Source organism: Pantoea sp. GM_Pan_3 (genome assembly GCF_026541045.1).
GTDB classification, from domain to species: domain Bacteria; phylum Pseudomonadota; class Gammaproteobacteria; order Enterobacterales; family Enterobacteriaceae; genus Pantoea; species Pantoea anthophila.
In genome coordinates, this window is the sequence record NZ_JALNVA010000004.1 from 229,193 (window position 1) to 442,764 (window position 213,572).

At 57.1% G+C, this 213,572-nt stretch carries 196 protein-coding genes, 4 pseudogenes and 2 riboswitches (1 of these 202 cut by a window edge); of the genes and pseudogenes, 88 read left to right on the plus strand and 112 right to left on the minus strand.

The genetic code is table 11. The features are described from left to right. The 5 genes in view from ugpC to OXR04_RS13800 are tightly spaced (at most 9 nt apart) and all read right to left on the minus strand, a layout consistent with a single transcriptional unit that may run on beyond the window. Window positions 1-98, minus strand: partial view of a sn-glycerol-3-phosphate ABC transporter ATP-binding protein UgpC gene (gene ugpC / locus OXR04_RS13780; protein WP_267370941.1) — the 5' end (the start) only. The gene continues 985 nt to the left of window position 1, outside the view; only the first 98 of its 1,083 coding nucleotides appear in the window; its start codon is at window positions 96-98; its stop codon lies beyond the left edge, outside the window. 2 nt (window positions 99-100) lie between these two features. Further along, complete coding sequence (locus OXR04_RS13785) at window positions 101-1,048, minus strand: carbohydrate kinase family protein (RefSeq protein WP_111208732.1); 948 nt, start codon at window positions 1,046-1,048, stop codon at window positions 101-103. A gap of 2 nt (window positions 1,049-1,050) precedes the next feature. Next, on the minus strand, window positions 1,051-1,890 hold the full coding sequence (locus OXR04_RS13790) for a carbohydrate ABC transporter permease (RefSeq protein WP_046102671.1): 840 nt from the start codon (window positions 1,888-1,890) through the stop codon (window positions 1,051-1,053). Continuing rightward, window positions 1,880-2,788: a sugar ABC transporter permease gene (locus OXR04_RS13795; protein ID WP_267371313.1), complete on the minus strand. Its 909-nt coding sequence runs from the start codon at window positions 2,786-2,788 to the stop codon at window positions 1,880-1,882. Before OXR04_RS13795 ends, OXR04_RS13790 begins: the two co-directional genes overlap by 11 nt. A gap of 9 nt (window positions 2,789-2,797) precedes the next feature. After that, window positions 2,798-4,045 carry an extracellular solute-binding protein gene (locus OXR04_RS13800; RefSeq protein WP_267370945.1) on the minus strand — a complete coding sequence of 416 codons (1,248 nt, stop codon included), beginning with the start codon at window positions 4,043-4,045 and terminating at the stop codon, window positions 2,798-2,800. 293 nt (window positions 4,046-4,338) lie between these two features. On the opposite strand from OXR04_RS13800, the gene OXR04_RS13805 reads away from it, so the two are divergent. Further along, window positions 4,339-5,508 (plus strand): ROK family transcriptional regulator, encoded by a 1,170-nt coding sequence (locus OXR04_RS13805; protein ID WP_267370948.1) that lies wholly within the window; start codon window positions 4,339-4,341, stop codon window positions 5,506-5,508. 40 nt (window positions 5,509-5,548) lie between these two features. On the opposite strand, the gene OXR04_RS13810 is transcribed toward OXR04_RS13805, so the two are convergent. From OXR04_RS13810 to OXR04_RS13820, 3 genes are all read right to left on the minus strand, one after another. Next, window positions 5,549-6,823 (minus strand): Glu/Leu/Phe/Val dehydrogenase, encoded by a 1,275-nt coding sequence (locus tag OXR04_RS13810; RefSeq protein ID WP_009092964.1) that lies wholly within the window; start codon window positions 6,821-6,823, stop codon window positions 5,549-5,551. Between the two features lie 454 nt (window positions 6,824-7,277). Beyond that, complete coding sequence (locus OXR04_RS13815; RefSeq protein ID WP_046102669.1) at window positions 7,278-7,667, minus strand: DUF1090 domain-containing protein; 390 nt, start codon at window positions 7,665-7,667, stop codon at window positions 7,278-7,280. A gap of 124 nt (window positions 7,668-7,791) precedes the next feature. Then, window positions 7,792-8,562 (minus strand): MerR family transcriptional regulator, encoded by a 771-nt coding sequence (locus tag OXR04_RS13820; protein ID WP_267370953.1) that lies wholly within the window; start codon window positions 8,560-8,562, stop codon window positions 7,792-7,794. Between the two features lie 57 nt (window positions 8,563-8,619). Here OXR04_RS13820 and OXR04_RS13825 point away from each other — a divergent pair, with 57 nt between their 5' ends. Continuing rightward, window positions 8,620-8,955, plus strand: coding sequence for a hypothetical protein (locus OXR04_RS13825; RefSeq protein ID WP_267370956.1), 336 nt, complete (start codon window positions 8,620-8,622; stop codon window positions 8,953-8,955). After that, window positions 8,925-9,320: a hypothetical protein gene (locus tag OXR04_RS13830; protein WP_046102667.1), complete on the plus strand. Its 396-nt coding sequence runs from the start codon at window positions 8,925-8,927 to the stop codon at window positions 9,318-9,320. Before OXR04_RS13825 ends, OXR04_RS13830 begins: the two co-directional genes overlap by 31 nt. 44 nt (window positions 9,321-9,364) lie before the next feature. Here OXR04_RS13830 and OXR04_RS13835 read toward each other — a convergent pair whose 3' ends face one another. Further along, a complete protein-coding gene (locus OXR04_RS13835; RefSeq protein WP_267370958.1) occupies window positions 9,365-9,838 on the minus strand; it encodes a nuclear transport factor 2 family protein in 474 nt (157 codons plus the stop codon). A 63-nt stretch (window positions 9,839-9,901) separates the two neighbouring features. Further along, on the minus strand, window positions 9,902-10,336 hold the full coding sequence (locus OXR04_RS13840; protein WP_009092969.1) for a 6,7-dimethyl-8-ribityllumazine synthase: 435 nt from the start codon (window positions 10,334-10,336) through the stop codon (window positions 9,902-9,904). A 377-nt stretch (window positions 10,337-10,713) separates the two neighbouring features. Here OXR04_RS13840 and OXR04_RS13845 point away from each other — a divergent pair, with 377 nt between their 5' ends. Next, the gene (locus OXR04_RS13845; RefSeq protein WP_009092970.1) at window positions 10,714-11,421 is read left to right on the plus strand and encodes a phage antirepressor KilAC domain-containing protein; all 708 of its coding nucleotides are present in this window, start codon (window positions 10,714-10,716) and stop codon (window positions 11,419-11,421) included. A 147-nt stretch (window positions 11,422-11,568) separates the two neighbouring features. Here the strand turns inward: OXR04_RS13845 and OXR04_RS13850 are convergent, their stop codons facing one another. Beyond that, window positions 11,569-12,366, minus strand: coding sequence for a MetQ/NlpA family lipoprotein (locus OXR04_RS13850; protein ID WP_009092972.1), 798 nt, complete (start codon window positions 12,364-12,366; stop codon window positions 11,569-11,571). Window positions 12,367-12,656: 290 nt separating this feature from the next. Here OXR04_RS13850 and OXR04_RS13855 point away from each other — a divergent pair, with 290 nt between their 5' ends. The 7 genes from OXR04_RS13855 (at window position 12,657) to uca (ending at window position 21,379) form a co-directional block, all read left to right on the plus strand. Next, window positions 12,657-13,043 (plus strand): cupin domain-containing protein, encoded by a 387-nt coding sequence (locus OXR04_RS13855; protein ID WP_058958078.1) that lies wholly within the window; start codon window positions 12,657-12,659, stop codon window positions 13,041-13,043. 355 nt (window positions 13,044-13,398) lie between these two features. Continuing rightward, window positions 13,399-13,497, plus strand: a riboswitch (guanidine-I (ykkC/yxkD leader). Between the two features lie 60 nt (window positions 13,498-13,557). Further along, window positions 13,558-14,616, plus strand: coding sequence for a putative urea ABC transporter substrate-binding protein (locus OXR04_RS13860; protein ID WP_267370964.1), 1,059 nt, complete (start codon window positions 13,558-13,560; stop codon window positions 14,614-14,616). A gap of 24 nt (window positions 14,617-14,640) precedes the next feature. Continuing rightward, window positions 14,641-15,456, plus strand: a complete 816-nt coding sequence (locus OXR04_RS13865; RefSeq protein WP_009092975.1) for an ABC transporter permease — start codon at window positions 14,641-14,643, stop codon at window positions 15,454-15,456. Beyond that, entirely contained in the window at window positions 15,453-16,238 is a 786-nt protein-coding gene (locus OXR04_RS13870; protein WP_267370968.1) for an ABC transporter ATP-binding protein, read from the plus strand. Before OXR04_RS13865 ends, OXR04_RS13870 begins: the two co-directional genes overlap by 4 nt. Then, window positions 16,235-16,963, plus strand: a complete 729-nt coding sequence (locus tag OXR04_RS13875; protein ID WP_267370970.1) for an urea amidolyase associated protein UAAP1 — start codon at window positions 16,235-16,237, stop codon at window positions 16,961-16,963. The genes OXR04_RS13870 and OXR04_RS13875 overlap by 4 nt, the downstream gene beginning before the upstream one ends. Before the next feature lie 10 nt (window positions 16,964-16,973). Beyond that, a complete protein-coding gene (locus OXR04_RS13880) occupies window positions 16,974-17,609 on the plus strand; it encodes an urea amidolyase associated protein UAAP2 (protein WP_009092979.1) in 636 nt (211 codons plus the stop codon). Window positions 17,610-17,773: 164 nt separating this feature from the next. Beyond that, window positions 17,774-21,379: an urea carboxylase gene (gene uca, locus OXR04_RS13885; RefSeq protein ID WP_267370973.1), complete on the plus strand. Its 3,606-nt coding sequence runs from the start codon at window positions 17,774-17,776 to the stop codon at window positions 21,377-21,379. 41 nt (window positions 21,380-21,420) lie between these two features. Here uca and OXR04_RS13890 read toward each other — a convergent pair whose 3' ends face one another. Continuing rightward, window positions 21,421-22,323 (minus strand): LysR substrate-binding domain-containing protein, encoded by a 903-nt coding sequence (locus OXR04_RS13890; RefSeq protein WP_267370975.1) that lies wholly within the window; start codon window positions 22,321-22,323, stop codon window positions 21,421-21,423. Between the two features lie 100 nt (window positions 22,324-22,423). On the opposite strand from OXR04_RS13890, the gene OXR04_RS13895 reads away from it, so the two are divergent. After that, window positions 22,424-23,197: a 2OG-Fe(II) oxygenase family protein gene (locus tag OXR04_RS13895; protein WP_267370977.1), complete on the plus strand. Its 774-nt coding sequence runs from the start codon at window positions 22,424-22,426 to the stop codon at window positions 23,195-23,197. Here OXR04_RS13895 and OXR04_RS13900 read toward each other — a convergent pair. The 3 genes from OXR04_RS13900 to OXR04_RS13910 form a co-directional block, all read right to left on the minus strand. After that, a complete protein-coding gene (locus tag OXR04_RS13900) occupies window positions 23,156-24,259 on the minus strand; it encodes a DUF2817 domain-containing protein (protein ID WP_267370980.1) in 1,104 nt (367 codons plus the stop codon). The two genes, OXR04_RS13895 and OXR04_RS13900, sit on opposite strands and share 42 nt — an antisense overlap. Window positions 24,260-24,294: 35 nt before the next feature. Further along, window positions 24,295-25,065, minus strand: a complete 771-nt coding sequence (locus OXR04_RS13905; RefSeq protein ID WP_267370982.1) for an ABC transporter substrate-binding protein — start codon at window positions 25,063-25,065, stop codon at window positions 24,295-24,297. A gap of 166 nt (window positions 25,066-25,231) precedes the next feature. Next, window positions 25,232-26,140: a LysR family transcriptional regulator gene (locus OXR04_RS13910; RefSeq protein WP_267370984.1), complete on the minus strand. Its 909-nt coding sequence runs from the start codon at window positions 26,138-26,140 to the stop codon at window positions 25,232-25,234. 124 nt (window positions 26,141-26,264) lie between these two features. On the opposite strand from OXR04_RS13910, the gene OXR04_RS13915 reads away from it, so the two are divergent. The 4 genes from OXR04_RS13915 to OXR04_RS13930 all read left to right on the plus strand — a co-directional run bounded on the left by OXR04_RS13915 (window position 26,265) and on the right by OXR04_RS13930 (window position 29,777). Continuing rightward, window positions 26,265-27,638 carry an MFS transporter gene (locus OXR04_RS13915; protein WP_058958088.1) on the plus strand — a complete coding sequence of 458 codons (1,374 nt, stop codon included), beginning with the start codon at window positions 26,265-26,267 and terminating at the stop codon, window positions 27,636-27,638. A gap of 3 nt (window positions 27,639-27,641) precedes the next feature. Then, on the plus strand, window positions 27,642-28,037 hold the full coding sequence (locus OXR04_RS13920; protein ID WP_058958089.1) for a hypothetical protein: 396 nt from the start codon (window positions 27,642-27,644) through the stop codon (window positions 28,035-28,037). A 68-nt stretch (window positions 28,038-28,105) separates the two neighbouring features. Then, window positions 28,106-28,624, plus strand: coding sequence for a GrpB family protein (locus tag OXR04_RS13925; protein WP_265135591.1), 519 nt, complete (start codon window positions 28,106-28,108; stop codon window positions 28,622-28,624). Window positions 28,625-28,745: 121 nt separating this feature from the next. After that, window positions 28,746-29,777 (plus strand): AraC family transcriptional regulator, encoded by a 1,032-nt coding sequence (locus OXR04_RS13930; protein WP_267370991.1) that lies wholly within the window; start codon window positions 28,746-28,748, stop codon window positions 29,775-29,777. On the opposite strand, the gene OXR04_RS13935 is transcribed toward OXR04_RS13930, so the two are convergent. Continuing rightward, window positions 29,683-30,654: an alpha/beta fold hydrolase gene (locus OXR04_RS13935; protein WP_346274707.1), complete on the minus strand. Its 972-nt coding sequence runs from the start codon at window positions 30,652-30,654 to the stop codon at window positions 29,683-29,685. The genes OXR04_RS13930 and OXR04_RS13935 overlap by 95 nt on opposite strands. A gap of 318 nt (window positions 30,655-30,972) precedes the next feature. Next, a complete protein-coding gene (locus tag OXR04_RS13940) occupies window positions 30,973-32,181 on the minus strand; it encodes an aldose 1-epimerase family protein (protein WP_009092990.1) in 1,209 nt (402 codons plus the stop codon). Window positions 32,182-32,546: 365 nt separating this feature from the next. Between OXR04_RS13940 and OXR04_RS13945 the strand changes: the two genes are divergently transcribed. From OXR04_RS13945 to OXR04_RS13965, 5 genes are all read left to right on the plus strand, one after another. Continuing rightward, window positions 32,547-33,104 carry a peroxiredoxin gene (locus OXR04_RS13945; RefSeq protein ID WP_267370995.1) on the plus strand — a complete coding sequence of 186 codons (558 nt, stop codon included), beginning with the start codon at window positions 32,547-32,549 and terminating at the stop codon, window positions 33,102-33,104. Window positions 33,105-33,128: 24 nt separating this feature from the next. Beyond that, the gene (locus OXR04_RS13950) at window positions 33,129-34,370 is read left to right on the plus strand and encodes a thioredoxin family protein (RefSeq protein WP_046102650.1); all 1,242 of its coding nucleotides are present in this window, start codon (window positions 33,129-33,131) and stop codon (window positions 34,368-34,370) included. A 47-nt stretch (window positions 34,371-34,417) separates the two neighbouring features. Continuing rightward, window positions 34,418-34,972 carry a sigma-70 family RNA polymerase sigma factor gene (locus tag OXR04_RS13955; RefSeq protein ID WP_140029191.1) on the plus strand — a complete coding sequence of 185 codons (555 nt, stop codon included), beginning with the start codon at window positions 34,418-34,420 and terminating at the stop codon, window positions 34,970-34,972. Beyond that, window positions 34,959-35,600: a DUF1109 domain-containing protein gene (locus OXR04_RS13960; RefSeq protein WP_267371000.1), complete on the plus strand. Its 642-nt coding sequence runs from the start codon at window positions 34,959-34,961 to the stop codon at window positions 35,598-35,600. Before OXR04_RS13955 ends, OXR04_RS13960 begins: the two co-directional genes overlap by 14 nt. Before the next feature lie 150 nt (window positions 35,601-35,750). After that, on the plus strand, window positions 35,751-36,158 hold the full coding sequence (locus OXR04_RS13965) for a GFA family protein (RefSeq protein ID WP_033736762.1): 408 nt from the start codon (window positions 35,751-35,753) through the stop codon (window positions 36,156-36,158). Window positions 36,159-36,173: 15 nt separating this feature from the next. Here the strand turns inward: OXR04_RS13965 and OXR04_RS13970 are convergent, their stop codons facing one another. Both OXR04_RS13970 and fdhF read right to left on the minus strand, forming a co-directional pair. Then, complete coding sequence (locus tag OXR04_RS13970; RefSeq protein WP_150029043.1) at window positions 36,174-36,659, minus strand: DUF1641 domain-containing protein; 486 nt, start codon at window positions 36,657-36,659, stop codon at window positions 36,174-36,176. Next, window positions 36,659-39,631 carry a formate dehydrogenase subunit alpha gene (gene fdhF, locus OXR04_RS13975; RefSeq protein ID WP_140029195.1) on the minus strand — a complete coding sequence of 991 codons (2,973 nt, stop codon included), beginning with the start codon at window positions 39,629-39,631 and terminating at the stop codon, window positions 36,659-36,661. The genes OXR04_RS13970 and fdhF overlap by 1 nt, the downstream gene beginning before the upstream one ends. 833 nt (window positions 39,632-40,464) lie before the next feature. Between fdhF and OXR04_RS13980 the strand changes: the two genes are divergently transcribed. Beyond that, window positions 40,465-41,085 carry a response regulator gene (locus OXR04_RS13980; protein WP_267371006.1) on the plus strand — a complete coding sequence of 207 codons (621 nt, stop codon included), beginning with the start codon at window positions 40,465-40,467 and terminating at the stop codon, window positions 41,083-41,085. Between the two features lie 25 nt (window positions 41,086-41,110). Here OXR04_RS13980 and OXR04_RS13985 read toward each other — a convergent pair whose 3' ends face one another. The 5 genes from OXR04_RS13985 to OXR04_RS14005 all read right to left on the minus strand — a co-directional run bounded on the left by OXR04_RS13985 (window position 41,111) and on the right by OXR04_RS14005 (window position 48,308). Next, window positions 41,111-46,645 carry an AAA family ATPase gene (locus OXR04_RS13985; protein WP_267371008.1) on the minus strand — a complete coding sequence of 1,845 codons (5,535 nt, stop codon included), beginning with the start codon at window positions 46,643-46,645 and terminating at the stop codon, window positions 41,111-41,113. Beyond that, entirely contained in the window at window positions 46,645-47,028 is a 384-nt protein-coding gene (locus OXR04_RS13990) for a response regulator (RefSeq protein WP_009093000.1), read from the minus strand. The genes OXR04_RS13985 and OXR04_RS13990 overlap by 1 nt, the downstream gene beginning before the upstream one ends. Window positions 47,029-47,071: 43 nt before the next feature. Continuing rightward, window positions 47,072-47,326 (minus strand): XapX domain-containing protein, encoded by a 255-nt coding sequence (locus OXR04_RS13995; protein WP_009093001.1) that lies wholly within the window; start codon window positions 47,324-47,326, stop codon window positions 47,072-47,074. A gap of 7 nt (window positions 47,327-47,333) precedes the next feature. After that, a complete protein-coding gene (locus OXR04_RS14000) occupies window positions 47,334-47,552 on the minus strand; it encodes a DUF1427 family protein (protein ID WP_267371013.1) in 219 nt (72 codons plus the stop codon). A gap of 63 nt (window positions 47,553-47,615) precedes the next feature. Then, the gene (locus OXR04_RS14005) at window positions 47,616-48,308 is read right to left on the minus strand and encodes a hydrolase (protein WP_010670331.1); all 693 of its coding nucleotides are present in this window, start codon (window positions 48,306-48,308) and stop codon (window positions 47,616-47,618) included. A 287-nt stretch (window positions 48,309-48,595) separates the two neighbouring features. Here OXR04_RS14005 and OXR04_RS14010 point away from each other — a divergent pair, with 287 nt between their 5' ends. The 4 genes from OXR04_RS14010 to OXR04_RS14025 are packed head-to-tail and all read left to right on the plus strand — an operon-like array spanning window position 48,596 to window position 53,385. Beyond that, complete coding sequence (locus OXR04_RS14010; protein ID WP_267371026.1) at window positions 48,596-50,473, plus strand: amidohydrolase; 1,878 nt, start codon at window positions 48,596-48,598, stop codon at window positions 50,471-50,473. Between the two features lie 2 nt (window positions 50,474-50,475). Continuing rightward, window positions 50,476-50,898, plus strand: a complete 423-nt coding sequence (locus OXR04_RS14015) for a DoxX family protein (protein WP_265135592.1) — start codon at window positions 50,476-50,478, stop codon at window positions 50,896-50,898. After that, entirely contained in the window at window positions 50,885-52,513 is a 1,629-nt protein-coding gene (locus OXR04_RS14020) for an MFS transporter (RefSeq protein ID WP_267371028.1), read from the plus strand. The genes OXR04_RS14015 and OXR04_RS14020 overlap by 14 nt, the downstream gene beginning before the upstream one ends. 50 nt (window positions 52,514-52,563) lie before the next feature. Next, the gene (locus OXR04_RS14025; RefSeq protein WP_058957830.1) at window positions 52,564-53,385 is read left to right on the plus strand and encodes an alpha/beta hydrolase; all 822 of its coding nucleotides are present in this window, start codon (window positions 52,564-52,566) and stop codon (window positions 53,383-53,385) included. Window positions 53,386-53,514: 129 nt separating this feature from the next. On the opposite strand, the gene OXR04_RS14030 is transcribed toward OXR04_RS14025, so the two are convergent. The 7 genes from OXR04_RS14030 to OXR04_RS14060 all read right to left on the minus strand — a co-directional run bounded on the left by OXR04_RS14030 (window position 53,515) and on the right by OXR04_RS14060 (window position 61,102). Then, window positions 53,515-54,495 (minus strand): LacI family DNA-binding transcriptional regulator, encoded by a 981-nt coding sequence (locus tag OXR04_RS14030; protein WP_140923452.1) that lies wholly within the window; start codon window positions 54,493-54,495, stop codon window positions 53,515-53,517. Between the two features lie 46 nt (window positions 54,496-54,541). Next, complete coding sequence (locus OXR04_RS14035) at window positions 54,542-55,606, minus strand: sugar phosphate isomerase/epimerase (protein WP_150029032.1); 1,065 nt, start codon at window positions 55,604-55,606, stop codon at window positions 54,542-54,544. 26 nt (window positions 55,607-55,632) lie between these two features. Next, on the minus strand, window positions 55,633-56,862 hold the full coding sequence (locus OXR04_RS14040; RefSeq protein ID WP_267371033.1) for an MFS transporter: 1,230 nt from the start codon (window positions 56,860-56,862) through the stop codon (window positions 55,633-55,635). A 144-nt stretch (window positions 56,863-57,006) separates the two neighbouring features. After that, window positions 57,007-57,918: a DMT family transporter gene (locus OXR04_RS14045; RefSeq protein ID WP_046102640.1), complete on the minus strand. Its 912-nt coding sequence runs from the start codon at window positions 57,916-57,918 to the stop codon at window positions 57,007-57,009. Between the two features lie 301 nt (window positions 57,919-58,219). Beyond that, window positions 58,220-58,432, minus strand: coding sequence for an RNA chaperone/antiterminator CspA (gene cspA, locus OXR04_RS14050; protein WP_003855207.1), 213 nt, complete (start codon window positions 58,430-58,432; stop codon window positions 58,220-58,222). Window positions 58,433-58,855: 423 nt separating this feature from the next. Next, window positions 58,856-60,052: an MFS transporter gene (locus tag OXR04_RS14055; protein ID WP_140923454.1), complete on the minus strand. Its 1,197-nt coding sequence runs from the start codon at window positions 60,050-60,052 to the stop codon at window positions 58,856-58,858. Window positions 60,053-60,208: 156 nt separating this feature from the next. Further along, on the minus strand, window positions 60,209-61,102 hold the full coding sequence (locus OXR04_RS14060; protein ID WP_154928711.1) for an ABC transporter six-transmembrane domain-containing protein: 894 nt from the start codon (window positions 61,100-61,102) through the stop codon (window positions 60,209-60,211). A 95-nt stretch (window positions 61,103-61,197) separates the two neighbouring features. On the opposite strand from OXR04_RS14060, the gene OXR04_RS14065 reads away from it, so the two are divergent. From OXR04_RS14065 to OXR04_RS14075, 3 genes are all read left to right on the plus strand, one after another. Beyond that, window positions 61,198-61,773 (plus strand): TetR/AcrR family transcriptional regulator, encoded by a 576-nt coding sequence (locus OXR04_RS14065; protein ID WP_267371317.1) that lies wholly within the window; start codon window positions 61,198-61,200, stop codon window positions 61,771-61,773. Window positions 61,774-62,247: 474 nt separating this feature from the next. Beyond that, on the plus strand, window positions 62,248-63,633 hold the full coding sequence (locus OXR04_RS14070) for a diaminobutyrate--2-oxoglutarate transaminase (RefSeq protein ID WP_009093017.1): 1,386 nt from the start codon (window positions 62,248-62,250) through the stop codon (window positions 63,631-63,633). Between the two features lie 14 nt (window positions 63,634-63,647). Beyond that, on the plus strand, window positions 63,648-65,114 hold the full coding sequence (locus tag OXR04_RS14075; protein ID WP_111207130.1) for an aspartate aminotransferase family protein: 1,467 nt from the start codon (window positions 63,648-63,650) through the stop codon (window positions 65,112-65,114). A gap of 369 nt (window positions 65,115-65,483) precedes the next feature. Here OXR04_RS14075 and OXR04_RS14080 read toward each other — a convergent pair whose 3' ends face one another. After that, complete coding sequence (locus tag OXR04_RS14080; RefSeq protein ID WP_267371054.1) at window positions 65,484-66,788, minus strand: MFS transporter; 1,305 nt, start codon at window positions 66,786-66,788, stop codon at window positions 65,484-65,486. Window positions 66,789-66,992: 204 nt separating this feature from the next. On the opposite strand from OXR04_RS14080, the pseudogene OXR04_RS14085 reads away from it, so the two are divergent. Continuing rightward, window positions 66,993-67,205: pseudogene (locus tag OXR04_RS14085) on the plus strand (VF530 family protein); the annotation flags it as partial. A 174-nt stretch (window positions 67,206-67,379) separates the two neighbouring features. On the opposite strand, the gene OXR04_RS14090 reads toward OXR04_RS14085, so the two are convergent. From OXR04_RS14090 to OXR04_RS14105, 4 genes are read right to left on the minus strand one after another with little or no spacing between them, the layout of a single operon-like run. After that, window positions 67,380-68,690 carry an MFS transporter gene (locus OXR04_RS14090; RefSeq protein ID WP_267371055.1) on the minus strand — a complete coding sequence of 437 codons (1,311 nt, stop codon included), beginning with the start codon at window positions 68,688-68,690 and terminating at the stop codon, window positions 67,380-67,382. Continuing rightward, window positions 68,683-69,318 carry a DUF4286 family protein gene (locus OXR04_RS14095; RefSeq protein WP_267371057.1) on the minus strand — a complete coding sequence of 212 codons (636 nt, stop codon included), beginning with the start codon at window positions 69,316-69,318 and terminating at the stop codon, window positions 68,683-68,685. Before OXR04_RS14095 ends, OXR04_RS14090 begins: the two co-directional genes overlap by 8 nt. Beyond that, entirely contained in the window at window positions 69,318-70,649 is a 1,332-nt protein-coding gene (locus OXR04_RS14100; protein ID WP_267371059.1) for an amidase, read from the minus strand. The genes OXR04_RS14095 and OXR04_RS14100 overlap by 1 nt, the downstream gene beginning before the upstream one ends. A gap of 11 nt (window positions 70,650-70,660) precedes the next feature. Next, window positions 70,661-71,341, minus strand: coding sequence for a DUF2848 domain-containing protein (locus tag OXR04_RS14105; protein WP_267371061.1), 681 nt, complete (start codon window positions 71,339-71,341; stop codon window positions 70,661-70,663). A 113-nt stretch (window positions 71,342-71,454) separates the two neighbouring features. On the opposite strand from OXR04_RS14105, the gene OXR04_RS14110 reads away from it, so the two are divergent. Further along, window positions 71,455-72,129 carry a GntR family transcriptional regulator gene (locus tag OXR04_RS14110; RefSeq protein ID WP_267371319.1) on the plus strand — a complete coding sequence of 225 codons (675 nt, stop codon included), beginning with the start codon at window positions 71,455-71,457 and terminating at the stop codon, window positions 72,127-72,129. A 372-nt stretch (window positions 72,130-72,501) separates the two neighbouring features. On the opposite strand, the gene OXR04_RS14115 is transcribed toward OXR04_RS14110, so the two are convergent. Genes OXR04_RS14115 through OXR04_RS14125 form a run of 3 tightly spaced genes read right to left on the minus strand, consistent with a single transcriptional unit; the run spans window position 72,502 to window position 74,697 of the window. Further along, window positions 72,502-72,729: an Imm74 family immunity protein gene (locus OXR04_RS14115; protein ID WP_111207136.1), complete on the minus strand. Its 228-nt coding sequence runs from the start codon at window positions 72,727-72,729 to the stop codon at window positions 72,502-72,504. Window position 72,730: 1 nt separating this feature from the next. After that, the gene (locus OXR04_RS14120) at window positions 72,731-73,894 is read right to left on the minus strand and encodes a PAAR domain-containing protein (protein WP_140923463.1); all 1,164 of its coding nucleotides are present in this window, start codon (window positions 73,892-73,894) and stop codon (window positions 72,731-72,733) included. Beyond that, window positions 73,891-74,697: a DcrB-related protein gene (locus OXR04_RS14125; protein ID WP_267371065.1), complete on the minus strand. Its 807-nt coding sequence runs from the start codon at window positions 74,695-74,697 to the stop codon at window positions 73,891-73,893. Before OXR04_RS14125 ends, OXR04_RS14120 begins: the two co-directional genes overlap by 4 nt. A gap of 330 nt (window positions 74,698-75,027) precedes the next feature. Here OXR04_RS14125 and OXR04_RS14130 point away from each other — a divergent pair, with 330 nt between their 5' ends. Then, on the plus strand, window positions 75,028-75,702 hold the full coding sequence (locus OXR04_RS14130; protein ID WP_267371067.1) for a DUF2625 domain-containing protein: 675 nt from the start codon (window positions 75,028-75,030) through the stop codon (window positions 75,700-75,702). A 151-nt stretch (window positions 75,703-75,853) separates the two neighbouring features. Here the strand turns inward: OXR04_RS14130 and OXR04_RS14135 are convergent. Together OXR04_RS14135 and OXR04_RS14140 are read right to left on the minus strand one after the other, a co-directional pair. After that, window positions 75,854-75,973, minus strand: a pseudogene (locus OXR04_RS14135) (GNAT family N-acetyltransferase); the annotation flags it as partial. 6 nt (window positions 75,974-75,979) lie between these two features. Further along, entirely contained in the window at window positions 75,980-76,909 is a 930-nt protein-coding gene (locus tag OXR04_RS14140; protein WP_267371069.1) for a GlxA family transcriptional regulator, read from the minus strand. 89 nt (window positions 76,910-76,998) lie between these two features. Between OXR04_RS14140 and OXR04_RS14145 the strand changes: the two genes are divergently transcribed. Together OXR04_RS14145 and OXR04_RS14150 are read left to right on the plus strand one after the other, a co-directional pair. Next, window positions 76,999-77,697, plus strand: a complete 699-nt coding sequence (locus tag OXR04_RS14145) for a DJ-1/PfpI family protein (RefSeq protein ID WP_267371071.1) — start codon at window positions 76,999-77,001, stop codon at window positions 77,695-77,697. A gap of 27 nt (window positions 77,698-77,724) precedes the next feature. Continuing rightward, complete coding sequence (locus tag OXR04_RS14150) at window positions 77,725-78,474, plus strand: HD domain-containing protein (RefSeq protein ID WP_140029212.1); 750 nt, start codon at window positions 77,725-77,727, stop codon at window positions 78,472-78,474. A 359-nt stretch (window positions 78,475-78,833) separates the two neighbouring features. On the opposite strand, the gene mqo is transcribed toward OXR04_RS14150, so the two are convergent. Next, complete coding sequence (mqo, locus tag OXR04_RS14155; RefSeq protein ID WP_046102922.1) at window positions 78,834-80,483, minus strand: malate dehydrogenase (quinone); 1,650 nt, start codon at window positions 80,481-80,483, stop codon at window positions 78,834-78,836. Between the two features lie 349 nt (window positions 80,484-80,832). Here mqo and OXR04_RS14160 point away from each other — a divergent pair, with 349 nt between their 5' ends. Both OXR04_RS14160 and dcuR read left to right on the plus strand, forming a co-directional pair. Then, window positions 80,833-82,422 carry a sensor histidine kinase gene (locus OXR04_RS14160; RefSeq protein ID WP_009093029.1) on the plus strand — a complete coding sequence of 530 codons (1,590 nt, stop codon included), beginning with the start codon at window positions 80,833-80,835 and terminating at the stop codon, window positions 82,420-82,422. Then, window positions 82,419-83,138 (plus strand): two-component system response regulator DcuR, encoded by a 720-nt coding sequence (gene dcuR, locus OXR04_RS14165; protein ID WP_009093030.1) that lies wholly within the window; start codon window positions 82,419-82,421, stop codon window positions 83,136-83,138. Before OXR04_RS14160 ends, dcuR begins: the two co-directional genes overlap by 4 nt. Here the strand turns inward: dcuR and OXR04_RS14170 are convergent. Further along, window positions 83,132-84,094 carry an FAD:protein FMN transferase gene (locus OXR04_RS14170; protein WP_267371083.1) on the minus strand — a complete coding sequence of 321 codons (963 nt, stop codon included), beginning with the start codon at window positions 84,092-84,094 and terminating at the stop codon, window positions 83,132-83,134. The two genes, dcuR and OXR04_RS14170, sit on opposite strands and share 7 nt — an antisense overlap. Before the next feature lie 63 nt (window positions 84,095-84,157). Further along, window positions 84,158-86,938 carry a flavocytochrome c gene (locus OXR04_RS14175; protein WP_111207310.1) on the minus strand — a complete coding sequence of 927 codons (2,781 nt, stop codon included), beginning with the start codon at window positions 86,936-86,938 and terminating at the stop codon, window positions 84,158-84,160. Window positions 86,939-87,528: 590 nt separating this feature from the next. Here OXR04_RS14175 and OXR04_RS14180 point away from each other — a divergent pair. Continuing rightward, on the plus strand, window positions 87,529-89,037 hold the full coding sequence (locus OXR04_RS14180; protein WP_267371086.1) for a DASS family sodium-coupled anion symporter: 1,509 nt from the start codon (window positions 87,529-87,531) through the stop codon (window positions 89,035-89,037). A 156-nt stretch (window positions 89,038-89,193) separates the two neighbouring features. Then, window positions 89,194-90,840 (plus strand): class I fumarate hydratase FumA, encoded by a 1,647-nt coding sequence (fumA, locus tag OXR04_RS14185; protein WP_267371088.1) that lies wholly within the window; start codon window positions 89,194-89,196, stop codon window positions 90,838-90,840. 324 nt (window positions 90,841-91,164) lie between these two features. Here the strand turns inward: fumA and OXR04_RS14190 are convergent, their stop codons facing one another. Next, a complete protein-coding gene (locus tag OXR04_RS14190; RefSeq protein WP_267371090.1) occupies window positions 91,165-91,821 on the minus strand; it encodes an NAD(P)H-binding protein in 657 nt (218 codons plus the stop codon). A gap of 74 nt (window positions 91,822-91,895) precedes the next feature. After that, entirely contained in the window at window positions 91,896-92,963 is a 1,068-nt protein-coding gene (locus tag OXR04_RS14195; RefSeq protein WP_046102918.1) for an SDR family oxidoreductase, read from the minus strand. Between the two features lie 100 nt (window positions 92,964-93,063). Between OXR04_RS14195 and OXR04_RS14200 the strand changes: the two genes are divergently transcribed. Then, window positions 93,064-93,966 (plus strand): LysR family transcriptional regulator, encoded by a 903-nt coding sequence (locus OXR04_RS14200; RefSeq protein ID WP_009093037.1) that lies wholly within the window; start codon window positions 93,064-93,066, stop codon window positions 93,964-93,966. An 84-nt stretch (window positions 93,967-94,050) separates the two neighbouring features. Here the strand turns inward: OXR04_RS14200 and OXR04_RS14205 are convergent, their stop codons facing one another. The 4 genes from OXR04_RS14205 to malT form a co-directional block, all read right to left on the minus strand. Next, entirely contained in the window at window positions 94,051-94,524 is a 474-nt protein-coding gene (locus tag OXR04_RS14205; RefSeq protein ID WP_140923490.1) for an OmpA family protein, read from the minus strand. Continuing rightward, window positions 94,521-95,735: a diguanylate cyclase gene (locus tag OXR04_RS14210; protein ID WP_058957810.1), complete on the minus strand. Its 1,215-nt coding sequence runs from the start codon at window positions 95,733-95,735 to the stop codon at window positions 94,521-94,523. Before OXR04_RS14210 ends, OXR04_RS14205 begins: the two co-directional genes overlap by 4 nt. Window position 95,736: 1 nt before the next feature. Then, window positions 95,737-96,297 carry a YfiR family protein gene (locus OXR04_RS14215; protein WP_140029220.1) on the minus strand — a complete coding sequence of 187 codons (561 nt, stop codon included), beginning with the start codon at window positions 96,295-96,297 and terminating at the stop codon, window positions 95,737-95,739. 181 nt (window positions 96,298-96,478) lie between these two features. Beyond that, the gene (gene malT, locus OXR04_RS14220; protein ID WP_267371097.1) at window positions 96,479-99,181 is read right to left on the minus strand and encodes an HTH-type transcriptional regulator MalT; all 2,703 of its coding nucleotides are present in this window, start codon (window positions 99,179-99,181) and stop codon (window positions 96,479-96,481) included. Between the two features lie 283 nt (window positions 99,182-99,464). On the opposite strand from malT, the gene malP reads away from it, so the two are divergent. The 4 genes from malP to OXR04_RS14240 all read left to right on the plus strand — a co-directional run bounded on the left by malP (window position 99,465) and on the right by OXR04_RS14240 (window position 104,939). Next, entirely contained in the window at window positions 99,465-101,870 is a 2,406-nt protein-coding gene (gene malP, locus OXR04_RS14225) for a maltodextrin phosphorylase (RefSeq protein WP_267371100.1), read from the plus strand. Between the two features lie 8 nt (window positions 101,871-101,878). Continuing rightward, window positions 101,879-103,945, plus strand: a complete 2,067-nt coding sequence (malQ, locus tag OXR04_RS14230) for a 4-alpha-glucanotransferase (protein WP_267371102.1) — start codon at window positions 101,879-101,881, stop codon at window positions 103,943-103,945. A gap of 128 nt (window positions 103,946-104,073) precedes the next feature. Beyond that, window positions 104,074-104,415, plus strand: coding sequence for a type II toxin-antitoxin system PrlF family antitoxin (locus tag OXR04_RS14235; RefSeq protein ID WP_058957805.1), 342 nt, complete (start codon window positions 104,074-104,076; stop codon window positions 104,413-104,415). A gap of 23 nt (window positions 104,416-104,438) precedes the next feature. Next, complete coding sequence (locus tag OXR04_RS14240; protein WP_267371105.1) at window positions 104,439-104,939, plus strand: type II toxin-antitoxin system YhaV family toxin; 501 nt, start codon at window positions 104,439-104,441, stop codon at window positions 104,937-104,939. 125 nt (window positions 104,940-105,064) lie between these two features. Here OXR04_RS14240 and malM read toward each other — a convergent pair whose 3' ends face one another. The 3 genes from malM to malK all read right to left on the minus strand — a co-directional run bounded on the left by malM (window position 105,065) and on the right by malK (window position 108,564). Continuing rightward, window positions 105,065-106,006: a maltose operon protein MalM gene (gene malM / locus OXR04_RS14245; protein ID WP_267371107.1), complete on the minus strand. Its 942-nt coding sequence runs from the start codon at window positions 106,004-106,006 to the stop codon at window positions 105,065-105,067. A 104-nt stretch (window positions 106,007-106,110) separates the two neighbouring features. Then, a complete protein-coding gene (locus OXR04_RS14250; RefSeq protein WP_009093047.1) occupies window positions 106,111-107,412 on the minus strand; it encodes a maltoporin in 1,302 nt (433 codons plus the stop codon). A 42-nt stretch (window positions 107,413-107,454) separates the two neighbouring features. Then, window positions 107,455-108,564, minus strand: coding sequence for a maltose/maltodextrin ABC transporter ATP-binding protein MalK (malK, locus tag OXR04_RS14255; RefSeq protein ID WP_009093048.1), 1,110 nt, complete (start codon window positions 108,562-108,564; stop codon window positions 107,455-107,457). A gap of 362 nt (window positions 108,565-108,926) precedes the next feature. On the opposite strand from malK, the gene malE reads away from it, so the two are divergent. The 3 genes from malE (at window position 108,927) to malG (ending at window position 112,697) form a co-directional block, all read left to right on the plus strand. Then, window positions 108,927-110,117 (plus strand): maltose/maltodextrin ABC transporter substrate-binding protein MalE, encoded by a 1,191-nt coding sequence (gene malE / locus OXR04_RS14260; protein ID WP_009093050.1) that lies wholly within the window; start codon window positions 108,927-108,929, stop codon window positions 110,115-110,117. A 56-nt stretch (window positions 110,118-110,173) separates the two neighbouring features. Next, on the plus strand, window positions 110,174-111,700 hold the full coding sequence (gene malF / locus OXR04_RS14265) for a maltose ABC transporter permease MalF (protein WP_267371112.1): 1,527 nt from the start codon (window positions 110,174-110,176) through the stop codon (window positions 111,698-111,700). A gap of 106 nt (window positions 111,701-111,806) precedes the next feature. After that, entirely contained in the window at window positions 111,807-112,697 is an 891-nt protein-coding gene (gene malG, locus OXR04_RS14270) for a maltose ABC transporter permease MalG (protein ID WP_009093054.1), read from the plus strand. 81 nt (window positions 112,698-112,778) lie between these two features. Here malG and OXR04_RS14275 read toward each other — a convergent pair whose 3' ends face one another. The 6 genes from OXR04_RS14275 to OXR04_RS14300 form a co-directional block, all read right to left on the minus strand. Beyond that, window positions 112,779-113,390, minus strand: a complete 612-nt coding sequence (locus tag OXR04_RS14275; RefSeq protein ID WP_140029228.1) for a TetR/AcrR family transcriptional regulator — start codon at window positions 113,388-113,390, stop codon at window positions 112,779-112,781. Next, a complete protein-coding gene (locus OXR04_RS14280) occupies window positions 113,387-113,983 on the minus strand; it encodes an NAD(P)H-dependent oxidoreductase (protein ID WP_058957798.1) in 597 nt (198 codons plus the stop codon). Before OXR04_RS14280 ends, OXR04_RS14275 begins: the two co-directional genes overlap by 4 nt. A gap of 844 nt (window positions 113,984-114,827) precedes the next feature. Further along, complete coding sequence (locus OXR04_RS14285) at window positions 114,828-115,496, minus strand: methionine ABC transporter permease (protein WP_267371117.1); 669 nt, start codon at window positions 115,494-115,496, stop codon at window positions 114,828-114,830. Next, the gene (locus OXR04_RS14290; RefSeq protein WP_140923509.1) at window positions 115,484-116,272 is read right to left on the minus strand and encodes an ATP-binding cassette domain-containing protein; all 789 of its coding nucleotides are present in this window, start codon (window positions 116,270-116,272) and stop codon (window positions 115,484-115,486) included. Before OXR04_RS14290 ends, OXR04_RS14285 begins: the two co-directional genes overlap by 13 nt. Then, window positions 116,265-117,068, minus strand: coding sequence for a MetQ/NlpA family ABC transporter substrate-binding protein (locus OXR04_RS14295; protein ID WP_033736835.1), 804 nt, complete (start codon window positions 117,066-117,068; stop codon window positions 116,265-116,267). Before OXR04_RS14295 ends, OXR04_RS14290 begins: the two co-directional genes overlap by 8 nt. A 21-nt stretch (window positions 117,069-117,089) precedes the next feature. Next, window positions 117,090-118,109 (minus strand): 2-oxoglutarate and iron-dependent oxygenase domain-containing protein, encoded by a 1,020-nt coding sequence (locus OXR04_RS14300; RefSeq protein ID WP_046102905.1) that lies wholly within the window; start codon window positions 118,107-118,109, stop codon window positions 117,090-117,092. A 464-nt stretch (window positions 118,110-118,573) separates the two neighbouring features. Between OXR04_RS14300 and proP the strand changes: the two genes are divergently transcribed. Then, window positions 118,574-120,040, plus strand: a complete 1,467-nt coding sequence (gene proP / locus OXR04_RS14305) for a glycine betaine/L-proline transporter ProP (protein WP_009093065.1) — start codon at window positions 118,574-118,576, stop codon at window positions 120,038-120,040. Window positions 120,041-120,125: 85 nt separating this feature from the next. On the opposite strand, the gene OXR04_RS14310 is transcribed toward proP, so the two are convergent. Then, window positions 120,126-120,716: an ABATE domain-containing protein gene (locus OXR04_RS14310; RefSeq protein WP_140029233.1), complete on the minus strand. Its 591-nt coding sequence runs from the start codon at window positions 120,714-120,716 to the stop codon at window positions 120,126-120,128. Window positions 120,717-120,894: 178 nt separating this feature from the next. On the opposite strand from OXR04_RS14310, the gene OXR04_RS14315 reads away from it, so the two are divergent. Next, on the plus strand, window positions 120,895-121,761 hold the full coding sequence (locus tag OXR04_RS14315) for an alpha/beta hydrolase (RefSeq protein ID WP_009093067.1): 867 nt from the start codon (window positions 120,895-120,897) through the stop codon (window positions 121,759-121,761). 51 nt (window positions 121,762-121,812) lie between these two features. On the opposite strand, the gene OXR04_RS14320 is transcribed toward OXR04_RS14315, so the two are convergent. After that, the gene (locus OXR04_RS14320) at window positions 121,813-122,361 is read right to left on the minus strand and encodes a YbhB/YbcL family Raf kinase inhibitor-like protein (RefSeq protein WP_111207160.1); all 549 of its coding nucleotides are present in this window, start codon (window positions 122,359-122,361) and stop codon (window positions 121,813-121,815) included. A 110-nt stretch (window positions 122,362-122,471) separates the two neighbouring features. Then, window positions 122,472-124,112 (minus strand): dihydroxyacetone kinase subunit DhaK, encoded by a 1,641-nt coding sequence (locus tag OXR04_RS14325; RefSeq protein WP_267371124.1) that lies wholly within the window; start codon window positions 124,110-124,112, stop codon window positions 122,472-122,474. 264 nt (window positions 124,113-124,376) lie between these two features. Between OXR04_RS14325 and fucO the strand changes: the two are divergent. The 5 genes and pseudogenes from fucO to glsB all read left to right on the plus strand — a co-directional run bounded on the left by fucO (window position 124,377) and on the right by glsB (window position 128,664). Beyond that, window positions 124,377-125,524: pseudogene (fucO, locus tag OXR04_RS14330) on the plus strand (lactaldehyde reductase). A 304-nt stretch (window positions 125,525-125,828) separates the two neighbouring features. Further along, complete coding sequence (locus tag OXR04_RS14335) at window positions 125,829-126,002, plus strand: GhoT/OrtT family toxin (RefSeq protein WP_009093071.1); 174 nt, start codon at window positions 125,829-125,831, stop codon at window positions 126,000-126,002. A 103-nt stretch (window positions 126,003-126,105) separates the two neighbouring features. Then, window positions 126,106-126,276 carry a hypothetical protein gene (locus OXR04_RS14340; protein ID WP_009093072.1) on the plus strand — a complete coding sequence of 57 codons (171 nt, stop codon included), beginning with the start codon at window positions 126,106-126,108 and terminating at the stop codon, window positions 126,274-126,276. 170 nt (window positions 126,277-126,446) lie between these two features. Then, the gene (locus OXR04_RS14345; protein ID WP_267371129.1) at window positions 126,447-127,646 is read left to right on the plus strand and encodes an MFS transporter; all 1,200 of its coding nucleotides are present in this window, start codon (window positions 126,447-126,449) and stop codon (window positions 127,644-127,646) included. Between the two features lie 97 nt (window positions 127,647-127,743). Further along, window positions 127,744-128,664: a glutaminase B gene (gene glsB / locus OXR04_RS14350; protein ID WP_200895510.1), complete on the plus strand. Its 921-nt coding sequence runs from the start codon at window positions 127,744-127,746 to the stop codon at window positions 128,662-128,664. Between the two features lie 272 nt (window positions 128,665-128,936). Here the strand turns inward: glsB and OXR04_RS14355 are convergent, their stop codons facing one another. After that, a complete protein-coding gene (locus OXR04_RS14355; protein WP_267371134.1) occupies window positions 128,937-129,875 on the minus strand; it encodes a D-2-hydroxyacid dehydrogenase in 939 nt (312 codons plus the stop codon). A gap of 218 nt (window positions 129,876-130,093) precedes the next feature. Here OXR04_RS14355 and OXR04_RS14360 point away from each other — a divergent pair, with 218 nt between their 5' ends. From OXR04_RS14360 to OXR04_RS14370, 3 genes are all read left to right on the plus strand, one after another. Next, window positions 130,094-130,489, plus strand: a complete 396-nt coding sequence (locus OXR04_RS14360) for a DUF2946 domain-containing protein (protein ID WP_267371137.1) — start codon at window positions 130,094-130,096, stop codon at window positions 130,487-130,489. Window positions 130,490-130,558: 69 nt separating this feature from the next. Beyond that, complete coding sequence (locus tag OXR04_RS14365) at window positions 130,559-132,289, plus strand: DUF2534 family protein (protein WP_267371140.1); 1,731 nt, start codon at window positions 130,559-130,561, stop codon at window positions 132,287-132,289. Between the two features lie 126 nt (window positions 132,290-132,415). Further along, complete coding sequence (locus OXR04_RS14370) at window positions 132,416-133,093, plus strand: pirin family protein (RefSeq protein WP_267371142.1); 678 nt, start codon at window positions 132,416-132,418, stop codon at window positions 133,091-133,093. A gap of 94 nt (window positions 133,094-133,187) precedes the next feature. On the opposite strand, the gene OXR04_RS14375 is transcribed toward OXR04_RS14370, so the two are convergent. After that, window positions 133,188-133,415: a hypothetical protein gene (locus OXR04_RS14375; protein ID WP_009093079.1), complete on the minus strand. Its 228-nt coding sequence runs from the start codon at window positions 133,413-133,415 to the stop codon at window positions 133,188-133,190. A gap of 171 nt (window positions 133,416-133,586) precedes the next feature. On the opposite strand from OXR04_RS14375, the gene OXR04_RS14380 reads away from it, so the two are divergent. The 6 genes from OXR04_RS14380 to crtB all read left to right on the plus strand — a co-directional run bounded on the left by OXR04_RS14380 (window position 133,587) and on the right by crtB (window position 140,096). Beyond that, a complete protein-coding gene (locus tag OXR04_RS14380) occupies window positions 133,587-134,117 on the plus strand; it encodes a YtfJ family protein (protein WP_267371145.1) in 531 nt (176 codons plus the stop codon). Between the two features lie 220 nt (window positions 134,118-134,337). Next, window positions 134,338-135,246, plus strand: a complete 909-nt coding sequence (locus OXR04_RS14385; RefSeq protein WP_009093081.1) for a polyprenyl synthetase family protein — start codon at window positions 134,338-134,340, stop codon at window positions 135,244-135,246. Between the two features lie 9 nt (window positions 135,247-135,255). Continuing rightward, entirely contained in the window at window positions 135,256-136,548 is a 1,293-nt protein-coding gene (locus tag OXR04_RS14390) for a glycosyltransferase (protein WP_267371149.1), read from the plus strand. Continuing rightward, on the plus strand, window positions 136,535-137,695 hold the full coding sequence (gene crtY / locus OXR04_RS14395; protein WP_267371152.1) for a lycopene beta-cyclase CrtY: 1,161 nt from the start codon (window positions 136,535-136,537) through the stop codon (window positions 137,693-137,695). Before OXR04_RS14390 ends, crtY begins: the two co-directional genes overlap by 14 nt. Continuing rightward, window positions 137,692-139,170, plus strand: a complete 1,479-nt coding sequence (locus tag OXR04_RS14400) for a phytoene desaturase (RefSeq protein ID WP_046102889.1) — start codon at window positions 137,692-137,694, stop codon at window positions 139,168-139,170. Before crtY ends, OXR04_RS14400 begins: the two co-directional genes overlap by 4 nt. After that, on the plus strand, window positions 139,167-140,096 hold the full coding sequence (crtB, locus tag OXR04_RS14405) for a 15-cis-phytoene synthase CrtB (RefSeq protein WP_267371155.1): 930 nt from the start codon (window positions 139,167-139,169) through the stop codon (window positions 140,094-140,096). Before OXR04_RS14400 ends, crtB begins: the two co-directional genes overlap by 4 nt. On the opposite strand, the gene OXR04_RS14410 is transcribed toward crtB, so the two are convergent. The 6 genes from OXR04_RS14410 to OXR04_RS14435 form a co-directional block, all read right to left on the minus strand. Continuing rightward, window positions 140,035-140,562: a sterol desaturase family protein gene (locus tag OXR04_RS14410; protein WP_009093087.1), complete on the minus strand. Its 528-nt coding sequence runs from the start codon at window positions 140,560-140,562 to the stop codon at window positions 140,035-140,037. The two genes, crtB and OXR04_RS14410, sit on opposite strands and share 62 nt — an antisense overlap. Window positions 140,563-140,752: 190 nt before the next feature. Next, window positions 140,753-141,862 (minus strand): fimbrial protein, encoded by a 1,110-nt coding sequence (locus tag OXR04_RS14415; protein ID WP_267371160.1) that lies wholly within the window; start codon window positions 141,860-141,862, stop codon window positions 140,753-140,755. Window positions 141,863-141,878: 16 nt separating this feature from the next. Further along, window positions 141,879-144,419: a fimbria/pilus outer membrane usher protein gene (locus OXR04_RS14420; protein ID WP_267371164.1), complete on the minus strand. Its 2,541-nt coding sequence runs from the start codon at window positions 144,417-144,419 to the stop codon at window positions 141,879-141,881. 45 nt (window positions 144,420-144,464) lie between these two features. Continuing rightward, window positions 144,465-145,133: a molecular chaperone gene (locus OXR04_RS14425; protein ID WP_267371166.1), complete on the minus strand. Its 669-nt coding sequence runs from the start codon at window positions 145,131-145,133 to the stop codon at window positions 144,465-144,467. A gap of 54 nt (window positions 145,134-145,187) precedes the next feature. Beyond that, complete coding sequence (locus OXR04_RS14430) at window positions 145,188-145,778, minus strand: fimbrial protein (RefSeq protein ID WP_009093091.1); 591 nt, start codon at window positions 145,776-145,778, stop codon at window positions 145,188-145,190. Window positions 145,779-146,232: 454 nt separating this feature from the next. Beyond that, the gene (locus tag OXR04_RS14435; RefSeq protein ID WP_046102883.1) at window positions 146,233-146,502 is read right to left on the minus strand and encodes a hypothetical protein; all 270 of its coding nucleotides are present in this window, start codon (window positions 146,500-146,502) and stop codon (window positions 146,233-146,235) included. 318 nt (window positions 146,503-146,820) lie between these two features. On the opposite strand from OXR04_RS14435, the gene OXR04_RS14440 reads away from it, so the two are divergent. Together OXR04_RS14440 and OXR04_RS14445 are read left to right on the plus strand one after the other, a co-directional pair. Further along, window positions 146,821-147,363 carry a thioredoxin domain-containing protein gene (locus OXR04_RS14440; RefSeq protein WP_009093093.1) on the plus strand — a complete coding sequence of 181 codons (543 nt, stop codon included), beginning with the start codon at window positions 146,821-146,823 and terminating at the stop codon, window positions 147,361-147,363. 243 nt (window positions 147,364-147,606) lie between these two features. Then, window positions 147,607-148,020, plus strand: coding sequence for an ASCH domain-containing protein (locus OXR04_RS14445; RefSeq protein ID WP_111207175.1), 414 nt, complete (start codon window positions 147,607-147,609; stop codon window positions 148,018-148,020). Between the two features lie 8 nt (window positions 148,021-148,028). Here OXR04_RS14445 and OXR04_RS14450 read toward each other — a convergent pair whose 3' ends face one another. From OXR04_RS14450 to OXR04_RS14475, 6 genes are all read right to left on the minus strand, one after another. Beyond that, window positions 148,029-148,997 (minus strand): HesA/MoeB/ThiF family protein, encoded by a 969-nt coding sequence (locus OXR04_RS14450; protein ID WP_111207176.1) that lies wholly within the window; start codon window positions 148,995-148,997, stop codon window positions 148,029-148,031. A 9-nt stretch (window positions 148,998-149,006) separates the two neighbouring features. Beyond that, window positions 149,007-149,765: a thiazole synthase gene (locus OXR04_RS14455; protein ID WP_009093096.1), complete on the minus strand. Its 759-nt coding sequence runs from the start codon at window positions 149,763-149,765 to the stop codon at window positions 149,007-149,009. Between the two features lie 2 nt (window positions 149,766-149,767). Then, window positions 149,768-149,965: a sulfur carrier protein ThiS gene (thiS, locus tag OXR04_RS14460; RefSeq protein WP_009093097.1), complete on the minus strand. Its 198-nt coding sequence runs from the start codon at window positions 149,963-149,965 to the stop codon at window positions 149,768-149,770. Beyond that, window positions 149,955-150,938, minus strand: a complete 984-nt coding sequence (locus OXR04_RS14465; RefSeq protein ID WP_185185193.1) for an FAD-dependent oxidoreductase — start codon at window positions 150,936-150,938, stop codon at window positions 149,955-149,957. The genes thiS and OXR04_RS14465 overlap by 11 nt, the downstream gene beginning before the upstream one ends. Before the next feature lie 84 nt (window positions 150,939-151,022). Continuing rightward, window positions 151,023-151,143, minus strand: a riboswitch (TPP riboswitch). 107 nt (window positions 151,144-151,250) lie between these two features. Next, on the minus strand, window positions 151,251-151,568 hold the full coding sequence (locus OXR04_RS14470; protein WP_009093099.1) for a helix-turn-helix transcriptional regulator: 318 nt from the start codon (window positions 151,566-151,568) through the stop codon (window positions 151,251-151,253). Between the two features lie 16 nt (window positions 151,569-151,584). Beyond that, window positions 151,585-152,703, minus strand: a complete 1,119-nt coding sequence (locus OXR04_RS14475) for an alkene reductase (protein WP_267371175.1) — start codon at window positions 152,701-152,703, stop codon at window positions 151,585-151,587. Between the two features lie 442 nt (window positions 152,704-153,145). Between OXR04_RS14475 and OXR04_RS21565 the strand changes: the two genes are divergently transcribed. Then, entirely contained in the window at window positions 153,146-153,475 is a 330-nt protein-coding gene (locus tag OXR04_RS21565) for a DNA topology modulation protein FlaR (RefSeq protein WP_346274708.1), read from the plus strand. A 42-nt stretch (window positions 153,476-153,517) separates the two neighbouring features. On the opposite strand, the gene OXR04_RS14485 is transcribed toward OXR04_RS21565, so the two are convergent. From OXR04_RS14485 to OXR04_RS14505, 5 genes are all read right to left on the minus strand, one after another. Next, the gene (locus OXR04_RS14485; protein WP_267371180.1) at window positions 153,518-153,955 is read right to left on the minus strand and encodes a GFA family protein; all 438 of its coding nucleotides are present in this window, start codon (window positions 153,953-153,955) and stop codon (window positions 153,518-153,520) included. 141 nt (window positions 153,956-154,096) lie between these two features. Continuing rightward, window positions 154,097-154,726, minus strand: coding sequence for a LysE family translocator (locus OXR04_RS14490; RefSeq protein ID WP_267371182.1), 630 nt, complete (start codon window positions 154,724-154,726; stop codon window positions 154,097-154,099). 306 nt (window positions 154,727-155,032) lie between these two features. After that, complete coding sequence (locus OXR04_RS14495; RefSeq protein WP_009093105.1) at window positions 155,033-156,064, minus strand: methionine synthase; 1,032 nt, start codon at window positions 156,062-156,064, stop codon at window positions 155,033-155,035. A 23-nt stretch (window positions 156,065-156,087) separates the two neighbouring features. Next, complete coding sequence (locus OXR04_RS14500; RefSeq protein ID WP_167431723.1) at window positions 156,088-157,071, minus strand: DUF1852 domain-containing protein; 984 nt, start codon at window positions 157,069-157,071, stop codon at window positions 156,088-156,090. Window positions 157,072-157,408: 337 nt separating this feature from the next. Continuing rightward, window positions 157,409-158,119: an IclR family transcriptional regulator gene (locus tag OXR04_RS14505; protein WP_009093107.1), complete on the minus strand. Its 711-nt coding sequence runs from the start codon at window positions 158,117-158,119 to the stop codon at window positions 157,409-157,411. Between the two features lie 172 nt (window positions 158,120-158,291). On the opposite strand from OXR04_RS14505, the gene OXR04_RS14510 reads away from it, so the two are divergent. Together OXR04_RS14510 and OXR04_RS14515 are read left to right on the plus strand one after the other, a co-directional pair. Continuing rightward, window positions 158,292-158,984, plus strand: a complete 693-nt coding sequence (locus tag OXR04_RS14510; RefSeq protein ID WP_267371189.1) for an RraA family protein — start codon at window positions 158,292-158,294, stop codon at window positions 158,982-158,984. Then, on the plus strand, window positions 158,984-159,934 hold the full coding sequence (locus OXR04_RS14515) for a hydroxyacid dehydrogenase (RefSeq protein ID WP_046102874.1): 951 nt from the start codon (window positions 158,984-158,986) through the stop codon (window positions 159,932-159,934). The genes OXR04_RS14510 and OXR04_RS14515 overlap by 1 nt, the downstream gene beginning before the upstream one ends. Before the next feature lie 533 nt (window positions 159,935-160,467). Here OXR04_RS14515 and OXR04_RS14520 read toward each other — a convergent pair. Both OXR04_RS14520 and OXR04_RS14525 read right to left on the minus strand, forming a co-directional pair. Continuing rightward, on the minus strand, window positions 160,468-161,808 hold the full coding sequence (locus tag OXR04_RS14520; RefSeq protein ID WP_033736842.1) for an MFS transporter: 1,341 nt from the start codon (window positions 161,806-161,808) through the stop codon (window positions 160,468-160,470). Between the two features lie 335 nt (window positions 161,809-162,143). Continuing rightward, window positions 162,144-162,542, minus strand: coding sequence for a MerR family transcriptional regulator (locus OXR04_RS14525; protein ID WP_267371323.1), 399 nt, complete (start codon window positions 162,540-162,542; stop codon window positions 162,144-162,146). A 73-nt stretch (window positions 162,543-162,615) separates the two neighbouring features. On the opposite strand from OXR04_RS14525, the gene OXR04_RS14530 reads away from it, so the two are divergent. Next, window positions 162,616-163,098 carry a DUF2938 domain-containing protein gene (locus OXR04_RS14530; RefSeq protein ID WP_267371194.1) on the plus strand — a complete coding sequence of 161 codons (483 nt, stop codon included), beginning with the start codon at window positions 162,616-162,618 and terminating at the stop codon, window positions 163,096-163,098. A gap of 156 nt (window positions 163,099-163,254) precedes the next feature. On the opposite strand, the gene OXR04_RS14535 is transcribed toward OXR04_RS14530, so the two are convergent. After that, window positions 163,255-163,881, minus strand: coding sequence for a LysE family translocator (locus OXR04_RS14535; RefSeq protein WP_267371197.1), 627 nt, complete (start codon window positions 163,879-163,881; stop codon window positions 163,255-163,257). A gap of 437 nt (window positions 163,882-164,318) precedes the next feature. Between OXR04_RS14535 and OXR04_RS14540 the strand changes: the two genes are divergently transcribed. Then, on the plus strand, window positions 164,319-164,798 hold the full coding sequence (locus tag OXR04_RS14540) for an Lrp/AsnC family transcriptional regulator (protein WP_267371199.1): 480 nt from the start codon (window positions 164,319-164,321) through the stop codon (window positions 164,796-164,798). Here OXR04_RS14540 and OXR04_RS14545 read toward each other — a convergent pair whose 3' ends face one another. Next, window positions 164,799-165,308, minus strand: a complete 510-nt coding sequence (locus OXR04_RS14545) for a GNAT family N-acetyltransferase (protein WP_267371201.1) — start codon at window positions 165,306-165,308, stop codon at window positions 164,799-164,801. Window positions 165,309-165,608: 300 nt separating this feature from the next. On the opposite strand from OXR04_RS14545, the gene OXR04_RS14550 reads away from it, so the two are divergent. Further along, entirely contained in the window at window positions 165,609-166,409 is an 801-nt protein-coding gene (locus OXR04_RS14550; protein WP_058957222.1) for an SDR family oxidoreductase, read from the plus strand. A 185-nt stretch (window positions 166,410-166,594) separates the two neighbouring features. Continuing rightward, window positions 166,595-167,080, plus strand: a complete 486-nt coding sequence (locus OXR04_RS14555) for a glutathione peroxidase (RefSeq protein ID WP_267371207.1) — start codon at window positions 166,595-166,597, stop codon at window positions 167,078-167,080. Window positions 167,081-167,152: 72 nt separating this feature from the next. Here the strand turns inward: OXR04_RS14555 and OXR04_RS14560 are convergent, their stop codons facing one another. Further along, a complete protein-coding gene (locus OXR04_RS14560; protein ID WP_267371210.1) occupies window positions 167,153-168,022 on the minus strand; it encodes a LysR substrate-binding domain-containing protein in 870 nt (289 codons plus the stop codon). Between the two features lie 160 nt (window positions 168,023-168,182). On the opposite strand from OXR04_RS14560, the gene bla reads away from it, so the two are divergent. After that, a complete protein-coding gene (gene bla, locus OXR04_RS14565; protein WP_111207189.1) occupies window positions 168,183-169,079 on the plus strand; it encodes a class A beta-lactamase in 897 nt (298 codons plus the stop codon). 77 nt (window positions 169,080-169,156) lie between these two features. Here bla and OXR04_RS14570 read toward each other — a convergent pair whose 3' ends face one another. Further along, window positions 169,157-169,885, minus strand: coding sequence for an SDR family oxidoreductase (locus OXR04_RS14570; RefSeq protein WP_058957224.1), 729 nt, complete (start codon window positions 169,883-169,885; stop codon window positions 169,157-169,159). 98 nt (window positions 169,886-169,983) lie between these two features. Between OXR04_RS14570 and OXR04_RS14575 the strand changes: the two genes are divergently transcribed. Then, entirely contained in the window at window positions 169,984-170,364 is a 381-nt protein-coding gene (locus tag OXR04_RS14575) for a helix-turn-helix domain-containing protein (RefSeq protein WP_009092712.1), read from the plus strand. Window positions 170,365-170,435: 71 nt separating this feature from the next. Here the strand turns inward: OXR04_RS14575 and OXR04_RS14580 are convergent, their stop codons facing one another. Further along, on the minus strand, window positions 170,436-171,683 hold the full coding sequence (locus OXR04_RS14580; RefSeq protein WP_009092713.1) for a sensor domain-containing diguanylate cyclase: 1,248 nt from the start codon (window positions 171,681-171,683) through the stop codon (window positions 170,436-170,438). Window positions 171,684-172,076: 393 nt separating this feature from the next. On the opposite strand from OXR04_RS14580, the gene OXR04_RS14585 reads away from it, so the two are divergent. Beyond that, the gene (locus OXR04_RS14585; RefSeq protein ID WP_267371219.1) at window positions 172,077-172,850 is read left to right on the plus strand and encodes a hypothetical protein; all 774 of its coding nucleotides are present in this window, start codon (window positions 172,077-172,079) and stop codon (window positions 172,848-172,850) included. Window positions 172,851-172,974: 124 nt separating this feature from the next. Here the strand turns inward: OXR04_RS14585 and OXR04_RS14590 are convergent, their stop codons facing one another. Further along, window positions 172,975-174,045, minus strand: a complete 1,071-nt coding sequence (locus OXR04_RS14590; protein WP_046102866.1) for a LacI family DNA-binding transcriptional regulator — start codon at window positions 174,043-174,045, stop codon at window positions 172,975-172,977. A gap of 265 nt (window positions 174,046-174,310) precedes the next feature. Between OXR04_RS14590 and OXR04_RS14595 the strand changes: the two genes are divergently transcribed. Next, the gene (locus OXR04_RS14595) at window positions 174,311-175,573 is read left to right on the plus strand and encodes a maltoporin (protein WP_267371222.1); all 1,263 of its coding nucleotides are present in this window, start codon (window positions 174,311-174,313) and stop codon (window positions 175,571-175,573) included. 105 nt (window positions 175,574-175,678) lie between these two features. On the opposite strand, the gene OXR04_RS14600 is transcribed toward OXR04_RS14595, so the two are convergent. The 6 genes and pseudogenes from OXR04_RS14600 to OXR04_RS14625 form a co-directional block, all read right to left on the minus strand. Continuing rightward, window positions 175,679-175,993: a glucose PTS transporter subunit EIIB gene (locus tag OXR04_RS14600; protein WP_046102864.1), complete on the minus strand. Its 315-nt coding sequence runs from the start codon at window positions 175,991-175,993 to the stop codon at window positions 175,679-175,681. Between the two features lie 224 nt (window positions 175,994-176,217). Continuing rightward, window positions 176,218-178,278, minus strand: a complete 2,061-nt coding sequence (locus tag OXR04_RS14605; RefSeq protein WP_111207192.1) for a beta-galactosidase — start codon at window positions 178,276-178,278, stop codon at window positions 176,218-176,220. Window positions 178,279-178,319: 41 nt separating this feature from the next. Continuing rightward, a pseudogene (locus tag OXR04_RS14610) lies at window positions 178,320-179,417 on the minus strand (arabinogalactan endo-beta-1,4-galactanase); the annotation flags it as partial. A gap of 99 nt (window positions 179,418-179,516) precedes the next feature. Next, window positions 179,517-180,368: a sugar ABC transporter permease gene (locus tag OXR04_RS14615; RefSeq protein ID WP_046102861.1), complete on the minus strand. Its 852-nt coding sequence runs from the start codon at window positions 180,366-180,368 to the stop codon at window positions 179,517-179,519. A 10-nt stretch (window positions 180,369-180,378) separates the two neighbouring features. Then, window positions 180,379-181,686 carry an ABC transporter permease subunit gene (locus OXR04_RS14620; RefSeq protein ID WP_111207194.1) on the minus strand — a complete coding sequence of 436 codons (1,308 nt, stop codon included), beginning with the start codon at window positions 181,684-181,686 and terminating at the stop codon, window positions 180,379-180,381. Window positions 181,687-181,727: 41 nt separating this feature from the next. Further along, a complete protein-coding gene (locus OXR04_RS14625; RefSeq protein WP_267371231.1) occupies window positions 181,728-182,948 on the minus strand; it encodes an extracellular solute-binding protein in 1,221 nt (406 codons plus the stop codon). A 322-nt stretch (window positions 182,949-183,270) separates the two neighbouring features. Between OXR04_RS14625 and OXR04_RS14630 the strand changes: the two genes are divergently transcribed. Further along, entirely contained in the window at window positions 183,271-184,389 is a 1,119-nt protein-coding gene (locus tag OXR04_RS14630) for an ABC transporter ATP-binding protein (protein WP_267371233.1), read from the plus strand. 110 nt (window positions 184,390-184,499) lie between these two features. On the opposite strand, the gene OXR04_RS14635 is transcribed toward OXR04_RS14630, so the two are convergent. Then, window positions 184,500-184,811 (minus strand): cupin, encoded by a 312-nt coding sequence (locus tag OXR04_RS14635; RefSeq protein WP_046102857.1) that lies wholly within the window; start codon window positions 184,809-184,811, stop codon window positions 184,500-184,502. A 287-nt stretch (window positions 184,812-185,098) separates the two neighbouring features. Here OXR04_RS14635 and OXR04_RS14640 point away from each other — a divergent pair, with 287 nt between their 5' ends. The 3 genes from OXR04_RS14640 (at window position 185,099) to OXR04_RS14650 (ending at window position 187,956) form a co-directional block, all read left to right on the plus strand. Next, window positions 185,099-185,782 carry a hypothetical protein gene (locus tag OXR04_RS14640; protein WP_267371236.1) on the plus strand — a complete coding sequence of 228 codons (684 nt, stop codon included), beginning with the start codon at window positions 185,099-185,101 and terminating at the stop codon, window positions 185,780-185,782. Then, entirely contained in the window at window positions 185,782-186,486 is a 705-nt protein-coding gene (locus OXR04_RS14645) for a dTMP kinase (RefSeq protein ID WP_346274709.1), read from the plus strand. The genes OXR04_RS14640 and OXR04_RS14645 overlap by 1 nt, the downstream gene beginning before the upstream one ends. A gap of 156 nt (window positions 186,487-186,642) precedes the next feature. Next, complete coding sequence (locus OXR04_RS14650; RefSeq protein ID WP_267371240.1) at window positions 186,643-187,956, plus strand: FAD-binding oxidoreductase; 1,314 nt, start codon at window positions 186,643-186,645, stop codon at window positions 187,954-187,956. Window positions 187,957-188,013: 57 nt separating this feature from the next. Here the strand turns inward: OXR04_RS14650 and OXR04_RS14655 are convergent, their stop codons facing one another. Further along, on the minus strand, window positions 188,014-188,406 hold the full coding sequence (locus OXR04_RS14655) for a RidA family protein (protein WP_046102853.1): 393 nt from the start codon (window positions 188,404-188,406) through the stop codon (window positions 188,014-188,016). A gap of 141 nt (window positions 188,407-188,547) precedes the next feature. Here OXR04_RS14655 and OXR04_RS14660 point away from each other — a divergent pair, with 141 nt between their 5' ends. Beyond that, window positions 188,548-189,147, plus strand: coding sequence for a TetR/AcrR family transcriptional regulator (locus tag OXR04_RS14660; RefSeq protein ID WP_046102852.1), 600 nt, complete (start codon window positions 188,548-188,550; stop codon window positions 189,145-189,147). A gap of 76 nt (window positions 189,148-189,223) precedes the next feature. Here OXR04_RS14660 and OXR04_RS14665 read toward each other — a convergent pair whose 3' ends face one another. Beyond that, window positions 189,224-189,799 (minus strand): TetR/AcrR family transcriptional regulator, encoded by a 576-nt coding sequence (locus OXR04_RS14665; protein WP_267371242.1) that lies wholly within the window; start codon window positions 189,797-189,799, stop codon window positions 189,224-189,226. 181 nt (window positions 189,800-189,980) lie between these two features. Here OXR04_RS14665 and OXR04_RS14670 point away from each other — a divergent pair, with 181 nt between their 5' ends. Next, window positions 189,981-190,643 carry a glutathione S-transferase gene (locus OXR04_RS14670; protein WP_154928992.1) on the plus strand — a complete coding sequence of 221 codons (663 nt, stop codon included), beginning with the start codon at window positions 189,981-189,983 and terminating at the stop codon, window positions 190,641-190,643. 135 nt (window positions 190,644-190,778) lie between these two features. On the opposite strand, the gene OXR04_RS14675 is transcribed toward OXR04_RS14670, so the two are convergent. The 7 genes from OXR04_RS14675 to OXR04_RS14705 form a co-directional block, all read right to left on the minus strand. After that, entirely contained in the window at window positions 190,779-191,567 is a 789-nt protein-coding gene (locus tag OXR04_RS14675) for an ATP-binding cassette domain-containing protein (protein ID WP_058957239.1), read from the minus strand. Continuing rightward, window positions 191,564-192,250 carry an ABC transporter permease subunit gene (locus OXR04_RS14680; RefSeq protein ID WP_046102848.1) on the minus strand — a complete coding sequence of 229 codons (687 nt, stop codon included), beginning with the start codon at window positions 192,248-192,250 and terminating at the stop codon, window positions 191,564-191,566. Before OXR04_RS14680 ends, OXR04_RS14675 begins: the two co-directional genes overlap by 4 nt. 9 nt (window positions 192,251-192,259) lie before the next feature. Further along, window positions 192,260-192,985, minus strand: coding sequence for an ABC transporter permease subunit (locus OXR04_RS14685; RefSeq protein WP_267371248.1), 726 nt, complete (start codon window positions 192,983-192,985; stop codon window positions 192,260-192,262). Between the two features lie 6 nt (window positions 192,986-192,991). After that, window positions 192,992-193,840 carry a transporter substrate-binding domain-containing protein gene (locus tag OXR04_RS14690; RefSeq protein ID WP_009092726.1) on the minus strand — a complete coding sequence of 283 codons (849 nt, stop codon included), beginning with the start codon at window positions 193,838-193,840 and terminating at the stop codon, window positions 192,992-192,994. 13 nt (window positions 193,841-193,853) lie between these two features. Next, window positions 193,854-195,044: a M20 family metallopeptidase gene (locus tag OXR04_RS14695; protein ID WP_267371252.1), complete on the minus strand. Its 1,191-nt coding sequence runs from the start codon at window positions 195,042-195,044 to the stop codon at window positions 193,854-193,856. 241 nt (window positions 195,045-195,285) lie between these two features. After that, on the minus strand, window positions 195,286-196,182 hold the full coding sequence (locus OXR04_RS14700; protein ID WP_267371254.1) for an alpha/beta hydrolase: 897 nt from the start codon (window positions 196,180-196,182) through the stop codon (window positions 195,286-195,288). A gap of 51 nt (window positions 196,183-196,233) precedes the next feature. After that, a complete protein-coding gene (locus OXR04_RS14705) occupies window positions 196,234-196,848 on the minus strand; it encodes a TetR/AcrR family transcriptional regulator (protein ID WP_140029274.1) in 615 nt (204 codons plus the stop codon). A gap of 170 nt (window positions 196,849-197,018) precedes the next feature. On the opposite strand from OXR04_RS14705, the gene OXR04_RS14710 reads away from it, so the two are divergent. Continuing rightward, entirely contained in the window at window positions 197,019-198,050 is a 1,032-nt protein-coding gene (locus tag OXR04_RS14710) for an AI-2E family transporter (RefSeq protein ID WP_267371256.1), read from the plus strand. On the opposite strand, the gene OXR04_RS14715 is transcribed toward OXR04_RS14710, so the two are convergent. Then, window positions 198,039-200,759 (minus strand): cation-transporting P-type ATPase, encoded by a 2,721-nt coding sequence (locus OXR04_RS14715; protein WP_267371258.1) that lies wholly within the window; start codon window positions 200,757-200,759, stop codon window positions 198,039-198,041. The two genes, OXR04_RS14710 and OXR04_RS14715, sit on opposite strands and share 12 nt — an antisense overlap. A 227-nt stretch (window positions 200,760-200,986) precedes the next feature. Beyond that, entirely contained in the window at window positions 200,987-201,394 is a 408-nt protein-coding gene (locus tag OXR04_RS14720; RefSeq protein WP_267371325.1) for a hypothetical protein, read from the minus strand. Here OXR04_RS14720 and OXR04_RS14725 point away from each other — a divergent pair. From OXR04_RS14725 to OXR04_RS14735, 3 genes are read left to right on the plus strand one after another with little or no spacing between them, the layout of a single operon-like run. Continuing rightward, the gene (locus tag OXR04_RS14725) at window positions 201,315-202,358 is read left to right on the plus strand and encodes an efflux RND transporter periplasmic adaptor subunit (protein ID WP_267371261.1); all 1,044 of its coding nucleotides are present in this window, start codon (window positions 201,315-201,317) and stop codon (window positions 202,356-202,358) included. The genes OXR04_RS14720 and OXR04_RS14725 overlap by 80 nt on opposite strands. Beyond that, entirely contained in the window at window positions 202,358-205,426 is a 3,069-nt protein-coding gene (locus tag OXR04_RS14730) for an efflux RND transporter permease subunit (RefSeq protein WP_267371265.1), read from the plus strand. Before OXR04_RS14725 ends, OXR04_RS14730 begins: the two co-directional genes overlap by 1 nt. After that, the gene (locus tag OXR04_RS14735) at window positions 205,419-206,384 is read left to right on the plus strand and encodes an acyltransferase family protein (protein ID WP_267371268.1); all 966 of its coding nucleotides are present in this window, start codon (window positions 205,419-205,421) and stop codon (window positions 206,382-206,384) included. The genes OXR04_RS14730 and OXR04_RS14735 overlap by 8 nt, the downstream gene beginning before the upstream one ends. On the opposite strand, the gene OXR04_RS14740 is transcribed toward OXR04_RS14735, so the two are convergent. From OXR04_RS14740 to OXR04_RS14750, 3 genes are all read right to left on the minus strand, one after another. Next, entirely contained in the window at window positions 206,334-207,062 is a 729-nt protein-coding gene (locus OXR04_RS14740; RefSeq protein WP_267371271.1) for a DJ-1/PfpI family protein, read from the minus strand. The two genes, OXR04_RS14735 and OXR04_RS14740, sit on opposite strands and share 51 nt — an antisense overlap. 99 nt (window positions 207,063-207,161) lie before the next feature. After that, window positions 207,162-207,485, minus strand: a complete 324-nt coding sequence (locus OXR04_RS14745; protein ID WP_058957249.1) for an AzlD domain-containing protein — start codon at window positions 207,483-207,485, stop codon at window positions 207,162-207,164. After that, on the minus strand, window positions 207,482-208,150 hold the full coding sequence (locus OXR04_RS14750) for an AzlC family ABC transporter permease (protein WP_181161934.1): 669 nt from the start codon (window positions 208,148-208,150) through the stop codon (window positions 207,482-207,484). The genes OXR04_RS14745 and OXR04_RS14750 overlap by 4 nt, the downstream gene beginning before the upstream one ends. Window positions 208,151-208,261: 111 nt before the next feature. Here OXR04_RS14750 and OXR04_RS14755 point away from each other — a divergent pair, with 111 nt between their 5' ends. Next, the gene (locus OXR04_RS14755; protein WP_046102838.1) at window positions 208,262-208,810 is read left to right on the plus strand and encodes an XRE family transcriptional regulator; all 549 of its coding nucleotides are present in this window, start codon (window positions 208,262-208,264) and stop codon (window positions 208,808-208,810) included. On the opposite strand, the gene OXR04_RS14760 is transcribed toward OXR04_RS14755, so the two are convergent. Next, window positions 208,811-209,149 carry a hypothetical protein gene (locus tag OXR04_RS14760; RefSeq protein ID WP_111207213.1) on the minus strand — a complete coding sequence of 113 codons (339 nt, stop codon included), beginning with the start codon at window positions 209,147-209,149 and terminating at the stop codon, window positions 208,811-208,813. A 90-nt stretch (window positions 209,150-209,239) separates the two neighbouring features. On the opposite strand from OXR04_RS14760, the gene zigA reads away from it, so the two are divergent. Beyond that, the gene (gene zigA / locus OXR04_RS14765; protein ID WP_267371277.1) at window positions 209,240-210,469 is read left to right on the plus strand and encodes a zinc metallochaperone GTPase ZigA; all 1,230 of its coding nucleotides are present in this window, start codon (window positions 209,240-209,242) and stop codon (window positions 210,467-210,469) included. Window positions 210,470-210,562: 93 nt separating this feature from the next. Next, window positions 210,563-211,741: an FAD-binding oxidoreductase gene (locus OXR04_RS14770; RefSeq protein WP_267371279.1), complete on the plus strand. Its 1,179-nt coding sequence runs from the start codon at window positions 210,563-210,565 to the stop codon at window positions 211,739-211,741. A gap of 3 nt (window positions 211,742-211,744) precedes the next feature. Here the strand turns inward: OXR04_RS14770 and OXR04_RS14775 are convergent, their stop codons facing one another. Next, window positions 211,745-213,115 carry an aldehyde dehydrogenase family protein gene (locus OXR04_RS14775; RefSeq protein WP_009092743.1) on the minus strand — a complete coding sequence of 457 codons (1,371 nt, stop codon included), beginning with the start codon at window positions 213,113-213,115 and terminating at the stop codon, window positions 211,745-211,747. Between the last annotated feature and the right edge of the window lie 457 nt (window positions 213,116-213,572).

The window sequence follows — 213,572 nt, forward strand, 5'->3', positions numbered from 1 at the left end:
ACGGTAAAAGTGCCGTCAGGAATAGTTAAATCCAGCGGCTGCAGTACGCTCTGTTTACCGTAGCGTTTAGCCACCTGTACAAGTTCAACACTGGCCATGGTCAGCGCACCTCATTTGAAAGTTGGAGTTGTTGCCAGCTGGGATAGCGGCGCGGTGAGCTACTGATTGCCTGTGACGCCACGTCAATGCCCCAGCGCAGGGCGGTATGAGAGGAGTGCTGATAGAGCAGGGCCGTGAGAAAACCGGCATTGAAACTGTCCCCCGCACCGATGGTGTCGACCACCGTCACCGGTTGTGCGGCGGCAAATTGCACAGAGGCGGCAGACCAGAGGCGTGCGCCCTCCGCGCCGCACTTGATCACACATCCGCCGCGGCCGCTGAGCCGGGCTGACAGCTGTTTGCCGCTCTGCTCCAGCAGCTCTGCGCCCGCCAGACCCAGCGCCTCCACCTCATTCAGCAGCAGCCAGTCGCAGTCCGCTAACCATGCCGCAATCTGTAAGCGAAGGGCATCGCTCCAGCCCGCTGGCGGCCAGCCGGTGTCCACCGCCACACAAAAACCACGCTGCTGTAAGGTGGCCAGCAGCGCGGGATAGTGTGCATAAAGTTCCAGGCAGAGAAAGGTGCCGCACAACAGCACGATGTCACCCGGGACGGCCTGCGGCGGCAGCTGAGCCAGCACATCGTCGACGGTCAGCAGGGTAATGTGCCCGTAGTTGCTGAGAAAGGAGCGTTCGTTATCGGGGTGAGTGACGCCCACCGTCAGTGACGTCTCGCAGGCGTAGCGCGGCCACTGCTTCGCGCTGTGCGGAAAATGGCTGGCCAGCCAGTGACTCAGACCATCATTACCCTGGTTGGCGATAGCGCGATGCGGCACCTGCATCGCCTCCAGCGCCAGCGCGCAGTTTCCGGCCGAGCCGCCGGGACGAAGCTCACTGTGCTGCAGCATCACTTCGGTGCCGCGCTGCGGCCAGTCACTGAGCGTACTCATGATTAAATCGACGTTGATATTGCCCACCACATAGAGGGTGGCGACAGTGGAATGGTTCATAGTTATCCCTTACTTCCCCCGCTGGTGAGACCACTGACCAGCGTTTTCTGCAGCCAGATGGCGATAAACAGAGGCGGTACCGATGCCAGAATGCCAATGGCGGCGATCAGCCCGTCATCTGTCGCCCGTCCGGCGGTAAAACCGGCGATGGCGACCGGCAGGGTCTGGGCCGACAGATTGCTGGTGAACAGCAGCGCGTAAAAAAACTCATCCCAGGCGAGCAGCCAGCCAAACAGGGCAGCGGCACCCAGCACCGGTTTTGCCAGCGGCAGCGTGATGCGCAGCAGAACCTGCCAGAAGCGCAGGCCATCCAGCCGGGCTGCCTGTTCAATATCACGGGGCAGGGCGTCGAACTGATTCTTCAGCATCCAGGTCAGAAACGGCAGGATCAGCGAGCAGTAGACCATCACCAGACCGGGACGGGTGTTGAGCAGACCCAGCTGTTGCAGCAAAAAGTAGAGCGGCAGTACAAAGGCCACGGGCGGCACCATATAGATCGCCAGGGCGCCGGAAAGCCAGGCATCGCGACCGCTGTAGCGCGAGAAGCTGAACGCCGCCGGGATCGCCAGCAGCAGGGAGATTGCCGTGGCGACCGACGCGACCAGCAGACTGTTTCCCAGCGCATGCAGGAAAATCGCGCCCGGCTGGCCAGGTGCCAGTGAAATCAGCCCCTGATAGCGGCTGAAATCCCACTGGCGCGGCAGCCATTCTAACGGCACCCGTGAGAGATCGCTGGCGGAACTGACGCTCATCAGAAACAGCCAGCCCATCGGGGCGAGAATGCTGAGGGCGACCAGCAGCGCAGCCCCGTAACGCAGCCCCTGGCGCAGTTTAGTTTTCATAGGCGGAACTCCGGCGGCGCTGATGCCATAACATCAGCAGATAGAGCGTGATCAGCAGGGCGCACATCAGGGTCATCAGGATCGCGTAGGCAGCGCCGCTGCCCGCACGCAGGTAGCTGAACGACTCCTGATAGACGAAGAAGCTCAGGGTTTTGGTGCTGTCCACCGGCCCGCCGCGCGTCATCACATAGATGATGTCAAAAATTTTAAAGGCATCGATGGTGCGCAACACCAGCGCCACGCCCAGCGGCGCGACAATCGCCGGGAAGGTGATCGCCCGGAAACGACGCCAGGCGGAGGCTCCATCCAGTCGCGCCGCCTCAAACAGATCGTCGGGGATCGACTGCAGCGCAGCCAGCACCAGCAGGGTCACCAGCGGATAGTTTTTCCAGATGTCTGCAAACATCACCGCATTCAGCGCGGCATCCGGCGACCCCAGCCAGCTGCGATAGCCGTCAATAATGCCCAGCTGGGTGAGCAGGGCGTTGATGCTGCCGTAGTCGGGGTTGAAGTTCAGACGCCACATCATGGCGTTGACAATCGTAGGCAGCGCCCACGGCAGGATCGCCAGCACCCGCAGCACGTTGCGTCCGTGGAATCGCTGATTCAGCAGCAGCGCCACCAGCACGCCGATGATCCCTTCACAGACCACAGAAACCACGGTGAAATAGAGGGTACGCCAGATCGAAGTCCGGAAATCGGGATCGCTCAGCGCATAGAGGTAGTTTTCCAGCCCGACCCAGCCTGGCGTTTCCCCGCTGCCAATCAGCGCAGCATCGGTAAAGCTGAGCCAGATTGTGCGCACCAGGGGCCAGGCGGTCAGCAGCAGCATCACCAGCAGCATGGGTGCCAGCAGCACCCATGCCTGACGCTGTTCGCGTTGACGCAGACTCAGCATCATCACTCCTTAACGCAGCCGGGCGGCGCTTTTATCGACCGTCGCCATCGCATCCTGGGCCGACGTTTTGCCCAGTAACACCTGCTGCAACTGCTGCTGGAGCTGGTTCGACAGGCGCGAGTAGTCGGCCGTCTCAGGACGTGACAGCATCACGTTAAGCGATTTATCCGCCGCGGCGATCAGACTCTCCTGACCTTTTTTCACCGCCTCATCCTGATAGGACGATTTCCAGATCGGCAGGCTGAGTTTCGCATACTCATTCTGCACCGGCTGAGAGGTCATATAGCGGATGTACTGCCACGCTTCATCCGCATGGCTGCTGCCTTTGGTGATACCCAGCCCCATTGAGCCGTTGACCGCACCCACTTTGCCCGGTGCATCCCCCGGCGCAGGCATGATGCCCACCTCACCCGCCACTTTGCTCTGCTTTGGATCGTTGGCCATGTTGTACATGTAGGTCCAGTTCAGCGCGAACGCCGCATCGCCATTGGAGAACGATTTACGCACATCCTCTTCCAGATATTCACGCGACGCCGGATTGCTCAGCCCCTGATCGAGTGAGCTTTTCATCAGCGCCAGCGCCTTCAGAGAGGCCGGGCTGGAGAAGCTGAGCTTACCGTTCTGATAAAACTGGCCGCCAAAGCCGGAAACCAGCGTGGTGTAATCACACACCAGCGCTTCCGCCTGAGACCAGCTCCAGACGAGCGGATAGTTGACGATCTTTTTCTCTTTAATGATTTTCGCGTCATCCAGCACCTGCTGCCAGGTCTCTGGCAGCGTCGTAATGCCCGCTTTCGCCAGCATCGCTTTGTTGTAATAGAGGTACTTGGTGTCGAGGATCCACGGCATGCCGAGCGTTTTGCCTTTGAAGATCACCGTGTTCATCGCACCCGGGAAAACCTTCTCTTTTTCGTCGGGGGTAATGCGTGATGAGACATCCTGCAGCAGATCGAACCGGCTGAATTCTGCCGGCCAGATGGCATCGAACAGCACCACGTCATAACCATTGCCGCCCGCACCGCGCGCCGCCACGATCTTGTCATGCAGGGCTTCATAGGGAACAAACTCCAGATTGACGCTGACATCCGGATGCGCTTTCTGAAAGTTCTGCGTCATGGCGCGGATATCATTTTCGCTGTAGGCGGCCTGCGTCATAAACAGGGCATTAATCTGCGTGGCCGCCGCGGCGCTGCCTGCGCTTAACATCAGTAAGGCGGCAAAGCCGGCTTTGAGTCGGGGGGTATAACGCTGTGACATGGTCTTCTCCACTATGCAGCAACAGGCTGTCGGTTAATTAAATCAATTTGATTGATTTAATCAGGGGCGTAATGGTCAGCGGGCAGGCTGACCTGTCAGGAATTAAGCAAAGGACGTGCCAGTAAAGGGCGGTAACAGTAACAACGTCGTAACAACGCTGGCGCCAAGACTGCGCTTTTATCGCCGCCTTGCCTATCCTGAACCGCAGAAATTGCGTACACGATCAAAGATATTGTTTGCCTCCATTCCTCCGCATACCAATACTGTGAGGTCGCGCTGTAAGGGAAAACAACATGAGAACCTCGGGCACCAACCTTGAACATGCGCGGGCACATAACCGCCGTGTGGTGATTGAAGCGATTCGTCTGTATGGTGAGCTGACCCGTGCCGAACTGGCACGGCTGACGGCGCTGACGCCGCAGACCGTCTCCAACATCGTGGCAGAGCTGGAGCAGGCTGAACTGCTGACCAGCCGCCAGCCACGCCGCAGCGGGCGTGGTCAGCCCTCCATTCCGGTCACGCTGAATCCGACCAGTGCCTGGTCGATCGGGATTCACCTCGATCACCAGACCCTGCTGCTGGTTCTGGTCGATCTCAGCGGCGAAGTCCACTTCCGCCGCCTCCTGCTGGTGCAGAAGCCCCAGCCTGCTGCCACCCTGGCGTGCATTGCTGACGTGCTGACGGAGATGCGGGCCTTTCTCGGCGCGCAGTGGCAGAAAGTGTTAGGCATAGGCGTGGTGATGCCGGGACCGTTTGGCGTAGAGGGCATCTCATCGGTGGGGCCGACCACCCTGAACGGCTGGGAGCAGGTCGATATCGAAGCTGAACTTGGCGCGATCAGTGGCCTGCCGGTGACGCTGGAGAATGACGCCACCGTGGCCGCCATTGGTGAACGGTTTCATGGCATCGCCCGTCAGCTTAACTCCTTTATCTATCTCTATATCGGCACGGGCCTGGGCGCGGGGATCTTTACCGATGGCCACATCTACACCGGCCATGCCCATAACGCGGGGGAGATCGGCCACATCGTGGTTGAGCCGGGTGGGCGCGACTGCTATTGCGGCAATCAGGGCTGTCTTGAGCGTTATGTCTCGTTACAGGCTGCCTATGAGTTCTGCGGCCTCGATCCGATGCGGGCGCTGCCTGACGACCTGCTGCAGATTGATCCTGCGCGTTTCAGTGCCTGGATTGAAAGCATAAAGACGCCACTGCGCCAGGCAATCAATATTCTGGAGTCGGTGTTTGATGCAGAAGCGGTGATTATCGGCGGGATGATGCCCGCGCCGTTGCTGGAGCAGATGGTCGCGCAGTTACCGCCACTCTATCAGTCGGTTCGCGGACGCTATCTGAATGCGATGCGACTGAAGACCGGCATGACCGGCAGCGATACCGCCGCGCTGGGTGCCGCCGCGCTGCCCATCTTCGATGAGTTTAACCCGCAGTTTCAGGTGCTGATGAAGTAGAGAGGAAATGGCGCTGTTGCAGACAACAGCGCCACCGGGATCAGCCCGGATAGATGCCGCGATCTTTACGCGCCATCAGGATACGCTCACACGCAACGATGTAGGCCGCGGTGCGCAGTGAGCACGCTTTCTCTTTCGACTTGTCCCAGACGTGAACCATCGCTTCTGTCATGATCTTGTCTGAGCGACGATTAATCTCATCTTCACTCCAGAAGAAGCTGGCCATGTCCTGCACCCATTCGAAGTAGCTGACGGTTACGCCGCCCGCATTGCAGACCACATCCGGCACTACGATAATGCCGCGCGAAGCGAGCATGTCGTCGGCGTCAGGGTAGGTGGGGCCGTTCGCGCCTTCCAGCACGATTTTGCAGCTCAGCACCTCTGCACGCTCACGGGTAATCTGACCTTCCAGCGCCGCCGGGATCAGAATGTCCATCTCCGTCGTCCAGAACGCCTCTTTCTCAATGCTCTGCGCGCCCGGGAAACCGGCGATCTGCTTGTGCGCAATCTGCCATTCCGTCAGGGCTGCCATGTCGATACCGTCGGCATTAAACAGGGTGGCCGTGTGATCCTGAATCACCACCACGCGCGCGCCCGCCTCATCAAACAGTCGGGCCGCTTCACTGCCGACATTACCAAACCCCTGAACCGCCACGCGGGCACCTTCAATTTCAATGTCTGCGCGACGCGCCACTTCGCGTCCGGTGATAAACACCCCGCGGCCGGTGGCTTTCTCACGGCCCAGCGAGCCGCCCAGATGAATGGGTTTACCGGTGACGACGCCGGTGACGGTGGTGCCGAGGTTCATGGAGTAGGTGTCCATCATCCACGCCATCACTTTACCGTTGGTGCCGACATCCGGAGCCGGGATATCTTTCTGCGGCCCGATGATGATGCCAATCTCACTGGTATACCGGCGTGTCAGACGCTCCAGCTCTCCCTCAGAAAGTTTAAAAGGATCGACGCGGATGCCCCCTTTTGCGCCACCGTAAGGCAGGTTGACGGCCGCACACTTGATGGTCATCCAGGCGGAAAGCGCCATGACTTCGTTAAGGTCGACATCCGGATGATAGCGAATGCCCCCTTTGCCGGGACCGCGTGAAAGGTTGTGCTGAACGCGATACCCTTCAAAATGGCGAATTGAGCCATCATCCATCTGCAGGGGAATGTCGACAATCAGTGCCCGCTTGGGATGACGTAAAGTATCTATCCAACGTGAAAGATCGCCCAGATAGGGCGCCACCCGGTCGATTTGCTGCAGGTAGGTTGACCAGGCAGATGTGCTGCTTTCAGACGCATAAGATAACTTATCCATAAAAAACCTTTCTTAATGAAGTTATTTATTGTGTGGAGCCGTGGATGACGCGCGTACTGTTTTGCGCAGTCATAATCTAACACTCCTGAAACAAATAAGATGTGGCAGGCGCCCGGTCCCAACCAGGTTATGCCCCATTCTGGGGCAGAGAAAGTGAATATTTTGCTGATTACACCCCGCACAAGGCGAATAATGATGCGCGCGAAGTGCGTATTTTGTGCATAGCGTGAGAAAACTCGCTATCTTTCAATTCTTTGAAGGCGTTCAAAAAGTTAAAGAATTGATCGAAGCGATATTGACTTTATTGCACCAATTAAGTGCATGAGAATAAGTAATCAACCGATTACATTAAGTAATGGAAAAAAAGTGAATAGCGGTGATTATTCAGCAGGTTAGAAAACAGACGGGAAAATTAAAAAATAAGAGGCCAGCATCGCTGGCTGGCCTTATCAGATTAGTGCGTCAGCGCCTGTTCCGCTTCCTTCAGATCCTGACGCGCCTCAGCAAGCTTCTCTTCACGCTTGCGGATTTTGCTGGCACTGCGTTCTTCGGCTTTCGCCTGAGCCAGTTCCTGTTCACGCTCCTGAACCTTACTGCGCTTTTCGGCCACTTTTTCCTGTCGCTGCTTCAGCAGGCCGCTTTCGGTGCAGTGCTCTTCAACCTCACGCCGCGCTTTTTCCAGCCCGGCAATCTGGTGAGAATTATTGTGCTGTCGGGCAAAGGAGAGCTGCGTCTCAATCTCCTGCTTTTTTGCTGCACAACCGGTTAACGCAGAGTCGGCATGCGCCGCCGTGAAGGTCAGGGGAAGCAGGCAAAGGCTGAAGGCCAGTAAGGTCTTTTTCATTGTCGTCTCATCTGTGAGTCAGGAGGTGGAGACAACAGTATACGAAGCCGCCTTAAGCGGTTCTTAACAGAAAAAAATATTCACTGGCGCGGAAAAAGCGGAGAGGGGGAAAGGCTGCCTGCTGTCAGGCAGCGCTTGAGGCGTTTGACCGGGAAAGGCTAAGGCGGCAATCAGGACCACTGAGCATGACTGGATGCCCCTGCTGACTCTGCTGTCTGAAATAGTCCTGCATCACCTGACTGATGCCGGCACCACACCACATGACATGATGCGCATGGCGTCCGGTGTTAAACGCCGGTTGTCCGCTGGCACTGGCATCCACCTCGACAGTAAAACCCATCGCGGTCAGACGAATGGCTTCCAGCCAGATTTCGGTTTTGTCCATGACGCTCACGGCTTCCAGAAACAGCGGAACAGAGGCGTGGTTTCGCGCCGCGTCACGCATCATCAGGTCAGCCTGCTGCTGCACCGTTTTTTCAAACCGGGCAAGACGGCGTGTGGCCCCCTGACGCCGGTCTGCGTGAAGCCAGACACTCAGAGGGCGCAGCAGATTAATAATGAAGTCATCACCGCTGTAGTTACCGGACATATTGTTCATCTGGCGCGAAAGCGACAGGGGTGTCCCGAACTCAAGCTGCCAGAGCATGTCACCTTTACGCGCCGCCCAGCCGTGGGTCATGATCGAGGTGGCGGTCTGCTGACCCTGTCTGATCTCCTCGGGCGTCGCGCCCGTGGCAGTTAAGTCAACCAGCGTGCGGATTTCACTGAGCTGTGCGTCACTCCAGTGTTCAGCGTGTTGTCTGGGCGTCAGTAACCCCTGCTTCACCCAGCGCTTCAGGTTCGCAGGATGCGTGCCGGTTATTGCACAGACCGTTTCCGTTGTATGAAAAAGCATATCGTGCCCTCTGTTGAGGGAATGGCCGCCGGGGTTAACCGGGGATGAACGTCTACTATGAACCTGATAACCGCTAATGAACAGGGGGGCTCCGGAGGAAAAACAGCAGCCACGCGGCGTGACGCTGCGCTTATTCGTCGTGAGCAGCCGGGTAAATTGAGGCTGATCAGCAGGTTAAAAAATCTGCGGCCCGCGAAAAAAAAGACTGTTTATTTATTCAGTAAAAATTCTTTACGCAACTATACCGGGCAAAACAGGGATATTTTAACTTTTTTAAGAGGATGCCGATCTCTCCTCCTCTTTTATCTGCCAGGCAAACGACTAAAATATGGGGTTCTGATGATCAGGAGAAAGAGTGCCCAATGCCTTATCGTTTTACCTTCGCCGCGTTGACGGTTGCTGCGTTATTAACCGGCTGTGCGAAACAGACGCCCAGCGATACGCCAGATGAATTTGCTGCGGGTCCGACGCAGATTGATGTCTCACACATTAAAACCCGCGCCGATGATGGTTCAAGCGTCTTCCTGACGGTAGATGGCAAAGATGCCGGTAAATTACCGAATGGCGAAAGCATGCTGCTGCACGTTCCGGCCGGAAAACACCAGATTGGCGGTTATGTACCGACGCTGTTCGGGATGGGGCGCGTCACCATCGCACCGGTGGAAGTGACCACGTCACCTCAGGACGTCAAGAAAGTGGCCTATACGGTCACCCGCAACAAAGCCACCTTTGTCGAGAATAAGGACGAGCAGGGCTGAGCAGAGGACAGCGGAGAGCAACGCTCTCCGCTGAACGCGCCGCGTTATAAGCCGAGTTCACTCAGGGAAGGGTGATCGTCAGGCCGTCGTCCCTGCGGCCAGTGGAAAAGCCGCTGCGCTTCGCTGATTTTCAGATCGTTGATGCTGGCAAAGCGCTGCTTCATCAGACCCTGCTCGTCAAACGCCCAGTTCTCATTGCCGTAAGAGCGATACCACTGCCGCCGCTCATCGTGCCATTCATAGGCAAAGCGCACCGCTATCCGGTTTTGATCGAAACTCCACAGCTCCTTAATCAGCCGGTATTGCTGCTCCCGCTGCCATTTTTGCTCCAGAAAGGCGATGATCTCACTGCGGCCGGTCAGAAAAGTATCGCGGTTGCGCCACTGGCTGTCCACAGAATAGGCCAGGGCTACCCGTCCGGCATCGCGGCTGTTCCAGCCATCCTCAGCCAGACGCACTTTCTCTGCCGCCTCTTCAGGCCGGGTAAAAGGGGGTAAGGGCGGACGTGAAGATTCCAATGTTTCTCCTTAACGGCGCAAAGGCCCGGATGTTATCGCTACCCGGGCTGTACTGCTGCCATATTAAAGTTCAAGCGCGTGGATCTGGCAGACGGCACGGGCCGCTTCCTGACCTTTTTTCACGAAGTGCTGGGTGTAGAAGTCGATAAACTCCGCCGAAGGCTGGAAGTTATGCGGCGTCAGGGAGACCGAGAAGACCGGCACGTTGGTGGCCAGCTGGGCCTGCATCAGACCACTTACCACCGCCTGAGCCACAAAGTCATGGCGATAGATGCCGCCATCCACGACCAGCGCCGCGCAGACAATCGCATCAAAGTTGCCGGTCTGTGCCAGACGCTGTGCCAGCAGCGGCATTTCAAATGCGCCTGGCACATCCCAGGTTTTGATCTCATAGGAGGTTCCCCGGCTCTCCAGCTCCTGTTCGAATCCGGTCAGAACCTGAGAAACGATTTCGCTATGCCAGTTAGCTTTAATAAAGGCGACTTTCAACGGCTGCATGACTTACTCCAGTAAAAGGTAATATCCCGTGGTAATGAGCGCGATGACGTCCCTGAACCCCGGATGAAACGTTAAGCCGGACAGGCCGGTAACCTGCTGACTCTCATCACTATACTGTAATGTAAACAGCCTGTGTCCACCATTGTCATTATGTGTGAATAACCTTTCCTCTCTTTGCGGGGATTAAACTCTGTCAGACAACCGCCAGAGCCGTTCAGACGCCTGATCCTGCCCGCAAAATCACTTTCACCGCCCGGTTTGCGTAACAGCTTCCGGTTATGAAACTGCTTAAATAAAATACTGGATATCTGAACAGTATTTTGTATAATAAATGGACTGCCCGCCGGGTATTGGTAGCGTTAGCGAGGGGTGAACCCATGATGATTTCGACTGAAAGCCTCAAATCTCTGGAACAATCGGTCACAATGAGCAGCCGTGAGCTGGCTCAGATGACCGGTATTACACATGGAGAAGTGAAGCGGTTAATCAAAAGTCTGGAAACGGCTCAGCGTCTTTCTCAGCCGCTCAAAGTGAATGACTATGAGCGCGAAGGGGAGGTGCGTCAGGAGTACCGCCTGAGCAAGCGTGACTCCCTGCTGGCCGTGGCACGCCTGTCGCCAGGCTTTACGGCCGAAGTGCTGGATCGCTGGCAGGACCGGGAAAGAACCACCCATCTGCCGGACTTTACCAACCCGGCTGAGGCTGCACGTGCCTGGGCTGAACAGTTTGAACAGCGTCAGGCGGCGGAGCAGCAGCTGGCTCTCTCCGCGCCTAAGGCCGCCTTCTTTGATAACTTCGTTCAGGTGGATGACTCGCTGGGCTTTCGTCAGCTCTGCAAAATGCTGAAAGCGAAAGAGCCGGAGTTTCGTCAGTTTCTGCTGGAGCGCAATATCATGTACCGCGCCAAAGGTACCCTGACGCCGCAGCATTACCATCTGCAGGCCGGCTACTTTACGCTGCACACCGGCACCGGCGAAAACCAGCACGCCTTCTCACAGGCGCGTTTTACCGCAAAAGGGGTGAAATGGGTGGCCAGCCTGTGGGCAGCGCATCTTTCCGCTCAGCCAAAAGGGGCCGCTGCGTAGCGGCGCCTCTGGCCTGGCGGGCTGGCGCGGCGTGACTGGCAGAGGTTAAGGCGCAGGCATCCGCTCATACTGTGCTGACATAAAAAAGGCCGCATCGGAATGCGGCCTTTTTTGATTTTCCTGATCCCAGGGATGCGTTGCGGGCGATTACCAGCCTTTAATTGCATCGCCTTTATAAACTTCTTCCGCTTTAGCCGCGACTTCAGGCGACTGCAGCGCCGCTTTCAGCTTCTGAATTTTATCGCTGTCTTTATTGTCTTCGCGTGAAACCAGCGCATTGACGTAAGGCGAAGAGGCGCTTTCCATAAATAAACCATCGCGGTGAGCGGATAATCCCGCCTGAGCCGAGAAGTTCGTATTAATGATCGAGAACGCCACGTTCGGATCATCCAGCGTGCGGGTCAGCTGCGGCGTATCCACTTCAACCAGTTTCAGGTTTTTAGGATTTTCGATGATATCCAGTGAGGTGGGTAAATAACCCACACCCTCTTTCAGCTTAATCAGGCCCTGCGCCTGCAGCAGCAGCAGGCTGCGTCCCAGGGTGGTAGCTTCGTTAGAGATGGTCACTGTCGCACCATTCTGCAGCTCACTGATATTCTTGATTTTGTGCGAATAGGCAGCAATCGGGAAGACGAACGTCTTGCCAACTACCGCAAATTTATAGCCGCGCTCTTTAGACTGATCTTCAAGATAAGGCAGGCTCTGGAAAGCGTTGGCGTCAACTTCCTTGTTATTCAGCGCTTCGTTCGGCAGTACATAGTCATTGAAGTTCAGCACTTCGACATCGAGCTGATATTTATCTTTTGCAACCTGTTTCACCACCTGCCAGATCGCTTCGTCCGGCCCGGTATTAATCGCCACTTTGACTTTGTTGTCGTCATCTTTGGAGCAGGCGGATAATAATAAAACAGAACTGGCCAGTAATGCGGCAAACAAACCTTTCATTATCAGAAATCCCTCAGAGAATTGATGGCTTCAAAGATAATACAGAAATGTCAGGTTGCGAACTGACGGAGGGATATATCTTATAACCACACACCGGATATTGTTCATTAATTCATCAGGCTGGCGGCTTATGCCCGTGAATTAACCGATGGCATTCACGGCCGTCCGGGCGGTTTTATTCCTCTGGCGCACTCATCCGGTCAACATCCCCTCAGCCAGTCCGCGCATTCTCTTCTACGCTTAAAGCCTGCGGTTCGCAGCATTGCATTGATTGTTAACAGGGAATACTGATGTCAAAAGATGAAGAGAACGGGATCGAAGCGGTTGAAGTCATGCGCAGCGGGGAGGCCTGGAACGGAGAGGTCATTGAATCCTATCCGCACGGCGAGCCGGAACTGACTGTAATGCGCCTGTCACTGCCTGCCCATACGTCATTGCCGTGGCACACGCATCCGATGCCGAATGCGGCGTTTATCCTTTCAGGCACCCTGATTGTGGAAGACAAAGCGAGCGGGGAGCAGCGTACCTTCCACGCCGGAGAAGCGCTGAATGAGACGGTCAACAGTGCGCACCGCGGCTACACGCTGGAAGAGCCCGCCGAGCTGGTGATTACCTATGCCGGTGTCAAAGGACAGGCGCTGACCGAGCCACTGCCGGGGGAACCCGAAGAGTTTTGACACCCTTGCAAAAACGGCAGTGCAGCGCGCTGCCGTTATTCATCCCGCCCGCAGCGCCGCCGCAGTCATTCACTTCCCTGATAAGCGATTCGCCAGAGCCTGCATATCCACATCCTGAAACCGCTGTTTTATCGACAGGCGAGGCGCGTCACAGCTGAGTTCACCTGCGCTTAGAAATGGCATCGTGAACAGGAGTGAATCCCGGCACTGATTATGTGCAACGCACGCTGCTGACTCACCATCACGGGGCCTGTCGTTATACATGCTTTATAAGTGAATGATTAAAAAGACTTTAAATTCTGGTACGCCAATTGCAACAACCCGTCCAGTAAGCAGCGCACTACACAACTGATACTGAATAGCTGGCTAGGGTTCCGGTTCACGCAGGTGAATGTCTGGTCCGAGAGCTGGCGACCTCTGCGAGGTTACACGGCGGGACAAAAGCCCGGGAGACAGCGGCACCATCTGGTGTCTTGCGCTGCTCCCGTTTTTTTGTGCCAACCAGAGGTCAACCATGAAGACATTTTCCCTTCTCCGCACGCTCATTCTCTCCCTGGCACTGCTGACCAGTGTGCCCTCTTTCGCCGCAGTTAAAAAAGAGTTCAACGTCTGCTGGACCATCTATGCGGGCTGGATGCCCTGGGGCACGATCGCTAATGAAAAAATCATCGATAAATGGGCCAGCAAATATGGCATTAAAATCAATATCGTCCAGCTGAATGACTATATCGAATCGATCAACCAGTACACCGCAGGGCAGTTCGACGGCTGCACCATGACAAATATGGATGCCCTGACCATTCCCGCCGCGGGCGGCGTCGATTCCACGGCGCTGATCACCGGCAGCTACTCCGAGGGTAACGACGGCATCGTTCTGAAAGGCGTGAATAAAAAACTCAGCGACCTGAAAGGCATGTCGGTTTATCTGCCCGCGCTGTCCGTATCGCACTATCTGCTGGTGCGCGGTCTGGAAAAGGCCGGACTGCAGGAGAAGGATGTTAAGGTCGTGAACACCTCTGATGCCGATATCGTCTCCGCCTTCGGCACCAGCGGTGTCAAAGCCGCAGTGGCCTGGAACCCGCAGCTTTCCGTCATCAAAAAGAGTCCGCAGACCACAGAAGTGTTCAGCTCCTCCGCCGTGCCGGGCGAGCTGATCGATATGATGGTCGTGAACACAGAAACCCTCCACGATAACCCCGCACTGGGCAAAGCGCTGACCGGTGCATGGTTTGAGATGATGGCAAAAATGCAGGCGGGCGATACCCAGGCGCTGAGTGCGATGGCCGCGGATTCCGGCACTGACCTCGCCGGTTATCAGGCACAGCTCAAAACCACCCATCTGTTCCCGACTCCCGCCGCCACAGAGGCCTTTGTCGCTTCGCCCGACCTGGCAAAAACCATGCAGCGCGTGGCCGCATTCTCTTTTGATAAGGGCCTGCTCGGCGAGGGTGCGCAAAGCGCTGACTTCATCGGTATGGCCTTTCCCGGCAACCAGACCCTCGGCGACAAAGCCAACATCAGACTGCGCTTTGACGACAGCTATCTGAAGATGGCCGCGGCAGGCCAGCTCTGACTTCCGGGCTGAGGAGCTTACGCCATGCGCCACATTAACCGTTATCCCCGACAGGGAATGCGCCTGACGCTGATGCTGTTGCCGTTTGTCTTGCTGATCGCCGCCTGGTTTATCAGCTCGGCGGTGCGGCTGGAAGCAAACCCGCAGGATAAACTGCTGCCCGGTCTGTCGCAGATGATCGCCGCGGTTGACCGGATGGCGTTCACGCCCGATAAACGCAGCGGTGAGTTTCTGCTGTGGGCGGATACGCTGATCAGTCTCACCCGTCTGCTGACGGGCCTGATGATCTCTGCGCTGATCGGCCTGGGCATCGGTATTGCCGCCGGGGTGTTTCCCATGACCCGCGCGGCGCTGTCGCCGTTTATGACCGTCGTGTCGATGATCCCGCCGCTGGCGCTGCTGCCAATGCTGTTTATCGTCTTCGGGCTGGATGAACTGTCAAAGGTGATGCTCATCGTCATCGGCATCACCCCGATGCTGGCCCGCGACCTGGAACAGCGGGCGCGGGAGATCCCGATCGAGCTTTTCATCAAAGCCCAGACGCTGGGCGCGAACAGCTGGACGGTGGTGTTGCGGGTGGTGCTGCCCCAGCTGCTGTCGCGACTCATTACCTCGCTGCGCCTGCTGCTGGGTTCGGCGTGGCTGTTCCTGATCTCCGCCGAAGCCATCTCTGCCACCGCCGGGCTGGGTTACCGCATCTTCCTCGTCCGCCGCTACATGGCGATGGACGTCATCATTCCTTATGTCATCTGGATAACCCTGCTGGCCTGGCTGATGGATCTGGCGCTGCGTCAGCTGCACAAAGCCTGTTTCCCGTGGGCGGAAGGAGGCCGGGAATGAGTTTTATCGATATCAAAAACATCTGGCAGGAATATGGCGACCACGTGGTGCTGGAGCGCATCAATCTGCAGGTCAGGGAAGGGGAGTTCTGCTCGCTGGTGGGTGCCTCCGGCTGCGGAAAATCGACCTTCTTACGACTGCTGCTCGGTCAGGAGCGACCAACGCGCGGCACCATCACGCTCGATGGTGAGCCGCTGCCGGCGGAGCCCGATCGCAGTCGCGGCGTGGTCTTTCAGCGCTACTCGGTTTTTCCTCATCTTAACGTGCTGGATAACGTCATCATCGGTCTGGAACTGCCGGCGTCACCGCTGTGGGGCCGGCTGCTGGGCGCCCGAAAACGTCAGGCGCGTCAGCAGGCCAGAGAGATGCTGGAGCGAGTGGGGCTAAGCCATGCGCTCGACAAATATCCGGCACAGCTGTCAGGCGGGATGCAGCAGCGGCTGGCGATTGCCCAGGCGTTTGTCATGCAGCCACGGGTGCTGCTGCTGGATGAGCCCTTTGGCGCACTCGACCCCGGCATCCGCAAAGATATGCACGCCCTGCTGCTTCAGCTCTGGAGCGAAACCCGCATGAACGTCTTTATGGTCACGCACGACCTTGCCGAAGGGTTCAACCTGGGCACCCGGCTGCTGGTTTTTGACAAGGTGCGCCTCGATCCCCAGGCACCCAATGCGTGGGGAGCGCGTATCACCTATGACATTCCGCTCAACGAAACGCGGCTGTCCCAGCTGGCGACCGGCCGCAAAGACAACATTTACCCCTTAAAGGAGATCGCTCAATGACGGCACTTTTTCACTCCGGCCCCAGCCTGCGCGAAGAGCAGCTTCCTGGCGGCGCGCATACCTCGCTGATCCTGCGTAAGGGCGGGATCCTGCGCCTGACCGATATCGACGGCGGGGCTAACGTCAGCGCCATGATGCTCAATCCGCACGAAAAAAGTGAACGGCTGAACCTGCCCGACACCCTTAAGGGTCAGCACACCGCGCGGCTGACCACTGGCCACTGTTTTTACTCTGATATGGGTCGCGTCCTGGCGGCTATCGTGGCGGACAGCTGCGGCTGGCATGACCCGTTCGGCGGCGTCCTTAACGCCGAAGAGACGCACGACAAGTACGGCAGCGGACGCTATCAGGAACTGCGCAACGGTTTCTACCGTAACGGCGTCGATAACCTGCTGGTGGAGATGGGTAAATGGGATCTCGGCCTGCAAGACCTGCTGATGGTGGTGAACTTTTTCAGCAAAGTCACGGTGGATGAGGCGGGGCGCTTTGCCTTCATTTCAGGCAACAGTCAGCCCGGCGATTTTGTTGAGCTGTATGCGCCGATGGACGTGCTGATCGTCCTGACCGCGCTGCCTCACCCTCAGGATCCCGCCACTCAGTATCTGCCGCGCCCGATTCAGCTGAACTGGTATCAGGCCGATGCGGGTCAGGCCCTCAGCGACGCCATTTTCACCCGCGATGAAAATCAGCGCGCCATGCAAAACACCCAACACTTTTCCCTGTAAGGAGGCTGTGATGACAGCGATTACCCCTGATTATCATCCTGAAACGGCAGTCTGGCGTCATGTGATCCCGGCCGGGGAGCCCTGTCTGTTCGAGGTCAAAAAAGGGCAGCGGCTGCGGCTGCTCGATCTCGAAGGTAACCAGGCGATCGATACCCTGTTCTATCGCGCCGATAACCCCCGCGAGCGTTACGATCCCCAGCGTACCCTGCGTCGTCAGGGAAAGGTCTATCTGACTACCGGCAGCGTGCTCTACTCCAATCTCGGTAATCCGCTGCTGACCCTGGTTGCCGATACCTGCGGACGCCACGACACCCTGGGCGGGGCCTGCTCCCAGGAGAGCAACACGGTGCGCTATGCCCACGATAAGCGCTACATGCATAGCTGCCGGGATAACTTTCTCTGCGCCTGCCTGCATGATGGCCGCCTCCACAAGCGCGATATCGGCGCCAATATCAACTTTTTTATGAACGTTCCGGTGACGCCGGAAGGGCGGCTGACCTTTGAAGATGGACTGTCAGCCCCCGGCAAATATGTTGATCTGATCGCGGCGTGTGACGTGATGGTGCTCATCTCGAACTGTCCCCAGCTCAATAACCCCTGCAACGGCTGGAACCCGACGCCTGCAGAGGTGCTGGTGTGGAACTGAATCTGCATCTGACAGCGCGACAGCCGGGCCTGACATTCCCGCTCTGATCGATCGCCTGTCTGCCTCTACAGCCGCTGCACTGTTCAGGTGCCGGTCATCCCCGGGGACGGCCCCAGGGAATAGCGAATTCTGCGGGACGACCCGCCTCCCTGTGAGCATCACCTATGTTTGATACGTTACTGATTGCCAATCGCGGCGCGATCGCCTGCCGCATTCTGCGTACCCTGCACGCCATGCAGGTGAAAGGCGTCGCCGTTTACTCTGAGGCTGACCTGAGCAGCCTGCATATCCGTGAGGCGGATAGCGCGATCAGCCTGGGCGACGGGCCCGCCGCGCAAACCTATCTGGTGGCGGAGAAGATCATCGCCGCCGCACGGCAGAGCGGGGCGAAAGCGATCCACCCCGGCTACGGTTTCCTCTCGGAAAATGCCGCCTTTGCCGAGGCATGCGAGGCGGCGGGCCTGATTTTTGTCGGCCCCACGCCGCAGCAGCTGCGTACTTTCGGCCTGAAACACACGGCACGCGCTCTGGCAAAAGCCGAAGGCGTTCCGCTGCTGGAGGGAAGTGAACTGCTGGCGGACCGCCATGAAGCCCGCCGAGCAGCGGCCCAGGTCGGCTATCCGGTCATGCTGAAAAGCACCGCAGGCGGCGGCGGCATCGGTATGCGCGTCTGCCGCGATGAGGATGAACTCGCCGACGCGTTTGACACGGTGCAGCGTCTTGGCCAGAACAACTTCAGCGATGCCGGGGTCTTTCTTGAAAAATATATCGAACGCGCCCGTCATCTTGAGGTGCAGATTTTCGGTGATGGCAAAGGCGGAGTGATCGCGCTGGGGGTGCGTGACTGCTCGGTTCAGCGCCGTAATCAGAAAGTCATTGAAGAGACACCTGCACCCAATCTGCCTGACGGCATGGCAGAGGCACTCTGTTCCGCCGCCATCGCGCTGGGCAAAGCGGTGAACTATCGCAGTGCCGGAACGGTGGAATTTGTCTATGACAGCGCGGCGCAGCACTTCTATTTTCTGGAAGTGAACACCCGCCTTCAGGTCGAACATGGGGTCACCGAGCAGGTGTGGGGGGTGGACCTGGTGCAATGGATGATTGAACTGGCCGCCGGGGAGCTCCCGCCGCTGGATCATTTAGCCGCCACGCTGAAACCACAGGGCCACGCCATTCAGGCCCGGATCTACGCGGAAGATCCGGGACGGCAGTTTCAGCCATCACCCGGTCTGCTGACCGATGTTTTTTTCCCGCCAGCCGGAGGAAAGACGCTGCGTATCGACCGCTGGGTAGAGGCGGGCAGTGAAGTGCCGCCCTTTTTCGACCCGATGCTGGCGAAAACCATCGCCTGCTGTCCCACTCGCGACCTAGCCATTGCCACGCTGGCTCAGGCGCTGGCGGAAACCCGGTTATATGGCGTCGAGACCAATCGCCTCTATCTGCTGCAGATACTGGCTTTTGCGCCATTCACCACAGGGGAACCCTGGACCCGCTGTCTGGAGCAGCTCAGTTATCAGGCGGCTACGCTGGAGGTGCTGAGTGCCGGAACCCAGACCAGCGTGCAGGACTATCCCGGCCGTCTGGGCTACTGGGCGGTGGGGGTGCCGCCTTCGGGACCGATGGATGACCGCGCGCTGCGTTTCGGCAACCGCCTGCTGGGCAACGCTGAGGGCGATGCCGCGCTGGAGATCACCCTTAACGGCCCGACCCTGAAACTGAATACCGATGTGCAGGCGGTGGTCTGCGGAGCGCCGCTCCCCGTCACGCTGGAGGGGGTCGATCAGCCGATGAATACCGTCTTTGCTGTTCCGGCGGGCTCAACGCTGAAGCTGGGCGCGATCGCAGGTTCAGGCGTCAGAAGCTACCTCTGCCTGAGCGGCGGGATTCAGGTGCCGGATTATCTGGGGAGCAAAAGCACCTTTACGCTCGGCCAGTTCGGCGGACACGGAGGCCGGGCGCTGCGCAGCGGCGATGTGCTTCACCTGGCACCGCGCCCGGCAGACGTGACGGGCACAGCACTGCCCGCCTCGCTCTGCACGGGGCTGGCCGCGGTGCGCACGCTGAGGGTGATTTATGGCCCCCACGGCGCGCCGGAGTTTTTTACGCCCGACTATATCGGGACTTTCTTTGCCACCGAATGGGAAGTGCACTTCAACTCCAGCCGTACCGGTGTTCGCCTGATTGGACCGAAGCCGATCTGGGCTCGCGAGAGCGGAGGTGAGGCGGGACTGCATCCTTCCAACATTCATGATAATCCTTACGCGATTGGCGCAGTGGATTTCACCGGCGACATGCCGGTCATTCTCGGCCCCGATGGCCCCAGCCTGGGCGGCTTTGTCTGCCCGGTGACGGTCATTGAAGCGGATCTCTGGCAGCTGGGGCAGCTTAAAGCCGGTGATAAGGTGCAGTTTGTGGCGGTGGATATTCCCACCGCCCGCCGACTGGCCGCAGGAGGACGTGCCGAGCTGGCAACGCTTCAGCCACAGACGATCGCCTGGCAGCCGGCACCGCTCACGTCGCCTGTCGTGATGACCTGCGGTAAAGAGGATAAGCGCCTGGTGGCGCGTCTCTCAGGCGATACGCATCTGCTGCTGGAAGCTGGCGAGCCGGAACTGGATCTGGTGCTGCGTTTTCGCATCCACGCGCTGATGCAGGCGATGGAAGCGCAATCCCGTCCGGGTGTCGTTGATATCACGCCCGGCATCCGCTCCCTGCAGATCCATTTCCAGCCGGAAACCCTGACCCCGGAGGCGCTGCTGGCGTGGGTGCGGGAGGCGTGGGAGGGGGTCTGCACCAGTGATAACCTTCAGGTGCCGACACGCGTGGTGCATCTGCCGCTCTCCTGGGATGATCCCGCCTGTCAGAAAGCGGTCGGGAAATATATGACCACCGTCCGGCAGGACGCCCCCTGGTGCCCGGACAATCTGGAGTTCATCCGCCGGATCAACGATCTGCCGGATAAGCAGGCCGTATGGCAGACGGTGTTTGATGCCCGCTATCTGGTGATGGGGCTGGGCGACGTCTATCTCGGCGCGCCCGTCGCCACACCGCTGGATCCCCGCCATCGTCTGGTCACGACGAAATATAATCCGGCACGCACCTGGACGGCAGAAAACTCGGTGGGGATTGGCGGGGCTTATCTCTGTGTCTACGGCATGGAAGGGCCTGGCGGCTATCAGCTTGTTGGCCGCACGCTGCAGATGTGGAATCGCTATCGCGATGTCGCCGATTTTGGCGGTAAGCCCTGGCTGCTGCGCTTTTTCGACCAGATTCGTTTCTATCCGGTTTCGGCTGATGAGCTGGTGCAGATCCGTCGCGATTTTCCCGTAGGGCGCTACCCGCTGCGCATAGAACAGGGCACGCTGCGGCTGGCGGAATATCAGCATTTCCTCGACCGTGAAGCCGGGAGCATCAGCGCGTTTCGTCAACATCAGCAACAGGCGTTCAATGCTGAGCGTGACCGCTGGATAGCCAGCGGACAGGCACATTACACCACGCAGGAGAGTGAGGTGGCGGAAACGGGAGACGCGCCGCTTCAGGCCGGGGAGCAGGGCGTTGAAAGTCCGGTTTCCGGCAACCTGTGGCAGGTTCAGACGGCAGCGGGGTGCCGCGTGAAGGCAGGCGATACGCTGGTGGTGCTGGAATCGATGAAAATGGAGATTCCGCTGCTGGCCCCCTGTGACGGGGTGATTCAGCAGGTCAGCGTGCAGCCGGGCAGCGCCGTGCGGGCAGGACAGCGGGTAGCCATCATTCTTGAAGATCGGTCTTAACAGTCCTGCGTGACAGGGTCACCTGTCACGCAGGACACTTCTTAGCCTGCGCCCGCTTCACGCAGCCAGCCGATCAGCGCCTCGCTGCCCGGCTGACTCAGCGTGCGCTGCGGCCAGGCAAGATAATAGGGTTTGCTCAGCGGCAGACTGAAATCGTCGACAATCACCAGTTCGCCCCGCGCCAGCTCCGCCGCGATCAGGCGGCGCTGCCCCAGCAGCAGACCGGCCCCCGCCACGGCAGCATCAATTGCCAGCGAGGTCAGATTGAAACTGAATGCGGGCTGCGGAGCCGGTTCGTCCACGCCTCTGGCCTGAAACCAGCTTCGCCAGTCCGGCAGAAACCGGCCCTCATGGCCCCAGTCGAGGTGAATTAAAGGTGCCTGACGGAAGATCGTTTCTGGCGTATAGCGCTGGAGTAAGGCGGGGCTGGCAACCGGCAGCACCTCATCATGGAATAACCACTGTTTGTCCAGCTGCGGATAGCGATCTTCCCCAAAGCAGATGACGAAGTCTGCAGGCATCGCCGTGAAATCAACCTGCGCGTGCGTGCCGTGTAACGACAGATCGCTATCGGGGCAACAGGCGCGCCAGCTCGCCAGCCGGGGCAACAGCCATTTGGACGCCAGCGCCGGTAAGGCATAGAGCGTGAGTGTTGGCGCTTTCGCTGCATGGCGGATATTCTGCTGACCCAGGTGCAGGATATCAAAGGCTTCGGTGACGTAACGCAGATAGGCCTTGCCGGTGTCAGTCAGCATCACGCCGCTCTGGGTGCGTAAAAAGAGCGCACTGCCGAGCTGCTCCTCCAGCTGACGAATCTGCTGGCTCACCGCCGCCGGCGTCAATGCCAGCTGGGCCGCCGCTTTCGCCAGGCTGCCCAGTTCGGCGGCCACTTTAAAGGACTGGATAACACTGATTTTGGGCAAACGGGGTGAGTGGGCAGGCATTAACGCTTCCTTATCAGGGTATTAAGTTTTTATCGTTACACAGGCTTAGCAGGCGACAGGTAGAGTAGCATCACTCCTGCTCATGATGAGAACTGTTGCTATGACTGACTCCCTGGTTCGTCTTGATCTTCATCCGCTGGCCGATCGTGGCTGGCGTCACCGCTGTCGTGAACAATTGAACCACGCTGGCGCGCTGGTCCTGCGTCAGTTCTTACAGACCGCCGCTCTGGAAGCGATAGTTCAGGAGGGCAACGCGCAGCGTCACCTGGCTTATCACACGCTCAGCAAACATAACGTTTATCTGATGAAACCTGATGCGGCCTTCAGCGCCGATCATCCGCGCAATCGTGACGTGATCAGCACCAAAGGCTGCATTACCGATGACGTTATCGCGACCGACTCCCCGCTGCGTCAGCTTTATACGGATGAGCTGTTCAAACAGTTCCTGTGCGACGTGCTGGGAGAGGACGCGCTCTATCCCTATGCCGATCCGCTTTCGTCGATCAACCTGCATTATGCGCCTCACGGCCAGGAGCTGGGCTGGCACTTTGACAACTCCTCTTTTGCTATCACCCTGCTGGTGCAAAAACCACAGGCGGGCGGGGTGTTTCAGTATGTGAAGGATCTGCGGGATGCCGATGCCGGAGAGATGAATTATGCAGGCGTCGCGGCGGTGCTGGATGAACGCCTGCCGGTCGAGGCCCTGGCGATTGAGCCCGGCGATCTGGTGCTGTTTCGCGGGCGCAACGCCCTGCACCGCGTGACCCCGACCGAAGGTGAGGTGACCCGCATGCTGGCGGTGCTGGCTTACAACATGCAGCCCGGCATTGCGCTATCCGAAACCGCGCGGATGACTTTTTACGGCAGACTGTGAAATCAGGGCACGCCAGCCGCGCTCAAAGATTTGTTGCGTGCGGAAAGCCACTAACGCCCGCCAGTCTGCATCGCAGGGCCAGAATCCTTCGACAAGTTTTGCTTTGATTCTCTGGCCCTCTGCACTGGCGGGGTCGCCAGAGAGATGAAGCCAGTGATCGTCCCGCACCCGCCGATGCATCTCTTCCCCTTCATAAGTTCCGCATTCGACCACCAGCGGTAAAATCAGCGTGCCGGCGAGGGAGGTCAGCAGATACTGTGACAGATAGCCTGTTGCGGTTGCCGTAATGCCCGTGGCGCTGTCCCGCCCGGCACCGGTATAGAGCAGCGTCAGCCACTCGCTATAAATGTCTTTGCCCCACTCATGGGCGGCATAATGCTGCTCTGCAATGGAGAGCAGCATGGGATGGCCCCAGGCTCCGGCTCCGGTGTGGAGATCGAAGCTGATGATGGTTTTCGCCACGGAGAGATGCTGCGCAACGATCTCCGCCATCGTGTTAAAGGACCAGGCGGGCTGTGTTCCGCCAAAGAAAAAGCCTTCAGCAGAGGTATACTGCCCCGCTTCTGCAATGCGTTTTACTGCCTGCCAGCCGGTGTCACGCAGGACTTCGGCCAGCTGCCGATCAGCGCTGTCACGATCGCCATGATAAAGGGAGTGTACCCCGGCGTAGGCGGGGTTAGCGGGCAGCGGCTGGCTGAAGTCGATAAAATGACGGTTAAGATCGATATTATCTTCATTGACGCGCCGCAGATGGGCCGCGCCCCAGGGATTAAGCAGATGCACCAGCACCAGCGCCGTGTCAGCAGGGAGCGCGTTTTCGTCGCGCGTCTCCAGCCAGGCTATCTGGCAATCCGAACCATAATAACCTTCGACGCCGTGTATGCCGGAGATAACCAGCATCACGCGTGACGCGTCGGCAGGACCCCGTCGGGCCACATCCGTATAGAGCGCCTCGCCCTGCGGGCCAGGCAGGGGATGGCGGTAAGAGGTCACCACCGCACCTGTACGCTCTGCAGCCACCAGAAAGCGTGCGCGCTGAACCTGATAGTCGGGCAAGGCCATAGTATCCAGACGCCTGCAATCGTCGCGCGGGACCGTCACGGGTAAACCTTGAATCTGAAGTACTTTCTGGTCAGCTGGTCGTAGGTGCCATTGTGATGAAGCTCCGCCAGCGCCGCGTTGATCATCTTCAGGGTAGCATCATCGCCCTTGCGTAACGCGATACCCACACCATCGCCAAATATCACTTTATCCACCAGAGTGCCTTTAATGGCGTAGGGCTTGCCTTCCTGAGTGGTGAGAAATCCCTGCTCAGCGGAGACCGCGTTGGCCAGGCTGCCATCGAGACGCCCGGCAACCAGATCGGGATAGACCTCCATCTGATTAGGGTAAGAGATGACTTTCACGCCCTGGCCTTCCCATTTAGTTTTGGCGTACGTTTCCTGAATGGTGCCCTGAGCCACCCCGATCGTCTTGCCGCGCAGTGAGGCAACGTCGGTCGTCAGATTACTGGCCGCCGGTGCCAGTAACGCACTGGGGGTGTTATAGAGCATGTCACTGAAAGCCACCTGCTGGCGACGCTTATCGGTCATCGACATCGCTGACAGGATGGCATCAAATTTCTTCGCCTGAAGGGCAGGGATGCTGCTGTCGAACCCCATCTGCACCCACTGACACTTCACCTTTGCCTGCGCACAGATGGCATTACCAATATCGATGTCAAAACCCTGCAGCGACCCATCTGCCGCCTTAGATTCAAAAGGGGGAAATGTCGGGTCAACCCCGAAGCGCAGCGTCTGCTGCGCCAGAGCCACCTGTGAGAAAGCAGTGAGCGAAAACAGTAACGCGAGAGAGACGTTCTTTTTCATGTTTATTTCCCGGAGTCAGGTGAATGTCATAGTGACCTCAGATTTAATAGCATGGGGGTTCTCTCATCACCAGCGAATAACCGCACTGAACCAGAGCAAAATCTTATATTAATAAATGGGTTAGCGGGTTTTTATACGGTATTAACTTTTGCTTAATGACGGACCATTATCCTCTGAGGGACGTGAGCCGCTGATGCAGGAAATCGATAAACGATCGAACTTTCTCAGGCACATGGCGCGTATTGGGGTAGAGCGCATAAATCCCCTGCTGCGGAAAGTGATGATCGGGCAGCAAGCGAACTAATCCGCCATTCGCAATGTCATCTGCAACAAGCCACTCAGGCAGGATCGCCACACCTGCCCCTGATAACGCAAAAGCCCGTAAAGATGAGGCGCTGTCGGCGACAATCCTGGCGGGGTGACGGGCGCTGAGAAGCACACTCTCTCCGTCCGGGGTCACTATCTGCCAGCTTAAGGGCGTCGACAGACGACTGTGCGCTATCCATGTTGCTGACGCGAGCTGTTCGGGATTCTGGATGGCGGAGTCAGCCAGGGTGTTGAGGTAAGAGGGCGCTGCGACCGCATAAATCGCAAATTGATCGAGGCGTCGCGCATGATGAGTCGAATCGGCAAGATGACCCAGACGTATCGCCACATCAAAGCGCCCGGCAATAAGGTCATCGGTCTGAGACGATGACACATGCTGTATCCGCAGCTGAGGGTGTTTTACCGCAAACGCAGCCAGGGCTGGCACGATGACGCGCGCACCATACTCAGGGGTAGTCGTAATCCTGAGTGAGCCGCTTAATCCTGTGTGATCGCCGCGAACATCCTCCAGCACGCTTTCCGCATCCTGAAGCAGCTGAAGGCAGCGATGATAAAATCGTTCGCCGGTATCGGTGGCTGAAACACGTCGGGTGCTTCTGATGAGTAACGAGACACCCAGCTCTTCTTCAAGCTGTTTGATGTTGAAGCTCACGACGGCCCGGGTCAGTCCGAGCGTCTGAGCGGCCCCGGTAAAACTGCCAGCCCCGACGACGGCGACGAAGATTCCCAGCCGCTGCATATTGATCATTGTGCTTCCTTTGAGTGAGACCATTGTCAAAATAATTTTGACAGTGTAACAAGCGGGAGTGAATTTATCCCCATACTGGCTCCCCCTATACTGCGTGCCTCCTGTTCTCTACGCCGGAAAAAATATGAGTTATCGCGGGCGCGTGGCCAGCCTTTATCTGCTGGGTTTTTTCGTCGACTTAGTGAATATGTTTATCGCCAATGTGGCATACCCTGAGATCGGCAGACAGTTTGATGCACCGGTAAGCCAGCTGGCGTGGATAAGTAATGGTTACATCCTGGGTCTGACACTGGTCATCCCGCTGAGTGGCTGGCTGGCCAGACGTATAGGGTCCAGACGCCTGTTTATGCTTTCACTGCTGGTTTTTATGGCTGGCACCTGTGGCACAGGCGCATCAACCTCAATGGCTCAGCTCATCCTGTGGCGTTTCATCCAGGGTCTCGGTGGTGGACTGTTGATCCCTCTGGGTCAGACGATGACTTATCAGCTCTACAGGAGCAGTGAACGCGCAAAGTTATCGTCTGCCGTCATGCTGGTAGCTTTGCTCGCACCTGCACTTTCGCCTCTGTTGGGGGGTGTGCTGGTTGAGAGCCTGAGCTGGCGCTGGGTGTTCCTGATCAGCCTGCCACTCGCGGGTGTGGCGTTTGTCCTGGCGGCATGCTGGCTGAAAGCAGAGAGGGCGCAGGAATCATCTGAAGCTCTGGACCTGGTGGGTTTAATCAGCAGCTGTACCGCGCTCACGCTAATCCTTCTCGGGCTGACCGCGCTGGGTGAAGCTGACCGCTTTGCTCTGGGGGCAGGGATGCTGCTTATGGGTGTGATAACGCTGGCTGGCTACGTGAAGAACGCGCTGGGAAAGCGCCATCCCCTGATTAACCTGCACCTTGTCAGGGAGCCGCTTCTGCAGACCGCCATGCTGATTTATCAGTTCATACCCGGGGTGTTCACCGGGGTCAGTATGCTCACCATGCTCTATCTGCAAAACCAGCTTGCTATGCACGCAGGCTTTGCGGGCGCACTGATGCTGCCATGGTCACTGGCTTCCTTTGCCGCCATCAGTCTGACCGGCAGGCGATTTAACCTCTGGGGACCGCGCCCGCTGTTTATCGCTGGATGTCTGGTGCAGGCTGCAGGCATTGGTATGCTGGCAATGACAGACCAGACAGCAGATGCCGTTGTTTTTGTCATCGCATTCACGTTGATGGGATTGGGTGGCAGCTTGTGTAGCAGCACGGCTCAGAGTTCTGCATTTATTCAAATCACCCATAACGATCTGGCTGATGCCAGTGCCATATGGAATATCAACCGGCAACTCAGTTTTTGCCTGGGTGTCACACTGGTCAGCCTGCTGTTTAACCTGCTGGTGAATACAGGCTTCCCGGTGATGCGCGCTTATCATCTCTGTTTTGTTATAGCAGCATGCAGCGCTGTCGTTCCTGTGCTGTGCTGTTTTCGTATTTCAAATCAAAAGGTTGTCAGTGCACTTAATGAGGAGTGAAAAATGAACCGTTACTGTCAGGAAGTTCTGGATGCCCATACGCTGATCAGCCGCTGGCTCGGCGATGAAGCGGCTCACGATGACGTTTGCGAGAAACTGCTGGGCCGTTTTAGTCCTGCATTCTCCATGGTGACACCGGGCGGCGCCGTGCTGGACTTTGCTGCTCTGAACGCTTTTTTCCGCACGCAGCGCGGGGCAAGACCGGGCCTGAACATTGATATCGGCGATATGCAGGTCATTGCCGAAGGCGAAAAATCTGCCACCGTCGTCTATAAAGAGTGGCAGCAGCTTCCCGGACAAAGCGCCACGCTCCGTTTTTCTACCGTGGTGTTTGAATCAGAGGATGATGGCAATATACGATGGCGCCATCTGCACGAGACAGCGTTGCCGCAGGCATAAAATCAGATGGCTGCTAAATGCGTATAATCTATCTTATGTTAAATAAGTGATTCAGAGAGCATGCTGCTATGCGAACCGTTGTTGTTGTGCCCTACGATAATCAATGGCCTGCACTGTTTGCGGCCGAAAGTGTCATGCTAAAAACATTACTGAATGGCGCGGTTATCGGCCTTCATCATATCGGCAGTACGTCAGTACCCGGACTTGCGGCCAAACCCATCATTGATATCCTGCTGGAAGTGACTGACATCAATGCACTGGATACCTGTTCCCCTGCATTGAGCCGCGCCGGATATCTTGCGCGCGGTGAATCGGGCATTGCCGGACGCAGATATTTCACTAAGGGAGGCGATCAGCGCAGTCATCATCTGCATGCGTTCGCGGCGGGAGATAAAGAGATTTTGCGGCATCTTGCCTTTCGTGATTACCTGAGAGAAAACAGACGGGTTGCTGATGATTACGCTGAGCTTAAACAGGCGGCAGCTTCACTGTGCCGCAATGACAGCCAGCGTTACAGCGCGCTCAAGACCGATTTTATAGAACACCATCTGCGGATGGCGCTGCGTGCCATGAACAGTCAGTCGTGACGCGCCGTTATGTTAAATGAGCATGCATCTGGTCAATCCGGTGACTGACTTCCGGCAGAGAAGACAACCCTCTGACATTTATGTAATCATTCAGTAAAATTCCTGTTCTGGTTATGCCTCTATGCTCTCGGTGCCCTTTCCCGTCATTACGCTGATTGCTCTGCTTTTGCTGATCGCGGCCCTCTGCACAGCAGGCGCGCGCCATAATGGCGCACTGCGTTTTCTTTTTGCCAGCTTCATCCTGATATTAACCAATACGCTGCGCTGGGAGTTTCACTCCGATCTACTGAGAAACCTGCAGTCAGTCATGGCCATTTTTCTGCCCGCTATTGCATGGAGCAGTTTCGTGCCGCCCGGCGAGCACAGGCAGAAGCGCTATGTGCTGATGCTATTTGTACCCGTCGTTTTGTCACTACTGATCCGACTGCTGTGGGCGCCGGCTACAGATGTCGTGCTGGGCATACTGTTTTTCAGTTATGGCGTGGCTCTTTTCAGAGCGACGGGAAAGCCCCCCTTTCACTCTCTGCGACCGGGTGAGATTTCTCACTCTGACAGGCTCGCGCTGTTTGCGGGTTTCTTTCTCTGCTCCTCTGCGCTGACTGACCTTCTGATTGCTGTCGACTTCGGCTTCAGCGGGGGGAAATATGCCACCTCGATCGTGGCAGTTACGCAATTTGCGCTGCTGCCTCTGGTGGGAACGCTTATCTTCAGACTCATCAATCCGCCCACGCTCATCGGGTCAGCCCCCGGTCAGGAGCAGAACAGAGATAAAGAGAGAGCCGGGACGGCTGAGTTGACCGCCTTATACAGTAAGCTGGAAAAGCAGGTTCGTGAGGATGAACTCTACCTGAATCCGGATGTGACACTGGCGCTGCTGGCGAGGAAAACCGGCATACCTGCCCGCCATGTTTCTGCCGCCGTTAACTCGGTCAGACAGTGCAATGTTTCACAGTGGATTAATGGATTCAGGATTGAACGGGCAAAAGCGTTGCTGATTAACACCGCTCTGCCCGTGACGCACATCATGATGGAATCAGGCTTTATGACGAAGTCTAATTTTAATCGTGAATTCCTGCGGCTTTCCGGAACGTCGCCGGGGGCGTATCGTCAGCAGGCGCGGGATAATTCAGGGCTGACTGCAGAAAAAGCGTGATTTGACTCGTCAGTTGCTGATGCAGTGCTCTGCGGTCAGCGCCCCGATCATCCTGACACACGATGCCGTCACCGGGAGAAGCTTCATCTATAAGCTTCTCGCCACCCAGTTTGCATAACTGCATAAAACTGAAATGCGTAGCCCCCTTAACGATGCGGTAATGGTGCAGAGATGCAGGCAGGTTATCCGCAATATAGGCAGACTCCTGCGCCGCGGGTAGCTCTCCCAGGCTGTCATTACCCGCCGCCAGGATAAGAATGGGCAGCGTCATTCGGGTGAGACTTTGGGAAGTAAAACCCGGCGCTAAACCCGCATCGAGTGAAACCACGGCACCGATCCTGCTATCACGAAGATCAGAGAAGCGATCCTGTGCGGCCACCTCATTCATTCCCAGCTTATTTGTCAGCCTGCAGTCACCACGACGTGGAAATCGCTGACAGTTGCTCAGGAAAAGCGAAGGGTCGAAACGCGCTCCGGCCAGTGAAAGCACCGTCCATCCGCCAAGCGAGTGCCCGATAGCCGCGATTCGTGTGGTGTCCGCAGCGCCAGCAAGATCGGAATGGAGGCTGATGAAATCAATTACCCGCGAGAGTTCACGGGGGCGCCGCCACAGTTTTTTGGCCGCGTCAGGATTCTGATCGAACGTCGTCGTACCGGGATGATCGGGAGCGGCGACAATGTATCCCTGCGCGGCCAGGGCGGCTGCCAGCCAGGAGAGATTTCTCCAGCTTCCGTTGTAGCCATGTGAAATCACAACGAGAGGATGCCTGCCAGGTATCGGGGAGGCATCAGGGATCACGCTGACCCCGACAAAAGCGGCATTTTCTCCGACCGTTTCTCTCTTCCCTTGCTGGATTGCCGGATACCAGATGGCCACACTGAGAGGACTTCCCGCTGAGTCTGATAACTCCACCTGCCGGAATCCCGGCGCTGCCTGTCCTCCTGCACAGAAAAATAAAAGGGATAACGCGATAAGGCGTGTTCTGACCATGAGTGATGCCCTGCTGTAATGAGTGAAGGCACAGTAATAATCCGCTGCAGGGTTTCAGCGCGTCCTCAAACACGATCCAGGTCCTGATTTTTACCGGCTGCGTGGTTTTTCGCGCTTTCAGACCCTCAACAGCCTCATGACGTGAACCGGTTCAGAAGGAAGATCCCGACGTGCCCATCGGCAGCGTCGGGACATCAGGGGGCGTTACTCTTTCGCGATCGGCGTCTCGCTCTCGTCAATCTTCGTCTCGCCCTGAATACTCCTGATGCGTTTCTCTACGTCACTGACCTGCTCGCTGCTGTGCAGCAGGGTGTAAGTCAGATCAAACGCGGTGCTGGCACCCGGCTGCAGCTGCTTCACGCGCTTCTGCTCACGTTCAATCGTCACCGGATAGGCATAACTGGTACCGGGTTCAATGCCGGTGACATAACCCTGTTTCAGGGTGTCGGTGTTTTTCCACAGGGTCAGCAGCGGCAGCTGGCGGGTATCAAACTGGATGGAGGCACCGCCCGTCCCGGCTTTATTGATGACTGCGGCAACGGTCTGGTGATTGCTGTCCGACAGCGGCTTGATGTTAAACACCATCTCATCAAAATCTTTGGTCGGGCCTTTATAGGTCTGCCACTCTTTTAATCCGGCTTTGGCATAGTCGTTGAACGGACTGATGCCGGACATCGGTGCCAGGAAGCGTGCGCCCTCTTCCAGAATCGGCGTGCCGAAGTTGCTGTGATAGATGATCTGATAGTCGTGCGGATAGTCAGCATGGTTGGTCAGCACATCGTGCAGGCTGAAGCTGTTACTGCCCGGCACATAGCGCAGTTCGGTCAGGGTCTGCAAATCGGCTTTCTTAAAGGTGCTCTCTTTAATCAGACCCCGAATGCGGATCTCATGGGGTGCCGCATCAGCCACTTCAACTTCCAGCTGAGAGACGGGTGTGTTACCGGCTTTGCCGTGCAGCGTATAGATGCGCCCTTCGTCCGTCACCGGATGACCGGTCCATTCATAGCCGCAGCGCACCATCATCTCATTAAAGCCATCCAGCCAGCCCAGGCCATTACGGCTTTCAAGATTGATGTAAGCCGGGTTGACCACCTCTTTCACGGGAGAATCCCAGCCCATACGGGAACCAAATCCTTCCACCCGCAACAGATTCATCCCGCGGGTCGGACTCAGCGTAATGGTCAGGCCATCCTGACTGCGAATCGTCAGGATCTTACTGCCCTCCTGCTTACCGCCGTGGAGCACTTTCTGTTCGATGCTGAACGGTTTACCCTGCAACTTCAGCTCACCGCTGGAAATCTGCCAGTTTCCCTGCTCCGTGCCTTGTTCAGCACTCGTCAGCACCCAGGTTTTTGCCGCAGCAGAACCTGAAACCAGCACCGCCAGTACTGTTAACGCCAGTTTAATCTTCATTCATCGCTCCGTTAGCTGAATCGTTTTTTCATAACATAAGTAAAATTTACTGACTGAAGGTTAAAAGAAACGTGACGATGCTCACCTGACGTGAAATGGCTCTGTTTTAGCGACAGTAATGCGGGCTGAATCACATAAAAGCGTCCGGAAATGAATAATCACGACGGATTTTGTGAAACTGAACAGACTTGGCTTTACTCGATTCAGCGTGTGACACGCACTGTTCTCATAACCGGCAGATAACAGTGGATTAAAAAAACGATAAAAAAACTTTCAGACGCCGCAACTTTTTCCAGTTTTAAACGAACCTGTTAACAGGGACGTCAGACAACCCCGTCTGATCGTCAATGGAGAGAGTAAAGCCAATGAAAAAGACCCTGAAAACCCTGGCTGTCGCGACGCTGCTGGCCCTGAGTGTTCCGGCAACCTCCGCCTTTGCGGCATTACAGGCTGGAGAGAAAGCGCCAGATTTTAAACTGGATGCGGCCCTGGCGGGTAAATCCACCACCTTTTCACTGCAACAGGCCCTGAAAAAAGGCCCGGTTGTGCTCTACTTTTTCCCTGCGGCCTTCAGTGCGGGCTGTACGCTGGAAGCGCATGATTTTGCTGAAGCGACCGACGAGTTCAGTAAGCTGGGTGCGACCGTCATTGGCGTGACCGCGGGTAACACCGATCAGATTGCGAAGTTCTCTCAGCTTGAGTGCCGTGACAAGTTTACCGTTGCCGCCGATCCGGGTGCGAAAGTGGCCGCAGAGTATAAAAGCACGATGGAGATGAAGGGGCAGAAGGTGTCAGACCGCACCTCTTACGTCATCGCGCCCGATGGAAAAATCCTGCTGAGCTACACCGATAAAAACCCTGACGCGCATATCCATAAAGCCATGGATGCCGTTAAGAAATATCGTCAGGCCAACCCGGCATAACTTCATCATCTGAGCAGGTAAATCATGCTGACTGCGATTGCAGCCGCCTTTCTGGGCGGCATTATTCTGAACCTCATGCCCTGCGTGTTTCCGGTGATTTCACTGAAAGCGCTGAGCCTGATCCGCCATCACGCCACCCCTTCGCACGCCAGAGCGGAGGGCGTGGCGTTTCTGCTGGGCGTCGTGGTGACCATGGTCGCCCTGACGGCGGTGCTGCTGCTGGCACGGGCAGGCGGTGCATCGGTGGGCTGGGGCTTTCAGCTGCAATCGCCACTGGTCATCGCTGCCCTGATTCTGGTGATGCTGGGTTCGGCGCTGAACCTGCTCGGACTGTTTGAAGTCGGGCTGTCGATACAGCGGGTTGGCGGCGTGGGAAGCGACCGCGGTGGTCTGGTGGGGTCGGCACTGACCGGCGCGCTGGCTATTATCGTCGCCACGCCCTGTAGCGCACCTTTTATGGCGAGCGCAGTAGGCTATGCGCTGACGCAGCCCCCGCTGGTCAGCCTGGTGATCTTTATCGCGCTGGCGCTGGGCTTCGCTGCCCCCTTCACCCTGATCTCCTTTTTTCCGGTGCTGGCGCGGATTCTGCCAAAACCGGGCGCCTGGATGAACACGCTAAAACAGGGCCTGGCCTTCCCGATGCTCGGCGCGGTGGGCTGGTTAATCTGGGTACTGGAACGTCAGGCAGGCTCAGCCGCTCTGGCCGCGATCCTGGCCTGCTGCCTGCTGCTGAGTTTTGCAGCGTGGCTGTATGGCATGGCGCAGAAACGCCGTATGATGGGTCAGCGTCACGGGATGCTGCATGTTGCCACCGCGTTTTTCCTCGCGCTGGTCGTGGTGCCTTTGATGAACCTCAACAGTTTTGCCGCCGCACCTGCCGACACAGATACCGCCTCACAGGCGGCCGCTGCCGTTGCCTGGTCACCGCAAAACGTTGACGCGATCAAAGGCCAGGGCAAGCCCATTTTAGTGAACTTCACGGCCTCCTGGTGTATCACCTGTCAGGTCAACGACCGCACTTCGCTGTCGACGCAGGCGGTAAAAGCCGCGATGGCGCGCACCAGTACGATCTACATGGTGGCGGACTCCACCCAGTATAATCCTGATGTGGAACAGGCTCTGAGCGACTTCGGTCGTGGCGGACTCCCGCTCTACGTGGTCTACCCGGCTGACGGGGGGAAACCGGAAGTGCTGCCACAGGTGCTGACGCCGGGGATTGTCATATCAGCGCTGGATAAGGCGACGGAAAAAGGGAAGAAAACCTGAAACGACTGAACCAACAGGCGCCTGGGGCGCTGACCGGCTGATGTCCGATGCCAGAAACTGATCGGCGCGCACAGCAGTGGCCAGCGCTGATGGCACGCGCACAGGCGGGCGACAGAGCGGCCTATAACCAGTTACTGAAAGCGATGGTTCCGGCCATCCGGGCACTGGTGTGCAAAAAAATCCGCGACGAGGCCCTGGTTGAGGATGTGATTCAGGAGACGCTGCTGGCGATCCACCGGGTGCGGCATACCTACGATCCGCAGCGGCCTATCCTTCCCTGGGTAGCGGCTATCACCGCTGCCCGGACCATTGATGCGCTGCGTCAGCATGGCCGACGTCAGGAAGTCCAGGATGAGGAGGTGCTGCAACGCCAGCCTGCTGCAGGGGCTGACACCGCCGCCGATGCCGATATCCTATCGGGTTATCTGGACACCCTTCCGCTGCGCCAGCGGGAAATTGTTGAATCCGTACATCTGCGTGAGCAGAGCCTGGCGCAGGCGGCCGCTGAAACGCATCAGTCGCTCTCTGCGGTTAAATCCCTGTTGCATCGCGCAATGGTTAATCTTCGTAAATATGGACGGGGTCATCATGAAAAATCATGACCAGTTAATCAATCAGCTCAGCGCCTCTGCGCAGCCGGTACGACGGGTGTGGCCAACACCCTGGCGCGTGGCGGGCTGGATCGCGCTGGCCCTGCCGTGCGGTGCGCTGAGCAGCTGGGCATTTCACACCAGGCTGACAGACTGGTCGCAGCCCGGCGCATTACTGGCGCTTGCCGGCCTGTTGCTGTCACTTATCATCGCGGGCAACATGCTGGCGGCGGCCTTTACACTGAGCATTGCAGGCAGGAAACCTCTCAGCCTGCGCGGTTCGGCGGTGCTGATGGCAATCTGGCTGGCGCTGAATCTGATTAACATGTCATCGTCAGAACCGCCAGCGGCAGCAGGCCGGTTTGGTGAAGGGATACACTGCTATCTGTTTATGCTCTCTGCCAGTGTGCCGATGATGCTGATCTCTGTGGTTGCCCTGCAGCGCACCCGATCACTCCATCCGGCGCGCAGTCTGGCCCTGACCGGCTGCAGCAGCGCATTCACCTCATCTATGCTGCTGTCGCTATGCCATGAAACCCACCTGCATGCCATCGACTTCTCCATGCATCTGGCCGCAGGTCTGACCATCGTGGCTCTGACGGTGCTGGCGGGCCGCCGCTGGGTCAGGCTGGAGAGGTAACCGCGACGGCGTTCACTCTCAGCAGCCACTTTACCCCGCGCTGACCACCCCCGCTCTCCGTGTTAGCAACAAATCCGGCGCGGAGGCTGCCAAAACTCAGGCTTTGGCGTAGGCTGAAAGCTGGCTGGAATTACGACACGGGAGAAGGCAATGCACGAAGAACTAACGGCTCAATGCCACTGTGGCGCAGTGGCATTCAGGGTGACGCTGAAAGATGGGTTTAACACGGTGCGCCGCTGCAACTGCTCATTTTGCCGCATGCGCGGCGCAGTCGTGGTATTTGCCACTAACGTGGCGTTAACGCAGGGTGACGCGCAGCTCACCGAATATCGCTTTAACAGCAAACAGGTGGGACACTACTTCTGCTCGATCTGCGGCATCTACACCTTCCATCAGAGCCGCTCGCAACCCGATCAGTTCGGCGTGAACGTCGCCTGCCTGGACGGGGTTTCGCCCTTTGATTTCACCGACGTGCCGGTCTCCGATGGCATGAATCACCCCAAAGATGGCGGTGCCGGTGGGATCGCGGGTCATCTGGTTTACACGCCGACCCGCTGAGCCAGCCGGGAAGCACTATTCCCGGCTCGGTTTGCCGCTGAAACGGGTGATGGGCTTCTCCTCTTCCCTGTCGATCTGCTGAGAGAAGACATCCAGCGCCGTCAGGAGGGGTCGCAGGCCGCGCCACAGCTCCTCATCATTGAGCAGACGGATGATGCCGCGAATGCCCGGCGCGGCTTTTTCCTGACGGGCCTCTTCCCGCGCCGGTTTGACGGCCATTGCCGCCTCACGCACTGCCTGCAAAAGATGATTGAACCGCTCGGGCGGTACGCTGCCCAGCGTCATCATCAGCAGCGAAATGTTCTGAAGGGCATTCTGCGTGCCGGGCTGATTAAGACCCGATACCAGAATCTTACCCACCTCGCTATTCGACTTCACCAGATCGTTCGCCAGGCGCAGAAAACCGTGCTGGTGGAGATTTTCAATCAGCTCATCCATCGCCTCTCTGGCGGTCGGTTCGGTTCGCGCAGGCGTGACCTGATATTTTATCCGTTCAGCCATTAAAATTTCTCCGGTTTTTCAACATGTTCAGGTGGCTCACGATAGCCGGCCTGCTGCCACTTTTGCTCAATGGGCAGATGATCGAGTGGGGTCCGGCTGCCGTGCCGGAAGTTGTGAAGCGGCATCGGATCGGGCTGCGGCCGGCGGTCAATACGCTTCATATTGACGGCAATCTCTTTATAGGCGGGTGTGTTGACGTCAGGATCGTGATGTTCCCCGGTCAGGGCATTAACGCCATCCTTTCCGTGGTGGATTGGCATAAAGAGAATATGACCGGCCACGCGTTCGGTAATGACAACCGGCACATCCACCGAACCGCGCCGCGAGGTGATACGCACCCACTCCCCTTCGGTCAGGCTGCGCGACGCCGCCAGCGCCGGTGAGATCTCCACAAAGGCGTTGGGCGAGAGTGAGAGCATGCGTCCGCCCTGCCCGGTCTGATTCATCGACTGAAAATGCTCCAGCATCCGGCCGTTATTCAGCAGCAGATTATATTCCGCATCCTCCTGCTCAGCGGGAGGCTGCCAGCTCAGCGGATAGAGCCGGGCTTTGCCATCCGGGAAGTTAAACCGCTCGGTATAGAGCAGAGGCGTACTTTCGCCTGCCGCGCTCACCGGCCAGAGCTGCGACTGCCAGCCGACCAGCTGTTCATAGCTGACGCCCGCAAAGATTTCTGCAATCCCTGCTGCCTCCGCCATGATCGCACCGGGATTCGGATAGTGCCACGGGTGGCCCAGACGGGCGGCGAGTTCGGTGAAGATCTGCCAGTCAGGCCGGCTGTCACCCAGGGGTTTCATCGCCGGAGAGAAGTGCTGGATACGCCGCTCGGTGTTGACATAGGTGCCCTCTTTTTCGACGCTCGGGCAGCCGGGTAAGACGACATCGGCAAATTCAGCGGTGCGCGACATAAAGATGTCCTGCACCACCATAAATTCCAGTTTACTGAAGGCAGCGTGCACCGACGCGGAATCGGCATCGGCAAACGCCGTATCCTCCCCGGTGATGTACATTGCGCGAATCGTGCCCTCACCGGCCTCTTTCACCATTTTAAAGTTATCGGCCCCCGCTTTGTCGGAGAGCGCTTCCGGTGCCACGCCCCAGGCACGCGCCCATTTTTCACGCATTGCCGGATCGGTCACTTTCTCATAGCCAGGGTAGAGATTACTCAGACAGCCAAAGTCACTGGCGCCCTGCACATTGTTATGGCCCCGCATCGGATAGCCACCGGTGCCGGGCCGGCCATAGTTGCCGGTGACCAGCAGCAGATTCGACAGTGCCGTGCTGGTGTCAGCGCCGTGGCTGTGCTGCGTGATGCCCATCGCCCATAAAATACAGGCACTGCCCGCCTGGCCGATCATCTCTGCGGCTTCGATCAGCGCCGGTTCGCTCAGGCCACAAATCTCGCTGGCAAAAGCCAGGGTAAAGGGAGCCAGTGAAGCCCGGTACGCCTCCACCTGATTAACCCGCTGCGCCAGAAATGATTCATCGGCATAACCGTGGTCAAACATATATTTCGCCATCGCTGAGGCCCACACCAGATCGGTGCCGGGACGGATGCGCAGATAGCAATCGGCACGCTCTGCCATTTCATGACGGCGCGGATCGACAACCAGCAGCTTCTGACCGCGATGTTTGTGACTCTGTTTGATGTGAGAGGCGATGACCGGGTGGTTTTCAGAGAGGTTACTGCCTACCAGGACTATCAGTTCCGTCTGCTGCAGGTCTGCAATCGTTCCGGCGTCACCGCCATAACCCACGGTGCGAAACAGTCCCTCTGTCGCCGGGTTCTGGCAGTAACGGGAGGAGTTGTCGACGTTGTTAGTGCCGAAGATCAGCCGGGCAATTTTCTGCGTCAGATAGGCTTCTTCGTTGCTGGCTTTACTGGAGCCGATAAAGCCAATCGCATCCCCGCCGTGACGCCGCGCCACGGCCTGCAACCCCTCCGCCACCCTTTGCAGCGCCTCATCCCAGCTGGCGGGCCGGAAACGTCCGTTCTCACGGATCAGCGGGGTGGTCAGTCTTTCAGGACTGTTCACGAAGTCCCAGCCGAATTTGCCTTTCACGCAGGTGGAAATACCGTTGGCGGGGGCCTCTGCCACCGGCTGAATTTTCAGGATGTGGCGATCGCGGGTCCAGATTTCAAAACTGCATCCGACGCCGCAATAAGTACAGACCGTTTTAGTCCGTTTGATTTCCGACTGCCGCAGTGCCACATCAATCTTTGAAACGCCGGTGATCGGCTCCATGCCGATGCTGTTCTCCAGCGCTTTTACGAAGTCGATAAGCGGGCGCTTCAGCCCTTCATCCATCGCCGTGAACGGACCCGCATCGGGCTGCATGGTTTTTTCCAGCAGCGCATTACAGGGGCAGACGGTGACGCAGTGACCACAGCTGACGCAGCTGGAGCCGGCGATTTCGGTGCCGCCATCCCACAGCACACGCGGGTGCGCCTGGGTGTAGTCAATGGAGAGCGTCTCGTTAACCTCGACATTCTGGCACGCTTCAACACAGCGGCCGCACAGGATGCACTGGTCAGGGTCGTAGGTGTAAAACGGATTAGAGTGATCTTTCGCGTAGGGCTTGGGCTGATGAGGATAGTACTGAATCGGAATATGCATATCGGCCACGGCGTTATGCAGCGTGCAGTCCCCGGTATTGTGTTCACAGACGGTGCAGTAGAGTTCATGACGGTTAAGCAGGCGATCCATCCCCTCCTGCTGCATCGCCTCCAGCACCTGGCCTTCACTCTGCACCGTTAAGCCCTCTTCGGTTCGCAGCGTACAGCCCCGCACCCGCTCACCGTTGGCTTCCACCCAGCAGACATCACAGCTCTGTAAGGGCGACAGCGCCGGATGGTAACAGACATGAGGCAATTTTTTTCCCTGGGCATCCAGAAAATCGATCAGCGGCTGGTCGGCCAGGCCCTGCATCCGTTCACCATTGAAAACAATAGTGCAGTAATTTTCACTCATATAAGCCCCATGGCGACATTGCGAATAGCTTCCGGCTGGAAAAATACCCCTGAATTTATAGGGTTGCCTCACAAGCTTAGTGAGGATTAGCCACTACGCCATCTGTACGGCTACGCTTATCCGGGTTAATCGCTGACAGTTAAGGCTTTTTTTAAATGTAATGACTTTTTACCAGACAGAATCAGCGCGCCTGATGAGACAGGCGTCGGACGATGCCCGGCTCAATGGGGTTCCGCTGCTGAGCGACATTCATGCCGCTGCTGAAGAAGGGTGTTCAGGCTTCTTATTAAGAATGTTGTAACTATGAAAAGTGAACGGTTGTTTCTCTGAAACATCACGCGCGTTTTATCCTGCCTTGCATAACGCTTTTTTCGGCAGAAAACGTCTCCGTGTTTATCTGACAGGTTCCGGTTTACCGTACCGCTTATTAACTGAGTGTAATAACGCACCGTCACTTAATTATTTCAGACGAAATAAGGCTGAAACGATTTTATCGTCTCGGCCGCTCTATGGATTATTATGATGCCGCAACAGCCCTATTCTCCTGCCCGCTGGTCACTCCTCTCAGCCTGTTATAAACAGGAGGATGAACTGAGCGTGTCCCGATATTGCCCACCGTGAAATTCGCGATCACATCAGGCGTGGGCGCTCATCATTTAGCCATATCAATCAGACATTTATCCGAATCAGTGCGCCCCTGCAATAAAAGGATGATAATGATAATTATTATGGTAATATCCTGTTAACCCTGCCCGTGACTTTCTCATCAGGGCCTTCTGGTACGTCATGATTAATTAACTGACCAGTAAATAACTGGCTGGAATGAGGTTCCAATGAATCCCATCGTATATATCGTTGACGACGACGCAGCAGTGACCTTTGCATTGTGCAATCTCTTTATTGCTGACGATTACACGGTTATCGCTTTTTCTTCTGCGCAAGCGTTTCTGGCGCACACGCTGACGTCCCTGCCCTGTTGCCTGATTCTGGATATTAATCTGCCGGACGCAGATGGGTTTGATATCGCCCGGTCGTTAATCGATCGCGGATATGCCATTCCCACCATCTTTCTGACCGGCTTCGGCACGATTCCGGTCACGGTGCGGGCGATGAAAACCGGCGCGTATGAGTTTCTGACTAAACCGGTCGATCCCGACCGTATATTGCAGGCGGTATCGGAAGCCTTACGCATCGCTGAGCAGAATATGGCTTCCTCCGAGGAGCGGCGAGAGTTACTGCAGCGACATCAGACGCTGACCCCGCGTGAAAGTGAGGTGATGCTGCTGGCAATCAGTGGCCTGCTGAACAAGCAGATTGCCGCCGAGATGGGTGTCAGTGAAATCACGGCAAAAGTCCACAAGCGGCGGGTGATGGAGAAGATGAATGCGCGTTCGCTGACCGATCTGGTCCGGGCGGCAGAACGGCTCAACATCGATCATACCCGGCGTCGCTGAGTGCCTGCGCAGCGACGCTGCACCCTTATCCCAGCGGAAGCGTGAACCAGAAGCGACTGCCGCCTTCCGCCCGGTTTTCCGCACCTAACTCACCGTGATGCTTTTTGATGATCCCTTTGCTGATGGTCAGCCCCATCCCCATGCCGCTTTTTTTCGTGGTGTAGAACGACTCAAAGATCCGCTCACGCACCTCATCCGGTAAGCCGCAGCCGCTATCCTGCACCTCAAACCGCAGCGTTTCCGGCGTCGGGTTTTCGGAGGTGAGACGCAGCAGGGCTGCGCGGGGTAATTCATCGGACATGGCATCGATAGCATTGATCACCAGATTCAGCAGCACCTGCTGAATCTGCACGCGATCGCAGAAAATATCCGCCTTTACGGCCCTGAACTTCAGCTCCAGGGAGATCCCCCGTCGCTCCAGTTCAATCCTGGAGAGCGCCAGTATATCCCGGGCGATCAGATGCAGATTCTCAGAGGCGAAGTTCGATTCGTTGTTGCGGGTCAGCGCCTGCAGACCACGAATAATCTCCCCGGCTCGCTTACCCTCATTGATAATCTCATTAAGGCCGCTGGTAACATTTTGCAGCATTAGCGGTTCCCGCTTTAACCAGCGCAGGCTGGCTCCGGCGTTGGCGACTATCGACATCAGCGGCTGATTAATTTCGTGCGCGATGGACGCAGTGAGTTGCCCGACCGTGTTAGCGCGTGTTACCCGCGCCAGATCGGCCTGCGCCATTCGCGCACTATCTTCAGCCGCGCGCTGTGAGGTGATATCCGTAATCGTGCCGAAGTACTCTTTAACGTCGGGGTAGTTTTCTACCGGTTCGCCGATGCCTTTGATATAGCGACACTCACCGTCCGGTCTGAGCACGCGGAACTCAGCCTGCATACTGCGTCCCTGACTGACGCTGTGCGTGACGAGTTCGCTGATACAGGTGTGGTCATCGGGATGCACCCGGGTCAGAAAGTCAGCCATCGACAATCTTTTCTGGCCGGCGGGAAGGCCCATAATGCGGCCATACTCATCGGATACCCGCATCATGTCCTCAGTGACCTCCCAGCGCCAGGTGCCGGTATGGCTGATCTTCTCGCCAAGCATCAGCGAAGTTTTACTGGCGCGCAGCTGTTTCTCTACCCGTCGCCGGTGGTTGTTCTCCTCCAGCAACTCGGCATAGAGTCGTGCCGTCTCCAGCGAGACGGCTGCCTGCGCACTCAGGGTTTTGACAATGTGCGAGTGTTCAGCAGTAAACGCGTCGGGCATCAGGCGATTTTCCAGATAGAGCACGCCAACCAGCGTCGCCTGCCTGAACATCGGCACACACAATACGGCGGCACCCGACGCCACCAGATAGGGGTCCTGACTGAAGGGGCTGAACGCTTCCGGTTTGCCGGTGCGGATCTCCTGACCGGTGCGGATGACGGCAGAGAGAACCGACAAAGGGAGATCGGTCGCGACAGGTCGCTCTTTGACTATCTGCACCCGCACGCCATCGGCCGTACTTTCGGCCCAGGCCTGCGTCTCCGGAATACTGCCCTCCAGAACCCGGATGAGCCTGCAACGCTGGGCCCCGGCGCGTTCCAGCAGCATACGCATCAGGGTATGCACCAGCCGATCCAGATTGATCTCCTCGGTCAGGGCACGCACAGCCGTCAGCATGCTCTCCAGATCGTAAAAAGAGGCATTCTGCATAAAGGGGATGGTGGTCAGTGCACTCTCCGGTACTGGCACGGTCTGATGCGGAACGTGCTGCTCCAGCTGGTGCACCAGCGCCTGCGCACCCCAGTTTTCCCAGCTCGCCATCGCCGCTTTAAGATAGGCGTCCGCGGCGGTATCAAGCTGCAGGGCTTTGCAGCAGCGGCCCGCCAGCTGATTCGCCAGCGCATGAATGTGCAGATAACCCGCCTGGCGTGAGAGCCGGATCGCCTCCTCATACAGCGTCAGCGCATCACCTGTCTCCTGCCTGAGGCGCGCGCGCTCTGCCCGCAGCAGGGCAACTTTGTCAGCAAACAGTCCCGGGTTGAGGCGAGCCCAGCCCGAAAACGTCTCCAGATGGTGATCCAGCGCCGCGCGGTCTGCTGACCGGCGCTGCTGACACAGTGATAAGGCGCTGTAAAAATGCAGATCCATCAGGTAGATATAAGCCGGAACCGCGCTGATCAGTGGGCGAATCTCCGTAAAACAGCGCAGTGCGTCATCATATTCAGTGGCATAAAAATGCGCCATGCCCTGATAGAGACCGGCCCAGAAGCGCACCATCGCTTTAGGGCCGGCGACCGGGCCCGGTTCACTGCCCGCCACCAGCGGCAGAGAATCGGCGCGATCCCCGTCCCTGAACCCATTGCGGTCACGCAACTGCATCACCAGGTGCTTCTGCATCACCAGCACGTTTTCGACGTCGGGATAATGCGTTTCACGCGTAAAGGCGAGGCCCCGCTCAATGGAGGTCTGCACCGACTCAAGATGATCGCCACGCGTCAGCATGTTCATAATCTGATGACGCAGCGCGAGGCAGGCAAAGGAGCGATCGCCATGCTGCACCGCAACACGGAAACTCTCCCGGGCAGATTCCACCGCAACGTCAATGGGCTGCGTCCAGATCCCGACCTGATCCAGCGGCAGCATCGTGCGCGCTTTATAGCGGGCAAAATCATGCTGCTCCACCAGTTCACGGGCCACCCGGCCACAGGCATAGGCAAACTGCCACGCCTGATAGCGTTCGCCAATCAGCACGCTCAGCCAGGCCAGGCTGAACGCAGAAGCGCCGGTCATGCCGTGATCCAGCGTCATCTCCAGCATACGGCAGACCAGTAACAGATGCAGTTGCGGACAGTCGTAGGCGGAGACATAAATGGTGCTGGCCATCAGATCGAGCACCGCTTCAATGTCACGATTCTCGTTCAGCGGCAGGCGGGAAAAGGTGGCATGCGGCGAGTCACCCATTCTCGCCCTGAGCGCCTGCCAGGCGGCGTCAATCTCCGACTCATCCGGGTCACGCCTGAAGTGCACGCCGGAAACTGCCAGCCAGGCGAGTGCGGTTTCCAGTGCGAGATGGTTGTCAGACTGCCGCATATGGATTTCGGTAGCCAGACAGGCTGCCAGCGATTTCTCACTGAGCGTGCCCGGTTTGCTCAGCAGCTGGCTACAGAGCATTTGCGCGTTGGCGAGATTGCCCTGTAAAAACTCGCACTCCGCCTCATCGATACGCAGCATAAAATCACTCCCGCTGACGCCCTGCTGACCCAGCCGTTGCGCAGTGCGCAGATAGCGCAACGCTGAAAGATAGTCCCCGGCGCGTTTCGCCGCCTGTGCGGCACGCAGGCAGAGCGGATAATAACGCTCGCAGTCGGTGGCGCAGAGCGGCAGTTCAGCAATTCTGTCCACGTGATAAACCGTTCTGAAGAGCGCCTCATGACTTTCAGCGGTAACGGCGGCGGCTGTCAGCCAGGCCGCGGCTTGCTGATGAAGATGCTGTTGCTGCCGGAGATCGAGCAGTAAAAACGCCGCGTGATGGACCCGGTCATGGGTAAAGGCGTACTCCCCGCCCGTCAGGGTAATGAAGCGACCGCTGACGGCCGGTTCAAGCCATTCGATAATTTGCGCCACAGGATGCGCGCTGATATGAGCGATCAGGGCGAGCTCACCACTGGCACCCAGACAGGCCAGCGATCCCAGCAGCTGGCGGGTGGTCGCCGGGAGCTGCGCCAGCTGATCGAGGACCAGACCGGCGACATTGTCAGTGTACTGTCGCGCAATCAGCTGCCCGCGGTCGTAATGCCACTTCAGCGGGCTCTGACGCACCGCAATCACCCCATCCTCAACCGCCTGCCGAAAGAAGGTCTGAACAGAAAGCGGATTGCCGCCGGTTTTCTCATAGAGGATCTGTGCCAGTTCGCGATGGCCGCAGGGGCGGGAATGCAGCATGTCAGCCAGCCAGCGGGCGATGCCTTTAACGCTGAGCGGCTGGGGCGTCAGCACCACCACCCGCGCCGCGGAGGCTCTGATCCGCAGCAGAAATCCGGCCACCATCGGACAGGGCATCGCGTCTCCCTCCCGGAAGGCCAGCACCAGCATCCAGGGCAGATGGGCATTACGGGTGACCAGATGCTCCAGCAATTGCAGCGTGGCATTGTCTGCCCAGTGAACATCATCAATCAGCAACACCAGCGGCCGCTCAGGCGTGGCAAAAGCGTCAATAAGCGCAGAAACCATCAGATTGAACTGATCGCGGGCCTCCTGGGCAGGGCGCACCACCGGCTGCACCGCCCGGAGGTTGAGCAGCTGTTTCAGCTCCGGCACCAGTTCAATGGCCAGATCGGCATAGCCGCTCAGGCGCTGCCGCAGGCGAATTCGCCATTGGCTGACCTCCGGAGCGGACAGTCCTGACAGGTAAAGCGTTACGCTGCGCAGCGCGGAGGCGAGAGGGGCATAAGGGGCCATCGGCGAAAGCGGGTCGGCCTTGCTTGCCGCCAGCAGTACCTGTCGGCGCTGCAGGTTTTTCAGAGCAGAGGCGATAAGGGCCGATTTGCCTGAACCGGGCGCGCCGCTCAGCATGACCAGGCGCTGCGTACCGCTGCGGCTGACGTCATCCAGCGTTCTCAGCAACTGATGCGCCTGCGGATGCTGCATAAACAGACCCGTGGCGCGAAACCCGGCGATAAACGGTTCCTGCAGGCCGGGCGTGAACGGTTCGATGGTGTTCTCTGCTGTCAGCGTCGCCTGACAGCGGCGTAAGTCAGCCATCACGCCCTGAGCCGTCTGGTATCGCTCAGCGGGTGATTTGGCCAGCAGGCGCAGCAGAATGGCAGAGAGAATGGCTGGCACCGCCTCTCTGACCTGATCGGCGGGCCGGGGAGCGGTGGCAATGTGATGGTGGATCCACTCCGCCTCACCCGCACAAGGAGAGCCAAAGGGAAGCCTGCCGGTCAGGTATTGATAGAGCACCACGCCCAGGCTGTAGAGATCGCTGAGCGTGCTGACCGGATGGGGTGTCCGCCCGGTATGTTCAGGTGACATGTAGGCCAGGGTCCCGCCAGAGGCGCGCAGACCCTCCGCCGACTGCCCCGCCAGGGTGGCGAGCCCGAAATTGCCCAGCAGAAAGCGGTCATCGTCACCGATGAAGAAATGGTCTGGCTTGATATCCCCATGGACGATGCCCTGATGATGCGCCTGACTGAGCGTGGCGCAAAGTCGCAGCGCCACCTCGAGAAAATCCGCCAGGGTGCCCGGAGGATGCGCCAGCCTGTGCGCCAGGGTCTGAAAGGGAAAGGCGGGATAAACGAGCGCATAACGATTCTGGTAGCGGGTGGAGCCTGTGGCGGTGATGGCCCAGCGTGGCGAAAGATATCCCGCCAGCGCCCGTTCATTCTTAAGCCGCTGCGTGGCCTGATACGTGACCTCGTCACTTTGAGGCGTCGCGATAATGAATGCGTCGCCGGAAGGACGCTGAACCGCTATCCAGCACAGGCAGCCATCCTGCGCCAGCGTGGTCAGCGTGTCGGTTTCGTCAGGGGTGGAGCCCGCGTCGTCACCCTCATGAACAGTGAGTGAAAGAGTGCTCATCAGCGCGCTTCTCCCTGAGATAACGCACAACGGATCAGCGTCAGCAGCGTATCAACATCAATGGGCTTGCGCAAAAAGGTCACGGCACCCAGTGCCACGGCATACCAGAGCGTGGTCTCTTCCTGATCGGCCGAGATAAAAATGACCGGCGGCAGGCCGGGCCGCTGTTTCAGAAGCGTAAACAGCTCAAAACCGGACATCCCCTTCAGTCCGATATCAATAATCAGCATCGCCGCCCCGGCCAGCGCATCATCATCGTTCAGCAGCGCCTCACCTGACTCAAATAATCGGGTGGCGTAGCCGTCTGAATGCAACAGATTGCTCAGTCCACTGCGGACCGCGCGTTCATCATCAACAATGATAATACGCTGTGACAGCGTCATGCGGATATCCTCTGGAACGCCTCACCCTGTGGCAGGCGAGGACTTAGGGCGTTTTATCGCCGTCGGGCGGCGGTGTGCCACTGATTTTTGGCACACATTCATGGCGAAACCACCTCAGCGTGACGGGCTGGCGGCGGCACAGACGCGTCGCCAGCGGAACCAGCTGTTCCCCCACCAGCATGCCAAAGAGTCCCAGCAGCGCCATGACAGGCGGTGCCGGTGAATTGACGTTGATCAGGGCATAGATTACCCCAGCCAGCAGACCCACCGCGAGAGAAATAATGTAGGATTTCAACATGATCGGCTTATCCCGTTGTGGCTGTCACAGGCCGCGCAAAACTCTGCTGCTGAATAGTGGCAGGCTGCTCAGCAGGCAGGATCGCATCGATCAGCGCCCCGCCCAGCAGCATCCCCAGCAGTCCCACCAGCGCAATCGCTGGCGGAGCGGGCGAACGCACCTTAAGCAGGCCATAAAGCACACCGATTACACTCCCTGCCGCCAGGGAAAGAAGAAAAGGATTCATCACCGGACTCCTGTTTTGCCACGCTGCTGACCGGAACAGGGGCACCGATCAGCAGCACGCGACTTAGCGGACGGGTGCGTGCACCGGAGCCAGGGTACGGTGTTCACTCTTCTGACGGGATGGCGCTTTGTGCACCATGGTATAGGCGTAATCCACACCAATGCCGTAGGCTCCCGAGTGTTCTTTGGCAATGTTCATCACCGCATCGTAAGTGTCACGGTTGGCCCAGTCACGCTGCCACTCCAGCATCACCTGCTGCCAGGTGACCGGCACCACGCCCGCCTGAATCATGCGTTGCATGGCGTAGTCGTGCGCTTCTTTGGTGGTGCCGCCAGAAGCATCCGCCACCATGTAGATCTCGTAATCCCCTTCCAGCATCGCGCACAGCGCAAAGCTGTTATTGCACACTTCCGTCCAGAGGCCTGACACCACCACCTTTTTCTTTCCGTTTGCCGCCAGCGCGTCACGCACTTTCTGGTCATCCCAGGAGTTCATTGAGCTGCGCTCCAGAATATCCTGTCCCGGGAATACATCCAGCAGCTCCGGATAGGTATGACCGGAGAAACTTTCCGTTTCGACCGTCGTGATGATGGTGGGGATATTGAAGACTTTCGCCGCCTTCGCCAGGGCGACCGTGTTGTTTTTCAGCACCTGACGGTCAATGGACTGCACACCAAAAGCCATCTGCGGCTGCTGGTCGATAAAAATAATCTGGCTGTTATGTGGCGTAAGGACTTCAAGCTTAGCGTTGGACATGCGTTCACCCATAGAGGTTAAGTAACGGAATTCCGCCAACCGGCGCGGAGCAAAAGGAGCAGCCTGTGCCGGGTTAAGACCCCGCAGCTGGCTGTCTGAACCCAGTTTAGGGTGAGCTTTCACGGCAAACTATTATCTCTGCGTATAACTATACGAAGGTATAGGTATCCCTCTGTATAACTAGACGCGCCCTCAACCCGCTCACCATAATCCGCCTGATTCGAGGCCGCCTGTCTGCGGCACTTCCTGTCCGGCGCGATGCCGGACAACCCCGTTGAGGAGGATCTATGGTTACGCTGGGTAAAGCTGAACTGATACTGACCCATGGCAAATTTCATACTGTTGACCGCAGCAATCCGGTGGCAGAAGCCGTTGCGATTCGTGACGGAAAATTCGTTGCGGTGGGGACGCTTGCCGACGCGATGGCGTTTCACTGCGACGGCACCCGGGTGATCGATCTTAAAGGTCACACCGCCGTGCCTGGTCTTAATGACTCTCACCTGCACCTGATCCGCGGTGGCCTGAACTACAACCTTGAGCTGCGCTGGGAGGGCGTTCCCTCTGTCGCTGATGCGCTGAGAATGCTGAGAGATCAGGCGCTGCGAACCCCGACGCCTCAGTGGGTACGGGTCGTGGGCGGCTGGACGGAATTTCAGTTTGCCGAGCGGCGCATGCCGACGCTGGATGAGATCAATGAAGCCGCGCCCGACACACCGGTCTTCCTGCTGCACCTCTATGACCGCGCCCTGCTCAACCGCGCCGCGCTGAAAGCGGTCGGCTACACCAGGGAGACGCCCAACCCGCCGGGGGGAGAAATCCAGCGCGACAGCAACGGTAACCCTACCGGCCTGCTGATCGCCCGTCCCAACGCCATGATCCTCTACGCCACGCTGGCGAAAGGCCCGACGCTGCCACTGGAGCAGCAGGTCAACTCAACCCGACAGTTTATGCGTGAGCTGAATCGCCTGGGACTGACCAGCGCCATTGATGCGGGCGGCGGCTTCCAGAACTATCCCGAAGATTACGAGGTGATAGCAGAGCTGCATCAGAAAAAGCAGATGACGGTGCGCATCGCCTATAACCTTTTTACCCAGCGTCCGGGCCATGAGCTGGAGGACTTCGAAAAGTGGACTGACATGCTGACGCCAGGTCAGGGCAGCGACTACTTCCGTCACAACGGTGCAGGTGAAATGCTGGTCTTCTCAGCCGCCGACTTTGAAGACTTTCTGGAGCCGCGACCCGACCTAGCCCCCGGCATGGAGGATGAACTGGAGCGCGTGGTGCGTCATCTGGTGGAACATCGCTGGCCTTTCCGCCTGCATGCGACCTATGACGAATCGATTAGCCGGATGCTGGATGTATTCGAGAAGGTCGACCGTGACATTCCGTTCAACGGGCTGCACTGGTTCTTCGACCACGCGGAGACGATCACGCAGCGAAATATCGACCGTATCAAAGCGCTGGGCGGCGGCATTGCCGTGCAGCACCGCATGGCCTTCCAGGGGGAATATTTTGCGGAGCGTTACGGCATCGAGGCGACCCGCCATACGCCGCCGGTGCAGAAAATGCTGGAAACCGGCGTTCCGGTCGGACTCGGCACCGATGCGACCCGCGTGGCCAGCTACAACCCCTGGACCGCGCTCTACTGGCTGGTTTCCGGCCGCACCGTGGGCGGCATGCAGATGTATGACGTCAATGCCCGCCTTGATCGCGACACGGCGCTGATGCTCTGGACCCAGGGCAGCGCCTGGTTCTCCAGTGAGCAGGGCAAAAAAGGTCAAATTCAGATCGGACAGCTGGCGGATCTGGCGGTGCTGAGCAAAGACTACTTCAGCGTGCCGGAAGAGGAGATCAAGGGCATCGAGTCCGTGCTGACCGTGGTGGATGGCAATATCGTCTATGCCGCCGGTGCATTCAGCACGGAGGCACCGCCCGCCATTCCGGTTCTGCCAGAGTGGTCGCCGGTGGTCAGTGTTCCCGGCCACTATCGCAGCGCGCCGCCGGTGGCACAGAGCCGTGCCGGGCTTATGCCTGCCGCGCACCATTGCAGCGGCCCGTGCGGTGTCCATCGCCATTCACACGAGATTGCCCGTGGTGCCTGCGTGCCGGTCGCTGAGGATAACGCCTTCTGGGGGGCGCTGGGCTGCAGCTGCTTTGCATTCTGATGATGAAGAACGTATCTGCTTACTCGCCCCGTCTTAATGCGGGGCTGTTCTTCCTGCGCCTGACCGGCAGCCTGCTACTGTTACAGGTGCATGGCGTGCCGAAAATTCTGCATTTCAGCGAAGAACTGACGCGTATCGAGGACCCGTTTGGGCTGGGCCCGATGATGAGCCTGCTGCCGGCCATTCTGGCGGAAGTGATCTGCCCGATCCTCATTATCTTCGGCTGGGGGAGCCGGATTGCCTGCCTGCCCATCATCGGGGTTCTGCTGGTCGCGATGCTGGTGGTGCATCCGGACTGGTCACTGGCGGAGGGCCAGTTCGGCTGGCTGTTGCTGATCATCTTTACCACGCTGGCACTGACCGGGCCGGGCGACTGGCGGCCGGGCGCGGCAAAGCCCCGGGAGGTTCGTCATGGCGCAGGCTAAGGATATTCAGCTGTCTGAACAGCCCCAGCCTGGTGAACAGTCCGCTGGCGAGGTGTCGCCCTTAGCGCCACTGCGCCAGCCGGTGTTCCGCATTCTGTGGGGTGCGACCGTGGTCTCCAATATCGGGTCATGGATGAACGATGTGGGGGTCAACTGGAGCATGCTGACGCTGAGTGCTGACCCGCTGGCCGTCGCGCTGGTTCAGGCGGCCAGCAGCCTGCCGATGTTTCTGTTCGCGCTGCCTTCCGGCGTCATGGCCGATATCATTGACCGTCGTAAATACCTGCTCTTTTCTCAGATCTGGACATTTATTGCCGCCGCCGGTCTGACGCTGCTCGCCTGGACCGGACAGGTGACACCGGAATACCTGCTGGCCGCCGCCTTTTTACTGAGCGCCGGGGCTGCCATGAGTTCGCCCCCCTTCCAGGCAATCGTGCCGGATCTGGTCGCAAAAAAGGAGCTGGGTGCCGCGATTGCCCTTAACTCGCTGGGTATCAATATCAGCCGCGCGATAGGTCCGGCGCTGGGCGGCCTGATCCTGTCGTTTACCGGCCCGTGGATGGTCTTTCTGCTCAATGCGCTGTCGGTGCTGGGTGTGACCTGGGTGCTCTGGCGCTGGAAAGCGGAGCCGGCCATTCAGCGTCTGCCCCCTGAGCACTTCTTTTCGGCGGTGCGCGCCGGTCTGCGTTATGTTCACGCTGCACCGGTGTTGCGAAACGTCCTGGTTCGCACCCTGGCATTCTTTCTGTTTGGCAGTGCGGGCTGGGCGCTGCTGCCGCTGGTGGCGCGGCGTGAACTCGGCCTTGGCCCCGGCGGCTACGGCATTATGCTGGCCTGCATCGGTGTCGGCGCGATTACCGGCGCGGTGCTGCTGCCGCGTCTGCGGCGTCATTTCGGTTCCGATCGCCTGATGGTCATCGCCAGCCTGATCTTCGCCCTGACCCTGCTGGCACTCGCCTTTGTGCGTCACTTCTGGCTGCTGAATGCGTGTGAGTTTTTCACCGGGCTGGCCTGGATTACGGTGCTGTCGACGCTGAATCTCGGCGCACAGCGCAGTGCCGCGAAGTGGGTGAAAGCGCGTGCGCTGGCGGTCTATCTGACGCTCTTCTTCGGTTCCATGACCGCAGGCAGCGCAATCTGGGGACAGCTCGCCTCCCGCTTCAGCATTCCACTGTCACTCTGCATCGCCGCGGCAGGGATGGTCATCGCCAGCGCGACCGTCTGGCGCTGGCGGCTCGATCAGGACCCCGATCTCAATCTCGACATAATCGGGGATGGCGTCACACCCCCCGCACTGGATATCCAGCATGAACGCGGACCGGTGATGGTGAATTACGAATATCGGGTTACGCTTGATGATGTACACGCCTTTACGATCTGCATGCAGGATATGCGGCGGGTGAGGCGTCGCGGCGGCGCCATCAGCTGGTCTCTTTATGAAGATATTCTGCAGCCCGGCATTTTCGTGGAAACGTTTGTGGTGGGCTCCTGGGTCGAACATCTGCGGCAGAAGGCGCGCTACACCATGAACGATAAAAAGATTGAGCGGCGGGTTTTCGCCTTTCATCAGGGTGAAACCGCCCCTGAAGTTCGCTATCTGGTGGCCCCGGTTTAACGGGCGCATCACCGACATATCATCCATCACGTCAGACAGAGGGCAATATCATGAGCACCTTTAAAGCAACCGACGGCACGCAAATCTATTTCAAGGACTGGGGCACCGGCAAGCCTGTTTTATTCAGTCACGGCTGGCCGCTGGACGCGGATATGTGGGATAGCCAGATGAACTTCCTGGCCGGGCGCGGTTATCGCGTGATTGCCTTTGACCGCCGCGGTTTTGGTCGCTCCGATCAACCCTGGAACGGCAATAATTACGACACCTTTGCCTCAGATATCAACGATCTCATCACCCATCTGGATCTGCAGCAGGTGACGCTGGTCGGTTTTTCTATGGGTGGCGGCGACGTGACGCGCTACATCGGCCAGTATGGCAGCGATCGCGTGGCGGCGCTGGTGCTGCTGGGTGCCGTCACACCCATCTTCGGTAAAACGGCAGACTATCCGCAGGGGGTGGATATGTCGGTCTTTGACGGTATCCGCGACGGCCTGCTTAAGGATCGCGCCCAGTTTATTAAAGAGTTTGCCACCCCCTTCTATGGCACCAACGCCGGGCAGACCGTTTCCGAGGGCGTTCTGACGCAGACGCTGAACATTGCCCTGCTGGCCTCGCTGAAAAGCACCGTGGATTGCGTGACGGCCTTTGCCGAAACCGATTTCCGTGCAGACGTGGCGAAGGTGAAGGTACCAACGCTGGTGATTCATGGCAGCAACGATCAGGTCGTTCCGTTTGAGTCTACCGGCAAAGTGGCGGCGGAGATGATTGAGGGGGCGGAACTGAAGGTTTATGACAATGCGCCACACGGTTTTGCGGTGACGCATCAGGATCAGCTGAATCAGGATCTGCTGGCCTTCCTGAACGCACTCTGACCCACACAGGGCGCAGCCGCAACTGCGCCCTTTTCACCCGCCTGCGCGCCTTGCCAGCGGCAACCGGTTCATGCCGGATTGTCCCCCGCTGTCGCTTCACCTCACGTCATTGTGCCGGAATCCGCATCTTTAACCACTGGCCCGCACCACCAGCTCAGCTGGCATCACTACCCGCTGCGGCGGCACATCGGGCTGGGCGATTTTTTGCAGCAGCAGCTCGCAGGCCCGGCGCCCCATCACGCCTGAAGGCTGTGCCAGGGTCGTTAACGGGGGTGACACCATCTCCGCCAGGTCGCTGCCATCGAACCCCACTACGGCAATATCCTGCGGGATCCGCAGGCCCGCCTGCTGGATCGCCGCCATCGCCCCTGCCGCCAGCGTGTCAGACACGGCAAACACCGCATCGGGCCGCGTCTCCCCGGCCAGCAGCGCAAGCATCGCCGCTTTACCGGCGCTGAAACTCAACGCGCTGGCGCAGATGATGGTCTGCCATTCCCGCTGCTCCTCTTCCAGTTGCCGGAGGTAGCCCTGCTGCCGCAGCCGGGCATATTTGTAGCTCAGATCATGATTGATCAGCGCAATACGCTGGCGTCCCTGGGCGGCCAGATGTCGCACCACAGCCTGCGCGGCACGCTGATCGTCAATGCCGACGCAGGAGACCCGCCCCTCATCATCGTGTTCGGCGCACTGCACCCAGGGCGCAGCGCCAATCAGCTGACTCAGCTCCGGCAGCTTACTGAAAGCGTCCATGGTGATGATGCCATCCACCATCTTGCCGGAAAGCAGTTGCAGACTGGAACGCGATCGGGCGATATCGGCCCCCGAATTACAGAGCAGAATGCGATACCCCTGTTGCTCCGCCTGCGCCTCAATGCCTTTCACCACTTCAGCGCAGAAGGGGTTAGAGATATCGGAGACCAGCACCAGAATCATCGAGCTGCGGGCGGTGCGCAGCTGTCGCGCCAGCAGATTGGGCTGATAGCGGCTCTCTTCTATCGCCGCCAGCACTTTCTCCCGGTTGGCCGGTTTAACCCGGTCGCTGTTATTCAGCACTCTGGAAACCGTAGCGACGGACACCCCGGCCATCCGGGCGATTTTCTGAACAGACATAGCGCTCCCTGTTTTAATCCTGTGCGGTTCCGGTTATCCGCGCACATCACGCGTCGCGATCCAGCCCCAGTTGCTGACGCACTGACGGGCGGTTTTCACCGGACGCGGCAAAATCATCAAAGGCGCGATCGGCCACCGGAATAATATGACGCTGGATAAACGCCGCACCTTCCCGCGCGCCCGTCTCACCCGCCTTCAGGCAACACTCCCACTCCAGTACCGCCCAGCCGTCATAGTCATACTGCGCCAGCTTACTGAAGATGCCGCCGAAGTCTATCTGGCCGTCGCCTGGCGAGCGAAAACGCCCGGCGCGCGTCAGCCAGGGCTGATAGCCGCCATAGACCCCGCTACGCCCGTTAATCTGATACTCCGCGTCCTTGACGTGAAAGGCTTTGATGCGTGAATGGTAGTGGTCGATGAACTGCAGATAATCGATGTGTTGCAGGTGAAGATGGCTGGGATCGAACAGGATATTGCAGCGGGGATGATGATTGACCTCAGCCAGAAAACGTTCAAACGTGACACCGTCATGCAGATCTTCGCCGGGATGGATCTCATAACAGAGATCAACACCGTGCTGGTCAAAAACGTCCAGCAGCGGCAACCAGCGGCGCGCCAGTTCGGCAAAGGCTTCTGCAAAAAGCGCGGCATTGTGGGGCGGCCAGGGATAGAACCAGGGCCAGGCAAGCGAGCCGGAGAAGGTGGCGTGAGCGCGCAGGCCGAGCCTTTCCGACGCGGCTGCGGCACGTCTGAGTGTGGTCATCGCCCACTCCGTGCGCCTGGCAGGATCGCCACGCAGCGTTGCCGGTGCAAAATTATCGAAAGCGCTATCGAAGACGGGATTGACGGCAATCAGCTGCCCTTCGAGATGCGTCGACAGTTCGCTGATTTCGAGGCCAGAATCGGCCAGCACCCCCCGCACGTCATCACAGTAAGTCTGGCTCACCGCCGCCTGTTCGAGGTCAAAAATGGCGGGCTGATGGCAGGGGATCTGCAGCGCCCGGTATCCCAGTCCCGCCGCCCATTCCGCCAGTCCGGCCAGCGAGTTGAACGGAGGCTGAGAGGTAATGAACTGTGACAGGAAGAGTCCCGGCCCTTTAACTGTTTTCATCTGTCGCTCCTGCGCGCCGCCAGCGCTTATTCACGGTATCGGAATGAGAAGAAGAAGATAAACGCGATCAGCGCGGCGGCGCCCGCCGGGATCCACCAGAACAGCGCCCAGTTCTGCGCACTCACCTGACCCGCAACCAGATGGTTGTAGAGCGCGCCGGAGATTTGCGAACCCAGCAGCATGCCGATGCCATAGGTGAACATCACCACCATGCTCTGCGCCTGTCCCTTGACCTTTTCACCGGCGATGCGATCGGTGTAGATAAAACCCACCACAAAAAAGAAGTCGTAGCAGACGCCATGCAGCAGAATGCCGAGGTAGATCAGGGTGCGCGTCTCATCACTCATGCCCAGTGCAAACAGGGCATAACGCACAAACCACGCTGACATGCCAATCAGCAGCATCGCCTTCACGCCGAGGCGGCGAAACAGCAGCGGGATGATCAGCATGAAGAGAATTTCAGACATCTGACCCAGTGACATCAGTGTGCTGACGTTGCGGACACCGGCATCCGCCAGCCAGGAGGCGGTGAAGGCGTAGTAGGTGCCCAGCGGAATCGAGATCAGGGTGGCGCACAGCGCGAAGACAAAGAAATGACGCTGTTTAAGCAGGGCAAAGGCATCCGCGCAGAAGAGATCGCGGACTTTCACCGGCAGACCTTTAGCGGGCGCTGGCGTGTGCGGCAGTGTCAGGCTGTAAAGAGCGAGCAGCACGGAACAGAGTGCGGCCAGCTGGAACACGGCCACACTGTCGGCAATCGCGGCGACGCCAATAAAGATCCCCGCCGCAATCCAGCCGATAGTGCCGAAAACCCTGACGATGGGAAAACTCTTCTCACTGCTGGCGAGGCTGTGAAAAGCGATGTTGTTTGCGAGCGCCAGCGTCGGCATAAAGCAGAGCGTGTAGCCAAATAACAGCGCGATCAGCAGCGCTCCGTTCTCTGCCATAAGCGCCTGAGGCACAAACCAGAGAATCATCGCACCGGCCAGATTCATCACCGCCATCACCTTCTGGGAAGGGAAAAAGCGATCCACCAGCATGCCGAGCACAAACGGCGACAGAATCGAGGCGATAGGCCCGGCAGAGAAGGCATCCCCGATCAGCAACGGCATGTTGTGGCGGGTCATGACCAGGCCCAGCGTCACCGACCAGCTGCCCCAGATAAAGAACTGCATAAACATCATCAGAGAGAGGCGCGGAACCAGCAGCTTATGCTGCACCCGCTGGCCTGCACTCTCCTGCACCGTTGCAATCATAGGAACCTCACTCGTGAGTCATCGATTACCTTGTCTGAGTGTAAAAGTAATCGATTACAAAATGAGCTTCTCTCGCCGGGATCACAAATTATTAACGCTGCGTTATCATTGCGCGCTTTATACACACGCGCCGGACGCTGCAAATCATGAGCTGACATTCGCCATCTGCGTTTTGCGAAAACGATAACGCTCATAGAGCACGGCGTAGAGACCGCCCGTTACCACCAGGATCGCACCGACCACGGTGGCAGAGTCCGGCAGGCTGCCCAGCAGCAGATAGCCCACCGCCACCGACCAGATCAGGGTGGTGTAGTCAAACGGGGCCAGTAGTGAGGCCTCGGCGTAGCGCAGACTCAGCGTCATCAGAATCTGGGTGATGCCGCCCAGCAACCCGCAGCCCACCAGCAATGCCAGTTGATTGCCCTGCGGCACCTTCCATCCGGCAGGCAGCGTAACCAGCGACGTTAAGGCAGTGGTGATGGCGAACCAGAAAGCGATGGCTCCCGGTTTCTCTTTGCCGTTAAGAAAGCGGATCTGAACCAGTGCGCAGGCGGTACAGAAGGCCGCCATTAACGCCAGCAGGATCCCGGCCGACGCGGAGAGCGAGAAGCTGCCCTGCTGCGTCAGCGAGAGATGCCCGGAGAACATGACCAGAATGCCGGTGAATCCCATAAACACGGCAACCCAGCGGTGATGACGGACTTTTTCACGCAGCAGCAGCGCCGCCAGCAGCACGGTAAACAGCGGCGCGGCATAGTTGATCGCGGTGGCATCGGTCAGTGAGATATAAAGCAGCGAAAGATAGCTGAAATAGAGCCCACCGGTCCCCGCCAGCCCACGCACAACGTGGCCGCGAATGTTACGGGTGCGGATGCCGTCCAGCACGCTGCCCTGGATACGCAGCCAGATGAGCAGCGGCACCAGCGCCAGCAGCGAGCGAAAAAAGATCACTTCGCCAACCGGTATCGCCCCATCCAGTTGTTTCACACAGGCCAGCATCAGCGTGGAGCTCAGCGCAGCCATAACCTTCATTGCGATGCCAGCAGAGGCGTTCATAGAGCAGATAACCTTCCGGGTGGTAAACGTCAGCAGGAGAAGTTCTTTGCCTCTATAGTCGCACAGTGATAAACGGCTATCTGCCGCGATGAGCCGGCTGACGGCATTTTATCTTTTTTTCTCACCGTTTTACGGCATGAAGAGGTCAGCGGCTCATCCGCAACCAGGAGAGAATGGCTTAGTGGCAGGCTTCAGAACGCAAAAAACCCGCACAGGGCGGGTTTTTTCAATCATCAATGCTCGCTTAACTGCTCAGGCTGTTGCCGTCATCGCTATCGTAAGCCGCATTGATCATCAGACGTTACATCGGGACAACGTTTGCCGCTGATGGGCCTTTCGCGCCGTTTTCAATGGTGAATTCGACCTGCTGACCTTCATCGAGGGTTTTATAATCGTTGCTCTGAATGGCAGAGAAATGAACGAATACATCTTTGCTGCCATCCTGCGGGGAGATAAAACCAAAACCTTTGCCCGCATCAAACCATTTTACTAAACCAGTCATTTTATTCGACATCGATACTTCCTTAATAATGAGCCACAAGGTGGCAGAGATGGCCTGTCTTCCAGAAATAAACTTACCAGGATTTTAGGAGGAGACTCACGAAGAAGGGGTATCTTGAGATATCGCTTGCACTGAGGACTGCTTGACTAAAACTGCTTTGATAAGGTCTGTGTTCCAAACCGATGACGCTATTAAGTCATGCCTGCCCGACATTAGCAAACATTATTTTAATTTAATTTTAACATCCAGACGGCCAGGCATCTTTACTGATTTGTCTGGCCTTTTTTATTTCCGGGACTGCGGAAAAGATAACGAACGCTGAATATTTAAAGCCGCAACCCGATTCTGAGGCTGGCTGCACCCCGTTTCCCACGGGTCTCAGCCAGCCCCGCGCAGCGACAACCCCGGCTGCCGCTGCGCCCTGCCCGGCGGCTGTCAGGCCAGTTCAGCCTGCTGGCGGGCGGCATGCCGCGCCGTCATCACAAAGACCATCAGGCCGCCGACCCCCAGCGCCACGCCAACCCACGCCGTTGACAGCCAGCCATAACCCAGCGACACCGTCAGGCCACCGAGATAGGCGCCCATCGCATTGGCGATATTCAGCGCCGAATGGTTCATCGCGGCCGCCAGGGTCTGTGACTCATTGGCAACATCCATCAGGCGGATCTGCAGTGATGGCAGCAGCACTGAACAGGTACCGATCAGGAAGGTCGCCAGCAGGCCGGTTGCCACATGCTGGACCAGCACCGGGAAGGCCAGCATCACCAGCACGTTCCAGAGCAGTGTCCAGCCGATAATGTTCAGTACCGGCCCATCCGCCAGACGGCCACCGACCAGATTACCGATGATCATCCCCAGCCCGAACGCCACCATCGCCCACGGGATCAGCGAGGGAGAGATACCCGCAATATTGATCAGCGTCGGCGCGATATAGCTGAAGATCGCAAACATGCCGCCAAAACCGACGGCGCCCACCAGCAGAGTCAGCAGCACCTGCGCGTTTTTCAGCGCACCCAGTTCACGCAGCGGATGAGCCTCTGTATCGCCAGGTGTATAAGGCACATAGCGGCCAATCAGCAGACAGGTCAGCAGACCAATCGCGCCGACAAAGGTGAAGACCACGTGCCAGCTGAACAGCTGACCTATCCAGGAGCCGAGCGGCACTCCGATCAGGGTGGCCACCGTCAGTCCCAGCATCAGCGAGGCCAGCGCACGGCCTCGCCGCGCCGGCGACACCAGTGACGCCGCGACCAGAGAAGCCACGCCAAAGTATGCGCCGTGCGGCAGGCCGGTCAGAAAACGCGCCACGATCAGGCCGTGGTAACTGTCGGCCATCGCGCTGGCGACGTTGCCGATACTGAACAGTGCCATCAGGATGAGCAGCAGCGATTTACGCGCCATCCGCGCCGCCAGCACCGCAATAAATGGCGCGCCAACCACCACCCCCAGCGCATAACTGGCGATGGCATTGCCCGCCTGCGGTTCGGTGATGGCGAGCGAGCGCGACACGTCCGGCAGCAGGCCCATCATGATGAATTCGCCGGTTCCGATGCCGAAGCCGCCCAGTGCGAGGGCCAGCAATGCCCAGCGGACAAAACCGGCATCGTCGGTTTTATGATCTTTTCTTAACAAAATGGATTCCCAATGGCCTGAGCTGAAAAACTGAAGTGAGCCGGAGGAAGGAAGCAGAGCATGTTCCGTCCGGATGAAGCGGCCAGACTATAAAAAGTCAGGCCGCGCATGGCAACCCATTTTGTGATCTGGCGCACGTTCCATCCGCACAGGCGACTATGGCATGCCGGTATTCACCCGACGGCCAATGTCTTTCAGCTGCGAATACTTCTCCAGCAACTGAGGGCCATCATCGAGGCTCATGGCAAACATCCACATATAGGTCATCACCGAATAGATGTGACCCGCGCTGGTGCCACCCCGGCCCGCCATTAACGCGATGGTGCCAGCAAACAGCAGCGCGGCCATACTGCCGATGGCCAGATAACCGCAGGCTTCCCGATTAGAGAGACGGATACGCAGGCTGGCTAAAACCCCATAATGACGGCTGAGTGAAGCGGCGTTCGCATGGGTAACGAAATTCACCTCTTTCTCCAGCCGGTTGTTAAGTCGATTAAACAACGCATCATTTTTGCGGGTAAAGCCTGGCAGAAAACAGGCGAAAAACAGCAGGATCGCTAGGCACCCTGCGCCAGTCCAGAACTCAATGGCCAGCAGCATCACCGCCGCCCCGGTCATCGACGCCAGCGAGGTAATCAGCACCGGCAGATGCTTCTCAAAGAAATCGACAAACTCACGTGATAGCGCCACCCTTGCCGCAATCGTCGACGCGCTCTGATTTTCGCTGCGCTGCGCCACAATCACTGGCACCGCCAGCTCCGCATAGATGCGGGCAAAGGTGTGGGTGTCTACGCTGCGCCGGGCTGCGCCAATCGCCCACATGGTAAACACCATCGCCGCATAGAGTATCGCCTGCCAGGTTCTGCCGGAGAGGATGGCATTGATAGCAAAGCCCGCCAGCAGCGGATAAAGCAGATACATGACATTTTCCGCGACCACCAGCAGCAGCGTAAAGAAGAGCTTGCGGCGATGGCGACGGCCAAGCGCTTTCAGTGTCAGAATAGCGCTGCGGGGAGCCGCAACGGGAAGGATAAGTTTTGAGGAAGACATCGTTTCTGTTTCTGATAGTGTTATCCTTGAGCGGTTGCTCAAGTATGAAAAAGAGTCTATTTGAGCATTTGCTCAAAGTCAATGTGAGAGTCATGATGAAAGCGTCAGCAGAAGCACTGAAGACAAAAATCCTGGATGCCGCGATAGCATTATTTATTGAGAAAGGGATAGAAAAGGTCACCACCCGCGAGCTGACCGAGTCGGTGGGCATTTCACGCAGCCACATTTATCACTACTTCAGTAACTGGCAGAGCCTCTGTCTGGCCGCACTGGAGCGCTTCATGCGGCAGGATTATGAAGCCTTCGCAGATTCCCTGTCCGGCCTCATGCCGCGTCAGAAACTGCTGCGCCTCTTTGAAAGCCATCTGCCCGCCGCACCGGATGCCACCTGGCAGCTTTATGCCTCCTTCTGGCAGAGTGCCGCACACTATCAACCCTATGCCGGGCTGGCAGAGACGATGACGGCAGAGTGGCAGGAATTGACGGAAACCATTATCCGTGACGGCGTCACTGACGGGACACTGCGCTGCGCCGATGTTGCCCGCACCGCCACGCAGATCAGCGCCATGCTTAACGGTTATGCCGACTTACTGACGGTTAATCCCTCAGAAGCGAAGGCGCGTGAAGCGCTGGCGGATTTAAACCAGTTTATAGATTGTGTGCTGGGATAAAGGGATTTAAACGCGCACTGACCCAACTGCAACGGGACGTTTTTAATTAAATGTTAAAAAAAGGTTTATTATTTTAATTGGTCATTACATCTATAGCGGGATATATGCAGCTTCGCTAATTAAACTGACTTATGCTTTTTCTGTCTGAAAAGTGCCCTTTTTGATAGCGTTTCGGCTCCGAAACAGCTGTTTACACAGATTATTATCATTGACTTAGCACAGGCTGTGAGCTGTAAGCCGGTGTTTTTTCGCCATTTATTATTTAACCATTAGCGAAGCGGCAGTAAAGCATGCGGTCACAATCTCAACAACTGGTTGATAACTATAGTAAAGAAGCACTTTTTTTCTGATCAAATTAATCATTGAGTCGGACCTTAAAAACCCCTATATTGGCCGCGCTTTAAACATACCCATGACTTTTTTAATTCATTTATTCAACTGAGACGTTACTCCCGTCGCGGTTGTAGGAGAGATATGATGACGGATAAAGTCCGTATTGACAGTTCGAATGCACAGACATTAAACGCAACCAATGAGACCTATTTAGCCCGTCAGGCCGAATTTGAATCTAACGTTCGAAGTTATCCGCGCAAATTGCCGTTCGCGATTGCGAAAGCACAGGGTGTCTGGATCACCGACGTCGAGAACAATCAGTATCTTGATTGTCTTGCGGGTGCCGGAACGCTGGCATTGGGCCATAACCACCCAGACGTTCTGCAGAGCATTCAAAATGTCATTACCAGCGGCTTGCCGTTACATACTCTGGATTTAACCACGCCGTTAAAAGACGCGTTTTCTGAGTACCTGCTCTCCCTGTTACCAGGCCAGGGCAAGGATTACTGCCTGCAGTTTACCGGCCCGTCCGGCGCCGATGCCGTGGAAGCGGCGCTGAAGCTGGCGAAAAAGCACACCGGCCGTTCCGGTGTTATCAGCTTCTCCGGTGCCTACCACGGTATGACCCATGGCGCGCTGTCAGTGACCGGTAACCTGTCACCGAAAGAAGCCGTTGACGGCATGATGCCGGAAGTGCAGTTCATGCCTTATCCGCACCTCTACCGCTGCCCGCTGGGCATTGGCGGCGAAGCGGGCGTGAAAGCGCTGACCTACTATTTCGAAAACCTGATCAACGACGTTGAGAGCGGTGTACGTAAACCTGCGGCGGTCATTCTGGAAGCCGTTCAGGGTGAAGGCGGCGTGAACCCGGCTCCGGCGGAATGGCTGCAGCGCATCCGTAAAGTCACCCAGGAGCACGGCATCCTGCTGATCCTCGACGAAGTTCAGGCAGGCTTTGCCCGTACCGGTAAATTCTTCGCCTTCGAGCACGCGGGTATTGAGCCAGACATCATCGTGATGTCCAAAGCTGTGGGTGGCGGTCTGCCACTGGCCGTGCTGGGCATTAAGAAAGAGTTCGATGCCTGGTCACCGGGTCACCACACCGGCACCTTCCGCGGAAACCAGCTGGCGATGGCAACCGGCCTGACCACGCTGAAACTGCTGAAAGAGAACAACATCGCAGATAAAGTCGCGGCACAGGGCGAACTGCTGAAAGGCAAACTGAACGAACTGCAGCAGCGCTACCCGGTGATTGGCAACGTCCGTGGCCTGGGTCTGATGATCGGTATCGAGCTGGTGAAACCTGACGAAGCCGCTGATCACATGGGCAGCTTCCCGGCTGACGGCGAGCTCTCTGCGCTGGTACAGAAGAAATGTTTCGAGAACGGCCTGATCCTGGAGCGCGGCGGACGTCACGGTAGCGTATTGCGCCTGCTGCCTTCCCTGCTGATCACCGATGCTGAACTTGACGTGTTTATGGATAAATTTGAAAACGCCCTGCTGTCAGCTGGCGTGAAACCAGTATAAGTGGAGTGAATGCAATGTCCCGGTTAAACCCAATCCTGGCGGCCTCATCTCAGAGTACCGAGGCCTACCAGCAGGCGATCGCCCAGAGTAGCGCGGCAGTCGTTAAGTGGCTGGAACAACCTGAGATGTATCAGGGAAAAACCGTCGCAGAGCTGCGCGAGCGTATTACGCTGGACTTCAATCCTGACGGCCTGGGCAACCAGGCTGCGATTGAACGTGCCATTGAGTACTTCCTGAAAGACAGCCTGTCGGTGCATCACCCACAGTGTGTGGCGCACCTGCACTGCCCTAGCCTGGTGATCAGCCAGGCGGCGGAAGTGCTGATCAACGCCACCAACCAGAGTATGGACTCCTGGGATCAGGCGCCCTCTGCAACCCTGATTGAGATGAAGCTGATCGAATGGCTGCGTACCCAGGTGGGTTATCAGCCGGGCGATGCCGGTGTCTTCACCAGCGGCGGCACTCAGAGCAATCTGATGGGCCTGATGCTGGCGCGCGACGCGTGGTATGCCCGTCAGGGTCATTCTGTTCAGCAGGATGGCTTAACCGGTGACCTGAAGAAGATGAAAGTCTTCTGTTCAGAAAATGCGCACTTCTCCGTTCAGAAGAACATGGCGCTGCTGGGTCTGGGTTATCAGTCCGTCACGCAGGTGAAAACCGATAGCTTTGCCCGCATGGATATGGATGACCTGCGTCACAAGCTGGCCGCAGCCAAAGCCAACGGCGAGCATATTCTGGCGATTGTTGCCACCGCAGGCACCACCGATGCCGGTGCGATCGATCCGCTGCGTGAAATTGCCACGCTGGCGGCTGAAGAGAACATCTGGGTTCACGTGGATGCTGCGTGGGGCGGCGCACTGCTGCTCTCCGAGCTGTATCGCGACTATCTGGACGGCATTGAGCTGGTGGACTCCATTACGCTGGACTTCCACAAGCAGTTCTTCCAGACCATCAGCTGTGGCGCTTTCCTGCTGAAGGAAGCACGTCACTACGAGCTGATGCGTTACCAGGCTGCGTATCTGAACTCTGAGTTTGACGAAGCGCAGGGCGTACCGAATCTGGTGTCGAAATCCCTGCAGACCACCCGCCGTTTTGATGCACTGAAACTGTGGATGGGTCTGGAAGCCCTGGGTCAGAAACAGTATGCCGCCATCATCGACCACGGTGTGACGCTGGCACAGGACGTTGCAGCGTATGTGGATGCGCAGCCGGCGCTGGAGCTGGTAATGAAGCCGCAGCTGGCGAGCGTGCTGTTCCGCTACCGTCCGGCGCATCTGGCGCACCTCAGCGACGCGGATATCGCGCTGCTGAACCAGCGTATCGGGGATGCCCTGCTGGAGTCGGGCCGTGCTAACGTCGGCGTGACCGAGCACGATGGCGTGACCTGTCTGAAGATGACGCTGCTCAACCCGACCGTGACGCTGGAAGACATTAAAATCCTGCTGACGCTGGTAGAAACCACGGCTCAGCAGCTGGTTTAACAGTTCTGCTAAAACTCTGAAGGGCGCCTGAAGGCGCCCTTTTTTTATGCCGCTGTTTCCCTCTTTGCACGCTTTCCGGTCAATTCAGTATCAGGATCAAAGAATGCGATCCCGCCATCTGGCACTCTCTATGGGTGTTGTAATTAAAGCCGAGATGGCCAGCCGTTACGGCCCCGGTATCAGACCTCACTGAACTGTCAGGAATACACATTTACTATCATGCGTAAAATTTTCATCCTCCTTCTGGCGTTAGCGATGGCCGCCATCATCCTGATCGCCGATAGTCACGGGACCAAGGTTCACAACCGCGATCAGATTTTCAGCCTGAATGCCCCTTCCGGGCGCTGAGCGACGCCGCTAAGCCTGCGGTCACCCCTCATCCAGCGCTCGCTTATGATCGTCTTTGTTCAGCGTCATCAGCGCCACAATACTGACCAGTGCGGTCGCCATGACATACCAGGCGGGAATATCGGGATTGCCCGTCTCTTTCATCAGCCCGGTGATGATCAGACCGGCACAGCCGGAGAAGAGCGCGTTAGAGAGTGAATAGGCCAGGCCCAGACCGGTATAACGCACCCGCGTCGGAAACATCTCTGACAGCATCGCCGGTCCCGGCCCGGCCAGCAGGCCCACCACACCCCCTGCGATAAAGACCACCAGCCCTTTCAGCCCGGTTGCGGTGTTCTCAGCCTGCAACAGGTTGAGCAGCGGCAGAGAGAGCACCAGCAGCAGGATCGCCGCCGAGACCATCACCGTCCGGCGGCCTATCCTGTCGCTCAGCATTCCCGCCGGAATAATCGTGACGGCAAACCCGAGGTTCGAAATCACCGCAATCAGCAGCGCCTCATTAAAGCCGGTGTGCAGTGAGGCCTGCAGGTAGGTCGGCATAATCACCAGCCAGGTGTACCCGGCCGCCGACCACACCATCAGCCGGCAGATGCCGAGCAGAATCGTTTTCAGGGTGTCACTCAGGCTGGCGGTCACTTTTTCGCGGGGCTGCGCCTGCTGCCGGATAAACGCCGGAGTCTCCTCCATGCCAGCCCGCAGCCAGAGCGCGATCCCCCCCAGCGGCAGGGCAATAAAGAACGGGATGCGCCAGCCCCAGCTCTGCATCTCTTCCGGCGTCAGCAGCCGCGAAAGCAGCGCAACGATCGCTGCACCCGCCAGCAATCCCAGCGCAACGGTAAAGGATTGCCAGGCACCATACAGGCCACGCCTGCCAGGCGGAGCAAATTCGGTCATCAGCGACACCGCCCCGCCATACTCGCCTCCGGCAAACAGCCCCTGCAGAATACGCAGCCCGGTAACGATCAGGGGAGCCAGCACGCCCAGCTGGGCATAGGTCGGCACCAGGCCGATAGCCGCGGTGGCCAGCGTCATCATGATCAGCACAAAAATCAGGGTGGGCTTGCGCCCAATCCTGTCGCCCATCCGGCCAAACAGCACGGCGCCAAGCGGACGGAAGAAAAAGGCGATGGCAAAAGAGGCGTAGGTCAGCAGGATACCGGTCAGCGCGGATTCGCCCTGAAGCCGGAAGAAGTTCTCCGCAATCAGGGTAGCCAGGAAGCCATAAACGGCAAACTCATACCATTCAATGAAATTTCCGACCGAACCGGCAATCAGGGCACGTTTGCGGCGGGGGGAGCTGAGCAGATCAGTATCGGAAGCGGACATGGCAGGCGATCCTCAGTCAATCATGGGTCGCTTATGATTAGCACAATCGCTGCCCGGCTGCGCACGCTTCTGCCCGCCGCGTTAGCGCGGACACAGAAAAAGGGCGATAGCACAGTGTGTCAGACCTTTTTCATCCTCAGCCCTTGCACATCCGCTTTACCGTTGTCAGGATGTGCGCCATTGACTGAATCAGGCGAAAAGATAATGAACGCGCACACCTCAAAAGATCCTCTGCACGGCGTCACTCTGGAGATGCAGATCAACCATTTAGTCGCGCAGTATGGCTGGGCGGAACTGGGAAATCGGGTCAACATCAACTGCTTTAAAAACGATCCCAGCGTGAAATCGAGCCTGAAGTTTCTGCGACGCACCCCCTGGGCGCGGGCGGAAGTGGAAGCGCTCTATCTCGCCTCGCTAAAAGCGTAACGCGGCACACTTGTTTCACTGAAGCAGAACCGGGGTAAGTCTGAGCTTATCCTCTGTTATTATTGATGCTGCACCTCCCGGCATGAACAAGCCCGCGGGTGAACATCATGCGCAGCATGCTTTCGGCGATAGCCGGGACAAGGGCAATCCTTCGCCCTGACAATCTTAATCCTGATGATGAGCAGTCTCTCTGGCTTTCCACAACGCGAATAGCGTAATCGCCAGCGCGAAACTGACGTACAAAGAGACCCACAGCGTGCTGCCCATTTCTTTAAATAACGTGGTGATGATCAGGGGCGCAAAGCCCCCGCCGACAATGCCCGCCAGGGTATAGGCCAGGGATGAACCCGCGTAACGCACATGTCCCGGAAACTGCTCAGTGACAAACGCGGCCTGCGGCCCGTACATCATCGCATGGATCAGCAAACCGCCAATCACCGCCAGCACGATCAACACCGGATGCGCGCTATCAAGCAGCACAAAGAACAGAAATGACCATACAATCGCCAGCAGCGCGCCGGTAATGTAAACCGGGCGTCGTCCCCACCTGTCTGAAAGCGCGCCAAACATCGGCACCGTAATCGCGTTAACTATTGCGCCCAGCATTGTAGCCATTAACGCCAGCGGTCGCGGTAATTGCAGCACGGTGGTGACGTAGGTCAGCGTAAAAACGACCACCAGCGCGTAAAGGACATCAGAGCCGATACGCGATCCTCCGGCAATAAGTAGCTGTTTCGGATAGTTTACGAAAACCTCTTTTAACGGGGTGTGCGTGGTTTTCTCCTGTTCCTGCATAGCGACAAAGGTGGGTGTCTCTTCCACACCGCGACGCAGCCACAGGCCAAATATCACCAGTACCAGGCTTAGCAGGAACGGAATGCGCCAGCCCCACGCCTGAAACTGATCGGCGCTCATCATCACCGTAACCAGCGTAATAAAGCCCGTGCCGATCAGCGTGCCGCAGGATGGACCAACCTGCGCAAAGGAGGCGTTACGCCCGCGTTTATTCGCGTCACCATGCTCCATCGATAACAACACGGCCCCTGCCCATTCGCCGCCCAGCGCGATGCCCTGCACAAACCGCAGTGCGACTAACAGAACCGGGCTCCAGATGCCCCAGACCGCATAGCCCGGCAGCAGGCCCATTAGCGCCGTGGTTACGCCCATAATCACCAGCGTGATGATCAACACCGCTTTACGCCCCGCGACATCGCCAAGGTGGCCGAACACGAAGCCCCCCAGCGGACGTGAAATATAGCCTACCGCATAGGTTGAAAACGCCAGAATGGTGCCGACCAGCGGATCGAAGCTGGGGAAAAAGATATGGTTAAACACCAGCGCGGCCATGATGTTGTAAACGGTAAAGTCGTACCACTCAAGCGCGGTGCCAATCGAACTGGCAGCAGCCAGACGCCCGGTCTTCGATTTGGTGCGCACGGCGCCTGCTGCATGTTGCAGAGAATCGGTATCAGCCATGGGTCAGCTCCTGTTTTGTTAACTGCCAGTTGAGGGCATAACGCTGTATCTCTCCCGCAAACAGCTGTGCCGCGGCCGCAGCGAGGCGATCGCAGCTCCGTGCATCGCTGCAATGAATCAGCAGCATCGGCTGCATTTTCCGCTGTTCCTGGCTTTCCTTCGGTAACGGCGAACTCAGGATGCTGTCTGGCATCAGCACGCAGGAGGAGATGTAGCCCGGCGTCTGGCTTATCTGCTGCTGCCAGGCGCTTAGCGCACTGCCATCGATCGCCTGCAGCGTCAACACCGCTAACTGATTGCCCGTGCCTTTGCCATGCTTGTGCACGACCGTGCTCACCCGGCGCATGGGGTTAACCATTTTTTGCAGATTCTGTACCGACCATGCCGTCTGGTGCGTGAATGCGGCGTGATAATCGGCGCTGGTAAAGGCGTCCAGCGAGTCGGTTTCATATAAACCGAGATATTGATACTCAGCGTTAACTGCCTGATAGCGTGTACCGCTCAGGAATCCCGCAATGGCTACACGCTCCTCTACGTGTTCATGGTCATACCACTGGTTAAAGTCAGCCTCATCTTCAGCGCCAATGTTGGTGGCGACATACAGCATGCCGTGGGGTTGAGTCATCATCAGGATCTCCGGTTAAGGGCAGTTTCCACGGCAAGCGACCAGCTGATTAAGCGGGCGTCATCACCATGAATCGAAGCAAGGCTCAGGCCAACCGGAGCAGAACCCGGTTGGTGGCAGGGTAAAGAGAGCGCACAGCCGTCCAGCATGTTGATAATGCTGGGGTTACGCAGCATCAGCGCGTTGATCTCCATATAGCGCTGCGCATCACTGAGCGACGCGATAGTGGGCGCGACAAGCGGAACGGTTGGCATGAGTAACGCATCAAAATCCCCTAGCGCTGCGTTGATGCGCTGTTGCCATGCAGCACGCTGCTGGTAAAGCTCAGTGGCATCCTGCACGGTGAGATGGCTGCCGCGCTGGATGCGGCCCAGCACCTGGGGATCGTAAGCTTCAGGGTGTGCCTGCGCGCTTTTTTTATGCCATTGCCAGGCTTCATAAGCCGTAATGCCGCCACGCGCATTCATAGCATTCAGCTCATCCAGCTCAGGCAACGTGATGTCGGTAACCGTCGCTCCCGCCTGCTTCAGAAGCGTGATGGCTCGCTGCCAGGCCTGCGCCACATGCTGATCCAGACCATCCAGTACGCGCGTTTGTGGCACAGCAAAGCGCGCGTTTCGCAGATCCAGCGACTGTAACGCCAGCGGCCGATCGGCAATGACGCTATCCAGCAGCCAGCAGCTGCGTACGTCGTCCGCGATCACCCCGATGCTGTCGAGTGAGGTCGAAAGCGGCAACGTTCCCCGCTGGTTGATGCGCTTTGCCGTGGGTTTGAAGCCGGTCAGGCCACAGAGTGCAGCAGGGATCCGCACCGAACCGCCGGTATCGGTGCCAACAGCAGCCAGACACATGCCCTCAGCAACCGCCACGGCCGCGCCAGAGGACGATCCGCCGGGGATACGCTGCTGTTCGCGCTGCCACGGATTGACTGGCGTGCCGTAATGGGGATTGATGCCTAAGCCGGAAAAAGCGAACTCCGTCATCGTGGTTTTACCAACGATGGCGGCGCCCGCCAGCAGTAGCTTATCGACGACGCTGGCATTGGCAGCCGCCACGGGCGCATCGGCCAGTAAGCGTGACCCGGCCGTGGTCGCCTCTCCCTCGACATCGAACAGATCTTTAATGCTGACTGGCAGTCCATCGATGGGACTTAGCGCCTGCTTTGCCTGCCAGCGGGCGTTTGCCGCGCTACAAGACACGGCGTAGCGTTGCGTGAACACCAGTGCACCCTGTTGTTCAGGATCCTGCGCGGCCTGCAACGCGGATTCAGTAAAGGCTTCGGGCAGAGCATCGCCGCTCTGCAACTGCTGACTGGCTTGCCAGAGTGTGGTCATCGGCTCTCTCCTCATGCCACCACCGGCAGCGCGCCGGTGGTGTAAGTGTGTTCCAGCGTGCGATTAAGCACCGGGTCATGCAGCGCCATGCGGAACTGGCTGGATGGCCGGATGCCGCCAATGGCGCCCAGCGTGCCGCAGGAGATAGCAACGCCCTCTTCCACGACACCGCCAGCAAAATAGCGCGCGAGCAAATCCTGTGGTGTCAGCAGAGAGGCCAGCGTGCCCTGCTGATAAATGACCCATTTACCCTGCTCTTTAATCCATGAGCTGAGTTCAAGCACATCCCAGTGTTCGGTAACGTCGCTCATGCGCCACGCGGCGCTGGCAACCGGCTTGATGCACGCCTGCTTAGATAGCGCAACGCTGAAGGTTTCCAGATGGCGGTCGGTATGATCAGACGTGAGGGACACCCATAATTCGCCGCGATGCGAGAAAACGAAGGGTTCGGCTTCGCCGGAGGTCTGCTCGCCTACCACTTCAAGCTCTGATTGCTGGCTGAGCTGATTAACCGCAACCCGGTAAAAAAGCGGAACTGCACCGGGTGCGGGCACGCCGAGGGCTTCTAATTCACGAATATGGTGCAACACGGCTTCCTTATCGCGGCCGGCCCAGCCAGCAATAATGAAATGCGTAATGTCCACGTTCAGTGTGGTCGCGGCTTTGTCGCCCGTAGAGAATCGCAACTGCATGAGAAAACCTCCGGTTGAAAATTACAGTGAAATTTCACAGTAATTTTAAACTAGCGATTTTCATGCCAGATTTTTGTGTAAGATGTCTTACAGGTAAAAAAAGGAACGTGGTGATGAGTGAATCAGTGGCGGAAAATGTGAACCCAGGCCGTGCAGATAAAAGCCTTTCTCTTAATGAACAAGCCTATCTGGCTTTCAGGCACAAGCTCATTACGTTGCGTTACAAACCTGGCGAATACCTTAATACCGCTCAGGTGATGGATGATCTGGCGATAGGCCGTACACCGGTTAATCAGGCGGTTCATCGCCTCGCAACCGAAGGTTTACTGCAAATTATCCCGCGTAAAGGTGTCATGGTGGCGCCATTATCGATTGATGACGCACTGGAGTTGATTGAAGTACGGCTGGTAAATGAAACGCTCTGTGTTGAGCTTGGCAGCCAGAAGGTGACGGAGGCGCAGCTTGAGCGTCTGCGTCATCTTAATCAGCAAATTGATGAGGCGAGCCAGTTACGCAGCCGCGAACAGATGATGCTACTGGATCGCGAGTTTCATCAGGTCCTGGCTGAGATTGCCGGTAATCGCCATCTGGCCGATATCCTTAGCGTGATTCATGCACAAGCGCAGCGCTTCTGGGCCACCACCCTTTCCAACGTGGCGCATATGGATGAAGTGATCGCTGAGCATAATGAAATCATTGCCGCGCTGAAATCAGGCGATACGCAACGTGCAGCCGAAGCCGCACGTGCGCATATTTTCTCATTTAAGCGCGCCCTACTTTCCGCTTAAAGACCAGGCCGCGAGCCGTCACAAGCCCCCTTTCTGACAGCGCCTGATCGATTTCAGTTTATGCAAGACCCGGTTGCTGCGGGCGGCGCGCTAATGATGGCTGGCTGCTGATATCGTTTTCAGGGGATCAGCGGCTTTCGCGAACATGATATGTCCGTTGGGGAGTGTTGCCGGTTCGCTGTTTAGCCTGGGGCAATCGCGTTGAAGCGGGGGCATATTCGCTTGGTGCCAGAAGCGGACGATGCTTGCGACATGGTATGTTAGTTTACGGAGGGCTGGTCAAAACGGATCATCCTCCCGCACCACCTGTCTCAATACTGTGGCGGAAGTAATATGTGAAAGTAATTAGCAGGCTACCTTCACCGTACAGATTTAAACAAATTTCAGGACCATATGAGATCCCTGGGTTTTTTTGACTGCTTCATCAATATAATGCTGGCGAACAGCATCAGTCACAGGTTCACTTTCATAGGGGGGTTCAAACTGTTTCATGGTGCTTTTTTCAGCCACAAAACCACCCACGACCATTTCACCTTCTGCCCTGATTTTTTTGCCCTCGATATCAAGCATCACATATGAACTTGTGCCTGTAATTTTCATATCAGTTATCCCTTACAAAAATGACTTTTTCCGTCTGTGATATCGGATCGATTGTACTGATTTTCGTGACATTATCATTGCCCATCAGGCGCGGTAACTCAACGTTTTCCCATATATTACCTTCACGCAGGGACTGCCCCACTACGGCCCTGACTTCTCCAGAGACCTGTTTTGCATAAGACGCGGAGACATCCTCCCAGGCCTTGATGCTCTGCGGGTTATCGAAATCCCATTCAGGCATTTTAATATTTTTATCTTTGATTGTGGATTCGAGCGTGACACCGCCCCGGGACTTCGCGATGGCTTCTGCGACGTCAGGACCGCCGACACCTTCAGTACGTCCTGACCAGAAAAAGGCACTGTCCGGATCAGTGGCCAGTTGGGGTTCTATTTCTTTAAGGTTGATGAGGCTCTTAGGCGTGTTACGCCACGCATTAAAGGCTGCGCCTCCTTTTGCACCTGCAAGGCCGCCTGCAAACGCACCGCCTAATGAAAGCCACTTCTGACCGTCAGAGCCTTCTCCCCATAATTTCCCGCCTATGTAAGCGCCGCCATAACCTCCACCAAGACCTCCCGCAAAACCCAGCAGGGCTATCGCCGGTCCTGCCAGAACGGTCGTGGCCGCAAGGCCCACGCCCAGCAGTACTCTGTCCACCCAGTCAGGAATTTCAGGACTGATTACGTCAGTCTGCTCTTTAATGCCACCAATAATGACGTTAGTAGATCCGCCGCTGATGACCCCACTGCAAGTCAGGCGGTCCCCCATCCTGGCAGCGGGTAGTCCGTTGATACAGACGCGTGAAGATCCTTCTGCCACCCGCTGTAAAGCCGGGCCATGCTCGTCACAGTCACCTACAGACATATGCGACATCACCGCCGGTCTTCCGTTGATGAATACGTTTGATGAACCAGTAACCAGATGGCCGGTTTCGTGGTGGGGTGCCCATGACATACTGCCGAGAACTTCTCCCAGTCCGCCGCCGCCAGCTGCGCCTGCGACCGTCGCGGCCAGGACTACTGTTCCGACGCCCCCCGTGGCCAGCGTGAACGCCGCACCGGCAATGGCCCCGCCTATCAGACCGAGCACCAGCCAGCCTTTAGAGGCGGAGTGTTCTATGCCGTCCCCCACGCGTGCAGCGGAAAAAGCTTCAGCGGCACCACTCATTTTTCATTTATCCGCTGGCGGAGGTAAGCCTCAACGACTTCAGTGGTATCAAGGCCGTCAATACCCCGGACAGTTCTGGCCAGAAGCAAACTTGATATCAGTCCAGGTCTCCTGGTACCTGCCATCTCCCACAGCGCAAAGCGGCCAGCATGCTCGCCATCAGGTATCGGAGACAACATCAGTGGTTCACCGACAGCGTCAAAGAACAGATAGTTGCCGTTCCTGGCCCGGCTGAGATCAATCGATGAGTAGAGGTCAGAAATTGAAGGGAACACATTCAGTTCGCGGCTATCACGGTCAAAGCTAAAGAAGAGTTCCTGGCTGTCGGCGGGGATCTGGCTCCCCCTTGCGGTAGAATCTGGTGCATCGTCCGGAAAGGTAATGCTGTCCGTGATGTTGTCATAGATACGGCCATGGTAATCGTCAAACGCATCCGGGCAGGTGCCAATGAAACAGAGCAGCTTTTTTCCCGTATTATTTTCAGATGTCAGTACCACCCTCTGCTTCTGAAAGATGATTCTTTCGCCAGATTTGAAACTGTAAAACAGTTCCAGGGCCTGCCTGCCATTCAGTTCAGTGAGCCGGGCATGATTGAGTGAGAGATCCTGCAAAGTCGCCTGCAGTTCGGAAGACAGTCTCTGGGATACTGACTGAAGCGTGTCTTCTGCAGTAGCGGTTGCACGTGAAATCACAAAGGTGAATTCATTGGCATTCGTATGGCTTAGGGTAAAGAGGTTCATGGTGCGATCGCGAAATACGTCAGGCACCGTAATGTTGCAGTCCTGCAAGGTATATTCAGACATGTAAAGCTTCTCCGGTCCGTGAGTCCGGACCAGAATATCAACGTTTATTAAATGATCCCCAGGTAATACTGATTTAAGTTTGATCTAATTCAAAGGTGTTCTTTACACCTTCTGACCTGCTACCTGATAATTCACACAGAAGGCTGTTATCAATGTCCGCTTTTCGCTCTTAGTGGACATTGGCCTGCACAACGTCCTCTTTGTGCCATAAGCGGAAGTTGCTACCTGATGCTATGTATATCTAAAGAAATATATGGTGACCATGTTTATGTTATCGGCTAGTCGTCCGATATATAAGCTAAAGATGCGAAGTGCGATAAAGGATGATGCATGAGGGAACTGACTGAATTAATTGATCAGCAAAGCTCTGGCTGGCTTATGGTGCAGCAATGGTTGAAAGAAGCGAGCAATCACTATGAAGTGCTTCCCTGTAATCCGACTCTCGCAAGATCTGCGTTACATCAGCTTCAGGTAACAACGCTCTCCCCGCTTGGCGCTGTGGTTTACGAAACGGGAGGCATCCTGGTTGATAATGGCTGGTTGCGGGTTCTAGGCTCCGGTCATCCCAGGCTGTCGCGAGCTCCTGCTTCCTGGACGCGATCGGTAACAACAGGCCAGACATTACAGGCGCTCTTAGTTGCTGATGATGTATCGGGGGGCTTCTTTGCACTTAACGGTGGTGAATTCGGTGAAGATCGAGGCGGTGTATATTATCTCGCACCGGACTCTCTGGAATGGGAAAGCCTTGATATCAACTATTCAGGTTTTCTGCTCTGGGTTCTCTGTGGCAATTTGGATCGATTCTATCAAAGCGTACGCTGGACAGGCTGGCGTGAAGAAACATCTGAAATAAAGGGGGACGCGGTTTACTCCTTTTATCCTTTCCTATGGACCGAGCCACAATTGCCTGTAGAGCAGCGTTCACGAGCTGTTGTGTCTGTTGATGAGCACTGGTCATTTTGCATGAATTTACAACATCAATTAAACAATATGCGCAGCGACTGACCTCCTTCGTGTAGATTAAGACACCAGGATATAAGTAATACTCTGAACATTTTAAGAGCAATAGCTAACCTCCGCTTCTCGCTCATAGCAGACATGCTGGTCCAATGGCTGCTGCCTGCCAAAAGCGGAGCTTTATAAGAGCTGTAGAAGGTCAACGACCACGATGCTTCTCTAATCGAATAAAAGCGCCATCAAATGTTGTCTTATTACCCCAGCCGAGTTGCATGTAGGATTTGGCCGCACGGCTGTTTTTATCTGTTTCCAGCCAGGCAAATACTTACCCTTTAAAAGCCTGAGGGGTTTTATTATAATATTTAAGAAAAGCTCTCCTCATTCTTGATGAATTACCAAAACCGCAGTGCTTTGCTACTTTCTCGACAGAAAGGCCTGAGTTTTCCAGCATAGCTTTTGCTGAATCTAACCGAATTCTTTCAACTAATTTCGCAATTGTTGTGTCTGTTTCTTTAATAAAAAGCCTGCTGAGCTGTCTTGGGCTAAGACATGCTATTTCAGCAAGAATTTCGATTCGTAAATCCTGATTTAAATGCGCATGAATATAATTTAAAACTTTTTTAATTTTCGACGACTCAGCTTCTAAATGTAAAAGAGGGGAAAATTGCGTTTGTCCCCCTGTGCGCCGTTGTGCTACAACAAGTTCCTGAGCTACCTGTAATGACACAGCAAAGCCAAGTTGATCTTCAATTATTGCAAGTGCGAGATCGATACCGCTGGATATTCCAGCTGATGTCCAGACACTTCCATCTTTTACAAATAAGTCATCAGTATTTAGCGTAACCTCAGGATATAATTTTTTAAAAGCATGCTTGTGTTTCCAATGTGTAGTGACTTTTTTACCATTCAGCAATCCTAGCTCAGCGAGAACAAAGGCCCCCGTGCAGATACTGCCATATTGTTTACTGTTCAGGCATGCAGTTCTGAGTGCCGTACCTTCACGGCTGTCTTTCAGAATACTTCTACTACCTTTTCCTCCAACAATCAAAAGTAAATCGAATTTTTCAGCTGGATCAAGCCTTTGAGATTCAACAGAAAATCCTGCTGTGCAATTAATCATACCTCCCTTGTGAGAACATACTTGTGGCTTATAAAAAACAGGATGGCCTGTGAATTTTACCATCTGAAAAGCAGCTAAAGGCCCACTTAGATCAAGCAGTTGAAAATCATCAAATATGTAAAAGCCAATGTTCATGATGTCCTTTTTTGAATGATTAATGTCATTTTTGCCAACATTGTAGATGGTAAGCTGATTTCTGACCATTTCAATTTAAGGAAAATCCCATGACTAACCGCTTCAGAGTTTTGATGCCAATTTATAACGGCGTAACGCAGCTTGATTTTACTGGTCCCTACCAGTTCTTCGCCCGTACGCCTCAGTTTGAAACGATCCTTGCGTCTGTAGGCGGTGAGGATATTCATGCGGATGGAATGCATTTCACGGGGCTTAGCGATCTCTTGCTTGAGAAAGAATGTGACGTACTGTGTGTGCCTGGGGGCAGTGGATGTACAAATGCTATTGAGAACGAGAGGTTTATGAAATCTATAGTAGCGCTGGCTCACACTGCCTCATACATAACTTCTGTTTGTTCTGGCTCATTAATACTCGGCGCTGCTGGTTTACTCATAGGTAAAAAGGCTGCCTGCCATTGGGCATGGCGCAACCAGCTTAACCTGTTTGGCGCAATTCCGGATGAAGGGCGTGTGGTCAAAGATGGAAATATCATTACAGGTGGAGGAGTAACAGCGGGTATTGACTTTGCTCTGGCTTTAATTGGTGAGCTCTGCGGTGATGATGTAGCGATGCGAGTCCAGTTAGGGCTGGAATATGCTCCACAACCTCCTTATGACGCTGGGCGTCCTGAGACTGCTCCAGCCTGGATAGCTGCGGAAATGAAAGCATCTGCCATAGAACGCGTGTATGAGCGGATGCATATTCTGGAAAAGGCAGCGAAAAATATTCCTAATCTTTTACAGGGCTGATTGCCTAAAAAATTATAAAGGTGAAATATGAACAGAAGAGATTTTATTTCTTCATATTGCTGTGTTCTATGCGCTTCTGCACCTGTCTTCAAAGCCATTGGTAAGAGTTCACCCACTCTGCCTATGTCAAAAATTAATGGAAAGCTACCTGCTACACTGGCTGGAATAACTATACCGCATACGCGTTTCGCTGATGGAGCAACCGAACTTGTGGCGTCCTGCTCAACAGCTCCACTTTTTAACCATGTCGTAAGAACTTATTTGTTTGGTGCTTCTATTGGAAAAAAACTTGGCAAAATTTTCGATGAGGAAATGCTTTATTTGGGTTGTATAATGCATGATCTGGGCCTCACGGAAAGATTTATTAAAGATGCCAGGTTTGAATTAGATGGAGCCGATGCAGCACGACAATACCTGGTTGATAATAATTTCTCTGAAGAAAAAGCAGATGTTATATGGGATGCGATATCTTTACACGCGACTATGGAGTTGCCAGAACGAAAACGACCAGAAATTGCGCTTGTTCACTTAGGCGCATTTATGGATGGTGGGATGAATGCAAATATGTTCCCAATGAGCTTTTTTGAAGAAATATTTGAGCGATTCCCACAAAATGGGAATAAAGCTCATTTTATGGAGCTGGTTGCCAACGTTTTGAGAAAAAAGCCACACACAGCCTATCTTTCATTCGAAAAAGACATCGGAATAAAAATGGTGCAGGGATTTCCTGCAATAAATTATTGCGATATAAAGCCAAAGTATCCTTTTAACAGATAAAAATCTTTCCTGTTAAATCATAGCGCCTGGGACAGATTTTACTTACTCCCTTATGCAAGGGAGTACATATAACACTTTCGACCAGGAGCGCTGACTTTAGACGCTGATCTGTTGGCTTTTTATCCTATGCAGCTTTGTGTGATAACAATCGTCATTGTCCGCTTCTCGCTCAAATCAGACATCCATCACCTGCAACCACCTCAAGCCTTTAAAACACCCTCTTTGCCTGACACTAAACGCAACTGCTCGCCTGCCGGGAACCCGTCACGCGGCAAGCCGTCAGCCTGAGGCACTGAACAGCACGCAATAAAAAAGCCCGCGCAGGGTCACCTGCGCGGGCTTTTCACATCAGGACGCGATTACAGCGCCATGTCGTGTTTGGCTGAAGGCGCTGCCTGCTCAGGCTGAGCCGCTGGCGCCGGTGCTGATTTGCCATCCATGTTGATCACAGGCGGCGTGGTCAGCTGCAGGGTTGCCGCAGTGTCATTCCAAACCTGCTGCAACAACGGCACGTTGTCGTTCAGCTTCTGGCCATAACCGGGGATCATTTTGTGGATCTTGGCCTGCCACTCTGCTGACTTAAACTCTTCCGGGAACAGTTTCTGCATCACGCTTAACGCGATAGGAGCAGCGGTTGACGCGCCCGGCGACGCACCCAGCAGGGCTGCGACAGTTTTCTGCTGATCGGTCACAATTTCTGTACCCAGTTTCAGTACGCCACCTTTCTCAGCATCTTTCTTGATGATCTGAACACGCTGACCGGCCTGAATCAGTTTCCAGTCCTCTTTCTTCGCGTCCGGATAGTACTCTTTCAGCGCGTCGAAGCGATCTTCATCACTCAGCATCACCTGACCGATCAGGTATTTCACCAGGTCGAAGTTATCAATACCAACATCGGTCATTGGCACGATGTTATGGGTCGTGGTGGTGCTCAGCAGGTCAAACAGCGAGCCGTTTTTCAGGAACTTGGTAGAGAAGGTTGCAAACGGTCCGAACAGCACGACGCGCTTGCCATCCAGATAACGGGTATCCAGATGCGGAACAGACATCGGTGGTGCACCGGTGGAAGCCTGACCATAGACTTTCGCCAGGTGACGATTCGCAATCGCGCTGTTTTCGGTCACGAGGAACGAACCGCCAACCGGGAAGCCCGCGTAGTTGTCCGCTTCCGGGATACCGGTTTTCTGCAGTAACTTCAGCGCGCCGCCACCGGCACCGATAAAGACATATTTCGCATCGACCGCGCGCTCGCTGCCATTTTTGACATCTTTAATGGTGACGTGCCAGGAGTTGTCGCCGTTGCGCTTGAACTCAGTAACTTCAGATGAGGTTTCCAGACGGAAGTTGTTATTCTTCTTCAGGCTGCCGATCAGCTGACGGGTAATTTCGCCGTAGTTAACATCGGTGCCGACCGGGGTCCAGGTTGCCGCGACTTTCTGCTGCGGATCACGACCTTCCATAACCAGCGGCGCCCACTGTTCGATCTGCTTGTGATCGGTGGAGAATTTCATGCCCTGGAACAGCGCGGTTTTCTGCAGTGCAGCATAGCGCTTAGTCAGGAAGTCGACGTTGTCGCCCCAGACAAAGCTCATGTGTGGTGTAGAGTTGATGAAAGAGCGCGGATCGTGCATCACGCCCTCTTTGACCTGTGCGGTCCAGAACTGGCGTGAAACCATAAAGGCTTCGTTAATTTCCAGCGCTTTGGACACGTCGATAGAGCCATCTTTACGCTCAGGCGTGTAGTTCAGCTCCATGTTGGCAGAGTGACCAGTACCGGCGTTGTTCCAGCCGTTTGAGGATTCCAGCGCCACGCCATCCAGCTTCTCAACCATGATCTGTTTCCAGCCAGGCTGCAGCTCTTCCAGCATGGTGCCCATGGAGGCGCTCATGATGCCGCCGCCAATTAACAGAACATCGGTTTTTTCTGGTGAGGTTTCAGCGTGAAGTGCGGATGAAACTAACAGGGCCGCAAGAGACAGCGCGGGAATAACTTTTTGTGAATTCATCATTTTAATCTACAGCTCGGACCGTACTGGTTAAAAAAAGTCCTCAAAGTTTAAAATAATGTTATTTACGAGTTAATGCGAAATTAGTTATAAAATTAAAAATAGCAATTTAGCCTTAATTTAATTACAAAAGGCTTACTTTATTGAGCGATTATTTTAACCACACATTAAGGGTGTCCTTTGAATTATACAATCCCCTAACACAAATATTCTTACTGAAACCGACGGCGGTCAGGCCGCTAAAACTGTACTGATGCGGCGAGTTAGCGTATGTTTCCCGGCGATCTCCCATCCGTACTGAAAGCCTATGACAAGCCAACCACAGAACCGACACGCCGTGACGAAACGACCCATGAAACTCAGTACCCTGACCACACTGATGATGACCGCGGTTATCTTCACCGTACTGCTGGCTGTCCATCTGCTCTATTTCGTTCAGATCGATAACTTTGCCCAGTCGCACCTGAAAGATAAGGCGATGGCGGTCGCCCGAACGCTGGCGGACAGCCCGGAAATTCAGCGGGGATTGCTGTTACCTGACGGCAGCAGCCAGATCCAGCCGCTGGCTGAGGCGGCGCGTAAACGCAATGGCCTGCTGTTTGTGGTGGTGACGGATATGCGCGGCATTCGCTTTTCGCATCCCAATGCTGCGGTGATCGGCAAGCACTTTGTCGGTAACGATATCTATCCCACCCTGAGCGGTCGGGAGAATGTGGCGGTCAATCATGGTGTGCTGGTGGAAGCGTTACGGGTCTTTACGCCGGTGTTTAACGCGCAGCATCAGCAGATCGGCGTGGTGGCGATCGGCATTGCGCTGAATGATGTGGCGGCGCAGATTGCGAAAAGCCGCTGGAACATCGTCTGGACCAGCCTGTTTGGCGGCGTGGTCGGGCTGCTGGGTATCCTGATTCTGGTCCGGCGGCTGAAAACCATCCTGCTGGGTCTGGAGCCACACGAGATTTCCAGCCTGTTTGAGCAGCGCCAGGCCATTCTTAACTCCATCAAAGAGGGGGTGATCGCGGTAGACGATCACTCCCGCGTCAGCCTGATCAATCAGGCCGCGCAGCAACTGCTGCATGAGACCACACAGAAAACGCCAGCCAGCGGCGATCTGATTGCTGAAGAGAGCGTGATGCACCGCCACCAGCAGGATGCGCTGCATGCGGGGAAAGCCTGGTATGATGAAGAGCTGACGCTGGGAAATCGCATCCTGATCACCAACACCGTACCGGTGCGCAGCCGTGACCGGATTATCGGGGCGGTGACCACCTTCAGGGACAAAACCGAGATCAGCCAGCTGATGCAGCGTCTGGACGGCATGGTAAACTATGTGGATGCGTTGCGTGAGCGGTCCCATGAATTCATGAATAAGCTGCATGTCATTCTGGGCCTGCTGCATATGAAAAACTATGCGCAGATGGAAGAGTACATTCTCAAAACCGCCAACGCCTATCAGACGGAGATCGGTTCACTGCTGCAGAAGATCAAATCGCCGATCATTGCCGGTTTCCTGCTCAGTAAAATCAACCGGGTTACCGATGAGGGCCATCAGCTGATTATCGATGAGGCCAGTTTTTTGCCCGACTGCGGCAGTGAGGAGCAGAGCGCGGTGCTGATTACGGTGCTGGGCAATTTAATTGAGAATGCGCTTGAGGCGCTGGATCCGGAGACCGAGGGTGAAATCCACCTCATGCTGCACTATCAGAATGGCTGGTTAGCCTGCGAAGTGAGTGATGATGGTCCCGGCATTGATGCCGCGCAGCTGAACACCATCTTTGAACGGGGCGTCTCCACAAAGGGTGAGGATCGCGGTGTCGGACTGTTTCTGGTCAGACAGCAGACCGAAAGCCTGGGGGGTAGCGTCAGCGTCGAGTCAGAACCCGGCGTCTTTACCCAATTCTTAGTACAACTTCCGTGGGAGAGAGGAATGATTACCCAATGATTAATGTGTTAGTTGTCGATGATGACGCCATGGTCGCGGAGCTGAACCGCTGCTATATCGGGCAGATCCCGGGATTTACCTGCTGCGGAACGGCCTCGACGTTACAGCAGGCGAAAGAGCGGCTGGCCCAGGCCGAGCCGCAGGTGGATCTGATTCTGCTGGATATCTATATGCAGCAGGAAAACGGTCTCGACCTGCTCCCGGAGCTGCGCAGCGCAGGCCGTCCTGTTGACGTGATTATTATCTCGTCTGCTGCCGATGCCGCCACCATCAAAACCTCACTTAACTACGGGGTGGTCGATTACCTGATCAAACCTTTCCAGTTTGCCCGGTTTGAAGAGGCGCTCACCGGCTGGCGACAGAAGAAGTCGCTGATGGATAATCATCAGTTTTACCAGCAGTCAGACGTGGACCAGCTTCTGCATGGCAACCCGCCGGGGGCCAGCGAACAGAAACGCCTGCCGAAGGGACTGACGCCGCAGACGCTGCGGACGCTCTGCCTGTGGATCGACGCCCATCCGGGGACCGAATTCTCGACCGACGAGCTGGCAACCGAGGTGAATATCTCCCGCGTCTCCTGCCGCAAATACCTCATCTGGCTGGCGCAGATCAATATTCTGTTCACCAGCATTCACTATGGCGTCACCGGTCGCCCGGTCTACCGCTACCGACTGCAGCCGGAATATCACACCCTGCTCAAACAGTACTGTCAGTGAGCCAGCCGGTAATCGTCATCCAGCAGCTGAAACGAAAAGTGACGTTGTGACGAACAGATGACCCGCCTGTCGCGGGTCACAAACAGGGCTTCAATACCCGGTTTGTCCGCCAGACAGGCAATGCCCTGTTCCACGCCCAGACCATACAGCAGCGTGGTGTAGATATCGCCATCCAGCGACCGGTCAGAAATCACGGTAACGCTCAGCAGTTCGTTATCCAGCGGATACCCGGTACGCGGGTCCAGAATATGGTGATAACAGATCCCGTTCAGCTCGAAGTAACGTTCATAGATGCCGGATGTCACTACGGAGCGATTGTTCACGCCAATCACGCCGATCAGCTCGTCGGCTGCGCCAAACGGTTTTTTCAGGCCGATTGCCCAGCCCTGTTCATCAGGGGGTGCCCCCACGGTCTGCACGTTGCCGCCCAGATTGATCAGCGCATGGCTGACCTGCTGCTGGCGCAGAAAGGCCTGCACAAGGTCGGCGATATAGCCTTTGGCGATGGCCCCCAGGTCAATCTCCATGCCCGGTCTGGCCAGCATTACGCTGCGGGCGTCGGCGTCAAGCATGACCTCATGGGGATCGATGAGCGCCCTGCGAGCCTGAAGCTCCGCTGGTGACGGCACGCTGTGCCCCTGAAAACCGATTTTCCAGCACTTCACCAGTGGACCGATCGCCAGATTAAACAGGCTGTTGGGCAGCAGGCTCACAGCATGCGCGCAGGCGATAAGATCGAACACCGGCTGGCTGACCACCACCGGATGCTGCCCTGCCGCATGGTTGATCGCCATCACCTCAGAGGCGGCGCGGTTCACGGTGAAGAGATTCTCCTGCTGTCTGATAAGCCGGAAAACCTGTGCGGCCAGGGTCTGATTGTCTTCGAAGAGTTTGAGCAGGATGGGCGATCCCATCAGGATGGCGGAGTAAGCATAGACACGCGCTTCAGTTAACATAGGCGACTCTGCTTCAGAAAGGGAAAACCGGCACCCGCCAGAGGCGGATGCCGGGGAGGACCGTTAACGTCGGGCGTAAGCGGCGGCGTTACCACCGGCCAGAATACCAAAGATGATGATATCGGCGACGGCGTTCCCGCCGATACGGTTCGCGCCGTGGATACCGCCAACCACTTCACCACAGGCCCAGGCACCGTTGATTACCTGTTTCTGAGTGTCCAGCACCGCTGTCGTGGTGTCGATGGTCACGCCCCCCATGGTGTGGTGAACACCCGGCGCGATACGAATCGCGTAGAAGGGGCCTTCACTCAACGGGTGACGCAGCGCGGTCTGACGACCAAAATCTTCATCTTTCTGCTGGATAACAAAGTTGTTGTAACGGGCCAGTGTCGCTTCCAGGGTGTGATGTTCGCCCATGTTAAGTTTCACCGCCAGCTCCGCCACGGTAGGCGCGCTGATGACAAAGCCTTTAGCGATATACTCGTCGGCCGCTTTGTTATTCATCCGCACCTGTTCGTCAAACACAATCCAGGCGCTCTTCTCAGGCAGGGCGATAATCTGCGCCGAGACTTTGTCGCGGGTTTCCATTTCATTATAGAAGCGCTTGCCCGCCTGGCTGACCAGAATAGCCCCGCCGCCGCGAATGGATTCAGAGACCAGATAAGAGGTGGTCTGCTCCACCGTTGGGTGAATCTGGATCTCGCCCATATCCACCGTGCCCGCGCCGATTTTCTCCAGCATCGCAATCCCGCTGCCGGTAGCGCCTTTATGGTTAGTGGTGACGAAGCCATCGAGTTCAGGACGGTATTTCACCACCAGCTCGCGGTTGGCACTGAATCCGCCGGTCGCCACAATCACGCTTTTCGCGTAGAGGATACGGCTGTCGTTGTACTCATCGACCACCTTCACGCCAGTGACCGCGCCATTTTCATACAGGATTTCTGCGACTGAGGTCTCCAGCAGAACTTCGATGTTACGGCTGTTGATGTTTTTCACCAGACCGCTGATCAGGAAGCCCCCCACCGCGGAACGGTCAGCCGGACGGTGAGTCCGGTCAATGCTCATCCCGCCTGTAATGGTAATGTCGTTGAGTTCGATTCCGTGGTTAGCCAGCCATTCGATCGCTTCCGGTGCCAGATCCACAAACTCACGCAGCAGCACCGGGTTGTTTTTGAACTGACCGCCCTTCAGCGTCTCTTCATAGAACAGCTCTTTGCTGTCCTCAATGCCTTTGAGTTTCTGGAAGCGGGTTTCGGCAGCATTCATACCGACCGACGCCTTGATGGTGTTACCCCCGATGGTCGGCATCTTCTCGATGATGACGACGCGAGCGCCCTCGTCGTGCGCCTGAATCGCCGCAGCCAGACCTGCCCCGCCACTGCCGACAATCACCACATCGTAATTCTGCGGTGCATTCGGGTTGCCCCCCTCTTCAATCACATGCGCTTTGCTGGAGGTGGTCATGGCGCGTGAAACCGCTTTTTTCAGCGCCTCACTCTGGGTGGTTGCGCCGGTAATGGCGTCGACGTGCGGGCTGTTTGCTACCAGAATGCGGTTACGCAGGCTTTCAAACGTGGTGGTGAAATCGACATCCAGGGTGTCATCCGGCACCAGTGAAATGTCGGTGATACGGTCCGTGTCGAGCGTCACGTTGATTTTCAGCTTCAGCGCTTCTGCTTCCACTTTTTCCTGATAAACGCCCGCTTTGTATTTACGGCCCGATTCGCTCATGTCGCGGATCATCGCGTCGACCAGCGAGAAGCGCCACAGCGGTTCCGGGATCTGCAGCTCTTCGCGTTTGTTGCTGTCGATATAGAGTTCAAGGTGCTCGTTGTTGATGATCCGGTCAGCCCAGTTCGGGTAGGCGATACAGGCTTTACCAATCGCCACCAGATCGTAGCCTTTTTCCAGCGCCATCTCGGCATCGGCCCGGTTTACAACGCCGCCGACGCCAATCACCGGCACTTTTGCCAGTTCAGGCGACCGCATGGCGAGGTACTTCTCGATCAGCGGCGTCGGGTCCTGGGTATCCACAATCGACGGACGCAGCAGCTGGCCCACAGAGAAGTGGACATAATCCAGGCCACGCGCGGCCAGTTTTTCCAGCAGATAGAGGGTATCATCAAAGCGAATGCCGGGCACTTCGATCTCTTCAGGCGAGAAGCGATAGCCGATGATGAAGGAGTTGTGGGCGAAGCGCTCCGCCATCTTGTGGGTGATTTCCAGCACTTCCAGCGGGAAGCGGGCGCGGTTGTCGCGGCTGCCGCCCCACTTGTCATCGCGCTGGTTAGAGTTGGGTGAATAGAACTGCTGGATCAGATAGGTATTGGCGCCATGAATTTCCACACCATCGAAACCCGCCTTGATCGCACGGTTCACCGCATCACCAAATTTGGTGATCATGGTGTCGACTTCTTCTGCGCTGAGCGCCAGCGGTTGGGTGGCACCTTCACGCGGCGCCGCGATGGCGCTCGGCGCAACCGGGGTTTTCCCGCCAATCAGCTCCGGCTCGACCATACGGCCGCCGTGATAGATCTGTAAAATGGCGGTAGAACCTTCAGATTTGATCGCGTCCGCAATGCGTTTCAGACCGGGGATTTTGTTGTCGCTGTCGATAGCAATGGCACCCGGAAAGGCCGGGCCGCGGTTATCGATAAAGCAGCACTCGACAATCACGGTTCCGATGCTGCCTGCCCGTGCGCGATAGTATTCAACCAGTTCACTGGTGACCGTGCCGTCATAGAAACCGGTACAGGTGGTCATCGGGGCCATCACCAGTCGGTTTTTTAACACGGCGCCATTTGGCAGGGTCAGTGGATTAAGGATGGGAGTGAGTGTATTCATTGCGATAAACTCCAAGATTTAAAAGTCTGGAAATTTTTTAGCGGACGCAAATTATCGCTTAATTAAGTGGTCCGATGTCATGCTGTTAATATACGCCTTTCTTTGCTTACGTAAGCGATAAATTTACTTATTTAACTTTTAAAGCATCTGGAGTTTTTATTTTCTGAATGGCGGAACTAAAGTTATATTTATTGTTAATCAAGGGTAACCAAAAATCAACCATTTGTTTACATTGAAATAAAGCCATTCATTATCATAAAGTTATGTGATATCTTCCTGCTTTTCCGCCCTGCTCACTTGTTGACCTGCTTCACAAAAGTGTCAGAATGCCGGTGGCAGAAATATAAATAGAAAATAAATGTTAAAAAATCGCGAATAATGAATTAATTTCTTTGATCTGGATCAAAATTTATATTTGCAGAAATCGCATCATATTTACAGGCTTTTAAAAATGCTGCTCAATCCTCAGGCAGCGGATTAAAAAAATCAGTGCATCGCGGTTTATTCACACTATCAAGAATAAGAACGAAATTCATCAGTGAAGGTCCGGGGCGCAAATCGTATTCTTCTTAACTTGCAGATAAAACACTATGAAAACACTCTCAGCTGTAACTGAACCCCCAAAAGCCGCACCTGCGGGTGCGGGGAAAAAGAAAGCGATCATGCTGGCGCTGCCGGTGCTGGTGGCCGTGCTGCTGTTGCTGGTGCCGACACCTGCGGGCCTTGAACCCTACGCCTGGCACTTCTTCGCCATCTTCGTCGGCGTCATCGTCGGCCTGATCTTTGAACCCCTGCCCGGCGCCGTGATCGGCCTGACGGGCGTTGTCGTCATCGCGCTGTTCAGTCAGTTCCTGCTATTCAGCCCGGCAGAGCTGGCTAATCCGAAATTCAAAGTCGCCAGTGAATCCTTTAAGTGGGCGGTCAGCGGTTTCGGTAACTCCACGGTCTGGCTGATCTTCGGTGCCTTTATGTTCGCCGCAGGGTATGACAAAACGCAGTTTGGTCGTCGCCTGGCGCTGATCCTGGTGAAATATCTGGGTCGCCGCAGCCTGACGCTGGGTTATGCCATCACCTTTGCTGACCTGTTGCTGGCACCCTTTACCCCGTCGAACACCGCGCGCAGTGGCGGCACCATCTATCCGATTATCGCCAACCTGCCTCCGCTCTACGGCTCTAAACCGAATGACCCAAGCGCCCGCAAAATCGGTTCCTATCTGATGTGGGTCGCCATTACCGCCGCCTGTATCACCAGCTCAATGTTCCTCTCTGCACTGGCACCCAACCTGCTGGCCCTGGCGCTGGTGAAAAGCATCATCGGTTTTGATATCTCCTGGGGCATGTGGTTCCTGGCCTTCCTGCCGCTGGGTCTGCTGCTGATTCTGACCATGCCGCTGCTGGCTTACTGGTTCTATCCGCCTGAAGTCAAAATCAACGATGAAGTGCCAAAATGGGCGATGGCTGAACTGGAGAAACTGGGCAGACTGACCCGCAATGAGATCCTGCTGCTGGTGTTCGTGGTCTGCGCCCTGCTGATGTGGATCTTCGCGACCTCGTGGATTGAGCCCGCCCTGGCAGCACTGCTGGTCGTGGTCCTGATGTTGTGGACAGGGGTGCTCAGCTGGAACGACATCACCAGCAATAAACCCGCCTGGAACACCTTTGCCTGGTTCGCTACCCTGGTGGCGCTGGCGGACGGTCTGGCTCGCGTCGGTTTCATCACCTGGTTAGGTAAAGAAGGCGGCATGCTGCTGCAGGGCTATGACCCGCAGATTTCAGCCGTCGTCCTGTTAATCGCCTTCTTCCTGCTGCACTACCTGTTTGCCAGTACCACCGCGCACACCACCGCGCTGTTACCGGCCATGCTGACCATTGCCGCCTCGATTCCTGGCATCAATATGCCGGTCTTCTGCCTGATGCTCTGTACCTCTCTGGGTGTGATGGGCATCATCACCCCTTACGGCACCGGCCCAAGTCCGATTTACTACGGCAGCGGTTATCTGCCGACTAAAGACTACTGGCGTCTGGGTACCATCTTCGGTGCTATCTTCCTGATCTCCATGATGGTGATTGCCTATCCGTGGATGGTGTGGATGTTCTGACGGATACAACATGCAGATCAACGCGTTATAAGATACCATTCCTGCACTTCCCCGCTGCACCCGCGGCGGGGAAGCATAATAAACGATTAATTCGCCTATGATGTTGCGCCCCGCAGCCTGCTCGCGGTGGTTCAGCCGGTCATTAAGTGAGAAAAAATGTCGAACAAACCTTTTGTCTATCAGAACCCTTTTCCGCTGTCCCACGAAGAAACCGAATACTATCTGCTGAGCCGTGAGCATGTCTCAGTCGCCGAATTTGAAGGTCAGGAGATCCTGAAAGTTGACCCGCAGGCGCTGACGCTGCTGGCTCAGCAGGCCTTCCACGACGCCTCTTTTATGCTGCGTCCGGCTCACCAGCAGCAGGTTGCCTCAATCCTTGCTGACCCGGAAGCCAGCGACAACGACAGATATGTCGCCCTGCAGTTTTTACGCAACTCTGAGATTGCCGCCAAAGGCGTGCTGCCAACCTGTCAGGATACCGGCACCGCTATCATCATGGGTAAAAAGGGTCAGCGCGTCTGGACCGGCGGCGGGGATGAGGCCGCGCTGTCGCAGGGTATCTATAACACTTACATCGAAGATAACCTGCGCTACTCCCAGAACGCCGCACTGGATATGTACAAAGAGGTGAACACCGGCACCAACCTGCCTGCGCAGATTGACCTCTACAGCGTGGATGGCGACGAGTACAAATTCCTCTGTATTGCCAAAGGGGGCGGCTCTGCCAACAAGACCTATCTCTATCAGGAGACCAAAGCGCTGCTGAGTCCCGGCAAGCTGAAAAATTACCTGGTGGATAAGATGCGCACCCTGGGCACGGCCGCCTGTCCGCCGTACCACATCGCATTTGTTATCGGTGGCACCTCAGCGGAAAGCACGCTGAAGACGGTTAAGCTCGCCTCGACCCACTACTACGATGGTCTGCCGACCGAAGGCAACGAACATGGTCAGGCATTCCGTGATGTGCAGCTGGAGCAGGAACTGCTGGAAGCCGCGCAGAAGCTGGGTCTGGGCGCACAGTTTGGCGGCAAATATTTTGCGCACGACATTCGCGTGATTCGCCTGCCGCGCCACGGTGCCTCCTGCCCCGTCGGCATGGGCGTCTCCTGCTCCGCTGACCGTAACATCAAGGCGAAGATCAACCGCGAAGGCATCTGGATTGAGAAACTGGAAGCCAACCCGGGCCGACTGATCCCGGAAGCGCTGCGTCAGCAGGGCGAAGGTGAAGTCTTACAGGTTGATCTGAACCGTCCGATGGAGCAGATTCTGGCGCAGCTCTCCGCCTACCCGGTCTCTACCCGTCTGTCTCTGACCGGTACCATTATTGTGGCGCGTGATATTGCGCACGCGAAGCTCAAAGAGCGTATCGATAACGGTGAAGGGTTGCCGCAGTACATTAAGGATCATCCGGTCTATTACGCTGGCCCGGCCAAAACGCCTGAAGGTTACGCCTCCGGTTCACTCGGCCCGACCACCGCCGGACGTATGGACTCCTACGTGGATCTGCTGCAGGCACACGGCGGCAGTAAGATCATGCTGGCAAAAGGCAACCGCAGCCAGCAGGTGACGAATGCCTGTCAGAAGCATGGCGGCTTCTATCTCGGCAGCATCGGCGGCCCGGCAGCGGTGCTGGCGCAGCAGAGTATTAAGAGTCTGGAGTGCGTGGAGTATCCGGAGCTGGGGATGGAAGCGATCTGGAAGATTGAAGTCGAGAACTTCCCGGCCTTTATCCTGGTCGATGATAAAGGTAACGACTTCTTTCAGCATATTGAGCGCGCGCACTGCGCGAAATGTGTGAAGTAAGAGATGCGTTAAGTTATGAAAAAGCCCCGGAATCGGGGCTTTTTTCTGCAATGATCCCTGAAGGCATGCTGGCTGTGGTAGCGAGCCTGCGCAGGGAACGGGGTCAAAACCCACATGCAGGCCAGTCTGACAGCAACACCTCAGGTCAGGGCACAGGGAGCCCGGTCAGAAGAGGAAAGCGTCCCGCGCCAGGGACGGCGCGGGCCGAGCGGTCATGGATGACAGCTTTTGCGTCTTTCCGATCTGACCGGGCTCTCTGTGCAGGCTCGATCCCTGAGCCAGCAGAGCCTTTTTTTCTTGCTTAACGTGCTACTGATAGTGGCATTAGCCACGCTGCAACCGCTGCAACGCCTCATCGATCGGGCTGTCGCCCTGAGTCAGCTCGATGATCTGATATTTTATGGCTGGCTGTTCGATCAGCCCGACCAGGGTTGCCGCCACATCTGCCCGCGGCACCACGCCATAGGGGATCGCCAGGTCGGCATGAATCCGTCCGCTGCCCGCTTCGTCAGTCAGCGTGCCAGGGCGCAGGATCACCCACTCCAGGCGGCTCGCCACCAGCTCAGCATCAGCCTGTCGTTTGACCCGCATGTAGTTCTCAAAACCCTCTGAAGGGGTTTTGCCGCGACCTGCATCGGGAAAGGCCGAAACCAGCATAAAGCGTGGAACAGCTGCCTGCCCTGCTGCCGCCACGGCCAGTGTCAGCCCCTCACCATCAATGGCATTGGTCAGCGCGATTCCGGCACCACCGGCCCCCGCCGTAAACACCACGACATCATGCTCAGCCATCAGCTGTGCCAGTTCCGCCACGCTCAGCTGCTGAAGGTCGCCTGACACAGCCGTTGCGCCTGCTGCCTGCAACGTCTCAGCCTGCTCCGGTTTGCGGTGAAGTGCCGTCACCCTGTGCCCCTTGCTGCTCAGCTGACGGGTCAGCTGCTGACCCACCTTGCCCGCAGCCCCGATAATGAAACATCTCGCCATGGGTTCTGAACCTCCACTGAATGATCAAATATGCCGGAAACAAAACAGGCGCCGGATAGGGCGCCTGCAGGTTTTTACTCAGGGATCACTTTTTCCGCTTTCAGCTTATCGAACAGCTGGGTGAAGGAGTCCAGCGTGCTGCGGTAGCCGGTAAAGCCCGCTTTGCGGCTCTTACTCATGTCGGTAAAGGCTTCCATCGGACGTCCCAGATCGGCATCGGTGTGCCACCAGGAGGCGAGTTTATTGATATCCGCCTCACGCAGCTGATGCTTCTCTGCAATCGCCTGCCATGCGCTGGCAGCCTCATCCATCCGCCCTTCCAGCGGCATCATCTGCGCCGGATAGTCCGCAGCCTCGATACCAAAGTATTCTGCCAGTTTCGGCCACATCCAGTTCCAGCGGAAGACATCGCCGTTTACGGCGTTAAAGTCCTGGTTAGCGGCATTAGGCGAGGTGGCGGCCCAGAGCAGCTGCTCAGCCAGCAGACCCGCATCGGTCATATCCGCCACACCGTTCCACTGCTCAGGCGAACCCGGGAAGATAAACGGCCAGCCCTTCTCTTTACACAGGGTGGCGTAAACGGCCAGCGTCTGCCCCATGTTCATCGCATTACCCACCGCGTAGCCGATGATGGTGTGCGGACGATGCACGCTCCAGCGATAGTCATACTTTTCAGCGCCCGCGAACAGTTCATCTTCCTGCGCGTAGTAGAAGTTATCAACCGGCTGACGGCCCTGCTCTTCGCGGAATGGCGTAACCGGCACCGCACCTTTACCGTAGGCTTCAAACGGGCCCAGATAGTGCTTCAGTCCGGTGACCAGCGCCACGTGAGAACCCTGCAGGCGATCGCCCAGTGCTTCGATCACGTTGCGCACCATGCCGCCGTTAACGCGAATATTCTCTTTTTCATTCTCCTGACGCGCCCAGACGCTGAAAAACAGCGCATCCGGTTTGACCGATTTCAGCGCGTCACGCACCGCATCGGCGTCGGTCAGATCGGCGGTCAGGCTGGTCGCGCCCGCTGGCACGGCACCGCGGCCGCGTGACAGGCCGCTTACCTGCCAGCCTTCCTGCTGTAATTTGTCTGCCAGTGCGCGACCGATTACGCCGCTGATGCCCACAATCAAAGCGTGCTTTTTCATTTGATTTCTCCTCAATTTGCGTAATGCTAAGCCTAATAGAGAATTCAGTTCTTATCTCTGTCATTTATTCACATCATTCTCAACCTGAGTTCACGAATCGATGCACGATCATCGCCTGAAAGACATCCTGCCGTTTGTTGCCAGCGTCGAATGCGGCAGTTTCACCGCGGCGGCCGAACGTTTGCATGTCACCGGCTCGGCGGTCAGTAAAAGCCTCAGCCGGCTGGAAACACGCTTAGGCTCGCGCCTGCTGGAACGCACGACGCGCAGCCTGCAGCTGACCGACGCGGGCAGCGCCTATTACCAGACCTGCCTGCGGGTGCTGGAGGATCTGGCCGAAGCAGAAGCGGTGCTGGCGGCGCAGCGCACCATTCCTTCCGGCCGCCTGCGGCTGGCCGTACCCACCACCTATGGCCGCCTTAATGTCATGCCGCTGCTGATGCCCTTTTGCCAGCAGCACCCCGAACTGGCGCTGAGTCTGAGTCTGTCCGATCGCTTTGTTGACCTGTTTGAAGAGGGGGTGGATGTGGCGGTACGGATTGGCGGGGCGCCTGACCTGCCTGCCTCTCTGGGCTGGCGCAATATGGGTCGCGAGAAGATGCAATTCTGTGCGTCACCCGCTTATCTGGCACGTGAGGGACGCCCGGAAGATGAGGCGGCGCTGCTGAATCACCCCGCCATCCTTTATGAGCGGGTAGATGGCAGCACCAAACCCTGGCTGTTTACTACTCAGGATGGGCAGGCGCACTGGCGGGAGGTGCCCTGGCGGCTGGCTGTCGGGGACGTTGATGCGCAGTTGCAGGCGGTTATCGCCGGGCTGGGTGTGGCACAGATGCCATCCTGGCTGATCCAGCGCGCCGTGGACGCGGGTGAACTCGACATTATTCTGCCGGAACTGCAGCCTGACGGGCTGACGCTGAGCGTGGTATGGCCACGGCGCAAACAGTTTCTGCCCAAAGTGGACGCGCTGCTGTCGGCGCTTAATGAACTGACCATCCGCTAATCTCTCTTCGTGCGCCAGGCGCGCCACGCTGCCAGCGTCGTGTCATAGCGAGGCCGGAACCCTGCGTCCGGCCTGCCGGGAGGATTACGGCGCCGTGATCACGATGGCCACACGGCGGTTCTGCGCCCGCCCCTGAGGAGTGCTGTTGCTGGCCACCGGGGCGCTCATGCCTAACCCGCGAGTGATGATATTCTCAGGGGGGATCGCCGCGCCCTGCGCCCACTGCGCCGCAACCGCGTTTGCCCTTTTCAGTGACAGCTGCTGGTTGTAATCCGGTTTTCCATAGTTGTCGGTGTGCCCGTCAATGCGCACATGCGCAATACCGGTCGAGGCCAGGTTTCTCGCCATCGTCTGAATGGTCGTTTTGCTGGCAGGGGTCAGTTCGGATTCGTTGATACCAAACAGGATTTTATCGGACAGGCCCAATCCCCAGCCCTCCATGTTCTGCGTAAAGCCGGCGCTTTTCATCGCAGCGATCTGCGCCTCACTGAAGCGCGAAGTCGACTGACAGCCCGCCAGCGCCATCACAAGTAATACCAGGGAAAATTTCATTCTCATCTTTTCGCCTTACCTGCTCGTTTATTCCTGTACATGTTCATATCGGCACGTTCGAGAATGGCCGCGACCGTGTCACCCTGCTGTGACCAGGCATAGCCAACGGTCACCGAGGTCGTTATCTGCGTATCCCCGGCAAGCGTGATCGCCTGCGTGATAACCTCATGAATGCACTGCACCAGACGCTGAAGCTCCTCCTCACTGACGCGACTGCTCACCAGCATGGCAAACTCATCGCCCCCTAAGCGGGCAACCAGATCCTGATCGGCCGCCAGAGACAGGAGGCGTGAGCCTATCGCTTTTAAAACGTCATCGCCTGCGGCATGACCCCAGCTGTCGTTGATGCTCTTGAAACGGTCGCCATCCAGAAACAGCAGAGCAAAGCGCCCCTTCTCCTGCTGTCGATCCAGAAGCCGGGCGAGATGCGCCGTAAAGGCGCTGCGATTGGCCAGCCCGGTCAGCGGATCTTCCAGCGCCTTGGCCGCCAGCGAGCGATTGTCACGGATCAGCGAAGCCTTCAGCGACTGCATCTCCTTCAGCAGCGAATTGAGATCATCGGAGAACAGCTGAAACTCACTCGTCGGGCTGCCGGGTATGCGCAGGGAAAAATCGCCCGAATGAATCACATAGTGAATGGAACTGGTAATGTTGCGCAGCGTCGCGACGATACCCCGATGCAGGAAGGCGCTCAGCATCAGCGAGACAATCAGCACACACAGCATTCCGCTGGTCAGGATCAGGAAGGAGTAGCGAATAAATCGCATCGCGCCGGTCACGGTCCCTTCCAGCGTCAGTGTGCCGACCGTGACGTCAGCGTGATTGATGGCGACATTAAGCGGTTTGCTATACATCCACTCGCGTAACCAGCGTGAATACCAGCCCGTCGGTTCCTGCTGCGCATGCCAGCGGACCAGTTCAATATTATCCCGGGTGACGAGCTTTGCAGAGGCATAAAGGCCCTGCTCACCGAGCTGTTCAATTTTATTACGCGCATCGTAACTGTCGGCAAAAACGGTCGCGGCGGTCAGCGTCGTGCTGAGCGTGGAGCCGATCAGTTCAAGATTACATTTCTCATAATTTTTAATGAAGAGCAGCGAAGTCGAGGAGAGCAGCAGCCAGCACAACAGTAATATTACCGCCGCATTGATGGTGCTTATTTTCTGCAGCTTATTACGTATTGATGATTTGTCGTTTCTTACTTTATCGAATTTCATATTATTCGACTCTCTGGCGGGAGAGCAAAAGCACATCCGGACTCACCCTGACGCCACTTCTGGCAAGCGAGTCAAGATTAACGGAAAAAAGCGTTCGGTCCGGTTGAAATATCAGGCAAAAAGCGGCCCCCACGGTGCACTCCGGGCTGCTCTCTGCAAGGGTAAGCACCGCTCTGCCCTGTAGCTGCTGGATAGTTTTTGCCTGCTGCTGCGAGTTTTCCGCGCCAAAATAGAGTGCATCGCACCGGTGCGTCGCAAGCTGGCTGACAGTCGCTATATAGACAACGGTAAAGGTTGCAGCAGGCGAAGTGATATTTTCCGGCAGGGAGAGATGCCGTGCCGATGAAAAGACACATAACTGGGGCGGACTGTTCAGGCCGGGCCAGTGGCTGAAGCTGATAATTCCGCTGACGATACGATTGGCTTTGCCATCCCGTATTTCGCCATAAGCCAGATGAGGAATGAGCAGCAGCAGAATAATGAGTGTCAGGACGCTTCTGCAGACAGGGCGCAGGGAATGCAGCAAACAGGCATTCAGATAAAAAGGATATTTTACGGTCATACTGCGTTCCCGGAAATAGATCGCTCGGCAGGACGCCTGAATAAGCGCCGGAATATTAACACAGCGTTAATAAGAATTGTACCGGATGAATAATTAAACGGGGTGGTGGAAAACTATATTGTCTTTCTGTCACCGGGATTGTGACGCGATGCTGACCGGAAGACGGACATCGCGCCAGACGTCAGACATAGCCCATCATTTTCAGCAGCGACTGCACCTGGTTCATCGCTTCACTGCGGTGAGAAACGCCCAGCTTCTGATAGAGATTGCGGATATGGGTCTTGATGGTGGTGGAGGCCACAGCCAGCTCCCCGGCAATCTGATCGTTGCTGTAGCCCGAATAGATAAGCCCCAGCACCTGCCATTCACGCTGTGTCAGCGGGCTGGTGCGGATCAGCTCCGGCACGTCAGGATGGTTGAGCAACCGGCTGACAAAAACCTCATCGAAATGGGCAAACTTGTGACGGTGATATTTATTGATCTCCAGCAGAATGCGGCGGGCGCGATGGCTGTCCAGCTCATTCAGGGTATTCAGCTGAATCAACTGCCGCAGCTGTTGCGCCATCATCTCGCCTTCAATCACAAAGTGACTGATAAAACCGGTACTGCGCGCCAGTTTCAGCGCCTCGATCAGCACACGCTGCGCCTCCGCTTTGCGTTCAGTCTGCCAGTAGATCTGATTCAGCAGCAGCAGGTTGCGGTTCAGATCGCTCATCAGGCGCAGGGCCCGGGCATTCTCGTTCAGCTCTTCCAGCACCACTTCCGCCTGGCTGACATCGCCCAGCAGGATCTGCGCACGGGCGATGTTGCGCCACTGCCCCTGCAGAAAATGGTTGTTGGCAAAGGCAGGTTTTGGCGTCTGGCGCATCCAGTCGCGTGCGTTCTGACTGTCGCCGGTCATCTGCCAGTAGATCACCCGGACCTTATCGGCATTGGCAATCCAGTCGCTGTGCCAGTTGCCATTGTTCAGCAGGTTTTCCAGCCGGTTCAGGTAGCTGCGGGCATTATCCAGATTGCCCCGCGCCAGCGAGCACTGCACCAGCAGGCCCAGACACTGGATCTGCTGCTGCGGCTGAAAACCGTTCAGTACGCTGATGCCGTCGCGGGCGGCCTGTTCCGCCTCTTCCAGCCGTCCCCAGGCCCACAGCAACTGAGCGCGAATGCGCAGCAAAAACTCATGCAGCGGGAACTGCGCCAGATGCTGCTCTTCCACCAGCACAAAGGCGCGACTCTGGATTTCGTAGGCTGCCTGCAAAAAGCCCTGCGCAAACAGAATTTCGCTCTGCTGTATCAGGCTCCAGAGGGCGTAGTGCCACACCTCATCGCGGCGCGCCAGCTGCTCGGTCTGACGCATCAGCTTGAGGGAATCCTCCAGCTCGCCTTTGCAATGCATCACTTCGCCATGCACCGACATCGCCACAATACGGCTGTAGTGACGATTGCCGGGCAGCGTGTCGAGCGCCACTTTTGCCAGTCGCTCCGCTTCGTCGATGTTGCCGTCGTTAATCGCTACCTGAGCGCGTAATGCATTAAATTCGCCGCGCAGCGCCGCGTCAATCTCGCAGCGACTGGCCTGTTCAAAGCGTGCCAGCAGGCTGTCCACCTCGGAAAAGCGGTGCTGAGTCTGCATCAGCCAGGCCTGCAGCAGCACCAGCATCGGGTTCTCCAGCATCATCTCCCACGGCAGCGCCCTGAGGGAGTTCTCCAGCAGCGGCAGCTCACTCTGGTTGAACAGTGTCCAGGCGTGCTCCAGCAGCACGTCGCGCAGCATGCTGGCGTCGCCGGACGCCAGCGCATGATGAATCGCCTCGCCAGGGAAACCCTGCGCCATCCAGCTCTCAGCCGCCGCCCGGTGCAGCGCGGGCAGCTCCGCCGCCAGCTCCCACTGACAGCGCTGCCGCAGGAAATTACCGAACAGCGGGTGGTAACTGAACCAGCAGCCGGAATCATCCATGCGCTGCAGGAACAGCCCCTGACGCTCGATCTCTTCAAGCCGCATCTGGCCGTTCTCTTCGCAGGTAACCCGGGCGATGAGTTCATCATTCATGGAGCGCAGCAGCGCGGTTTTCAGCAGGAAATGGCGGGTGGGGAGATCGACATGATCCAGGACCTCCTCCACCAGATAGTCAGAGAGGTGGCTGGCATTGATGCCGGAGAGACGACGGGCCGAATGCTGAGCCGAACTGGCTCCCTGCCGCGCCGACAGCACAATCAGCTGCAGCGCGGTCGCCCAGCCCGCCACATCGTCACATAACCGGCTGCTCTCTTCGCTCTCCAGCGGGGCCGCCAGACGACAGTCGAAGAATTGCCGCGCCTCCTGATGGGTAAACGCCAGCTGCTGACTGCCCAGTTCAATCAGTTGCTCGCGCACCCGGAGGTTGGCAATACCCAGCTGGGGCAGATTGCGCGACATCAGGATCAGCGTCAGATTTTCAGGCTGGTGACGCAGGAAAAAACGCATCGCATCGTGGATCACCGGATTGGTGATGAGGTGGTAATCATCGACGATCAGCCACAGCGGCTGCTGCCACTCCACCAGCTCGATAAACAGCTGTGAAAACAGGGCGTTAAGATTGACATACTGCCGCTTCTGCGCCAGCTGTTCGCTGCGCGGACAGCCACCGTGGGTGGCCTGCTGCAGGGCCGCAATCAGGTAATCGGCAAAACGCTCCGGCTGGTTGTCGCCCTCATCCAGAGAGACCCAGCCCAGATCGCTTTTCCCCGCCGCCCACTGTGACACCAGCGTGGTTTTGCCGTAGCCCGCCGGACTGGTGACCAGCACCAGACGATAGTTTCCGGCTGCGGTGAGCTTTTGCAGCAGGCGCTCACGGATGACGGTGCCATCAAGACGCACCGGGCGGCTGAGTTTAGCGGGTATTAACATGGGCGCGCGTATCTCCGTTTGTCGAGCGCAGCATTATTTTACGCTTCGTAATTATTCCTTACACAGGTTCAGCATTTCGTCAGATGAATGCAAGCAAACCCATTAATTAAACTTTACAAAAGTGTGCGCTATCACACTCCTGAACCGATTTCGGATTAGCCTCATCCTCTCCACCCTCCCTATCCTCCTGCGCTAATTCTGTTCAGGAGGAGGAGCGCCAGCTTTCGCGCGGGCACACTGTCGCCATATTGACCCCTTTTTCTGTTTTTCCAGGAGATGAACCATGACGACACAGCCCGGATTTAACCCGATTCAGTTCAACGCCGCCCTGACCCGTCAGTGGCAGCGTTTTGGCCTGCGCGAAGCGCAGGAGATGACCCCGTCACAGTGGTGGCAGGCGCTCAGCGGTGCGCTGGCGGATATGCTGGCCGCACAGCCAGGCGCCCCGGCACCCGCAACACAGCGCCACGTTAACTATCTGTCGATGGAGTTTCTGATTGGCCGTCTGACCGGTAACAACCTGCTGAATCTGGGCTGGTATGACGCGGTCAATGACGCGCTCTCTGCGTGGCATATTTCGCTGACTGACGTGCTGGAAAATGAGACCGATCCGGCGCTGGGCAACGGCGGACTGGGGCGGCTGGCCGCCTGTTTTCTCGACTCTATGGCCAGTGTGGGCCAGCCTGCAACCGGCTATGGCCTCAACTATCAATATGGCCTGTTCCGCCAGCGCTTCGAACAGGGGGCGCAGCACGAAACGCCGGATGAGTGGCAGCGCGATCGTTACCCTTGGTTCAATCATAACGCGGCGCTTAACGTTCGGGTCGGACTCGGCGGCAAAGTGGTCACCACAGAGGGGCAGCCTCAGTGGCAACCGGCGTTTGAACTGGTGGGTGAGGCCTGGGATTTGGCGGTCGTTGGCTACCGGAATGGCATCACCCAGCCGCTGCGTTTGTGGCAGGCGAAACACGCTGAGCCGTTTAACCTCAATCGCTTCAACGACGGCGACTTTCTGCGCGCAGAGCAGCAGGGCATCGACGCTGAAAAACTGACGAAGGTGCTCTATCCCAATGACAATCATCAGAACGGTAAAAAACTGCGTCTGATGCAGCAATATTTTCAGTGCGCCTGTGCGCTGGCGGACATTCTGCGCCGCCATCATCTGGCCGGACGGTCGATTGAAACCCTGCCCGATCATGAAGTCATTCAGCTGAATGACACCCACCCTACGCTGGCGATCCCGGAGCTGATGCGTCTGCTGCTGGATGAGCACCAGCTGAGCTGGGATCAGGCCTGGCAGATTACCCGCCACACCTTTGCTTACACCAACCACACGCTGATGCCGGAAGCGCTGGAGTGCTGGGATGTCCGGCTGGTACGCAGCCTGCTGCCGCGCCATATGATGATCATTAACACGCTCAACGCCCGGCTGAAAGCCGTGGTCTCAGCACGCTGGCCGGAGGATGAGGCGAAATGGGCGAAGCTGGCGCTGGTCCACAATAATCAGCTGCGGATGGCGAACCTCTGCGTCACCAGTGGTTTTGCGGTAAACGGGGTGGCCGCGCTGCATTCGAAACTGGTGGTGCAGGATCTCTTCCCGGAGTATCACCAGCTCTGGCCGGAGAAATTTCACAACGTGACCAATGGCATTACCCCGCGTCGCTGGATCAATCAGTGCAACCCGGCGCTGAGTGCCCTGATCACCCGAACCCTGAACACGCCATGGCTGAACGATCTGGATGCGCTGCAGGGGCTGGAAGCCTTTGCGGATGACGCCGCGTTCCGCGCCGAATACCACGCCATCAAGCAGCAGAACAAACAGGCGCTGGTCGGCTGGGTCAAAAACCGCACCGGCATTACGATCGATCCCACGGCGCTGTTCGACGTGCAGATTAAGCGCCTGCATGAGTACAAACGCCAGCATCTGAGCCTGCTGCATATCATCGCGCTGTGGCAGACGCTGGTGATCGATCCGCAGGCGAATCGTGTGCCGCGCGTGGTGCTGTTTGGCGCCAAAGCCGCGCCGGGTTACGCCCTGGCGAAGAACATCATCTATGCCATCAATAAAGTGGCTGAGGTGATCAATCATGATCCCCGCATCGGCAACCGTCTGAAGGTGGTTTTTATCCCCGACTACAACGTCTCCGTCGCGGAACGGCTGATCCCGGCCGCCGATCTCTCCGAGCAGATCTCGACTGCCGGCAAAGAGGCTTCCGGCACCGGTAACATGAAACTGGCGCTGAACGGTGCCCTGACCATCGGCACCCTCGACGGCGCAAACGTTGAGATCGCTGAACAGGTTGGCAGTGACAACATCTTTATCTTTGGTCATACCGTTGAACAGGTCGTGGCGTTAAAAGCTGGCGGATATGATCCCGCTCTGTGGCGTAAAAAAGATCCGCAGCTTAACCAGGTACTGCAGGCGCTGGAGGATGGCACCTTCAGCCAGGGCGATCGTCACGCCTTTGACGCAATGCTGCACAGTCTTGGCCCGGAGGGTGGCGACCCCTATCTGGTGCTGGCCGACTTCCAGCCCTACCTGGAGGCTCAGGCGCAGGTGGAAGCGCTCTGGAGCGATCAGGACGCCTGGACCCGTGCCACTATCCTGAATACCGCGCGCTGCGGGATGTTCAGCGCCGACCGCGCTATCCGCGATTACCAGCAGCGCATCTGGCAAGCGAAACGCTGAGGAACGCCATGAAAACGAATCCGGTTAAGGATGATTTTTCCGTGGCGGGTATCGCTGCAGAATATATTAACGCCCACGGCAGGCCGCAGGCGATCCCGGCCCTGACCCGCCAGCGTCTGCTGGCGGTCATGCAGCCACCGCGTCAGCAGTGCACGCCGCTGCCGCCGGTGGTGATCTTTCGCAGCGGCGATCTGCTGAGCCTCTCCCCTCAACTGACGCAGGATGCGCAGTGGCAACTCACCCGTGAGGCGGGAGAAGTCACTTCGGGTCGCTGTCATCCCGCTCAGCCGCTGCATCTGCCGCCGCTGCCGGAAGGCTACCATCAGCTGACGCTGCAGCAGGGTGCCCGGCAGTGGTCGTGCCGGATCATCATTGCTCCGCCCCGCTGCTATGAGCCGCCAGCGTTGCAGGCGGGGGAATCGCTGTGGGGAGCCTGTGTGCAGCTCTATACATTACGTTCGGCAGAGAACTGGGGCGTTGGCGACTTTGGCGATCTGCGCCGGATGCTGCCCGCTGTCGCGGCACGCGGCGGCGCGTTTATCGGGCTGAATCCCATTCACGCGCTGTTTCCCTCCAGCCCGGAGAGTGCCAGTCCCTACAGCCCCTCCTCCCGGCGCTGGCTCAATGTCCTCTATATCGATGTGAATGCGGTCAGTGACTTCCGGCAGAGCAGCGCCGCCCAGGCCTGGTGGCAGCAGCCGGAGACACAGCAGGCGCTGACGCAGGCGCGCGCCGCGGAGTGGGTCGACTATGCGGCGGTCACCCGCCTGAAAATCACGGCGCTGAGCCTGGCATGGCCGCAGTTCAGCCGGCGTGAGGCCAGCGATCCTGAGGTGCAGGCATTCCACGCCTTTATCAAAGAGGGTGGCGTCAGTCTGCAGCATCAGGCGCTGTTTGATGCCCTGCACGCCGATCAGATTGCGCAGGATAGCCAGCGCTGGGGCTGGCCGGTGTGGCCGGAGGCGTTGCAGGACCCTGCCAGCCCGGCGGTGAAAACCTTTCTGCAGCAGCATGCCGATCAGGTGCGTTTCTGGCTCTGGCTGCAGTGGCTGGCCGCGCAGCAGTTTGCTGACTGCTGGCACGGCTGCCAGCAGCAGGCAATGCCCATCGGCCTCTACCGCGATCTGGCGGTCGGGGTGGCCAAAGGAGGGGCCGAGACGTGGAGCGATCGCGACCTCTACTGCATGGAGGCCAGTATCGGAGCCCCGCCCGATATCCTCGGCCCGCGCGGTCAGGACTGGGGACTGCCGCCGATGGACCCGCAGGTCATGCAGCAGCGCGCCTGGGAGCCGTGGATTGCCCTGCTGCGCGCGAATATGCGCCACTGCGGCGCACTGCGCATCGATCACGTGATGGCGCTGATGCGACTCTGGTGGATACCGGCCGGGGAACCGGCGATGCACGGAGCCTATGTTCACTATCCCATCGACGATCTGCTGGCGATTCTGGCGCTGGAGAGCCAGCGACATCGCTGCATGGTGATTGGGGAAGATCTCGGCACGGTGCCGGAGGCGATTGTCGATAAGCTGCGGGATGGCGGTGTTTACTCCTATAAAGTGCTCTGGTTTGAACAGACCTCCCCGTCGGGATTCCGTCCACCCGCCGCCTGGCCGCGGCAGGCGATGGCCGTCGCGACCACCCATGATCTCCCGACGCTGCGCGGCTGGTGGCAAAGCGACGATCTGACCACGGGTGCCCGGCTGGGCCTCTACCCGGACAAGGTGGTGCTGGCCGGGCTGTATCAGGATCGGCTACGGGCAAAGCAGGCGCTGCTGAACAGCCTGCATCAGGTGGGCGCCCTGCCGAAACGGGCCGGACGGTATGCCGGACGTACCGGGATGAGCAAGGCGCTGAACCGGGCGATGCAGCGCTATCTGGCGGACAGTCACAGCGCCCTGCTGGGTCTGCAACCGGAGGACTGGCTGGATATGGCTACGCCGGTCAATATCCCCGGCACCAGCGATGAATACCCGAACTGGCGACGCAAGCTGAGCGTCACGCTGGAGGCGCTGTTCAGTGATGCGGAAATCCGTGCACTGTTGCGGGATCTGACGGCGCGACGGAAGCGGATCTGATTCCCTGCTCTGAAGCACACCTCAGGTAATGCAATTGCATTGCGAAATGCAATTGCATTATAGTGTCTTATCCATCCGGTCATTCTTTCCCTGTAATGAAAGAGATGGAAATGAAGAGGAGTCAAACGATGGCTATTCAAACACAAGACGCGGACGTATCACTGTACGCTGAGTCCCGGCTCACTGAACGCAGCCAGACCACCATCCCGGCAGCAATTCGCGATGCTTTGCATCTCAAGCCCGGTGAATACATCCGATATAGCCTGCTTCCAGGCGGCAAAGTCATTATGTCCCGCCAGGAGGATGAACAGGAGGATCCGGTTGTATCGAATTTTCTGAATTTCCTTGAGAATGACATGAAGAAAAACCCACAGCACATTCATGCCGTACCCGTGGCCGTCTGGGAAAGTATTAAAACATTGACTGCTGGAGTTGAGGTCGATTTAGACGCGCCGCTTACCGATGATTAACCTGATTAATACGGCGGTAACACATGGAAGATTTGGAAATAAATGGCTGGAAAATCTGCTTTCACGCATGTTTTTTGAATCAGATACAAGAACTCGTTCAAAAGGTCTCAGCGCTCAGGGCTGCAAAACCTGATGAATTTATGCGCAGGAAGGAAGCTAAGCTTCTGCGTGCGATTGAACGCGTGATTGAAGAATGCATCGCGTCTAATCCTCTCAACGCTCAGTATCGTCAGGGTGATACGTTAGGTGATGAGTTCAGACACTGGTTCCGCGTAAAGTTTTTGCAGCAATTTCGCCTGTTTTATCGCTGCAGTGCTGAGCATAAAATAATCGTCATTGGCTGGGTGAATGATTTTGATTCACTTCGCGCTTACGGCTCTAAATCGGACGCCTATAATGTGTTCGCTAAAATGTTAAAAGCGGGCAATCCCCCTGACGACTGGGAACAACTTCTCAGAGAGGCTAAAGCCGCTACCTCCGCCTCAGATCTTTCAGATCTCTTCAGACAGTCACTTTCAGACTGAGCACCAACGCTTGCCAGCCAACCATGAAGTCCGCTGCCTGATCCCTTCACCTGGATACTTTTACACGAAAAAAAGGTGCGCCGGAGCGCACCAGATGGGACAACATCCCTGGTGTCGGGGCAGTTTCACCCCTTGCCTTTAACACCACGGATAAAGGTTTGCCGGGCAGAGGTGGAGCCCAGCCGTTCAGCTTCATCCAGCAGCTTCAGCGCTTTGTCGATATTGCCGCTGTTAATCGCCTGAGTGATCTGCTGATTAAAGTAGCGCTCAGTGTCACTCATGATCGGTTCTGCCGCTGTTTTCGTCGCTGGCAAAGGCGCGGCCGTGGCGGCAGGGGTTGAACGATAAGCGGGCGCAGGCGCGGTGTTACCGACGGTGACCGGGCCGGGACCGGACGATCCAAACAGCGGCCCGACCAGAATGGAGGAGCCGGAACTGGTCTGCATTTTCAGTTTAAGGGTGCCCTCCCGGCTGTGGCTGGCGATAGGGTCGGGGATGTCCGGCACAGCATGGCCGGTGCCCTGCGCGTAGGCTTTAGCCGGATCGAGCAGGGTGGTGGTCTGGGTCAGATCGCTGTCGGTGGTGAACACCAGCAGGTAAATTTTTTGCTGGCCCAGCGCCGGGGTCAGTTTCATCACCCCTTCCAGCCGGTCTGCCGCCATCACGCCTGGCTTCTGGTAGGTAAAGTAGCGGCTGGGGAACCAGGCGGCGGGCCGCAGAGTTTCATCCAGTACCAGCACGTTAGGCGCAAAAACCTGCCCGTTGGCCACTTCACTGCTCAGCGTCAGCGTCAGTTCGCCGATATTCGCTGGCAGGCTGTAGGCCGCCACCGGTCCGGCAATGTGCGGCGCGTTGAGCGTCTGCCCGCTGCTGGCGAGTTTTGTCGTCTGGGTCTGTGAGGCGGCCAGCGGCTGCCAGCTCAGGTGTTGCAGGGTTTCAGCAGGGACAACCGGGGCGGAGGTGAGATCCTGCGGCACCAGGTTGACGTCCGCCCAGGCGGGCAGGCTCTGTCCGGCCAGTAATGTTGCACTCAGGCAGAGTGCGGTCAGCGTCTTTTTCATTTTCATTATGCGTACCTTATTACAGGTCGCGGCATGCACCAGGCAATGGCACACCGCGACCAGAGAGATTCATCAGGCGTGCAGGCACGCCCGTCAGAAACGGTGCGGGTTTACCACCAGATTTCCATCTGCGCGCCGAAGGTAAATTCGTCGTTATTACCGCGGCTGTTGGTCAGGATGCCGTTGCCGGTAGAGTCAGCCGAGGCGAAGGTGGTGAGATCGCCGGCGCTGTCTTTGTTGTAGCCCCACTTCTCATCCCATTTGGCGTAGGTAGCGAACAGACGCAGCGCCGGACGTGACCAGATGCTGTCACCCGCCTGCCACTGCTGTGCCAGCGTCACTTTGTACTGACCGTTGCGCTCGCTGGCCTGCTGTGACTTCACATTGTCATAGCCCAGTTCCAGCAACGTACTCATGATCGGCGTCCATTTGTACATCGGACGCACGCCGACGGTGTACCACTCGGTGCCGCGGTCGTTATCCAGATCGATGTTCTGATACATGGCGACGTACATCAGGTCCCAGCGTTCTGCCAGCGAGATCGCCCCGTGGTCGAGGATACGGTACATGTCCCCGTTGTTATTGAGACTGGTGCCCTGCGGCACCCCTTTGCCCTGCGAGGTCATCGCGTCGGTGGCGTACTGCAGTACAAACTTGTTGTAGCCCTTGAGCATGCTCTGGGTATGTTCGGCGGTGAACATCCAGCCATCTTTTGAGGCGCCATCTTCCAGCCGATAGTCGTCACGGGCATTGGCACGACCGTAATCGACCCCCAGCTCCAGCACGCCATCCGGGTTGGTTTCCAGGCCCGCCAGGCGCACATCAAACACGTCATTCGCGGTGCTGGTGGCGAAGTCACGGATACGATCGCTGGAGAAGGTGTAAGAACCGCCCGCTTCCGAGGAGCGGGTTGCCGCGAAGGAGAGCTTACCGAAGCCGAGATCGACATCTTCCAGACCGGCACCCGGTCCGGAGATATCCCAGTAGTAGAAGTCGATCATATGAACGTCATGACGCTGATAGAAACGCTTACCGGCCCAGAGGGTCGATCCTGGCAGCGCATCGATCAGGTTTTTCCCTTTTACGTTGGCTTCACGGAATGCCGGTGAGGTGGCTTCCCAGTCGTTCTGCTGGGCTACGGAGTAAGCCACGTTGGTGTCGAAATAGAAGCTTTTGTCGCCCTCTTTCCACACTTCCTGGCCTAATTTCAGTTCGGCGTAGGTTTCACATTCGTTACCCAGACGGTATTTACTTTGAGCACCGGTGGCCTGAAAACATTGCTGTTCACCACCGCTGCCTGTCCAGCCGATGCCGGAACGGGCATAGCCGGTGAAATCGACCGCCATCGTCGGGGCGGAGAGCGTGCCCACCGCGACGGCAACGGCAAGGGGAAGTTTGCGCAGAGTTAACATTTTCTATCTCCTGAGGTCATGGCTTTTATTGTTTTGGCAGGGCTACACACCCGGCTCCTGGTACAGCCTGCGGCACGCGCTCCCGTCCTCGCGGAACAGGTGACAACGCTCGGGCGGCAGGCCAATCGCCAGGATCGCGCCCTCTTTTACCAGCACGACGTCCTCCTGGCGGTAGACCAGGTTCTGACGGATTGCGGGAATCTCGATGTGGATCTGTGTTTCATGCCCCAGCTGTTCCACCACCTGCACTTCCCCTTCAAGGGTGACGTCGGCGATATCGCTGGAGAGCAGATGTTCCGGGCGAATGCCCAGTGACATATTGCTGCCGACCAGTACGCCGGCGCTGTCAACCGGCAGCCAGACCAGCTGCTGATTCGGCAGACGGACCTGAACCTGATCGAGGGCGGTGGCGGTCACTTTGACCGGCAGGAAATTCATTTTGGGTGAGCCGATAAATCCGGCGACAAAGCGGTTGGCGGGATAGTGATAGAGCTCCAGCGGCTTGCCGACCTGCGCGATGCGCCCGGCATCGAGCACCACAATTTTGTCAGCCAGCGTCATCGCTTCGATCTGATCGTGGGTCACGTAAATCATGGTGCGCTTCAGGCGCTTATGCAGACGAGAGATCTCAATGCGCATCTGAACGCGCAGGGCTGCGTCGAGGTTGGACAGCGGTTCATCCAGCAGGAAGACGCGCGGTTCCGCCACCAGCGTGCGGCCGATGGCGACGCGCTGACGCTGCCCCCCTGAGAGGGCTTTTGGCCGGCGATCAAGCAGGTGCGCCAGCTGCAGAATTTCGGCCACCTGATTGACCCGCTGATGGATTTCAGCCTTTTTTACCCCGGCCAGTTTCAGGCCAAAAGACATGTTTTCCGCTACGGACAGGTGCGGATAGAGCGCATAAGACTGAAACACCATGCCGATGCCGCGCTCGGCAGGCGGCACCTCATTCATGCGCCGGTCGCCAATGAGCAGCTCGCCGCTGGTGATGGTTTCCAGTCCGGCAATCATGCGCAGCAGCGTCGATTTGCCACAGCCCGACGGGCCGACGAAAACAACAAATTCCCCTTCACGAATGGTGAGATCGATCTCTTTCGATACCACCGTTTCGCCCCAGGCTTTTGTGACATTGCGTAGCACAACGCTCGCCATGATCCCTTCCCTCTTAGCTGCACATTCGTGTCTGCTCAGCGGCAGACGGGTTCCGGGGCTCACTATGCGAGAGGAAACCGGCGGTCACATCCTCCACTGCAGCGCAATCCACTGGGGGAGGAGACGGGAGGAGGAGAAACCGCGGCGGACGAGGCAGCCAGCGCGCCGCCGCGGTTTTTTGTGATCGTTCACGCAGACCTGCACGATTTTTTGCCGCGCCATCTCCCGCTCCGGACGCTTTTTGCCAGCGCGATCACAGTGATGGGCGGCGGGGCGTAGAGCAGAGGAGGATGAGATGCCGGTGTGGATACGCACAATGATGCCGACAGAGTCTTCACCACTTCCGCTAACAGGATGAATTTATGACGATGAAAACCGGAGCAAGAATTCTGGCCCTCTCGGCCCTCTCTGCCGTGCTCTTTTCGGCCAGCGCGATGGCAAAGATTGAGGAAGGTAAACTGGTCATCTGGATCAACGGTGACAAGGGCTATAACGGTCTTGCTGAAGTGGGTAAGAAATTCGAGCAGGAGACCGGTATCAAAGTCACCGTTGAACATCCTGACAAAATGGAAGAGAAGTATCCGCAGGTGGCGGCGACGGGCGATGGTCCGGACATTATCTTCTGGGCGCACGACCGGTTTGGCGGCTATGCGCAGTCGGGCCTGCTGGCGGAAATCAGCCCGGACGCCAGCTTCCAGCAGAAGATTTTCCCCTTCACCTGGGATGCGGTTCGCTTTGACGGCAAGCTGATTGGCTACCCGATCTCGGTCGAGTCACTCTCGCTGATCTACAACAAAAAGCTGCTGCCTAATCCGCCAAAAACCTGGGAAGAGATGGCCGGTCTCGATAAGCAACTGCGCGCTAAGGGCAAAAGCGCCATTATGTTCAACCTGCAGGAACCCTACTTTACCTGGCCACTGCTGGCCGCTGGCGGAGCTTACGCCTTTAAGCTGACCGACGGGCGCTATGACGTGAAGGATGTCGGCGTGGATAACGCGGGCGCGAAAGCCGGGATGCAGTTCCTGGTCGATCAGGTCAAAGCTAAAACCCTGAATGCGGATACCGATTATTCAATTGCCGAGGCGGCCTTTAACAAAGGGGAAACCGCGATGACGATCAACGGCCCCTGGGCATGGAGCAACATCGACAAGAGCGGGATCGACTATGGCGTGACCACGCTGCCAACGCTGAACGGTAAACCCTCTAAGGCGTTTGTTGGTGTGCTGAGCGCCGGGATCAACGCCGCCAGTCCGAATAAAGAGCTGGCGAAGGAGTTCCTGGAGAACTACCTGCTGACCGATGCCGGCCTGGATGCGGTCAATAAAGATAAGCCGCTGGGCGCGGTGGCGCTGAAATCGTTCCAGCAGACGCTGGAAAAAGATTCCCGTATCGCTGCCACCATGACCAACGCCCGTCAGGGTGACATCATGCCGAATATCCCGCAGATGGCCGCATTCTGGTACGCGATGCGCACCGCCACGCTGAATGCCCTGGGCGGTCGTCAGAGCGTTGACGCCGCACTGAAAGATGCCCAGGCGCGTCTGAAGAAATAATTTTTCCCTGCCGCCGGGGCAACCCGGCCTGAGTGACCGTTAAGGAAAACCGCATCATGTCAGGAAAACCGAAAACGCACAGTCTGCTGTTAAAGGGCGTTCTCATCGGAATGGGCTGTCTGCTGGTCGGCTATCTGCTGGTGCTGATGTACGCGCAGGGCGAATATCTGTTTGCGCTGCTGACGCTGATCCTCAGTGCCACCGGGCTGTGGATTTACGCCAACCGTCGCGCCTATGCGTGGCGTTATGTCTATCCCGGCGTGGCCGGGATGGCGCTGTTTGTCCTGTTCCCCCTCGCCTGCACCGTGGCCATTGCGTTCACCAACTACAGCAGCACCAATCAGCTGACCTTTGAGCGCGCGCAACAGGTACTGCTGAGCCGCACCTTCCAGTCGGGGGACGCCGTCAGTTTCGCACTCTTCCCGGCTGGCGACCGCTGGCAGCTGGTGCTGAACGATGGCAAAGCAGACTTTGTCTCGCCGCCGTTTCAGTTTGGCGCTGAACAGACGCTGAAAATGGCCCCCGCGACGCCGCCAGCGGGTGAGCGGGCGACCCTGAGGGTCATCACCACCCATCGCCAGGCGCTGAGCCAGATCCATGCTGAGCTGCCGGATGGCCGTCAGCTGCGGATGAGTTCGCTGCGCCAGTTCTCCGGAACTCAGCCGCTCTACCGGGTGGGCGCGCCGGATGAGCTGATCAATCAGCAGAGTGGCGTGCACTATCGCGCCAATCCGCAGACCGGTTTTTATCAGGCCGTCAACGCCGACAATAAATGGGACAACGAAACGCTGAGCCCCGGCTTCACCGTGAATACCGGCTGGAAAAACTTCCTGCGGGTCTTTACCGACGAAGGGATTCAGAAACCGTTCCTGGCGATTTTTGGCTGGACGCTCTTCTTCTCGCTGGTCACCGTGGTGCTCACCGTCTCCGTCGGCATGGTGCTCGCCTGTCTGGTGCAGTGGGAGGCGCTGCGCGGCAAAGCCGTTTACCGGGTGATGCTGATCCTGCCCTATGCCGTTCCCGCGTTTATCTCGATTCTGATTTTCAAAGGGCTGTTTAACCAGAGCTTCGGTGAGATCAACGTGATGCTCAGCGCGCTGTTTGGTGTGAAACCCGCCTGGTTCAGCGATCCGACGCTGGCGCGTACCATGCTGATCATTGTGAATACCTGGCTGGGCTACCCCTACATGATGATCCTCTGCATGGGGCTGCTGAAGGCGATTCCGGACGATCTCTATGAAGCCTCGGCGATGGATGGCGCAGGCCCATTGCAGAACTTTTTCCTGATCACCCTGCCGCTGCTGCTGAAACCGCTGATGCCGCTGATGATTGCCAGCTTTGCCTTCAACTTTAATAACTTTGTGCTGGTGCAGTTACTGACCAACGGCGGGCCCGATCGTCTCGGTACCACCACGCCAGCCGGGTATACGGATCTGCTGGTGAACTACACCTGGCGTATCGCCTTTGAAGGCGGCGGCGGGCAGGACTTTGGTCTGGCGGCGGCGATTGCCACCCTGATCTTCCTGCTGGTGGGTGCGCTGGCGGTGATCAACCTGAAAGCCTCGCGGATAAAATTCGACTAAGCGTCTGGCCCGACAGGCGCAGACCCGGACCGTGAGGATGGTAAGCACGGTCCGGGTTCAGACTGACAAATCAAATTGCCTGATGGACCAGGTTTAAGGAGCTGTTATGGCTATGGTACAACCCAAATCGCAACGGCTGCGTCTGCTGACCACGCATCTGCTGCTGCTGTTATTTATCGCGGCGATTCTCTTTCCGCTGCTGATGGTGGTGGCGATTTCGCTGCGCGCCGGTAATTTCGCCACCGGCAGCCTCATCCCGGAGCAGATCTCATGGGAGCACTGGCGTCTGGCGCTGGGTTTCAGTGTGGAACATGCGGATGGACGGGTCACACCGCCGCCCTTCCCGGTGCTGCTCTGGTTATGGAACTCGGTTAAGATCGCGGCCATCAGTGCGCTGGGCATCGTGGCGCTCTCCACCACCTGCGCCTATGCGTTTGCCCGCATGCGCTTTACCGGCCGTGCCAGCCTGCTGAAGGGGATGCTGATTTTCCAGATGTTCCCGGCGGTGCTGTCGCTGGTGGCGCTCTATGCGCTGTTTGACCGGCTCGGCCAGTATCTCCCGTTTATCGGGCTGAATACCCACGGCGGCGTGATATTCGCCTATCTTGGCGGCATTGCGCTGCATGTCTGGACGATAAAAGGCTATTTCGAAACCATCGACGGTTCGCTGGAAGAGGCGGCGGCGCTGGATGGTGCCACCCCGTGGCAGGCGTTCCGGCTGGTGCTGCTGCCGCTGTCGGTGCCGATTCTGGCGGTGGTGTTTATTCTGGCCTTTATCGCGGCGGTGACAGAGGTGCCGGTCGCCTCGCTGCTGCTGCGCGATGTTAACAGCTACACCCTTGCGGTCGGGATGCAGCAGTATCTCAATCCGCAGAACTATCTTTGGGGCGACTTTGCCGCCGCCGCGGTGCTCTCTGCGATTCCGATTACCCTGGTCTTCCTGCTGGCCCAGCGCTGGCTGGTCAGCGGCTTAACCGCGGGCGGGGTGAAAGGCTAAACGATCATCATTGTACGTTGCCACTGCTTACACAACCTCTGTTGTGGTTGAAGGATTCGGCGGCCTCCGGGCCGCCTTTTTTTACGCTTCCTCTGCCGGTGTACGGCTGCCTGCCACCAGCGCCACGACAAGCGCGGTGATCGCCTGCTCGCCTGCCTGTTTATCGATATCGCCCCGTGCCACCGCGCCTGCGATAGCATCCGCACCCCCCAGCAAGCCCCACATGCCTGCTTCGGCCATTCCGCTGCTGCCCGTAAACGGAGCAAACCAGCGCTGACAGCGGGCGATAAAGTCGAGCTGATAGTGACGTTTTACCGCAGCGAGTTCAGGCGTGGTGCTGAGCGCGGAAAGCAGTTCAGGAATTTCACGTCCTTCCGTCATGACACAATCCACGTAACAGGCTGCGAGCACGGCCGCTTTTTGCTGCATCTGCATCGGCGCAGCCTCCATGGCTGCTTCCATCCGATCGGTCTGGCGGCGGTCGAAATCGTCATACAATGCCGCCAGCAGACCATGACGGGTCGTGAAGTGATCGTAAACGACGGGCTTACTGACGCCCGCTGCCTCACCCACCCGGGCCAGCGTCAGCGCCTCGCTGCCTTCGGCCTGCATGATCTGCCAGGCGACTTCTGACAGCTGTCGGCGACGGGCCTCGCGTGACAGACGTTTAGGGGAAGACTTTTTCGCGGTCATGCGCTTTCCTCACGGGCAAAAATCCGTTGCCCCCATTGCTGCGCCCGCTGATAGTGTGACTCAGGAAATCCCTCGTCGCTGGTCAGTAGCAGCTCGCTGGTAACCACCGGCGCACCACAATAATCAAAGATGCCGTGATCGATCAGATTCCGCATGCTGCCGAAATAGCCGCGGCGCATAAAAGTTCGCGTATCGGCTGCACCCAGCGCGATCAGATGCACGGGAAGATGCCCGAGGCGCTTCACTATCCGATCATCCTGCTCGTCAAAGGCCCAGCCTGCAATAAAGACCCGGTCGATCCAGCCCTTGAGCTGCGCCGGAAATGACCACCAGTAAATCGGGTAGACCAGCACCAGCGCATCAGCGCGGTCCAGCCGCTGCTGCTCGGCCAGCACATCCGGCGGAGTTGCAGCCTCACCATTGAAACGCTGGTGATCGCTGAGCGTAAAACGCGGGTCGAACCCCTCAGCGGCGAGATCGGCCTGTTCAACCGTGTGGTGGCCTGAGGCCAGAACCCCCTGCGCAAGCTGGTCCGCAATGCGGTGGGTGTGAGCATCATGATTGGGATGGGCAGTTACTATGAGTGCATGCATCGTCGTCACCTTACCTGATTAGCCATTAAGCTACTAAAGGTAGGTTACGGTTAGTAGGTTAGCAAGTGGCAACGTATGCAGAGATTCTGCTGACCGCATTTACTGTTCAGGTGAAGCTGTCGCCAGCAGGGATGTTTCAGGGACGGTTAAACGTAAAAGGGAGAAGCGCCAGGCGGTCGGTTGATTAAACAATTGTGTAAATCAATCGCATCATCAGTTCAGGCTCCCTGAATAAGAGTCAGAAACATACAAAGGCAGGCGCTATAACTGAAACAGGATAACTAGCTTCTCTTATATTTAACGTTGATGATCAGAAAGATAACCGTGTTCAAACAGATTGAGAATAAAAAACTCACTAAACAATAAAAATAAAACGAATCAGACAGGGTATATCTCTGTGTCAGATATACACTGGTCAGTGGATACAGGAAACAGACCAGCAGAGTGACAGGCAGTGAAATCAATAGCTTCCTGTAATTTGTAACAGGTTTTGATTTATTTAGTAGCTGAATGCAAAATGCAAAAACAGAAAGAAAAACAGGTCCGAAAGCAAATTCACCCAACGTCATTACGTAACTCCCTCTCCTTAGCCAGGGAAAATTATTCCCTTATCCTTATTTAGCGACACGCCATCGTAACGCTGATAACAGATAACGTCATTATGAATTAATATGATTTTGCTGGTCACTCTGCACTATATCCCCAGACATCTTTTTTATTCTTAAAAGAAACGCCGGATTATATATGTGTTAATGATGACGGAAACAGAGGCGGGGATTAACGCTTTCTGCGGCGAGATTGGCCTGTTCAGCCGTATGGCGGCCTGACGCCATACGGTCAGCCGTTAACGACGATAAGCCAGCGAGCGCACCAGCCAGTCGCCCAGTATCTGAATCAACATCACCAGCGCCAGCAGCACGACAATGGTCGCTGCCATGATCTGATTGTCAAAGCGCTGATAGCCGTAGCGAATCGCCAGATCCCCCAGTCCGCCGCCGCCGACCACGCCGGCCATCGCCGAGAAGCCGATCAGCATCACAATCGTCAGGGTGATCCCTGCCACCAGCGCAGGCAACGCCTCCGGCAGCAGCACGCGGCTGACAATATGCCACAGATTGCCCCCCATCGACACCACCGCCTCAATGCGGCCGCGATCGACTTCATCCAGCGCGTTCTCCACGATGCGCGCAAAGAAGGGAAACGCCCCCAGGGTAATCGGTACAATCGCAGCCGTACTGCCCAGCGTGGTACCAACCAGCAGGCGGGTAAAGGGGATAAGCGCGATCAGGAGCACGACAAACGGCAGCGCGCGTCCGGTATTCACCAGCGTATTCAGCAGGAGAGAGATGGCGCGATTGGGCAGAATACCCTGTGGACGGGTCAGAAACAGCAGGACACCCACCGGCAATCCGATAGCGACGGTAAAAAGCGCTGCCAGCAGCACCATATAGAGCGTTTCGCCCGTGGCATTCAGCAGCAGTTCCTGAAAACGATCGCGGGTCATGCTACGCATCGGGTAAGAGCCTCCCGCTGATATTTTTCGATAAACGCCCTGTCCGCCTCGCCATCCTTCAGCAGCATCGTGCGGAGACGGCCCTCTTCGCGTCCCATGATCTGGCTGAGAGTGCCGCTTTCCACCAGCTGCCCCTTCTCCAGCAGCGCGGCACCGTCACAGATACGCTTCACGACCGCCATCTCATGCGTGATCAGGACGATGGTGATATTCAGCTGCTGCTGAATATCTGCCAGCAGATCAAGAATGGAGAGGGTGGTTTCCGGGTCCAGTGCACTGGTCGCCTCATCGCACAGCAGATAGCGGGGACGGGCCGCCAGCGCGCGGGCGATCCCGACACGCTGTTTCTGTCCCCCGGAGAGCTGTGAGGGCCAGGCCGTTGCAAAGGCTGTCAGTCCCACCAGATCCAGCAGCGAAGTCACGCGGGCGTGGCGTTCGGCCCTGGGTATCCCGGCAATCTCCAGCGCCAGGTCAATATTGTCCCGCACGTTGCGGGAATGAAGCAGATTAAAGTGCTGAAAGATCATCCCCATCTGCTGCCGTTGCTGCCGGAGCTGCGCCAGACTCAGCCGGGAGATATCTTCACCATCGATCTCAATCAGACCGCTGGAGGGACTCTCCAGCCGGTTCAGGCAGCGCAGCAGCGTGCTTTTACCCGCCCCGCTTCGCCCCAGTATGCCGAAGATCGACCCTTCACTGATGGTGAGAGAGATATCGTCTAACGCTGGCGCGGGTGCGCCAGCATAGTGTTTGCTGAGGTGACGGATATTAATCATGCTGATTATCCGCGACCGGAATCACGGAGCCCTGGTAGTTTTTCCGGATAAACGCGGCCACCTGCGGCGAACGCAGATCCTTTGCCAGCTGCACGACGCGGGGATCTTTTTCCAGTGCCGGGGTGGTGACCAGCAGGTTGGCATACGGGTTATGCGCAGCGGACTCCAGACCCAGCGCATCTTTGGCCGGATTCAGCCCCGCCTCCAGCGCATAGTTGCCGTTGATGATCGCGGCATCAACATCATCCAGCGAGCGTGGCAACTGAGGCGATTCAATCTCGATGATTTTGATTTTCTTCGGGTTTTCGCTGATGTCCTTCGGCGTCACCAGCGTGGATCCCGCTTCACCCTGCGCCCGGAGTTTAATGACCCCTTTATCCTGCAGCAGCCACAGCGCACGGCTCAGATTGGTGGTGTTGTTGGGTACCGCAATGCTGGCACCCTCTGGCAACGCCGCCAGCGACTTCACTTTGCGCGAGTAGATCCCCAGTGGCTCAATGTGCACACTGGCGACGACGGCAAAGGTCTTACCCAGCGCCTTTTCCTGATCTTTCAGGTAGGGCAGATGCTGGAAGTAGTTCGCATCCACATCCCCGGAGGCGAGCAGTTCATTGGCGTTTACCCCACCGCTCAGCTCCACGATCCTGATGTCGAGTTTGGGATCCAGCGTTTTAACGTACTCCAGAATTTCGGCATGTGGCACCGGATCCGCAGCCACACGCAGCGGCGCAGCCTGCAGACTTTGAGCAATCAGCAGTGAAAGACCGGCCAGAGCCAGAACGCGCTTTTTAATCATCATCATTTATCTCTTATGGTTTTAGTGGGAGGTGTGTTCAGGATAAAAACGCTCTGCAACTTCCGGATGCGAACGCAGCCGGCCTTTGAGGTAATTCCAGCCGACTTCACGCAGCAGCGGGTTGAGCGGATCGCTGGCCGGTCCCTGAGCCAACCCGGCCAGCTGTGGGGGCAGCGGGTAGATCGGCACAACGGCATCGAGCTGCGCACCGAGGAAAAAGGCGATGGAGAGGCGCTCGCGGCTTTGCAGGGGCGATACCACCCGATGAACGGTTGCGCGCAGATAGCCATTGGTCGCCAGCTCCAGCAGCTCGCCAATGTTCACCACAAACGCGCCCGGTTTCGGTAAGGCGTCAATCCAGTTGTCCGGCGTCACTTCCACCTGAAGACCCGGCTGATCGTCCTGCAGCAGCATTGTCAGGAAGCCGGAATCTTTGTGCGCGCCGACGCCCTGGCGGGATTCGCCCTCGCTACGGCCGGGGTAGCGGATAAGCTTGATATGTTCGTTGGGATAGTCGCCATAGAGATTGTCAAAGGCGTTGCGCGGCAGATGGAGCGCTTCGGCAAAGGCGCGCAGCAGCTCCAGCGCAACGGCGGTCATCTGCTGCTGCCAGCGGGTGACGACGGTCTGCAGTTCCGGCAGGGCTTCAGGCCACTGATTGGGGCCCTGCATCCGTTGCCAGGTGGGCGAGTCGGCGGTCACGGGCAGCGCTTCGCGTTCAGCACCAATGTCAAACTGCTCGCGAAAATCGGGCTGGCTGCGGGTTATCTCCACGCCAGCCAGGTTATAACCGCGAAAATGAGGCGAATTGGCCATCCTGACGGCGCTTTTGTCCGCCTGTGGCAGGGCAAAAAACTGGCGTGCGACCTGCTGAACCTCATCGGATAACGCGCGGTCGATCCCGTGGTTGATCAGATAGAAGAAACCCACCTCACGCGCCGCCTGGCTGAGTTTCTCGCGTGACTGTTGCTGCTGCTGTTGATCTCCCGATAACAGTGCGAAATCAATAACCGGTAATTCTGCTGATGTTAACGCGCCCATGTTTAACACTCTGTTGGTCTGGAATAGCAGTACACTGCCACTGCATTTATGCGTTAACTACCAACTAATCCTGCTATAGATATGCGGCGAACGGAAATATCGCGCTGCACCCCAGTCAAATGATCCGCAGATTACTCTGGTTGCCGGATGAGACATTCTGGCGCACGTCAGGCTTGCCGACGCCTGCTGGCCGGAATCATCCTGCGCCGGATGTTACGAAATGTTTATTGCCGTAAGCAGAGATGAATAAGATTACTATGCTGACTTTGTCAGTAAAAGTAGTTATTTCCGCTGAAAACTTGCAATACCTTACAATTGTGGTCTAAGGTTTGCCCCTGCGGTTAATTGCCGCTTCACTTAAAACTTATTCGGCTTCTTATAGCTTTCATTTCCACGGTTTCTTCTGACCCTTATTTTCGGCTGCGAAAGCTATAAGACTCCTTCATTCAGCAGTTGAGGAGTTTATGGACACCAGAAACAGATCGTCTGACCACGCAAAGAAACATTTCTGGAACAGGAAGCAAAAAGAGCTGACTGTTGATGACATTACCGTGATCGATAACGACATGCTGAAGCGTGCCGTTGGCGCAGCCGCGTTAGGTAATGCGATGGAATGGTTCGACTTCGGCGTTTACAGCTACCTCGCCGTTATCATCGGCAAGGTCTTCTTCCCGGACGCCAACAACGCCGTGCAGCTTATCGCCACCTTCGGTACGTTCGCTGCGGCCTTCCTGGTCCGTCCGATTGGCGGCCTGGTGTTTGGCCCACTGGGTGACCGTATCGGCCGACAGAAAGTGCTGGCGATGACGATGATCATGATGTCGATTGGCACATTCTGTATCGGCCTGATTCCGGCCTATTCCTCTATTGGCATCATGGCACCGATCCTGCTGCTGGTGGCGCGTCTGATCCAGGGCTTTTCGACCGGCGGGGAATATGGCGGCGCAGCGACCTTTATTGCGGAGTACTCTACCGATAAACGCCGAGGCTTCATGGGCAGCTTCCTGGAGTTCGGCACCATTGGTGGTTACCTGCTGGGTGCCAGCCTGGTGACGGTGATGACCACCCTGATGTCAAACGAGGCGATGATGTCCTGGGGCTGGCGCGTGCCCTTCTTTATCGCCGCGCCGCTGGGTCTGTTTGGTCTCTATGTGCGACTGAAGCTGGAAGAGACCCCGGCCTTCCAGCAGCACATGGAAAAACAGGAGGCGCTGGAGCAGAGCAAACCGCGCCTGACCCTGATGCAGATGCTGAGCAAATACCGTGCGCCGATGCTGAAATGTATCGGTCTGGTGCTGCTGTTTAACGTCTCTAACTACATGCTGACCTCCTATATGCCTAGTTATCTGACCGGCGTACTGGGTCTGCCTGAACTGAGTGGCCTGCTGCTGGTGATGGTGGCAATGTTTGTGATGATGCCGCTGACGCTGCTGTGGGGCCGCTGGACGGACCGCATCGGGCGTCGTCCGGTGATTGGCTTTGGTGCGGTGGGTCTGATCCTGCTCGCGATTCCGAGCTTTATGCTGATCGGTTCCGGTAACATGTGGGCAGTATTCGGCGGCCTGCTGATTCTGGGCGTGCTGCACACCTGCTTCAGCGGCACCATGCCTTCAACGCTGCCTGCGCTGTTTACGACCGATATCCGTTACAGTGCGCTGGCCATTGGCTTTAACCTGTCGGTCTCCCTGTTTGGCGGAACCACCCCGCTGATTACGGCGTGGCTGGTCGATACCAGTAAAAACACCATGATGCCGGCCTACTACATGATGGGTGCGGGCATCATCGGTCTGCTGACTATTCTGACCGTCCGTGAAACCGCCCGGCAGCCGCTGACCGGTTCATCGCCAGCGGTGGCGACCAAAGCGGAAGCACATCGCCTGATTGATAAGCTGCGCAAGCGCTCAAAACCTTCAGCGCCCGCAGCGCATTAAGTCTGAAAACACCCTGCTCTGCAGGGTGTTTTTTTATCTGACGCCTCTTCCTCTTTTTCCGGCATCACCTCAGCGCCCGGAGTCGTCATCCCTCTGACTTCACGCCCTGCCGGAAACGCGCCACTTTCGCCCGATTACCGCACAGCGCCATGCTGCACCAGCGACGGCGATGCGCTTTGGTACGATCGTAAAACCACAGGTTACAGGCGGGATGTTCACAAGCGCGTACCCGGCTGAAATCCGCCTGGGCCAGCAGGCTGGCAGCCTGTTCTGCAACCCGCCCCAGTCGCTGCATTGCGCTCTGAGCAGGATAAATCCGGCGGATCTGCAACGTCCCCTGCTCTGTGACGAGCTGCATATGGCTGATCGCCTCGCCCAGCCAGGCATTCAGCACCCGCACATCTATCGCTTCACCCGCCTTCTGTTGCTGCACCATGTCGCGAATGTTGTCCCGCAGCTGACGGGCAGCCTGCAACAGCGTGCCAGCTTCAGAGTGCGCTGCCGGGCCGTCTGTAGCCAGTCCGGCCTGCTGAAGCCATGCGTCAACATCCTCATCGGTTTGCCAGAAATCGTGCGGCTGACCGTCCACGATGGCGACGGTATTAATGAAGTCCAGCGCCGGATGATCGGCCAGAAACCACGGCCCCTGCGCGGTGGATGATTGTGTTTCTGCCATGTTAATGCCCCTCCTGGGAGTCTCGCCTAACACCAGTGTCACCGATAAAAGACGCATTATACAGTTACAAACAGATCGTGTAACCACTTAAATCATCATTGACAGGTTACCAAAAGGCAGCATAATCAGCATCAGTAACCCCTAATAAACGAATTTACCAGTTACAGGAGTGTCAGCTATGACCGACCACGCTATTCAACATCGCTATCTGCAGGCCGATGGGGTCAATATCTTCTATCGGGAAGCGGGCGATCCTTCCCACCCGGTACTGTTACTGCTGCATGGCTTTCCCACCTCGTCACATCAGTTTCGTCACCTTATTCCTCTGCTGGCTGACAGGTTTCACCTTATCGCGCCCGATCTGCCCGGCTTTGGCTTTACTGACGTTCCCGCTGAGCGTCACTACAGCTGGACTTTCGACGCACTCGGTCAGACGCTGACCGCTTTCGTGGATGCGCTGGGTCTGAAACGTTATGCCCTGTATGTTTTCGACTATGGTGCCCCTGCCGGTCTGCGTCTGGCCCTCGCCCGGCCTGAGCGTGTCAGCGGACTGATATCGCAAAACGGCAATGCCTATCTGGAGGGACTGGGAGAAGCCTGGGCGCCGGTGCGTGCTTACTGGGACGACCCCAGCGAAGCTAAGGGGCAGGTGGTGCGCGACACCGTCCTGACGCCGGAGGCGATCAAGTGGCAATACACGCATGGCGTCAGCGATCCGCAGTTAATTGCGCCGGAGACGTATACGCTGGACACCCTGCTGATGGAGCGACCCGGTAATAAAGCGATTCAGCAGGCGCTGTTTCTCGATTACGCCAGTAATTTGCAGCGCTACCCGGAATTTCAGGCCTTTTTCCGTCAAAAGCAGCTGCCGACGCTGGTGATCTGGGGGAAACACGATCCCTTCTTTATCCCGCCGGGGGCAGCAGCCTGGCAGCGTGACAATCCGCAGGCGGTGGTTGAGATGCTGGATAGCGGGCATTTCGCGCTGGAGACCCATACTCAGCACATTGCAACGCGTATCCGGGAGATGTTCAGCGGCGACTGACAAAAGGGGCACAGAAGCTATCCGATACCGCCTCTGTGCCTCTCCCTTCCTTTATTCATTACTGAAACGGCCGACCGTACTGGCCGCGCCCAGCGCATGCCCCTTCAGCTGTGCAATCAGTTCCGCCTGGGTTAAACCCGCTTTTAACTGGCCCGGCGGCAAATCGGTGGCGATCAGCACAAAGTTATAGTGGTGCAGACCGCTACCCGCTGGCGGACAGGGGCCATAATAGTGTGTGGTTCCCGGCGTATTCTTTCCGCCGGTATACCCATTCCCCTTCGTCAGAGCGCCCTGAGCAAACGATGAACGCGTGGGGGCAATGTTGTAAGCCACCATGTGGGTGACGCCAAGCCCCCTGGCCCCCACCGGATCGGTCATCAGCAGCGCCAGACTGCGGGTGCCCGCCGGAATAGCCGACCAGTTGAGTTCAGGAGAGATATTCTCCCCGGTACAGGAAGGATTACTTTTATTGGCACCGGCAAACTTTTTATCGAGCAGCGCATTGTCGCTGAAGTCCCGGGATTGCAACGTAAACACGGATGCCGCCAGCGTGGTCATGGGCAGAACGGCCAGCGCCGCCGCGCAGAGTAATTTTTTCAACCGTCACTCCTTATCAGATAGCACCTGAGAAAATTGTCCCGCTACATTTTGTCATTGCCTGCTTACTCTGACGGCTGCGCGACAGAGGCCGCACAGCAGCGTCAGCATTTTCACTTCGCCTTGTTCAGAGCCGCAAAGACGCGTGCGACCGCGACGGCCCCCGGATCGGGCACGCCATTGAGGTTTGTGCTGTTCAGATAGGAGGAGCGACCCGCTTTTGCTGTTCCCATGGTGGCCGTCGCCTCACTGCCCTGCTGCGCCGCTTCTGCTGCCGCCTCCAGTGACTGACCCGCCACCAGCGCCTCAATGGCCGGTTGCAGTGCATCGATCAGTGTCCGATCACCCGGCTTTGCCCCGCCATACTCCTTCATCTTCTCCAGCCCCTGCTGCAGGGCGACAGGCAGGGTATCGCCCTCCGCCAGTTGCTGAGCGGCAGCGGTAAAAAAGATCGCCATCAGCACGCCGCTGGAGCCGCCCATCACCGTCGCCAGCCGCTCTCCCGTGACCGCGAGCAGCTCGGGAAGAGCATTCAGTGGCAGCTGATTATCATCACATTCGCGCTGGATCTGACGCGCGCCCGCGGCAAAGGTCGAACCGGTATCACCGTCCCCGACCTGCGCATCCAGCCGGTTCAGCTCACTTTCGCAGGCCATCAGGGTTTCACAGATAGTGTTCACGTAAGCGGCAACCTGGGGGTTTGCAGAGGGCTGGACCGGGTGGGCTGAAGCCGGAGTGGCGGCACTTACCGGTTCCAGTGGGGCGATTCTCACCGGGGTTACCCAGCCGGTGACCTCAACCGGCGCGCAGAGGGCCTCTTCGAAGAGGGGAGTCAGCCTCATGCAGGTCACGGAAAACCCTTTCATGTCCAGTGCGGTCATCAGCGGCGCAGGCCCCATCAGATAGTTACTGCCCCGGCTGAGCGGTGACGCAATCAGGTCCCGCGTCACCAGACTCATCTCCAGCGCGGACATACCGCCCAGATTATTCACCAGCAGCGCGCAGGGTTCCTCATTCTCCGGCATCACCTTCTCCAGCAGCTGCTGAACAATCTGCTGACTGTTCTGGCTCTGCATCACCTCAACGCCCGGTTCCCCGTGAATGCCCAGTCCCATTTCAACACTGCCTTCCGGCACCCGCTGGCTGACAGGCTCATCCGGCAGATGGCAGCCGGAAAGCGCCACGCCCATCGACGCGATGGCCTGGCTGGCCGCCTGCGCGGCCGCGGTGACCGCCGCCAGGTCATCACCCCGTCCGGCGACGAATCCCGCCACCTTGTGTACCAGCAGGGTACCGGCCAACCCGCGCGGCTGAGGATTCTCCGGCAGGGCCACATCATCACCGACAATCACCATGTTGACGCTGTATCCCGCCTTACGCGCCTTCTCTGCCGCAAGGCCAAAGTTAAGCCGATCGCCGGTGTAATTTTTTACAATCAGCAGGCATCCGGCTTCCCCGGTAAGATTGACGATGGCGTGATACACCGCGTCTACGCTGGGTGAAGCAAAGAGATCGCCACAAACGGCGGCCGTCAGCATCCCTTTACCGATAAATCCGACATGCGCCGGTTCATGTCCGGCTCCCCCGCCGGAGATCAGCGCCACCTGCTGTTTCTGCCAGTCCCTGCGCATGACAATGCGGATTCGCGGCGCGACCTGTAGCCGCACCAGATTGCGCCACGGGCTGGCGTAAATCATGCCATCTAACGCGCTGTCGACAAGGTCGTCCTTGTTATTCAGTACAAATCGGGTCATCTCTTCATTCCTCATGGGCGTGCGAAGGGGAAGTAAACAAGTGTTGCACATAACCGCCAGACGGGGAGAAATCCACTGCGAAACCCGGCGTATCAGCCCGTCTCGTTCAGCGCCTGGCGCGGCATCTGGCAAAGGCATCGCGCCATTACGGACTAATTTATTGATTTCTATCAAATATTTTTATCCGAAACTGAGAGGTTCTGCGCAGAACCCTGATAGGGAATGGTGGAAGTTAGAGCGCATTCACAAACAGAGGATGTTTTTATGACTCAACGTATGATTCTGAATGAAACGGCCTGGTTTGGTGCCGGCGCGTTACGCCATCTGCCGGAAGAGGTAGAGCGTCGTGGAATGCGCAAAGCCCTGATTGTTACTGACCGTGCACTGGTGGCAGCCGGTGCGCTGAAGCGGGTGACCGATCGGCTGGCCAGCCACCAGCTTGCCTGGGCGGTGTACGATGAGGTGGTGCCCAATCCCACCATTCGGGTGGTGCAGCAGGGCGTGGCGGCCTTCAGGGCATCGGGCGCAGATTATCTGATAGCGATCGGGGGCGGTTCACCTCAGGATACCAGCAAGGCGATCGGTATGATTATCAACAATCCCGAATTTGAAGATGTGCGCAGCCTGGAGGGCGTGGCCCCCACCCGCCATCCCTGCGTTCCGATTATCGCTATCCCGACCACCGCAGGCACCGCCGCTGAAGTCACCATCAACTACGTTATTACCGATGAAGAGAAACGCCGTAAGTTTGTCTGTGTCGATCCGCATGCCATTCCGAAAGTCGCAATTGTTGATGCGGAAATGATGGCGAGTATGCCCGCCTCACTGAAAGCCGCAACCGGTATTGATGCACTGACCCACGCGATTGAGGGCTATATCACGCGTGGCGCCTGGACGCTGACCGATATGCTGCATCTCAAAGCCATTGAGATTATCAGCCGGTCACTGCGCAAGTCGGTGGCGGGAGATCCCGACGCGGTGGAGCAGATGGCGCTGGGACAGTATGTCGCCGGGATGGGTTTCTCCAGTGTCGGACTCGGGCTGGTTCATGGCATGGCCCATCCGCTGGGCGCCTTTTATGATGTGCCACACGGCATTGCTAACGCCATTCTGCTGCCGCAGGTGATGGCGTGGAATGCCGCCTGGACCGGCGAAAAGTATCGCGACATTGCGCGCGCAATGGGCGTGAAGCAGGTCGACACCCTCTCGCTGGAGCAGGCGCGGGAGGCCGCGGTTGATGCCGTTCGTCAGCTCTGTCGGGATGTGGGCATCCCGCGTTCCTTACGTGAAGTGGGTTTGCAGCAGGCCGATATCCGGCCCTGGCGCAGGCCGCGCTGGATGATGTCTGTACCGGTGGCAACCCGCGCACGCCCGATCTTGAGGCGGTGATGGCGCTCTACCGTCAGAGTTAACGCGCGCCAGCTTATCCGCCGCTGACGTCAGGCCCGCTCACGCCAGCGGGCTTTTTTATCGTGCTGGATCTGTCGCGATTCGCCAGGGCGGATAAAGCCAGTCAGCGCGGTGACGGCCGGGGTTTTCTCGATTTTCTGATGCCCGTTTCAGCCTGAAATCGCCCGCGACTTTTCTGCAGGTTGCGGTGCATGCGCCACCTGACCGGATAATTTCTTTAGATGCTAAACCCTTAGTCACTTGATCTGGATCACAAAAATCCGCATCATGCGCAGCGAAAACCTTTACGATGCTGCGGAGATATTGATGACACTGTACCAGGGTATGCTGATTTTTTATGCCGTTGTTGCACTGTTCGCTACGCTGATCACCTTCTTCATCGCCAAAGATAAGCTCAGCATTAAACTGCTCAGCGCCTTTCTGGTGGGTGCCACCTGGCCGATGAGTTTTCCCGTTGCGCTGATGTTCGCGCTGTTTTAATTGACATTTTCGCCTTACCGACCACACTCAGATTAGACGTCACTGACCCGCTCTGCGCCGATCGCTGATGTCGGCTTGCTCATCACTCATATAAGGAGCGGTTATGCGCGTAATCGGTGTGGCGATTCTGATTTCCCTTCTCAGTGCCTGCAGCGGACCCTGGGGCGCCGAAAAACCGGTCCCGGCGGCAGAAACCCGTCAGCAGACCTGCCAGCCTGGCACCAATCCCAGCCAGAATGACTGCGGTCACTTTCCCGAACCGGAATTTCACTGACACACCCGCACAGTGTGTTACGGGATCGCATTTGCGCTATTTCATCGCATAACAAGGCTTTACACGCCGATGGCCGGTCAGTAAAGTAGCGCCCAGACATCATTTCTGATGCGTAAGCGTTAACGTCAACCAACGCCCCCGCAGCGCTGCTGCCTGTGATGATCCCTGCCATGAAGACTCTGCAACCTGGTGTTAAACCTCATGCTGCGCTCTCCGGCGCCTCATTTTTTTTATTTGTGCTGCTGCTGACCGCGGCCAACCTTCGCGCACCGGTGACTGTGGTCGGCCCGGTTCTGCAGGATATTCGTCAGACCTTTGGGCTGAGCGCCGGTGAAGCGGGTCTGTTCAACTTTATTCCCCTGATGCTCTTTGCCCTGCTTGCGCCACCAGCCGCCTGGCTCGGCAATCGCATCGGACTCGAACGCAGCCTGTGGGGCGCACTCTGCTTAATGACCGCGGGTTCCCTGTTGCGCTGGCTGCCTGTGGAGGCGGCGTTATGGGGCGGAACCCTGCTGCTCAGCGCCGGGATTGCTGCTGCCAACGTGCTACTGCCCCCGCTGATCAAACGCGATTTTACTGCTCATACCGCCCGCTATATCGGGCTTTACGCCGCCACCATGTCGATTACTGCCAGCCTGGCCTCCGGGATTGCCGTTCCGCTGAGCCAGCTCTCCTCCGCAGGCTGGCGACTGTCGCTGGTGGTCTGGGCGATCCCAGGTCTGATTGCGCTGCTGGCCTGGCTGCCACTGCTACGCCAGCGTCCGTTAAAGCAGGCATCCGGCGAGACGACAGTTCTCCATCGCCATCCGTGGCGCTCGGCAGGCGGCTGGCAGATTGCCCTGTTTATGGCGCTGCAGTCGCTGGCGTTTTATACCCTGATCGACTGGTTTACGCTATTCGCCCAGGACCAGGGTTTCAGTCAGGCCACGGCGGGCTGGCTGCTGTTCTGGTATCAGGCCATCGCGATTGTCGCCAATCTTGGCTGCATGATGGCGCTGAAGCGGGTGAAGGATGCCCGCCTCACCGCCTTCATCGCCTCGTCGGCTATCTTTCTCGGCATGCTGGGGCTACTGCTTAACCCGCTGTGGGCGGCGATCTGGCTGACACTGGCCGGTCTGGGCGCAGGCGCCTCACTGGTGCTCTGCCTCTCCCTCTTTAATCTGCGGGCCAGCAATCATCGTCAGGCTTCACAGCTCTCCGGTATGGCCCAGTGCGTCGGCTATGCGCTGGCCGCGCTCGGTCCTTTGTTGTTTGGCGTGCTCCATGAGCAGAGCGGAAACTGGACGATCCCCTTCAGCGTACTGGTGCTGCTGAGCCTGCTTCAGATGCTGCTGGCCCCCCTGGCCGCACAGTCAAAACCCATCAGCTGAACGTGCGGCCATGCCGCCATCAGACCTTAACAATATGATCTGCCGGTCGCTGATGCACAGCATCAGCGTCCGGCGGGAAGCGACAGGAGAAGCGAGTGTGTCTGAACTGAATAATGCGCTGTTGCAGGCGATCCTGGATGAGGTGCGTCCGCTGGTTCATCAGGGAAAAGTGGCGGACTATATCCCCGCGCTGGCCGATGTGGCCGCAGACCGGCTGGCTATCGCTGTCTGCCTGCCTGACGGCACCCTCTTTCAGGCGGGCGATGCTGAAACGCGTTTTTCGATTCAGTCCATCTCTAAAGCGCTGTCGCTGACCGTGGCGCTGACCCGCTATGACGATAGCGAAATCTGGCAGCGGGTCGGAAAAGAGCCGTCGGGTCAGCCTTTTAATTCGCTGGTGCAGCTCGAACTGGAACAGGGTAAACCGCGTAATCCCTTTATTAATGCGGGTGCCCTGGTGATCTGCGACCTGCTGGAAACCCGGCTGACCGCGCCGCGTCAGCGTATGCTGGAGATTGTCCGGCAGCTGAGTCAGCAGCCGGACATCAACTATGACCGCCACGTTGCCCGTTCCGAGTTTGAACACTCAGCCCGCAACGCGGCGATTGCCTGGCTGATGAAGTCGTTCGGAAATTTCGATAACGACGTGACCAGCGTGATGCAGACCTATTTTCACTACTGCTCACTGTCAATGAGCTGCGTTGAACTGGCACGCACGTTTATCTATCTGGCGAATCAGGGCCGGACGCTGGATGGCAGCCAGATGATTACCGCGCGTCAGGCGCGCCAGATTAACGCGCTGATGATCACCAGCGGGATGTACGATGGCGCGGGCGAATTTGCCTGGCGGGTCGGCATGCCGGCAAAGTCAGGGGTAGGTGGCGGGATCATTGCCATTATTCCCGGTGAAATGAGCATCGCCGTCTGGTCACCCGGACTCGATGGCGCGGGCAATTCCCTGGCGGGCACGGCGGTGCTGGAGTTACTGACGGAAAAGCTGGGCCGCTCTATTTTCTGACCCTGGGACCCGACGGAGTAGAGTAGTCATCTGTGCAAGGCGGTTTGATGATGAACAGGCACGACGACTCCGGACGCCGGGGAGTGGGATTATAGTCTGCATAACAGACTGAGAGCATGTCTCAGTCTGTTTGACGGATATCCGCCAGTTCCGCTTCGCTCAGCCCGGTCATGTGCAGAATGGTATGGCGGTCCATACCGCTTTTCAGTGCAGAGAGCGTCACGCGCTGCCCCATGCCGAAACTGCCGAAGATGCCCCCACTCAGACCGGGTTCAGCTCACCACGTTAATCGGCTCGCCCTGAAGAGAGGCGGCGATATTTTTCATCACCCCCTTCACCAGATTCTCTGCGCCACTGCGGCTTGCCCAGGCAATGTGCGGCGTCAGCAGCAGACCCGGCAGATCCGCCAGCAGCGGATTATCGGCAGCAGGCGGTTCGCTACTCAGCACATCCAGCGCCGCCCCGCCGATAACGCCCTGCGTCAGGGCAGCCGCCAGATCGGCTTCATTGATTAATCCGCCACGCGCGGTGTTGATCAGCAGCGCCTGCGGTTTCATCTTAGCCAGCGCCTCACGGTCAATCATCTGTCGGGTCTGATCGCTTAACGGACAGTGCAGTGAAATCACATCGCTGGTGGCCAGCATCTGCTCAAAGCTGACATAACCGTCACGCACAGTCTGACTCCCTTTGCGCTCGGCGAACTGGACCTGCATCCCCAGCGCCTGCGCCAGCCTTCCTACCGCCTGACCGATTTCGCCCCGGCCCGCGATACCCAGCATAGCCCCGCCGATATCCTGAATCGGCCGACGATGCAGACAGAAGTGTTGCGCCTGCGGCCAGTCCCGGCGGGTGGTGCTGGCATAGTCAAATAACTGCCGGCGCAGCGCGAAAAGGGCTGCAATTACCGCCTCGGAGACGCTCTGCGTGGAGTAGCCGGGCACATTGCTGACGGTGATCCCGCGATCGCGACAGGCGTCGAGATCGATACAGTCATAGCCGGTTGCGGCAACACAGACAAAGCGCAGATCCGGCAGTTGCCTGAGTGTGGCGGCGCGTAACGGAACTTTATTGGTGATCGCGATAGTCGCCCCCTGCAGGGCAGACACGATCTCATTAACCGGCGTGTGTGTGCGGATCTCCCACTCACCCTGGAGCTGTTCGATCGGCAGTGAGATCGGCAGCGTATCGCCATCCAGCATAACTATTTTCATTATCTGTCCTTAATTGCTCAGAGAGTCATCCACAGGCTCAGCCGTGATGTTACCTGTATGTGTTCAGCGGGTAACAACTAAGTTAAATGAAGCTGAAATTAAAGTGAATATGTTCAAAGAGTGCGAATTTCTTTGCTTCAGCAGCCACTTTATTTAACCCTTTTATTCCCTTCGCGTTACACTGCCGCCCGGAAATTTGTCCCATTGTGCCTGTGTAAATGATGCCGAAATGCTTATTCAGACAACGACTCACAGCCGGTATTGCGATACTGGCCGTGCTGCTGTTGTTTGTTGCACCGATGGTCTCTAAAAACCTTGCGGCAGATCATGCCAGGATGCAGCACGTCAGCATGAGCGCAGAGATGCCGATGATGCATCATCACGGCGAGATGTCCATGATGGACCCTGTGATGATGTCCGATGCAGGCTTTGCCTGCGGATACTGTGATTTACTGGTGCATGTCCCCCTGATGCTCTGGAACTTTGTCCCGTTCATCTGGTGGATGTGCCTCATCAGTCGCGCCCCGCCGCCCCGTGCGGTCACGCCGCTCCGGGGGCGGCGAACGCTGCGCCTTCATCGCCCCCGGGCACCGCCCTGTTACGCATCACACTGACGCCATAACATTTCGATTGCGTGACAACGTCACCCGATCGCCCCTGTCTTTTGAAAAGTGTGGAATGCCATGTCCTCTTATCAGGAAACATCCCCTGCACCACGCGGCACGCTGTTCAATCTGCTACGCCGCCTGCATTTTTATATTGGTCTGTTTATTGCGCCGTTCATTTTCATCGCGGCCCTCACCGGAACGCTCTACGTTCTGACTCCGCAGCTGGAACAGGCGATCTATCACGATGCCCTGACGACCCGTGCGCAGGGCGAGCCGCAGGCGCTCTCCGCGCAGGTTGCCGCTGCACGGGCCTGGGCAGGCCAGTCAGCGCACATCTACGCTGTGCGTCCCGCGCCGGGTCCCGGGGATACGACGCGGATACAGTTCACTGCCGCTGATGCGGGTCCCTCTGAGTCACGCTCGGTGTTTATCGATCCCTATACCCTGCAGGTCAGGGGGGATATGACCGTATATGGCACCAGCGGCGTGCTGCCGCTGCGCATGTGGCTGGATCAGCTGCATCGTGGCTTGTTACTGGGCGATTTCGGCCGTAACTACAGTGAACTGGCCGCGTCCTGGCTCTGGGTCGCCGCGCTGGGCGGGCTCATCCTGTGGGCCGGTACCCGCCCTCCCCGTACCCGAAAGAACGTCCGCAGCGGGTTTGCTGCCTTGCGTCACTGGCACGTCACGCTGGGACTGCTGCTGGCCCTGGGCCTGATCTTCTTTTCGGTGACCGGGCTGACCTGGTCGCAGTGGGCGGGCAGCAACATTGAAAAGATGCGCAGCGACCTGAACTGGAAAACGCCGCAGGTGAAAACCGCGCTGAACGGTGACGCCCCGGCTGAATCTGCCGATCCCCACGCAGAGCATCGCGGCGCAATGGAAGGGATGACCATGTCGGGCATGACGATGCCCGCTAAGACTCCCGCGCGGGTCATTCCTAATCAGCCGGATGCCCGCTGGGATCAGGCCCTGTCTGCCGCCCGTCAGGCAGGACTGAAGGCGGCAAAACTCGAACTGCGCCAGCCTAAAAACGTCGGACAGGCATGGACAGTTTCGGAGATTGACCGCAGCTGGCCAAGTCAGGTGGATGCCGTTTCACTTAATCCGGCCGACTTCACCGTGGTCGACAAAGTGGCGTTCGCCAGCTTTCCGCTGGTGGCAAAACTGACCCGTTGGGGCGTCGATGCGCACATGGGTGTGCTGTTCGGCCTGCCTAATCAGCTGATTCTGGCGCTCTTTGGCTTCGGACTCTGCACGATGATTGTGCTGGGCTACCGCATGTGGTGGATTCGTCGTCCGGCGGTTCCGCAGCTTAACCCTTCACAGACGCTGTTAACCGCCTGGCTGGCGCTGCCACGCTATGCGCAGGGCACAAGCCTCATCGTGATGCTGGCGCTCGGTTATGCCCTGCCGGTCATGGGCATCAGCCTGCTGCTGTTTCTGCTGCTGGATATCCAGCGCTGGCGCAGCGCCCGGCGTCGCAGCCAGGCCCGCACCGAGATTGCACCCGACAAGCAGTCGCCGCTGGCGATCGTGCAGTCCCGCTTCGCCGTAAAGCGCAAAGAGATGCGCTATTTTCTGCGCAGCGTGACGGTTCTGGCGCTGATTGTGATTTCGGTGATGGCGAATGCGATGATAGGCGGCGTGATTGATCAGTATCAGATCCCCTTCAGCCACTGGTCGCTGACGATGTATATCACGCAGGCGATGATGATTCTGCTCTACTCCACGGTCTTTACCGGACTGCTGTCGATTCCACTCTGGTATTTCTTCCTGGGTGAAAGCGATGAGCAGGGCAAATAGGCTGTCGCCTCCGCTGGCTGTCTCTCCTTCAACATAACTGACGAAGCCGGGCAAATTTCCCGGCTTTTCATTCTCTCACTAAAGGCTATGATCGTTGTCACTGACCCTTCTGTTTAAAGGCAAATCATGAACATCCTGCGTGCTAATCCTGAACAGCTGTTTGAGTACGGCCCCTTTACCGTCCGCCGTCAGCGACCTGGTGAGCCGCTAAGCCCACTGGTCAGCGTTGATCTGATGTCGCTGAAACTGGATGCCCGGATCCCGATGCAGCAGCACTGGAATGAAGAGGTTTTTACCTATCTGTGGCGGGGATCGATGCAGCATCAGGACAGTAACGGCGAGCGGACCCAGCTCTCGGCTAAGCGGGTGATGGTGGTCAATGCGGGTGACGGCGTTCAGTACGAAGAGTCGGTGCCTCTGTTTGAAGCGGAACTGTTACAGGCGGTTATCCGTCCCGCCCAGCCTGGGGGTGAAGCTATGACCCAGGTGCTGGAGCGCGATCAGGGCATTATGAGTAATGGCTGGACCGAACTGGCCGGGCCGGAGGAGTCAGACGCCCCGCTGGAACTGCGTCAGGCAGCCTATATCTATGACACCCTGCTGGAGCGCAACCACACGCTGGACGTGCCCACCCTGCCGGGCTTTGTGGCTTATCTCGTCGTGCTGGAAGGCAGCATTCGTATCGGCGAGGCGCGACTGGGTCGGGGTGATGCGGTCAGCGGGCTGGCGGCCGGGAGTGAAATCACGGGTGACCGGGATGCCAATCTGGTCTGCTTCCTGATCAGGCCCGATCACGCTGCATAAAAAACGCGCTGCCTTTCCCGGTGAGGTCGCAGGCAGCGCTACGCTCCAATTAAAAGCGCCGCGCGGGACGATTTCCACGCGGCAATGTTTGTCCTTACTCCCGGTTACGGGGCTGCTTCGCCTGAACCCGTTTATAAACGTGGTCAAACTGACGCACATCGTCGAGTAACCAGTGGCGCTGCGTCAGCGGCGCATCATCCAGTGCCTGCGGCAGCGGCACCCCATCCAGTGAACCCCGACAGCAAAAGGCGCGCGCCAGGGTCGGCGTGGCAATACCAATGTAACGGGCAAATTCGGGCAACGTCATCAGTGCAGCACTCATCTTCCACCTCCGGCAATTAACTTTCCTCTGCATTCTCAGGCTAAATCTTTACTGCTTTTATTGATCTGAAACATGGATGTGGTACTAATCTTCTGCCTGCTGATGAGAAAGCTCGCCTCGCCCACCGCAAACCGAGAAAGAAGTGAGGAACCTGTGCGCCATTATGGATTGATGATAGCCCTGCTGTTTTCCGGCGTTGCTTCCGCCCACACCCTGACACCCGGCCAGCCGGTTCCGCCGGTCTTTGTGGCCGATAAAGGCGAAATGGTGCTGAATGAGGGCGATATCGGCTACCAGCGCTGGAACAGTCAGGCGCTGACCGGCAAAGTGCGGCTGGTGATCCATGTCGCCGGGCGTCTTTCAGCCAAAGAGCAGAGTGCTGCCCTGATTGAGGCCGTTCAGCAGGCCAGTCTGCCGCGCGATCGCTTTCAGACCACCACCATCGTGAATACCGACGACGCCCTGCCCGGCAGCGCCATTTTTGTGGTGCGCAGCATCGCCTCCAGCAAAAAAGCCGCTCCCTGGCAGCAATTCATCATCGACAGCAGCGGCGTGACGGCGCATAGCTGGCATCTTCAGCCAGAAAGCGCAGCCGTCGTGGTCGTTGATCAGCAAGGTATTGTGCGCTTCGCTAAAGATGGCGCATTATCTGCTGACAACGTCGCCAGCGTGATGAAACAGCTACGGGCATTGCTGGGCTGATGGCCGCTTAGTTTTCACCCGGCTGTCACCGCAAATCGCGGAATGCTCCTGAATTTCCCGACATTTTTTTATACCGTAAGCTACGCTTAGTTGTAATGGATTTACCCGCCGTTCTTTGAAAACCTGCCCACTATGCCGGGGCAGCCGGGGACGATGATTGAAGATGGCATCGAATCATTTCGACCTGCTGTGACTTCCTCTGTAGATAAGGACAGCCCTGATGACGGTCTGCGCAGAAAAACACGTCAATGTCATACACAGCGATGCAGCGATTCTGTTGAACGATATCGAGCAACGGCTCGATCAGCTTTTACCGGTCGACAGTGAACGTGACCTGGTCGGCGCGGCAATGCGCGACGGCGCGCTGGCGCCGGGAAAACGTATTCGTCCGCTGCTGCTGCTGCTGACCGCGCGCGATCTGGGGTGCAATGCCAGCGCAGCCGGTCTGCTTGACCTCGCCTGCGCGGTTGAGATGGTGCACGCCGCTTCGCTGATCCTGGACGATATGCCCTGCATGGATGATGCGCAGCTGCGGCGCGGACGCCCTACCATCCACTGTCAGTATGGTGAACATGTCGCCATCCTCGCTGCTGTGGCCCTGCTGAGTAAGGCCTTTGGTCTGGTCGCCGTGGCAGAGGGCTTAACCGCCAGCGCCAGAACGGACGCGGTTGCAGAGCTGTCTCAGGCGGTTGGGATGCAGGGGCTGGTGCAGGGGCAGTTCAAGGATCTCTCGGAGGGAGATAAACCCCGCAGCGCCGACGCCATTCTGATGACCAATCACTTCAAAACCAGCACCCTGTTCTGCGCCTCCATGCAGATGGCCTCTATCGTCGCGGAAGCCCCCAAAGAAGCCCGCGAACAGCTGCACCGCTTTTCGCTGAATCTCGGTCAGGCGTTTCAGCTGCTGGACGATCTCACTGACGGAATGAGTGACACCGGTAAAGATGCCCATCAGGATGAGGGAAAATCGACGCTGGTGAACCTTCTCGGCGCAAAAGCGGTGGAATCGCAACTGCGCGACCATCTGCGCTGCGCCGGAGAACACCTGTTGTCCGCCTGCCGCGACGGTTACGCCACCCATCATTTTGTTCAGGCCTGGTTTGAGAAAAAACTCGCTGCCGTCAGTTAAGGATGCTGCATGAGCCACTTTGCGGTTATTGCACCGCCCTTCTATAGCCATGTGCAGGCGCTTCAGCATCTCAGCCAGGCCCTGATAGCACGCGGACACCGTATCACCTTTATTCAGCAGACGGACGTCAGCGCACTGCTCACCGACCGCCGCATCGGCTTTTTTCCGCTGGGCTTAACTTCGCATCCTGCCGGGAGTCTGGCGCATACCCTGCAGCTGGCTGCACACCCCCTTGGCCCGTCGATGCTGAAACTGATCAGTGAGATGGCGCGCAGCAGCGATATGCTCTGTCGCGAACTGCCGGTGGTGCTGAATACGCTGGCAGTGGATGGCGTGATTGTCGATCAGATGGAGCCGGCCGGCGCGCTGGCCGCTGAGGCGCTCGATCTGCCCTATGTTTCGGTGGCCTGTGCCCTGCCACTTAACCGTGAAGCGGATTTCCCGCTGGCAGTGATGCCGTTTGACTATGGCACCAGCGACCAGGCGCGCGAACGTTATCGTGCCAGTGAAAAAATCTACGACTGGCTGATGCGCCGCCACGACAGGGTAATCGCCCGTAACGCCCATGCAATGGGGCTGTCACCGCGGGAAAAGCTGCACCACTGTTTTTCTCCGCTGGCACAGATCAGCCAGCTGATCCCGGCGCTGGATTTTCCCCGTCATGCGCTGCCCGACCATTTTCATGCTGTTGGCCCGCTGCGTGCCCCGGACGCGCCCCAGGCCACACAGCCGCGCTATTTTCCGCATGGCAACAGGCCGCGCATTTTTGCTTCCCTCGGCACCCTGCAGGGACACCGTTACGGCCTGTTTAAAACGATCGTCCGCGCCTGTCAGGAGATCGACGCGCAGTTACTGCTGGCCCACTGTGGCCGCCTGTCGCCGTTTCAGGCAGAGAAACTGGCGCAGGCCAGCCATGTTCAGGTTGTCGATTTTGCTGACCAGGCCGCCGCGCTGGCCCAGGCCGACCTGGCCATTACCCACGGCGGCATGAACACGGTGCTGGATGCGATTAACCATCTGACGCCTCTGCTGACAATCCCGCTGGCCTTTGATCAGCCGGGCGTGGCAGCCAGGGTGGTCTGGCACGGTATCGGCCGCCGCGCCTCACGCTTTACCACCAGTCACGCCATGGCCCGCCAGCTGCAGACCTTACTGACGGATACGCACTATGCTGAGCAGATGAATCCCCTGCGCGCCGCGCTTCGTCAGGCGGGTGGCGCCTCGCTGGCAGCGGACATCGTCGAGCAGGCGATGCTGACCCGCCAGCCCGTGCTGAACGGGAGTGCCTATGCCACGGTATGATCTGATTCTGGTGGGCGCGGGTCTGGCCAACGGGCTGATTGCGCTGCGCCTCCGCCAGCAGCGGCCGTCGCTGCGCATCCTGCTGATTGACGCGGAGAGTCAGCCTGGCGCCCATCACACCTGGTCCTTTCATGCAGACGACCTGACTGAAGCGCAGCACCGCTGGATCGCCCCGCTGGTGGTGCATCACTGGCCCGGTTATGAGGTGCGCTTTCCGCAGCGTCAGCGCCATCTGAACAGTGGCTATTTTTGTGTCACCGCAGAGCGCTTCGCTCAGGTCATGCGCGATCACTTTGCCGCTGACCTGCTGCTGAATACGCGTGTCGCAACGCTCGATTCACACTCGGTTACGCTGGAGGATGGACGGGTAGTGGAAGCGGATGCCGTGATTGATGGCCGGGGCTACCAGCCCGATGGCGCGCTGCGCATGGGCTTTCAGTCGTTTGTCGGACAGGAGTGGCAGCTCGGTGCTCCACACGGGCTGACCGCGCCAATTATTATGGATGCCACGGTTGACCAGCAGGCCGGCTATCGCTTTGTCTACAGCCTGCCCTTTTCGGCCGATACGCTGCTGATTGAAGACACCCATTATATCGACCGCGCCACGCTGGACGGGGAGCGCGCCCGCCAGAATATTCGTGACTATGCGGCACAGCAGGGCTGGCAGCTGGCCCGTTTGCTGCGCGAAGAGCAGGGTGCCCTGCCCATCACGCTGACAGGCGACGTTGACGCATTCTGGCAGAAGCGTGACCTGCCGTGCAGCGGCTTACGCGCCGGGTTGTTTCATCCCACCACCGGCTACTCACTGCCGCTGGCAGTGGCGCTGGCTGATCGGCTGGCGGAGATGCCCGTAATGACATCGGCCTCACTCAACGCCACTATCAGACAGGTGGCCTCCGAGGCCTGGCAGCAGCAGCGCTTCTTTCGCATGCTGAACCGGATGCTGTTTCTGGCGGGGCCAGCCGGGCAGCGCTGGCAGGTGATGCAACGTTTTTATGGCCTTCCCGAAGGTCTGATCGCCCGTTTTTATGCGGGAAAACTTACTTTGCCTGATCGGCTGCGTATTTTAAGCGGCAAGCCCCCGGTCCCCGTACTGGCGGCGTTACAGGCTATCATGACTCCTCACCGTCAACAGGCGATGCAATGAACAGAACGACAGTAATTGGCGCAGGCTTTGGTGGTCTGGCGCTGGCGATTCGCCTTCAGGCGTCAGGCATTCCCACCCGACTGCTGGAGAAGCGCGATAAGCCAGGCGGCCGGGCGTATGTTTATCAGGATCAGGGCTACACCTTTGATGCCGGCCCGACGGTGATCACCGATCCCAGCGCGATTGAAGAGTTATTTACGCTGGCGGGCAAAAAGCTCGCTGACTATGTTGAGCTGCTGCCGGTCAGGCCCTTTTATCGTCTCTGCTGGGAGTCAGGGAGGGTGTTCAGTTATGACAACGATCAGCCCGAACTGGAAGCGCAGATCGCCGCCTTTAATCCGCGTGATGTCGAAGGCTATCGCCGTTTTCTGGCTTACTCCCGCGCCGTGTTCGCCGAAGGCTATCTGAAACTGGGCACTGTGCCGTTTCTCTCGTTCCGCGACATGCTGCGTGCCGCGCCGCAGCTGGCAAAACTGCAGGCCTGGCGCAGTGTTTACAGCAAGGTGGCAAGCTACATTGAGGATGAACACCTGCGTCAGGCGTTCTCCTTTCACTCGCTGCTGGTCGGCGGCAATCCCTTTGCCACCTCCTCCATCTACACGCTGATTCATGCGCTGGAACGTGAATGGGGGGTCTGGTTCCCGCGCGGCGGCACGGGCGCACTGGTGCAGGGCATGGTAAAACTGTTCGAGGATCTGGGTGGCGAAGTGGAACTGAATGCCAGCGTGGCCCGGCTGGAAACGCAGGAAAACCGGATTACGGCCGTCCATCTCGAAGATGGCCGGGTACTCCCGACCCGCGCCGTCGCCTCCAACGCAGACGTGGTTCACACCTACCATGATCTGCTGCGTCAGCATCCCCCTTCTGTGGCGCAGGGAAAGACACTGCAGAACAAGCGCATGAGCAACTCCCTGTTTGTGCTCTATTTTGGCCTGAATCATCATCATGACCAGCTGGCTCACCACACCGTCTGCTTCGGCCCGCGCTATCGTGAACTGATCGATGAGATCTTCAATCGTGATGGCCTGGCCGAGGACTTCTCGCTCTACCTGCATGCCCCCTGTGTCACCGATCCCTCGCTGGCTCCGGAAGGCTGCGGCAGCTACTACGTGCTGGCCCCGGTACCGCATCTCGGCACGGCTGATATCGACTGGGCGGTTGAAGGTCCGCGCCTGCGCGACCGTATTTTTGACTATCTGGAACAGCACTACATGCCGGGCCTGCGCAGTCAGCTGGTGACGCACCGCATCTTTACGCCGTTCGATTTTCGCGATGAGCTGAACGCCTATCAGGGCTCCGCCTTCTCGGTTGAACCCATCCTGACCCAGAGCGCCTGGTTCCGGCCACATAACCGCGATAAACACCTCAGTAACCTCTACCTGGTCGGCGCAGGCACGCATCCGGGCGCAGGCATTCCTGGCGTGGTGGGCTCGGCGAAAGCCACGGCAGGATTGATGCTGGAGGATCTGGCTTGAACAGTCCGTCACTGCTCGATCATGCTGTAGAAACCATGGAAGTGGGTTCAAAAAGCTTTGCCACGGCATCGAAACTGTTCGATGCCAAAACCCGACGCAGTGTGCTGATGCTCTACGCCTGGTGCCGTCACTGTGATGATGTGATTGACGATCAGGTGCTGGGCTTCAGCAACGATACGCCGTCGCGGCTCTCCGCCGAACAGCGTCTGGCGCAGCTGGAGACAAAAACCCGCCAGGCTTATGCCGGGTTGCAGATGCATGAGCCTGCCTTTGCGGCCTTTCAGGAGGTGGCGATGGCGCACGATATTCTGCCTGACTACGCCTTTGCTCATCTGGCCGGTTTTGCGATGGATGTGCGTGAGACGCGCTATCAGACGCTGGACGACACGCTGCGCTACTGTTATCACGTGGCGGGGGTGGTAGGTCTGATGATGGCGCAGATCATGGGGGTGCGCGACAGGGCCACGCTGGATCGCGCCTGCGATCTCGGTCTGGCGTTTCAGCTGACTAACATTGCCCGCGACATCGTCGAAGATGCGACCGCAGACCGCTGTTATCTGCCTGAAGCGTGGCTGGCTGAAGAGGGGCTTACACGGGAAAATCTGGCCGCGCCGCAACACCGTCCGGCGCTGAGCCGCGTCGCCCGTCGCCTGGTTGAAACGGCCGAGCCCTACTATCACTCGGCCACGGCAGGTCTGCCAGGCCTGCCGCTGCGATCGGCATGGGCAATCGCAACCGCGAAGCAGGTCTATCGTAAAATCGGCATGAAGGTGATTCAGGCAGGGCCAGCGGCGTGGGATCAGCGCCTGTCCACCAGCACACCCGAGAAACTGGTCATGCTGATGGCGGCGTCAGGTCAGGCGGTTACTTCCCGGATGGCGCGTCCTGCTCCACGCCCCGCTCACCTCTGGCAGCGCCCCGTTTAACGCCGTGACGTTCACGCAGCGTCGCCTGCAGTTTTGACAGCGGTGGCGCATAGAGGAAGCCAAACGAGACACATCCCTCTTTTCCGCGCACCGCGTGATGCATCCGGTGCGCCATATAGAGCCGACGTAAGTAACCCCGACGCGGAACATAGCGGAAGGGCCAGCGCTGGTGAACCAGGCCGTCATGAACAATAAAGTAGAGCAGGCCATAGAGCGTCATCCCGGCGCCGATCCACTGCAACGGCCAGACGCCCGTGCTGCCCAGCCAGATCAGTAAAATCGACAGCCCCGCGAACACCACCGCATAAAGATCGTTCACCTCGAACCAGCCCTTGTGCGGCTCATGATGCGACAGATGCCAGCCCCAGCCCCAGCCATGCATAATATATTTGTGCGCCAGCGCAGCCGTAATCTCCATGCCGATCACGGTGACCAGAACAATCAGGGCATTCCAAATCCACAACATAGCTTCTCCCGAACATGCATCCTGCAAAGTGGCGCAGAGGTTCAATTTTAACAGAGATTGGCCAAAACAGCCGGGCGGGTTTGGCGGGTTTTAACAATTACTGCAGATGATAAAGCGGATAACCCCGGTAGCCGGACCCGGAAGGGAAACCGGTCGCCATAACCGGTGAATCCGCGTCAGCGGCAACGGCTCAGTTATACACCAGATTAAAGGTGACGGTCCCGTCCGCTTTACCCGCCATCACCTGGCTGTCGGTCTGAATATATTGGGCGTTAAACGACATCGACTTCGCCTGATTGGGTGAGGAGACGGTAGTCAGCACCGGCAGCTGATCGGTCGGCACATTCAGCGGCACGCGCTGGCCTTCTGCGACCTGCAGACCGGGCCCATAGGTCAGGGCAATGCCCACCCCTGACGCGGCGTTACTCTGTGGTGTCAGGCTGATGGCATTTTTGTCGCCAGCGGTCGCCATGCCAAAAAAGCCGACTTTGACTGCAGCGCTGTGTTCGCACATCACCTGAATCCGGAAACTTTTTTCGCTTCCCGCCCGGCTGCCGATGCCGGTGAACTCCGCCTTACTCACTTTTCCCATCCCGACGTTAATCGCAGACTGGGATGTGACAACGGCACAGCTGCCATATTGCACCGTGAAGCTGGAGAGAAAGAGCTGCGGCCTGTCGTTGATCGGCTGGCTGCTGGCCGCACTGTTCCCCACCTTCAGGCTGGCATTACCGATGTTTACCTCACCGACATTAGCGGGTTGGTTGCCTGGATTCAGCGGTGAACGCTGCCCCGGAATTTTGTAAAACACCACATAGGACTGCAGTTTGATGTCGTGTGCCGCGTTGAACTGTGGACTGACCTGCGAGTTACAGATCGAACTGATTTTGCCTTTGCCGGTGGTGTCGAAAAAGCCGCTGTTGCAATATGAAGGCTCTTTAAATCCAATCGCGAATCCGATGCTCTCAACACCCGGTACGCGATAGATTGGCGTCGTGTGCCCTCCCGCAATTGAGGTCTGTAATCCCGACTCTTCAGCATTAATCTGAAACCCCATATCTTTCCAGGCATAGCCCTGCTCACCGCTGTTTTTATTGCAGGTAAACGCATTGGTACTTTGCACGGGCATCTGCGCAGAGATGGGGGTGCCGTCAGCGGCGCCCGGCACATAATTGACGTTATGCACCTGCACGACCACCTGACTCACCCCCTGACACGACTCCTGGGCCAGAGAGGGCCAGCAGACCAGTGCCGGGATGAGCAGCACGATCCCTTTAATGACACGCTGAACTGATTTCATCTGAAACTCCTGTGAATTACTGGCAAACCGCAGAGACCAGTCTGACCGGATTCGTGCCGCTGGCGTCAGACAGGCGGAACGGCGCGCGACAGCTTTTCTGTTTCCCCTCCTCCTGCCACTTCACTTCAACCGTCCCCTGAGCGGGCACACCGCTCAGATAGAGTTCGCCCTTTTCTGCGACAATGCCGCTTGTGCTGCTCTGATTCCCCCCGGCATGGATTGCAATCTGCCCTGTGGCACCAAAAGGCGGGAAGGTATGCTGCCAGGTAAGCGTGAACAGCACCCGGTTCCCCACATGGGTCGCGTAGTCAGCCAGCACAATCGCCCCGCGGGTCGGGATAGCCGTTTGCCCATCCAGTTCCACGTCTACATTGTCGGGCAGCGTTTCAGTTTCCAGTTCGATGGCATTTTCATGATACGGCGAAAGTGAAGGCACAATTGCATAGCCGCGGCCGTCCGTGAACACATTGCTGCCGCTCTGGATGCCCACATTGGCGGTATCCGGAACCCGGACAATCGCGAAGGTATCCCCCAGAGGCTGGCTTAGCGTCACGCCGTGCGCATGGGCCACGATCCCGCCCGAGAGGCCATAGCTGTACTGCGTACTGTGACGATCGTGACCAACTCCGACACTGACGCTGCCCTGACTGCCGCGATAGTCCAGCGAGCCGCTACTGTTCACATTCTGCCCCTGACTGTCGTGGCCCTGCTGCAGGGTGTAGTGCAGGTTATTGTTCTGCAATGCACTGCCTGACAGGCCGACCTGCTGCGAGACATCCCCGCGATTGCTGGCATTCATGCTGTAACTGACCGAACTGTCCGGCAGTAAGGCACTCAGTGGAACCGAAATATTGAAGGAGATAGCGCGGTCAGCTTTCCGGGCCTGGGTCGAGTCGGTGTAAAACCAGGCCACGCCCCAGGAGATGGCTTTATAATTGCTGTAGAAACCCAGATGCAGGGTGCGGTCGTTTCTGTTTGATCGCCAGTAGCGCTGCATATAGGCAGACGCACTGAGACTGCCCAAGTCACCGATACCCTGGGAGACGGCAATTTCTGAACGACTGCGCTTGTTATCGACAAAACTCGCCGGGCTGGTGAGCGCATTGGCTTCGCTGAAGGCATAAAATCCGCTGGAGGAGTAACGATAGCTGGCCATGCTGAAAGTGGTATTCGTGGAGGCAAAATTTTTCTGATACTGCGCGCGCACTGACTGACCACTTCGGCTCAGCCCCTGCGGTAACCGGGTGCTGGCGAAGGTCACATCCATTCCCAGCGAGCCGAAATCACCCAGACTCTTGCCCAGACCTGCCGCCGCAGCGTGATAGTTTTGCGCGAGCTGTACGCCACCAAAGGCGGTAAAGTCATGCGGCAGTCCGTAAAACAGCGTGGACTGGACAAATTCAGGTGAGCGCAGATTGTGACTGCCTGAATAGTGATATCGACCACCGCTGACGCTATATTTCAGATGTCCCTGACGCAGCATATAAGGCACCGCAGAGTAAGGCTGGGTGAAGGTGCGCACCGAACCATCGCTTTCATGGATAGTGATATCAAGATCGCCGCTCTGAGCGGTGGGATAGAGATCTTTGATCTCGAAAGCACCCGGTGCGACCACGGTTTCATAAATCACATAACCCTGCTGACTCACCGTCACCCGCGCATTACTGTGGGCGATGCCATGGATCACCGGGGCAAAGCCGCGCTGACTTTCGGGAAGCATGGTGTCATCAGACATCATCTGCACCCCCCGAAACTGCACGCTGTCAAATACCTCACCCGAGGTGTAGGTATCACCGACCCGGAACTGGCTTTTCAGCGTCTTAAGATCCCGCTCCAGCCAGGTCGTCTGAGACTGCCAGTGACTGACCAGATCGTAACGCCAGCTGGACGTGTTACGCAGACGCCATGCGCCAAGATTAGCCCCGCTGCGCAGGCTCAGCAGCGTCGAGTTCCAGCGGTCATTCTGATTGCGGCCGCTGCTGCCAGAGAGGTTATAGTCAACGAAAGCCGCTGATACGCCCTCATCCCAGCTGGCGGGATCGACATAGTCACGATCTTTCATCTTCAGGGCAATCTGGGGAATGGAAAGGTTTAACTGCTGGTGCGCAAAATCAAAGTCACTTGAGGCATCGGGAATGTAATCGCCCAGCTCAGCAATCGCCTCATCTTTCTTCAGGTGGCTGAATGCAGAGAAACCCTCAACGTTTACCCCCATCGCGGAGAGATCGGCTACCGTCAGCTGGGGAATCAGCCCGTTTTTACCCTCAACAAAAGAGACATCACGGCTATCGATCACTTTGTTGTTGAGCAACAGCGAGACATGATAGGTGCCGGGCTGCTGGCCGCCCTCACGGGCGAAATAGTGCAGATCGGCGGCCGTGTGTTGATCGGATGAAAACTCCAGCGCCGCCGGATTAAAGTAGTCGTCGGCGCGGGCAGCCCGCAACGGGCAGAACACCATCAGTATCACTCCCGGTACACCCGCCAGCCATGAAGAGGCATGCCACGTCTTTGCATATTTTCTCTTCTTTAACTGCGCGTGCTGCGTCACTTTCACGGTTAAGGCCCCGGCATCAGATCAGTAAAACCACAACAAAATCCATCAGCGTGTACGTTCTTCAGTAACGCCGCCATAGTCATTGATGGCAGACCAGCTGACCGGGCCGGCATGGCTGACCGTCCAGTGACGATCTTCACCCGGACCAATCATGCCGGGATCGTTGATCGCCTGATGATTCACGCTCAGCGTATAAAAGGAGACAAAATAGGGCGTCGGGTTATGCGCAATCAGCTGGTTGCCCTGCTGGCGAAACGCGATGTCCTGCCAGGCGTCAGCCGGATTTCCCGCCAGCCCTTTTGGCCGGAAAAAGAGTTTAAATTTCGATTTAATATTGACCTGCAGCTGATTGCTTTTATCGCGCGGTGTGGGTGAGATCGATTTGACATTCAGCCAGAAAACAGACTCCCGATCTTTCGGCAGTGGCATGCCCAGATAATTAATCCTGAGCAGGTTCTCTTTATTGGCATCCAGGCGAAACAGCGGGGGCGTCACAATAAAAGGGACGCGGGAGTGATTATTTTTATCGGCATTCTCGATCCAGGATTCGATAAGATAGGGTGTCGTTTTATCCTGATTTGTTACCGACAGCGTGGCTTCCTTTTTTCCTTCAGCAAAAATAACCCGGGTCCCTCCCATCACCACACCTGCATGCGCCGCGAGATGAAGCAGACACGCCGAAATGAGCGAAATAATTCTTATTACCTTAATCATAAAGCGTTACGCCATTGAATTACGGAGGGAAAGCAGGGTTGCCCCTGCTATGAATCAGTTATAAACCATCACAAAATTTGAAACGGCATTGGCCGCGCCCACATTAATAGCGGCACCGTCACTTTTGTAATCAGCATAGAATTTTAAATCGGCGTGCCCCCCCGTGCTGGCTGCCACTACATCAACGTTTTTGGAGACGGCGCCGATAGCCACCTGAGTCTGGCGGTCAGCTTCATAAAGTTTCACGCCGACACCGGACGCCCCGCCGCTGGCAACTTTAAGCAGGGTACTGTCGCCACTGTCTTTATCGCCATCGAAAAGCACCGCCACTTTTTTGACGGATGTCGGGCAGTCGGTGACTGAAATAGTGAACGGCGTTTCAGTGGTTTCCGTACGGCTTTCGAAATAGGATTTGGCCCATTTACCTAAATCAATACTCTGCTTACTACTGGCGGTTGTCACGTTGCAGGATACATCGGTAATTTCACCGGTAAATTTAACTTCACCACCGGCTCCCTGCGTTCCCGCTGCCGTTCCCGGATTCGTATTAATAGGGGATGGGCCGTCAGTCGGGGTGGCGAATGCTGATCCGGAAATCATAAGGCCCGCCAGCGCCACTGGCAGAATACGTTTTCTGATATTCATCAACTGTTTCTCTTTTCAGAACATGCAAAGTGGCCGCAACCAACCACCAGATGGATAAATATGCATCGATAATAATGCGCCAACATAATAACGCGCTGTTTATTATGTTGCGGGTATATTAATTAAACAAAGGTAGACGAAACTTAAACGAGCAGATTTATCCGGGGCTGAGATTTAATATTGAGGAGGTTAATTGAGCAGGATCAATTCCAGCAATCCCGACTTAAATAGTCGGAAAATAAAAGACAGGATGTGATGAATAATATGATCACTTTAATTACCCATTATATTTTCAAAAAATATTTATGAATTCCAGAATGGGGATCTTTAAGCAGTCCATCGTTAAATCAGGTATGAATGGGTGCTCTGCGCTATGACCCGCAGGGACCTCTCTCCGGTTCAGGCGTCGCCCTTTCTGTTATGTTCACGGCTGAAGCGCACCAGTCCGCTTCACTCAGGGCAGATCGTTATCCAGCGGCGCACGAAAAGCATGGCGGGCAGCCAGCATTAACTGGCTGGCAGTCACGGTGGCAGGTAAACGCCTCAGTATTTTGCAGGCCTGCCAGTAGCAGAGCACCATCACCTCATCCTCCTCTTTTTCCGCCCGTTCAAGCAGACGGGCGCGCAGTGACAGGACATCCAGGGTCTGCTGTTCATCCAGCATGTCCGCGATCGTCTGGTTAATAATGCGATAGAGTGTTTTCCAGGTGAGATCGGTATACAAATTTAGCCTCTTCTAACACGTATCCGCTTCCCGTGTATCCCCGACAGGGAAGTCACAGAAAAGATCTTCTCATTCAGGCGAATGAACGCTGCTGATTAACTATAGCGACTCGCCAGCGGCCGTCCAGAACCCGCGGCGAAGATTGCCAGAACGGATAATTCTAACGATTCAGAGCCCTGCCTGTCGCCTGTTACCTGCGGCTCCGCTTCTGATTGCCGATTTTTGTAACAATTGAGCCCCATTCTTAACTGGCTGCTGTGCCGCAGATTTGCCAGAGTAAAACGACTTCCCGTTACGTTTAAACTTAAGGAGTGGTTAATGAATCAGCACGCTGATGTTCTGGTCTGGGGTCAGGGTCCTGCGGTCTTCGAAGTCTTTCTGGAACCTACCTGTCCGTTTTCCGTTCGCGCTTTCAATAAATTCGACGCCTTACTGGCGCACGCAGGCGAAGAGAACATCACTCTGAAGATCCGTCTGCAATCCCAGCCGTGGCACCTCTATTCGGGTCTCATTGTGCGCTATATCCTCGCCGCGGCCTGCGAAAGTAAAACGGCCGCCAGACAGGTGATGCAGGCCGTTGCCGATCACCGCGAAGAGTTTGAATTTACCGATCACTGCACCGGTCCGAACCGCGATGCCACCCCGAATCAGATTCTGGAACGCCTGAAAACCTACAGTGGCGTCGACGCCATGGCGGCATTTGATCGGCCCGATTTGCAGAATGCCATCAAGTGGCACTGCAAATACGCCCGCCAGAATGGCATTCACGTCTCTCCTACCTTTATGGTCAACGGCCTGGTGCAGCCTGAGATTAGCAGCGGTGATGACATTGAGCAGTGGGCGAGCTTCCTGAAGCGCTAGTTCTGGCGTAACTGTCTCTCCTTAGTCACTGTGTTGCCTGACAGCGGCGCTTTTGCACGACATCGGCGGGCGAAACGGTTTATCCTGGAGATTCGCCTGTTTTCCTGCCGGAAGGCCGGGTAAGCTGTTCGGCGACAACCGGCCTGCTCCGCAGATAACGCTGTTGCAGAGAGAACGGCTGCACACCTTTCCGGTGCCTCTGCAATGATGCAGGCACGCACCCACTTTCATAAGGATTTGCTGATGACGATGACGCTGGAACAACTGCAGGAAAAATATCCGGATGCGATGGTCGATGCATTTGGTGATTCACCCGAGCTGGCGAACGCGTTAAGTACGCTGATTATTGCGGGAAAAAAAGTGGCCACCTGTGGGTCGGCAGCCAGCTGGCAGGATCAGGAAAAACTGCCCCAGCCGGGCGGTTACAGCATTGTTCTCAACGGTGAACAGCAGCCCGTCTGCGTGATCCGCACCACCGGGCTATTCCTGACGCGCTTTGACCGGGTGACGCCGGAGATGGCGATGCTCGAGGGTGAAGGCGATCTCAGCCTCGACTACTGGCGTCAGGAACATCAGCGATACTTTCAGCGGGAAGGCTCTTTTCACCCTGAGATGGAGCTGATTTTCGAAACGTTCCAGCTGGTCGAGGTGATCTGAACCGGCAGTTACAGCGCCTTTGCTGCCATCAGCGCCAGACGCGTGACCCCGCGTGCGGCAAGATTTTCAGCCGCACGCGCGGCCCGCATTCCGCTGGCGCACACCAGTACCACGCGTCGATCGGCAGGCGGCTGCCAGCCGGCGATCTGCTCTGGCAGCATGCGCAACGCCCCTTCCGCCACGCTGACCGGGGCCTCTTCGGCGCTGCGCAACTCCACAATGCAGTCCTCACCAGTGAGCATGGCCAGGTCGATGAACGGCGTGCCCGGCGCCTCCGGTTCCGGGGCATCGTCAAAGCGGAACTGTCGCATATGCCACGAGGCCAGGTCGCAGTGGATCATACAACCCAGCGGTGAAGGCGTCAGTTTCAGCAATACCGTGAGCACCATCTGTGCCTGCATGGCCCCCAGCGTGGCCACCGCAGGCCCCATAACGCCCGCGGTGTTACAGTCAGCCGATGCAGTGGGCAAGTGCGGAAACAGCGCGCGATAGCCGGGCGCACCGCCGCAGAATCCGCCGACATAGCCTTTGCGCCCCAGCACTGAGGCGCAGATCAGCGGGAGGCCGCGCGCATAACAGGCGTCCGAAAGCTGATAGGTAATGGCAAAATTATCCGCCGCATCCACCACTACATCAATCTCCGCCAGCGCCTGCGGCAGCAGACTGGCGCTCAGTGACTGCGGATGCGCGTCGACTTCACACTCAGGGTTTCGCTGCGCCAGTGCCCGCTGTGCGCAGAGGGCTTTTGGCTGCCCGACATCGTCCACACCAAACAGCGTCTGACGGTGAAGGTTATGCAGTTCAACCCGATCGCCGTCGTAAAGACGAATGAACCCTACCCCGGCACCTGCCAGCAGGGGCAGCAGCGTGGCACTGAGACCGCCTGCGCCCACAACCAGCACCCGCGCCCTGCTCAGTCGCTGCTGCCCCGCCTCACCAATTTCCGGCAACATCGTCTGTCGCTGATAACGATCCATTGTCGCTCCTTAACTGAACTGTGCCAGACCAAACAGGGGCGTGGAGGCCGACGCCATATCGCGCTGCTCCATCAGCCCGGCCTGAAACGCCTCATGTCCCCCATGGATCGCGGCGGCAAAGGCACCGGCCATCCGCACCGGATCGCGAGCTTTTGCTACGGCCGTGTTGAGCAACACGCCATCAAAGCCCATCTCCATCGCCTGAGCCGCCTGGCCCGGCGCGCCGATCCCCGCATCAATAATCAGCGGAATATCCTTAAACCAGGCACGCATGGCGCGCAGCCCCTCGATATTGCGCAGTCCCTGGCCGGAGCCAATCGGCGCCCCCCAGGGCATCAGCACTTCACAGCCGGCTTCCAGCAGTTTTTCACCGACAATCAGATCTTCCGTGGTGTAGGGAAACACCTGAAATCCGTCAGCGCAGAGAATGCGGGCGGCTTCCACCAGGGCAAAGGGGTCGGGTTGCAGCGTGTCGGCATGACCAATCACCTCCAGCTTGATCCAGGGGGTATCAAACAGTTCACGCGCCATCTGCGCCGTGGTCACCGCCTCCTTTACCGAATGGCAGCCGGCCGTATTCGGCAGAATGCGTTTGTTGAGCTGTTGCAGCAGCGTGCGAAAGGCCGCGCCTTCACGCCCCTCCCGTCGCAGGCTCACGGTAATGATCTCCGCGCCTGACGCGTCGATCGCCTGATGCAGAATCTCCGGCGAGGGGTAACCGGCGGTGCCGAGCAGAAAACGGGATGTTGGTGCAAACTGATAAAACATGATTAACCTCCCTGCATCGGGGACAGAATTTCCAGCTGATTCCCGGCCTCAAGTCGCTGGCTGGCGTAACGGGTGCGCGGCACAAACTCACCGTTCAGGGCGGTGGCGACGGTGCGCGGATCGATCTGCTGCTCCTGCATCAGCTCCGCCAGGGTCGTTGCGCCGGTTTCGATCGCGCGTCCGTTGAGTTCAATTCGCATGGGGTGTCTCCTGAGTCAGTCGCCGCATAAGGTTTTCAGCCATTATCGGGGCCAGTAAAAAGCCGTGTCGGTAGAGGCCGTTAAGCGAGAAGCGGCCATTTTCGTAGCGCACCTCCGGCAGATTCTGCCGGTAAGCAGGACGCAACCCGGTGCCGCTCTCGACGATACGCGCTTCAGCCAGCGCCGGATGCAGGCTGTAAGCGGCGCTCAGCAGCTCCATCATCGCTTTCGCGCTAATCGGGCTGCTGTCATGGCTTTCGACCATGGTGGCACCCAGCATGAAGTGCCCATTGGCACGAGGCACCAGATAGCAGGGAAAGCGCGGATGGAGCAGCCGGACGGGACGGGAGAGGCAAATGTCGGGGGTATGGAGGATCACCATTTCGCCGCGCACGGCACGCAACGCGGGCTGCTGATCGGCGGCGTGGATGCCGCGACAGTCGATAATCTTTCCGCCGGGCTGACCGCTGTGAAACGGCACGCCCGCCTCTTTGAGCGTATCCTGCAGCTGCTGCAGCGCCCGACGCGGGTCGAGATGCGCTTCCCGGGCGAAGAAAAGGCCGCGAGCGAAGCGGTTTTCCAGCGCCGGTTCAACGTCGCCGGGGGCCACCCACTGATGCTGCTGCGTCATGCTGGCAAAGCGCGTCAGCTCACGGCTGTCACGCGGCGGTGCAACCACCAGCGTGCCCTGCTGCACCACACCATCGACACGCTTTGCCCACCAGCCCGCGGCATGCTGGCCCCATTCGATCACCTCTGGCGGTGCACTTTCTGCCTCGCACCAGGGCGCGAGCATGCCGCCCGCCCAGTGCGAGGCTGCCCGGCAGTCAGGCTGAGTAATAATTTCGACAGCTTCTCCCCGTTCCGCCAGCAGGGTGGCGACACAGAGTCCGGCGACGCCGCTGCCCAGCACCGACCAGCGGCCCTGGCTGCCCGCCACAGAAGAAGAGAGATTCAGGATTGAGTGGGTCACATTCGCCTCGTTATCCGTTAACGAAGACCCGTGATACAGAGGGAATAGGCAGAAGCGACGCGAATGCGCTCCTGCGGCAAGTATCTGATGCGATACCCGTCTTCCTACGCCAGTATCAACTGGGTCAGGTTCTAAGGGTCGCTGAGCCGCGCGGGTGCGCTATCAGCCTCTCAGTCTCTCCGGCGAGACTCCCCTGACGGGTTTAGTTGTAAGTGAAGCGAACAGCTTCGTCAAGCAGTGTGCAGGGGCGCGACGCAGAAAGAGAGAGACAAGGAAAGATGTCGCTACCGGATCAGAGGCGCGCGGCGACGTCTATAGCAGCGCCTGCAGGGAGTGCGTCACTGCGTCGGTGACTTCCCGAATACGCGGTTCGGCACGGCGATAGTAGGTCCATTTACCCACTTTGCTGGTTTCCACCAGTCCGGCACTCTGCAGGGCTTTCAGGCATAACGAGGTGGCGGGCTGCGATAAGCCCGCCTTGTCCTGGATGAGACTGGCACAGACGCCATACTGGTCGAAGGGATAGAGCTGGGCATAGCCTGCAAACGCTTCGTCAGGGTTTTTGAGCCACATCAGCACGGCCATTCTGGTGGGATTGGCCAGTAACTTCAGGGCCTCTTCGGGTGACATGCCGCCTCGCAAAACATCAGGATGGATAAACAGGGTAGTCAGTATACCCTTTCTCCGTTCCGCCATACAGGGAGGTGTGATCCACCGGATTCAGCGGATTGCCTGCTTTAATCCGCGCGGGCAGATCGGGGTTGGCGATAAAGGTGCGGCCAAAACCAAACAGGTCACCCCAGCCTTTATCCAGCATCCGCTGTGCTTTTTCGGCGGTGTAACGGCCTGAGTAGATAATGGGCGAGCGGAAGGTTTCCCGCAGCGCAATCCGAAAGATCTCCGGCAGGTCAGGACTGTTATCCCAGTCCGCCTCGGCGATAGAGAGATAACCAATTTCCAGCTCATTGAGCAGCTGCGCGGCGCGGATATAAGTCGCATGCGGATCACTTTCGACCAGGCCCAGATAGACACGATCTTCGTCCGTGCTGCTGAAAAGCGGGGCAAACCGGACGCCGACACGATGACTGCCAAAGACTGAACTTACCGCTTCAACCACTTCACGCAGAAAACGCAGACGATTCTCAGGCGAGCCACCATATTCATCCGTACGGAAGTTGGTGTGCTCAGAAATAAACTGATTAATCAGATAGCCGTTGGCGGAGTGAAGCTCAACGCCATCGAACCCGGCCGCTTTGGCATTTTCCGCCGCCCGCCGGTAAAGCGCCACAATCTCTTTCACTTCCGCGTTCGTCAGCGCCCGCGGCTCGCTGGGCGCGGTTAACATCCCGGCACCCGGTCCGGTTTCAATAAAGACCCGGACGTTATCGGCGGCTATCGCTGACGGCGCAACCGGGGCCTCTTTTCCTGGCTGAAGTTCATTATGGGACACCCGCCCCACGTGCCAGAGCTGGCAGAAAAGAGTGGCACCTTCCTGATGCACTGCTTCGGTGACTTTTTTCCACCCCGCAATCTGCGCTTCACTGTGTATCCCCGGCGTCCATGCATAGCCCTGCCCGCGAGGCTCAATCTGGGTGCCTTCAGTGATCATCAGTCCGGCACCGGCGCGCTGGCGATAATATTCCACCATCATCTGACCGGGAACATTGCCCGGCTGCTCACTGCGGCAGCGGGTCAGCGGCGGCAGAACGATGCGGTTACGGAGCTGAAGGTCGCCCAGGCTCAGGGGGGTAAAAAGTGATGGCATGACAAAAAAATCCTCTGGTGTTTGAAGAGGCGACATTATATTTACACATTTAAATTTGTAAATGTGTTTGTGGGGTTTTTATTTGTCCTGTGCCCGATTTTATCAGGTTATGAGAGACTTATCGCCAGGCGATGAACCCGTGGGGTAGGATTGCTGTTCCGGATGCAGACGCAATTACCCTCATAGCGCATCTATCGGAATTAACAGGGAGCTATCTGTGAAAAGGCTAATCTCGTCAGACGCGCTGGGACCACGCATCTGTATTCTCGGGCCTTCTAACAGCGGAAAATCTACGCTGGCTGAGGCCCTGTCACGCAAAACAGGTCTGCCTGTGGTGCACCTGGATCAGTTACATCATATTCCAGGCAGTCAGTGGGTGCCCAGGGAGCCGGACCTGTTCCTTCGTTTACACGCCGAAGCAGTCAGTCAGGAGAGATGGATTATGGAAGGCAATTACACAAAGTGTATTGAAGCACGGCTCGCCCGGGCCACCGGACTGATTCTTCTGGATGTCAGCGTGCCTTTAGCGCTGCTGCGCTATGTCAGGCGATGCTACTCCTCCACGCCGCGGATCGGGGGACTCAGGACTCACAGAGAGCCGGTAAGCCTGGCGATGATAAACTACATTATCCGCATCGCCCCTCAGAACCGGAAGCGGCACAGGCAGCTCTATGACTCGCTCACGCTGCCAAAACTGCTGCTCAGTTCTCCTCGCGCCATGAATCTCTGCGCGGAAGAGTGGGGACTTCAGCTAAAACACTCTGGAGCATAACCAGCCAACGGCCAGGAATGCAGACAGAAACCGTCAGAGAAACTATGGCGATTCATCAGCAAGTTTCAGATGGGTCAACAGCGCCGTCAGCGACGGCACCGGTCCGGCATGGGTGGTTGGTGAGCGGGTCGTGTCCCAGGGCATCGCATCATCGGTGCAGAAGTCGCCGACACACTGCATATCCACCGCCTCATTGAGTAAACCCACCGGAATCCAGACATAAGGCCGGTCCCGCAGCGGGTTGGGCACGGTGGAGCCACAGCGGGTGCAGAAATCGTTGCGATAACCGCTGGCTTTTTGCCATGACGCCAGGTGATCTTCTCCGCCAGTCCAGCGGAACTCCCCCGCTTTCACCAGCGTCGCCAGGTTATAACCGGTTCCGCTCTGCTTTCTGCACAGCGAACAGTGACAACGGTAGTAAAGCGTGGGTGGCGCTGCCAGCTCAAAAACCACCGTTTCACACAAGCACGAGCCTTTCATTTCACCGCCTTGTTGATGTAATGAGAGAGGCCACCGCTGCGGATGCCCCCCTGATCGCAGTGACACCCTGGCGAAACCGTTGTTTGCATCAGCACAGGGTGTGCCATTTTCATGCAGAAGTCGCGAACGGCCATCCCCGACTTAGTGGCGACTGAACACCAGTTTCAGCCCCGCCAGCGCAAAGCAGCAGGCTAACAGCGCCTCCAGTCCGCGACGGATGCGGCGATAGAACGCGCTCATCACCGCCGTCGAGAAGAGCAGCGCATATCCGCCGAACACCAGCAGACAGATCGTTGCACAGCCAGCGATGATCAGCGGTACCGTGGAGGCAGCCATATCGGGCTTCAGGGCAAAAGACATGATCGCCACCCAGGTGAGAATCGCCTTGGGATTGCCGACATGCATGAGTATTCCCTGGCGAAACAGTCTGCCCCAGGCGACCCGCTCAGTGCTGGCATCAATGCCTGTCGCTTCGGTGCGGCGCAGGGCCGATTTCCCTGCTTTATATGCCAGCCAGAGCAGATATAACCCGCCGCCAACCTTCAATACAATCAGCAACTTTGCGTAGGTGGCCAGCACCGTCAGCACGCCACAGGCGGCCAGTAGCGCCCAGATCATCGAGCCGCTCACCACACCTGCTGCCAGCGCCAGGGCGGCCCCCCTGCCCTTTTTCATCGCCGTTCCCATTATCGCCATATTGCTGGGACCCGGGCTGGCCGTGGCGACAAAGTAGGTGGTGAAAATCAGGAGTAATTCATGCGAAAGCGCCATAACTGCCTCTGAGATTGATTGTTATCAATCTGTTATATCGGTTGTGACGAACATTTACCAGTGATGCTGTCGTCCGCCTGATGGGCGGAATCTCATTCAGCGGTGATAAAGATCAGGTCGGATGAGAGTCCGGATGAAATCCGGCAGGTTGAGCGGTTTATATGCGCATTTGTCATCGCGCACGGGCGCAGTGCTGAAGAGGTTTAGCGGGAAATGAGACGGGCAAAAGCAGAATTAAGATTCAGTCCGGCCGATCGCATTGTGAAAATGAAATCATTCGCCGGACTGAACGGGCTCAGGAAGCGCTTATTTGCCCAGAATTTCTCTGCGGACAATCTCTGCGCCTGCGCTCAACGCGTTGAGCTTGCCATTGGCAACATGACGCGGCAGCGGGATCATGCCGCAGTTGGTCGAAGGGTAGAGATTTTCGGCATCCACAAACTGCAACGCCTTGCGCAGCGTACTGGCGACCTCTTCCGGCGTCTCAATATTATGGGTTGCCACATCAATGGCGCCGACCATCACTTTTTTGCCGCGAATCAGCTCGATCAAATCCATCGGCACCCGCGAGTTCTGGCACTCCAGCGAGACGATATCGATCGATGAGCGCTGCAGTTTCGGGAAGACCTCTTCATACTGGCGCCACTCGGTTCCCAGCGTTTTCTTCCAGTCGGTGTTCGCTTTGATGCCATAGCCATAGCAGATATGCACCGCGGTTTCACACTTCAGCCCTTCGACAGCGCGCTCTAGTGCCGCAATACCCCAGTCGTTAACCTCGTCGAAAAAGACGTTAAAAGCCGGCTCATCAAACTGAATAATATCCACGCCTGCGGCTTCCAGCTCTTTTGCCTCCTGGTTGAGGATTTTTGCAAATTCCCACGCCAGTTTTTCGCGACTTTTGTAGTGGTTGTCGTAGAGGGTATCGATCATGGTCATCGGCCCCGGCAGCGCCCATTTAATCGGACGATCGGTCAGCTTACGTAAAACCTTTGCATCTTCGACAAAGACCGGCTTCTGACGGGAGACTTCACCCACCACGGTCGGGACGCTGGCATCATAACGATTACGGATACGCACCACTTCGCGCTTTTCAAAATCCACGCCGCTGAGGTGTTCGATAAAGGTCGTGACGAAGTGCTGACGGGTTTGCTCACCATCACTGACGATATCGATCCCCGCCCGCACCTGATCGTCCAGGCAGAGACGCAGCGCATCTAATTTACCCGCCACTAACTCATCATCCTGCAGTTTCCAGGGTGACCAGAGCACCTCTGGCTGTGCGATCCAGGAGGGTTTTGGCAGGCTGCCAGCGGTGGATGTCGGTAATAAGGTTTTCATAGCAGGTGACCTTTTAATTTTAATTAAAGAACGGATTCAGCGGACCATTGCGCCAGCAGGGTCTGGTTAGGCTTAATGAAATGGGCCTCAGTAAATTTCCCCTGCTCAACAGCCAGCCGGCTGCGCTCTTCACGATCGTAAACAATCCGGGTTAAAGAGTAATCCTGATGCTGCAGCGTCGGCTGATAGCAGTGACCGGCAGCGGAATTCGCGTTATAGATTTCAGGGCGATAGATCTTCTGGAACGTTTCCATAGTGCTGATAGTGCCGATCAGCTCAAGGTCGGTGTAATCGCTGAGCAGATCCCCGTGGAAATAGAACGCCAGCGGCGCAACGCTGCCCTGCGGCATAAAGAAACGCACTTTCAGGCCCATTTTCCCGAAGTAGAAATCGGTCAGTGAGGGCGCATCCTGCTGATATTCAATGCCCAGAATGGGATGCTGATTGCCGGTGCGCACATATGTGTTTTTGCTGGACACGCTCAGGCAGATAACCGGTGATTTGCTGAAATTCTCTTTATAGACCGGTGAGTTAACAAAGCTTTTAAAAATGTTGCCGTGCAGCTGGCCAAAATCCGCGGGCGTGCTGAATTCAGTCTGCCCTTTATTAAAATCTGCCAGCACCACGCTGAAATCATAATCGCGCACGTAGGATGAGAAATTATTTCCCACAATGCCTTCGCTGCGCTCACCGGTGTGATGATCCACGATATAGGTTTTTAAAATTTCGATAGCCGGAAACGCTTCGCCGTCAGCGCCACCCTGAAGATTCAGCTCCGCAGAAATGATCTCCAGTTCAACGGAATAGCGGTCAGCCTTTGGATTGTCCCAGTGCGCCAGCGAGTTAAAACGATTATCGATCATCACCAGGGCGTTGCGCAGATTTTCCTGACGCTTTTCGCCACGCGCTAAATTCGCAAAGTTCGTCGTCGCGCGCGTATTTTTTGAAGGGTTATAATTTTCGTCGAAACGAATACGCTTGATGGTAAAGGCAAAATCGTTGTTCATCGCTATCGGGTATCCTGGTCGCTGATATGAATTGTTGCTGAGAGGGTTATGCAGCTTTGCTATCCCTTAACAAGCATTCATATTTCTCAAAGTTATTAACAATTCTTACTTTATGCCTCAACGGGCGGGTGAAAAAAAGTGATTAAATTTCAACGAACATGAAGGAAATTCATGTTGAGACGGGAAAGCGGGGGATTTTTCACGATCGGGCGGGACATTCATTTACCCGCCCCCGTGCGCGGGCCTGTCACCTTCGCACAGAACCAGGCGTCGCGGCAAATCTGCACGGGTGCCGGGCTTATCTCACCAGCGGTAACGTTACCGCTGGTGCGCTGCGCTAGATCTTATAAAAATCATCGCAGAATGCTTTTCGCGCACCCGATTTCAGGGAAAGCCTGTGCGCCGCCTCTTTCATCAGTTTACCCAGACCGCCGTCGCGTTTCGCCTCTGTCAGGCGTGAAGCGGGCCCGGTCAGGGCCAGGGCCGCGAGCATATTGTCGCCCTCACCAAACACCGGAAGTGATAATGAGGCGATATGCGGATCGCGGATACCGGAGGTAAACAACGGAAGTTCCGGCTGAGTCTCAAACAGCGGTTCTCTGCGTCCCCAGCAGCGGAGCACCTTTCCGATGGCTGAATTGTCCAGCGGCAGAAACGTTCCGGGCAGACGCGTTTCCCGCAAGCCTTCTGACGGTTCCGCCCTGAACAGACAGAGTCGCTGATCCTTCTCGATGACATACCAGGTGGCGCTTTCACCCGTGGCCGTCGCCAGGGCATGTAGCTCAGGCTGGACGATAGTGGCAAGATGAAAGGATTGTTCATAGAGCTTGCCCAGATAGAGCAGTCTCGGTCCCAGGGTATAAACTCCGTTGTCGCGCCGGATAACGTAATTCATGCGTTCCAGTGAGTTCATCAGGCGATAAACCGTCGTTTTGTGATACCCAGAAAGCTGGGCCAGCGCGGTCAGCGTGAGTGACTCTTCGCCAGGCCTGAAACAATCCAGTAGCGCCAGCGCTTTTTCTACGGCAATTACGCCTTCATTCCCCATTAGCAGGTTCTCCTGTTTGCGACGGCAGGCAGTTTACCCTGTAATTTGTGATTCACATCGTATTTACATCACAAATGAATGCTTAACACTGGTGTGATCCAAATTAACATAGATATAGTAGTTTTATATTGTACAACAAAGTTGTACCTGGTAAAACGAAAGAGGATGATCTATGCCACATGCAGATAATACCTTCATCAATCGCGACATTACCCGTATCGCGCCAGAGCTCGTAAAACAGGCTGCTCAGTTTCAGGCCGCGATACTGGCAGATGTTGCCGGGCGACGCGGAACACTGCACGGACGCGTAAAACCGCTTTCCCACACCATGAAAGTTGCCGGTCCCGCTATCACCGTTGAAGTCAGACCGGGTGACAATCTCGCTATCCACGCCGCACTGGCTATTGCCCAGCCGGGCGATGTGATTGTGGTTGATGGCAATGGCGACATCAGCTGCGCATTAATCGGCGAAATTATGTCTACTCAGGCGCAGGCCTCTGGCATTGCCGGGATTATTATCGATGGCGCGGTTCGTGATGCCGATGCACTGAGCACCAATGGCTTCCCGGTATTTGCAGCGGGCCTGAACCCGTGCGGCCCGACCAAATCGGTGGCGGGACGGGTTAACTTCCCTGTTTCAGTAGCAGGCGCAGCAATTCAGCCTGGCGATCTGGTGATTGGCGATATCGATGGCGTGGTTGTGCTGCCTCGTGAAGCCGTTCCGGCCCTGATCGAACTGGCGCAGAAAAAACTGGATTTCGAAACCAGCCGCATCGCCGCCATTCGCGATGGCGATCTCCGCGCGCCCTGGTTAGAGAAAGCGCTGCTTACGGCTGGCATGCTGGTTGACGGGGAGGTGCTGTAATGACGACCTCTTCTCCTGTCATTCTGGTTACGGCCAGCGATCTGGCGCCGCAGGCAGTCAGCCTGCTCGACGATTTCACGATTGTGTATGCAGGCAAACAGCCGGGCGAAGAGACTCTGGTTCAGCTCTGCCAGCAGCACAACCCGGTGGGGATCATCGTCCGCTACGGCAAGATTAACGCCCGCATCATGGACGCCGCCCCCGCTCTGCGCGTTATCTCCAAACACGGCAGTGGCATCGATGTCATCGATCAGAAAGCCGCCGCTGAGCGTCATATCAGTGTTCAGTCGGCCCCGGGTGCCAACGCGGCTGCCGTGTCAGAGCACGCCTGGGCGCTGATCCTGGCCTGCGCTAAATCGGTGATCCCGCTGGATCAACGCATGCGTCAGGGACACTGGGATAAATCGACCCACAAATCCGTGGAGCTGGAGGGCAGAACCCTCGGGCTGGTGGGTCTGGGGGCGATAGGGGGTCGCGTGGCCCGTATCGGCCGCGCTTTTGGCATGAACGTCCTGGCCTATGATCCCTATGCGCGCACTTTCCCGGATGAGTGTGTCTCTTCCTCGCTGGACGATCTGCTGCGTCAGTCAGATGTGATTTCATTGCACTGCCCGCTGACAGAACAGACCCAAAAGATGATCAACGCAGAGTCGCTGGCGTTGTGTAAAAAAGGCGCCATTCTGGTGAATACGGCTCGCGGGGGGCTGATCGATGATGAAGCCCTGATCGCGGCACTGAATGACGGCACGATCGCCTCGGCGGCGCTGGACAGCTTTGCCACAGAACCGCTGACCGCCCCGCATATCTGGCAGAATGTCGACAACGTGATTCTGTCGCCACACATTGGTGGCGTCAGTGATAACTCCTACGTGAAGATGGGCACCGTGGCAGCCACAAACGTGCTGAACGTGCTGGCAGAACCGGTGAAAGACGAAAGTCCGGTTTCCTGATCGGCTTTTCCTGACCGGCTAAACAGGCGCCTGGGCCGTTTAGCCGGTTTTTTTATGCGTTCTCCCCTCTGCCCTTGCCGCTTTACTGCCCTGGCCTCTGAAACTTTCCCTCTGCCCTCCCAGTGGCCTGCCACAACCTTGCAAACGCGCTCAGCATTCAGATGCCACATCGCGCCACTCCAGCTTTAAACACCCGCAGATAGCGTCACCTGTCCCTGCAGGGCCAGACTCACTGTCAGCACCTCCCTTCTGGCTGAACAAGCGCTCCTTACACCACTCTTCCTCCAGCCGAGGGTGAGCCCCTGCATACGGCCCGCTTTCGTCAGATGGCATTCAGGGGGGATGACAACCCGCCACAGGCTTACAGGAGCGCCAGGCGTGGCTTAGTGAAAAGATGGGCGAGTTAACATGGCTGTTGAGTAAGCGAGGGGGTGTTGCACACAAAGAGATCGATCAGGAAAAAGAGGCGGCAGGACGATGAGTGAAGGGAGAAGCCCGGAGACGCGGCGAGCAGCGTCTCCGGGCTGACAACGTTATTTACTGACGGGTGAAGCGGTATTCTCAACTTCAATGTTTAATTTTTTGGTGCGTCCCATAACCAGCACGGCGATGCCGCCGACGCTGCACAGCACAGCCAGTGGCAGCATTGCCAGGGTGTGACTGCCGGTGGCCTGATTGATGATGCCGTAAACGTTAACCATCAATCCTCCGCCAATCAGGTTAGCCATCGCCCCGATAGCAGCCAGACCCGCCGCAGCCGTCGTGGATGACATCCAGCCCGAAGCCAGCGCCCAGAAAGGCCCTTTCATTGAGTAAGCACCAATCAGCACCAGCGACAGAATCACGACGCTGCCGGTCAGCGTGTTGGTCAGGAATGCCGAGAGCAGACCGCCTGCGATTAAAAACAGCGTCAGCGCGGTGTGCCAGCGACGTTCGCCGCTGCGGTCAGAGCTTCTGCCCCAGACAATCATCAGAACAGAAGCCAGACCGTAAGGGATCGCATTCACTAAACCGGTAGTGAAGTTGTCCAGACCGAAAGATTTCAGCAACTGCGGAGACCAGACGCTCAGCGTTGAACCTGCCGCCGAGGCACCTGCATAAATCAGCGCCATCACCCAGATATGTTTATGGCGCAGCAGCTTCCACAGGGAGATGTGACCAATCGCTTTTTTCTTCGCGTTTTCCGCTTCCAGCGTGGTATTCAGCCAGGCTTTCTGCTCCTGATTCAGCCAGCTGGCATCAGAGGGGCGGTTGCTCAGCATGAAGAAAGCGGCCACACCCAGCACCACGGCCGGAATGCCTTCCAGGATGAACAGCCAGTGCCAGCCGCGCATGCCCAGCCAGCCATCGAGTGACAGAATCAGACCTGAGATAGGTGAGCCGATAAAGTTCGCGGCAGGGATAGCCACCATGAAGGTCGCGATGACGCGTGCACGGTATTTGCCAGGGATCCAGTAGGTCAGATAAAGAATGACGCCCGGGAAAAATCCTGCCTCAGCGGCACCCAGTAAGAAGCGCAGAACATAGAGCGTATTGGCGCTTTCGACGAAGGCCGTACAGACCGAGATGATGCCCCAGGAGACCATGATGCGCGAGATCCAGATCTTTGCACCAATCTTCTGCATCGCAAGGTTGCTGGGGACTTCAAACAGGAAGTAACCAACGAAAAACAGGCTGCTCGCCAGGCCAAACACCGCTTTGGACAACCCCAGATCTTCGTTCATCTGCAACGAAGCCATGCCTATGTTGCCGCGGTCAATAATGGCAATCAGATAACAGACAATCAGAAATGGCAAAATGCGCCAGACCACCTTTTTTACGGTCTGCTGCTCGATATCGGCAGAGAAAGTCGTGATGTGCTGTTTTTCAGACATGATGATCCTCACATTTTTGTCATCGTTTTGCGCGTGATACGCAAAACGCATTGTTGTACTCTGTAAAACATTAATGTACTCAGTAAAACCATTATCACGATAAAAAAGCGTCTCCGCCGGAAGATGTAATCAGGTTGTGTTATTTGTCACAAAAAAGTATTCAGCACATCTGGTTTATGTGACGAGCAAGCCGTTACCAGGATAAAGACCGGACAGATTTTTTGCGGGGCTAATGCGACGGGAGAGAGTAATGAGAACAAAGGCTGTCATCCAGGGAAAGTTGCGGGGGTTACTCTGAATCCCTGTCTGACAGAGGTGTGCGCAGTTCAAAGTGACTAGCGGAGGAGTCTGAGCCCTCTTTGCACGATATCCCGGAACGTTTCACATTGCATATGTTCCTGTTCCTGACAGCGGGCAACATGCTTAAGCCCCCGACTCAGCCGCTTTAACTGGCGAAGGGTGCTATCAATTTCTCTGGCTCGAAGAAGAAGAAGCTCCCGGTCGATAGCTATACGGCCTTGCTCATTCAGCATCATGGCTATTTCATCAAGAGTAAATCCGACAGCCTTTCCCAGCGCAATCAGCTCCAGTTTAACCAGAACATTGCTATGGTACTGCCTTCTGAGACCGTTGCGACCCACAGCCCTGATTAGCCCTTTCTTCTCATAAAACCGTAAGGCTGAAGGTGACACACCTGAAAGGTCTGCGACATCCCGTATATCCAGTTCTTCCATCGTTGACTTAAACCCGACTTTAAGTTGCACACTGCCAACCAGCTTATCATTCCAGACAGCAAGGATACCAAATATGGACAGCATGACTTTTTTTCAGACCCTAATCAGCGGTGTCGGCGCAACGGTTGTTATGGATCTCTGGTCACTCTTCCAGAAGTACATTATTAAAATTGCCCCTTTAAATTATGCGCTGGCAGGCCGCTGGATTCTGTGGATACCAAAAGGAAAGTTCCGGCATAACACGATCATCTCAACAGCTCCGGTGCAGGGAGAACGTGTCACTGGCTGGTTATTTCATTATCTGACAGGAGTACTTTTTGCTTTTATACCGCTTATTCTGGATGGATCGACCTGGTTTCATAATCCCTCATTCAGGACGGCTCTGCTGACTGGTCTGTTGACGCTATTCGCTCCCTTTATCGTGCTTCAGCCCGCGCTGGGTTTTGGCTTCGCGGCATCGCGGACGCCCCGACCCTGGCGAGCCCGACTGCTTAGCCTTCTTATGCATATAGCGTATGGATGCGGACTCTCAATCACAACCTTGCTGACTTATTAGCGTCGGATGGAGGCTCTGCCTGAAACGCGCTGCATTTGATGCCACTGCATTCTCCTGACCGAAAACGGCAAGTGGCTCTTTAAGATTGCGGAAGAACAGAGCGCCCATTCATTCAACGATTCTCAGGGGAGCGGGTTGCGGATATATAACCGGAAGTTAAAGATTCTTTATTACCATTCCAGACGCAGCCAGAATCATAATGGATGCGGCCAGACGAAAAAGGCGTCGTTGCGCTTTTTCACTGGTGAGCAGATGGCGTATTCTGAGCGCGGCAAGAATAAAAACCGCGCCAACGCTTAAAAGGACCAATACGGTCACGGGCACCAGCATTCCTCCCCACATTTTTAATGACACATTATCCAGAGAAATGACAAGAGGCAGTATCGCCAGATAGAAAGCGATAGTTTTGGGATTCCCAAGTGTTAGGGTCAGCCCTGAAAACCAGGCTGTTGCCAGTTCTTTGTTTGTCGTTTTCTGTGCAATATTTATCGCCTCCGGCTGACTGCACCAGAACTGCCATGCGAGCAGACATAAATAGAGTGAAGCAGCATAGTTAATCAGGGTGAAGATAGTGTCATTTGTCTGCCCAATCACCCCCAGACCGAATATCGCCAGTGTTAAATAGATCAAATCCCCCAGAATAAGTCCTGCCAGCATAGCAAAAGCGGAAACAGCACCCCCACAGACACTACGTGCAACCAACGCCGTCATTCCGGGGCCGGGGATGGCAGCAGCCAGACCGAGAGCTGCAACATAAGAAATTACCTGAGCGATTCCAGACATCGTTATTCCTGTTTTTAATAGAAGAGAGAGGGACGGCGGATTAAAAGCGCCGCTAATTCATGTAGCAATAATCTTTATTGTTTTGGACACCACCAGAACGCTTCAGAGAAAATTAACGGAGCCAGGGAAATTAAAACTCTGACACCCGCTTTTAAATTGCATAGCGTAAAGCAGACTCTTATGCAGGTCATAATGAGAAGAGTCAGGTTTAAAACCCTCTTTTTTTGCCTTGAGCCAGAAAATAAATTCAGGTGATTGAGAAAGAGAAGAGTATGCATGACCTCTGAACAGGATCTTATCCTGCCTTATCTCTCCTGAACGGTGAATCAATTATGCCGTAAACAAAGAGGAAAGAGTCACCTATCTCATTTACCCGGCGCAGGTTTTCAGGTAGAAATAACCACTTATTGATTACATTAAGAAAGGAATTTCCCTAAATGGCACTCAGCTCGACAGATGTGAAGATTCTGGAAGTTCTGCAGAACGATGCGCGCGTCACCAATCAGGAACTGGCGGAGAAGATCAACGTTTCAGCTTCTCCCTGCTGGCGCAAAGTGCGCAGGCTTGAAGAAGATGAAGTGATCAAGGGTTACCGCGCTGTTCTGGATCGCAAAAAGATTGGTCTGGGCGTGATGGTTTTCATTCGGGTAGTCATTGACAGCCACAGTGAAGCGCAGGCCAGAAAGTTTGAAGAGGAAGTCACGGCGCTTGAGGACGTTGTGGCCTGTTATAGCATCGGTGGGGATGCCGACTTCCTTCTGCAGGTTGTCGCATCGGATCTGGATTCCTATGCCGATTTTGCCATGTCAGTAGTGCGCAGATTGCCGGGAATCAAAGAGATGCAGAGTATGTTTGTCCTTAAAGAGATCAAACCACTCGTTACTTATCCTGTAAATAAAGCGTCTGTGCAAGGATGACTACGATAGCACCTTAGCAAAGCACACCGCCTCTTCCCGGTTTATGTAGGGCCCATAATTTGCGATGCGGTTATATCCGCTGTTCTGATAAAAACGGACAGCCTTATGGTTCACAGCACGGGTTTCGAGCCAGATTTCCGTGTATCCCATTCCCAGCGCCGACTCTTCGAGGAAAGTCAGTAATGCCCTGCCGATCCCGGCGTCACTGCGGTCTGAATACATTCTCTTCAGTTCGGCAACCGTCTCTGTAAGCGGTCGGATAGCGCCGCAGCCGACAGCCACACCCTGATGATTTCTGGCCACCACCCAGAGCGCCCTCTCCTCATCCATAGCAGCCATTGCAAAGTGTCGCCTGCCATCATCGCCGGTTATCGCCGCGAGCTCGGCTGAAAGCGCATTTATCAGCCGTTGCGACTCCGGGGCGCAGGGATCGGCTTTTTCTACCCTAATCATGCCAGCCTCCGTTTTTCTTTTAACCGTCAGAATAAAACGAAATCCGGTCAGCGACATCCCCCCTGGCACTCATGCACCGGATAAATAAGACTGGCCCCGTCTCACAATGCCCGGATGAGGGCTCGTCGCGCATTCACGGCTAAGCCTCTACTTCGCATCTATAATTCAGTGATTCATCACCCTGCGCCCTTTTTAATCGTGGCAGCGAGAGGTCGCGGTTCCGCCTCACGCAGAGTCTGGTGGCAAAAAAACAGCTGAGTGCCCCAGCCTCTTACGGCGCAGCTCCCGCTGAGTGATGCACAGAACAGAACGGCCGGTCACAACATAATTTGACTCTTTACTGAATAAGGAAGCCTCATGAATCTATCTCTTAAAAATCAGGTTGCGCTGGTGACCGGTGCCAGTTCAGGCCTCGGCTATGCCTGTGCAGAAGCCCTCGCAAAGGAAGAGGCCGCTGTGGTGATTAATTATCACAGTCAGGCCGAGCCTGCCGAAGAGCTGGCAGAAAAAATCCGGGCCGGTGGCGGTCGTGCCATCGCAGTGAAAGGCGACGTGTCGAAAGAGGCGGATGTCGACAATCTCTTTGCGCAGACCCTTGCTGAGTTTGGCAGACTGGACATTCTGGTGGCTAACTCAGGCCTGCAGAAAGATGCCCCCTCAATCGATATGACACTGGAGGAGTGGAATACCGTTCTGGATGTAAACCTGACCGGGCAGTTTTTGTGCGCGCGGGCTGCGCTGCGCCAGTTCCGCGATCAGGGACACAGTCCGGAGATCAGCAGAGCGGCAGGGAAGATTATTCATATGAGTTCGGTTCATCAGCTCATTCCCTGGGCCGGACACGTTAACTATGCCGCCTCCAAAGGCGGCGTAGACCTGCTGATGAAAACGCTGGCGCAGGAGGTGGGTGAGGCGCGTATCCGCGTTAACTCGGTTGCGCCTGGCGCTATCGCGACCGCCATCAATGAGGAGACCACCCAGGGTGAGGCGGGCAAAGCATTGTTAAAACTGATCCCCTATGGCCGCATCGGTGCGGCTGAAGATGTGGCGAATGCGGTAGTCTGGCTTGCCAGCGATCTTTCCGATTACGTTCATGGCACGACGCTCTTTATAGATGGCGGCATGAGTCTTTATCCCGGATTCCGCGACAACGGTTGATTCCTCTGCCTCGCGCAGAGGATCAGGGCGGCAGGTTTTATCCGCCCCCCTGGCAGTGACCGGCGCCCGAAGCAGTGCATTCTCCGGGCGTTTTGTCTCTGCGGTGGCTGCCGCTCAGCAGGTGATACGCCCGCTGCGCCATGCGACAATCACGCCTTACACGGTTTTGTTCTGAGGTTTCCGACATGACGTCCTTTTATCAATTTACGGCCCCGCTTCTGAACGGTCAGACGGCCTCCATGGCAGACTACGCAGGCAGGACGGTGCTGGTGGTCAACACCGCCAGCCGCTGTGGGTTCACACCGCAGTATGCTGGCCTGGAAACCCTTTATCGCAGATATGCCGATCAGGGACTGGTGATACTGGGTTTCCCCTGCAATCAGTTCGGCAGGCAGGAGCCCGGCAGTGCTGACGATATCGCACAGACCTGCCATATCAACTACGGCGTAAGTTTCCCGATGTTCGGCAAAGTGGAGGTCAACGGGGCCGCGGCACACCCGCTGTTTCGTTATCTGAAAGAGGCGTTACCCGGCATTCCGGGTGGCCGAATCAAGTGGAACTTCACGAAATTCCTGATTGGATCCGACGGCACACCGCTAAAACGATTCGCCCCCATCACCGCCCCGGAGAAGATGGAGTCGGCCATTGTCGCTGCGTTGCCAGGGCGATGAGCGCGCCTGCTGAAGATCGACGCCCGCCGACAGGCTTCTGCCCTGTTCTGAAGCGCAGCGATATCAGGCGCGCTAATGTCTGATAATGGTCTGAATAATCCACTCACGAAATATTTGCATCGACGGCGTCATTTTCCGGGCTCTTTGCCAGGTCAGCCAGTATCCGTCATTGCCGGAATAAATATCAAAAGGCCTGACGAGCAGCCCGCCTTTTATTTCGGGTTCAAACATGATTTCCGGTGCCAGCGCAACGCCCCCGGTAATCAATACGGCATCAATAATCAGACGCGATGAATCCAGAACAGGCCCGTTAATTCTGAAGGGGGGAATACCCGCCGCAGCAAACCAGTTCTCCCACTCTTCATGACGATAAGAGCGTAATAAATTTTCGCCCGTAATATCCTCAGGCCGGTTAAGTCTTTTCGCCGTATCTGGCCGGCATAATAGCGTCAGCGGTGCATCAAATAGCAGTTGATTATGTGATGCCGACCAGTTGCCAGAACCATATCTTATAGCAAAATCGACACCTTCACCGGCGATGCTCACCACATTGTTATTGGTCTGAATACTCAGTTCGATTGCGGGATGGCGTTGCCGGAAATCGTCAATTTTCGGCAGAAGCCAGCCCAATGCAAAGGTGCCGACACAGGAGAGCGTGAGCGCCTCCCTGACTTCTCCCCCTTCAAACTGACGATAGGCTTTCTCAATCCGATGAAAGGCATCAGAAATCTCAGAAAACAGCAATCGCGCCTCATCGGTCATTTCAAGACCACGCGAAAGCCTTCTGAATAATGTGATCCCTAACCTCTCTTCAAGCAGCCTGACCTGCTGGCTGACCGCCGCCTGCGAAACGAACAGTTCCATGCCTGCCCGGGTAAAGTTGAGGTGGCGGGCAGAGGCTTCAAATGCACGCAGAGCGTTAAGCGGAATATCCCCTTTCACTATAGCCCCCAGAAAAAGTTATGACTGGCATCAATTTATACCGTTTTGACTCACCGGAAAACTGATTTATTTTGGAGCCCGTAATTAAGGGGAACGATATTCAGTCACGGCCTTGTGACAATTCAGATTTAATTAATTTTTGTATAGGGAACGTTTAATAATGAATAAATTTAAAAACCGCCTGGCCGGAATAGTGTTATTCGCCGCAGCGGGATGTTCAGCGTCAGCACATGCGGCTTTCGATCAGCAATCCCTGAACAATCAGTTTGAGAAACTTGAACGTCAATCCGGAGGCCGGCTCGGCCTGGCCGTCATTGATACGTCTGATAGTGCGCAATATTCCTGGCGCGGCAACGAAAGATTTCCACTGTGCAGTACCAGTAAGGTGATGGCCGTTGCTGCGATATTAAAAAAGAGCGAAGAGTTAAAAAAAAATAAAAATGCTGATACTTTACTTAATAAGAAAATTCATATAAGTCAGCACGATATGGTGAATTACAATCCTGTCACCATGAAGCATATCGGTTCCGCAATGAGCCTCGCGGAGCTGAGCGCGGCGGCCCTGCAATACAGCGATAACGCGGCGATGAACAAGCTGCTGGCGTATCTGGGCGGCCCGCAGCATGCCACGCAGTTTGCGCGAACCCTTGGTGATACGACGTTCCGGCTGGACAGAAATGAGCCAGGCCTCAACACCGCGATTCCGGGTGATCCTCGCGATACCACTACCCCTTCAGCGATGGCAGCGAGTCTTAACAAACTTATTTTAGGTTCTGCGCTTAAAGACGATCAGAGAGCCACACTGACAGCCTGGATGAAGGGCAATACCACGGGGGCAGCCAGTATTAAAGCGGGCCTTCCGGCAGACTGGATAGTGGCCGATAAAACCGGCAGTGGCGACTACGGCACCACCAATGACATCGCCGTTATCTGGCCGAAAAATCATGCCCCCCTCGTCCTGACCACCTACTTTACGCAGCACGATAAAAACGCCGCCGCGCGTAAAGATGTGCTCGCCAGCGCAGCCAGAGTGATTGCGGGCGCTGTCCAGCAATAAAGACGGACAGGTTCAGAGCTGTTCTGTGAGCAAAACCGGCCTTGGCCGGCCGGTTTACCGGTTTCAGCACAGGGCCGTCAGGCCGTCATGCCACCATCAATCACCAGTTCGCTGCCGCAGATGTAACGGCTTTCGTCCGAGACCAGGAACAGGGCCGCTGCAGCCACTTCATCCGGATCGCCCAGCCGCCCTGCCGGTATTCGCGCGCTCAGTGCCTGCCTTACCTCATCGCTGGCCTGGTCGAACATCGGCGTATCCGTCGGGCCCGGACTGAGTGTATTGACCCTGATACCGCGCGGTGCCAGTTCGCTGTTCCAGGTGCGGGCATAAGCGCGAACAGCGGCCTTACTGGCAGAATAGGTTCCATAACCCGGATTGGCGATTCCCCCCGCAATGGAACCGATCAGCAGAATGGCCCCTCCCTCCTCCATGAGCCTGACAGCATGCTGTACCGTCAGCACCATGGCACGAACGTTCAGACCAAAAATAAGGTCAATATGCTCTGCTGAGGTCTCATCCAGGTTTGCCGGTACAGCCACACCTGAAGCATTAACCAGGATATCGAGGCGACCGGCTCTGGCCTGAATCGTCCCGAACAAACGTACGAGATCGCTGGCATCCGTCAGGTCACCCGCTATCGCTTCAGCCTGACCGCCGGTTAGCGTAACCGCCTCTGCCAGCTGAGCTTCGCGTCGGGCGGTAATAAAAACCCGTGCGCCTTCCTGTACAAAACGGCGAGTGATGGCAAGACCAATACCGCTGCTGCCACCGGTCACCAGAACCACTTTTCCACTCAGTTTCATCATTGCCACTCCGTAAAGAGGTTGAACGATGGATGATACATTTCGTATATTTAGTGTCAATTACGCACCTGATGTACACCAGATATCATTGAGGAAACCGTATGGCCACCGATATCACCGCTCTGCTGGCAGAGATCAACAGTACCCGCCCGATCCTGGAACAGGTTGCCAATAAATGGTCGGTGTTAATCCTGACCGTGTTGTGCTCACAGCCGTCGCGATTTAATGCCATTAAGCGCAGGCTCGATCCCATTACTCACAAATCACTGACTGAGGCATTACGCCGTCTGGAGCGAAACGGACTGATAAGCCGGCACGTGATCGCCTCCTCACCTGTCGCGGTGGAGTATGCGATCACGCCTCTGGGCAGAACCCTGCAGGACCCGTTTGTCGCGCTGGTCAACTGGGCGAAGCAACATGGCGAAACCATGCAGCAGGCTCAGGAGGGGTATGATGAGCGTGAGCCGGGACAGCAGACGTGATCTTCAAGTGCGGGAGACAGGAGTGAGATGGCGCTAAGCGCAGCGGCTGACAGGATTCGTACAGCCAGTGATCACAGGGCTGCCTGCTCAAAAAACTGATAGGAGCCATCGCGGCGGGCTTTAGCCTGATACATCGCTTTGTCGGCGCGCTCGAACAGCATTTTCGCCGTCGCCGTTCCGAAGCGGGCCAGGCTGATGCCAATCGCTGCACCGATGCGCACGTCCATGTTATCAATGACGAAGGGGGCCTCCAGACTGTCAATAATGCGCAGGGCGATGGCCGATGCCACCCCGCGATGACTGCACTTTGCGGCCACAATAAACTCATCGCCACCCATCCGGGCCACCGAGTCGCCCGGGCGCATGCAGCGCTGCAGTCGTTCACCGACCTGCTGCAGTAAGGCATCCCCTGTCGCATGGCCCATAAGATCATTCACTGCCTTGAATCCATTGAGATCGATAAACATCACCGTGGTGAAAGCCGGGTCCTCTGTCTCCGCCAGCATTCGGCCAATCTGCTCGTTAATCCAGGCGCGATTAGGCAGCCCGGTCAGCGGGTCGCGGGTCGCCAGCTCTTCGAGATTGCGCATCCTTTCCTTGTCACGCGTGATGTCACGCGAAACCAGCACGGCACCGATATTTTTGCCTGAAGAGGGATTGCTGACGCCACAGGCTTTAGTGCCCAGCGTGAGGTAGTGGCCGTCACGATGCCGTTTACGTACTTCAACCACATCCGGCAGCATTCCGCCGCTGAAGATATGTGCCAGCGCTGCCGAGGCAGATTCGCGATCGTCAGGATGCAGGAAATCGACCACCAACTGACCAACCACCTCTTCAGGTCTCCAGCCTATCATTTCGCTGTAGGAGGGCGAGATCGAGACGTATCTGCCATTCGCATCACAATGGGCAATCAGATCGGTACTGTTCTCGATCAGCAGGCGATATTCCGCCGCCGTGCGCACCGCATCCTCCAGCGCTTTACGCTGCGCAGTCACATCCAGGATGAAGCCGTTGTACTTCTGGTGGGAGGTGCCAGGCAGACTGTCCGGCAGGCCGGAAACCACGACGCGGCGTGTTTCACCGTCCAGACAGTGGATAGGCACTTCAAAGTAGAAAGGGGTCAGATATTCCAGCGCCGCGGTCAGCTGCAGCGCGATCTTTGCATCATCGTCAGCCTGCGCCAGTTCCAGCCAGGAACTCAGCGTCACCCCCTTCAGAGCAGGCATCAGGCCAGCCGGTGTTTCCTGACTGGCAACGCAGATACCCTGAGCGTCTGTAGACCAGACGGCAGTGAAAGAGGGTTTAATCATTAAGTTCATGGCGGCCGACTCCGATGTTGCTGACGATACTAAACAAGCTCAATACTCGTCGCTACAGACCTGATTATAACCGTAAATGTCCGTCTGACGCGGCAGGAGGCGACAGTCACTGGGTGAGCCTGTGGCGAAACCGGCCATCGCGCATGGCGGGCGCCCGGACCTGGCTGGCCGTTGTTTCTGAGGCCGCGATCCTTACAGGGATGTGCGCAGAACGTTTATGACAGGGTGCAGTCTCTGAGGTATCAGCTCCTGTTTATCGGCTCATCAGGCCGGAATCTTTAGCCCTGTCGCGTTAACTGCCCCACTTTCCGGCGCTTCATCTTTCCTTAAGAATACTCTTATAACATCCCTGCTCTGTTAGCTCATATTGGGCTTTTTCCGGAGCGTGACCCTATGCAAAATAACAACACAGCATCGCTTTCTCTGAGTAAAGTGCCTGCCGTAACCGCGGCATTCTGGTTAACCAAAATCGCGGCGACAACCCTGGGTGAAACCGGCGGCGATGCGGTAACCATGTCAATGAATCTGGGATATCTGACCGGTACGCTGATTTTCGCCATTATCTTTCTGGTCGCGGTGGTGGTGCAGATTAACCGTCCCGGTTTCAATAAATGGATTTACTGGTTCACCGTGGTGGCAACCACCACGGTGGGCACCACGCTGGCAGATTTTGCCGACCGCTCCCTGAATATTGGCTATCCGGGTGGCACTCTGCTGCTGATCACGCTGCTGACCCTCTCTCTGTTTCTCTGGAAAATAACCTGCGGCACGGTGGCGGTCAGTTCGGTGAACAATGGCGTCACTGAGACCTTCTACTGGGTGACCATCATGTTTTCCCAGACGCTGGGCACGGCATTAGGTGACTGGGCGGCAGACAGTGAAGGGCTGGGTTACGATGGCGGTATTCTGCTGTTTGCAGGTGCGCTGGCGCTTATCTGGGCGGCGAGTCGCTTTACCTCGCTTTCGCGCACTGCGCTGTTCTGGGCGGCCTTTATCCTCACGCGGCCTCTGGGTGCAGTGGTGGGCGATTTTCTGGATAAACCGCTTGCCTCGGGCGGGCTCGCGCTGAGTCGCTACGGTGCCTCGCTGACGCTGGGCCTGATCATCATCGCGCTGCTGATGCTGCTGCCCCAGCGCCCGGCCGCGAACACCGCCACCGCGCATTAACCGCGCGACCGGAAAAACGGGCACACGCCAGCTTCAGTCCTTATCAGAGCCGCCTGCACCGGCGGCTTTTCTGGATTTGCCGTTAACAGGTGTACCTGCTCTGGCTACAGAATATGCCGGCTGGCTACTCAAGCCGGCTGGCGATGAGGCGCAGTTGTTCTGCTATCTGCTTTAAATCCCGCTGCTGCTGTCCGGCCATACCGGTCGAACTGCGCACCACCAGTTTAGCCGGCAGAATCGAGGAAGAACGCTGCTCATCCTGTTCGCTGGCCAGCAACAGCCTTGCAACCGCCTCTTTGCCCTGCAAATCGAGGTCCAGCGACACCGTAGTCAGCGCCGGATGAAAAAACGCACTTTCATAGGTGTCGTCATAACCAATCACAGAGATCTGGCCCGGCACCGCCACGCCGCGCTGATGCAGCGCGCTCAGCACACCCAGCGCCATCTGATCGTTGCCCACCAGCAGTGCGCTGAATCCGGGCGCTTCCCGCAGCAGCTGCAGTACACCGTTGTAACCACTCTGTGCGTCCCAGTTACCGTGGCTGATGCTGACGGGCTTCAGACGGTAACTCTCCAGCGTATCCAGCCAGCTTTTCAGACGCAGATTTGCTGAAACCGACTGCTCGGGTCCGGCCAGCAGGGCGAACTCGCGATGGCCCTGCTCATAGAGATATTTAACGCTGGCACGGGTGCCGTCAGCCGGGTTAAACGAAACGTTAAACACCGCGCTGTAAGGATCGACATCCAGAAACAGACATAGGATATCGTCATTCTCCTGCACGATTTGCTCAGCATCGTGGCTCTCCAGCGGGACGTTGATGATCACCTTGTCCACCCGCTGAGACTTCAGCTCATTGATGCAATCCTGGAGGCTTTGATTGACGTTCTCATCAATCATGGCGATCAGCACCTGGTAGTCAGCAGCATTAGCATAACGTTTAACCGCAGCGGCCACCTGCGAGGGGGCATGCAACGCCAGCGAGGTGGTCACCAGACCCAGCGTAGTGCTCTGCTTACCTACCAGTTGCTGTGCCAGCCTGTTAGGTACATAGCGCAGGGTTTCAATAGCGTGTTCCACCTTGCGCCGCGTTGATTCCGAAACGTTTGCCGACTTATTCAAAACCCGCGAAACCGTCTGATACGAGACGCCAGCGTGGCGGGCGACATCCTCTAAGGTGGCATTTTTTGATTTCATAATTCGCATCCCTGATGACCAATGGCGGAATGGTATCACAGCCGTGGTGTCAGCCAGCCCACCGCTGTCACATTGCATGAATAAAAAGTAAAAGTAATACCTTCACATATTGAGATTTGGTGATCTGATTCACTAATCGTTACAAATAGCGCCGCTTTATTTGCAGTACCTCACACATTATCGCGATTTTATTTGTCACTCATCTGACAAAAAGCGTTTACTGCCGCTGTCATGTGAACGTATTACAAATAAAACTGAGGATAACATGGAAACAAGGTTACGTACTGCTGCCGTGGCGCTTGCTGCGGCCCTGACTTCCCCGACGCTCTATGCCGCTATCGACAACATTGATTTCCATGGCTATCTCCGTGGTGGGGTGGGCGTATCGCAGGATGGCGGTATTGAAGAGTTTCAAAAGAACAAAGTCGGCCGTCTCGGCAACGAAGCGGATACTTACGGCGAGGTCGAACTGGGCAGTGAGGTTTACAAGAAGGATGATGTCAGTTTTTATGTCGACACCATGGTCAGTATGTTCTCCGACGGCTCAAATGATAACGAAACCACCTTCGGTGACGATGCTCAGTTTGGCCTGCGTCAGCTTAATCTGCAGATCAAAGGACTGGTGCCGGGTGACAAAGATGCCGTGATCTGGGGCGGTAAACGCTACTATCAGCGTCATGACCTGCACATTATTGATACAAAGTACTGGAATATCTCTGGTTCGGGTGCCGGTATCGAAAACTACACGCTGGGTCCGGGTGCTGTCTCTTTTGCCTGGATTCGCGGCGATGCCAATGATGTGGATTACCGCGTCGATGGCGACAACGACGTCAACATTAACTACCTGGATCTGCGCTATGCCGGCTGGAAACCCTGGAGTGGAGCCTGGACCGAGTTTGGTATTGATTACGCCATGCCAAACACCACCAACAAACAGAAGGAATATGGTGGTCTTTATGACGCGGATAATGGCGTCATGCTCACCAGTGAAATCAGCCAGGACATGTGGGGCGGCTACCAGAAACTGGTGTTCCAGTACGCCAATAAAGGTCTGGCGCAGAACATGATTTCGCAGGGCGGCGGCTGGTATGACATGTATAACGATACCCGCAACGCCAGCGGCTACCGCGTGATCAATACCGGTCTGCTGCCGGTCACCGACAAATTTTCCCTGAACCAGGTCTTTACCTGGGGATCAGCAGACGATATCACCGCCCAGACGAGTAAAAGTACCCTGCTGTCGCTGGTGGGTCGCGGTCAGTATCAGTTTACGCAATATGTCCGCGGCATCGGCGAAGTGGGTAGCTTCTGGCAGAAAGACGAAAACAAAGTGGGCAGCGACTACAAAGCAGCAGGACAGAAATATACGCTGGCACTGGGTCTGGCAGCCGGTCCAGAATTTATGTCTCGTCCGGAACTGCGCCTGTTTGCCTCTTATCTGAATGACTCAGAAGATGGACACAGCTTTAAAGACAACACCAGTAATAACACCTGGAACTTCGGCGTACAGGTCGAAGCCTGGTGGTAACTGCGCCATCGCCTCCCTGGAGTCATTGTTAAGCTCTTATGCAGGGGCTTTATGGATAACCGGCGACGGTTATCCATTTTTTTGTCCTGGATTCAGAACAGTGTCTCACTCCGGCTGAAAGAAACGCTCTTCCAGCAACTGACGCAACGGGTCGGACTGCCTGCCAAAAATCGCATGGACTTCCTGTCCCAGAATGACCACGCCAATTGCCCCTGCCTTCTGTAATCCCGCCGTATCCACCGCCTTCAGTGAGGTCACCTTCACCCGCAGCCGGGTTATACAGGCGTCCACCTGCTGAATATTGTCACGCCCGCCAAAGCACTCGACAAGCCGCTCCAGTAGCGCGTTGTCTATTTCAACCTCCTGTGCCGTAATCGGCTGCCGGCTGAAATATTGCTTAAACGATTTCAGACTCACCATGTTGTTCTCCTTCAGAGGATAAAAAGGCGGGCTGCTGCCCGCCACTCACGACTGATACACGAAAACGAGCGGGCCATGCCGTGACTGCCCGCAGAAGATAGCCTTTTCCTGCCCTCGGCCTCTAAAAAACCAGCCCTGCATCAACAGCAAAACCCCACTCTTCCTGCAGAGAATGCCATCTCTTAAAGTGATGGGGGCATAGGCCCCCTGAGCCTGTGCTCTCCCTACTCCAGCGGTCGGCTCAACACACGGCATCCCCACGCTGCCAGCATCAACGATCCTGTCATGGGTGTGCCATCAATCAAATCGCTCAGCCCGGCAGGCAATAACACCTGCTGCGTCTGGCCAGTAAAGTTCTGCACAAACAGAAACGCCTGTTCACCATCGGTACGCCGCTGAACGACCACCCCAGGTGGCAGCTCAATCGGCAGTGCGCGCGGTAATTCCAGCTGCTTAATCAGTGCACCATAAAAATCCCGATGGAACGACAGATCATTACGCGACGCGATATACCACGCTTTACCCTGACCTACCCGATTTACGGTCACCGCTGGCGTTCCGGCATAAAAATCACTCTCGTAACTGGCCAGCGCCGTCGCCCCTTCCAGATGAATATGCTCGCAAAGCTCGCGCGCCTGATAAGGTCCGCTCAGCCCCAGCTCATTGCCGCGTATCCCGCGCACGCCGTTGAACTCCTCATCCGTCAGACTATCGATCTCTTCTGACCAGATGCCGAGTAATGGCCGCAGCGGACCCGGGAATCCTCCGAGGTAACAGAGATCGCTCTCATTCACGATGCCGCTCCAGTAACTGGCGACAAAATGGCCGCCGCGCTCCACATGCTGCCTGGCCCGTGCTGCAAAACCATCACGCACCATATAGAGCATCGGCGCAATTACCAGATCGTAGCCGCTGAGTTCGCTGTCGCCGTTAATCACATCCACCGCCACTCCCTGCTCCCAGAAGGCACGATAGTGTTCGTTCACCGTGCGCTCATAATGCAGGCCCAGATTGCGTGGTCCCTGCGCGTTATCCATCGCCCAGCGACTCTCCCAGTCAAAAATGATCGCGACGCGCGCCTCAACCCGACTGCCCATGACCGGCGTCATCGCTGCCAGCATCCGGCCCAGCTCTCTGACTTCACGCCCGGTGCGGGTATCAAGATGACCGACATGATCGACCACCGCACCATGAAACTTCTCAACTGAACCCCGACTCTTGCGCCACTGGAAATACTGCACCGCGTCCGCACCATGCGCCACTGCCTGCAGGGAAGAGAGAATATGCATCCCCGGCTTCTTCAGCTTACTGGTCGGCTGCCAGTTCGTTGCGCCTGGCGTCGACTCCATTAATACAAAGGGCTTGCCCTGTTTCAGGGTGCGCATCAAGTCGTGGTACATCGCGGTATAACAGGCAAGCGTGGTCTCATCCCTGACGTTGTGCCACATCGGATAGCTATCCCAGGAGATAAAATCGAGTGCTGATGCCAGCTTCCAGTAATCGTAGTCGTAGAAATACTCCATGAAATTGGTGGTCGCGGGCAGGTCAGGATTCGCCTGTCTGAGCGGTTTAATCTCCTCACGACAGAAGTCCGTCACCTGATCGGTCATAAACCGACGCCAGTCCAGATTCAGACCGTGGATCGACATTTCACCCTGCGGCGCTGGCGACACAATCTGTGACCAGTCACTGTAGGTATGACTCCAGAAATCACTCCACCAGGCGAGATTCAGATTATCCAGCGTCTCATAGCGGCGCTGCAGCCAGCCGCGAAAGGCCTGCTGACAGCGGTCACAGTGACACTCCCCGCCATACTCGTTAGAGACATGCCAGCCGATCACCGCAGGATGATGCGCATAGCGCGCCGCCAGTCTGCTGTTTATCGCCTGCACCTTCTGACGATACACCGGTGAGGTCATACAGTGGTTATGACGGCCGCCATGCAGGGCGGGTATGCGATCGCGCCCCACACGCAGTACCTCCGGATAAGCCTGCGACATCCAGGCCGGGCGCGCTCCGCTGGGCGTGGCAAGAAACACAGATATTCCCTCCAGCCAGAGCGAATCGATCACTTCATCCAGCCAGCCAAATTCATAGCGTCCCTCTTCCGGCTCCAGCTTAGCCCAGCTGAAGATACCCACCGACATGACGTTACAGTTCGCCTGCTTCATCATCGCGACATCGTCATCAATAATGCCCGGCTGGTGCATCCACTGCTCCGGATTGTAGTCAGCACCATGCAGCAGCCGGTTAACCCGGGCGCTGAGCGGGGGAAATTTATTCATACCTGTTCCTCAGAGGAAGAGATCAGCGTCAACGCTGATAGTTAATTGAAAACCTGTAGCGAAGGCAGGGCCTTGCCGTGACAGTCAAACAGCGCCTGGTTCTCGCGGGCGTTACCCTGTTTCCATTCGTCGTGGATATATTTCATGCCTGCGGGCGTGGCCCAGGTATTACCCGGCGCGGGGATCCACGCCGGTTCCCAGTACACCACGCCCTTACCGCGATGATCCGGCACCGCCAGTACCGCTGTGATCAGGTCATGCAGATAAGCCGCCTGCCCTGCGAACGTGCCCGGATAACCGCCTGCCTGCGCCTCTCTGGCCTGGAAACTGTTCTCAGCGCTATCGCAGTTTTCCAGTGTGTAGCCATAGGCGGCTTCCACCACCATCACGTCTTTGTCGTAGCGCCGGGAGATGTCATCCATGTTTGCTTTCAGTGCACTGATGGGGCCGTTCCAGTAGGTGTACATCGACAGTCCGATCACATCGAACGGCACATCGCGCTTAACAATTTCGTCGAACCACCAGCGGAACATATCGTTTTTGGTGCCCTCAGCCAGATGCAGCATGATCTTCACCTGATGCGGATCGCTGAGGTTTTCACGCAGCCCGCTGATGCCTGCCTTGAGCAGGCCCGCCAGCCGATCAAACTCACCGCCGTTCTGGCCCCAGCTTTTGCCTTCCGGCCAGAGCATGCCGCCATTAAGCTCATTGCCAATCTGCACAATATCCGGCATCACGCCTTCTGCTTTGAAGCGGGCGAGGGTGTCGCGCGTGTAGTCATGCACCTTTACTTCCAGCTGGGAAAAGGTCAGCGACTGCCAGGCTTTAGGCTTGAACTGCTTGCCGGGGTCGGTCCAGAAGTCGCTGTAATGTATGTCGAGTAACAGCTTCAGACCTGCCGCTTTGACACGCTTCGCCAGCGCCAGCGTGGTCGGCAGATCGTTACCGCCACCGCCATAGGTGTGACCGTTGTCGTCGTTAGGATCGACCCACAACCGCAGCCGGATAGTGTTGATACCGCTGGCTTTCAGAATGGCGATAGCATCCTGCTGTTGATTCGCAGCGTTGTAGAATTTCGCGCCCTGCTGCTCCAGTTCTGCCAGCGAAGAGATGTCCGCCCCTCTGATAAAATCGGCAGGCCACGGTCCGGCAGAGGCGATGTCTGGCTGTCCGGCGGCGAGCAGCGGCGTCGCCCAGGCCAGCGCCAGGGCGAGAAATAATCGTTTTGGTGACATGATTTATCCTTTTGTACTGCCTGAGGCGAGGCCGGAGACAAAGTATTTCTGCAGGGCCAGATAGAACACCGCGACCGGCAAGGCGATCAGAACGGCACCGGCCGCATAGGTGGTGTAGCTGGCACCCATTTTTTGCGACACCAGGTTGTAGAGGCCAATCGGCAGCGTGTACTGCTCCGGCGTGCGCAGAATGGTACTGGAGAGGATGAAATCGCCCAGCGGTCCGGTAAAGGAGAACAGCGCGACCACCGCCAGAATCGGCTTCGACAGCGGCATGATGATCTCTGCAAAGATGCGGAGATTGCCAGCACCATCCATACGTGCCGACTCATCCAGATCTTTGGGAATCGAGTCGAGATAGCCCTTCATCAGCCAGGTGTTCATCGGGATCATCCCGCCGACATAGATCAGCACCAGCGCCAGATGGCTGTTGATTAATCCCAGCAGCTGCGACAGGACGAAAATCGCGATAAGCGCCGAAAACTGCGGGATCATTTGCAGCAGCAGAAACAGCATCAGGCCATTCTGCCGCCCTTTAAAACGAAAGCGGGAAAAGGCGTAGGCGGTACAGCTGACGCTGATTAACGTCAGTACCATGGTCAGGAAGCTGATTTTCATCGAGTTCCAGTACCAGGTCAGATAAGGGACCGTGCCGTTGAACAGGTCGCGGTAGTGCTGCAGCGACGCATTCTCCGGAATGATCGCGCTGCTGAGCAGACTGTTGCCCGCATTCAGTGATGCGCCTACCGTCCAGACCAGCGGATAGATAATGATGGTCGAGACGGCCAGCACCACCAGCCAGGTCAGCGACAGGCGTATCCACCTTTCGCGTTTAATACTGCCGGACTTCGCCATAACTGCTCCCTTACACCATCTCATCTTGTTTAAACGACCGGGTCGCGCGGAACTGCCAGAGCGCCAGACCTACCACGAAAATCGACAGCAGAATGGTGATCGTGGCGGCGATGGCATATTGCGACGACGACATGGTGAGCTTGTAGATCCAAGACACCAGGATATCGGTGCCGCCGGCATTCGATCCCGCCACCGCCGGACCACCATTGTTAAACAGGTAGATGATGTTGAAATTATTAAAGTTGAAGGTGTATTGCGTGATGATGATCGGCGCAATGGCGTAGAGCACCAGCGGCAGCGTGATGGTTTTCAGTCGTGTCCAGGCGCTGGCCCCATCCATGATTGCCGCCTCATAGAGATCTTCAGGGATCGCCTGCAGCACTCCGGTCGTCATCGCAAACACAAACGGGAAGCCGAGCCAGGTCTGCATCATGATCAGCGCGGTTTTAGTCCAGAACGGGTCGGTCATCCAGGCTTTAGGTGCGATGCCAAAGAAGTCGAGAATCGCATTGTTGATTACGCCAAAGCTGTCATTAAACATCCCGGCAAATACCAGAATGGTGACAAAGCCCGGCACCGCCCAGGGCAGGATAAAGAGAGTGCGGATCAGCGGCTTAAAGCGCAGGTCCTTCTGATTGACCAGAATCGCCAGCATCACGCCGACGGTGCACTGCAGCGTGGTCGCCAGCAGCGTCCAGACCACGGTCCATTGCAGCACATCGAAGAAGGTGGAGCGCCAGATTGACAGCGTAAAAATGTTGATGAAGTTTTTGAAACCCACCCAGTCCACCAGCTTCGCCGGTGGCGTGTGATAGAGGTTGTAGTTGGTGAAGGCGATGGCGAATCCAAACAGAATGGGAAACACCACCACAAACACCAGCAGAATAAAGCCCGGCGAGATCATCAGGTAGGGGAAGCCGTCACGCAGCAGCAGCTGATACTGCTGACGCACACTGTTAAGTGGCTCTCCCCTGTCGCGCTTAGCGCCATTGATCCAGGCGTCGCGCACCGACAACCCCCAGATCGCCACGCCGAAAGCGGCTATCAGCACACTGATAATTCCCTCCGCCAGCAGGAAAATGGAGTTATCACGCGGCACCGCTTCACCCAGCGTGTAGAGACCCCAGAATCCTTCTCGCAGAAAATCATGGAAGATGCCGGCAAAGCTGCTGAGCAGAATCAGAAAGCAGACGCCTTTCGCCCACTGGCGGTGGTAAAACTGGCCGAAGCCAGGCAGCAGTGCCAGCAGTGCACCGGTCGTCGCATGACGACGCGGACGCCTGGCCGTCACCAGATGTTCCTCGGAAGATATAGCCACTCTCTGATCCTTATCCTGTAGGGTAATCCCGTGAACCGGCCTTACTGATTACTGGCCTGCATCGCTTCAATCTGCATGGTGATCTGTTTCACCGCGTTATCCAGCGCGGCTTTTGGCGCCTGCTTGCCGGAAACGCTCAGTTCCAGCGCCGCATTAGCCGGCCCCCACACTTCCTGCATCTCCGGCACGCCTGGCATGGCTGACGCGCGCGCTGACTGCACCGCGACCGCGTTGGCTTTCTCATCATCTTTAATCATCGGATCGTTCATCAGCGCAATCACCGGCGGGATCTCCTGGGTTTTCTGATAGCGCGCTTTCACGTACTGCGGCTGGTTGATAAAGGAGAGGAACTGCTGTGCCAGCGCCTGATCTTTGCTCCAGGTCGATACCACATAGCCTTTAACGCCCAGGAAGGAGCTCATCGGCTTGCCGTTTGGCAGTAGCGGCAGTGGTGCCACGCCGTAGTTGATCCCGGCCGCCTGATAAGGCTGGAACGCCCACGGCCCGTTGATCACCGCCGCCGCTTTCTTCTCGGTAAACAGCGAGTCGATGGCATTGAGTCCGTTGTCACCCATGATGCCGCCAGGCAACAATCCTTCGCTGAAGAAGCGCTTAAGGTACGTCACGGCCTCCACACTGCCCGGCGTGTTCAGTCCGATATCCTGAGTGTTGATGGCACCCTGTGCATTTTTACCAAAGATGTAAGCGCCCATCGGAGCCATCACGCCCCAGCTGTAGTAAATCTGGTCGAACTTCGCCAGCAGGCCATACTGTTTTACCTCGCGCTGCTTCTGCGAGAACGCGCGATACTCATCCAGGGTTTTCAGCGGCGCGGGCAGCAGATCTTTGTTGTAAATCAGCACCAGCGTTTCTACGGCTTTGGGTATGCCATAGACCACCTTATTCTGCGTGAAGGCCGCCATCGCCGAAGGGGTGTAAGCGCCCTGCTCTGCTGCGTCAATCTTCAGTGGGGCCAGTAATCCCTGCACGACCGCGCTGCCAAGCTGATCGTTAGGAATGACCAGAACATCAGGGCCGATTCCGGCCGGCCCGTCCAGGCGCAGCTTTTCAATCTGCTGTGCAAAAGGCATCTCCTGTACTTTCACATCAACATTGAACTGCTTCTGGAAATCAGCGACCGCTGCTTTGATGCCATCCGCTTTCTTAATATCTTCCCAGACTGTGAGTTGCTGAGCGGCCCAGACGGATTGATTCAGCATCAATGCTGACAGAAGTAGCGTCACGCTGGTTTTGATTTTCATTACTGGCCTCATGTGAAGGTATTACATTTAATGTTATTTCCGCTGATCTAAACCTGACAATTTTGCAGATGGCAGGGAGTTATCAGGCAAATGCAACGTGATTAACGTATCGCAATTTCGCTTACGCTACGCGGAACATCAGAAACGCTCCAGCCCCTTCGTGCCAATGTGTGATCGCTATTACAGAAATCAAAAACAGCGGTAGGGCGCCTCCTGGCGTAACGTTATAGTCATGGCAGGTAGCATCACGGCTGACATGTAAATCGACCATCTGGTATACGTATTACATTTAAGCCACCAGAACCATACCATGAGGATCAGCATGTCCAGCATCAGATTGAGAAATGTGACCAAACGCTTTGGCAAAACAGAAACGCTGAAAAACATCGCGCTTGATATTGAAGCCGGAGAGTTTGCGGTCTTCGTGGGTCCTTCAGGCTGCGGTAAATCCACCCTGCTGCGGCTGATTGCCGGGCTTGAAGAGATCAGTGACGGGGAGATCCTGATCGGTGAGGAGGTGATGAATGATGTCGCCCCCTCACATCGCGGCGTGGCAATGGTGTTTCAGTCCTACGCGCTCTATCCCCACATGACGGTGGCAGAAAATATTGGCTACGGCCTGAAGGTGAATGGGCTGCCAAAGGCGCAGATTGAGCATCAGGTCGCAACCGTTGCAAAGACGCTTCAGCTTGCGCACCTGCTGGATCGCAAACCCCGGCAGCTTTCCGGCGGCCAGCGTCAGCGCGTGGCCATTGGTCGTGCCATTGTGCGTAATCCCGGGGTATTTATGTTTGATGAGCCTTTGTCGAATCTGGATGCGGAGCTGCGCATCGATATGCGGCTGCACATTGCAAAACTGCATCATGAGCTGAAAACCACGATGGTCTATGTCACGCATGATCAGACCGAAGCGATGACGCTGGCCGACAGGATTGTGGTGTTGAACGATGGCAAGGTGGAACAGGTCGGCCCACCGATGGAACTCTATTACAATCCGATTAACCGTTTTGTGGCGGGTTTCATCGGCTCACCCAGGATGAACTTTCTGCCCGCCCGCGTGGAACAGTGTGGCCCGGCGGGGCTGATCGCGTTGATCAATGGTGGGGAACACCGGTTGCAGCTTCCTTTACCTCTGCGCCAGCTGCAGCCTGGCGATGAAATCACGCTGGGCATCCGACCGGAACAGCTTCAGATCAACGGTGATGCGCCACTCAGCATCCACTTTCACTGCGAGGTCGTGGAACGTCTGGGCAACAACACCTGTCTGTTTGGGCAGAGCCACGGTTATGATGGTTTCAAAATGCTGCTGCCCGGGGACGTGCACTTCCATCCCTACCAGACCCTGCGTCCCACTTTCCATCCGCAGCACTGCATGGTGTTTGATGCTGACGGAGCACGTATCAGCGCAGATATTGAGATGCCACAGGTGCGCGCAGCCTGACATCCCTGACAGATATGTCCGGGAAGAAAGGCCGGAAACGGCCTTTACTGCCGGAGCGGCCTATCCGGTCAGTCTGATGCGCCTCCTGACCCGGCGGAACAGGTTTCCGGTTAAACCGATCCCTCTTTCTCGATGACCAGCACGCGGGCAACGCCCTGGGGACGCGCAATATGCTCTGTTCCTTCACTGGCATAGAAAATATCGCCTGTATTCAGAACCCTGCTTTTAATCTCACCCTGTTCTTTATATTGCATTTCAACACACCCATCCATCACCGCAAAAACCTCCTGCCCATCGTTGATGTGCCACTTATAGGGCCGATCGGTCCAGTGAAGTTTCACGCTGGTATTGCCGAAGCTCGCGATGTGCTGAGCGTCCCAGGCCTTCGAACCGGTAAATTCTGTGCTGCGGTAAAAATTCATTTTATCTCCGGTAACAGACGTACGTTTTCGTCATCGGCCTCATGAATAGCAGAGCAACAACATGGATTCCAGACTCCTGCCCGCGCTTGTCCCGATCTGTCCCGATCTGTCCCGATGTTGTCCGGTTAAGGCGGTATCAGGAGATCCGGTAGCCCCGATAAAGCCCGGTAAGTAGTGAGGTTTACCGCTTCCGGAATGATCTCTGAATGAATCGCCTGGCCCGGACGCGATGGCAGAGATAATATTGACGTTGCGTCTCTGTTTCCCCCACTGTCAGAAGGAGTGTCATGAATTCAGCGACTCTGCAAAACCTCTATCACGCTGCCAGTGAGAAAACGCTCGCGATGTGGGCGAAAAACGCGGGGATTGGGGAGATTAAGAAAGAGAGCTATTACGACCCGCTGAAGCTGGCCCTGGCAACCGGCATTCAGCCCGCCGTTCCCCCCGCGGTTTCACGGCTGCTGGATGAACTGAAACAGCTTACCGGGGATGATCGTCTGGCCGATACTTTGCCGGAGCGGGGTCTGCACTTTACCTTTTTACCCCTGACCCTGCCGCTCTATATTGAGCACGCACCTTTGCCGGAAAAAATGGCTGAACTCAGGGCGCTCTGGTCCGGTTTTCACGCGCAAAAAATTGTTATCAGAGATCTTCGTTTAGTCGCGTTGCCGGGACAGCTGTTGCTGGCGGGCATCCCCGACACGCCGGCAACAGACCTGCGTCACGCCTTCTGTGAAAAGGTTCTCAACTCCCGCTGGAAAGAAGAGTTGCTGATGCGTCACACCGGCAGCGCTCTGCCGGCCCCCTTCTGGCACTCGACCCTGCTGCGCTACGGCGCGGCTTATTTACCCGCGCCGCTGCGGCAGTTCTTTCTGGCACGCCAGACCCTCAATTACGGGAAGGTAGAAGGCGAACTGATGCTGGCAGAGGTCAACTACAACTGGACAACCTGTTATCCTTTGCAGGATTAATTGCGCGATCAGAATCAGCTCATTCATTCAGGAAAGAAGATGTCTCTGGCAAAGAAAGATTTCACCCACATCCCTTCTCACCCGTCAGTCAGACCATGAATCGTCAGCTGTTTGTTTCTCTGGATGGCCCCAAAGGTGCCGGTAAAACGACCCTGCTGGAAGCGATCACGGCACGGTTAAGGGCAGACAACCGAAAGGTGGTCCGGCTTTGCGAGAAAAAAAGCGATCCTGACAGAGCGCAGACCATGGCGCTGGTCAACCGGCTCGCCAGAGATCCCTCTCTGGATCTGGAACGGGAAGTTTGTGAGCGCTTAGCGGCCAGCCGGGCGTGGATTTCCCGCAACGTGCTGACCCGCCAGCCGCCCGACAGCATTATCCTGATGGATCGCTGGTATCCCTCCGACGCGGCCTTTCGCCGGCGGATCCCGTTTGCAGAGATTTTGCAGATGAACCACGCGCAGGACGTCCGCATACCGGACCTGCATGTCGGCGTGGTCACCGCGCCTGAGATTTCATGGTCACGGGCCGCAGCACGCTCCCGGGGGCTGGGAAGCACGGTCCTTCACAGGCTGGAAGAGCATGCCGAATGCACGCGGGCGTTCGAGCGTGAAATTGTCCGCACCGGCTGGGTTTTATGCCGTAATGAAGGCACGCTGGATGAAGCCGCCATGCAGGTCGCGGCTGAGATAATCCGGGTGATTTAATCTGAAATCCTTATCGCCTGCTGGCAAGGCGGTAAAGAGAATAGCGACCTCTGCCCGCGAAATTTGTCTGAAATCAATCTTCGTCAGGTTACCGCTGGCACTGCGATCCTGCTTTCCCTTATAAAATTCCTTTATTTTTCTATAGGGCACAGGGAATTGCGCTACGCATCACTACCTTTTAATCATAATGAACCGGGCTGGCCTGCGGGCGGGCACGCTTATGCGCCGCAACCGGCTCTGCGAGGCGATATTAAAGCAGACTGGGTTATCGTCGGCGCGGGGTTCGCCGGTGTCGCTTTTGCGCGCCGCCTGGCAGAAATTAAACCCGAGCTGAAAATCGTTATCGTCGATGCCTTTACCACAAGGGAGAGCGCATCGGCGCGCAACTCAGGGTTTGTTATCGGACTGCCCCACAATATTGGCAGCTCCACGGCGGAGTTAAAAAAGGCGCATGCTTACCGGAATCTGCTCCAGGAAGGCATCCGGCAGCTGGAGCAGGTGATTTCGCAGCATAACCTTCAGTGCGACTGGCAGAAGGTGGGGAAATATCACTGTCAGGCGGAACGGGGCAACGATCGTATTTTAAATGAATACAGCCGCCATCTCGATCTCATGGATGAACCCTGGACGCTGGCTTACAGCGATGAGCTGTACCATAAACTCGGTACCCGCTTTTACAGCAAAGGGATCTTCACGCCGGGCTGTGTGCTGGTTAATCCGGCGCAGCTTATCGCCGGCCTGCACCATCATTTACCGGAAAATGTTCAGCGCTTCGAAAATACACCCGTACTGGGGATTCGTACCGGCAGTCTGGCGGAGGTGGTGACCCCTTTTGGCACAATCAGAACAGCTCAGGTCATGCTGGCGACCAACGCGTTATCGCCAGAACTGCGCCCTGGCCTGGCCCGTCAGGCCGCTATGGCCACCTTCGCCAGCATCACCGAACCGCTGACAGACGCGCAACTGGCGACGCTGCCCCCGATGCAGAGCTGGGGCGTCACGCCGGTGAATGCCATTGCCGGTGCCACCTTTCGTTTCACCTCCGACCGCCGTTTTCTGATTCGCCAGCATGTTATTCCCGCGCTTCGGGGACAGGTCACTGCGGCACAAACCCATCAGGCGACGCAACACCATCAGCGCCTGTTCAGCAAACTCTATCCCACCCTGAACAGCGTGAAGATCACTCACACCTGGTCCGGCACCCTGAGCGTGACACGCAACGGCGCGCCGCAATGGGGGGTGCTGAACCGATTTATCTGCACGGCAGGCGGCTGTAACGGCGCGGGCGTATCGAAACAGACCGTGGCGGGCTCGCTGCTGGCTGACTTCATGCTGAAGCAGGATAACCCGCACCTTGCGGATATGCTGTCGCTGGGCCAGGCCAGTTTCATGCCGCCCTCACCCGTGCTGGATATCGGCATTGCCCTTTCGCTGATGAAAGAGCGTTTCCTGGGACGTAAAGAGAAGTGATCACAGCCCCGCTGAACGCCAGTGTCGCTGGCAGGACGATGTGACGAGAACTTTCCGTTATCCGGGAATGCGGGCAATGACCTTGATCTCAAAATCGAACCCCGCCAGCCAGGTCACGCCGACAGCGGTCCAGTTGGGATAAGGCGGTTGCGGAAAGATGGACGCTTTGACCTGCATAATCGTCGCAAACTGATTTTCAGGATCGGTGTGAAATGTGGTGACGTCGATCAAATCATCAAAGGTGCATCCTGCCGCCGCCAGCGTCGCCGCCAGATTGTCAAATGCGAGGGCGACCTGGGCAGCGAAATCAGGTTCGGGCGTGCCGTCAGCCCGGCTGCCGACCTGGCCGGAGACAAACAACAGATCGCCTGAGCGGATTGCCGCGGAATAGCCATGCTGCTGATAAAGTGCGTGCCGGTGAGCGGGAAAAATGGGTTCGCGCGTGATCATCGTGTTTCCTCGGGTTACGGAATGAATGCAGGATGCGGCACAAACCGGAATGATTTAATATACGCCGCGTATGTCACATTAATAATACATACGCGCCGTATGTCAAATAATATACGCGGCGTATGTGAGCTGGAGGAGATTATGGCAGCCAGTCGCGCTGAAACGATGGAAGCAAACCGTGCAAAATTGATCGCAGCAGCACGGAAAGCCTTTGCTGAAAAGGGCTTTGCCGGGGCCTCAATGGATGAACTGACGGCGAGCGTCGGGCTGACGCGCGGCGCGCTTTATCACAATTTTGGCGACAAAACAGGGCTGCTGGCAGCGGTGGTGGCGCAGGTCGATGGGGAAATGGCGCAGCGGGCTCAGGCGGCGGCCGCTTCGGTAACGGATGAGTGGGAAAGGTTGATCGCCGAAGGGATCGCCTACATTCGTCTGGCGATGGATGCCGAAGTCCAGCGCATCGTGTTGCGGGATGGCCCGGCTTTCCTGGGCGATCCTGCGCAGTGGCCCAGCCAGAACAGCTGCCTGGCGGCTACACGGGAACGTCTCGTCAGGCTGATTGAAAGCGGTGCGGTTAAGCCGGTCGATGCCGACGCCGCCGCACATCTGCTTAACAGCAGCGCCCTCAATGCTGCACTCTGGGTTGCAGCCAGCAGCAACCCGGAAAAGGCGCTGCCAGAGATGCTTGAAGCCTTCACGCTACTGGCAGGCGGCCTGCGCCATCAGGCGGTTAAGACCTGAGGCGTTATCCGTCGTGACGCGAATCCTGCTCAGCGGCTGCCGCCCGTCGCTGAACAACGCGTTCCGGCGGGGATATTCAGGCTTGCGTCGGCTGCGGAATCAGGCCGCTCTCCTCATAGGTCGCCATCAGATGATCGAACAGGGTAATATTCTGCCGCGTGCGGGCAATTAACTGCGCACCGGCAACCGCGGTATAGATTGCCAGCGCACGCTGCGCGTTTTTTTGTGCGTCATCGGGCGTCATTTCATTCAGCACCTGATGCAACCATGCCACGTTCGCGTCGACGAAACACTGCACCTCACGCTTCACTTCTTCAGGCAAATCATCATATTCGGCCGCCATGAAGCTGGATAAACAGAGCCTGTTGGCGTCAGCCAGAGAACGCCGGAAAATTTGCGGATAGTGCTTCAGGGCTTCAGCGGGAGAGGCACTTTGCTCCCGGATGGTCTGTAACGCCTGTGCAGTATCCTGCCAGTAGCGATTTGCCACAGCCGCGCCAAGGTCTGCCTTACTGGCGAAGTGATAATAGATACTGGCATTTTTGATGCCGACTTCGTCAGCAATGGTGCGGAAATTTATCCCGTTGTAACCATGATTCTGCGCAGCACGCTTTGCGGCTGCCAGGATGGCCTCACGCGCATTCAAGCTCATAGCGCTGTTTTCCTCTGAAACGTGAGGAGGAAGTATAAGGAAAAAATTTTTACCTGCCAACTGGTAGACAGATGTTGACAGGCCGAATTTCCCTGGCCACAATCTACCTACCATTTGACAGGTAGGTAAATAAATCATGACTTCTTCAGACGCTGTATCACACGTTTCAACTCAACCTTCGATGAAAATCTACGACTGGTATGACGGCCCCTATCCTGCCCGGGTCAGAATAGCCCTGGCGGAAAAAGGTCTGCTTTCTCAGGTCGAATTTATTCCGGTCAATCTCTGGAAAGGGGAACATAAAAAGGCGGATTTTCTAGCCATCAACTACTCAGGCACACTGCCGGTGTTAGAACTGAGTGATGGGACGCTAATCGCGGAGTGTACGGCAATCACGCAATATCTGGATCGGCAGGATCAGCATCCCCTTCTGACGGGTATGACCCCGCTGGAACAGGGGGTGATTCATATGATGACTAAACGGGCCGAGATTGAATTTCTGGACGCGGTAAGCGTCTATTTCCATCATGCCACGGCAGGTCTGGGACCCGAGGTTGAGCTTTATCAGAATCCGGAATGGGGTGCGAAGATGGGCGAAAAAGCGCTCAGGGGCATGCACTACTTTGACCGCGTTTTACGCTCACAGCCCTATGTGGCGGGCAACACCTTCTCAATGGCGGATATCGCCGTCACCGGTGGAATGATATTCGCCGCCCTGGTGAATCTGGCTATTCCGGAGGAGTGTGAGGCGCTGAAAGCGTGGTACCTGAAGATCCAGCAGCGTCCCAGCTATCAGCAGTGGCAGGCCATGGTAGACGCAGGCCGTCCCGGCGCAGAAGCCTAGTCCCTGGTCAGATCGTGGCGGGAGCGGTTTGTCTGAATGAAACCTTCCCGCTCGCTGCTGTAACAATCCCCGGCGTTCGCCCGGGGATTGCTGTCATTCTTAAGGTGTCGTTCGCGCTGCGCGTCCCTGCCTGCTTCAGCCTGCCTGCCCGGTATTACGCTCAAAGTGACTGTTCACAAAGGCGCGGCAGCGTGGCGAAATGGGATCGAGGAACACCTGTTCCGGCGAACCTGACTCTTCGATGATCCCCTGATGCAGAAACACCGCCTTGTTCGACACGTCACGCGCAAAACCCATCTCATGCGTGACGATAATCATGGTGCGCCCCTCTTCCGCCAGGCCGCGGATCACCCGCAGGACTTCGCCCACCAGCTCCGGATCCAGCGCCGAGGTCGGCTCATCGAACAGAATCGCTTTCGGCTGCTGCGCCAGCGCCCGCGCAATGGCCACACGCTGCTGCTGTCCGCCGGAGAGCTGAGAGGGCCAGGCGTCGCGCTTTGCATACAGCCCGACCTTGTGCAGCAGCGCTTCCGCCTCTTCGACAGCCTCGCGGTGGCTGCGCTTCTGCACATGAACCGGGGCTTCAATAATGTTCTGCATCACGGTTTTATGCGGCCACAGATTAAAGCTCTGAAACACAAAGCCGAGCTGCATGCGCATCAGCTTAATGCGCCGACGCTGCTCCCGGTTCAGTTTTTCATCGGCATTATCCAGCGTGACGCTGACTTCGCCTACCGCTATCTCACCGGCCTGAGGCACTTCAAGAAACGGGATGCAGCGCAACAGCGTACTTTTGCCCGATCCGCTGGCTCCAATCAGCGAAATCACGTCGCCATCCTGGGCAGTCAGACTGATGTCGTGCAGCACTTCGTGTCCCGCATAACTCTTTCTGAGATGGCTCAGCATAATCGTGGGGGCCGTCATGAGCGTGCTCCAAAATAGTAAGGTGACAGGCGTCGTTCCAGCATTGATACGCCTTTGCTGACCAGCATGGTCAGTATCAGGTAGATCACCGCCGCGCTCAGGAATACCTCCAGCGCCCGGAACGTGGAAGAGACGATGGAATCCGCAATGCCGGTCATCTCCATCAGGCTGATGGTGCTGACCAGCGAGGTCGCTTTGATCATAGAGATGATTTCATTGCTGTAAGCCGGAAGCGCCTGACGGATCGCAATCGGCAGGGTGATGCGGGTAAAGATTTTGTACGACGACATGCCCGACACCCTGGCGGCTTCCAGTGACTGCGAGCTGACAGCCCGCAACCCGCCGCGCAGGATCTCCGAGGTATAGGCGGCATCATTGAGGATCAGCGCCAGCAAACCGCACCAGTAAGGATCGCGCAGCAGCGGCCAGAACAGGCTCTCCCGCACCGCCGGTAAACTGCCGAGTCCGTAGTAGACCATAAAGATCTGGATCAGCAACGGCGTGCCGCGAAACAGCCAGACATAAAAGCGGCAGAACAGGCTGCCGACTCGCGTCATGCGCAGCAGATTAAGCAGCAGCGCCAGCACGCCCCCTCCCAGCAGCGACAGCAGCGCCAGGTTGATGGTCAGCGGCAATCCCTTCAGCAGCGCCAGCAGCGTCTGCTGTAAAAAGTTGATATCCACGTGGACTCCCTAGCTTTTCACGCGCTGTTGACCGCGCATCGCAAATTTCTCCACGTAGCGGAACACCATATCGGAGCAGGTGGTGATAATCAGATAGATCACGGCACCTACGCTGTAGAAGAAAAAGGACATCTGGGTCGAGTTGGCCGCCGTTGAGACCTGATTCAGGGTTTCAACCAGTCCGGTCACCGACACCAGCGCCGACTCTTTGATCACCGATTGCCACTGGTTGCCCATACCGGGCAGCGCCGTGCGCAGCGCCTGCGGGACGATGATGCGACGGAACATCATCAGTCGCCCCATCCCGGTGACGGTTGCCGCTTCCAGCGTTCCACCCGGAATAGCGTAAAAGGCCCCCCGGAATACGCCGCTCTGATAGGCACCCGAGATCAGCCCGATGGCAATCGCTCCCGCCACGAAACCGTTCACATCGAACGGCCCCTGCAGGCCCAGCGCGGTGCCGACGGCGGAAACCACCTGGCGTCCGCCGAAGTAGAACAGATAGATCACCAGCAGTTCCGGCACGCCACGAAACAGCGTGATGTAACCGGCTGCCAGCCGCTGCTGCCAGCGCGCACCGGCGATCTGCATCCAGCAGAGGACGCTGCCGAGCAGCGCACCCAGCAGCCAGGCGCAGAGTGAAACGCTGACGGTGACGGCGGCGGCGTTAAGCAGCACGCCGCCCCAGCCCTCGTCCCCAAAACCCAGCATCTGCCAGTCTATGTTCATCAGCATCCGCGGTTACGCTTTTGGCGCGACGTCTTCGCCAAACCATTTGATCGACAGTTTGCTCAGTGTGCCATCTTTGATCATCGACTCCAGCGCCTGATTCAGCACCTGCTGCAGCTCGCTGTTGCCTTTGCGCAGGCCAATCGCCGAGCCCGCGCCCAGTACGCCACCCGAGAAGCCGTAGCCGCTGCTGCTGATCGCATCCGCATGCTTTTTCACAAAGGCGTTGAGGTTGGTGCGGGACGCCATTACCGCGTCAACGCGCCCGTTCATCAGGTCAGCAAAGGTTTCAGGGCCCGCCTGATAGGTCCGGATGGTGGCGACATCGCCGAGGTATTTCTGCAGGAAATCGGCCTGAATGGTGGCGACCTGTACCGCGATGGTTTTGCCTTTGAAGGTGGTTTTCAGATCGTCGATCGCTTTTTTCATGCCCGCATCATCATCGGCCGTGACCACCGTGCCACTGCCTGGCAGCGTGGCCAGCGGGCTGTTTTTAGCGGTAACAAAGCTGGAGACGCTGACGGTGTACTGATGGGTGAAGTCAATCGCCTCAGCCCGTTTCGGTGTCACGGTCACCGCATCAACCACCGCGTCATATTTGCCGTCGATCAGGCCCGGGATCATGCCTGACCATTTCTGGGCAATGATTTCATATTTAAAGCCTGCCCGCTTAGCCAGCTCCGCCACCATATCGGGCTCATAGCCGACGATTTTTCCGCTCGGGGTGGTCTGATTAAACGGCGGATAAGCCGCTTCGGTAGCAAATTTCAGGGTGCCAAAATCTTTTGCCTGGCTGAATGCAGACGTGGCAAGCAGGGCCACGGTCAGAGAAGCCGTGAACAGACGGTTACGCATCATCATAAAACCTCATTTATTATTCGGAGAGTAAATCAATGGCAAGGCGGGTCAGCGCCTGCGTCCCGGCGGCAATACTGCGTTCATCCGGCTGATAGTCGGAGTTATGCAGGTGATCGTCACGGCCCGGGGTTGCCGAACCGATATGGATCTGACATCCCGGTACCCGTTCCGTAAACAGTGAAAAATCTTCGGCACCAAAGCTGGCGCTCGGCTGAGCGATGATGGCTTTACCGAATTGATGAGACAAAATCTCTTCCAGAGCGTCAATCAGGCGATCGTTATTCATCAGGGGCGGAACACCCCGCTGGAAATTCACCTCAACCCGCACATTCTGCGCCAGCGCCACGCCTTCGCACATCCGTTTAAACGAGGCTTCCATCGCAGCACGCACCTCGGGAGATTTGGTCCGGATGGTGCCCTGAAACAGACAGCTGTCAGGAATGATGTTGTGGGTGGTGCCGCCCTCAATGTGTCCGATGGTTAACACGGCAGAGTGCGCCGGATCGCGTTCACGCGAAATGATGCTCTGTAACTGGCTGATGAGATGCACGGTGGCGATGATCGGATCGGTGCCCATGTGCGGACGCGCCGCGTGGGTCGAAACGCCCTGCACCGTAACATCAAACTCGTCACTGGAGGCGGTGCTGGCGCCGCGGGTCAGCGCAATCTCACCCGCGGTCAGTTCAGGCTTGTTATGCAGGGTTATCGCCCAGTCGACGCCGTCTGCCGCGCCATCGGCGATCATCGCTGCGGCACCGCTCTCAGGCGTCTCTTCTGCGGGCTGGAAGATCAGCCGGACGCGGCCTTTCAGTTGCTGTCGATAGTGCGGCAGGAGTGTGGCCACACCCAGCATCGTCGCGGTGTGAATATCGTGACCACAGGCGTGCATCCTGCCGGGATAGCGGCTGGCAAACGGCAGACCCGTCTGCTCATGGATGGGCAGCGCATCCATGTCGGCGCGCAACAGCAGCGTCTTTCCAGGCTCTGCGCCCACAATATCCACAACAACGCCGCTGCGGCCGACGCCGGTTTGCGGGTCCAGCCCCTGAGCCCGCAGGTAGTCGGTCACCACCTGGGCAGTGCGCAGCGTATCAAATCCTAATTCCGGATGCGCATGGATATCACGGCGAATCGCAACCAACTGCGATTCAAGTTCATTGACTCTGGCTTTTATTTCCCCGGCCAGTCGTGCTTTTTCCTGATTCATAGCCGCCCCGGCAATAGCAGGCCGGCATGCCTATGCCGGTCCTTATTTTTATTTCATCCTGATACAGGATGGTGATGACCGTTTATTTATTCACAGCACGTGACAGAAAGCAACGCGTAATGCGCCTTCAGGAATTAATATAAATCAATAAGATAGAACTATTTATTGGAAAGCCGTATGAGAGAGTCATGGATAAGTAATAATATTAATAATCCACTTCGCAACATTACTTTCCCTGATATTAATTTATCCGTTCCGGCTTATCCGGATGCCGCATAAAAAAGAGTGAGAGTATTTCCGCTAATTTCTCCGGCTGTTCGTCGGGAATAAAGTGGCCACAGTTGAGAATATTTTCACTGTAAACCGGCTGCGCCACCGCGCGTAACGGTGTGGCCATATCCGGTATCGACCCCTGATCGGCACTGACTGCCAGCAGCGGTATCTCCAGTTTCCCTTTTTGCGCGCGCTGGCGATTCTGCTCTGCAGAGCGCTCAAACGAACGGTAGAAAGCGAGTCCGGCGCGCAGCGCGCCGGGCTGCTGGAAGATGCGCAGATATTCACGACGCGCCGCCGCATTAATATGATGCGGATTCGCGGCCTTACGGTTAAAAAACCACTCCAGGTAGATCGCCTCTCTGCCCGCAATCAGCGCTTCCGGCAGATCGTTCAGGCCATGAAAGGCGAAGTGCCAGATTTTAGCGGCGTTTTCACCCGTGACAGGGAGTGAATCCGGCAGGGTAACACCGGGTATGCCGCCATCCAGCAGTGCAAGAGCGCTCACCCTTTCCCTGAAGCCCGCCGCCAGCGCCCACGCGACCCAGGCACCAATATCATGCCCGACCAGATGAAAGCGCTGGATGCCCAGCTGATCCAGCAGCGCCACGATATGCTGCGCCACGCTGTCAGTGTCATACCCATCGGGCGGGAAGTCTGAATCCCCCTGGCCAGGCAGGTCAGGTGCAATCACCTGAAAACGGCTCGCCAGACGAGGGATCACCTCCCGCCAGGCGAAGCTGCTCTGCGGAAAACCGGCGAGCAGCACCACGGTTTCTGCCTGCGCATGGCCTGCGCTAAGGTAGTGCAGCCGCTGTGAATCTGTTCGGACAAAATGGTGCTGATAGGGAGCAAAAGCGTGCATAAAACCTCCTGATAATAAGGAAACGATCATTTCCTTAATGAGCAAAAAAATTCAGTCGACGATTTTCAGCGCCAGCGGAATGATGCTGGCATCGGGCCGGGTGGCCGCTACTTTGCCCGCCACCCGTATGCCCAGCACCAGGCAGAGCAGCAGTGAGGCAGTGGCGTCACACTCCAGTGACGGGTTGACTGAGCCATCCTGCTGACCCAGATGGATGAGCTGCTGCAGATTTTGCTGATTACGCAGCAGGGCGGCGCTGACCGCGTCAGCCAGTTCCTCATCCAGGGTGTGCAGCTCAACGGCACTGACCGCGACCAGACAGCCGCGTTCACCTTCAACGTCGCGCACGGAATCGACATAAAAACGCAGCAGCGCCGCCAGCTTCTCCCGGCCCGTTTCACATTCAGCCAGCCGCGCGGCCAGACTGCTGTTGCGCAGTGAGAGATAGCGGGCAAAGACGGTTGCAAACAGCGTGCGCTTGTCGGTAAAGGCCTTATAGATGCTGCCGGTGGTCAGCTGCATCGCCTGCCCGAGATCGCCGACTGATGTCGCGTGATACCCCTTCTGCCGGAACAGCAGCATCGCCCTGTCCAGTGCGGCATCCGTATCGAATGCCCGGGGTCGTCCCCGCTCGTGATGGGGGTTGTTATTCATCGTCGATTCCATTAGGAAATGATCATTTCCTTTAAGATAGCCGTTTTAACCTGGCGGGCAAAGCTTTTTTAACACCCTTTCTCATCCGCCTGTGGAGGGCCTCTCACCCCTGACCTGACGCAAAGCAGTCAGGCTGACGCCTCATCTATACTGCTGCTTCTGTTAGCTGAAGGAGCCCCATCATGGGACTACGCTGGTTCACTCCCGGGTCACCGCTGGCACGCGTGCTGTTTATGCTTGCCTGCCTGACCCTTATTCTGACAGGCCTCTATCTGGCCGCTCCGCTCATCAACCAGGTTCTGCTGGCGATGCTGCTGGCTATCATGCTTGACCCGTTGATTACCCGGCTGGATAAAAAGCGCATCCCCCGCATCGTCTCGTCACTGCTGGTGATCAGCCTGATGCTGTTTATCATGGTCATCACTACCCTGAAACTCTCGGTGCTGACACCGGATTTGATGCAGCTCAGTCGTCAGGCGCCGGTGCTGCTGGCCGCCCGACTGGATCAGCTGACGCTGGCCTTTGCCCGGCTGGATATTGCGGTCACCCCCGACAGATTACTGGCCTTTGTGGATGCGGGAGCGATAGTACGTATCGTCACCGCCTTTCTGACGCAGATCCCGGGCGTGATCTCCTGGTGGATTATGGTGTTCCTGATGCTGCTGTTTATGCTCTATGAGATGCCGCTGCTGAAAAATGCGCTGCAACGGCGTATGCAGGGAAAACAGCGGGCCTTTTATCTGGCGTTACATGAGGGGATTCAGAGCGTCATTGTTTATGCCCGGGTGAAAACCCTGACCAGCATTCTGGGTGGGGTGATCGTGGGCGCCGGCGCACATCTGATCGGGCTGAAGTTTGCCTTTTTCTGGGGCGTGCTGATGTTCATTTTTAACTATGTGCCGGTGCTGGGTTCGTTTCTGGCGGCCATTCCGCCCGTGATCCAGAGCTATCTCCTGTTCGATCTGCAGGTCGCGCTGGCGGTAGCCCTCTTCTTTGTGGTGCTGAATCTCTGTCTGAGTTCGGTGATTGAACCGCTGCTGATTGGCAAGCGACTGAATCTGGCGCTGACCACGCAGCTGCTGGCCTTTCTGTTCTGGCAGTCGCTGCTGGGGATTACCGGCGGGATACTGGCCATTCCGTTGACCTTTCTGATCAAAAAAGTCCTGCTGGCGAGTTATCCCCGGCAGGACCCGATTTCTGAGTTAACTGAGTGACGGCGTTTTCACCCGCCAGCCGCGGGTGAGACGTTTTTCAATCTCTACCACGGCAAAGATGGCGATGCCGACCAGCAGCGAAATCAGCCAGTAGTTAATCGGCAGCGGGCGGGTACCAAACAGCGTGTTCATCAGGGGCACATAAATGATGATCGCCTGCAGGATAATCAGCACCAGCGTGACGAGCCAGAGGCCCCGGTTTTTCAGCAGACCGCGATCCAGCGAGAAGCCATCGGTGTTACGGCAGTTCAGCATATAGACCCACTGCGCCGTTACCAGCATCTGCAGCAGCACGGTGCGGATAAACTCCGGGGTATAGCCGCGCGGCTGCAGCCAGGCTTCCAGCACAAAGGCACTGACCGCGATCAGCAGGCTGACAAAGACCACGCGCCAGATAGCGTAGACATCCATAACGTGGGCCTTAACATTGCGCGGTGGCCGGCGCATCACGTTAGCTTCGGCAGGCTCAAACGCCAGACCAAATGACAGCGTGGCCGAGGTCGCCATGTTCATCCACAGAATCTGAACCGGCGTTAACGGCAGCAGATTGCCCATCAGAATCGCAATGATGATCAGCAGCCCCTGTGCCATACAGGTTGGCATGACAAACAGAATGGTCTTTTTCAGGTTGTCATAAACCCGACGCCCTTCTTTGATCGCCGCCGCGATGGTAGCGAAGTTATCGTCAGCCAGAATCATATCGGCCGCCTCTTTGGTGACCTCCGTGCCTTTGATGCCCATCGCAATGCCCACGTTAGCCTGTTTCAGGGCCGGGGCATCGTTCACGCCGTCACCGGTCATCCCGACGATCTCCCCACTCGCCTCCAGCGCTTTTACCAGACGCAGCTTATGTTCCGGGCTGGTGCGGGCAAAAATGTCATAGGTTTTCGCGGCTGTGGCCAGTTCGGCGTCGCTCATATGCTCCAGCTCATAACCGGTGATGGCGGCCTGGCTGTTACCTATCCCCAGCATCTGACCAATCGCCATCGCCGTTTCCTGATGGTCGCCGGTGATCATTTTGACGCGGATGCCTGCTTTCTGGCACTCATCAATGGCCGCAATGGCTTCCGGACGTGGCGGGTCCATCATGCAGGCCAGCCCCAGCAGAACCATCTCACTTTTCAGATCGGCGTGATCCAGCGACGTCACGGGACCGGCGGTTTTCTTCCAGGCGGCAGCGACGGTGCGCAGCCCTTCGCTGGCGTAGGTGGTGATGGCCGCATCCCAGTATGCCCGATCAATCGGTTCCGGGCCGTCCGGGGTCTGCTGCTGCTGGCACAGCGTCAGCAGGACATCTGGCGCACCGGTCAGCAGCACCCAGGATTCGCCATTAACCACACAGCTGACGGACATATATTTGTAGAGGGAATCAAACGGCAGTTTACTGACCACTTCCACCGGCTGCGGGGTCGTCAGGCCTTTAGCCGCCAGCACCTTGAGCGCCCCTTCGGTCGGGCCACCGACGATGGTCCAGTGTCCCTGACTGTCCTGACGCAGCTGGCTCTCGTTACAGATATCGACCGCCTGCAGGAACTGCTGGAACAGGGGGTCCTGCGCCGCATTCACACTGCCCTGCTCCGCCACGATCTCCCCTTTGGGTTCATAGCTGTTGCCGCTGACGCGCCAGCGGCTCTTCGCTAGCACCACCGCTTTCACGGTCATCTCATTCATGGTCAGCGTGCCGGTTTTATCGGAGCAGATCACGGACATCGCGCCCAGCGTTTCCACGGTCGGCAATTTCCGGATAATCGCATTAGATCGCGCCATCGACTGGACGCCCAGCGACAGGATGATGGAGATAATGGCGGGCAGACCTTCCGGCACGGTAGCAACGGCGAGGCTGATCACGGAGAGCAGCAGTTCGCCCAGCGGGATATCCCGCAGCAGATAGCCAAAGATAAACAGCACCACCATCATCGCCAGGATGATGAGAAAAATTGCCTTACCAAGTTTATCGATCTGCACCAGCAGCGGGGTTTTCGCCTCTCTGATGCCGCTGATCATCGCGTTGATATGGCCCAGTTCGGTGTCGCCGCCGCTGGCAATGACCACGCCTGATGCGGTACCGGAACTGACGGTGGTGCCGGAGAAGGCCAGATTCAGTCGGTCGCCCAGCGATTTTTCGCCGCTGAGCGTATCGCTGTTTTTTGAGACCACGGTCGATTCGCCGGTGAGAATGGCTTCTTCAACCCGCAGATTATTCACTTCATACAGTCTCAGGTCGGCCGGAATTTTATCGCCGGGCCGCAGCATGACCACGTCACCCACCACGATATCGCGCGTCGGCACCGTGACCTGTTTGCCATCCCGAATCAGCATCGCTTCGCTGGCGAGCATATTCTGGATGCTTTTGAGGGACTTCTCAGCATTGTTCTCCTGAACAAAGCCGATGAGGGCGTTAATCACGGCCACGCCAATAATGACAAAGGTATCCACCCAGTGCCCCATCATCGCGGTGATCACCGCCGCCGCCAGCAGGATATAGATCAGCACATCTTTAAAATGGGCGATGAATTTGAGCAGCGCAGAGTGGTCAGCCTTTTGCGGCAGCGCGTTCGGGCCCTGCTTCCGCAGACGTTCCTGCGCTTCGGCAGTCGATAATCCGGCGGGCGAGCTTTTCAGATCAGAAAATATCTCTGTCACACTGCGCTGATACCAGGGGCGCTCAGATAAAGCTGATGCTTTATCCTGCTTATCATTATTTAGCATATATAAACCTCGTGCCATTTAGCGATGAATTAAAGGCGCAATTAAAGGCACGCATTTTGCGGGAAGCCGTGCCCGCCGGTTATGACCGATATCATATTTAGGTAAGAAACGTCCGATGGATAACATAAACGGGCAAAATTAAATCTGACTTATATTATGAGAATGACAAGATGCTTTTCGTTTAACTACGGTTTAAGTCATCTGAGGCAGTGTGCTTCGGCTTATATTCAGCCTTGAAAAAGGAAACGCTGATGAAAAAACAGAGCATTATCATGCTTTGCGGTTTCGTTATTTTCGCGGTCACCGCCACGACGCTGACAGGTCTCCTGACCTGGCTGGTGGTGAGGCAGCTGGCGGCATAAAACGGATTCACAAACCTGTTGCCGTTGCGGCAGACGCAGACAACGAATATTAAAACTTATTTTATCCCGGTTGCGAAAAGCATCAGGGCGAATTACGCCTTCGTGTTTATCGTGCCGCCGTGAAATATCTGCAGCTAAGGCGAAGACAATGATTAAACGCAAAGTTATCTCTGTTTTTCTCTGCTGTTTTTTTATGACAGCGTGCGATGAAAAAAAAGAACCGGAAGCGCCGCCGCCCCGCGTCGTTAAAGTTTTTACGATTGAATCGGACATGGCGCAAAATATCCGGATCTTTCCTGCGCGTATTCAGGCCGGAGATAATACCGATCTCGCCTTTAAACGGCCGGGCCAGTTAATTCAGCTCGATATCCGGGATGGCACCGCGGTGAAAGCGGGACAGGTTCTTGCCAGCCTGAACGATGCTGATGCGAAGCTGCGGGTGCGGGACCGGCAGACGGCGCTGCAACTGGCAGAGCGGCAGTTTCAGCGTTTCCGCACGCTGGAGCAGCGCAGCGCCGTGTCGAAGTCAGAGATGGACGTGCAGCGAGCGAACCGCGACACCGCCGCGACGGCCCTGAAAATCGCGCAGGAAGAGCTGCAGTTTCTTACACTGCGCGCGCCGTTCGACGGGGTGATAGCAAAAGTGGAGGCGCGAAATCATCAGGTGGTGGCCGCCGGGCAACCCATTGCGCTGCTGACGCGATCCGATCTGCTGGACGTTATCTTTACCGTGCCGGAAACCCTCTTCTCCGCGCTGGACGTTCAGAACCTTCACTATCAGCCCGAAGTGCAGTTTCACGCTCTGCCGGGTCGCATTTTTACCGCGCAGTACAAAGAGCACACCAGCCAGACCAACGCCGCGACGCTGACCTGGCAGGTGGTGCTGACCATGCCGCGTCCGGCCGATCTTCCGGGCGTCAGCGGCCTCAGCGGCTCGGTTCGCGTCAGGCTGCATAATCTGCCGACTGCCGCCGCCCAGCCGCGGCTGGTGGTGCCGGTGGCCGCCGTGTTCAATCCGGACCGCAGCCCGACGAATCAACCGCACGTCTGGCTGGTCGACGAAGCGGGCGACGGCTTACGCGTCACTGACAGGCCGGTCACCACGGGCCGCCTCACCGCTCAGGGCATTGAGATCCTGAGCGGGCTGAAGCCGGGCGACCGTATTGTCGCCGCCGGTGTGGGGGAGCTGCGCCAGGGTGAAGCGGTGCGCATCTGGCAACGTGAGCGGGGGTTATAATGGGGATTCAGGCGCATTTTCTTGATAAGCCCGTCCGCATCTGGCTGGTTATTCTGCTGCTGGGCGTGGGCGGTCTCTATGCTCTGCTGAACATCGGCCGGCTCGAAGATCCGCTGTTTACCATTAAGTCGGCGGTGATTGTCACCCACTATCCCGGCGCATCCGCGCAGCAGGTGGAGGAGGAAGTGACGCTGCCGCTGGAAAATGCGCTGCAACGCCTGCCATATCTGGACAACGTCACCTCCATTTCAGGCAACGGCCTGTCGCAGATTACCGTAAATATTCACCCCCGCTATCTGGCCGATCAGCTGCCGCAAATCTGGGATGAGCTGCGCCGCCGGGTCGGCGATGCGGCCCGGCAGTTTCCCCCTGGCGTGCAGGCACCGCTGGTTAACGACGACTTTGGCGACGTCTATGGCTACTTCTTCGTCATCCACGGCAAAGATTTTACCAACAGTGAGCTGCGCAACTATGCCGATCAGCTGCGCCGCGATCTGGTGCGGGTGCCCGGTGTGGCGAAAGTGGCGGTGGCAGGCGTTGAGCAGGAGGAGATCCGCATCGCGCTCTCCACCAGCAAAATGACCGCTTACGGCATAACGCCGCAGCGCGTGGCGGACCTGCTGAGCCGCAACAATGGCGTTGCCAGTGCCGGTGCGCTGCGGGTTGAGAGCGAGTCGATCCGCTTTCATCCCACCGGCGAGCTGGTGACGCCTGACGATCTGGCTGATCTGCCCCTTCTGCCCGCCGGCAGTCCGCAGAATCTCCATCTGCGTGATATCGCGACCCTGACACGCGGCGTGACCGATAATCCGGCCAACCTCTACTTTGCTGACGGGGAAGCGGCGCTGGCAATTGGCGTTTCGTTTGCGCCAGGCGTTAATGTGATCGACGTCGGCAATGCCCTCACCGCGAAGCTGGAGCAGGATCAGCAGGACACCCCCGTGGGGATCAGCCTGAAGGTTTTCTATAACCAGGCGCATGAAGTCAGGCAGTCGGTCGACGGCTTTATCCTCAACTTTCTGATGGCGCTGGCCATCGTGGTGGGCACGCTGCTGCTGTTTATGGGCCTGCGTAGCGGCATGGTGATTGCCGCCTCGCTGGCGCTTAACGTGCTCGGTACGCTTCTGATCATGTTTCTTTTTAACCTGGAGCTACAGCGGGTGTCGCTGGGTGCGCTGATTATTTCACTCAGCATGCTGGTGGATAACGCCATCGTGGTGGTGGAAGGGATAAAGATCGATCATCAGCGCGGCCGCCCTCTGCAACAGGCCATTGCCCGCATGGTGCGTCGCAGTGCCCTGCCGCTGCTGGGTGCCACGGTCATCGCGATTCTTGCCTTTGCGCCGATTGGACTGTCGCAGGATTCCACCGGTGAATATTGCAAATCGCTGTTTCAGGTGCTGCTGATCTCCCTGATGCTGAGCTGGATAACTGCGCTGACCCTGACCCCGGTCTTTATCCACTGGAGTGAACGGCGACGGGGTGCGATTCAGCCTGAGCAGAACGCCGCCTCAGCGCCTTACCAGGGAGTGGTTTTCCGGCTCTATCGTCAGGTGCTGGGTGGTCTGCTGCGTTTTCGCCTGACGACGCTGACGGTGATGGTGGCACTGTTAGCCCTGTCGCTGTATGGCTTTACCCAGGTAAAGCAGAACTTCTTTCCTTCCTCCGGCACACCGATCTTTTTTACCGATCTCTGGCTGCCCTACGGCACTGATATTCACTACACCGCCGGGACGGCAGCGGACATTGCGCGCTTCATCAATCAGCAACCGGGTGTCGCGGCGACGGTGACAACGGTCGGTCAGGGCGCGCTGCGCTTTACGCTTACCTATGACGCCGCACGTCAGTACAGCAACTTCGCCCAGATTATGGTGCGGGTGAAGGATGGCAGGCAGATGGAGGCGCTGTCGCTGAAAACCGAGAGGTTTATCCAGCAGAACTATCCGCAGGTCAGGCCACGCATTAAGCGCATTCAGTTTGGCAGCGCCAGCGACAGCGCGATTGCACTGCGGGTTATCGGTCCCGATCCTGAAGTCCTGCGTCATATCGGCAGCCAGCTGGATGCGATTTTCCTGGCTGATGGCTCAGCCTTCCCGCTACGTAACGACTGGCAGGAGCGCAGCAAGGTGCTCCGCCCGCTCTATTCGGTGCTGCGCGGGCAGGAGCTGGGCATCGATAAGCGGGATATTGACCAGGCGCTGAGGATGAATTTCAGCGGTGACGCCGTCGGCCTTTTCCGTGACGGTTCGCGGTTGATGCCGGTGATGCTCTACCCCGCCGATGAGGAGCGGCAGAGCGTCGATCATATTGAGAATATCCAGCTCTGGAGCAGCGCTCTCCAGCACTTTGTGCCGATGAGCAATGTGATCGCTGACTTCCGGCTGGAGTGGGAAAATCCGCTGATTATGCGTCGTGACCGGACGCGCGTGCTGACCGTTCAGACCGATCCCGAGCCGGCTTCGGGGCTGACCGCAGCCCAGGTGGTGGCCCGGGTCCGGCCGCAGATCGATCAGCTCAGACTGCCCGCAGGCTACCGGCTGGAATGGGGTGGCGAGCTGGAGAGCTCACGTGAAGCGCAGAGCGGCCTGCTCAGCTCGCTGCCGGTGGGCTTTCTGGCGATGTTCATCATTACCGTGCTGATGTTCAACTCGCTGCGCGACGCCGTGGCTATCTGGATTACGGTGCCGCTGGCTTTGATTGGCGTGACCTGTGGCTTTCTTCTCACCGGCATTCCGTTTGGCTTTATGGCGCTGATTGGCCTGCTGAGTCTGTCGGGTATGCTGATCCGCAACGGAATTGTGCTGATTGAAGAGATCCGGCTGTTCCGGCAGGAGAAACCCTTGCAGCAGGCGATAACTGATGCGGCGACGTCACGCCTGCGCCCTATCCTGCTGACCGCCTTCACCACGGTACTGGGTCTGCTGCCGCTGCTGCGCGACGTTTTTTTCCAGAGCATGGCGGTGGTGATTATCTTCGGCCTGGGATTCGCCACCGTGCTGACGCTGCTGGTGCTGCCGGTACTCTATCGCTGCTTCCATGGTCGGGAGCAGGAGGCGCAGGGTGAATAAGAGCGGGCTGGCGATGCTGAAGACGCTGGCCTGCATCGCGGCGGTGTCGTTTTTTACGCTTTATCAGAGTTACGATCGTTACTACTACGATGTCAGCCTGACGCTCAACGTGCTGAGCTTCGTCTCCACCATCGCCACGCCGCTCTATTTTCTGCTCAGCGGCTATATGGATGCGGGTGAGCAGCCTACCCCTGCGTGGCAGCTCGGCAGGATTCGCCGCATTCTGCTGATCTTTCTCTTCTGGTTCAGCTTTTTCTGGCTTGCCGGGATGCATCACAAGGGGTATCTGATTCAGCCGTGGTTTGTGATCGCGCTGATTGTGATTTATGCGTCGCATCCCCTGATCGACCGGCTGGTACGGCGGCCGGGCGTGATGGCGTCACTCATTTTTCTGCTGCTGATTTTCGCGTTTACCTATGACCTGCTTGCCAGTCTCTCACCGGAGAGGCGCTTTTTATCGCTGCCGCCGCAGTATCGCATCTGGACATGGGTGCTCTACTACCTGTCGGGCCGGCTGATGGCCGCGCCCGCCGTCATGCCCTTTTTCACCTCACCGCGGGTGATAAAAACCAGCCTGCTGCTGCTGCCTGCGGTCTACCTGTTTACCTGGCTCTACGAGCGGTACTACTTTATTGCGCGCTTCCTGGCGACCAGCAACGAGGTGCTGCTGACCGGTTCACAGGTTTATCTGCTGGTGGTGCTGATCGTCATCAGCGTCAACGCCATCCGGCTGCCGGCGCGCGCCCGGTGGGTGACGCCGCTGCTGACCACGCTGGGAAAGACCATGACGGGTGTTTACATCCTGCACTATCTGATTTTTGGACTGCTGGCCGCAGCGATCCGCATCGAGACGCTGGGCGATAAGCTGCTGGTTATCGCCCTGACCCTGATATTCAGCATGACATTGTCACTGCTGCTGCTGCGTATCCCCGGCGTGCGCAAACTGATCAGCCTGTAGCCGCGCTGCTGCCGCTTCGGTGGCCGCACGGCGCGTGGCGATAAACGTCACCATCTTCGTCCGGGCTGCTTCGACTTCCTGAGGGGGAGCACTCTGCGGAGAACCGCTGTTATAGGGCGGCGCGGGATCGTATTCCATCTGCAGCTGAATCGCTCTGGCTGTCGCGTCATCTGCAATCTCCGCCACCAGCGTCAGGGCAAAATCGATGCCGGAGGTCACGCCTGCCCCGGTGATGCGATTGCGGTCCCGAACCACCCGCTCACTCACCGGCTGCGCACCCAGCAGAGCCAGCTGATCCAGGGAACCCCAGTGTGAGGTGGCCCGGTAACCCTGTAACAATCCGGCGGCCCCCAGCACCAGCGAACCGGTGCAGACCGAGGTGACCCATTGCGCCTCACCGGCTCGCTGCCGGAGGAAGTCCAGCGTTTCCGTGTCCGACATCAACGCAATCTGGCCCGGCCCGCCGGGCACGAAAATCACATCCAGTGGCGGGCAGGCTTCAAAGGTGGTGGTCGGTACAATCGCCAGGCCACGATCGGATCGCACCGGCTGAGTATCCTTCCAGATCAGATGGCACGCCACGCCGGGCGTGCGCGCAAAGACTTCCCAGGGACCGGTCAGATCAAGCTGGGTGAGTTCGGGTAACAGCAGCAGACCTATCTGTAACGCACGAGGCATAGAAAACTTCCTGTCAGGAGGTAAAGGATCATCATGCCGTGATCCCAGATCCGAATACAACGCCCCGCCCCTTTTTTCGGTCTGAGGAGTCCCGCGTCGTCAGGGCACACCGAGAAACCGCAGCAGCGCCGTCATCGCCGCCGCTCCGAGAATAATCATAATCAGCGGTGCCCGACGCCAGGCCAGCAGCAGGGCAAAGCCGACTCCGGCTACCCGGGCCACCCCGGCAAAATGGTGACCTTCAAACAGCGTCGTGGTCGCCGCCACCGCCAGCAGCAGAATGGTCGCAGCATCGGAGAGCATCTGCTGTGAGCGCTCACTGATAGGAAGACGGTTGCCCAGCCTGACACCGGCAAACCGCATCAGCCAGGTGCCGGCGGCCAGCAGGGCGATGCCTGCGATGAGGGTTCCCTGATGCGTCATTTTCGCGATCTCCATGTCAGCAGGCCCAGCAGCGAAAACAGCACCGGCATGCCTGCCGGTACCAGCGGCGTCGCCACCAGTGACAGCAGCGCGCCAACGGTGGCGGGGATCCGGGTGCGTCGCTGCCGCAGCGCCGGGAAGATCAGAGCGATAAGAATCGCCGGAAACACCGCATCCAGCCCGATGACCGAGATATCGGGGATGAACTGACCAATCATCGCCCCGGTCATCACGGTGATCGGCCAGATCAGCCCGATACCGATGCCGCACAGCCAGAATGCGCAGCGCCGCTGAGCCAGCTGCGGCTGAGAGATGCCAAAGACCACGCTTTCATCGTTCATGATGTGACAGCCAAACCAGCCCCGTGGTCCCTGACCCACCAGATCCTTGACGGCGATGCCAAACGGCAGGTGACGCGCGTTCACCAGCAGGCCCGCCGCGGCGGCGGTAAAGGGACTGCCTCCGCCGGCTACGATGCCGATGAACAGAAATTCTGACGCCCCCGCCAGCACCAGCGTTGAGAGGGCCAGCGGCACCCAGAGCGGGAATCCGTCGGCAGACGCCAGCGAGCCATAGGATAAACCGACAATACCGTCAGCGACGCAGACAAGAAAGATCGCTTTGATCACCCCCTTGTCCAGAACCTGCATGTGCGGAAAAAGCATCACTCCCTCTCATAATGAACATATAATCCGATATAATGAACACGTTATAATCGATTTACAAGTCGAACGTTTCGTTCGATATAAAAAACAGTGCATCTGTCAGGAGTGCAAGTGAATACCCCTATCAGCATTATCGCCAGTGCATTAGTGCGGGAACGTCAGCGGGCAGGCCTGTCGCTGGCCGAAGTGGCACGCCGTGCCGGGATTGCCAAATCGACCCTGTCACAGCTGGAGGCCGGTGTGGGCAATCCCGGCATCGAAACGTTGTGGTCACTCTGCGTGACGCTGAACATCCCCTTTTCGCGCCTGATGGAGCCGGACACCCGTCAGCTGCAGGTGATCCGCCGTGGAGAAGGCCTGTCGGTGACCGCTGAGCTGGCCGATTATCAGGCCATTTTACTGGCTTCCTGTCCTCCCGGTGCCCGGCGTGATATCTACCTGCTGGAGGTTCAGCCTGGCAGCGAGCGCGTTTCACATCCGCATAATCCCAATACGGTCGAGCATATTATTATTGCCCGCGGCCGGGCGCTGGTCGGGCCGGTCGATACGGCGGTCGAACTGAACGTCGGGGATTACATTACCTATCCGGGTGACGAACCTCATCTTTTCCGCGCACTGGAAGCGGATACGCTGGCGATGATGATTATTGAGAATCACTGATCACCCTCCGGTCAGGAGAGGCTGACTCTGTTCGGGCGTCAGGTGGGTAATCAGCTGCACCTGACACGCCAGCGTGATGGCCGGATAGTGCTCACGCATCCCCGCCAGCAGCACCGCATCCGGCCACTCTGCCTCCTTTCCCAGTGCGGCGGCGACATCGGATAACCGCAGGGTATCTATCCGCGTCACCCACACCACCACCGAGTCCGCCGCATTCTGCTGATTGACCAGCCTCAGCGGACCGGTGACGATCTCGCCCTCCTGCCAGCGCACCGTCGAGGTTTTTTCGCCACGCCTGACTTCAGGCATCAGACGCGGAACGAGCGTGAGTTGTTGCATGACGTCTCCTTTTTTTGCGTCCCGGTTGAAAACAGCGCCATAAATGCTATGTTATAACATATCAATTGGTCACTCATTACAGGTAATACTATGCCACTTTCCACCCTGACATCAGAAGATCTGCGTCTCCCCGTTGCGGTTCTCTCCGGCTTTCTCGGTGCCGGTAAAACCACCCTGCTTAACCATATTCTCAACAACCGGGAAGGACGCCGCATCGCGGTCATCGTCAATGATATGTCTGAAGTGAATATTGACGCGGCCCTGGTGCGTAACGGCGGTGCGCAGCTGTCGCGCACCGATGAAAAACTGGTTGAAATGAGTAACGGCTGCATCTGCTGCACGCTGCGTGAAGATCTGCTGGTAGAGGTAAAAAGGCTGGCTCAGGCGGGACGTTTTGACCATCTGGTGATTGAATCCACCGGTATTTCGGAGCCGCTGCCCGTGGCGGAAACCTTTACGTTTGAGGATGAAGAGGGTGAAAGCCTCTCCGCCTATGCCCGGCTGGACAGTATGATCACCGTAGTGGATGGCTTTAACTTCCTGCGCGACTACCGTTCGGTGGACGATCTGCAGTCGCGCGGCGAGTCGCTGGGCGCGCAGGATGAGCGCGCGGTGGTGGATTTGCTGGTGGATCAGATCGAGTTCTGTGATCTGCTGGTGCTGAACAAAACGGATCTGCTCAGCCCGGCGGAGCTGCATCAGCTGCAGGGCATGCTGCGGGCCCTCAATCCCCATGCCCGCATCGTAAACAGCGAATTCGGGCAGGTTCCGCTGGCGACGCTGCTCAGCACCGGCCGGTTCGATTTCGACCGGGCCGCGCAGGCTCCCGGCTGGCTGCAGACGCTGCGCGGTGAGCATCAGCCGGAATCAGAAGAGTACGGTATTCGCAGTTTTGCCTGGCGTGCCCGTCGTCCTTTTCATCCCGCGCGCTTCTGGCAGGTGGTCAATCACCAGCTGGAGGGCGTGATCCGCTCTAAAGGGTATTTCTGGCTCGCCAGCCGGCCGGGTTATGCGGCGCTCTGGTCACAGGCGGGCGCGGTAGCGCGCCAGGGTTACGCCGGACGCTGGTGGGCCAGCGTGCCACGATCCGACTGGCCGCAGGATGCGGACACCCTTAACTTCATCGCTGAACAGTGGCAGGAAGGCGTCGGGGATGCACGTCAGGAGCTGGTCTTTATCGGTATTGAGATGGACGAGGCACATATACGGGACGCGCTGGAACAGGCGCTGCTGACCCCTGAGGAGATGGCGATGGGACCGGAGCAGTGGGTCACCCTGCCCGATCCGGTGCCCGCCTGGTTTGATGAGGTGACGGCCTGACAGGAGAGTTGACGGCACTTCCGGGCTCCGTAATAGTGAACTGACCCGGCGGGCGACCCTCGCCCGCCGATCTTCATTCCGGGGAAGCCAACTATGCCACAACGTATTGCCGTTATCGGTGCCGGCGTGCTGGGTTTAGCCGTTGCGCAGTCACTCTCCCGCCGCGGCGCGCAGGTGACGGTCTTTGATAAAAACCTTCCCGGCTGCGGCACCAGCCAGATCAGCTATGCCTGGGTTAACGCTAACGGCAAAGATCCCGCCCGTTACCATGAGCTTAATGCCGCTGCGATTGACGAACACAAGCGCTGGCAGGCTGCACACCCGTCATCGCCACAGTGGCTGCTGGAAACCGGTACGCTGGAGTGGGCGAGCGATGAAGCCACTCAGCGTCAGCTGGAGCAGCGAGCCGCGAAACTCTCCGCCCTGCGCTATCCCGCCGAAACCCGCGATCGTGCCGCGCTGCTGAGCGCACTGCCGGAGCTTCGACTCGATCCCCGTATTCAGCAGGGATGGTATTTCCCTTCGGAATGCCTGCTCTATCCGAGCCTGTTTATCGCCTCTCTGATAGCCGACCTGCGGGCCAGTGGTGGCCAGCTGGTCTGCAACAATGAGGTGACCACGCTGACCGAATCAGACCGCGATATTCAGCTGACCCTGGCCAGCGGTGAAACCTGGCAGGGGGATCAGCTGGTGCTGGCCTCCGGCCGCTGGGCTCCGGAACTGATGAGCCAGTGCGGGCTGCAACTGGCGATGACCGATGCGAACCGGGCCGATCCTGTTGCCTGCAGTTTTCTGGCACAGACGCAGCCGTTACCCGTCTCGCTCAACTGCAATCTGATTACACCGGAACTTAATGTACGGCCGGATGGCGCGGGTCGTCTGATGCTGCAGGCACTGGATCTGGATCAGCACGCCGATCCGGCCCGTCCGGCTTCTCCTGATGGGCTGATTGGAAAAGAGATGCTGCGACGCCTGCAGCGGCTTTTCAGGCAGTGCGAAGGCGCGAGGATTGAGCGGATAGATACGGGACAGCGGTCGCGGCCGTCCGATGGACTGCCTGCGCTGGGGTATATCAGTGATGCTTCACGTGTCTACCTGATGGTCAGCCATAGCGGGATGACCCTTGCCCCGTTGCTGGGCAGGCTGGTGGCAGAGGCGATGCTGAGCGGAACAGCTTCACCGATGCTGAGTGCTTTTGCTCCGCATCGGCTGCTGCGTCCGCTCAGTGCGGGTTCCAGACCCGCACCTGCCTATCTTCCGGCTGCACAGTAACGCTTAGCGGCGATTCTTCCACACGGTCTGGACGTTACAGAACTCATGTACGCCGAAATGTGACAGTTCACGGCCGTAGCCGCTTTTTTTCACGCCGCCGATGGTGACACGCGGATCGGATGCGCCGTTGCCATTCACAAAGACGGCCCCGACTTCCAGCTGCAGCGCCAGCTGATCGGCGATCGCTTCGTTACCGCTCCAGACGGTGGCGCTGAGGCCAAAGTCGCTGTCGTTGGCGATCTCCAGTGCATGTTGTGGATCGCGTGCGACCGCAATGGCGGCGACGGGGCCGAACAGCTCCTCTCTGAAAGCGGTCATGGCAGGCGTAACATCGGCAAGAATAGTCGGAGCATAATAATTCCCCTCCCCTGCTACCTTCTCGCCGCCCAGTACCAGACGGGCGCCTTCACGCAGTGTCGCCTTAACCTGACCATCCAGTTCATCACGCAGATCGGCGCGTGCCATCGGGCCCAGGAACGTCTTTTCGTCCAGGGGATCGCCCATGGTCAGGGCCTGCACGGCTGCGGTGAAGCGTTTTTCAAAGGCTTCTGCGATTGGCGCTTCCACAATAAAGCGCTTGGCAGCCATACAGACCTGTCCGGTGTTCTGGAAACGTCCGATGACGGCTGATTTCACGGCTTCATCAAGATCGGCGTCTGCCAGTACGATGAAGGGATCGGATCCGCCCAGTTCCAGCACGGTCTTTTTCAGTGCTGCGCCCGCCTGTGCGGCAATAGCGGCACCTGCCCGTACGCTGCCGGTCACCGCAACAGCGGCAATCCGGTCATCCCTGATGGCGACGGAGACCCCATCATTGTCGACGTTAATCAGGTTAAAGCCACCAGCTGGCAGATCGGTTGCTTCAAAGAGTTCCGCCATCAGCGTGGCGCTTCCCATGACGTTTGGCGCGTGTTTCAGCAGGTAGGTGTTCCCGGCCAGCAGCATGCTTACTGCACCGCGCAGAACCTGCCACAGCGGGAAATTCCACGGCATCACCGCCAGGATGACGCCCAGAGGGCGAAACCGCTGCCAGGCATCAGCAACCTGCGTCGGCTGATCGGCCAGCATAGCCGGGCCATGTTCAGCATACCAGTCGCATAGGTTCGCGCATTTCAGAACCTCTGCGCGCGCCTGAGCAATCGGTTTGCCCATCTCCAGGGTAATGGTACGGGAGAGATCGTTTTCCCGCAGTCGGATCTGTTCGCCCAGCTGACGCAGGACACGAACGCGATCGTCCATGCTGCTGCGCTGCCACAGGGCAAAGGCAGAGGCGCTTTTTGTCAGTGCCTGTTCAAGTTCTGCAGGGCTCTGAAGAGGATAACGAGCCAGAATTTCGCCGGTTGCCGGATTGCGTGAGAGTACATGTTCAGTCATGGTGCCCTTTCCTTATTCTTTCAGTGATGAAAAGACGATACGCGCTGAAGTTGATGATGAAAAATGAATAATAGTGAGGAAGTTGTTTATTTTTCGAGAATGCAGGTGGCAGGATTGCTGCGAACTGGCTTCCGGCGCGAGATGTGCAGAGAGACGTGATGCAGCCTGAACGCTTCTGAAGCATAAGCGAATGAGGAAGTTATCCACTTATACAGTGACCCGATCCTAAAAAACGATCCTTAATAGATCATATAGAGATCCTAAGAGATCCCCGATCGTCGCAGGCCGCACCCACCAAGGGCTGAAAGGGTGATCGCGTTCACTATAATCAGTAAAGTGTTCACTGTAATCAGTACTTTATTCACTGTACCAGGTAGCATGTTCACTGTAAACAGTGCTAATGTTCACTGTAGTCAGAAAACGATCCCTTTCATCCACAGAATGAAGATCCTACGCC

What these genes read in the sequence shown, in the direction of transcription:
- OXR04_RS13785 (WP_111208732.1), bottom strand. Translation starts at nt 1,048, where the DNA reads ATGAACCATTCCACTGTCGCCACCCTCTATGTGGTGGGCAATATCAAC.
- OXR04_RS13790 (WP_046102671.1), bottom strand. Translation starts at nt 1,890, where the DNA reads ATGAAAACTAAACTGCGCCAGGGGCTGCGTTACGGGGCTGCGCTGCTG.
- OXR04_RS13795 (WP_267371313.1), bottom strand. Translation starts at nt 2,788, where the DNA reads ATGCTGAGTCTGCGTCAACGCGAACAGCGTCAGGCATGGGTGCTGCTG.
- OXR04_RS13800 (WP_267370945.1), bottom strand. Translation starts at nt 4,045, where the DNA reads ATGTCACAGCGTTATACCCCCCGACTCAAAGCCGGCTTTGCCGCCTTA.
- OXR04_RS13805 (WP_267370948.1), top strand. Translation starts at nt 4,339, where the DNA reads ATGAGAACCTCGGGCACCAACCTTGAACATGCGCGGGCACATAACCGC.
- OXR04_RS13810 (WP_009092964.1), bottom strand. Translation starts at nt 6,823, where the DNA reads ATGGATAAGTTATCTTATGCGTCTGAAAGCAGCACATCTGCCTGGTCA.
- OXR04_RS13815 (WP_046102669.1), bottom strand. Translation starts at nt 7,667, where the DNA reads ATGAAAAAGACCTTACTGGCCTTCAGCCTTTGCCTGCTTCCCCTGACC.
- OXR04_RS13820 (WP_267370953.1), bottom strand. Translation starts at nt 8,562, where the DNA reads ATGCTTTTTCATACAACGGAAACGGTCTGTGCAATAACCGGCACGCAT.
- OXR04_RS13825 (WP_267370956.1), top strand. Translation starts at nt 8,620, where the DNA reads ATGAACCTGATAACCGCTAATGAACAGGGGGGCTCCGGAGGAAAAACA.
- OXR04_RS13830 (WP_046102667.1), top strand. Translation starts at nt 8,925, where the DNA reads ATGCCTTATCGTTTTACCTTCGCCGCGTTGACGGTTGCTGCGTTATTA.
- OXR04_RS13840 (WP_009092969.1), bottom strand. Translation starts at nt 10,336, where the DNA reads ATGCAGCCGTTGAAAGTCGCCTTTATTAAAGCTAACTGGCATAGCGAA.
- OXR04_RS13845 (WP_009092970.1), top strand. Translation starts at nt 10,714, where the DNA reads ATGATGATTTCGACTGAAAGCCTCAAATCTCTGGAACAATCGGTCACA.
- OXR04_RS13850 (WP_009092972.1), bottom strand. Translation starts at nt 12,366, where the DNA reads ATGAAAGGTTTGTTTGCCGCATTACTGGCCAGTTCTGTTTTATTATTA.
- OXR04_RS13855 (WP_058958078.1), top strand. Translation starts at nt 12,657, where the DNA reads ATGTCAAAAGATGAAGAGAACGGGATCGAAGCGGTTGAAGTCATGCGC.
- OXR04_RS13860 (WP_267370964.1), top strand. Translation starts at nt 13,558, where the DNA reads ATGAAGACATTTTCCCTTCTCCGCACGCTCATTCTCTCCCTGGCACTG.
- OXR04_RS13865 (WP_009092975.1), top strand. Translation starts at nt 14,641, where the DNA reads ATGCGCCACATTAACCGTTATCCCCGACAGGGAATGCGCCTGACGCTG.
- OXR04_RS13870 (WP_267370968.1), top strand. Translation starts at nt 15,453, where the DNA reads ATGAGTTTTATCGATATCAAAAACATCTGGCAGGAATATGGCGACCAC.
- OXR04_RS13875 (WP_267370970.1), top strand. Translation starts at nt 16,235, where the DNA reads ATGACGGCACTTTTTCACTCCGGCCCCAGCCTGCGCGAAGAGCAGCTT.
- OXR04_RS13880 (WP_009092979.1), top strand. Translation starts at nt 16,974, where the DNA reads ATGACAGCGATTACCCCTGATTATCATCCTGAAACGGCAGTCTGGCGT.
- uca (WP_267370973.1), top strand. Translation starts at nt 17,774, where the DNA reads ATGTTTGATACGTTACTGATTGCCAATCGCGGCGCGATCGCCTGCCGC.
- OXR04_RS13890 (WP_267370975.1), bottom strand. Translation starts at nt 22,323, where the DNA reads ATGCCTGCCCACTCACCCCGTTTGCCCAAAATCAGTGTTATCCAGTCC.
- OXR04_RS13895 (WP_267370977.1), top strand. Translation starts at nt 22,424, where the DNA reads ATGACTGACTCCCTGGTTCGTCTTGATCTTCATCCGCTGGCCGATCGT.
- OXR04_RS13900 (WP_267370980.1), bottom strand. Translation starts at nt 24,259, where the DNA reads ATGGCCTTGCCCGACTATCAGGTTCAGCGCGCACGCTTTCTGGTGGCT.
- OXR04_RS13905 (WP_267370982.1), bottom strand. Translation starts at nt 25,065, where the DNA reads ATGAAAAAGAACGTCTCTCTCGCGTTACTGTTTTCGCTCACTGCTTTC.
- OXR04_RS13910 (WP_267370984.1), bottom strand. Translation starts at nt 26,140, where the DNA reads ATGATCAATATGCAGCGGCTGGGAATCTTCGTCGCCGTCGTCGGGGCT.
- OXR04_RS13915 (WP_058958088.1), top strand. Translation starts at nt 26,265, where the DNA reads ATGAGTTATCGCGGGCGCGTGGCCAGCCTTTATCTGCTGGGTTTTTTC.
- OXR04_RS13920 (WP_058958089.1), top strand. Translation starts at nt 27,642, where the DNA reads ATGAACCGTTACTGTCAGGAAGTTCTGGATGCCCATACGCTGATCAGC.
- OXR04_RS13925 (WP_265135591.1), top strand. Translation starts at nt 28,106, where the DNA reads ATGCGAACCGTTGTTGTTGTGCCCTACGATAATCAATGGCCTGCACTG.
- OXR04_RS13930 (WP_267370991.1), top strand. Translation starts at nt 28,746, where the DNA reads ATGCTCTCGGTGCCCTTTCCCGTCATTACGCTGATTGCTCTGCTTTTG.
- OXR04_RS13940 (WP_009092990.1), bottom strand. Translation starts at nt 32,181, where the DNA reads ATGAAGATTAAACTGGCGTTAACAGTACTGGCGGTGCTGGTTTCAGGT.
- OXR04_RS13945 (WP_267370995.1), top strand. Translation starts at nt 32,547, where the DNA reads ATGAAAAAGACCCTGAAAACCCTGGCTGTCGCGACGCTGCTGGCCCTG.
- OXR04_RS13950 (WP_046102650.1), top strand. Translation starts at nt 33,129, where the DNA reads ATGCTGACTGCGATTGCAGCCGCCTTTCTGGGCGGCATTATTCTGAAC.
- OXR04_RS13955 (WP_140029191.1), top strand. Translation starts at nt 34,418, where the DNA reads ATGCCAGAAACTGATCGGCGCGCACAGCAGTGGCCAGCGCTGATGGCA.
- OXR04_RS13960 (WP_267371000.1), top strand. Translation starts at nt 34,959, where the DNA reads ATGAAAAATCATGACCAGTTAATCAATCAGCTCAGCGCCTCTGCGCAG.
- OXR04_RS13965 (WP_033736762.1), top strand. Translation starts at nt 35,751, where the DNA reads ATGCACGAAGAACTAACGGCTCAATGCCACTGTGGCGCAGTGGCATTC.
- OXR04_RS13970 (WP_150029043.1), bottom strand. Translation starts at nt 36,659, where the DNA reads ATGGCTGAACGGATAAAATATCAGGTCACGCCTGCGCGAACCGAACCG.
- fdhF (WP_140029195.1), bottom strand. Translation starts at nt 39,631, where the DNA reads ATGAGTGAAAATTACTGCACTATTGTTTTCAATGGTGAACGGATGCAG.
- OXR04_RS13980 (WP_267371006.1), top strand. Translation starts at nt 40,465, where the DNA reads ATGAATCCCATCGTATATATCGTTGACGACGACGCAGCAGTGACCTTT.
- OXR04_RS13985 (WP_267371008.1), bottom strand. Translation starts at nt 46,645, where the DNA reads ATGAGCACTCTTTCACTCACTGTTCATGAGGGTGACGACGCGGGCTCC.
- OXR04_RS13990 (WP_009093000.1), bottom strand. Translation starts at nt 47,028, where the DNA reads ATGACGCTGTCACAGCGTATTATCATTGTTGATGATGAACGCGCGGTC.
- OXR04_RS13995 (WP_009093001.1), bottom strand. Translation starts at nt 47,326, where the DNA reads ATGTTGAAATCCTACATTATTTCTCTCGCGGTGGGTCTGCTGGCTGGG.
- OXR04_RS14000 (WP_267371013.1), bottom strand. Translation starts at nt 47,552, where the DNA reads ATGAATCCTTTTCTTCTTTCCCTGGCGGCAGGGAGTGTAATCGGTGTG.
- OXR04_RS14005 (WP_010670331.1), bottom strand. Translation starts at nt 48,308, where the DNA reads ATGTCCAACGCTAAGCTTGAAGTCCTTACGCCACATAACAGCCAGATT.
- OXR04_RS14010 (WP_267371026.1), top strand. Translation starts at nt 48,596, where the DNA reads ATGGTTACGCTGGGTAAAGCTGAACTGATACTGACCCATGGCAAATTT.
- OXR04_RS14015 (WP_265135592.1), top strand. Translation starts at nt 50,476, where the DNA reads ATGAAGAACGTATCTGCTTACTCGCCCCGTCTTAATGCGGGGCTGTTC.
- OXR04_RS14020 (WP_267371028.1), top strand. Translation starts at nt 50,885, where the DNA reads ATGGCGCAGGCTAAGGATATTCAGCTGTCTGAACAGCCCCAGCCTGGT.
- OXR04_RS14025 (WP_058957830.1), top strand. Translation starts at nt 52,564, where the DNA reads ATGAGCACCTTTAAAGCAACCGACGGCACGCAAATCTATTTCAAGGAC.
- OXR04_RS14030 (WP_140923452.1), bottom strand. Translation starts at nt 54,495, where the DNA reads ATGTCTGTTCAGAAAATCGCCCGGATGGCCGGGGTGTCCGTCGCTACG.
- OXR04_RS14035 (WP_150029032.1), bottom strand. Translation starts at nt 55,606, where the DNA reads ATGAAAACAGTTAAAGGGCCGGGACTCTTCCTGTCACAGTTCATTACC.
- OXR04_RS14040 (WP_267371033.1), bottom strand. Translation starts at nt 56,862, where the DNA reads ATGATTGCAACGGTGCAGGAGAGTGCAGGCCAGCGGGTGCAGCATAAG.
- OXR04_RS14045 (WP_046102640.1), bottom strand. Translation starts at nt 57,918, where the DNA reads ATGAACGCCTCTGCTGGCATCGCAATGAAGGTTATGGCTGCGCTGAGC.
- cspA (WP_003855207.1), bottom strand. Translation starts at nt 58,432, where the DNA reads ATGTCGAATAAAATGACTGGTTTAGTAAAATGGTTTGATGCGGGCAAA.
- OXR04_RS14060 (WP_154928711.1), bottom strand. Translation starts at nt 61,102, where the DNA reads ATGTCTTCCTCAAAACTTATCCTTCCCGTTGCGGCTCCCCGCAGCGCT.
- OXR04_RS14065 (WP_267371317.1), top strand. Translation starts at nt 61,198, where the DNA reads ATGAAAGCGTCAGCAGAAGCACTGAAGACAAAAATCCTGGATGCCGCG.
- OXR04_RS14070 (WP_009093017.1), top strand. Translation starts at nt 62,248, where the DNA reads ATGATGACGGATAAAGTCCGTATTGACAGTTCGAATGCACAGACATTA.
- OXR04_RS14075 (WP_111207130.1), top strand. Translation starts at nt 63,648, where the DNA reads ATGTCCCGGTTAAACCCAATCCTGGCGGCCTCATCTCAGAGTACCGAG.
- OXR04_RS14080 (WP_267371054.1), bottom strand. Translation starts at nt 66,788, where the DNA reads ATGTCCGCTTCCGATACTGATCTGCTCAGCTCCCCCCGCCGCAAACGT.
- OXR04_RS14090 (WP_267371055.1), bottom strand. Translation starts at nt 68,690, where the DNA reads ATGGCTGATACCGATTCTCTGCAACATGCAGCAGGCGCCGTGCGCACC.
- OXR04_RS14095 (WP_267371057.1), bottom strand. Translation starts at nt 69,318, where the DNA reads ATGATGACTCAACCCCACGGCATGCTGTATGTCGCCACCAACATTGGC.
- OXR04_RS14100 (WP_267371059.1), bottom strand. Translation starts at nt 70,649, where the DNA reads ATGACCACACTCTGGCAAGCCAGTCAGCAGTTGCAGAGCGGCGATGCT.
- OXR04_RS14105 (WP_267371061.1), bottom strand. Translation starts at nt 71,341, where the DNA reads ATGCAGTTGCGATTCTCTACGGGCGACAAAGCCGCGACCACACTGAAC.
- OXR04_RS14110 (WP_267371319.1), top strand. Translation starts at nt 71,455, where the DNA reads ATGAGTGAATCAGTGGCGGAAAATGTGAACCCAGGCCGTGCAGATAAA.
- OXR04_RS14115 (WP_111207136.1), bottom strand. Translation starts at nt 72,729, where the DNA reads ATGAAAATTACAGGCACAAGTTCATATGTGATGCTTGATATCGAGGGC.
- OXR04_RS14120 (WP_140923463.1), bottom strand. Translation starts at nt 73,894, where the DNA reads ATGAGTGGTGCCGCTGAAGCTTTTTCCGCTGCACGCGTGGGGGACGGC.
- OXR04_RS14125 (WP_267371065.1), bottom strand. Translation starts at nt 74,697, where the DNA reads ATGTCTGAATATACCTTGCAGGACTGCAACATTACGGTGCCTGACGTA.
- OXR04_RS14130 (WP_267371067.1), top strand. Translation starts at nt 75,028, where the DNA reads ATGAGGGAACTGACTGAATTAATTGATCAGCAAAGCTCTGGCTGGCTT.
- OXR04_RS14140 (WP_267371069.1), bottom strand. Translation starts at nt 76,909, where the DNA reads ATGAACATTGGCTTTTACATATTTGATGATTTTCAACTGCTTGATCTA.
- OXR04_RS14145 (WP_267371071.1), top strand. Translation starts at nt 76,999, where the DNA reads ATGACTAACCGCTTCAGAGTTTTGATGCCAATTTATAACGGCGTAACG.
- OXR04_RS14150 (WP_140029212.1), top strand. Translation starts at nt 77,725, where the DNA reads ATGAACAGAAGAGATTTTATTTCTTCATATTGCTGTGTTCTATGCGCT.
- mqo (WP_046102922.1), bottom strand. Translation starts at nt 80,483, where the DNA reads ATGATGAATTCACAAAAAGTTATTCCCGCGCTGTCTCTTGCGGCCCTG.
- OXR04_RS14160 (WP_009093029.1), top strand. Translation starts at nt 80,833, where the DNA reads ATGAAACTCAGTACCCTGACCACACTGATGATGACCGCGGTTATCTTC.
- dcuR (WP_009093030.1), top strand. Translation starts at nt 82,419, where the DNA reads ATGATTAATGTGTTAGTTGTCGATGATGACGCCATGGTCGCGGAGCTG.
- OXR04_RS14170 (WP_267371083.1), bottom strand. Translation starts at nt 84,094, where the DNA reads ATGTTAACTGAAGCGCGTGTCTATGCTTACTCCGCCATCCTGATGGGA.
- OXR04_RS14175 (WP_111207310.1), bottom strand. Translation starts at nt 86,938, where the DNA reads ATGAATACACTCACTCCCATCCTTAATCCACTGACCCTGCCAAATGGC.
- OXR04_RS14180 (WP_267371086.1), top strand. Translation starts at nt 87,529, where the DNA reads ATGAAAACACTCTCAGCTGTAACTGAACCCCCAAAAGCCGCACCTGCG.
- fumA (WP_267371088.1), top strand. Translation starts at nt 89,194, where the DNA reads ATGTCGAACAAACCTTTTGTCTATCAGAACCCTTTTCCGCTGTCCCAC.
- OXR04_RS14190 (WP_267371090.1), bottom strand. Translation starts at nt 91,821, where the DNA reads ATGGCGAGATGTTTCATTATCGGGGCTGCGGGCAAGGTGGGTCAGCAG.
- OXR04_RS14195 (WP_046102918.1), bottom strand. Translation starts at nt 92,963, where the DNA reads ATGAAAAAGCACGCTTTGATTGTGGGCATCAGCGGCGTAATCGGTCGC.
- OXR04_RS14200 (WP_009093037.1), top strand. Translation starts at nt 93,064, where the DNA reads ATGCACGATCATCGCCTGAAAGACATCCTGCCGTTTGTTGCCAGCGTC.
- OXR04_RS14205 (WP_140923490.1), bottom strand. Translation starts at nt 94,524, where the DNA reads ATGAGAATGAAATTTTCCCTGGTATTACTTGTGATGGCGCTGGCGGGC.
- OXR04_RS14210 (WP_058957810.1), bottom strand. Translation starts at nt 95,735, where the DNA reads ATGAAATTCGATAAAGTAAGAAACGACAAATCATCAATACGTAATAAG.
- OXR04_RS14215 (WP_140029220.1), bottom strand. Translation starts at nt 96,297, where the DNA reads ATGACCGTAAAATATCCTTTTTATCTGAATGCCTGTTTGCTGCATTCC.
- malT (WP_267371097.1), bottom strand. Translation starts at nt 99,181, where the DNA reads ATGTTAATACCCGCTAAACTCAGCCGCCCGGTGCGTCTTGATGGCACC.
- malP (WP_267371100.1), top strand. Translation starts at nt 99,465, where the DNA reads ATGACGACACAGCCCGGATTTAACCCGATTCAGTTCAACGCCGCCCTG.
- malQ (WP_267371102.1), top strand. Translation starts at nt 101,879, where the DNA reads ATGAAAACGAATCCGGTTAAGGATGATTTTTCCGTGGCGGGTATCGCT.
- OXR04_RS14235 (WP_058957805.1), top strand. Translation starts at nt 104,074, where the DNA reads ATGGCTATTCAAACACAAGACGCGGACGTATCACTGTACGCTGAGTCC.
- OXR04_RS14240 (WP_267371105.1), top strand. Translation starts at nt 104,439, where the DNA reads ATGGAAGATTTGGAAATAAATGGCTGGAAAATCTGCTTTCACGCATGT.
- malM (WP_267371107.1), bottom strand. Translation starts at nt 106,006, where the DNA reads ATGAAAATGAAAAAGACGCTGACCGCACTCTGCCTGAGTGCAACATTA.
- OXR04_RS14250 (WP_009093047.1), bottom strand. Translation starts at nt 107,412, where the DNA reads ATGTTAACTCTGCGCAAACTTCCCCTTGCCGTTGCCGTCGCGGTGGGC.
- malK (WP_009093048.1), bottom strand. Translation starts at nt 108,564, where the DNA reads ATGGCGAGCGTTGTGCTACGCAATGTCACAAAAGCCTGGGGCGAAACG.
- malE (WP_009093050.1), top strand. Translation starts at nt 108,927, where the DNA reads ATGACGATGAAAACCGGAGCAAGAATTCTGGCCCTCTCGGCCCTCTCT.
- malF (WP_267371112.1), top strand. Translation starts at nt 110,174, where the DNA reads ATGTCAGGAAAACCGAAAACGCACAGTCTGCTGTTAAAGGGCGTTCTC.
- malG (WP_009093054.1), top strand. Translation starts at nt 111,807, where the DNA reads ATGGCTATGGTACAACCCAAATCGCAACGGCTGCGTCTGCTGACCACG.
- OXR04_RS14275 (WP_140029228.1), bottom strand. Translation starts at nt 113,390, where the DNA reads ATGACCGCGAAAAAGTCTTCCCCTAAACGTCTGTCACGCGAGGCCCGT.
- OXR04_RS14280 (WP_058957798.1), bottom strand. Translation starts at nt 113,983, where the DNA reads ATGCATGCACTCATAGTAACTGCCCATCCCAATCATGATGCTCACACC.
- OXR04_RS14285 (WP_267371117.1), bottom strand. Translation starts at nt 115,496, where the DNA reads ATGCGTAGCATGACCCGCGATCGTTTTCAGGAACTGCTGCTGAATGCC.
- OXR04_RS14290 (WP_140923509.1), bottom strand. Translation starts at nt 116,272, where the DNA reads ATGATTAATATCCGTCACCTCAGCAAACACTATGCTGGCGCACCCGCG.
- OXR04_RS14295 (WP_033736835.1), bottom strand. Translation starts at nt 117,068, where the DNA reads ATGATTAAAAAGCGCGTTCTGGCTCTGGCCGGTCTTTCACTGCTGATT.
- OXR04_RS14300 (WP_046102905.1), bottom strand. Translation starts at nt 118,109, where the DNA reads ATGGGCGCGTTAACATCAGCAGAATTACCGGTTATTGATTTCGCACTG.
- proP (WP_009093065.1), top strand. Translation starts at nt 118,574, where the DNA reads ATGGACACCAGAAACAGATCGTCTGACCACGCAAAGAAACATTTCTGG.
- OXR04_RS14310 (WP_140029233.1), bottom strand. Translation starts at nt 120,716, where the DNA reads ATGGCAGAAACACAATCATCCACCGCGCAGGGGCCGTGGTTTCTGGCC.
- OXR04_RS14315 (WP_009093067.1), top strand. Translation starts at nt 120,895, where the DNA reads ATGACCGACCACGCTATTCAACATCGCTATCTGCAGGCCGATGGGGTC.
- OXR04_RS14325 (WP_267371124.1), bottom strand. Translation starts at nt 124,112, where the DNA reads ATGACCCGATTTGTACTGAATAACAAGGACGACCTTGTCGACAGCGCG.
- OXR04_RS14335 (WP_009093071.1), top strand. Translation starts at nt 125,829, where the DNA reads ATGACACTGTACCAGGGTATGCTGATTTTTTATGCCGTTGTTGCACTG.
- OXR04_RS14340 (WP_009093072.1), top strand. Translation starts at nt 126,106, where the DNA reads ATGCGCGTAATCGGTGTGGCGATTCTGATTTCCCTTCTCAGTGCCTGC.
- OXR04_RS14345 (WP_267371129.1), top strand. Translation starts at nt 126,447, where the DNA reads ATGAAGACTCTGCAACCTGGTGTTAAACCTCATGCTGCGCTCTCCGGC.
- OXR04_RS14355 (WP_267371134.1), bottom strand. Translation starts at nt 129,875, where the DNA reads ATGAAAATAGTTATGCTGGATGGCGATACGCTGCCGATCTCACTGCCG.
- OXR04_RS14360 (WP_267371137.1), top strand. Translation starts at nt 130,094, where the DNA reads ATGATGCCGAAATGCTTATTCAGACAACGACTCACAGCCGGTATTGCG.
- OXR04_RS14365 (WP_267371140.1), top strand. Translation starts at nt 130,559, where the DNA reads ATGTCCTCTTATCAGGAAACATCCCCTGCACCACGCGGCACGCTGTTC.
- OXR04_RS14370 (WP_267371142.1), top strand. Translation starts at nt 132,416, where the DNA reads ATGAACATCCTGCGTGCTAATCCTGAACAGCTGTTTGAGTACGGCCCC.
- OXR04_RS14375 (WP_009093079.1), bottom strand. Translation starts at nt 133,415, where the DNA reads ATGAGTGCTGCACTGATGACGTTGCCCGAATTTGCCCGTTACATTGGT.
- OXR04_RS14380 (WP_267371145.1), top strand. Translation starts at nt 133,587, where the DNA reads ATGATAGCCCTGCTGTTTTCCGGCGTTGCTTCCGCCCACACCCTGACA.
- OXR04_RS14385 (WP_009093081.1), top strand. Translation starts at nt 134,338, where the DNA reads ATGACGGTCTGCGCAGAAAAACACGTCAATGTCATACACAGCGATGCA.
- OXR04_RS14390 (WP_267371149.1), top strand. Translation starts at nt 135,256, where the DNA reads ATGAGCCACTTTGCGGTTATTGCACCGCCCTTCTATAGCCATGTGCAG.
- crtY (WP_267371152.1), top strand. Translation starts at nt 136,535, where the DNA reads ATGCCACGGTATGATCTGATTCTGGTGGGCGCGGGTCTGGCCAACGGG.
- OXR04_RS14400 (WP_046102889.1), top strand. Translation starts at nt 137,692, where the DNA reads ATGAACAGAACGACAGTAATTGGCGCAGGCTTTGGTGGTCTGGCGCTG.
- OXR04_RS14410 (WP_009093087.1), bottom strand. Translation starts at nt 140,562, where the DNA reads ATGTTGTGGATTTGGAATGCCCTGATTGTTCTGGTCACCGTGATCGGC.
- OXR04_RS14415 (WP_267371160.1), bottom strand. Translation starts at nt 141,862, where the DNA reads ATGAAATCAGTTCAGCGTGTCATTAAAGGGATCGTGCTGCTCATCCCG.
- OXR04_RS14425 (WP_267371166.1), bottom strand. Translation starts at nt 145,133, where the DNA reads ATGATTAAGGTAATAAGAATTATTTCGCTCATTTCGGCGTGTCTGCTT.
- OXR04_RS14430 (WP_009093091.1), bottom strand. Translation starts at nt 145,778, where the DNA reads ATGAATATCAGAAAACGTATTCTGCCAGTGGCGCTGGCGGGCCTTATG.
- OXR04_RS14440 (WP_009093093.1), top strand. Translation starts at nt 146,821, where the DNA reads ATGAATCAGCACGCTGATGTTCTGGTCTGGGGTCAGGGTCCTGCGGTC.
- OXR04_RS14445 (WP_111207175.1), top strand. Translation starts at nt 147,607, where the DNA reads ATGACGATGACGCTGGAACAACTGCAGGAAAAATATCCGGATGCGATG.
- OXR04_RS14450 (WP_111207176.1), bottom strand. Translation starts at nt 148,997, where the DNA reads ATGGATCGTTATCAGCGACAGACGATGTTGCCGGAAATTGGTGAGGCG.
- OXR04_RS14455 (WP_009093096.1), bottom strand. Translation starts at nt 149,765, where the DNA reads ATGTTTTATCAGTTTGCACCAACATCCCGTTTTCTGCTCGGCACCGCC.
- thiS (WP_009093097.1), bottom strand. Translation starts at nt 149,965, where the DNA reads ATGCGAATTGAACTCAACGGACGCGCGATCGAAACCGGCGCAACGACC.
- OXR04_RS14470 (WP_009093099.1), bottom strand. Translation starts at nt 151,568, where the DNA reads ATGTCACCCGAAGAGGCCCTGAAGTTACTGGCCAATCCCACCAGAATG.
- OXR04_RS14475 (WP_267371175.1), bottom strand. Translation starts at nt 152,703, where the DNA reads ATGCCATCACTTTTTACCCCCCTGAGCCTGGGCGACCTTCAGCTCCGT.
- OXR04_RS21565 (WP_346274708.1), top strand. Translation starts at nt 153,146, where the DNA reads ATGGAAGGCAATTACACAAAGTGTATTGAAGCACGGCTCGCCCGGGCC.
- OXR04_RS14485 (WP_267371180.1), bottom strand. Translation starts at nt 153,955, where the DNA reads ATGAAAGGCTCGTGCTTGTGTGAAACGGTGGTTTTTGAGCTGGCAGCG.
- OXR04_RS14490 (WP_267371182.1), bottom strand. Translation starts at nt 154,726, where the DNA reads ATGGCGCTTTCGCATGAATTACTCCTGATTTTCACCACCTACTTTGTC.
- OXR04_RS14495 (WP_009093105.1), bottom strand. Translation starts at nt 156,064, where the DNA reads ATGAAAACCTTATTACCGACATCCACCGCTGGCAGCCTGCCAAAACCC.
- OXR04_RS14500 (WP_167431723.1), bottom strand. Translation starts at nt 157,071, where the DNA reads ATGAACAACGATTTTGCCTTTACCATCAAGCGTATTCGTTTCGACGAA.
- OXR04_RS14505 (WP_009093107.1), bottom strand. Translation starts at nt 158,119, where the DNA reads ATGGGGAATGAAGGCGTAATTGCCGTAGAAAAAGCGCTGGCGCTACTG.
- OXR04_RS14510 (WP_267371189.1), top strand. Translation starts at nt 158,292, where the DNA reads ATGCCACATGCAGATAATACCTTCATCAATCGCGACATTACCCGTATC.
- OXR04_RS14515 (WP_046102874.1), top strand. Translation starts at nt 158,984, where the DNA reads ATGACGACCTCTTCTCCTGTCATTCTGGTTACGGCCAGCGATCTGGCG.
- OXR04_RS14520 (WP_033736842.1), bottom strand. Translation starts at nt 161,808, where the DNA reads ATGTCTGAAAAACAGCACATCACGACTTTCTCTGCCGATATCGAGCAG.
- OXR04_RS14525 (WP_267371323.1), bottom strand. Translation starts at nt 162,542, where the DNA reads ATGGAAGAACTGGATATACGGGATGTCGCAGACCTTTCAGGTGTGTCA.
- OXR04_RS14530 (WP_267371194.1), top strand. Translation starts at nt 162,616, where the DNA reads ATGGACAGCATGACTTTTTTTCAGACCCTAATCAGCGGTGTCGGCGCA.
- OXR04_RS14535 (WP_267371197.1), bottom strand. Translation starts at nt 163,881, where the DNA reads ATGTCTGGAATCGCTCAGGTAATTTCTTATGTTGCAGCTCTCGGTCTG.
- OXR04_RS14540 (WP_267371199.1), top strand. Translation starts at nt 164,319, where the DNA reads ATGGCACTCAGCTCGACAGATGTGAAGATTCTGGAAGTTCTGCAGAAC.
- OXR04_RS14545 (WP_267371201.1), bottom strand. Translation starts at nt 165,308, where the DNA reads ATGTCGCTGACCGGATTTCGTTTTATTCTGACGGTTAAAAGAAAAACG.
- OXR04_RS14550 (WP_058957222.1), top strand. Translation starts at nt 165,609, where the DNA reads ATGAATCTATCTCTTAAAAATCAGGTTGCGCTGGTGACCGGTGCCAGT.
- OXR04_RS14555 (WP_267371207.1), top strand. Translation starts at nt 166,595, where the DNA reads ATGACGTCCTTTTATCAATTTACGGCCCCGCTTCTGAACGGTCAGACG.
- bla (WP_111207189.1), top strand. Translation starts at nt 168,183, where the DNA reads ATGAATAAATTTAAAAACCGCCTGGCCGGAATAGTGTTATTCGCCGCA.
- OXR04_RS14570 (WP_058957224.1), bottom strand. Translation starts at nt 169,885, where the DNA reads ATGATGAAACTGAGTGGAAAAGTGGTTCTGGTGACCGGTGGCAGCAGC.
- OXR04_RS14575 (WP_009092712.1), top strand. Translation starts at nt 169,984, where the DNA reads ATGGCCACCGATATCACCGCTCTGCTGGCAGAGATCAACAGTACCCGC.
- OXR04_RS14580 (WP_009092713.1), bottom strand. Translation starts at nt 171,683, where the DNA reads ATGAACTTAATGATTAAACCCTCTTTCACTGCCGTCTGGTCTACAGAC.
- OXR04_RS14585 (WP_267371219.1), top strand. Translation starts at nt 172,077, where the DNA reads ATGCAAAATAACAACACAGCATCGCTTTCTCTGAGTAAAGTGCCTGCC.
- OXR04_RS14590 (WP_046102866.1), bottom strand. Translation starts at nt 174,045, where the DNA reads ATGAAATCAAAAAATGCCACCTTAGAGGATGTCGCCCGCCACGCTGGC.
- OXR04_RS14595 (WP_267371222.1), top strand. Translation starts at nt 174,311, where the DNA reads ATGGAAACAAGGTTACGTACTGCTGCCGTGGCGCTTGCTGCGGCCCTG.
- OXR04_RS14600 (WP_046102864.1), bottom strand. Translation starts at nt 175,993, where the DNA reads ATGGTGAGTCTGAAATCGTTTAAGCAATATTTCAGCCGGCAGCCGATT.
- OXR04_RS14605 (WP_111207192.1), bottom strand. Translation starts at nt 178,278, where the DNA reads ATGAATAAATTTCCCCCGCTCAGCGCCCGGGTTAACCGGCTGCTGCAT.
- OXR04_RS14615 (WP_046102861.1), bottom strand. Translation starts at nt 180,368, where the DNA reads ATGGCGAAGTCCGGCAGTATTAAACGCGAAAGGTGGATACGCCTGTCG.
- OXR04_RS14625 (WP_267371231.1), bottom strand. Translation starts at nt 182,948, where the DNA reads ATGAAAATCAAAACCAGCGTGACGCTACTTCTGTCAGCATTGATGCTG.
- OXR04_RS14630 (WP_267371233.1), top strand. Translation starts at nt 183,271, where the DNA reads ATGTCCAGCATCAGATTGAGAAATGTGACCAAACGCTTTGGCAAAACA.
- OXR04_RS14635 (WP_046102857.1), bottom strand. Translation starts at nt 184,811, where the DNA reads ATGAATTTTTACCGCAGCACAGAATTTACCGGTTCGAAGGCCTGGGAC.
- OXR04_RS14640 (WP_267371236.1), top strand. Translation starts at nt 185,099, where the DNA reads ATGAATTCAGCGACTCTGCAAAACCTCTATCACGCTGCCAGTGAGAAA.
- OXR04_RS14655 (WP_046102853.1), bottom strand. Translation starts at nt 188,406, where the DNA reads ATGATCACGCGCGAACCCATTTTTCCCGCTCACCGGCACGCACTTTAT.
- OXR04_RS14660 (WP_046102852.1), top strand. Translation starts at nt 188,548, where the DNA reads ATGGCAGCCAGTCGCGCTGAAACGATGGAAGCAAACCGTGCAAAATTG.
- OXR04_RS14665 (WP_267371242.1), bottom strand. Translation starts at nt 189,799, where the DNA reads ATGAGCTTGAATGCGCGTGAGGCCATCCTGGCAGCCGCAAAGCGTGCT.
- OXR04_RS14670 (WP_154928992.1), top strand. Translation starts at nt 189,981, where the DNA reads ATGAAAATCTACGACTGGTATGACGGCCCCTATCCTGCCCGGGTCAGA.
- OXR04_RS14675 (WP_058957239.1), bottom strand. Translation starts at nt 191,567, where the DNA reads ATGACGGCCCCCACGATTATGCTGAGCCATCTCAGAAAGAGTTATGCG.
- OXR04_RS14685 (WP_267371248.1), bottom strand. Translation starts at nt 192,985, where the DNA reads ATGCTGATGAACATAGACTGGCAGATGCTGGGTTTTGGGGACGAGGGC.
- OXR04_RS14690 (WP_009092726.1), bottom strand. Translation starts at nt 193,840, where the DNA reads ATGATGATGCGTAACCGTCTGTTCACGGCTTCTCTGACCGTGGCCCTG.
- OXR04_RS14695 (WP_267371252.1), bottom strand. Translation starts at nt 195,044, where the DNA reads ATGAATCAGGAAAAAGCACGACTGGCCGGGGAAATAAAAGCCAGAGTC.
- OXR04_RS14700 (WP_267371254.1), bottom strand. Translation starts at nt 196,182, where the DNA reads ATGCACGCTTTTGCTCCCTATCAGCACCATTTTGTCCGAACAGATTCA.
- OXR04_RS14705 (WP_140029274.1), bottom strand. Translation starts at nt 196,848, where the DNA reads ATGGAATCGACGATGAATAACAACCCCCATCACGAGCGGGGACGACCC.
- OXR04_RS14710 (WP_267371256.1), top strand. Translation starts at nt 197,019, where the DNA reads ATGGGACTACGCTGGTTCACTCCCGGGTCACCGCTGGCACGCGTGCTG.
- OXR04_RS14715 (WP_267371258.1), bottom strand. Translation starts at nt 200,759, where the DNA reads ATGCTAAATAATGATAAGCAGGATAAAGCATCAGCTTTATCTGAGCGC.
- OXR04_RS14725 (WP_267371261.1), top strand. Translation starts at nt 201,315, where the DNA reads ATGACAGCGTGCGATGAAAAAAAAGAACCGGAAGCGCCGCCGCCCCGC.
- OXR04_RS14720 (WP_267371325.1), bottom strand. Translation starts at nt 201,394, where the DNA reads ATGTCCGATTCAATCGTAAAAACTTTAACGACGCGGGGCGGCGGCGCT.
- OXR04_RS14730 (WP_267371265.1), top strand. Translation starts at nt 202,358, where the DNA reads ATGGGGATTCAGGCGCATTTTCTTGATAAGCCCGTCCGCATCTGGCTG.
- OXR04_RS14740 (WP_267371271.1), bottom strand. Translation starts at nt 207,062, where the DNA reads ATGCCTCGTGCGTTACAGATAGGTCTGCTGCTGTTACCCGAACTCACC.
- OXR04_RS14745 (WP_058957249.1), bottom strand. Translation starts at nt 207,485, where the DNA reads ATGACGCATCAGGGAACCCTCATCGCAGGCATCGCCCTGCTGGCCGCC.
- OXR04_RS14750 (WP_181161934.1), bottom strand. Translation starts at nt 208,150, where the DNA reads ATGCTTTTTCCGCACATGCAGGTTCTGGACAAGGGGGTGATCAAAGCG.
- OXR04_RS14760 (WP_111207213.1), bottom strand. Translation starts at nt 209,149, where the DNA reads ATGCAACAACTCACGCTCGTTCCGCGTCTGATGCCTGAAGTCAGGCGT.
- zigA (WP_267371277.1), top strand. Translation starts at nt 209,240, where the DNA reads ATGCCACTTTCCACCCTGACATCAGAAGATCTGCGTCTCCCCGTTGCG.
- OXR04_RS14770 (WP_267371279.1), top strand. Translation starts at nt 210,563, where the DNA reads ATGCCACAACGTATTGCCGTTATCGGTGCCGGCGTGCTGGGTTTAGCC.
- OXR04_RS14775 (WP_009092743.1), bottom strand. Translation starts at nt 213,115, where the DNA reads ATGACTGAACATGTACTCTCACGCAATCCGGCAACCGGCGAAATTCTG.